Genomic DNA, 222,511 nt, shown 5'->3' with positions numbered 1-222,511 from the left:
TGGAGTGCAATCCTCAGTGGTAAATCTGATGAAGCAGACGCTTACAATCAATGTTGCTCAGACAGCCGCAGATACGATAGCCAGTCAGATTGAAACGATTGTTCATAGCCATGAGCCAGACGTGGAAGTTTCTGAAATTGTACAGGAATCTTATATACCGGAAAAAAAGCAGGAGGCCAATGAATCCTATAACAATGAGGATAAGAAGTTGACAGTTCGTTTAGCGACTGGTGCAGCAATCTATGCCATTGGTATGGCATTGACTGTTTTTGCGAAAGTGCCACTGCCTATCGAGTTAGCTTTTCTCATTGTTTCTTATGTTATTCTTGGTGGAGATGTTGTATGGCAGGCTGTGAGGAACATTTCAAAGGGGCGTGTATTTGATGAACATTTTTTGATGAGTGTTTCTACGATTGGGGCTTTTGTCATTGGTGAATATCCAGAAGCAGTTGCTGTTATGCTATTCTATCAGGTAGGTGAATTTTTTCAGTCATTGGCTGTTAAGCGTTCCAGAAAATCTATATCAGACTTAATGGATATACGTCCAGATTCTGCTACAGTAAGAAGAAATGGGGAATTGATTACCATATCTCCAGAAAATGTCTCCATTGGTGAGATTATTATTGTAAAGCCTGGTGAAAAAATTCCATTAGACGGTGTGGTATTGGATGGAGATTCTATGCTGGATACAAGGGCCTTAACAGGAGAATCAGTTCCGAGAAGTGTTCATAAAGGAGACGAAGCACTTTCCGGTTGTATGAATCAGACGGGTGTCTTAATGATTAAGACAACAAAAGCATTTGGTGAATCTACGGCTTCAAAGATTATTGATCTTGTGGAAAATGCGTCAAGCCGAAAAGCACCAACAGAAAATTTTATTACTACATTTGCACGTTATTATACACCTGTGGTTGTAATCTTAGCAGCTTTTCTGGCGATTCTGCCACCGATCATTCTTGGTGGAGGCTGGACAGAGTGGATTCGCAGAGGATTTGTTTTCCTTGTGGTATCTTGTCCATGTGCATTGGTTATTTCAATCCCGCTGACTTTCTTCGGCGGCATTGGTGCAGCATCTAAACGAGGTGTTCTTGTAAAAGGAAGCAATTATTTAGAGGCACTTAATAATGTCAGCGTTATTGTGTTCGATAAAACCGGAACACTTACAAAAGGTGTTTTCAATGTGACGGATATTTTGCCTGCAAATGGATTTTCAAAAGAACAGGTTCTGGAGTATGCGGCAGAGGCAGAGAGTTTTTCTAACCATCCTATTGCAAAATCCATTCTTGCTGCTTATGGAAAAGAAATTGACCAATCAGTTATCTCTGATTACAAGGAAATTTCCGGATATGGAATCAGTGCCATGGCAGGAAAGAAGAAAGTTTATGCTGGCAATACGAAACTTATGGATACAGAATGTATAGAGTACACAACCTGTGAAAACGCAGGTACAAAAGTTTATTTGGCGGTAGATGGTCAATATACAGGATGTATTTTGATAACAGATGAAGTGAAGCCGGACAGTAAAAAAGCAATTTCTGACCTGAAACATATCGGCGTGGAAAAAACAGTCATGCTTACCGGTGATGATGAAAAAATTGGGAAGTCCGTTGCAGAAGAATTGCAGTTGGATGAATATTATGCACAGCTGCTTCCTGACCAAAAAGTGGAAAAGGTTGAGCTTTTAGACAGTAAAAAGAGACAGGGAAGCAAATTAGCTTTTGTTGGTGATGGTATCAATGACGCTCCTGTCCTTGCTCGTGCGGATGTTGGTATCGCAATGGGTGGTCTTGGTTCAGATGCGGCCATTGAAGCTGCGGATGTGGTTCTGATGACAGATGAACCATCTAAGCTGGTGGATGCGATTGATGTGGCAAAAGCGACAAAGCAAATTGTCATGCAGAATATAGTGATTGCCCTTGGAATTAAGAGTGTGTTCCTGATCCTTGGTGCTCTGGGTATAGCTGGAATGTGGGAAGCTGTATTTGGTGATGTAGGCGTTACCATAATTGCTGTTTTGAACGCAATGAGAATTTTGAAAAAATAGGAAATGAGGTGGAAATGTGAAACGAAAACTGATTCTGTTAGTTGTTACGATTGTTTTTCTTGTAGGTTTTGGTGTCATTTTACATTCACCGCCTTCTATGATTGATGCAGTCACAGGAGCAACACCGAAGTCAAAAAAGGCGGCTCAAGCCTCCGCACAGTTGGAAGGCTCTTATGTTCTCGGTATTAATATGATGTCAGATGGTCTCGACAACGAGAACACCCGGAATAAATTAAAAGAATTGGCACTGGACGATTCGGAAACAAATGAAACAGATCTCATGAAAACGGACATTAGTTTTCGGTTATATGTATCTGAGACGGATTATCCGCTTGTCAGTTATGCTAAGAAACTCTGTGACAGGTTGAAACAGGCCGGTTTTTCCGTAGATCTGAAAGAGTACAGTAACACAATGATGCTATCAAGAGTGGTAAGTGGAAAGTATGATGTATTCCTGGCATCGGATGATTTTATTGACGTTACAACGCTAACACAGATGGACTATATGATCATGGATAGCGAAGAAATGAGGTGAGCGGGAATTTATGAGAAAATGGAATACGATTTTGTCTGTTTTAATGCTTCTCATTTTTATGATTCATGGAATCATGGGCAGCTTTATGCTGAACGGAGTTGGAAGTAGTGCAGGGAAACTTCTTGCATGGATTGGTGTTGGTATTCTTGTTGTGCATACGATGATTGGTGTCATCCTGACAGTTCAGAGTTTACAGACAGCGAAGCAATCAGGAAAAATGTATCTGAAACAGAACGCCATATTTTGGGCGAGACGAGCCAGTGGGATGGCAATACTGATTCTGCTGTTATTCCATATTGGCTTGTTTGGAAAGGTGCAGAATGGGACATATATTTTGTTCCCTTTTACAACGGTAAAGATGGTAACTCAGCTTTTGTTCGTAGCGGCAATCTTTGTTCATATTTTTATCAATATACGCCCATTGCTAGTATCACTGGGAATCCTTAGTTATAAAGAACGAAGGAGCGATATTTATTTGATCCTTTCGGTGATTCTTCTTTTTATAGCGGGAGCGGTTATTTTATATTATATTGGGTGGCAATATCTATGAGTAAGACAATTATTATTATAGGTGCTGGACTGGCAGGACTTTCAGCGGCTTTGCAGGCAGCGGAAAATGGATGCAATGTAAAACTGGTTTCCTTCCTTCCGTCAGAGCGGGCACAGTCTGTTATGGCGGAGGGCGGTATCAACGCAGCTTTGAATACAAAAGATGAAAACGACAGTCCCGAAGAACATTTTACAGATACAATAAAGGCAGCATGTGGTCTGGCAGATCCAAATGCAGTTTGGGGAATGACACAGGCAGCACCGGAGCTGGTGCACTGGCTGCTAAAACTTGGAGTTAAATTTAACATGAGTGGCTATGATGATGTGGATCTGCGGAATTTTGGCGGGCAGAAAAAGAAACGGACTGCTTTTGCACAGAGCGATACCGGGAAGCAGATCATGACAGCTATGATAGACGCTGTTCGCAGGAAAGAAGCATCTGGTATGGTAGAACGGTTCAGCCATCATTCTTTCCTAACACTTCGTCTGTGTGGCAATATTTGTTGTGGCTGCGTAATCAGGGATGAATACAGTCAGGAGACTGTGGAATTACCGGGGGATGCGGTTATTGTTGCCACCGGTGGTATGCACGGATTGTTTGGAAATACAACGGGTTCGCTGAGCAATACAGGAGAAGTCACCGCAGAATTGTTCCGGCTTGGTGTTCCTCTGGCAAATGGCGAGATGATCCAGTACCATCCGACAACTGTGAAATGTGGTGGAAAACGCATGCTCATCAGCGAGGCGGCCAGAGGGGAAGGTGGCAGGTTGTTTGCTATGAAAGATGGAAAACAATGGTATTTCATGGAGGAAAAATACCCGGAGCTTGGAAATCTGATGCCACGAGATATTACCGCCAGAGAGATATGGAAGGTCAGCCATGAATCAGAGGTATTTCTTGACATGACGGAAATATCGGAGGAGATTATTTCAAATAAGCTATCTGGTCTGGCAGACGATTGTATGACCTATCTGCATAAAGATATACGAAAGGAACCGGTGTCTGTTTTACCGGGAATTCACTATTTTATGGGAGGCATTCTGGTGGATGAGCAGCACAGAACGCCGATTCAGAATCTTTACGCTGCCGGAGAATGCTGTGCCCAATATCATGGTGCCAACCGTCTTGGTGGAAATTCTCTGTTAGGAGCGTTATACGGAGGACGTGTTGCGGCAAAATCAGCATGTGAACAGGCAGATGTAGTAGATCTATCTTGTGCGACACAGATAGATTTTCCACCAACGTCTCAAATTTCAGAAATAAAGCAATTAAACAAAGTGATGCAGGATACTATGGGCGTTGTCAGAAATGAGAATACGTTGTTAAATGGGATTCAAACGGTACAAGCGCTGACAGGAAATCTTCCATTGCTTGGCATGGCAGTTCTAAAGAGTGCTCTTGCAAGAAAAGAAAGCCGTGGTGCACACTGGCGGGAGGATTATCCGAAGAGCAATGACGATGATTACCTTAAAACAACGGTAGCCAGATTTGATGGAAAGCAGATACAGATTTCCTTTGTACCTGTTCCAGAAAGGCGGTGATTCACTTGGTATATAAAATAAGAATCAGGCGGCAGGAGAGTCAGAAATCAGACAGTTATTGGCAGGAATTTGAGTTTGACGGAAGCAAAAACAGCTCTGTTGCCAATGTTCTAAAGGAATTGAACAGCAGAACTCCTTTGAAAGATAACTCAGGAACTATAGTTACTCCCATCAGCTGGGAATGTAGCTGTATGGTGCGAAAATGTGGGGCTTGCGCCATGCTGATTAACGAACGTCCGAGGCTGGCATGCTCTACATTTCTACATACGTTAAAAGGTTCTACAATCACCTTGGAACCTTTAAGCAAATTTCCGCTTGTAAGAGATTTGATCGTTGACCGGTCAATTCTGTTTGAAAATTTGAAAAAACTGAATCTTTGGCTTGAAAGTGAAGCTTATATGAATCCGTGGACACATGAACCGAGATACCAGTCGGCACGCTGTCTGATGTGTGGCTGCTGCCTTGAAGTGTGTCCTAACTTCTCTGCAAATGGGACTTTCGCAGGCGCTGTTGCTGCAGTCAACGCATTTCGGATTCTGAATGAAGAACAGGAAAGCACTCATTTGAATGAGATTTCTGCTGAATATAAGAAGAAATATTTTGAGGGATGCGGGAAGTCGTTATCTTGTCATGATATTTGTCCGATTGGTCTGCCTGTGGAAGAACTGCTTGTAAGGTCGAATGCAGCGGCTGTTTGGGGCAAATAAAATGGATGATAAAAGCTATAATGAATGTATGAAGAGGGTGTCGCAAAATCATCAGATTAGATGATAGAGTGATGCCCTCGCTCTATCATATGTAAAAAAATCGGAAAGAATCTTTTGAACTGTTGATTCTTTCCAATTTTTTGCGTACTTTAATAAAGCTACCAGTTTTTCGCCTTTTTATGCGGTTTCTTTTACTGGAAATAGGTGGCTTCCTGTTCGCTCATTCTGTATTTTTGCATGCAACTTATTCAAATTATATCCCATACACAATAAAAGAATCTCCAGTTTCACTTTGGTTTTCCCACGAAGCAGAAATCTTTGGAATTCATAGTCATTTTTTAGAACTCCGAATGCTCCCTCCACTTGTTGTATCGAGCGATTCATCCGGTATAAGATTCCCTTTTCGCTTAAAATATTTTCACTATCTACACCAATCTGCACGTTATATCCCGGCTTTAGCTGTGCATTTCTCATGTGATCATCTTTCATGTGCATAAACGTAGCGTCTGGATCTGTTTTACAATAATTATTCCTTCCCTGAAAACTGGCTGTATGCCAGTCATAAACAGTCTGGCGTTCTATAAAACAGCATATCTTCTGAATATCGTATGTTCTGGTTTCTTTCGATACACTGAAAGACTGTAGGTACTCCCGGTTTAGCAGAGCGACCGCTTCCTGTGTTTTTAGGCATAAAAATGGAGCTATTGCTCCATAGATTGATTACTCATCTATTTTGCAACAGCCCCTTTGTCTTTGATGAATAAAGGTCAATTTTTTATTTAACTATTCTCACTATTATTTGATTCAGTGATTTTTTTCTTCTTTGGAGAAACCAGTTTGTGACCGGAATAAATGGACATGCCCATACAAAGCAATGAAGAATAGGCAAAGTATTTATGTGCAGTCATAGATTTTTTGATTCCAGAATAAATGCATCCCAACATACAGAAAAGTGCGCCTAAGGACCAGTATTTATGTGATTTCATGATTTGATACCTCCTGTGATTTAACTGATTCAATCATAACGCTTTTTTTACGTAAATGCAAAGAAAAACTTTGAATATAGTTCTATAGAATTAGAACTTGGTTTTGCGATTCTGTATATTTAAGATATCCACAAGTATACTAAATTCAGAATGATTATTCGTTCTGGAGGAGGTGTTACGATGTATTTGAACGCGAAATAAAATAGTTATTCAGGTAAAAGATGCTCAGTTTGGCAGTTTTTATAATAATGAGAATTATTACTATTTTTATTGACAACCGTATAATAGTGGTATATAATCCTTATTAAGAACTAATCCTAATAAGGAGGACAAATGACAAGTAGGAGAAATACCATTCAAAAAGATCTTGTAAGAAATACCGTATACGAAATGAGAAGACACGTTACGGCAAATGAAGTGTATGAATTTATAAAAGAAGCATATCCAGCAATTGGAAAAGGAACTGTATATAGAAATCTTGATATATTGGTAGAGGAAGGTGCATTAAGGAAGGTTGAAGTTCCGGATGGACCGAACCGATTTGATTTTACATTGAAAAATCATTACCATGTAAGATGTATAAAGTGCGGTGAAGTTTTTGATGTGGATATGGATCCAATACCGGATTTGCTGGAAAGAATTCATAACACTCATGGAATTGAATTTGTGGATTATGATATTTCATTTAAAGGCATTTGCCCGAAATGCAGGGAGAAGGTAAAGGAGGAACAGCATGGATAGCTGTGACAGTTACTAAAACAGAGGACAGTCAGACAATATGGCGTTGCAGAATTTGCGGATATGAATATGTAGGCGAGGAATTACCAGATGACTTTATATGTCCTTTGTGCAAGCACCCGGCATCAGATTTTGAAAAAGTAGTAAAGAAAACGGAGGTAAAAGAGATGGCAGCAAACAAATATGCAGGAACACAGACAGAGAAGAATTTACAGGAGGCATTTGCAGGGGAATCACAGGCAAGAAATAAGTATACCTTTTTTGCTTCTGTAGCAAAAAAGGAAGGTTACGAGCAGATGTCAGCATTGTTTTTAAAGACTGCAGATAATGAGAAAGAACATGCAAAGATGTGGTTCAAGGAATTAGCAGGAATTGGTGATACAAAGGAAAACCTGGCGGCAGCGGCAGAAGGCGAAAATTATGAGTGGACAGATATGTATGAAGGCTTTGCTAAAACAGCTGAGGAAGAAGGATTCCCTGAGCTTGCAGCAAAATTCAGGGCAGTAGGTGAGATTGAGAAGCACCATGAGGAAAGATATCGTGCACTTCTTAAGAATATTGAAACTGCACAGGTATTTGAAAAGAGCGAAGTTAAGGTATGGGAATGCCGTAACTGCGGACATATTGTGGTAGGAACTAAGGCGCCTGAAGTATGCCCGGTATGTAATCATCCACAGAGCTATTTTGAAGTACATGAAGAGAATTATTAAGGAGATGAGATTATTATGAAGAAGAAAGTGATTAATTCAAAAAAAGCAGTAATGATAGGCTGTGGCTTTGTTGGTTCTGCATCGGTATTTGCTCTGATGCAGAGTGGCTTGTTTACAGAGATTGTCCTTATCGATGCAGATAAGAACAAGGCAGAAGGAGAAGCGATGGATATCAGTCATGGTATTCCATTTGCGAGTCCGATGAAAATATATGCCGGAGATTATGATGATGTGGCTGATGCTGCAATTGTTGTCATATCTGCCGGAGCGGGACAGAAACCGGGAGAGACAAGGCTTGATCTCGTAAATAAAAATGTAGCAATATTTAAGTCAATCATTCCTGAAATAACAAAGAGAAATTTTGCAGGTATCATGCTTGTAGTTGCGAATCCGGTAGATATCCTGACTCAGGTAGCCATAAAGTTATCAGGACTTCCAGAAAACAGGGTTATTGGATCGGGTACTGTGTTAGATAGTGCCAGATTAAGATATAAGCTTGGTGAGCATTTATCTGTGGACAGCAGAAGCGTTCATGCATTTATAGTAGGTGAGCATGGAGACAGCGAAGTTGTAGCATGGTCATCAGCCAATGTATCTGGTGTTCCATTAAGTGAAATGTGTGAAATGCGTGGACATTACAAGCACAAGGAAAACACGGCAGAAATAGCTACAGCAGTCAAGAACAGTGCGTATGAGATCATAAACAAAAAGCACGCTACTTATTATGGAATTGCAATGTCTGTAAAAAGAATCTGCGAAGTGATTATGAGAGATGAAAAATCAATACTTCCTGTATCACACATGATTCATGGAGTATATGATATTGACGGAGTATCGTTAAGTATGCCAGCTATTGTAGGTGCAGATGGTATTGAGTCTGATATACCTATTAATTTAAGTGGCGAAGAAGCGTTAAAGCTTAAGGAATCTGCAGATTCATTGAAAAAGATTATGGAGACAATTGAATTATAAATTTTACACATGGACGGAGAAAAAGACATGGAAGTAAGGTACTGTATCTGTAAGCATTGTGGAAACATTGTTGAAAAGGTAAAGGATAAGGGTGTACCTGTAATTTGTTGCGGAGAACCTATGCAGGAATTAAAAGCTGGAGTGACAGATGCTGCTGTTGAGAAGCATGTACCTGTATATACGGTAGAAGGCAGTCATGTTCATGTCGTGGTCGGAGAGACAAAACATCCAATGCTTGAAGAACATTTCATTGAGTGGATTACATTAAATACAAACCAGGGAATATACAGAAAACAGTTAAATCCAGGTCAGGAGCCGGTAGCGGATTTTTGCCTCTGCGATGGAGAATATGTAGAAGAAGTATACGCATACTGCAATCTTCATGGGTTCTGGAAATGCTAAAAACACTTGATATTCATGCTAAGATTACAAAACAATTCAGATACAACAGTAATATATGCTGTGTATTAATATATTTATAAGGAGGAACAAACTAATGAAATATGTATGTGACGTTTGCGGATGGGAATATGATGAAGAGGAAGGTTATCCTGATGGTGGTATTGCACCAGGAACAAAGTGGGAGGATGTTCCGGAAGATTTTGAATGCCCATTATGTAATGTTGGAAAAGATCAGTTTTCAGAAGTTGAATAGAAGCCTAATCTTGTGTTAAATACGGATGGATAAACCAAAGGGGCTGTCGGAAGCATATTTACCGACAGCCCCTTTCTATATCCGGAAGCGCCATTTCCTATGTCGGCAAAAAGAACAGAAATCGATCTTGGAATGTGTTGGTATTTTTGCCGATGATGTGATATACTATGTAATAGATTAACGTAGTTTTTTGGATAGATTTTATGGCGGAGGATCATAGATGCGATATCTTTCAGTTACTGAAATAGCGAAAAAGTGGGATGTGTCCGAGCGCAGTGTTAGAAATTACTGTGCTCATGGACGCGTAAACGGTGCATTTCTTACCGGCAAGACCTGGAACATTCCTGAGAATGCAGAGAAGCCGGAGCGTTCCAATAAAAAGAAAGAGCAGCCAATTATATTGCTGGATATTCTACAGGAGCAGAAGGCAAGTATGTATTCCGGTGGTATTTACCATAAGACACAGATTGACTTAACATATAACTCCAATCATATTGAAGGCAGCCGCCTGACCCACGATCAGACCAGATATATCTTTGAAACCAACACCATCGGTGTAGAAAAAGATGTGCTGAATGTGGACGATGTGATTGAAACAGCAAATCACTTCCGGTGTATTGATATGATTATTGATAATGCAAAGGCAGCTCTGACAGAGAAGTTTATCAAAGAACTTCATCTGATCTTGAAGAGCAGTACCAGTAATTCCAGAAAAGATTGGTTTGCTGTAGGCGATTATAAAAAGATGCCGAATGAAGTCGGTGGCATGGATACTGCACTTCCGGAAGAAGTTGCAGATAAAATGAAAGCGCTGCTTACAGAGTACAACGGAAAAGAAGAAAAGACTTTTGAAGATATCCTCGACTTCCATGTGAAGTTTGAGAGAATCCATCCGTTCCAGGATGGAAACGGCCGTGTAGGCAGATTGATTATGTTTAAGGAATGTCTGAAATATAATATCGTGCCGTTCATTATCGAGGACAATCTGAAGATGTTCTACTACCGTGGACTGAAAGAGTGGAACAATGAGAAAGGTTATTTGACAGATACCTGTCTGACCGCACAGGATAAGTATAAGGCGTATTTGGATTATTTTAGAATTGCATATTAAACGTGATTCAAAGTGAAAAATTTGCGCTTTGAGAAATGATAAAGTTGAACAGGTATATGAAAAACTGGAAAAACAGATAAATCATCAGCCGCTTTCTGAGTTGTTTGGTCTTTTTGCTGTTACTAATGCGGAAAAAGTAATTCTTGAGCGTATTCAGGAAAAACAGGGACAGATAAAAGAATATTTAAAGAATATTATGGCTGAAATAGCTCTGATAATAAGGAGGAGCGAATGATAGATATAGAAAAAATGGGAGTGAGATATATGGAGCAATTACTGATTGTTGAAGATGATATCGGTTTGAATCAAGGGTTATGCAAAGCGCTGAAGGCAGATGCTCGGCAGATCATTTCCTGTCAAGACCTAAAAACGGCGAAGGAGCAGCTACTTTGCGGCGGTGTATCCCTGATCCTGTTGGATATCAATCTGCCGGATGGCAGTGGGCTTGAGTTGCTCCGGGAGATCAAGGAAAACATGCCCGGGATTCCTGTTATTCTGCTGACTGCCAATGATACTGATTTGGACATCGTAGACGGATTGGAGAGAGGCGCTGATGATTACATTACCAAGCCTTTTTCTCTTTCGGTTTTGCGGGCAAGGGTGAATACCCAACTGCGAAAGCAAGCGTCAAGCCATAAAAATGCGCCGATTTGTATTGATCTTTTTCAATTTGACTTTGAGGCGATGACCTTTTATGCGGGAGATTTAAAAGTGGAATTGAGTAAAACAGAACAAAAATTACTGCGCCTGCTTGTTGAAAACCGAGGTCGAACCATGGCACGTGGAGACCTTGTAGACCGGATCTGGACAGATGGCGCAGAATATGTGGATGAAAATGCTTTGTCTGTTACGATCAAGCGTCTGAGGGATAAGCTTGGTGCACAGAAATACATTAAAACCGTCTATGGAATCGGTTATAGCTGGGTGACAAAAGATGAATAGAACCGGCATTGTGATCATACTGCTGTGTTTTCTGGTGGCGGTAGCTGTTGTATTATGGGAGCGGAGAAAGGCCAGAAAAACGATGGAAGAAATCGAAAGGATGCTGGATGCTGCCATGACCGGCTCCTTTTCTGAAACCAATTTTGATGAAAGCCGGCTGTCTGCTTTAGAAACAAAGTTTGCACACTATCTTTCTGCCGCAGAAGCATCTTCTCGAAATGTAGCGCAGGAAAAAGACAAAATCAAATCCTTGATTGCGGACATTTCCCACCAGACGAAAACGCCGATAGCAAATCTGCTGTTATACAGTGAGCTTTTAATGGAGGAAGCGCTGCCTGTATCGGCGAAGGCAAATGTCGAGGCGCTGTACAAACAATCGGAAAAGCTGCGATTTTTGATTGATTCTCTCGTAAAGCTTTCCAGACTGGAAAACGGGATCATTTCACTTGCCCCTCAGCAAGCAGCGCTACAGCCACTGCTTGAAAGCGTAGTAGAACAATATACCGCCAAGGCTTCTGAAAAAGGATTGTCTTTGCAACTGCAGGATACCGATGCTTTTGCTGTATTCGACTTCAAATGGACAGCGGAAGCGCTGGCTAATATCGTAGACAATGCCATTAAATATACGGAGCATGGCACAATCAGGATTTCTGCCGTAAGTTACGAAATGTTTGCAAGGATCGATATATCGGATACTGGCACAGGCATTTCGGAAAGTGAGCAAGCGAAGATATTTGCTCGCTTTTACCGCTCAAATAGTGTGCAGAAACAAGAAGGTGTGGGCATTGGCTTATATCTTGCCCGATCGATCATATCCGGCGAGGGCGGTTATATCAAGGTTGCTTCCGTTCTGGGAAAAGGAAGTGCGTTTTCCATATTTCTGCCGAAATAACAACAATTCTTTCAAAACTGTTAGATTTTTTTGCGCCCTCGCAAGAATGTGGAAAGAATTCTATGCGATAATCTGTATGTGTAAAAGGATCATTTCCTTTCATACATGCAGATTTTTTCATGGAGGTACTCATTTATGGAAGTTTTACAGGCAAAAGACCTGAAAAAGATTTATGGCTCCGGCAATAACACAGTTCATGCGTTGGATGGAGTTGATTTAAGTGTGAAGAAGGGCGAATTTGTTGCAATTGTCGGCACGTCCGGCTCCGGAAAATCCACGTTGTTGCACATGCTGGGCGGGTTGGATCGCCCTACAAGCGGTACGGTCATGGTGGACGGACAGGATATTTTCTCCCTGAAGGAGGAAGCGCTGACTATCTTCCGCCGCAGAAAAATCGGCTTTGTATTTCAGAGCTACAATCTTGTTCCGGTGCTGAATGTATATGAAAATATCATTTTACCCATTGAACTGGATGGTGGAAAGGTAAACAAGAATTTTGTGCAGCAGATCGTGCAGACGCTTGGACTGAGCGACCGCTTGGATGCGCTGCCAAATCAGCTCTCAGGCGGTCAGCAGCAGCGTGTGGCAATCGCTCGTGCTTTGGCGGCAGCACCCGCTATCATTCTGGCAGATGAACCGACAGGTAATCTGGATTCCAAAACCAGCCAGGATGTATTGAGTCTTTTGAAAGTCACAAGTCAAAAATTCGCCCAGACAATCGTAATGATCACTCACAACGAAGAAATTGCGCAGATGGCAGACCGCATTATCCGTATCGAAGATGGTCGGATCGTCTCAGAGAACTAACGGGAGGTGACTACGATGAATGTCAAAAACAGAAAATGTATTCGAAAGCTCAGCTTAAAATCTCTTTATGCGAACCGTCGCCGCAATCTGATCGCTATTTTTGCCATTGCGCTGACAACGCTGCTATTTACTTCCATGTTCACCATTGTCTTGTCACTGAACGCCAGCTATGAAACCTACCAGTTTCGGCAGGTAGGCGGCTATGCACACGGCACCTTTAAGGATGTTTCCCCCGAGCAGGCGGAACGCATCGCTGCCCACCCAAAGGTGAAGGCTACGGGGGTACGGAAGGTAATCGGTATCACTGCGGAGGGGGTCTTTGCCAAAATACCGGCAGAGATCAGCTACATGGATGCCAACTGTACCAAATGGAGCTATGCCACCCCAACTACCGGGCGGATGCCCGAAAGCGGCAAAGAGGTGGCTATGGATACGACAGCGTTGCAGCTGCTTGGTGTGACACCGGAACTGGGCGCCGAGGTCACGGTTTCCTATTCCATTACGGACAAGGATCAAACCGCCTTTACTGTGACAGATACCTTTACGCTGGTAGGCTATTGGGACTATGATGAACTAATACCTGTTCACTACATCAACATCAGCCGTGATTACGCAGATGACATCGAAGCGCAGGCAGTGAAAACAGGGTTACAGCCTTTCCGCACCGATTTGAATGTCATGCTGGCCTCCGGCACAAATATTCAAGGGCAGATGGAGCAGGTGGATACCGATCTTGGCTACACCTGGGACAGCTATATTGATCCCAACAGCGTCCGGATCGGCGTCAATTGGGGATATACCTCATCCCAGCTGGAGTCGCAGCTCGATCCAGAGCTGATAATTGCCATAGCAGCTTTTTTGCTGCTGGTGATTTTCACGGGGTATCTTATCATCTATAACATTTTTCAGATCTCTGTTGCAGGGGATATCCGGTTTTACGGACTTCTGAAAACCATTGGCACAACGCCCCGGCAGCTCAAACGCATCATTCGCCAGCAGGCACTTCTGCTTTGTCTGATCGGCATTCCGGCGGGGCTGCTACTGGGCTACGGCATCGGTGCTGTTCTGATGCCTATTGTCTTGCGCTCCACCCAGTTGGATGCAGGCATCACCACCATCAGCACTTCGCCTGTGATCTTCCTTGGTTCCATGCTGTTTGCCCTGTTGACGGTGCTCTTGTCCTGTTCCAAGCCTGGAAAAATGGCAGCCAAGGTCTCTCCGGTGGAGGCTATCAAATATACGGATGCAATGCAGACTAAGAAAAAACAGCGCAGCACCCGGGGAGCCAAGCTCCATCAGATGGCCTTTGCCAATCTGGGACGAAACAAGAAAAAGACGGTGCTGGTGGTGTTGTCTCTGGCACTGTCGGTGACACTGTTCAATGCGCTGTGTGCCTTTGTGGGAGGCTTCAGCATGGAGAAGTATGTATCCTCCATGACCTGCGCCGATTTTATCGTCAGCACTCCCGACTATTTCCGTTTCAACCCGGCAGATGAATTCATCACGCCAGAACAGATCGAGGAGATCGCAGCAAACACAAAGGCCAGTCTTTCCGGCACGGGATATGCTGTGCGAAAAAACGCATACCTGTGGATGACGGAGGATGCTCTGCGGCAGAACTATGCAAGGTACGAAAGCGCCGAGCAGTTAGACAGCCATATGAGCCGCATGGAGCACCGGGGGAATATGGTGATGGGAGATAGCAGAATCGAGGCTCTGGATAACAGCCTGTTTGACAAGCTGCAAGTGTTTGATGGAGATATTTCTCCTATGTTGAAGCCGGGCAATAACGCGATTGCCATTGCGGTTTCTTTGGATGATTACGGCAATCTGCCCAATCCTGAATCCTACCCCGAGGTTGGAGACACGATCACGGCTACTTATGCGGATGATGTGAAATATATCGACAGCCGCACCGGAGAACTCTGCACCGAAGATACACCGGAGGAGTACCTTCAGGCAAAATTGTATGGAGCCAGAGATGTAGAGTACACGGTATGCGCTTTGGTAGAACTTCCGTATTCCATGGGTTATCGTTATGGTGGTGATGGCTATGATGCAGTTTTGTCTGTGGACACCGCACAGAGGGACAGCGGTGGTGCGACCATTCCGATGCTCTACCTGTTCGACACAGCGGACGACGCTGATGAGGCCGAAGCAGAGCAATATCTATCGAAGCTCACTGCCGGTGAGTTTTCACCCTTGATGTATGAAAGCAAGGCCACAGCTCGCTCTGAGTTTGCTCAGTTCCGGCAGATGTTCCTTCTGATCGGTGGTATCCTCTGTGCTATCATCGGACTGGTGGGACTCTTAAATTTCTTCAACGCCATGATGACCGGTATTCTTTCCCGCCGCCGTGAATTTGCTGTGCTTCAGGCTGTAGGAATGACGAACCGGCAGCTCAAAACCATGCTGATCTACGAAGGATTGTTTTACGCAATGTCTTCCGTAGCGGCGGCCTTTATTCTGTAGCTGGCGGTGGAACCTCTTGCAGGGAAAATGCTGGGCAGTATGTTCTGGTTCTTTGAGTATCAGTTCACCGTTCTGCCTGTCCTGCTGACAATTCCGGTATTTCTTCTGCTGGGGTTGCTGATCCCCTGCATGATGTATGACAATGCAGCAAAATGCAGCGTTGTAGAGCAATTAAGGGATGCTCAATAACTGTTAAACCAAGGGTTGGAAGGCATAGACGGTTAGAAAATAACCCACGGGATTTTATGCAGATATTACATGTAAATATAGATGATTTTTTGGACGTAACATGATAGAATGGTTACAACAAAAAAAGGAGAACACCCATGAAACCAAGAACAGAAATCAGCATGCAGCTCTACAATCTGATGATGGAACGAGGTTATCCGGAGAATTTATGTGATCTTGTCACCAGAAATCTGAATACCGATTATACAGCAACAAGAATGATCGGATATTTATCTCATTATTCTGATTTGCCGGATGTAGAAGTTGTGGATGAAATGCTTGCTATTTTAAGTGACCGTAACGAGCTTATCAAGAAAAAAGAATCTGAACAGGCACAGGCCAGGATCAGTGAGATTTACAGATTTGGATTAGATATTAAATGATAGTTGAATAGATAAGAGGGAGCAAAATCTGCCCCCTCGATTATTTTTGCTCTAAAATATAAGCCAATAAAGCGTCGCATCCTTCATTTACATCTCTGTAAGTTGCATCAAAATTCCCAGTATACCAGGGATCTGCGATATCAGCACCTTTCCGTGATGTGTAATCTAAAAGCTTAGAAACCTTACCGTCCGGATCACCTTTAAGCATGCGGTTAAGATATTTTATATTAATCGAATCCATACCTATGATATAATCGAAATTATCATAATCGGAAAATGTAATCTGTTTTGCACGATGTGGTACTAAAGGAATTCCAACTTCTTTTAGTTTGTTTACTGTACCTCTATGCGGTGGATTCCCGATTTCTTCTGTGCTTGTCGCAAAACTGTCTATTACAAACTGATCACTCAACCCTTTTTCTTTTACCTTATAGGTAAACACGCTTTCGCTTAAAGTTGATCTGCAAATATTCCCCCAACATACAAATGCTACTCTTATTTTCATGATGTACCTCATTCTTCTAATAAATATACTGGAAATATTTCTCCCTGTCTCTTATGCTTCCAATGCATAGGAAAGAAGCTTTTTCAAATTGTGATGGAACTGACGTTTATATGCATGCAGTTTTTTCTTCTCAGAAACGGAATAGTGTTTCTCCACGTAGATATCATATCGTTTGAACAAACTTCGGAAATCTGTATCCTGTCTTTGTCCCCAACGGACCAGTACCCAGTTCATGGCATCTATATTCCAGTATTCGCTTGGAATTCCTGCCATTTTCAATGTGGTAATCTGACGCATTGCCTGCATGGAAAGGCGGCTGAGCTGGCGTTCACGGTGCATCTCATCCGGATCATTTTTCCCAAGCTTTTTCATTAATTTTTGAGAGAGTGTCTTTGTCCTGGAAGCACGTTCCATTACACGAACACTTTGATCAATGATATCCTGGAGCTGCACTGCTGCATTCCAGTAAGTCACGAAAGAAACGGATTCTTTCTCATCTTCCGGCGTAAGTTTAAATGTCTTAAAAACACGGTCTGTAACTCCAAAAATTTCCAGATTATAAGCTTTTCTTTTCGCCGGATTAGAAAGAACCCGGTAGGCTTCCAGAATCTCCTGCATAAAAGCAGTTGTATCTATATCTTTATGCATATTGGCATCCGGATGGTAGACCTTAGCCAATGCATTTTTTGCTGAAGTAATTTCTTCCAGAGTCGCATCTCTGGATACACCTAAGATATCGTAATAAGTGCGTGAGCTCATTTTGACCTCCTAATATTAGATTCCATTTTTCTGAAATCACAGAAAATGGACAGTACCTCTAATATACGCCTGTAAAATTGAAAAGTCAATTCTCTCCAGACATATTTCCCCACCATCGCTACTATACTGGTAAAAGAATAGTCCATGGGGGAATTGCAGATGAAGAAAGGTTTTACAGTGATTCTGCTGAGTGTTTTTCTGCTGTATAGGATTACATCTCCGACAAGTGTAGTCCACGCGGAAGAAGTAGAAATAAGTGCGCCGTCTGGTATTCTTATGGAAATGTCTACGGGAACGGTTTTATTTGAAAAAGATGCAGATACTGCACGGCCACCGGCAAGTGTTACAAAGATCATGACAATGCTGTTAATCTTTGATGCATTAGAAAATGGAACTATATCACTTGATGATGAAGTGTCAACTTCCGAGTATGCAGCTTCTATGGGAGGATCTCAAGTATTCCTGGAACCTGGAGAGATGCAGACGGTAGGTACGCTGCTAAAATGCATTTCTGTCGCAAGCGCAAACGATGCATGTGTAACTATGAGTGAATGTATCTGCGGTAATGAACAAGAATTTGTAAAACAAATGAATGAGCGGGCAAAAGGACTTGGAATGAAACATACAAACTTCGTAAACTGCAACGGATTAGATGCAGATGGTCATGAGATGAGTGCCAGAGACATTGCACTCATGTCGCGGGAACTGATGACCAGATATCCGCAGATAAAGGACTACTGTACGGTCTGGATGGAAAATATCACGCATACAACTGCCCGTGGTTCTTCAGAATTTGGCCTGACGAATACAAATAAGCTGATCCGGCAGTACGAATATGCCACTGGTCTGAAAACCGGATCCACCGGAAAGGCAAAGTTCTGTGTATCGGCAACGGCAAGTAAGAATGGTGTGGATCTGATCGCAGTAATTATGGGCGCTGAAGATTCAAAAAGCCGTTTTAAGGATGCGGTAACCTTATTGAATTATGGATTTGGGAAATGTCAGATTTATAAAGCAAAAGAACGGAAACTGCCAGTAGTTCTGGTGAAAGGTGGCAAAGAAGATCATCTAAAGATTCAATATGAGGAAGGATTTACTTATGTAGATACAGAAGGATCCGATTTATCGAAAGTCGAAGAAGTAACAGAAATTCCAGATGAAGTAAAAGCACCTGTGAAAAAAGGGGAAACAGTTGGTCGGATTTGTTATCGGATAAATGGGAAAGAAATTGGATCCGTAAATCTGATTGCTTCAACACCTGTGGAAAAGGCAGATTTTGGAGATTATCTAAAAAAGATTTGGAAGAAATTATTATAACACTTGTCGGGAACATGGAAAATGTTTTATAATAAAGGGTACGAATGCGGGTAGCTCAGAATAATATTCAGTCTGTTTTATGAAATTTTACTACCCGCAATGGATATAAAAATACAGGAGGCAGATTAAATTAATGATTACAGAACGTATTGATCATACATTATTAAGAGCAGATGCAACAGAGGAAGATATCCGTGGATTATGTGAGGAAGCAGTTACGTACGGATTTCATTCTGTTTGTGTGAATTCAAGTTGTGTTGCGCTTTGTGCCTCTCTTCTGAAAAATACAGGAATTAAAGTATGTACCGTGATTGGTTTTCCGTTAGGAGCAATGTCAACAACTGCGAAGATTGCAGAAGCAACAGCAGCAGTGAAAGACGGCGCAGAAGAGCTGGATATGGTTATCCATATTGGAGCATTGAAGAGTGGAAACTGGGATTATGTAAGAAGAGATATCGGTGCGGTTGTCGCTGCTGCCGGGGATGACGTGATTGTAAAGGTGATTCTTGAGACATGTCTGCTTACAGACGAAGAGATTCAGGAGGCTTGTCTTGTAAGCCGTGATGCAGGTGCAGACTATGTAAAAACTTCTACCGGTTTCTCAACCGGCGGAGCAACTGTAGAAGCAGTTTCTCTTATGAAGCGTACGGTTGGCTCTGACATGAAGGTAAAGGCATCCGGTGGTATTCATACACTGGAAGATGCACGGAAGATGTTTTATGCAGGTGCAGACCGTATTGGATCAAGTTCCGGTGTGGCGATTGCAGAAGCTGAGATGTCTGAGATACATACGATATGAGCATCTTAGGTTTTTTCACTGTTCTTTTTCCGATTGTGTGCGCAGTTATATTAGCAGAAATGTATCGGGAGCAGCATTCTTTTTGTGTAACACATTACGAAGTACATTCACCAAAGATAACTTGCACAGCCGAAAAAGACCCAGTGAACAGAATTATTTTTTTAAGTGATATGCACAACCATGTTTATGGTAAGCAGAACAATAAATTGTTCGAAGCTATAAAAGCAGAACAGCCGGATCTGATTTTAATTGGCGGAGATATGCTGGTGGCAAAAAATGACGTGCGATACCAAGAGGCACTGGATTTTGTCAGTCGTCTGCCGCAGCTCTGCCCGGTTTATTATGCGAGTGGAAATCATGAACAGAGAATCAAAGAGAATCAGGAAAACTATTCTTTGTGTTACGAAGAGTATCGTAAAAAGTTACAGGCAGAAGGGGTTCGTTTTCTGGAAAATGAAAGTTGCGATATTCTGTTGGGAAATCAACAGATTCATATCAGTGGATTGGAACTCCCACTGATTGTGAATAAAAAATTCCGCAAGGCGGATGTCACCGCTGAAGATGTACGCAGATGCCTGGGAGAAAAGCATACTACAGGAAATCAGGAAAAACAGCAGGAGACAACAGAGAATTTCGCAGACAACAGTTATCACATTCTGCTTGCCCACAATCCATCCTATATGGAAGCTTATAAGGAATGGGGTTCCGATCTGATTTTGTCTGGACATTTACATGGAGGATGTGTACGCTTACCGGGAATTGGCGGCGTAATCACTCCGCAGGCATTTCTTTTTCCAAAATATTCAGGAGAGATGACCGTGGAGGGAGAACAGACGATCATCGTCAGCAAAGGGCTTGGAACGCATACATTTAATGTGAGACTGTTCAATCCGGCAGAAGTGATTGCAATCACCCTTTGCAGATAAAAGGAGATTATTATGGGAATACCGGTAAAACTGGAAGTATTTGAAGGGCCGTTGGATCTGCTCCTTCATCTGATTGAGAAGAATAAAGTTGATATTTACGATATCCCCATTGTGGAGATTACGAATCAGTACATGGAATATATCCGTCAGATGCAACGGGAAGATCTGAATGTGATGAGTGAATTTCTTGTTATGGCAGCGACGTTGTTGGATATTAAATGCAAGATGCTTCTTCCAAAAGAAGTCAAAGAAGACGGAGAGGAAGAAGATCCTAGGCAGGAACTGGTTGAACAGCTGCTGCAATATAAAATGTATAAATACATGTCTTATGAGCTCAGAGACCGCCAGGTAGATGCGGATCTGATTTTATATAAGAATCCGACAATTCCGGAAGAAGTTCTGGAATATGTGGAGCCAGTTGATCTTGACCTTTTACTTGGGGATCTGACAATGGTACAGTTAAAGAAAGTTTTTCAGGAAGTTATGCGTCGGCAGACAGATAAAGTGGATCCGGTAAGAAGTAAATTTGGCAAGATTGAGAAAGAGGAAGTTTCACTCACAGATAAGTTCCTTTATGTGCGTGATTATTTACAGGAACACCGCCGGTTCAGTTTCCGTCAGCTTCTTCAGAAGCAGAAGAGTAAAATGCATGTTGTTGTTACATTTCTTGCGATTCTTGAAATGATGAAGCTGGGTGAAATTTATGTTGAACAAGAATCTACTTGTGGTGAGATCATGATTGAGAGAAAAGGAGACGTAGTGTAAATGGCAGGAGTAAAAACACTTCAGGCTGCAATTGAAGCTATTTTATTTACAATGGGAGAGTCTGTTGAACTAAGTAAAATTGCGAAAGCAATCGAACAGGATGAGCAGACAACCGAAGAATTACTTCAGGATCTGATGAAGAAATACGAATCAAAGAACAGAGGAATCCGCATCATTGAACTGGACAAGTCTTATCAGATGTGTACAAAGAAGGAAATGTATGACTATCTGATCCGTGTAGCAAAGCAGCCAAAGAAATATACTCTGACGGACGTTCTTCTTGAGACACTGTCAATCATTGCATACAAACAGCCGATCACTAAGATAGAGGTAGAGAAGATCCGTGGAGTAAAGTCTGATCACGCAGTAAATAAACTTGTGGAATATGGTCTGGTAGAAGAAGTCGGAAGACTTGATGCACCTGGAAAACCAATTCTTTTCGGCACGACGGAAGAATTCTTAAGAAGATTCAGTGTACCGTCGATTGATGATCTTCCGTCATTGAATCCGGAGCAGCTGGAACATTTCAAAGAAGAAGCAGAGGATGAGGCAAAGATCCGTATGGACATTTGATTTTTGAATTCTACAACTTGCATTGGAATCATAAAATTAAAAGAAGAATGGAGCTTCCAATATAAACAGGAAATCAATTGATGATAGAATTTAAAAAGTGGTATTTCAGAATCTATTTATTCTTTGTTCGCATACTGATTGTCAGCATGATCATTGGAATTTCTTTTCCGGTTCATGTTTTTGGAACTACATTTGATCATGCAGGACAAAACTGGAAGATAAATGTCAGTTCTAACGAACGTCAGGTAGTTCCAGATGAGCTAAAACAATTATACGCCCTGTCTACCGTCTTAATGGATGCAGACAGTGGGCGTATTTTATTTTCCAAAAATGGACAGGAAGAACGGGCAATGGCAAGTACAACAAAGATTATGACTTGTATTCTTGCATTAGAGAGCGGCATAATTGATTCAGAAAATCAGATTGTTACAGTAAGCGATCAGGCTGCTACGCAGCCAAAGGTACATCTTGGAATGGTTGCAGGAGAACGGTTCTATTTAAAAGATCTTCTTTATTCCTTAATGCTGGAGTCACATAATGACTCTGGGGTTGCAATTGCAGAAGCTGTTGCCGGAAGTGTAGAGAAATTCGCAGATCTGATGAACCAAAAAGCGCGGACGATCGGCTGTTATTCTACTTATTTTATCACACCGAATGGATTGGATGCAGCAGATTCAAATGGAATCCATCACACTACAGCAGAAGATCTTGCAAGGATCATGCGTTATTGTATTATGAATTCTAAGAAACAGGAAGAATTTCTTACGATCACGCGTACCGAAACCTATCAGTTTCAAGATGTTGAAGGAAAACGGTCGTTCAGCTGTTATAATCATAATGCATTCTTAAATATGATGGACGGCGCTCTTTCCGGAAAAACAGGATTTACTTCAGATGCCGGATATTGTTATGTCGGTGCGTTGCGTAGAGATGAGCGGACATTTATTGTTGCACTTCTTGCCTGTGGATGGCCAAATAATAAGAGTTATAAATGGTCCGATATGAGAACTCTTATGACTTATGCTTTAGATCATTATCAATATAAGACATTTGAAATTGAATTACCTGTCCGGCAGATATTTATAAATAATGGGATAAAGGCACGTTCAGATACGATAGATTATCCCGGTAAAAACGGAACCAAAATTCCTCTTACTGCAAATCTGAGACCGCTCTCTTTCCTATTGAAAGAAGATGAAACGATTTCTGTTGACTATGAGATTCCTGATCAATTGGATGCTCCTGTAAAGAAAGGAATGCAAGTCGGCAGGATTCGCTGCACGTTAAATGACAAATTGATCCGTGAATATCCCGTCTATACAACACAGAATGCAGAAAAGAGAACCTTCAAAAAATGTGTGGAATATATTTTCCACCTGTTTTCTATACAAAATTCGTACCAAAAAGCAGAAAATATTAAGAAAGATCAAGTGAGGTGATTAAAATAGTCACTACAATCTAAGACTTTCCTGTGCTAATATAAACGAGTGTTAAAAAACAACAACTAAATTGATTAAATATAAGAGAGGTACACATTATGGAAAACTGGAGGAAATACGAAAAGACTTACTTTATGCCACCTGAGCCATGTTATGACTGGGTAAAGAAAGATTCAATTGACAAAGCACCAATCTGGTGCAGTGTTGACTTGAGAGATGGTAACCAGGCACTGATCGAGCCGATGAGTCTGGATGAAAAGTTGGAATTCTTCCAGTTGCTTGTGGATGTAGGATTCAAGATGATCGAAGTTGGATTCCCGGCTGCGTCTGAGACGGAATATCAGTTTTTAAGAACATTGATCGAGCAGAACATGATTCCGGATGACGTTACGATCCAGGTTCTGACACAGGCAAGAGAGCATATTATCAGAAAAACATTTGACGCTGTCAAAGGTGCTCCACATGCTATTATCCATGTATATAATTCAACATCTGTTGCACAAAGAGAACAGGTATTTAAGAAAGATAAAGAGCAGGTAAAACAGATTGCAATTGACGGTGCAAAGCTTTTGAAAGAGTTAGCAGAAGAAACAGATGGAAACTTTACATTCCAGTACAGTCCGGAAAGTTTTCAGGGAACAGAAGTTGACTATGCATTAGAAGTCTGCAACGCAGTCCTTGAGATCTGGCAGCCAACAGCTGATAACAAAGCGATCATCAACCTGCCTACAACAGTGGAAAATGCTATGCCTCATGTATTCGCAAGTCAGGTAGAGTATTTTAACAAGCATCTGCGCGACAGAGAGAATGTAATTCTTTCTCTGCATCCGCACAATGACAGAGGATCAGGAGTTTCAGATGCTGAGCTTGGAATCCTTGCCGGTGCTGATAAAATCGAAGGAACATTGTTCGGAAACGGAGAAAGAACAGGTAACGTAGATATTATTACACTTGCAATGAATATGTTTTCTCAGGGTGTGAATCCGGAACTTGATTTCTCTAATATGAGTGACATTTGTGAAATCTATGAACGCGTGACAAGAATGAAAGTTTCTCCGCGCCAGCCATATGCAGGAGATCTTGTATTTACAGCATTCTCCGGTTCACATCAGGATGCGATCGCGAAAGGTATGACCTGGAGAGAGGAGCATGACTGTCAGACATGGACTGTTCCATATCTCCCGATCGATCCACAGGATGTTGGCAGAAGATACGATTCCGATGTAATTCGTATTAACAGCCAGTCAGGAAAGGGTGGCGTAAACTATATCCTGAAGCAGAGCTTTGGAATCAGCTTACCGGAAAAGATGAGAGAAGAAGTCGGATATCTTGTAAAAGATGTTTCCGACAAGGCTCACGAAGAACTTACACCAGACAATGTATATCATATCTTTGAAGACCATTACATCAATGCGAAACCAATTTTCAGTGTTGATGAATGCCACTTTAAACAAGAAGATGGAATTGTCGCAGAAGCAACGATTCACCACAATGGAAGCAACCGCAAGATCACAGGTGTTGGAAACGGACGTCTGGATGCTGTCAGCAATGCGATCAAGCATTATTTTGATATCGAATTTGAACTTGCATTTTACGAGGAGCATTCTTTGACAAAAGGATCTTCTTCCAGAGCTGTTGCTTATGTCGGTGTTATTTCCAACAAGAAGCGTTACTGGGGTGTCGGAGTTGATGCCGATATTATCAAAGCATCTATTGAAGCACTCGTTGTTGCAGTGAATAAATTGGATAGCGTACAGAGATCCCAGACATGCAAGGATGAAAGATTATTAGATATTACAAATTATATTTACGCAAATTATAAAGAAGTTACATTGGACGATCTTGCTGAGAAGTTCTTCCTTTCAAAACCATATTTGTCAAAATATATTAAAGAAAAATCAGGAATGACATTCGGAGATATTCTGAAAGAAATCCGTATGAAAAAGGCAAGAGCAATGCTTAAGAGCAGCAGTGCAACTGTAGAAAGTATTGCAGAATCTGTGGGATATCAGAATGTAGAGCATTTTAACAGAACATTTAAAAAACTGTATAATATCACACCGGTACAGTATAGAAACAAACCTTGATCCCAATTCGAGTTTGACTAAATTTGAAAATGTAATCTTAAAACAAATCGCCTGACAGTTACCATAAATAGTAGCTGTCAGGCGATTACTGTTATGCAGATTCATTATTCTGCTAATTCTTCCCACAATTCATACAATTCTTCTAATCTTGCTTCATTTGCAGCGCGTTCTGTTGAAAGTTTCTGGCACTCAATAGAGTTCGAATAAACTTCCTCTTTCGTCAGTTCCTCGTCAATCTCTGTGTTGCGATCTTCAAGTTTTGCAATTTCTTCCTCTGTTTTCTTCAACTCATTTTTCCGTTTACGTTCACGTGCCTGCTGTTCCTTCTGTTCCTGCCAGCTTAATTTTGAATCCGAAGCAGGAGTGGATGCAGCAGAATTGCCTGAATTGGATACATTTTCTGCATTTGTTTCATTTCCAGAAGCATAAGCAAGTGTCAGTGCTTCTTTTTTCTCCAGATAATAATCGTAGTTTCCGATGTAATTAACAAATGTCTGATTCACCAGTTCAAGGATCCGGGAGGCGGTCTGATTGATAAAATAACGGTCATGGGATACATAAAGTATCGTTCCGCTGTAGTTATTTAATGCTTCTTCCAGAATTTCTTTGGAAGTAATATCCAGATGGTTGGTTGGCTCATCAAGGATTAGAAAATTTGCTTCCGAAAGCATAAGTTTGGCAAGTGATACGCGGCCTTTTTCTCCACCGCTTAACGTATGAATTTCTTTGAACACTTCATCTCCGGTAAACTGGAATGCAGCGAGTGTATTTCTGATCTGTGTATTGGTAAGATCAGGATAGTCATCAGAAATCTCATCAAAAATGGTCTTATCATCATGAAGTACGTGATGTTCCTGGTCGTAATAACCAATCGTCACTTTGGATCCAAGTGTGAATTCGCCCTGATCCGCTGCGATAACCTGATTAATGATCTTTAAAAGTGTTGTCTTTCCGGTTCCGTTATCACCAATCACAGCGACATGTTCGCCACGTTTGATTTCAAAACTGATATCACTGAAGAGAACCTGACTGTCAAATTGCTTTGAGAGATGTTCCACTGTAAGAACATCATTTCCGCTGATCTGCGATGGTTCCAGCGTAAAATGCATTTCTTTCGTACTGTCAACCGGTTTGTCCAATGGCGTAATCCTGTCAAGCATTTTCTCACGACTCTCTGCACGTTTGATTGATTTTTCACGATTGAAAGACTTTAATTTATCAATAACAGCCTGCTGATGTTTGATCTCACGCTGCTGATTCATGTATTCTTTCAGCTGTGCATCTCGGATCTGCTGTTTTTTCATTGCATAATCTTTATAATTTCCAAGGTACATGCGAACCTGTGCATTGTCAATCTCAACAACTTTTGTGACAACACGATTCAGGAAATAACGGTCATGGGAGACGATAAATACCGCTCCGGAATAATTGATCAGATATGTTTCCAGCCAGGCAATGGAATTCAGATCCAGGTGGTTTGTCGGCTCATCAAGCAGGAGGATATCCGGACTTGTAAGCAGTAATTTTCCGAGAGAAACACGGGTCTTCTGACCTCCTGAAAGTGTATCTGTCTGTTTATTAAAATCGTCTTCCGTAAACCCAAGTCCCTTTAATACACCTGTAATCTCACTTTCACAGGCATAACCGTTTCTTGCATCAAATTCAGACTGTAGACGATTGTAGGTCTCCAGGCGGCTCTGCAATTCCTCACCCTCCAGATGCTTCAGTTCATGTTCAATGGAACGAATCTGAGCTTCCATTGCAAAAATATCCGCCTTTGCACTTTTTACTTCCTCATAAATGGTATTTCCGGATTTTAAATCCTGACGCTGCGCAAGATAACCGAGTGTCTTTCCTTTCGCGAGAATAACATCTCCACCATCAAGAGGTTCTTCTCCGATGATCATCTTAAGGATTGTTGATTTCCCGGCGCCGTTCACACCGACAAGAGCAGCTTTCTCACGATCTTCAATATGAAAGGAGCCGTCTCGTACAATTTCGCGTTCCCCAAACGCTTTTTCTATATTGTGACATGCGAGTATCATATATTTTCACCTCGTTTTTTGACTTCTAACATTATCATTATATAGAAAAATGTCGAAAATACAAGGAAAATATATGGATTTTAAAGGTTTTTGCAAAACAAAAGTTTGACAGAACTTTAACTCTTTTATATAATAAAGAGTAGTTTAAGAGTGGAGGGCTAAAAATTGGAACAAAGAAAGATATCACGCGCAGTCATTTCCAGACTTCCGAGGTACTACAGATATCTGGGAGATCTGCTGGAGGCTGGCGTAGAGAGAATTTCATCCAGTGACTTGAGTAAGAAGATGCATGTAACGGCTTCACAGATACGTCAGGATCTGAATAATTTCGGTGGATTCGGCCAGCAGGGGTACGGATACAATGTGAAATATCTTTATACAGAGATTGGAAAGATCTTAGGATTGGATAGATGTCATAATTTTATTATCATTGGTGCCGGTAATTTAGGACAGGCACTGGCAAACTATGCTTCCTTCGAAAGAAGCGGATTTATTCTGAAAAGTCTTTTCGATGTGAATCCTCGACTGGAAGGCGTAACGATCAGGGGGATTCCTGTGCGTATGGTTGATGAACTGGAAGATTTTCTTAAGAATAATGACATTGAAATTGCTGCACTGACACTTCCAAAATCAAAAGCAATTGAAGTGGCTGATATTCTGGTAGATAACGGTGTGAAGGGAATTTGGAATTTTGCACATACAGACCTTTCCCTTCCAAAGGATGTGGTCGTTGAGAACGTACATTTATCTGACACACTGATGAAGTTATCTTACAACCTTTGTCAGCAGGATAAAGAATAGAATCTAGCAAAGCTGCAAGGATGCTGTGGGACCAACTGACAAAAGGAGGTTTCGCAGCATCTGTTCATGTTAAAAGGAATTAATAATGTTAGAAAGGTCAGGCGATAAGCATGAGATATCTTCCAAATGGGAAGCAGATGAGTGAAGCTGATGCACACACAATTCATGAAATTGGGATTCCATCCCTTGTACTTATGGAACGTGCAGCACTTCAGATTGTCGAGACAATGCATAAGAAAAATATTTCCACAGAAAAAAGTCTGATTGTTTGTGGAAGCGGCAACAATGGTGGCGACGGATTTGCAGTAGCAAGGCTCTTAACCGAACAGGGAAAGCATGCAGATGTACTATTTGCAGGGAAAGAAGCTTCTTTAAGTGAAGAATGTCGATGTCAGAAACAGATTGTAGAAAATATGGGGATTTCTGTATTCACAGAATTCCCGGATGAAGAATATACTGTAATAATTGATGCTGTATTTGGTGTTGGACTCTGCCGTGAAATCACAGAACATTATAAAGATGTGATTGACTGGATGAATCTTCAGGATGCAGAAAAAGTTGCTGTTGATATTCCATCCGGAATCTGTGCTGCAACAGGAAAGATTCTTGGGACAGCATTTCGAGCCGACCTTACAGTATGTATGGCATGTGTAAAATTAGGCTGTGAGCTTTTCCCTGGCAAGTCGTATGCAGGAGAGAGCATTCCGGTTGCGATTGGAATTGATCCGAAATATTTTTCGAATCGCCTGGATGTTTGTTATACCTTTGACAAAAATGATCTTGAAAAACTTCTTCCTTCGAGAATGATGAATTCGCACAAGGGAAGTTATGGAAAAGTTCTTATGATCACCGGAAGTCCCGGGATGGCTGGTGCTGCATTTCTTTCTGCCTGTGCTGCCTATACAGTTGGTGCCGGTCTAGTACAGATTTATACAGCAAGTGAAAACCGTCTGGCACTGCAGGAACTTCTTCCGGAGGCAATCATATCCTGCTATGATTCTTATGATGACAGTCAACTGTCTCATCTTCTTGACTGGGCTGATGTGGTTTGTATTGGCTGTGGACTTGGAATGGGACAGATTTCCGAAAAGATATTGAAAAATGTATTGAAAAATGTATCTTGTCCATGTGTCATAGATGCCGATGGACTTAATTTACTGAGCAGGAATATAGAGTTATTAAATCAATGTTGTGCACCTGTGATTTTAACTCCACATATGAAAGAAATGTCAAGGCTGACCGGATGGAGTATTGATACGATCATGGAAGATCGCTTCCAGGCACTTGATCAGATCATAAAACAATCCGGACCGGATACAAAATCATCCATAATCTGTGTGTTAAAAGACAGTCGTACTGTTGTCGCACAGACAAATCGGCAGAGATTTGTAAATCTCGCTGGTAATAACTCTATGGCAAAAGGTGGTTCCGGAGACGTTCTCGCCGGAACGATTGCAGGACTTCTTGCACAGCATATGGCACCATTTGAAGCCACTACTGTGGGAGTTTTCCTACATGCCTGTGGTGGAGATGAAGCGAAAAAGAGCAAAGGAAGTTACAGCGTATTAGCCAGAGACCTAATTCAGGGCATGGCCGATGCAATGAAGAATGCAAAGGAGTGCAGATAAATTATGAAACAGTATAACAGAGTATGTGCCCGGATCAATCTGGACGCAATTGCATATAATATGGAACAGATGAAAAATCGCATTGGTCAGGAGGGACGTTTAATAGCTGTTATCAAGACGGATGCATACGGACACGGAGCAGTTCCTCTTGCGGAAATGTTTGAGGAAACGCCTTATATCTGGGGTTACGCTGTAGCATGCATGGGAGAAGCAAGAACTTTAAGAGCACATGGAATCAAGAAACCAATCTTGATTCTTGGCTGTGTTTTTCCTGATGAGTATGAAGAAATGGTTGAAAAAGAAATCCGTGCAGCAGTTTATACAGAAGAGATGGCCAAGGGAATGGCTGATGCTGCCGTAAGGTCAGGAAAGACCGCATTTCTTCACATAAAAATCGATACAGGAATGGGACGAATTGGATTCAAAGTAAGCAAAGAGAGTGTTGAGACAATTTCCAGAATCAGCAAACTTCCTAATATTAAAATGGAAGGAATGTTCACACACTTTGCAAAGGCAGATGAATTTGACAAGTCTTATACATTTACCCAACATGAAAAATTCCTCTGGATGAAAGAACAGTTAGAAAAAAATGGAGTCCAGATCTCCTATTATGATTGTGATAACAGTGCCGGAATTATTGATTTTCCAGATATGAAGCATGATCTTGCCAGAGCCGGAATCTCTATTTATGGAATGTATCCGTCAGATGAAGTGAAAAAAGATGCTGTTGACCTGAAACCGGCACTGGAATTAATCAGCCATATCAGCTTTGTAAAGGATGTGGAAAAAGGAACTTCCATCAGTTACGGTGGAACTTTCGTCGCGCCAAAGAAGATGCGGATCGCTACGATTCCTGTCGGATACGGTGACGGATATCCGCGTTCCCTTTCAAATAAAGGCTATGTTCTTATCCATGGAAAACGTGCAGATATTGTAGGAAGAGTCTGCATGGATCAGTTTATGGTAGATGTAACAGAGATTCCGGAAGCAAAATTCATGGATCCGGTTACTTTGGTCGGAAAAGACAAGGATGCAATTATCCGTGTAGAAGATCTTTCTGATCTGAGTGGAAGATTCAATTACGAATTTGTCTGTGATCTGAGCAAGCGTGTTCCGAGAGAGTATTATAAAAACGGTACGATCGTAAAACAGATTGATTATTTCGAATAACCGGAATAATTGAAAGAATCTGGTTGATATGCATACATCCGATAAAACCGGAGATACTTTAGTATGTTCTTAGAAGAAAAACAAAAGGTTCTGAGAAGAATCAGAGAACAAATACGAAAAGTAACTGGAATATCGGAGTGTGAATGAATTGATAATTAAGCGGGGCGACATTTATTACGCAGATCTTAGTCCTGTCGTTGGTTCCGAACAAGGTGGAATCCGGCCGGTACTTATAATACAGAATAACATAGGCAACAGACATAGTCCAACCATCATCTGTGCCGCAATTACGTCGAAGATGAATAAGGCAAAATTGCCGACACATATTGAAATCTGTACAAATGATTATAATATTATGAAAAATTCAGTCATTCTGCTGGAACAGATCCGTACAATTGACAAGAAAAGACTGAGAGAATATGTCTGTCATATCGATCAGGAACGAATGAAAAAAATTGACCAAGCAATAAGAATCAGTCTGGATCTTACTACATAAATCCAACCAAATTCTTTACAGAACAAAAAAAGCGTGGTAAAATCATAAGGATAGTGCTTTACAGAACTTAGTGTGTATCTGTGAATGCAAATGAATTTATATAAAATACATTGATACAATAGAAAAGGAGAATCAGAATATGTCAGGACATTCTAAATTTGCGAATATCAAGCATAAGAAAGAAAAGAATGATGCAGCGAAAGGAAAGATTTTTACAAAGATCGGACGTGAACTTGCAATTGCTGTTAAGGAAGGTGGAAGTGCTGATCCGACAAACAACAGCAGACTTCGTGATGTTATTGCAAAAGCAAAAGCAAACAACATGCCGAATGATACAATCGAGAGAAATATCAAAAAAGCTGCCGGAGAAGGAACTGCTGATAACTATGAGCGTATTACATATGAAGGATATGGACCGAACGGAACCGCTATTATCGTTAAGACTCTTACAGATAACAAGAACCGTACAGCTTCCAATGTAAGAAATGCATTTACAAAGGGATGCGGAAACGTAGGAACACCTGGATGTGTATCTTTCATGTTCGATGAAAAAGGACAGATCATTATTGATAAAGAAGAGTGCGATATGGACTCTGATGATCTTATGATGACTGTACTTGATGCAGGTGCTGAAGACTTTAACGAAGAAGAAGACAGCTACGAAGTATTAACAGCACCGGAAGACTTCAGTGATGTTCGTCTGAAGATGGAAGAAGCCGGAATCCCTATGGTTTCTGCTGAAGTTACAATGATTCCACAGACATATGTTGATCTTACAAAAGAAGAAGATATTAAAAACATCCAGAAAACACTTGATCTTCTTGATGAAGATGATGATGTTCAGGACGTATACCATAACTGGAACGAATAATCAGTTATAAGAAATGGGGGACAATGATGAGTAATTACAAGATGGAAACTAAATGTGTACAGTCCGGTTACAATCCGGGAAACGGTGAACCACGTGTGCTCCCGATCATACAAAGCACAACATTCCGTTACACCAGCAGTGATCAGATGGGAAGACTTTTTGATCTTGAAGAGTCCGGATATTTTTATACAAGACTTCAGAATCCGACGAATGATGCAGTAGCAGCAAAGATCTGTGATATGGAGGGTGGAGTAGCAGCAATGCTGACTTCTTCCGGACAGGCAGCAAACTTTTATGCGATTATGAATATTGCTGAAGAAGGTGATCATATCGTATGCGCATCTGCCTTGTATGGCGGTACATACAATCTGTTTGCTCACACAATCCGTAAAATGGGTGTGAAAGCAACTTTCGTAGACCCAGACTGCACAGAGGAAGAACTGAATGCGGCATTTCAGGAGAATACGAAAGCTGTTTTTGGAGAGACGATTGCCAATCCGGCATTGACTGTTTTTGATTTTGAGAAATTTGCAAAAGCTGCACATGCACATCATGTTCCGTTAATCGTAGATAATACATTTGCAACACCGATTAACTGTCGTCCTTTTGAATGGGGTGCAGATATTGTTACTCATTCAACTACAAAATACATGGATGGACATGCAGCCTGTGTTGGCGGTGCAATCGTTGATAGCGGTAACTTTGACTGGGCTGCTTACGGAGACAAGTTTGCCGGACTTACAACACCGGATGAGACTTATCACGGAATTGTATACACAGAAAAGTTTGGTAAAGCTGCTTATATAACAAAAGCAACATCACAGCTGATGAGAGATCTTGGATCGATCCAGTCTCCACAGAATGCATTTCTTCTGAACCTTGGACTCGAGAGTCTTCATTTGAGAATGCCAAGACATTGTGAGAACGCTGTAAAGATGGCTCAGTATCTCCAGGGACATGAGAAAGTAGCATGGGTTAACTGTCCGTCACTTCCGGGAAGTAAAGATTATGACCTCGTTCAGAAATATATGCCGGATGGAACATGCGGTGTTATTACTTTTGGATTAAAGGGCGGAAGAGAAGCAGCAGTTAAGATGATGGACAAACTGAAACTGGTTGCGATTGTAACTCATGTAGCAGACGCAAGAAGCTGCGTACTTCATCCTGCAAGTCATACACACAGACAGATGAATGAGCAGGAACTGTTGGAAGCAGGTGTACAGCCAGATCTGATTCGTTTCAGTCTTGGAATTGAGAATATTGAAGATCTGATTGCCGATGTAGAACAGGCACTGGAAGATTAATATAAATAACATATGATTCAGGAGGTATGGATTCCCATGATTTTGTATCCATATCTCCTGTTTTTTGTATCCGAATTGCAGGTTTTAAACAGTAATTAGCTCTTTTGCTTAAATTGTGGAGATTGATATGCGGAATTGGATACAATACATATTTCCCCGTATTCTGTGCATTCTAGTAATAGTATTTATTTACTTTCAACAGGAGGCATATTTATATGAGCGAGGAAAAAAAGCAAAAATCAGATGAAATCAAAGAATTTGGTGCGTTAATGTTAAATGAAAATAAAAAGAATTACAAAATTCGTCTTCTGACAATTATAGGTGAAATTGAAGGACATGAAACAGTATCAAATAATACCAAAGCAACAAAGTACGAACATTTACTTCCACAACTGGCTGAAGCTGAAGAAAGCGATGAAGTAGAGGGGGTTCTTATTTTATTAAATACACTGGGTGGAGATGTGGAAGCTGGACTTGCAATTGCGGAAATGATAGCTTCTTTGGGAAAACCAACCGTTTCTCTTGTCCTTGGTGGAAGTCATTCTATTGGCGGTCCTCTTGCTGTTTCTGCAGATTATTCCTTTATTGTACCGACAGGAACCATGGTTGTTCATCCGGTTCGTTCAAACGGTACTTTTATCGGTGTGACACAGAGTCTGAGAAATATGGAACGTACACAGGACAGAATTGCCAGATTTATTGCTGCACACTCTAAAATCACAGAAAAACGTCTTGTTGATCTGATGTTGAACCCTACGCAGCTTGTAAAAGATGTAGGAACACTGTTAGAAGGAGAAGAAGCTGTAAGAGAAGGGATCATCGACGAAGTCGGAGGCATTCACCAGGCATTTAAAAAACTCTATGAATTGATTGATGAAAAACGGGAAAAACCTTCGGAAATGTAAATATAGAACAAAAAAATGGCATCTGATCAAAGAAATTTTGTAATGACATGAATTTTAATTGATGTTATACTTGAAATAGTATGTATTCAATCTATCGTTTGATTGAATCAGTACAATGGTATAATAATTAAGGGGGAATCAGATGGCTGCAAAATCTACAAACACGAAAAAAAGTTCTACGAACAACACAGCGAAAGCAGCAAAAAATGCAACAACTAAGAAAACATCGACAGCAAAAAAAGCTTCTGCCTCCACAAAGAAAAGTTCTGGCAGTAAGACAAAAAGAACTTCAAATCATATAAATACAGCACAAAGTCAGGAAATCCGTTCAGAGATTCTTCTATTGGGTTCCCTTGCCATCTGCATCCTTCTTATCCTGAGTAATTTTGGTATGGGTGGCATAGCGGGAGGAGCAATTTCTTCTGTAGGATTTGGACTTGTAGGAGCAATGGCATATTTATTTCCATTTGTTTTTTTCGGAGCAGTTGCTTTTTATATTTCCAATAAAGGAAATCCTCATGCTTACATAAAAGTAGGTGCCGCAATTGTTCTGGTCATTCTCCTTTGTGGAATTTTAGAATTGATGTTTCATCCATATACTGCCGGGACATCTGTTTTATCTTACTACAAAGATTCCAGTGCTGATAAAAATGCGGGTGGATTACTTGGCGGAATTCTGATCAGTATTTTATGTCCACTGATTGGAGAAGCAGGTACTTATGTTATTTTGATCATTTTCTCAATCATTTGTATCATTCTGGTAACAGAACGTTCTTTATTAGCTCCACTTGGAAGACATGGAAAGAAAGCTTACCAGGAAGTGAAACGGAAACATCAGGAAACTGCTGAGATCCGTACACTGGAGCGGGATGCCCGCAAAGAGGCACTTGCGTTGAAGCAAAGAGAAAAAGTCGAAACTTCACAGGCAGATGCATCTTCTCCAAGTGAGAAAAAGAAACGCACAAAGCGGACAGACCTTAAAGCATCAGGTATTACGTTCGCCACAACGCTTCTTTCAGAGGAAGAATCACCTGTTGGTGGCTTTGGGCGGACTCCAAAATCACCTGAAATGACAGAACTTGTCCCGGAGAAAGAGCCGGATTCAAAAGATCTGACGGATTCCTTTGAAGATCATTTTGTCATTAACAGAGCAGAACCGGCAATGGATGTACAGGAAGAGATTCCGTTTGACGATGCACTGCACCTTGAACCGGTACAGACATCCGCTTCCCGACAAGAAAACGAGATGAGTTCTGAACATGATCCGGCTGCGGACCCTATGATTGAAAATAGCCCGGAGATAAAACAGGAGCATTCCAGAAAAAGCAGCAAAAAAGACGCGCAGGCGGTTGCCGCAGAGACAGCCAGTGTAGAACAGACCATACGGGAACAGGAGCAAAAACCACGGCCGGTTTATCATACACCTCCGCTGAATCTGTTAAAGAAGGGGAAGAAAGGCGGCGGTGATTCGGATGAACACCTTCGTGCCACGGCTTTAAAACTGGAACAGACACTACAGAATTTTGGAGTTGGAGTACATGTAACAAACGCAAGCTGTGGTCCATCTGTTACAAGATATGAACTTCAACCGGAACAGGGCGTAAAAGTAAGCCGGATTGTTGGACTTGCAGATGATATCAAGCTAAATCTTGCAGTTGCAGATCTGAGAATTGAAGCTCCAATCCCTGGTAAAGCCGCGGTCGGTATCGAAGTTCCGAACAGTGAAAATACAGCGGTTATGCTGGGAGATCTGCTGGAGTCAAAAGAGTTCAAAAACAGTAAATCGCCAATTTCATTTGCAGTTGGTAAAGATATTGCCGGAAAGGTTGTTGTGACTGACATTGCCAAGATGCCGCATCTTCTTGTTGCAGGTGCAACGGGATCCGGTAAATCTGTCTGCATCAACACTCTGATCATGAGTGTTATTTATAAGGCAGATCCTGATGATGTTAAACTGATCCTTGTCGATCCAAAAGTTGTGGAACTAAGTGTATATAACGGAATTCCACATCTGATGATTCCGGTTGTCACAGATATGAAGAAGGCGGCAGGTGCTTTGAACTGGGCAGTTGCTGAGATGGAAAAGCGTTACAAACTTTTTGCACAGTACAATGTACGTGATTTAAAGGGCTTTAATGAAAAGGTCAAACATGGGGAAACCGGACCGGAGATTCAGAAAAAGCTTCCTCAGATTGTAATTATCATTGACGAGCTTGCTGATCTTATGATGGTTGCTCCGGGAGAAGTAGAAGGTGCTATCTGTCGTCTGGCACAGTTGGCCAGAGCAGCGGGACTTCATTTGATTCTTGCAACACAGAGACCATCTGTAAATGTTATTACCGGATTGATCAAAGCAAACATGCCTTCCCGAATTGCTTTTTCTGTATCATCAGGTGTCGATTCAAGGACAATTATCGACATGAATGGTGCCGAAAAGCTCCTGGGAAAGGGAGACATGCTCTTTTATCCATCCGGATATCCAAAACCTGTCAGGGTGCAGGGATCTTTCGTCTCGGACGAAGAAGTTCAAAAAGTTGTTGATTATTTGATTGACAAGAACGGAAATACCTCGTACAGTAATGAACTAGAAGAACAGATTTCGAGCAGCGCAGATCTTCCGGGGCAGGGGATGCTTCCGGGACAACAGGACAGCGAGAACAGCAGGGATGTCTATTTTGCAGATGCAGGGAATCTGATCATCGACAAGGAAAAAGCATCGATTGGTATGCTTCAGAGGATGTTCAAGATTGGTTTCAACCGTGCTGCCAGAATTATGGATCAGCTATGTGAAGCCGGTGTTGTAGGTCCGGAGGAAGGAACAAAACCAAGAAAAGTGCTTATGACAAAAGAAGAATTTGCAGAATATATGCAGAATCAGACTTCGTAAAATCTAAAAACACCAAAAGTGATACAAAGGAGAGGGAAAGATGAAAACAGATATTCAGATTGCACAGGAAGCAGAAATGAAACACATCAAAGAGGTAGCGGTACAGGCCGGTATTTCAGAAGATGAACTTGAATTTTATGGAAAATATAAGGCAAAACTTTCCGATGAACTCTGGAACAGAATCAAAGATAACGAGGATGGAAAGCTTGTACTTGTAACAGCAATCAATCCTACTCCGGCCGGAGAGGGTAAGACTACAATATCTGTAGGTCTCGGACAGGCATTTGCAAAACTTGGAAAAAAAGCAATGATCGCACTTCGCGAGCCATCTCTCGGGCCATGTTTCGGAATCAAAGGTGGAGCAGCCGGTGGCGGATATGCCCAGGTCGTTCCTATGGAAGATCTGAACCTGCATTTTACAGGAGATTTTCATGCGATCACTTCAGCAAACAACCTTCTTGCAGCAATGCTCGATAATCATATCCAGCAGGGAAATACACTTGGTATTGATCCAAGACAGGTTGTATGGAAACGTTGTGTCGATATGAATGATCGTGTTCTCAGAAATATTGTTGTCGGACTTGGACGCAAAACAGACGGTATGGTCCGTGAAGATCATTTTGTCATTACAGTGGCATCTGAGATCATGGCAATCCTCTGTCTGGCAGATGATCTTGCTGATCTTAAGCGCAGACTTGGAAGAATCATTGTTGCTTACAATTTCAAAGGAGAACCTGTTACAGCAGATGATCTTCAGGCAACAGGCGCTATGGCTGCACTTCTGAAAGATGCGATCAAGCCAAACCTGATCCAGACACTTGAGCATACACCGGCATTAGTACATGGTGGTCCATTTGCAAACATTGCACATGGCTGCAATAGTGTACGTGCAACAAAGATGGCTCTGAAGTTAAGTGACATCACTGTCACAGAAGCCGGATTTGGTGCAGATCTTGGCGCTGAGAAATTCTTTGATATCAAATGCCGTATGGCAGGTCTGAAACCAGACGCAGTAGTTTTAGTTGCAACAGTACGTGCATTAAAGTATAACGGTGGCGTTGCGAAGGCTGACCTTGCAGAAGAGAACCTGGATGCCCTTGCAAAAGGTATTGTAAATCTTGAGAAACATATTGAAAATATTCAGAAATACGGTGTACCGGTAATCGTTACACTGAATTCATTTGTAACAGATACGGATGCTGAAAATGCATTTATTGAAAAATTCTGTCGTGAACGCGGATGCGAGTTTGCCCTCTCAGAAGTGTGGGAGAAAGGCGGAGAAGGCGGTGTAGATCTTGCGCAGAAGGTTCTTGAGACACTTGAGACAAAAGAAAGTGATTTCCATACGCTTTATAATGATGAGCTTTCTCTGAAAGACAAGATCCGTACAATCGCACAGGAGATTTACGGCGCACATGATGTTGTATATGAACCTGCAGCTGAGAAACAGCTCGCCAAGATTGAATCTATGGGATTTGGTTCTTTCCCGATCTGTATGGCAAAGAATCAGTATTCTCTTTCAGATGACGCTACAAAGCTTGGAAGACCTGAAAACTTTGATATTCATATCCGCGAGGTATATGTAAGTGCAGGAGCCGGTTTTGTTGTCGCACTGACGGGCGCTGTTATGACAATGCCTGGGCTTCCAAAAGTTCCTGCTGCAAACGGAATCGACGTTACAGATGACGGAAAGATCACTGGACTTTTCTAAAGTTTTTTATGATTGACTGCCGGTCATAGTATTTTTTGACCGGCAATGCCAATTGTTTTCATGGAGTTAGATAATTAATTAAGGAGATACACATGGCACAGTTGATAGATGGTAAATTAATCTCTCAGCAGATTAAAGATGAGTTGAAAGAAGAAGTAGCACAGTTTAAGGCAGAAGGCATTGATATTTGCCTTGCTGTTATTCAAGTGGGAAGTGATCCGGCTTCTTCTGTATATGTCAGAAACAAGAAAAAGGCATGCGCCTATATCGGGGTAGAATCCAGATCATATGAACTTCCGGAAGAGACTTCGGAAGAAGAACTGATCAAGTTAGTAGAAGAGTTAAATGCAGATGAAAGCGTAAACGGAATTCTTGTACAGCTTCCGGTACCGGATCATATTGATGAAGATAAAATCATCCGTACGATTTCACCGGATAAGGATGTAGATGGATTCCATCCTGTAAGTGTTGGAAGACTCTGGATCGGAGAAAAAGGATTTTTATCCTGTACTCCGGCCGGAATCATTCAGCTTTTGAAAAGATCCAATATTTCGATTGAAGGAAAAGAATGTGTGATCATTGGACGAAGCAATATCGTCGGTAAACCAATGGCAGCCCTTTTGCTTCGTGAAAATGGAACTGTAACCGTTGCACATTCCCGAACAAAAGATCTTAAAGAAGTAGCAAAACGAGCAGATATCCTGATTGTTGCAATTGGAAAAGAGCGTTTTATCACATCTGAATATATCAAAGAGGGAGCTGTTGTCATCGATGTAGGAATGCATCGTGATGAAGCGAACCATCTTTGCGGAGATGTTGATTTTGCGGATGTTGAACCTCATTCTTCTGCAATCACGCCGGTACCGGGTGGTGTTGGTCCAATGACAATTGCGATGCTGATGAATAATTGTGTTGAAACAGTTCGTAAGTAGGAGGAACTTGTAAATGAGGTGTACACATTGCGGAGCAAATATACCAGACGATCAGTTGATTTGTCCCGTATGCGGTGCTGAAGTACAGATTGTACCAGATTATAACCCTCTGGAAGACGTACTCGCACGCGAAGTGAAAGGCTCAGTAGCCGGGGCTACACGTCAGATCCAGGCAGATGTAGTCCGAAGACAGAATGTGAGCCAAAACCAACAGAACAGAAATCGGCAAAATCAACGATCGAATCCTAATTCCACACGCGTCTTAAGCCAGGCGGAACTGGATAAAGTAAGAGAAGAGCGAAGAGAGCAGCTACGGCGCCAGAGAGCGCAAAGACAACGTCAGAAAACAGATGCAAAGCGTTATCAGGATGCACGTCAGTCAACAGAGAATCTGCGCCGGACATCTACTGAAAGCAGACGCCTGCAGCAGATCAAAAAACAAGAAGCTGCCAGAAAAAAACGCCAGAAATTACTTACGGTTTTTTTCCTACTCATTCTTCTGGTTGGTGTCGGAATTTATATCGGATATCAGAATTCCTATACAGGCATGATCAAAAAAGGGAATGCCGCACTGCAGAATAGTAACTATACTTCTGCAGAGAATTATTTTAACAGAGCAATTATAAAGGATAAATCAAAGGCAGAGGCTTATACCGGACTTGCTAATATCTATGTTGCCCAGGATGATCTGGACAGTGCAGAGAGCGTCTATCTCAACGCACTGGAGACACAACCGTCGAATGTAAATCTCTATAAAGCTGCAGTAAAATTCTATGAGAAAACAGAACAGCCGAATAAGATTTCTGATCTCCTGCAGGATTGTGAAGATAAGAATGTATTATCTGCTATGAATGATTATGTTTCATCTGCTCCTGAATTCAGTTTGAAAGAAGGAACCTATGATGAAGTACAGCAGGTAACATTAACATCTGCTACAGGCGGAACGATTTATTATACAACAGATGGTTCTGATCCGACGGAGTCAAGTACAGAATACAAAGAAGCTGTTTTGCTTCAGTCCGAAGGTGACACAGAGATCCGTGCAATTGCTGTTAATAAAAAGGGAATACCAAGTGCTGTTTCCAGTGCGAAATATTCCATTGAATTTCCACTTGTAGACGCTCCGGCAGTTTCTCCATCAACCGGACAATATAGTACAGCCACTCAGATCACGATTACGGTACCGGATGGATATACGGCATACTACACGATGGACGGTTCAACTCCAACCGCATCCTCTGAGAAATATACTGACCCGATTGATATGCCAGAAAATTCACAAACAACTTTTTCAGCAATTCTCGTGAACGATAAAAATGGAAAAGCAACGGAAGTAACAACACGAAACTATATTACTACATATTAAGTAAACTGTGTAAAGTAACTAGAAAGTAACCTTGATTTTGGAAAATGTTATGTAAATTTTCCAAAATAGGGTTGCTTTTTTTCGTATACAGAGTTATAATAATATCTGTTAAAAAAATAACAATACTACATAAAAAAGGAGAGATTTGTTATGAGTAGATTTTGCTTACCAAGAGACATTTATCATGGAAAAGGATGTCTGGAAGAACTGAAGAACCTGAAAGGAAAGAAAGCCATTCTTGTAGTTGGTGGCGGTTCTATGAAACGTCAGGGATTCCTGGATAAAGCAGTTAATTATCTGAAAGAAGGCGGAATGGAAGTTCAGCTGTTTGAAGGTGTTGAGCCAGATCCGTCAGTTGAGACTGTTATGAAAGGTGCAGAAGCAATGCGTGCTTTCGAGCCGGATTGGATCGTTGCTATGGGTGGTGGATCACCAATCGATGCAGCGAAAGCTATGTGGGCATTCTATGAGTACCCGGAGATCTCCTTTGAAGACCTGATCACACCATTCAGCTTCCCGGAACTGAGACAGAAAGCTAAATTTGCAGCAATTCCTACAACTTCAGGAACAGCTACAGAGGTTACAGCATTCTCAGTTATCACAAACTATCAGACTGGTGTGAAATATCCACTGGCTGACTTCAACATCACACCGGATGTTGCAATCGTTGATCCTGACCTTGTTGCAGGACTCCCGATTAAACAGGTTGCATATACAGGTATGGATGCTCTTACACATGCAATTGAAGCATATGTATCCACACTGAACGGACCTTTCACAGATCCACTTGCACTGCAGGCAATTGAGATGGTTCTTGATTATCTGCCAGGATCTTACAAATGTGATATGGTTGCAAGAGAGCAGATGCATTATGCACAGTGCCTTGCAGGAATGGCATTCTCTAATGCATTACTTGGTATCGTTCATTCAATGGCTCACAAAACAGGTGCTGCATTCTCTACAGGACATATTCCGCACGGATGTGCTAACGCAATTTACCTTCCATACGTTATCAAATACAACGCCAAAGACGCTGTAGCTGCAAAACGTTATGCTGAAATCGCACGCAGAATGGGACTTGCCGGAACATCTGAGCAGGCTCTGATCAACAGCCTTGTTGAGAAGATTGATGAGTTCAATGTAAGACTGAACATTCCTAAGACTCTGAAAGACTTCGGAATCAATGAAGAAGAATTCAAAGAAAAAGTTGACAAGATTGCAGAACTGGCTGTAGGAGATGCCTGTACAGGATCCAACCCACGTGCAATCGATCCGGCTGCTATGGCTAAACTTCTTACATGTACATACTACGGAACAGAAGTTGATTTCTAAAATCAAAAATTAATAAAGGTTTCGGTGTTCTTATAAAATAAGATAACGCTGTAAACTTGTCTTAAACAATACGGGTAGATGCATGAAATTGTGTATCTGCCCGTATGTTTTACTTGAATTCATAGCTGAAGTGTCGTATTATTAACAAAGAGCGAGTTGTTATTGTTTACACAATGTTTGAAGACAATAACGTCGATTTATTTACAAGGAGGAGAAACATGTATAAGATATTAAAAGCTGAAAAACTGGCTGATAAGATTTATCTGATGAATGTTCATGCACCACGTGTAGCAAGTCACTGTCAGCCTGGTCAGTTTGTCATCGTTAAAATGGACGAGAAAGGCGAACGTATTCCGCTAACAATCTGTGATTATGACAGAGAAGCAGGAACAATCACAATCGTTTTCCAGGAAGTTGGAGCTTCTACAGTGAAAATGGGGGAACTTAAAGCAGGAGACAGTTTCCGTGACTTTACAGGTCCGCTTGGATGCGCTTCTGAGTTTGTTCATGAAGACCTTGAGTCCCTTAAGAATAAGAAGATGCTGTTTGTAGCCGGTGGAGTTGGGGCTGCTCCGGTTTACCCACAGGTAAAATGGTTGAAAGCACACGGAATCGATGCTGATGTTATCGTTGGTGCTAAGACAAAAGATATGCTGATCCTTGAAGATCAGATGGAAGCTGTTGCAGGTAATTACTACCCATGTACAGATGACGGTTCCTACGGACACGCCGGAATGGTTACAACTATGGTAGAAGAACTTGTAAACAACGGAAATAAATACGATGTCTGCGTTGCGATCGGACCGATGATTATGATGAAATTCGTCTGTCTCTTAACAAAGAAACTTGAGATTCCAACTATCGTCAGCATGAACCCGATCATGGTAGACGGAACAGGTATGTGTGGTGCCTGCCGTCTTCAGGTTGGAGATGAGATTAAATTTGCATGCGTTGACGGACCAGAGTTCGACGGACACCTTGTTGACTTTGATCAGGCAATGAAGAGAAGCCAGATGTACAAATCTGAAGAAGGACGCGCAATGTTGAAGCTTCAGGAAGGCGATACACATCACGGCGGATGCGGACATTGTGGAGGTGACGAATAATGGCTGATATGATGAAAAAAGTACCTGTAAGAGAGCAGGATCCAAAAGTACGTGCAACAAACTTTGAAGAAGTTTGTCTCGGTTATAACAAAGAAGAAGCAATGGAAGAGGCTACAAGATGCCTTAACTGTAAGAATGCAAAATGTATCCAGGGTTGTCCTGTATCCATCAACATTCCGGCATTTATCCATCAGGTAAAAGAAGGAAACATTGAAGAAGCTTACAAGATCATTGGTAAATCCAGTGCACTTCCGGCTATCTGTGGACGTGTTTGCCCACAGGAATCCCAGTGTGAGGGAAAATGTATCCGTGGAATTAAAGGCGAACCTGTTTCTATCGGAAAACTGGAGCGTTTCGTTGCTGATTATGCACTTGAGAACGATATCAAACCAGAAGGCGCTGAGACTATGAACGGTCACAAAGTAGCCGTTATCGGTTCTGGCCCGTCCGGACTTACATGTGCCGGAGACCTTGCAAAACTCGGATATGATGTAACAGTATTTGAAGCTCTGCATGAACTCGGTGGAGTACTTGTATATGGTATTCCTGAGTTCCGTCTTCCAAAACAGAAAGTCGTTGCAAAAGAGATCGAGAAAGTAAAAGAGCTCGGTGTTAAATTCGAGACAAACGTTGTTATCGGTAAATCCACAACAATCGATCAGCTGATGGAAGAAGAAGGATTCGAGGCAGTATTCATCGGATCCGGTGCCGGACTTCCAATGTTCATGGGAATTCCGGGAGAGAATGCAAACGAAGTATTCTCCGCAAATGAATACCTGACAAGAAGTAACCTGATGAAAGCTTTCCGTGAGGATTACGATACACCGATCGCTGCCGGTAAGAAAGTAGCTGTTGTTGGTGGTGGTAACGTAGCTATGGATGCTGCAAGAACAGCTCTTCGTCTTGGCGCAGAAGTTCATGTAGTATACAGAAGAAGTGAAGCAGAGCTTCCTGCAAGAGCTGAAGAAGTTCATCACGCAAAAGAAGAAGGAATCATCTTCGATCTTCTTACTAATCCGAAGAAGATCAACGTTGACGAGAACGGTAATATCACAAGCATGACAGTGATCAAGATGGAACTTGGCGAACCAGATGCATCCGGAAGAAGACGTCCGGTTGAGATTGAGGGTTCTGAGTACGACATCGAAGTTGATACAGTTATCATGTCTCTTGGTACATCACCAAACCCGCTGATCTCTTCTACAACAAAGGGACTTGAGACAAACCGCAGAAAATGTATCGTTGCAGAGGAAGAGAATGGACAGACATCTAAAGAAGGTGTATTCGCCGGTGGAGATGCTGTTACAGGAGCTGCTACAGTTATCCTTGCTATGGGAGCTGGTAAAGCAGGTGCCAAAGGTATCGATGAATATCTGAGAAATAAATAATAGAAGGAAGATTGTACCTAGGAGCGTAAGCTTCTTTGAGAAAATCAGAATTTGAAAACAGAATATCCTGACAGGATACAGAAAACTCTGTGCTTGTCAGGATATTTTTAATATACTAAAAATGAATTTGTCGTGTTATAATTTGAGGCAGACAGCGGAAAAGTTTTTGTGACGTACAGCAATTTTGCTCAAATTAGATGACAACCTGTTCGAAGATATGGTAAAATAATAAACCAAATATTTGCAAATTTCAATAAACCTAAGAAGCAAAAATCTATTTTGGGGGAAATATAAAACATATGACGAATTATAACAGCAATGACAATCGATTTGATGGAAGATGCTTCCTTAAAGATGTTGAGATAAAGTTACAAAAACGACTGGAAGAAATAGGGCAGTCTCTCTCTGATGGACAGAAAGAGATTGATAACATGCAGGAATATTACTGGGAAAATTATACGGAGATGGATGAATATGGTTACGAAGATTATGATAATCAGCAGGCACTTCTGCATCAGGTCAACGCTAATAATGAGAAGCTGCAATTAAAACATAGATTTGAGAAAATGTTAGATGCACCTTTTTTCGGACGTGTCGATTTTATGTATGATGGAGATGACGAACCAGAACCGTTTTATATCGGGATTGCAAATTTTGCCGAAAAAACAGGCATGCAGCCTCTGATCTACGACTGGAGAGCTCCGGTCAGCAGTTTGTTTTATGATTATGATAAAGGCCCTGCAAGCTATGAGGCTCCTGCCGGAAGACTGGATGGAGAGATTCTTTCAAAATGGCAGTTTAAGATTCAGAATGGAGAACTTGTCTATGCCTTTGAAAGTGATACAAAGATCGATGACGATATTCTGAAAAAAGAACTTGGAACAAACAGTGATGTAAAATTAAAAAATATCGTCCGCACGATCCAGAAAGAACAGAATGCAATTATCCGAAATACGAAAGATCGAATCCTTGTAATCCAGGGAGCTGCCGGAAGTGGAAAAACTTCGATTGCTTTACACCGAATTGCATATCTTTTATATCATGAACGCGACACTCTGAAATCATCCAACATACTGATTCTTTCACCGAACAGCGTATTTGCAGATTATATCTCACATATTCTTCCAGAATTAGGAGAAGAGAATATCCGTGAGATGAGTTTTGATCTCTACGCCTACAAAGAGCTTCGAAAAGGTGTCGCAGCAGACTGTGAGGATCGTTATGATCAGTTGGAACGTCGGATGAAGTTTCCGGATGAATCAGCTCAGAATCGTTTTGACTGGAAACAATCCAAAGATTTTATTGGTGAAATAGAAGGTTTCCTTGCGATTCTGGAAGATCGTCTGATGGAATTCAAAGAAATTGAGTTCCGTGGAATGACATTGACAGAAGAAGACTTGATCCAATTGTTCTATTATAAATTCACAGAGACTCCGTTATTGAAACGTATGGATGCTGTAAAAGACTATTTTATCGATTCCTGGGAAACTCTGAAAGGCAGAAATATTTCAGAGGATGATCAGGAGATGCTTCAGATGAAGTTCGACAAGATGTACACAACGAAAGATATTTACACCATTTATAATTGGATGCTCGATGACTGTGGTTGTGATCTGTTGCCGGAAGTTCCGTACGAAAAACGAAAGCTCCCTTATGAAGATGTATTTCCTATGCTCTATCTGAAATATCGTCTTTCCGGTGGGAATTCAACTCATAAGAACATTAAGCATCTTGTCATTGATGAAATGCAGGACTACACTTATCTGCAATACACCATCCTGGAATCCTTGTTTCATTGTAGAATGACTATTCTTGGAGACCGTGCACAGACACTGGATACAAAGCAACAGGATGTATTGAGATTTCTTCCCAAATTACTTGGACGTGAAATCCGAACGATTGAGATCAAAAAGAGTTACCGGAATACATTAGAAATTGCCCGGTATGCGGAAAAAGTCAGTGGAGTATCTGATCTTGAGTTACTGGACCGCCATGGAAAAGAAGTCGTAGAAAAGACATTTAACACAGATACGGAATTGCTTGATGAACTTGTCTGTCATTTAAAATGTCCGGGAGACTTTGAAACTGCTGCCCTGATCACAACAACAGAAGAAGAAGCTTTTGACTTAAGCCGTCTCCTGAAACTGCGTGGTATCAACGTATCTTATGTAGATCGTAACAGTTCCGCATTTAAGAAAGGACTTACAGTAACCACATTTTATCTTGCAAAAGGGCTGGAATTTGACCAGGTTTTCGCACTTCGCGGTGCAAAAGAAAATCCGCTTAAAAATCAGGCGGAATATATTTGCGCAACAAGAGCTCTTCACGAACTCTATGTTTACGAAATTGCTGACAGCTTATCAAAATAACAGTTAACAGTCATACACGATTAAAATTTATTCAGAAAGAACAGAAAAATGAAGATTACATTAATAACCGTAGGAAAGATAAAAGAAAAATATCTGCGAGATGCAATCGCAGAATACAGCAAGCGATTGAGCCGATACTGCAAACTGGAGATTATAGAAGTAGCTGATGAAAAGACACCTAACCATGCAAGTGATGTCGTGGAAAATATAATTCGCGATAAAGAAGCTGAACGCATTATGAAATATGTAAAAGAGGATACCTATGTGATCACTCTTGAGATTAACGGAAAGCTTCTTAGTTCTGAAGAACTTTCTGCAAAAATCAATCAACTTGGAATTCAGGGAACAAGCCATATCACATTTATCATTGGCGGATCCATTGGTTTGGGCAAAGAAGTGCTCGCAAGATCGAACTATGCATTAAGCTTTTCCAAGATGACCTTTCCACACCAGTTGATGCGGGTTATTCTGTTAGAGCAGATATACAGAAGTTATCGGATCATCAACGGTGAACCTTATCATAAATAGAGATCTGTCACAGAAAACAACTGGTATAGGACATCGTGATATATTCATATACTGATGACAAAGGATTTTTATATAAAAAACTTCAATGAACCGAGAGCAGATCAAAGAAAAGATGGTATCCGCAATGGATCTCCCAAAAGATGTGATTCAGAATGCTTCTGTTATAACCATTTTAGGACGAAATGAATTATGCATTGAAAATTATCGGGGCATTATTGAATACACCGATGCACTGATCCGTGTGCAGACGCGGGCAGGACAGATCCGGATCCAGGGAAAACGACTCCGGATTCAATACTACACAAATGATGAGATGAAAGTAACTGGAGCATTATCATCTTTAGAATTTACCGAGGGGAGGAATCCGGGGTGATTCATTGCCTGATCCGCTACTTGTCCGGTTATGTGAAGATTCAGATCAAAGGATACTCCCCAGAACGATTTCTGAATCTCTGCTGTTATCACCGCATCCGATTCTGGGGATTGACCCGTATCGGAACAAATTATGAATTATACTTGAGTTTATCTGATTTTCGAAAGATTCGTCCTTATGTCAGAAAAACACATACAAAAGTCATACTAAAAAAACGGTATGGCTTTCCTTTTTTTCTTTATCGCTACCGAAAAAGAAAACTATTCTTTATCAGCATCTTCCTATGCATTTATCTAATCGATTGTTACTCGCAATTTCTATGGGATATTCATTTTCAGGGAAATAAAAGATGGACCGACACGACCTTGACAACGTTTCTGAAAGAAGAGGGGATTTATCCTGGAATGCAAAAGAAAAATGTAGATTGTCAGGGGATTGTCAAAGCCCTTCGAAAGGAATATAATGATATCGTTTGGGCATCTGCTTCTCTTGATGGCAGCCGGTTAAAAATACAGATAAAAGAAAATGAAGATGCGCTTCCTATTATCTCATCTACTCAGACAGATAAGAGTAACAAGACAGATTCTTTACCTGCTGATCTTGTTGCTTCTACTGATGGAATCATTACAAATTTAATTACACGCACCGGCATTCCCCAGGTACATATCGGGGATTCTGTAACGAAAGGAACTTTACTTGTATCTGGACGGATTGACATCCTGGATGACAGTGGTGAAATTACCGGATATCAATATACGCATGCCGATGCAGATATTTTCGCTGATACACAGATTTCTTATCTGGATATAATTTCCTGTTATCATAATAAAAAAGTATATACAAAAGAAACAAAAAAGTCCGGATTTATTCAAATCGGCTCTGTCCGGTTAGAAACATGGAAGCCAAAAATGTCCGCTACTTCTGAAAAATTGTGTATAGCACATCAGTTAAAACTGGGAGAAAATTTTTCACTTCCGATTTTTTATGGGCATGAAACAATAAAAAAATACGGCTTCAAGAAAATAAAATATACAAAAAAAGAGATGCAGACAATTTTAAGCAGTCGATTTCGCTATTTTTGTAAAGATTTAGAGGAAAAGGGTATTCAAATTAATGAAAAAAATGTTAAGATATATATATCTGCCGAAAAGGCAACGGCTTCAGGTACGCTCTATCTGAATCAGCAGATTGAAGAGGAAACAGAGACCGAAAGAATAACTTTAGAAAGGAACGAACCGGATGAGTCTGTCGGAACTGATCATTGATATTCCGGCTGAATACGAGATGAATGTATTTGGCCAGTTTGATACTTATATAAAGAAAATAGAAAGAACTTTTCATGTCACATTGATTTCACGTGACGGTGCAACCAAGATTGTAGGAGATACAATTGCTGCACAGAAAGCCCAGCGTGTACTTACACAGCTTGTGGAACTTGCTAAACGAGGGAATACGATTACGGAACAGAATGTAGACTATGCAATCTCGCTCGTATTTGAAGATCAGGAAGAAGCCCTTGTTTCTATTGATAAAGATCTGATCTGTCATACACTACAGGGAAAACCAATCAAACCTAAAACATTAGGTCAGAAAAAATATGTTGATGCAATTCGTAATGGAATGATCACTTTCGGTCTCGGACCTGCCGGAACAGGAAAGACCTATCTTGCGATGGCAATGGCAATCACAGCATTCAAACGCGAAGAAGTAAGCAGAATCATCCTGACGCGCCCGGCAATTGAAGCCGGAGAGAAGCTAGGATTTCTTCCGGGAGACCTGCAAAGCAAGATTGATCCGTATTTAAGACCTTTATATGACGCGCTTTATCAGATCATGGGAGCTGACAGTTTTCTTAAGAATTCTGAAAAAGGATTGATTGAGGTTGCTCCTCTGGCATATATGCGCGGGCGTACTTTAGATAATGCGTTCATTATCCTTGATGAAGCACAGAATACAACGCCGGCCCAGATGAAGATGTTCTTAACAAGAATTGGTTTTGGATCCAAAGTTGTCATTACAGGTGATTCTACGCAGAAAGATCTTCCATCCGGAACAATATCCGGACTTGATGTTGCTGTAAAGGTTGTAAAAGATCTGGAAGGGATCAACATCTGTACGCTGACAAGCAAAGATGTTGTAAGACATCCATTAGTTCAGAAAATTGTAAAAGCATATGAGGACTATGAGAAGAAATCGTCCAGACCGAGAGAAAACAGGAGGAAAAAAGGATGAGTCTTTTTATCGAAGAAGAGGGGAATATAAAGTTAGACTTTGATACAGAAGAGATTGCCGCATTAGTTATTGACGCTGCATTAGAACTTGCAGACTGTCCTTATGAAGCAGAGATCAATCTTCTTTTAACAGAGAATGCCCAGATTCACGAAATGAATCTGGAACAACGTGGAATTGACCGCCCAACAGATGTACTTTCTTTCCCTATGATCGAATACGAAGAACCGGGAGATTTTTCCGTGATTGATGAAGAAAGTGCAGAAGCCTTTAATCCGGAATCCGGAGAATTGATGCTTGGTGATATCGTTATCTCAAAGGAAAAAGTGTTATCCCAGGCTGAAGAATATGGACATTTACCCAAAAGAGAGTATGCTTTCCTGATTGCACACAGTATGCTTCACTTATTTGGATACGATCACATGGTTGATGAAGAGCGTGTTGTCATGGAAGCGAAACAGAAAGAAATCATGGAAAAAGTCGGTATTTTCCGCTGATAGGATACATATATTAAATAGATTTTAAGGAATGGGACACTAGGAGGAAGTTATGTCTGAAACTGAGGCACAAACAACGAAAAAACGAACGAAAAAGGATGATTATATTGTCCAGGGTTCGATACTTGCAGCAGCAGCTGTACTTACAAAAATCATAGGCGTAGTCTACAGGATTCCGCTGACGAATATTTTAGGAGATGAAGGAAACGGATTTTATGGATATGCCTATCAGGTCTATGCAATCGCTCTGATGATTTCATCATTCAGCCTTCCGACTGCCGTATCCAAGCTGGTATCGATCCGACTTGCAAAGCGTCAGAGACGAAATGCATTCCGTGTATTTATCTGTTCACTTGCTTTTGCAATCGGTGTTGGATTATTCATCTCGCTGACAATCTTTTTGGGAGCAGGACTGATTTCAACACATTTAATGAAATCTCCACTTAGCGTTTACGCACTGCGGGTTCTTGCCCCGGGACTTCTGATCGTTGCAGTCATGGCTGTTATCCGTGGATATTTCCAGGGAATGGGAACAATGCTTCCAACAGCTATCTCACAGATCATTGAGCAGGTATTTAATGCCGTGATCAGTATTGTCGGCGCAAGTGTCCTCTTTGGCATCGGAACAAAAGCAGGAGAAAAATCCGGAGAGGAGCTTCTCGGACCTGCTTACGGTGCTGCCGGAAGTACACTTGGAACGGTTGTCGGCTCTTTATCTGGATTGTTATTTCTTTTGTTTGTCATTTTTTTATATAAAAATGTAATACGCAAACAGCTTAAAAGAGACCGCACCCAGAATGTTGAAAGTTATTCTTTCCTTCTGAAAGCATTACTTTTAACAGCAATCCCCGTTGTATTCAGTACCGCTGTATATAATATTAACCAGATTATCGACCTTACAATCTTTAATCATGTTATGGAGTCACAAGGCTATGTAGAGAAAGAATACATGGCTCTTCAGGGTATTTACACCGGTAAATACGACACCCTGATCAATGTCCCGATGGCAATTGCAAATGCACTTGGAACATCTCTTGTGCCAAGTCTTACAGCTGTTGTTACAGCAGGTACAAAAAAACAGGTTCACAGTAAGATTAACCAGACATTACGTCTTACAATGGTAATTGCTATTCCGAGTTGTATCGGTTATTTCGTACTTGCTTCCCCAATTATGGTTCTGCTGTACAATGACTCCAGTGCAACACCGGCACATCTATTGATGGCAGGAGCTATCGTTGTTGTACTGTATGGACTTTCCTCTGTAACGAATTCCATTCTTCATGGATTAAACTACATGACAAGTCCCGCAAAGAATGCTGCAGCAGCTCTTGGGATTCATCTGGTAGCATTTGTACTGATGATGACTGTATTCAAGATGAACGTCTATGCACTGGTGGGTGGAAATATTGTATTTGCACTTGCAATGAGTATTTTGAACCTGCTCAAGATTCGAAAAGTCAGCGGTTTCAAAATCGATTTTGTAAGCACTTTCGGAAAACCATTCGCTGCAGCAGCAGTGATGGGCATTGTAACTTTCGGCGTATTCAGACTGTTTGATACACTGATCGGCGGTCGTGTAATTCCAGTATGCATTTCACTGTTTGTAGCAATACTTGTTTATGCGGTTGTTATGTTGAAGATCGGAACACTTTCTGAAGATGATATCCTTGATCTTCCAATGGGTGGACGTATCCTGAGAATTTCTAAGAAATTCCATCTGCTTCCAGCCGTAAAAGTAGAAGAATAAAAAAAATAAAAAAGCCAATACTGTATGAAAAAAGGAGCGATTTGCGATGAAAAAATACATGATTGGCTTTTTTTCTGTTTTATTTCTGATTACCGGATGTTTGATTGCAGGTTATCAGGTTAGTTACAACAATCTACTGGAAAAGGAAAAAGCTATAGAACTGACTAAAAATGAAAAAAATGATTCCATTCAAACCAGACGCAGTTCAGCCAAAGGAGAGTCTGTTTCAGATGATGCCTATTATCTGAAAGAGCTGCATGGATATGTTGCTGTCTATCTGCAAGATGGGACAACCCTTTACGAAACAACCAGCCTATCCGTAAATAATCTGCCGGATGAAGTACAACAGGATCTGAAAAATGGAATCTATCTTAAGTCTGCCGAAGAACTGTATGGTTTTCTTGAGAATTATTCCAGTTAAAAAAGTGGACGAAGTGCACAGAATCGTGTATAATACAGAGTCAGCGGAAAAAATATCGGTTACTGTTCACACGAGGTGCGACCAGCAACGCATCTCGCCATTTTAAATCGCCTTTGGCGATGGGGCGAGATGCATTCAAGTCAAAATACGCATCCTCCGTGTCAATCAGCGGAGTGATTGACACGGTAGTGAACAGTAAAGAATATCGCAACATTAAACGGAACAAGAAAAAGGAGAGATATAGACAATGGAACAAAAGAAGATTGATCGTATCAATGAATTATATAAAAAATCAAAAGCGGAAGGACTCACTCCGGAAGAAGCGAAAGAACAGAAGATTCTTCGTAAAGAATATATGGAACTTATCCGAGTGAACTTAAGAAGCCAGCTGAACAATATTGACATGGAACAAAAAGATGGAAGTATTGTTAATCTTGGTGAGAAGTATGGCGAAAAATATATGAACAAGAAAGGAAACTAGGATCATGTTACAGAATTTACCACAGGATCCGGTCATCCTTTTGAGTGTTGTGAATACAAAGCTCAGAGATTTTTATCCATCACTGGATCAGTTATGTAAAGAGATGGAAGTGAATAAAAAAGAACTTACAGATAAATTAGATCTGATTGACTATGCTTATGATGCATCCTGCAATCAGTTTGTATAAAGGAAATGAGAATGAAAGAGATAATTGAAAATGTAAAGCTGGTGGAGAATGCTCCGTTGGAAGAGCCTGCACGCCAGTATTATTTTATGGAAAAAGCAAAAGAATATGTTGCTGAAATGTCTGAGAAACTGGGGCGTCCATTAACTGCGTGTGTGACGACATTTGGTTGTCAGATGAATTCGAGGGACTCTGAAAAACTGCTTGGTATTTTAGAGAAGGTTGGGTATGCAGAAGAAACGGATGAAGAGAAAGCGGATTTTGTAATCTACAATACCTGTACTGTTCGTGAAAACGCAAACCTTCGTGTTTATGGACGTCTTGGACAACTTGGTTCCATTAAGAAAAAGAATCCACATAAGATGATCGCACTTTGCGGATGCATGATGCAGGAACCGGAAGTTGTTGAGAAACTAAAAAAGAGCTACCGCTTTGTTGACCTTATTTTCGGCACACACAACATTTACAAATTTGCAGAACTTTTAACATCTGCAATACAGTCTGACAGAACAGTCATTGATATCTGGAAAGATACAGACAAGATTGTAGAAGATCTTCCGGTTGAAAGAAAATATCCATTCAAATCTGGTGTAAATATCATGTTTGGATGTAACAACTTCTGTAGTTACTGTATTGTACCTTATGTACGTGGACGTGAAAGAAGCCGTGAACCGAAGGCAATCATCCGTGAGATCGAACGTCTTGTTGCAGATGGTGTTGTAGAAGTCATGCTGCTTGGACAGAATGTCAATTCTTATGGAAAGAACCTTGAAGAACCGATGACATTTGCACAGCTTCTTCAGGAGATTGAAAAAATTGAAGGACTTGAAAGAATCCGTTTCATGACTTCACATCCGAAGGATCTGTCAGATGAACTGATTGAAGTGATGAGTAAATCAAAAAAAATCTGTAAACATCTGCATCTTCCGGTTCAGTCCGGAAGCAGTCGGATCCTGAAACTCATGAACCGTCATTATGACAAAGAACAGTATCTTGCACTTGCTGAAAAGATCCGCAAAGCAGTTCCGGATATATCACTTACTACAGATATTATTGTCGGTTTCCCTGGTGAGACAGAAGAGGACTTCCAGGAGACCCTTGATGTTGTAAGAAAAGTCCGTTACGACAGCGCGTTTACTTTTATTTATTCAAAACGTACCGGAACACCTGCTGCCATTATGGAAGATCAGATTCCGGAAGACGTTGTAAAGGATCGTTTCAATCGTCTTTTACATGAGGTTCAGACAATTTCCGCAGAACAGTGTGCAATTCATGAAGGAACCGTGCAGACAGTTCTCGTAGAGTGTGTCAACGAACATGATAAGCATCTGATGACAGGTCGCATGAGCAATAATCTGCTCGTTCATTTCCCGGGGGATGAAAGCCTGATCGGTCAGCTGGTTGATGTTCATCTTGATGAATGCAAAGGATTTTACTATATGGGAAGGATAGAGAGTAACTAAATATGGAGTACTACACATGCGCTTATTATTAGCAGAAGACGAAAAGGCATTATCAAAGGCACTGACAGCAATCTTGGAGAGAAATAATTATTCTGTAGACGCCGTTTATGACGGACAAAGTGCCTTGGAGTATTTGGAAACAGATAATTATGACGGAGTGATCTTAGATATTATGATGCCAAAGATCGATGGACTTACGGTATTAAGAAAAGTTCGTGAAAAAGGAAACCTGATTCCGATTTTATTGTTGACAGCAAAATCAGAAGTTGATGATAAAGTGGAAGGACTGGATGCCGGAGCGAACGACTATTTGACAAAACCTTTTCATTCCAAAGAACTGTTAGCAAGAATTCGCGCTATCACAAGAACTCAGTCGGCACAGACAACATCTAAGCTGACTTTTGGAAATGTTACGTTAGATCAGGCAACCTTTGAGCTATCTACAGCAAAGGGCAGTTTCCGACTCGCGAATAAAGAATTTCAGATGTTAGAACTTTTGATGTCCAATCCTCATCAATTGATTCCTTCCGAACGTTTTTTAGAAAAGATCTGGGGATATGACAGCGATACAGAAATCAACGTAGTATGGGTGTATATTTCGTATTTAAGGAAAAAATTAACAGCCCTCCACGCAGATATTCAGATTAAAGCAACAAGAAATGCCGGATATTCTTTGGAGGAGCTGACATGATTAAAAAACTTCGTATTAAATTGATCGCTACTTCTATGGTTTCTCTTTTCCTTGTCCTTTTTGTAATCGGAGGGATTGTAGGTATTATAAATCATAAGAAGATTGTGGCGGATGCTGACCGGATTCTTGATATCTTAGAAGAAAATGATGGAACTTTTCCAAGAATGGAACCAAGAGAGAAAACAGATGATCCTCATGGTATGTCAGCAGAAATTCCATACGAATCCAGATATTTTTCTGTTTTGTATGACGCAAATGGAACGATTATTTTAACAGATACTTCAAAGATTGCATCGGTTGATACTGAAACAGCTGTGAACTATGCTTCCAAAGTATGGAACAAAAAATCAGAAGAAGGATTCCAGGATAATTACAGATATCGTATGTATTCGTCTAACGGCAATGTACGCATCATTTTCCTGGATTGCAGACGACAATTAAATAATTTTCACAACTTTTTGCTTACAACCTTTAGTGTATCCGGTGTCGGACTTTTATCTGTATTTATTTTAATGCTTAGTTTGTCAGCACGTATCGTAAAACCGTTTTCCGATAATTACGAAAAGCAGAAACGATTCATTACAGATGCAGGTCATGAATTGAAGACCCCATTGACCATTATTGATGCAGATGCAGAGATTTTAGAAATGGACTTCGGTGAAAACGAATGGCTGCAGGATATACAGGCACAGACAAGCCGACTTGCCGATCTGACCAATGCTCTTGTTATGCTTTCCCGAATGGAAGAAGGTGTAAGCAGAGACACAAAAATAGAATTTCCACTGTCAGATATCGTAGAAGAGGTATGCCATACCTTTCAGGCTCCAGCAAAAGTGCATCAAATTAATCTGGACAACAAGATTGAACCACTGATTTCTATGAACGGAGATGAGAAAGCAATCCGCGGACTTATAACAATTCTTCTTGACAATGCAGTAAAATACACGAACGAAAATGGAACTCTTTCACTCGCTTTAGAAAAAAAGAAAAATCGTATTTATCTGTCTGTTTTTAATACAACAGAATCTATTTCCAAAGAACAGATTTCTCATTTGTTTGACCAGTTTTATCGCACAGATGCCTCCAGAAATTCTCAGACCGGAGGATATGGTTTGGGACTTTCCATTGCTGCCGCAACTGTGGAGTCCCATCATGGGAAGATAAGCGCAGAGACAAAAGATGAAAAATCATTAAAGATTACCGTGGTTTTTCCAACATAACTGATTCACATAGCTCGTACAAACATAACGTTTGATACGGGCTTTTTTCATATTCTTTTCTAGCCTTAATTTTTTTAAGTTTAATTAAGGTTACGGGAGTATCTTATGTATGTAAAATAAAAAACAGGAGGAAAACGATGGCTTATCAAATGACTTTTAAGCGTTATGAATTGAAATATCTGCTGAACAGACAGGAAAAAGAGCAGATTCTTCTAGCAATGGAGCCTTATATGAAATTGGATGATTACGGAAGAACCGTCATAAGAAATATCTATTTTGATACTGATACATTTCGGCTGATTCGGCGTTCTCTGGAAAAACCGGTGTACAAAGAAAAGCTTCGGATTCGGAGTTATAAACCCGTAACGAAAACAGATCCGGTATTTGTAGAAATCAAGAAAAAATATAAATCTGTCGTATACAAACGCAGGTTACAGCTTCCGGAAGAGAAGGTTATGGACAGTTTTCAGACTGGAGAACCGTTACCGGTTCATTCACAGATTGGAAATGAAATTCAATATTTCCGCGATTACTATGAAAATCTTCATCCATCCGTATTTTTATCCTATGAACGGGAAGCTTATTATTCTCTGGACGGCAGTGATTTTCGTGTAACTTTTGATGAGAATATTCTGTATCGGAGAAATGATTTTTCCCTTGGCAGCGAAATCTATGGATTTTCTTTACTGGGAAATGATCAGACACTGATGGAAATTAAAACTTCCGGAGGAATTCCACTCTGGATGAGTGAAGTACTTACGAAACAGCATTTATACAAAACATCATTTTCAAAATACGGTTCTGCTTATCAGCGTATATTAACAGAATCTTTACAAGGAGAATACAGCAATGTCTAATACTTTATTTCAGGGAATTTTTGATACCAATATGACCAGTGTGATTTCTATTTCTGACTTCTTATTATGCGTGGGATGTGCCTTAGTGATCGGTCTGATCTTAGCCGGTACTTATATGTATGGAACAAAATATACGAAAAGCTTTGTAGCAACACTTGCGCTGCTTCCGGCAGTGGTTTGTGTAGTAATCATGATGGTCAATGGAAATGTAGGAACCGGTGTGGCTGTTGCCGGAGCATTCAGTCTCGTCCGATTCCGTTCAGTTCCTGGGTCTGCGAAAGAAATCGGAGCGATTTTTCTTGCCATGTGTTCCGGTTTAGTAGCTGGAATGGGATATCTGGCGTATGCTTTGCTATCTGCTGCAATTCTTGGAAGTATCATGCTTCTGTATAATCGTCTGGATTTTGGAACAAGAAAACACGGAGCACGTTACAAAACTTTACATATCACGATACCGGAAGATTTGGACTACAGCGGAGTATTTGACAAGATCTTAAAGAAATATACAATAGATTATGAAATTCTACAGATCAAAACTACAAATATGGGAAGCTTGTTTAAGCTGACTTACAATTTAACCTTAAAAGATCCTGCAACAGAAAAAGAACTGATCGACGCTCTTCGTTGTAGAAACGGCAACCTGGAAATTACGATGTGCAGACAGGAAACTATAGTCGGAGAATTATAAGAATTCAGGAGGCGATGACTGATGCGAAAAAAAACAATTATATTATTTCTCACAATGGGAGCTTTGATGCTATCCGGCTGTAACACAAAAATTGGAAATACGACACAGCAAACTACAGAATCATCTACTACGACAAGTTCTTCTGTCACCGAAACAGATGCTTCCGATATGTTTTCAGATCGTGATAAAGAAGTAGGCTATGACGAATCCGAAAGTGTCACTATTTCTCTGGCTGACAATAGTTCCAGCTGTGAGTCTGATGCCGTGTCCATTACGGAAAATACCATAACAATCAAAGACGAAGGAACCTATATTCTTTCAGGCTCTTTATCTGACGGAATGGTTATTGTAGAAGCAGAAGATACTGACAAAGTTCAGATTGTTCTTAATGGAGTAAGCATCTCTAACAATCAATCCGCTGCATTCTATGTCCGCTCGGCGGATAAGGTATTCGTTACCACAGCTTCAGGAACAGAAAATACCTTAGAGCATAGCGGAAGTTCCTATACCGCCATAGATGAAAATAATATTGATGCAGCTATATTTTCTAAATCAGACCTGACCCTGAACGGAGAGGGAACCCTTACAGTTACAGCACAGGAAGGACACGGAATTGTATCCAAAGATGATCTCGTTCTCACAAGCGGAACTTACGTAATCACCAGTGCCAGTCACGGACTTTCCGGAAAAGACAGCGTGCGTATTGCCAATGGCACTTATACGATTGTATCAGGAAAAGATGGTATCCATGCGCAAAATAAAGATGATAGCAGTTCCGGGTTCGTTTATCTGGCTGGAGGTACTTATACGATATCAGCAGGAGATGATGGAATTCATGCAGCTTCTAATGTGACTATTTCTGATGGAAAGATAGACATTACGCAAAGCTATGAGGGTATCGAAGGATTGAGTATTGATATTGCGGGCGGTGAAATCAGTGTATTGGCATCTGATGATGGAATCAATGCTGCCGGCGGGAACGATAGTAGTAGTTCTGAAGGATTCCAGGGCGGAGACGACCAGTTTGCATCCACAGAAGGCGCCTATATTCAAATTTCTAGCGGTGTGCTTCATGTAAATGCTTCCGGAGACGGAATTGATTCCAACGGAGACATCACAGTTTCCGGTGGAGAAACCTATGTTTCAGGTCCTACAAATGATGGAAATGGAAGCTTAGATTACAATGGAAGTGCCCAAATCACCGGCGGCATATTTGCAGCATCCGGTTCCTCGGGTATGGCACAAAATTTTAATTCTTCTTCAACGCAGGGCACTATTATGGTAAATATTGATGAACAGGAAGGTAATACAGAGATTTCACTCCTTGACAGTAGTAGCACTGAACTTCTCAGCTGGACAGCAGAAAAACAATATTCTTCCATTATCATAAGCACCCCGGAAATCCAACAGGGAGAGACTTATACTATAACAGCCGGAACAGCAGAGCAGAGCGTTACCATGGATAGTCTGGTTTATGGAAGTAACGCTCAAGGAGAAATGCCTGGCAATGGTGGAGAAAGAGGTGACATGAAAGGCGGACCAGGGAATAGACAGCCTGACGCAGACATGGAGAAACCTCAGGGAAGTGCTCCTCCAGATGCTCCATCTGGTAGTAAGTAAGAAAAAATGCATGAGTATGAAACGAAAAATCATACTCATGTATTTTTTCGTTTATTTATCATATAACAAGTGAAAAGCAAACTTGTTCATGTTATAATTGATTCAAAGAAAAATGGTAAAAATACTTTGCCAAACTTGATAAAATAGCGAACAATGAGGCAGTACACTAGCAGGAGGCAGAAAAATGTTTAACACAGAATGTAAAAAAACAGTTTCAAAAATAATCCTATCATTCATACTGATTATGATGACTCTATTGTCCGGCTGTCATAAGAATACCACCAATTCTGCTATTGAGTTTGGAACTATAGATGTGTCTGAAATTGATAAAATCGAACTTTCTGGCACAACAGGTGGAAAAGATGGAAATTATTCCTATACATTGTCTGATCAGGAAAAGAAGAAGTTCGTCCATTTGCTAAATCAAGTTGAGCTTGGTGATGAAGTTGATAAAAATCAAGCATTATCAAGTGGAGCAGTTACTTACTATAAGCTTTATTTCCAAGGAAAAGACATCGTTACACTCTGTCCGGGACATTATTTCGGTATTGATGAAAAGTATTATGAGTTTGTTAATTTCGATAAATTGTGGGATGAATTTGTCACTTTCAATAGTAAACAAGATACCTCTGAGAAATTACAGGAAAAAGAACAAGTATATTTTGATGCAACTGTTCTTGAAGTAAAGAAAAAATCAATTAAGGTAAAATGTTCAGAATCCTTTGATAGTGGTATTCCTGTTGATGAAGAATTCTCTGTAACAACAAATATAGTAGAAAGTGGTGAGCTCCCTGATTTGAATGCCGGTGACCATATTCGTATTGTATTTGATGGCATCATCAAGGAAAGTTATCCTCTGCAACTTGGAAATGTCTTTGCTATATATCTTCTAGATGAAAACGGAAACTTGTAAAGTCCGTAGTCTGAAAGGCTCCTGCAGGAGCCTTTCGTTTTTTTATGTCCCAAACCAATATATTTTATGGCCATAATATGAATGCGTGTTCGAAGTATGTTATACTGATACTGATTATGTGAGGCGAGGTGAATTCAACTTATGATAAAAATTGCAATCGTTGACGATGAAGAACAGACAAGAGAACAAATTCTCCGGACTCTAAAGGAAAATATACAGGAACAACACGAAGTAGAGATTAAACTATATGTATCAGGCGAAAGTTTCTTCGAGGAAATTCAGAAAGGTGAAGCAGCGGATATTTTATTTACAGACATTCAGATGCAACAGCTGGATGGAGTGGAACTGGGAAAATTGGTCCGAAGGCTTTGCCCTGACATGTACATTGTCTTCATCACATCTTATGAAGAATATGCGGCAGAAAGTTATCGGATCGAAGCATATCAGTATATTTTGAAACAGGATCTAGAATTTCGTCTTCCGGGAGTTGCTGAACAGCTTATTGAAAAGCTACAAAAACAAAAGAAAGAATTCTGTATTATAAAAGACGGTACAGAACAGGTGAAATTGCTTTATAAGGATATTCTTTATCTGTATAAATCCAAAGGTGCTAAGTATGTAAATTATGTTACTACCCAAGGCGTTGTGAGAGAGCGAACTTCTTTGGAAAATGCACTGAAAATGTTAAATAGTAGACAATTTCTTCTGGTGGAACGTGGATACGCTGTTAATATAAAGCAGATTTGCAGAGTAAGCGGTGACACTATCTATCTCGAAAAAGGATATGAAGTACCGGTAAGTAAGGCAAGACTTGCAGAAGTAAAGCGAGAAATCAATCTCTACTGGAGGAATTCGTAACGATGGATACACTTGGAATATGGATTGGACTGAATTTTCTTGAAACCTTCCTTTTCTATTATCTGTTATTCGGAACAGTTATAGACAGAAAGACTCTGAAAACGAAAGATAAATGGATTCTTTATTTTGTTTTGATCAGCACTTCAACAATTATTTCTGTATGGGTCAAAAGATCTGTGTTTAGTGCTTATGGATACCTGTTGACGATTTTTATTTTGGTTTTCGGAAGTTTCCTTGCCTATCGAAAGAAATTGATTCTTCTTACAGGGATCGCATCTATGTATGAAGCAGCAATGATGTTATTTTTATATATCATTTACTACCTTCTCGCATTTATTTATGGGAATCAGGCAGAAAACCCTCAGATTCTATTTTTCCGTTACCATGAAAATGAAGAAGCTTGTGTGATAAAAAGCCTGTTATTAATTATTTCCTTTTTTATCATTTTCAAAATAAGAAGCTGGAAGAAGAAAAAAGACATAGAAGCATTTCAATGGGTATTTGTTTTATGTGGTGTACTGTTATCAGCACTCGTTTTGGAGTATCAGAAACTTTTAAAGTATGGACTACTGTACTCCACAGCCGGAATTCCGGTGATTCAGGATGTCTTAAAAGGAAGTCTCATCAGTTTTCTTACTATGATCGTGCTTGTCAGCGTCATGACATTTCTTATATGGAAAAACAGAAACATAACAGGACAAAATACATTTCTTCTGATGAAAGAAGAGATGGAGAAACAGAAATATGAGGAAATAAAAGCTTCCATCGAGCAAAACAAAGAACTCGTTCATGATACAAAGAATCATTATCTTGTAATCAGTGAATATGTAAAAAATCAGGAATATGAAAAGCTGGAAAATTATGTAGATGAAATCAGAAGAAATTTTGTAAAAATCAATCCACAGATTTATACAGGAAATCATGTAGTGGATCTGATTCTTGGGCAAAAGCGAATCCTGGCAGTACAAAAAGGGATTGATTTCCAATTGGATGTAACACCACTATCCAGTCTGACGATGGAAGAAAGAGAGATCTGTTCACTATTTGGGAATCTGCTAGACAATGCCCTGGAAGCCTGTGAGAAAGTGACTGATAAAGAACGTAAGAAAATCAATATAAAGATTGAGCAGCATATGCGAATGTTGTTTCTTGAAATTAAGAATGGAACCGATAAGCTTCCTGCCAAATCAGGACATACTTTTCTGACTTCGAAGCAGGATAAATCTCTTCATGGATATGGCTTGAAAAGTGTGGAACGGATTGTTACACGATATGATGGAGATCTAGCCTATGAAATGGAAGATGGAATGTTTGTTGTTTCAATAACATTTTTTGATTTATAAATACTCATGTCCAGTAATCCAGTACTTGAAGGCCATCCGCTTGCAGTACTTTCACCACAAGATTAAACTGAATGTAAGAAAAAAACCTGTTCCAAATTTTCAGGATACGAAATTCGTATCACACAAACAGGAATGGAAATGGAGGATTGATGCCATGACAATTAAGAAAAAGAGAACCAAAATCATTTTACCATCGATTCTGACAGTCAGTCTTACTTGTGGTCTGTTACTTACGGGATGTCAGAAGACACCAGATCAGAATGCAGTTGTCAGTAAGGCCGGAGGATTAAGCGAGGATGTAATTGCAGACCCTTTGAAAGATGGAGAGACGCAGACACTGAATCTGCCGGAACACTGGGACACAACAGTAACATGGAGTAATGACCGAGGAGTTTTTCACGCAGATCAGGAATTAGAATCTGTTACGACAGGAAATCTTCCGGTAATTGAAGTCAGTCAGAAAAAACTGGAGCTTGAACAATTAAACGGACTTATTTCCTATTTTGCAGGCGGAGAGATTTTGTATCAGACGCAGGAACTTACCAGCGAATACTATCAGAACCTCTTAGATAAGATTAAGAACAGGGAAGGATTCTATGCTGACAACAGTGTGGAGTATGATTTAACAGGGCTTGAAAAGTTAGTGGAAGAAGTTCTTCCTCTTGCGCCGGAGCAGACACCATTGCAGGAAATTGGACAGATTGAATACACATCAAAAAAGACAGATCCGGCGTATGAAGCAATAAGAAAATCACTGGAAGCTGACGGATATGATATTCTTCCGGATACCACAAAGCAGGATGGAATGGAGATTCATTTTCAGGCAACGGTTGGTGCAGATGCAAAGGGTACGATCAATGCAGAAACTTACGATCCGGAAGCAGGAAATTATAGTATCTTCTCCTGGTCAGAAGGAAATGGGATCGAACTGGCAACTATTGAAAACTATCTGGCAAGAGAGAATCGCACAGCCGAATATGGAGTTCCTGCAGGAAGCGTAAAAGAATCTTTTATGGAGAAACTACAAACACTGAAAGACCAGATGAAAGAAACCACTCTCTTAGAAGAGACAGCAGAAGATGAAGCTGAAAAAATTCTGAAAGATCTGAACCTCGAAAATATGCAGTTGTTGTCATCAGACAAAATCCTCTGGTATGCACAGTCTGATTATCCGGAAGCCACTATATTAGAACAACAAGAAGCATTATTATGGAATGCTGATCCAAATCTTGGAAAAACAGGTTATCGGCTTACTTACGTTCCTTCTGTTTCCGGATTAAAAATAAATCAGGATAAATCAGGATATTTAGATGATAGTGGATTTGCATATGCACCTTCCATGCCGGTAGAGCAGATTTATATTGTAGTGACAGAAGATGGGATCCGCTCCTTCAAATGGAAGGGCATGAGTCAGGAAGAAAAGGTAGTTACAGAGAATGTAAAACTTCTTGCATTTGATGAAATAGAAAGCCGCCTGATCGATCAGGTGAAATATCTTTACCCTTCCAGTCAGCCTGCTGAGAACAAGACGATATTTGGTTATGATGTTGCAACTGTCGAACTGGGATATACTTATATACCGGCATATAAGAATCCACAAAATGCCTGGCTGATTCCGGCATGGTTTTTCACTATAAGCGAGAGTGAAGATACAACTGCCGAACTTGGAACAGCCGGAAAAAAAACAGAAGGATATCAGACCGACTACATTGTATTAAATGCAACAGACGGTGGAAGAATAGGTTCTTATTGGAGATGATAGAATATGAAACGAAGACATCTTTTCAGAACAGAATTGAAATATGACTTTGGAAACCGAAGATTTTATATCTCTGTACTGGCGTTGTGTGCGGTTCTTTTGATTGTTGCACTTCCTTATCGAAATCATCTGATCGCTTTCGGTGGATCAACAGAAGGGAAAGCCTGGTTATGCACCTTCACCTATGCAATCACTTCAGAAAAAGCCTTGCTTTTCTTTCCACTGTTGGTTCCTCTGGCAACAGCCGCAGATATACAGGAAGAATTACACAGCCGCTATGCATGGTTTCTTATTAACCGAATAGGAAAAAGAAATTATATTTGGATGAAAAGTTTTGGAGTCGTATTCACAGGTGGTGCCATTTCTGTTTCAGCGGCAGGAATTGCATTGGTTGTTTTTATAGTTATCTGTAGAAATATCCCGACTCTGAATACTTTGCAAAATATATCAGAGGTAATAAGTATCACAGGAATTGGATTTATCCGACTTTTTCTAAATGGAGCATTGTGGTCTTTATGCGGTTCACTGACAGCAGTTTTGACTAAAAATAAGTATCTGAGCTGTGCTGTTCCATTCATTTTATATTATGTACTAACAGTGTTTCAAGAACGATATTACCGTAATTATTTTTTCCTAAGTCCAAAACAGTGGGCAAGTCCGGCATATTATGGAAACGGATTCTGTCTTTTGGCTCTGCTTCTGATCAGCAGTCTTCTGGCACTGGCTTTGCGTAAATGCGTGGTAAGGAGAGTGGTGGCATGAAAAAAACGCAATTTAAAACGGACATTCATCAAATCTTTCTTCTAACAAAAAGGAATTTCTCTGACTGGGGCAAAAATCCGAGAATCTGGATGACTTTTGCATTAGGATTTGTACTTTGTTTGATGTTGACAAATCAGATTTTAGAGCAGGCACAGACGTTCCAGACACCGGTTCAGATGTTCGAACCACTGATCTGGACCTTCGGTGACGCACAGTCCGTGATGCTTTCATCCCTTTTACTGCTGTTATTATTTGCAGATATGCCTTTTGTAAATCAGATGACACCCTATTGGCTGATCCGGACAAAGCGAAGCGTATGGATGGCAAGTCAGATCCTATATGTGATCCTGGCTACTTGCCTTTATACCGTCTTCCTCTGCCTGACAGAACTTCTAATTGCAAGTCCCTGGGCTTATGTTGGAAATGTATGGAGCCAGACCGCTGCAAGCATTGGATATGGAAGTAATAATCATCTTACGGTTCCTGTATCAATAAAGACAATGGAAATGACAACACCATATAAATGTGCAATCTGTGTTGTATTTCTTATGCTTTTCTATTCGTTATTTATTACTTCAGTCATGCTTGTATTAAATCTACAGAAGGGAAGAGCCGGAGGCGTTGTTGGTGCACTCCTGATAAATCTTTATGGAATTCTTCTGACTCCGGATATTTTTCAAAAAGTTTTTCATCTGGGTGGTGGGCTTTCCTATCGGGCAAATGTTCTTTGCGGATGGTTATCGCCCTTAAATCACGCAACATTTCCAATGCATAATTTCGGATATGATTATTTGCCACAAATAAAAATAAGCATCCTGTTATTTCTTGCAGTGATATGCATTTTGCTTTTCATCTCGAGAAAATGCATCAAACGATATAATTTTACATTTTCTCAGGTTGATGAATCCTGACGGAATAAGAAAGGGGAAAATTATGAAAGCTGCTGTGAAAGTTAAAAATCTAACAAAATCTTTTGGCAAAGAAAAAGTATTAAAAGGAATCAGTCATACCTTTGAGGCAGGAAAAATCCACGGAATCATGGGATTTAATGGCTCCGGTAAAACAGTAATGTTCAAATGCATCTGCGGTTTTCTTCAACCTGACAGAGGGAGCGTATATGTCTATGGAAAAAGAATTGGAAAAGATATTGATTTTCCGGAAAATACCGGAATGATTATCGAGAGTCCGGGATTTCTTCCATATATCAGTGGGTATGAAAATTTAAAACGCCTTGCACAACTTAATCGAAAAATAGGAGATACTGAGATCCGGGATGCAATCGCAAGAGTTGGTCTTGATCCGTTTTCTAAGAAGAAAGTAGGTCAATATTCACTCGGGATGAGAGAACGCCTTGGAATTGCACAGGCGATCATGGAGCGGCCAAAATTATTAATTTTAGACGAACCATTCAATGGATTGGATAAAAGAGGCGCACAGGATGTCTGTGAACTCTTTGTTGAATTGAAAGAAAAAGGAACAACTATTCTACTAGCTGCACATAATGTGATGGAAATGGAGTGGTTGTGTGATACGGTATGCGAGATGGATGCCGGACAGTTAGAAGTTGTTTATGAAAAATGAAATAATAATTTTTTCAAATTGAAAGAAGAGAGCGAACCCAAGAATATTAAACGAATATTCTTCAGTTCGCTCTCTTCGCACATTGCGATATAGGTACTCCGACAAAATGATACATTTCTACGTTCTCAACATCTTCAACATCAGCTTGAAATTCATGTTAAAATTTGTTAGAATGATTTGCGAACTTACATTCTAAAGAGTTTTTAGAAAACCTTTGAAAACTAAGGAGAAATTGATGGAAAATATTGACATAGATAAGTTAACGCCCATGATGAAAATTTATTGCGAGACGAAAGAGCAGTACAAGGATTGTATCTTATTCTACCGCCTCGGCGATTTCTACGAAATGTTCTTTGATGATGCCTTGACTGCATCCCGAGAGCTTGAGATCACACTGACCGGGAAAAGCTGTGGTCTGGATGAACGTGCCCCGATGTGCGGAATCCCATACCATGCCGTAGAAGGTTACTTGAACCGTCTTGTTGCGAAGGGATACAAAGTCGCAATCTGTGAACAGGTAGAAGACCCAAAGACTGCGAAGGGGATCGTAAAACGTGAGGTTGTAAGAATTGTTACACCCGGAACGAATCTGGATACACAGGCATTAGATGAAACGAAGAATAATTACATCATGTGTATCGTCTATATTGCAGACCGCTATGGAGTTGCAATCGCAGATATTTCTACCGGAGATTATTTTGTCACAGAACTTCCGGACAGCAGTCGTCTGATGGATGAGATTTATAAATTCAGTCCGTCTGAGATCATCTGCAACGAAGCGTTCTATATGAGCGGTATGGATCTGGATGCGATGAGAGACAAGCTTGGGATCACGATTTATTCTCTCGATTCCTGGTATTTTGATGATGCTGTCTGCAAAGATAAGCTGCTTGAGCATTTCAAAGTAAAGAATTTTGCAGGGCTTGGACTTGCTGATTATGACTGTGGAATCATCAGTGCCGGAGCACTTCTGATCTATTTATTTGAGACACAGAAAAATTCACTTTCCAACCTGACACATATTACACCATATATCACAGGAAAATATATGCTGATCGACAGTTCTACACGTCGAAATCTGGAGCTGTGCGAAACTTTACGTGAAAAGCAGAAGCGTGGTTCCCTTCTCTGGGTTCTTGACAAAACACGTACTGCAATGGGCGCACGTACGCTTCGCAAAAATGTAGAACAGCCTTTGATCGATAAATCCGAGATCAACCGCAGACTGGATGCAGTGGAAGAACTGAAAAATCAGGCCATTGCCCGTGAAGAGATCCGGGAATATTTATCTCCGGTCTATGATCTGGAGCGTCTGATCACGAAGATCACTTATGGTTCTGCGAATCCGCGAGACCTCACCGCATTCAAAGGTTCTCTGGAGATGCTGCCACCGATCCGCTATATTTTACAGGATCTGCAGGCACCGCTTTTAAAAGAGATTTATGAAGATCTGGATGCATTAGAAGATCTCTGCGAGCTCGTCACGAAAGCCATTCGTGAGGATCCGCCGCTTGCCATGAAAGAGGGAAATATTATCCGCGACGGTTATAACGAAGAAGTTGATAAGCTTCGTCGGGCGAAATCGGACGGAAAAGACTGGCTTGCAAAACTTGAGAATGATGAACGAGAAAAAACAGGCATTAAAAACCTGAAAATAAAATACAACAAAGTCTTCGGCTATTATCTGGAAGTGACGAATTCTTACAAGGATCTTGTACCGGATTATTATACAAGAAAACAGACACTTGCGAATGCTGAGCGTTATATCACACCGGAGCTTAAAGAACTTGAAGATATGATCCTTGGTGCGGAAGATAAACTGTATGCACTGGAATATGAGCTTTACAGCGAAGTTCGTGAAACGATTGCCGGACAGGTGGAGAGAATCCAGCAGACTGCCAAAGCAGTTGCCGCACTGGATGCTTTCAGTTCTCTTGCACTTGTTGCAGAGCGCAACAACTATGTCCGTCCGAAAATTAATGAAAAAGGAATCCTTGATATCAAAGAAGGCCGTCATCCGGTCGTTGAGCGAATGATTCCAAATGATATGTTTATTGCCAATGATACTTATCTGGATGATAAGAAACATAGAATTTCAATCATCACAGGTCCGAATATGGCAGGTAAATCAACTTACATGCGTCAGACTGCATTGATCGCACTGATGGCTCAGATCGGATCGTTTGTCCCGGCAGAGAGCGCGAACATCTGTCTTTCCGACCGTATTTTCACCAGAGTCGGAGCATCCGATGACCTTGCTTCCGGACAGAGTACATTCATGGTTGAGATGACCGAAGTTGCCAATATTTTAAGAAATGCAACCTCAAAAAGTCTTCTCATTCTTGATGAAATCGGACGCGGAACAAGTACATTTGACGGTCTGTCAATTGCCTGGGCTGTTGTAGAATACATCAGCGACAGCAAACTGTTGGGAGCAAAAACTTTATTTGCTACACATTATCATGAACTGACAGAACTCGAAGGAAAGATTGATAATGTCAACAACTATTGTATTGCTGTAAAAGAAAAGGGCGATGACATCGTATTCTTAAGAAAGATCGTAAAAGGTGGTGCTGACAAGAGTTATGGTATCCAGGTTGCAAAACTTGCCGGCGTTCCGGATCTTGTCATTTCCCGTGCGAAGGAAATCGTAGAGGAACTCAGCGATGAGGATATCACAAACCGCGTCAGTGAGATCGCGGCCAAGGAACATACTGCAAAGAAAAAAAGTAAGGCAAAAAAATATGACGAAGTCGATATGGCACAGATGTCTCTGTTTGACACTGTAAAAGATGATGACGTACTTGATGAATTGAAAAATATCGATGTCGGTAATCTGACACCGATCGATGCTTTAAATACAATCTACCGGTTACAGAATAAGCTGAAGAACCGTTGGTAAAAGGAAAGGCGGAAATATGCCACACATTCATGTATTAGACCAGATCACAATTGATAAAATTGCCGCAGGTGAAGTAATTGAGCGTCCAGCGTCAATTGTAAAAGAACTCGTTGAAAATGCGATTGATGCAGGATCAACTTCTGTAAAAATAGAGATCAAAGATGGGGGGATTTCCTTCATCCGTATTACAGATAATGGCTGTGGCATTCCGCAGGATGAAGTGCAGCGTGCTTTCCTGCGGCATTCTACAAGCAAGATTGAGACCGTAGAAGACCTGTCTCATATTGCATCTTTGGGATTCCGTGGAGAGGCGCTTTCAAGTATTGCGGCCGTCACCCGGACGGAACTGATCACAAAGACTGCCGATGCAGAGTTTGGTACCCGTTATGTCATTGAAGGTGGAAAAGAAGTATCCTTGGAAGATACCGGTGCGCCAAATGGGACAACTTTCCTCGTCCATCAGTTATTTTACAATGTTCCTGCGAGAAGAAAATTTTTGAAAACACCAATGACAGAGGCCGGACATGTGCAGGATCTATTAATGCACCTTGCCCTGTCTCATCCGGAAGTTGCTTTTCAGTTTTTGAATAACGGACAGGAAAAACTTCGTACTTCCGGAAACGGAAAACTGAAAGATGTGATCTACAATGTCTATGGCCGTGATGTGGCAGCTAACCTGATTGAGATCGATTATGAGAAAAATGGTATCCATATCACAGGTTTTCTCGGCAAGCCGATCATCACACGTGGAAATCGTAACTTTGAAAATTTCTTCGTAAACGGCCGTTATGTCAAAAGTGCAATGATCTCCAAATCCGTGGAAGATGCTTATCGTGATTTTGTAATGCAGCACAAGTTTCCATTTGCAGTTCTGCATTTTCATCTGAGTGGAGAAAATGTAGATATCAATGTGCATCCGACAAAGATGGAGCTTCGCTTCTCACGGCAGCAGGAGGTTTACAATACCGTCTTTGAAGCCGTACACAGGACTTTGCTGGAACCGGAACTGATACAGAAAGCAGAGGTTCCTGATCCGGTAGAGCAACCGGAGAGACAAGCCGAAAGACCGGAGCGAGTGAAAAAGACATTCACATCCGCTTCGACCAAAGATAAAGAGGATACCAGCAGTCCGTTTCTTCTTCGTCCGCGCAGGGAAAATGAAAAAGTAACAGCTGCGGAATTGATCAAAGAATCCAAGGAAACGGTTAAGGATGATGTTCAAGATGAGGATTATTTTATCCGTAAGATGAAGGAGCGCGTACTTTCTTACCATAATCGTTCTTCTTCCGCCGAAGTTGCAGACCGGAAAGAGATTTTCCGTGCAGATGAACAGAAAGACAAAATTGCTGAACATGTCAAATACGCCGTTGAAGCAGCAGATAAGACAGTTGCACCGGAAACTGCGGCAGCAGTTCAGAAACCCGAACCAGTTGCTGAAACACAGACTGTTGCCACAAGTGCAAACACAACACCGGATTGTGAAGCAACTAATGCAAAACCAGATCCAGAAACAGGCACTCAGATGGATCTCTTTGAAGAAAATTTCTTAAAAAGAGATATCCGTGCAGAATATAAACTGATTGGTCAGGTCTTTGACACCTACTGGCTCGTAGAATTCAAAGATAATCTCTACATCATTGATCAGCATGCGGCTCATGAACGCGTCTTGTATGAGCGTACCTTGCGTGAAATGAAAAGCAGAGAATTTACTTCTCAGTACTTAAGTCCTCCGATCATTTTAAGCTTATCCATGCAGGAAGCACAGCTTCTGAATGAAAATATGGACCGCTTTTCACGCATTGGGTTTGAGATTGAGCCATTTGGTGGGGAAGAATATGCAGTCCGTGCAGTACCTGACAATTTGTTCAGTATTGCCAAGAAAGAACTTCTGATGGAGATGATCGATGATCTGACCGAAGGTCTTTCTACTTCTATGACACCGGAGCTGATCGATGAGAAGGTTGCATCCTTGTCCTGTAAAGCTGCTGTAAAGGGAAATAACCGCCTTTCTGCACAGGAAGTAGACAAACTGATCGGCGAACTCCTGACACTGGACAATCCATATCACTGTCCGCATGGACGACCGACAATCATTGCCATGACAAAACGTGATCTGGAAAAGAAATTTAAACGAATTGTATAAATGGAATCGAGGAAATATAGATGGAACAGACAAACAAACGCCCACTTGTCATTCTGACCGGACCAACTGCTGTCGGGAAGACTGCTGCCTCCATCGGACTTGCCAAAACGATCGGCGGAGAGATCATTTCTGCTGACTCTATGCAGGTCTACAAGGAGATGGACATCGGCTCTGCCAAGATCCGTCCGGAAGAGATGGACGGTGTGCCGCATCATCTGGTAGATGTTCTTGATCCGTCTGAGGATTTTAACGTTGTTCTCTTTCAGCAGATGGCAAAAGAAGCAATGGAAGGAATCTATCAGCGGGGACACATTCCGATCGTTGTCGGCGGAACAGGATTCTATATTCAGGCATTACTTTACGACATTGATTTCACAGAAAATAATGCCGATACTGCTTATCGGGAAGAATTAGAAGCACTTGCCAAAACCCAGGGCGCAGAATATCTTCATGAAATGCTTGAAAAAGTAGACCCGAAATCTGCGGAACAGATTCATTTTCATAATGTAAAACGTGTGATCCGTGCGCTGGAATATTATCAGCAGACCGGACAGAAGATTTCCGAGCACAATGAGGCGGAACGTGAGAAAGAATCTGCTTATAACTCCGCATATTTTGTGCTGACAGATGATCGTAAGATTCTCTATGACCGGATTGATAAACGTGTCGATCTGATGATGCAGGAAGGACTTCTTGAAGAAGTCAATGCGTTAAGATTGCGCGGACTTAAAAGAGAAAGTGTTGCGATGCAGGGACTTGGATACAAAGAACTGTTTGGTTATTTTGAAGGAGAGTATCCTTTGGAAGAAGCCGTACGCATTATTAAGAGAGACACAAGACATTTTGCCAAGCGGCAGCTGACCTGGTTTAGAAGAGAACGAGATGTCATCTGGCTTGATAAAAGTGAAATTGGAAGAGAAGATGAGCAATTGATCCAGCAGATGCTCACTGTTTTAAAGGAAAAAGAAATCATTCATTAGGACATCGGGCTGCATTTAGATAAAATGCAGCTTTGCCATGTAAATCAACAATAAAAAACTTAAAAAGAAAGAAGAAGAAAAATGAATACACCAACTACAGAAACAATTTATGAACAGCTAGGAATCAGCAAAGAAGTCTGGGCGTTCGGACAGAAGACAGAAGAGAAACTAAAAGAACGTTTTGAAGAATTTGACAGAAACGCTGAATACAATCAGTTAAAAGTAATTCATGCCATGCAGGAAAACCGCGTAAGTGAAGGATGCTTTAACTATGTAAGCGGATATGGATACAATGATCAGGGAAGAGATACTTTAGAGGATGTCTATGCCTCTGTTTTTCATACAGAAGCTGCACTCGTACGTCCGCAGATCACTTGCGGAACACATGCGCTTGCGCTTGCGCTTGCAGCGAATCTTCGTCCTGGAGACACTTTATTATCTCCGGTTGGAAAACCATATGATACACTTGAAGAAGTAATCGGAATCCGCCCGTCTAACGGCTCTCTTGCAGAATATGGAATCTCCTATAAACAGGTAGAACTCCTGGAAGATGGATATTTTGATTATCCTGCGATTAAAAAAGCTCTGGAAGATAAAACAATCAAACTGGCAACGATCCAGCGTTCCAAAGGATATCAGACACGTCCAAGCTATTCCGTAGAAAAAATCGGCGAACTGATTGCATTTATCAAAGAGCGTCGCCCGGATGTCATCTGTATGGTAGATAACTGTTACGGTGAATTCGTTGAGCGTATCGAGCCAAGTGATGTCGGTGCAGACATGATCGTCGGTTCTCTGATCAAAAATCCGGGTGGCGGACTTGCCCCAATCGGCGGATATGTTGCCGGAAGAGCTGATCTGATCGAAAACTGTGCTTATCGTCTGACTTCTCCGGGACTCGGTAAAGAAGTCGGTGCTACACTTGGTGTTACACAGTCCTTCTATCAGGGATTCTTCCTTGCACCAACTGTTGTATGCGGTGCTTTAAAGGGTGCTACTTTTGCAGCAAATATCTACGAAGCTTTAGGATATCCGGTAATTCCGAACGGTTCTGAATCCCGTCATGATATCATCCAGGCTGTTACACTTGGATCTGCAGAAGGTGTTATTGCATTCTGTAAAGGAATTCAGGCAGCTGCTCCGGTAGACAGTTATGTAAGCCCGGAACCATGGGCAATGCCGGGATATGACAGTGATGTGATCATGGCAGCTGGTGCTTTTGTTCAGGGTTCCTCGATTGAACTGAGTGCAGATGGACCGGTAAAACCTCCGTACGCTGTCTATTTCCAGGGTGGACTCACATGGTATCATGCAAAGCTTGGTATTCTCAAATCACTGCAGAGCGTTATTGATGCAGGCGTTCTTTCTATCGAGCGTGTGAGAGAACTTCTGTAAAACAATTTTTCGAGAGAATTCTATCGAAAATTCAGTTGAGTTGAATCAATTGTTATGTTAAAATTCAGACAGATGTAATCTGCTAAGAAAGTAAGAGGATATGAATTTTAATGAACACAATTGCAATTATAGGTGGCGGTGCATCAGGAATGATGGCCGCCATTTTCGCTGCCAGAAAAGGAGCGAAAGTTCTCCTTCTAGAGCAAAATGATAGATTGGGAAAGAAAATATTAGTGACTGGAAATGGCCGGTGTAATTATACGAATACTTATCAGGATACTTCCTGTTATCGTTCGGAGCAACCTGACTTTATCATGCAGGTACTGGATCAATTTCCGGCGGAAAAAGTCATTGCTTTTTTCCGAGAACTTGGAATCTATCCAAAAGACAGAAATGGATATCTGTATCCATTCTCCGATCAGGCAAGCGCAGTCCGTGATGTATTAAAACAGGAAGTATACCGTCTTGGAGTTGATGTACGTACAGGAATCTCCTGTACTGGAATACAGAAAACAAATGAACGATTTTCCTTGCAGACATCACACGGTTCTTTAACCGTAGATCAAGTGATTCTCTGCAATGGTTCAAAAGCTGCACCTTCCACCGGTTCTGACGGTTCCGGATACGCTTTAGCCAAACAGCTTGGGCATCAGATAATTCCTGTACTTCCCGCTCTTTGTGCTTTACATTGTACCGGAAAGCATTTCCGCGCAATTGCCGGAGTACGTGCACAGGGAAAAGTTTCGTTGTTTGTTGACGGTGAGTTAACTGCTGCTGATACCGGTGAACTTCAATTGACTGCCTATGGAATCTCAGGAATTCCGGTATTCCAGATCAGCCGCTATGCATCGAAAGCATTATATGAGCAGAAGGAAGTTGTTGCCATACTGGATTTTCTTCCGGAATATTCGGTTGATGAAGTAAAATTTCTTCTGAAAGAACGTGCCAACCGCCAGCCGGAAAAAACAGCAGAACAGTTCTTTACCGGCCTGTTTCATGAAAAATTGGCCGCTGTATGGCTGAAATTTACCAAGATCAAGAAAGAGAAGCTATGCGGCGACTTTACAGATGCAGATATTCAGAGGCTGTCATGGATGATCAAGGAATTCAAATCACCTGTAATTAAGACAAATTCTTATGAACAGGCACAGATCTGCTGTGGCGGCGTTGATACGACACAGATTAATCCAGAAACAATGGAATCCCGACTTGTTCCCGGGCTTTATTTTGCCGGAGAACTGGTCGATGTAGATGCAATCTGCGGTGGGTATAATCTCACCTGGGCGTGGGCAAGCGGTTATGTTGCAGGATGCTCCGCCGCATCTGCATAATCGCCTGCTGCTAACTTGTAACCAATATCTGGATGATATACTTTAATATTAGATTTCCTGAAAGAAAGGATAGATAAATGATACGAATTAATCAGCTGAAACTGCAGATTCCACACACGGAAGAAGCTCTTAAAAAGAAAATACAAAAGACACTTCATCTAAAGAAAGGGGATTCTTTTACTTATCGGATTCACCGTCAGTCATTAGACGCACGCAGAAAACCCGAATTATTCTATGTGTATACGGTTGATGTCACTGTTTCCAATGAGAATGCTATTCTGAAGCATTGTAAAGGAAACATCCAGAAAGTAGAAGAGAAGCATTACCAGATTCCATCTCATGGAACAGAGACTCTGAATGCCCGTCCAGTTGTCATCGGCAGCGGTCCTGCCGGACTATTCTGCGCTTATCTGCTCGCACTGGAAGGATACTGTCCTTTGGTTATTGAACGTGGTGCCTGTGTAGAAGAACGTAAGAAGGATGTGGATCGTTTCTGGGAGACCGGTGTGCTTGACCCTTCTTCCAATGTCCAGTTCGGTGAAGGCGGCGCTGGTACATTTTCAGATGGAAAGTTAAATACACTTGTAAAAGATAAGACAGGACGTAACCGTTTCGTTCTTGAGACTTTCGTAAAATTCGGAGCGGACGAAGATATTTTATATGCACATAAGCCGCATATCGGTACGGATGTCCTGATTGATGTTGTAAGCCAGATGCGTCAGGAGATCATTTCGCTTGGCGGTGAATTCTGTTTTCATACACAGGTCACAGATGTTGATCTGACATCAAAAACACTGAAAATTGTTCACCTCTCAGAGAATTCCGCAGAAGAAGAAGTATCTGCCGGAGCAGCCGTTTTTGCGATCGGTCACAGCGCCCGTGATACATTTGAAATGCTTTATAAGCATCAGATTCCGATGCGCGCAAAATCATTTGCCGTCGGAGTCCGTATCGAACACCCACAAACATTGATCGATCATTCTCAATATGGAAGAGATCGGGGAAATGATCTTCCGGCAGCAGCATATAAGCTGACCGAGAACTTGGACAATGGAAGAGGAGTCTATACTTTCTGTATGTGCCCGGGCGGATATGTTGTAAATGCTTCTTCTGAAGAGCATCGTCTTGCAGTCAACGGAATGAGCTATCATGACCGTGCCGGAGAAAATGCAAACAGTGCTGTGATTGTCACAGTTACTCCGGATGACTTCGGTTCTGACCATCCGCTTGCCGGGATTTCTTTCCAGCGCAGCTTAGAAGAAAAAGCTTATCAGGCAGGACAGGGAAAAATTCCTGTCCAACGTTTTGGCGACTTTAAAGAAGATCAGATCACAACTTCTTATGGTATGGTTCATTCTTGCATGAAAGGAGCTTCTGTCTTTGGGGATGTACGTGGTATCTTTCCAGAAGAAATCGCACAGTCGCTTGAGGATGGAATCACAGCAATGGATCATAAGATTCATGGTTTTGCAGATAATGATGCATTATTATCCGGTGTAGAGAGCCGAACTTCTTCCCCTGTAAGAATTGAAAGGGATGAGAACTTTGTCTGTGCTTCCTGTGACTGGATCTATCCATGTGGCGAAGGGGCCGGATATGCCGGTGGAATCACTTCCGCAGCGATGGACGGAATGAAGGTCGCCGAGGCAATCATTCAAAAATATAAATCTTAATCATTTATGAAATTTGTGGTTTTTTGGTATCTTCTCTATACACTTTTTTGAAACTGTGCTAAAATAAATCGTTGTATTATGTCATCGCAGTGATATGATTCACATGGAAAATAGAAATACAGAAACAATCAAAATGATGTATCTTGAAGACCGTCCTTATGAAAAATGTGAGCAGTACGGTGCAGAACATCTGACAGATGTGGAACTTTTAGCTGTTTTACTTCGTACCGGAACGAAAGGGGAGAATTCGCTTCGGCTTGCCCAGAAGATTCTGCATCCACCATTTGGCTCTGAAGGACTTCTCAGCGTCCCACAGTGGTCTATGGAACAACTGCTGAAGATCAAAGGAATCGGAAAGGTAAAATCCATCCAGATTCTTTGTCTGGCAGAACTTGCAAGACGTATGGCGAAAGCAGAAGCCTCACTGGGATTGGATTTTTCCTCTCCGGACAGTATTGCACGTTATTATATGGAGGATCTTCGGCATAAGAAACGGGAAGTAATGAAGCTTTTGCTTCTGAATACCAGATCCAGGCTGATCAGTGAGATGGATGTTTCAACAGGAACCATAAATTCCACACTTGTTTCTCCACGGGAACTGTTTGTGGAAGCTTTGCAGAAGAATGCTGTATCCATTATTCTTTTGCATAATCATCCGAGTGGAGATCCGACACCAAGCAAAGAAGATCTTCTGACAACCCGGCGCGTCCGTGAAGCAGGGGCTTTGATCGGTATAGAACTTCTCGATCACATCATTATTGGAGATAATTGTTATTTCAGTTTAAGGGAGAAAGGATTCTTTTCTCAAGAATCTGCAAATAGATAAGGGAATGGAGTGTATTTATGGCCAGGAATGTATATGGGTTAGATCTTGGAACTTATGATATCAAGATTTTTGATAAGAAAAAAGACCGCATATGGCATGCCAAGAATGTAATTGCCATGAAAGATAAAAAATATATTTTTTCTGTCGGAGACGATGCTTATGAGATGTATGAAAAGGCTCCGGGAAATATACAGATCATATTTCCGATGAAGAATGGTGTCATTGCCCGTTTTGATGACATGCAATATCTTCTCGGAGATCTTTTGAAGGAAGAGCGTCCGTTTATCCGTGGGGCAGAATATGTGATCGCTGTTCCTACAGATGTCACAGAAGTAGAAAAGAAGGCTTTCTATGATCTTGTGCTTCATTCTGAAGCGAAAGCAAAATCAGTAAGAATTGTAGAGCGCGGTCTTGCAGACGGACTTGGACTTGGGATTGATGTTCTGGAAGAACCAGGAGCTTTTATCGCCAATTTAGGTGGAGGAACAACAGAACTTTCCGTTCTTTCCTACGGTGGTATTGTTATGAACCGTCTGCTTAAGATCGGTGGCGAACAGCTGGATAGTGCGATCGCCAATCTTGTCCGTCATTCTAAAGATTTTATAATCGGACGTCCGACTGCCGAACGACTGCGGAAAGAATTTGGAGTTTTTGACCAGTCCACCGGAAGTACTCTTACTGTATACGGCAGAGATATGATGCGCGGCGGTCCGTCGCACATTGACATTCCAATCAGTCTTGTACGGGCAGCGATCAAAGAACCTTTGAGAGAATGTGTACAGGCCATTCATTCCATGCTCGACCGTACGCCTCCCGATGTCAGGAGAAATATTAATAAAAACGGGATTTATATTACTGGAGGACTTGCTAATCTGCGAGGGATTTCTACTTATCTGGAAGAAAGTATCGGTCTGCCGGTTCACATGAAAACAGACCCTGAACTCTGTGCCGTCAAAGGTCTACAGAGGATCATACTGAATAAGACCTTGTATAGAAAATTAAGTTACTCCATGTTAGACGAAGATTATAGGTGGTTAAGATAATATGAAAAAAAAGAAGAATCAGACTTCTGTTATGAACAGATATTTACTTATAGGACTTTCTGTTTTCTGCATTTTTATGATGCTGTTATCTTCCTTTTCAGACAAAGTAGGAGGTCCATTTAAAGTTGTTGCAAATGTAACCGTTATCCCTCTTCAGCAGGGAATCAATCAGATTGGTGGCTGGATGGGAGATATGAAAGACAATTTCCAAACTCTGAAACAGGTACGCGCAGAAAATACAAAGCTTCAGAAACAGGTTGACTCTCTGATTACAGAAAATAACAATCTACAACAAGAACGTTATGAGCTTCAGAGACTGCAGGAATTATATCAGTTGGACAAGAACTATGCGGATTACAAAAAAACTGCTGCGCATGTAATCGGGAAAGATTCCGGAAACTGGTTCAGTACATTTACCATTGACAAAGGAAGTAAAGACGGTATTGCCGCAGATATGAACGTAATGGCCGGAAGCGGTCTTGTCGGCATTGTCACAGAAGTTGGTCCAACCTGGGCAAAAGTCCGTTCTATTATCGATGATTCAAGTAATGTAAGTGCAATGGTACTTTCTACTTCTGACCGTTGTATTGTAAGTGGAGATCTGTCACTTATGAGTGATAACCAGATTCGTTTTGGTCAGATGGAAAACAATGATAATACGGTTTCCGTCGGAGACCAGATCGTCACTTCTTATATTAGTGATAAATACCTGCAGGGAATCCTGATCGGATATGTCAGTGAAGTAACGGTCGACTCTAACAATCTGACTCGTTCCGGATATATTACACCGGCTGTAGATTTTAAAAATCTTCAGGAAGTTCTTGTTATCACAACAACGAAAGCGGATTTGGTTGGATCCAATCAGAGCGAATAGGAGTGAATACTCATGAAATTAATGAAATTTAAAAGAGTTGCTGTAACTGTACTGATCGTACTTGCAGCATATCTGCTCCAGTGTACCTTATTCAATCATCTGGAACTTGCCGGAATTAAACCTAACCTGATTCTGATTGTCACAGCATCCTTTGGTTTTATGCGTGGGCAGAAAGAAGGAATGCTGGTCGGTTTCTTTGCCGGCCTTATCACAGATATCCAGTTTGGTACAATTTTGGGATTTTATGCATTACTTTACCTGGTAATCGGTTTTGTAAACGGATTATTTGAACAGCTTTATTTTGATGAAGATATCAAGCTGCCGTTATTTTTGATTTCTGTCAGCGAATTTCTCTACGGTATCATCATTTATTTGCTCATGTTCATGTTGCGAAGTGATTTTAACTTTTTATATTATCTCAACCGCATCATCGTTCCTGAACTGATTTACACAATCGTGATCACACTGGGATTATACCCACTGATTTTATTTATTAACCACAAACTTGAAGCAGAAGAAAAAAGGAGTGCAAGTAAATTTGTTTAGAAATATTTTAGACCGTCTGAAAGAAGCCGGAGCTTACCTGATGCAGTCAAGACTCGTTACTTTGATCATTATATTTTGTGTCAGTTCTTCCATCCTGATCGGAAGATTATTCTATCTTCAGATTGTAAAAGGGTCTGATTATCTTGAAAACTACGAATATTCTATCCGCCGGACGACATCCGTTGCAGCAACACGCGGAAATATTTATGACCGTAATGGAAATCTGCTGGCTTATAACCAGCTGGCTTATTCCGTGACAATTAATCTGTCAACCGTTGAAAACTCCATCACAACAGATAAACGTTCTGAAAAAAATGCGGCATTAAATAAAATCCTGGATCAGGTTCTTTCTATCGTAGAATCAAATGGAGATTCTGTTGTTTCAAGCTTTGGTATCATCCTGGATTCCTCCGGAACCTATCAGTTTACACAGTCAAGCGATACCCAGAAGCTCCGTTTTATTGCAGATGTCTATGGAAAACGAACAATAGATGAACTTACAAAAAAACAGCAGAACCAAAGTGCAGCGGATATCATTCATTATCTTTGTACCGATGAAAAATATGGATATGGCCTTGATGACAGCACATTAGAGCCTGCTTATATTTTAAAGATCATCAACATGCGTTATGCAATGGCATTAAATGCATATCAGCAGTATATTGATACAGTTCTTGCATCCGATGTAAGTGACGAAACAGCAGCAGCAATTATGGAGAATAAGGACGTTCTTACCGGTGTTGACATTTCAGAAGATTCTATCCGAAAATATACCGATGGAATGTATTTTGCATCTATTATCGGATATACCGGACAGATTTCCCAGGATGAATACGATGCGCTGGACAAGGATGAAAAGAAAAAGTACTCTCTGTCTGATATTGTAGGAAAGGCCGGCATTGAACAAAGCATGGACAATGTCCTTCAGGGCACAAAAGGTGAAAGAACCGTGTATGTAGATAACCTCGGACGTGTAACTGATACTGTCAGCCGGAAAGATCCTGAAGCCGGAAATGATGTATATCTGACGATTGATAAAAATCTTCAGGAAAGTACTTATAAACTTCTGGAAGAGAAGATTGCCGGAATTGTTTTATCCAAACTACAGAATGTTCTGGAATACGATACATCCAGCGTAGATGACTCTAAGAATCTGATCATCCCGGTCAGCGATGCATATTATAATCTGATTGGAAATTCCGTCATCGATTCCGGACACTTTTCAAGCAGTGATGCAAAAACTGCCGAGCAGCAGGTTTATTCCATTTTTCAGGAAAAAAAGACTGAGACGATTTCCCTGCTTGAATCAGAACTTCAGAACTCACAGGCCAGCGCATATACAGATCTTTCCAATGAAATGAAAGCATATATGGATTACATCTGTGATACCCTGCTGACAAAGGATACAGGCATCCTTATGTCAGATCAGATTGATAAGAATGATGCTACTTATATTGCATGGGCAAAAGATGAGACAATCAATTTATATACTTACCTGAATTATGCGATTTCTAAAAACTGGATCGATACTTCCAAACTTGGAAGCAGTTCTTATTCCAGTTCAGAAGAGATTTATCAGGAGATTTTAAAATATTTAAAAGAATATTTAGCAGATGACAGTAATTTCGACAAACTTCTCTACAAATATCTTATAAAATCAGGTAGTGTTACTGGTGAACAAGTTTGTGCTATCGTATATGAACAGGGTGTTCTTCCTATGGATGACTCGACCTATAACGGATTACTCAACGGAGAGACAAATGCTTTTTCCTGGATCAAGAGCAAGCTGGAAAGCCTTGAGCTTACACCTGGTGAACTGGCACTTGAGCCATGTTCTGCTGGTGCAGTTGTAACAAATCCAAATACCGGAGAAGTTTTAGCATGTGTTTCTTACCCTGGATATGACAATAATCGTCTCTCAAACGTAATGGATCGTTCTTATTATGTGCAGTTGAGCATGGGTATGTCACGTACCTTCTACAACAGAGCGACCCAGGAGAAGACAGCGCCAGGTTCTACTTATAAAATGCTTTCTTCTGTAGCCGGTCTGACAGAAGGGGTAATTAATGGAAACTCCTATATCAGTTGTTCAGGTGTATTTGACAAGATCACACCAAGTCCAAAATGCTGGATTTATCCAAGTGCTCATGGAAGTCTGAATGTAGTAGGTGCACTGCAGCATTCCTGTAATGATTTCTTCTATGAAGTTGGTTATCGTCTTGGACAAGACTCGAATGGTAACTATGACAGTGATACCGGCCTTGAAAAACTGGCAAAATATGCAAAAATGTTTGGATTTGACCAGACGTCAGGAATCGAAATTCCTGAATCACAACCTCAGATTTCTGATTCTGACTCTGTACGATCTGCCATTGGACAGGGTACCAATAACTATACTGTCAGCCAGATCAACCGTTATGTAACAGCCGTTGCAAACCGAGGAACTGTTTACAGTCTTTCTCTTATTGACAAAACAACCGATTCGAATGGAAAACTAATCAAAGATTATACTCCGGAAGTTGTAAATCAGATGGATGAGATCAGCTCAAGTACATGGGATCTGGTACACAATGGAATGGAAAGCATGGTAAAAAGCAGCTCCACCTTTGCCGGAATGGATATTTCCATGGGAGGAAAAACCGGAACTGCCCAGTATAGTAAGATGCATGCAGATAATGTTCTGTTTGTCGGTTATGCGCCGGCAGATTCACCTGAAATTTCAATTGCTGTCCGCATTGCAAATGGATATGCGTCTACCTATGCAGCTGAAATTGGAAGAGATATCACAAAAGTGTACTTCAATCCAGAATCCGCCGATGAACTGCTTCAAGGATATGCTTCTTCTTTAGGAACTGCAGGAGCCGGTGATTAATTAAGATAACGAAAGGGGATGGGATCATGAGTGAACTGGTAACAATAAAAAGCAGTCATTCCGGTATAGAGCTGCGGCTTAATGCCAACCTCCCATTCCCGGATCTTTTGAAAGCTGTAGAAGAGAAATTCCGACAATCTGCTGATTTTTTCAAGAATGCAAAGATGGCAGTTTCATTTAGCGGAAGGACACTTTCTATCAGCGAAGAGGAGCAGTTAATACAGGTTATTACGCAGACGACAAACCTTGAGATTATCTGTATCATTGATCATGATGAACGCAAGGAACTGATCTACAAAAGAGCGGTAGCACAGTGTTTATCTGAACGTGAGAAATCAGATGGACAATTCTATCGCGGAACATTAAAGCGAAGACAGCTTCTTGAATCCGAATCCAGCATTGTGATCTTAGGAGATGTTGAATTCGGAGCTAAAGTAGTTGCAAAAGGAAATATTATCATTCTCGGTACTCTCTATGGATCTGTTCATGCGGGAGCTGCCGGTGACAGGAATGCTTTTATCATTGCTCTCTCCATGCAGCCGCAGCGACTTGTAATCGGAGATATTGAAGCAAAACGTCAACTGATCTATCAGGACAGCCTTTCCATCAACGGACCGCAAATTGCAGTTGTTGACGGAAAAAGAATTTACCTTGATCCACTGATAGAATAAATCTTTGGAAAGACATAAGCATGGGAAATAGGAGGAATATTCAACATGGGTGAAGTAATCGTCATTACATCGGGAAAGGGCGGTGTTGGAAAAACAACAACAACAGCGAATATTGGAATTGGTCTGTCTTCAGCAGGAAAAAAAGTTCTTGTAATTGATACAGATCTCGGACTTCGAAATCTGGATGTTGTTCTTGGACTTGAAAATCGTATTGTCTACAATCTTGTTGACGTCATTGAAAGCAAATGTCGTCTGAAACAGGCAGTGATCAAAGATACGCGATTTGAAAATCTGTACCTGCTCCCATCTGCCCAGACAAAAGATAAGACAAGCGTATCACCGGAACAGATGAAAAAACTGATTGACGAACTAAAAGATGATTATGACTTCATTCTTTTAGATTGTCCGGCAGGAATTGAACAGGGTTTTAAAAATGCAATTGCAGGCGCACAGCGTTCCATTGTTGTTACAACACCTGAAGTTTCCTCAATTCGTGATGCTGACAGAATTATTGGATTACTTGAAGCTTCCGGAATCCGGAAAAATGAACTTCTGATCAATCGTCTGCGCGTTGACATGGTTCGCAGAGGTGATATGATGTCTGTAGAAGATGTCACAGAGATTCTAGCGATTGATCTGCTTGGAGTCATCCCTGATGATGAGTCTGTTGTTGTTGCAACCAATCAGGGAGAACCGGTAGTCGGCGAAGATTCCTTAGCCGGAAAATGTTACCAGAATATCTGTAGACGTCTGTTAGGAGAAGAAGTCCCGATTTCCGATTTTAATCATAAACCCGGACTTCGCAGTAAACTCTCCAGTCTTTTTCATAAGAACTAGGAGGTCACATTATGAGTGTACCTTCTGTTACAATTGCAAAAGACAGGTTGCGAAATTTGCTAATTACTGACAGAATTCAATGCACACCCGATATGATAGAATTTCTGACATCGGATTTATATCAGACGATTTCTAAATACATAGAAATCTCCCCGGAACAATTTGATGTCAAAATAACACGCACGGATATACATATAAAATATACAGGAGAAAAACATTGAAATCATTTTTTACTAATTTGAAACAGCGTTATAATATTAGAGATTATAAAATCAGTCTGGTTTTTCTGGTCACTCTGATTTCACTGGTCGGAATCCTTATGGTCCGAAGTGCAAGACCTGATTTAATGAATCGTCAGATTATGGGCGTTTGTCTTGGTCTGATTGTTATGTTTATTATCTCTTTCATTGATTATAAATGGATTTTAAACCTATATTGGCCGCTTTATGCTCTGAATATTGTTATGCTCCTGGCTGTTTTGGTTTTTGGAACAAAAGTAAATGGCGCGAGAAGATGGCTGAACCTTGGATTTACACAATTCCAGCCTTCCGACCTTACAAAAATCCTTATGATTCTGTTCTTTGCAAAATTCTTAATGGAACGAGAGCAAAAGATTAAAGAACCCAAAACGATTATTCAGGCAATTGCTTTAATCCTTCCATCACTTGCATTGATTTACAAGCAGCCAAACTTGTCTACAACAATTTGTATTGCCGCATTGTTTGCTGTCCTTCTTTACCTTGGAGGATTAAGCTACAAACTCATTGGAACCGTTCTTGTAATCACAATACCGACGATCATTATACTGCTTGTTGTTGCAATACAGCCAAACCAGCCGTTCTTAAAAGACTATCAGCAGGAACGTATCCTTGCCTGGCTGGAACCTGAAAAGTATGCCGACGACGAATCTTACCAGCAGTTAAATTCCGTTATGGCAATTGGGTCCGGACAGCTGACCGGAAAAGGGTATGATAATGACGCAACAACATCCGTTAAGAACGGAAATTTCGTATCTGAGCCACAAACAGACTTTATTTTTGCAATTATTGGTGAAGAATTAGGATTTGTGGGTTGTTGTGGAGTCATAATTTTGTTATTATTAATTGTGATAGAGTGTATCTTAATTGGTTTGAAGGCCAAAGATACAGGAGGGCGGATCATTTGCGGAGGCGTTGCTTCACTGATTGGAATCCAGAGCTTTATTAACGTCAGTGTAGCTACAATGATTTTTCCAAATACAGGCTTGTCCCTCCCATTTGTCAGTTATGGACTGACTTCCGTAGTATGTTTTTTCATGGGAATCGGTTTTGTATTAAATGTAGGCTTACAGCCTAATAAATATCAGTAAAGAGAGGATACCACTATGAATATCGGATTAGTAGCGCATGATGCGAAGAAAAAATTGATGCAGAATTTCTGCATTGCATACCGTGGGATACTCAGTAAGCATAATTTATATGCAACAGAAACCACCGGTATACTGGTCGAGAATGTAACAAACTTAAGCATTCACAAATATCTTGCTGGACATCTCGGAGGAAAACAGCAGCTCGGCTCACAGATTGAACACAATCAGATGGATCTTTTGATTTTCTTCCGTGATCCACTGACACCTCACTCACATGAACCGGATGTTAATGACATTGTTAAGCTTTGTGATATTTATAACATTCCGATCGCAACAAATATCGCAACTGCTGAAGCATTGATCCTTGCTCTTGACAGAGGCGACCTTGACTGGCGGGAGATGTATCGATAATATGAGTAAACCATACAAAAAGAAGAGAAGACGAAGAAAGCAACGGCATTCTGTCAGCCGCATACTTATTCCTGTCATATGTCTTATTGTTGTATTGTCCGGAGCTGTCGGCGGAGTCTGGTATTACAAAGAATATGGTGGTGATCCTGTCCGGACATATGAGACAGCCACTTATAACTCTAATTTATACCAAGGAAGTTTGTTTGCTGATGATTTATGCGTCGCTGCTGATGATGTGGCTCTCACTGGATTTGATGATGAGGATTCTCTTCATGCTGCAGGATTATTCAATCTAAATGATAAAACAGTTGAATATGGATATAAACTTTATGATAAATTATATCCTGCAAGTACAACAAAGCTTATGACTGCATACCTTGCTTTTAAGTACGGTAATATGGATGACATTGTAACTGTTTCTGACAGTGTTTCAAGCTTTGCCTCTGATGAAGTAGTCTGCAACCTACAGCCTGGTGATACAGTGACACTTTATGATTTATTATGTGGTCTTTTACTTCGTTCAGGTAATGATTGTGGTGTTGCTATCGCTGAACATATTTCCGGAAGTGTAGAAGCTTTTGCTGAGCTTATGAACTCAGAAGCGAAAGCTCTTGGTGCCACTGGCAGTCATTTCGTGAATCCTCACGGACTTCATAATGAAAACCACTATACAACAGCATATGACCTGTATCTGATCTTTAATGCCTGCATTCAGGATCAGAGATTTATGGACATTATTTCCATGGATTCTTATACAATGAATCTTACCGGAGCAGATGGTACAACAAGAACATTTGATGTAGTCCCAACCAACTATTATTCCTCAGGGAAGATCAATGCCCCTGAAGGAATTCGTGTATTTGGCGGTAAGACCGGTACCACAGATGAAGCAGGATGCTGTGTGATCCTTTATAGCGAAGATTTGGAAAAGAATCCTTATATTTCCATTATTATGGGGGCTGAAGATAAGAGTTTTCTTTACCAGGAGATGAACCGGCTTCTTGAGGCTGGAGAAACAACTAAAACAGAATAAAGAATAACCGATATGAAAAAGCCATGTGGCACAGAACAACAAATTAGAAGCTTTCATTTTTAATCTGTCCGCATGTTTTTTTTCTATCTTATTTCATGTAATATTCTCCTTTACCGTTTCCTGTTTTCAGTAACGCTCTTTAATTTATTAATATGTATTCTTCCCCTGAAAGGCTGGAAATATACACAAAAAAATGATATACTAACAAAGTTAAAGCAGAAATGACAGGAGGTAATATTTTTATCTTGGCAAAGAAAAAAAACAAGTCTGTAAATATAAAAAGATATAAGGCAAAAAAAGAATTTAATATTGGAATGTTTCTGTTTGCAGTTGTATTTATTTATCTTATTGTTACTATTACCGCATATCTTTTAGAAGATAAGCCTTCTATTTATGAAGTGCGGGAGGGCAGTATTGTGAAGGATAATACCTATACCGGATTGATCATCCGCCAGGAAACAACTGTAAATGCAGAATCGGGCGGCTACATTAATTATTATCAGAATGGGAACAGCAAAGTCAAATATGGCGCACCTGTTTATGCAATTTCAAAGAATGCTTTGAATTTTGATGATTCATCTACGGAATCATCTTCAACTGCAGATCTTAGTCCTGATGTTCAATCAGGACTTGTGACACAACTTCAGACATTCAATGAAAACTATGACAATTCCAACTTTTCAAGTATCTATACCTTAAAGAATGAGCTGCAAAATACATTGCAAAATGCATACTGCACAACTAAAACTGCGCAGCTTGCATCTGTAATTGAGAGCAGCGGACAAACTGTCACAACCTCTTCTGCCGGACAGGACGGAATTGTTTCCTATACGATTGATGGTTTAGAGTCCTTAACTGTTGACAATTTTACAGCAGATAATTTTAATAAAACAAATTATAAAGTAACTGAGCTTACCGATCAGATGAAGATATCAAGCGGTTCACCGGCTTACCGCTTGATTACCAGTGAAAACTGGTCCGTAGTGATACCTTTAAAAGAAGACACCGCAAAAGAATTTCAGAAATCTGATTTACAGAATGTGCAGGTCCGCATAGATAAAGACAGTGAAAAGATGTGGTCCGCTTTCTCTGTTCTTGAACGAGATGGGAATTTCTATGGTGTTCTGACCTTTGACAACTCTATGATTCGTTATGCATCAGAGCGTTTTCTGAACATAGAACTTATCTTAGAAGATGAGTGTGGCCTAAAGATTCCAAAATCTGCCGTAGTAGAAGAGCAGTTCTTTGTAATTCCTCATGATTATATTACAAACGGAGGTAACAGCTCTTTAGAAGGTGTTATGGTTTTGGATTCAAAAGGAACTGCCTCATTTCAGGCTGTTGATATCTATGACACCTCCGATGATGGAGAAGTTTATTTAAGTCGAGATCAGCTGAAATCCGGAACAGTGATTGTAAAACCGGATTCTTCTGATACTTATACGATTGATACCCAAAAGCCATTAAAGGGAGTCTACAATATCAATAAAGGATACGCTGTTTTTAAAAAAGTATCCATTTTATGTGAAAGCGACGAATATTACATTGTTCAGGAAGGAGATTCTTACGGACTTTCAAATTACGATCATATCGTACAAAACGGAGCCGGTGTTTCCTCTGATGATGTTGTATTTCAGTGATTTGATTTTATAGCCCTTTGAAAATTGGATACAAAACCCAAAAGAGGATAATCAAATTTAAAAAAGGAGAGATAACTTATGCTAGAAACACAGTTAAAAGAAGTAGAAGCAAAGATTCAGGCAGCCTGTGACCGTGCCGGACGCAAGCGGGAAGAAGTTACATTGATCGCCGTAAGTAAGACAAAACCGATAGAAATGCTTCAGGAAGCTTACGATCTCGGTGTCCGTGTGTTTGGTGAGAATAAAGTGCAGGAAATCACAGCCAAATACGATGCACTTCCTGATGATATCCACTGGCACATGATCGGACATCTGCAGACCAATAAGGTAAAATATATTATTGATAAAGTAGATCTGATCCACTCTGTCGATTCTGTCAAGCTTGCAGAGACAATTGAAAAGGAAGCTGCAAAACATAATCTTACAGCTAATATTTTAATTGAAGTAAATGTTGCTCAGGAAGAAAGTAAGTTTGGACTTAAAACAGAAGAAGTTCTCCCGTTTATTGAAAAGATTGCAAATTTCGAACATATCAAGGTCTGCGGACTGATGACAATTGCACCTTTTGTCGATAACCCGGAAGAAAATCGTCAAATTTTCGCAAATTTACATAAATTATCTGTTGACATTAATGAGAAAAACATTGATAATGTTTATGTGAACATACTTTCAATGGGAATGACCAATGATTACGAGGTTGCCATAGAAGAGGGAGCAACTATGGTTCGAGTTGGAACTGGTATCTTTGGTGCAAGGAACTATAATATCTGACTTAATTTATTAACCTGATGAATGAGTTACTGTTTACAATATTTTTGAACAGTAATTGAATAGTATCATTTTTTCGTTGGATCGTATGAATAAAAAAGAGCGCCACCTGAAAAAGGGGACAAGATAGGAGTGTAAAAATGGGTGTATTTGATAAATTTCTTGACATCATGAAGTTAAATGATGACGATTATGATGACGATGAATTTTATGATGATGATGATTTTGCAGATGACGGTGATTTTGAGGAAAAACCGCGTCGTTCTTTCTTCGGTAAGAAGAATAATAAAGAGGAATCTTTCAATGACTTTGATGCTGATGAAGATAAGAAGTTTCAGCCTTCTGCTTCCAGCAAGGTTACACCAATGCGTCCTGCTGCAAAACACGGCGGAAACATGGAAGTATGCGTTGTAAAACCAACTTCTGTAGATGATTCCCGTGAGATCACAGAGACATTACTTGCAGGCCGTACTGTAATCCTTAACTTAGAAGGTATGGATCTTGAGATTGCTCAGAGAATTATTGATTTTATTTCCGGAGCAGCATTTGCGATCAGCGGAAACCTTCAGAAGATTTCCAGCTATATCTTCCTTGTTACACCTACAAATGTTGATATTTCCGGTGATCTTCAGGATCTTCTCAGTGGATCTATGGAAACACCAAGTGTTCGTGGAAGATACTAGAATTTAACTTCAACTATAGGAACTGGATTTTAGAATTATTATGATAAAAGAAAATCAGAAAAAAGAAACAAAGCTTTTGGAACACAGATTTATTGAACTTTCCAGAATTGCTTTTGAACGTGAAATTGTTACATATTCGGATTTTCTTAACCTGAATGATCAGAATATCCTGCATACCCTGCCAAAGAACAAGCTTTATTCAAGATATGTCCTCTTTGGCGGGTATGATATGGCGGAGCGTCAGATGGCTGCATTTATCCCTGAGGCTCTTTCTTTGCGTTATGGGGTATCTGATATTACTCCGAAAGAGATTGATTATCCGTTTTGTGCCGTGAAAATAGAACCAAAAAATAAAAGATTTTCCGAAGACCTGACTCACAGGGATTTTCTTGGTTCCATATTAAATCTTGGGATTGACCGTTCAAAAACCGGAGATATTCTTGTGACAGAAGATTCAGCACTTCTTTTTATCAATAAGGACCTTGTATCTGTTGTAACAGAAGACTTAACCCGGGTTCGCCACACTGTTATAAATAGTTCTGTCATCAACTTAGATATGATAAACTACACACCTGATTTCCAGCAGATAAAAGGAACTGTTTCATCTGTTCGCTTAGACAGCCTACTTCCACTTGCATTTTCTTCTTCCAGAAGTAAACTATCCGGACTCATTGAAGGCGCAAAGGTCTTTGTAAACGGCAAATTGATTACAAGCAATGGATATCAGGTAAAAGAAGGAGATCTTATCTCTGTACGCGGATTAGGTAAGTTCCGTTTTGAGGAAGCGGGGAAAATCACTAAAAAGAATCGGATCAGTGTAACTATTCAGAAATATGTATAATCTAAAAAGCTTAGAAAAGAGGAGCTTATCGACTCATGAATAATACAAAAACAAAGACAAAGAGTTATCTTTTCGCTGCCATTGGGTTTCTGCTCACATTAGCACTTGACCAATGGACCAAATATCTTGCATCTACTATCTTACGCCGTCTCGAGTCTTTCTCTTTGATTTCCGGAGTTTTTGAACTTCGCTATCTTGAGAACCGCGGAGCTGCATTTGGTATTATGCAGAATCGACAGATTGTGTTTGTAGTCGGAGGTATTATTATACTTGCTGTCATTTTGTATCTGTACCAGAAGATGCCATTTACACCACATTACAGACCACTGCGTATCTGTGCTGTACTGCTTGCATCCGGAGCTGTGGGAAATATGATCGATCGTGTGAAACTTGATTATGTTGTTGACTTTTTCTATTTCCGACTGATTGATTTTCCAATCTTTAATGTTGCAGACTGCTATGTTGTAATTGCATGTATTTTATTTGTTGTTCTCATTTTATTTTATTATAAGGACGACAACGATTTTGAGTTTTTAAATTTTAAGAACAGATAAAAACGCACAACAGGAAGGATTCTGAAAGCTTATGGAAGAACTTCATTTTAATGCGGATATTACAGGGGAAAGGATCGATAAATTCCTTGACGGGAGAATAGAGAGCCTTTCCCGTTCTTATATCCAGAAATTAATTAAAGAAAAAAAAATTCTTGTAAATCAATTACCGATTAAAGCGAATTACAAGTTAACAACAGGGGATACTATCATTCTTCAGATCCCTGACCCGGAACCACTTGATATTCAGCCTGAAAATATTCCTCTGGATATTCTCTATGAAGATGATGACATTCTCGTCGTTAACAAACCAAAAGGAATGGTTGTACATCCTGCACCGGGACATTACAGCCATACGCTGGTCAATGCGGTTCTATATCACTGTGGAGAAAACCTGTCGGGAATCAATGGTGTAATCCGTCCGGGAATCGTCCATCGGATTGACATGAATACAACCGGTTCCCTTCTGATCTGCAAAAATGATAAAGCTCATCAGATTCTTGCAGAACAATTAAAAGAACATTCTATCACAAGAAAGTATCACGCTATCGTACATGGCAATCTGAAGGAGGATACAGGCACTGTGAACGCTCCGATCGGTCGGCACCCTACAGATCGTAAGAAGATGAGTACAAAAGCACCAAATGGGCGACATGCAGTCACTCATTACCGTGTATTGGAAAGATTTGGTAATTTTACCTACATTGAGTGCCAGCTTGAAACCGGTCGGACACATCAGATCCGTGTTCATATGTCCAGTATCGGACATCCAATTCTGGGCGATGAGATTTATGGTCCTGCAAAATGTCCTTATAAACTCCAGGGACAGACTTTGCATGCAAAAATCCTTGGTATCACTCATCCATCTACAGGAGAATATATAGAATTTGACGCACCTTTGCCAGACTATTTTAAAGATTTATTAAATAAATTAAGAAAACAAAACTAAGTATAAGAAATGGTGTAGGAAATAGTGAATTGACATTGTCTTTTTTCATCTTTTTGGTTATAATATAGATAAGATTTCGCATAGACTTGAAAAGGAGTGTGGCTTATTATGAAGACAAATACTATTATAACAATCGGACGTCAGTACGGAAGTGGTGGAAAAGAGATCGGACATTTCGTTGCCGAGGCATTTGGAATTAAATTATACGACAAGGAAATGCTTGCGCGTGCAGCAAAAGAAAGTGGTATCTGTGAGGAATTATTTGAGACTCATGACGAAAAGCCAACGAACAGTTTTCTATATTCTCTTGTGATGGATACATATTCTATGGGATATGCCGGCAACACATACACTGAGATGCCTATCAATCACAAAGTTTTTCTTGCACAGTTTGATGCAATTAAAAAGATTGCAGATGAGGGACCATGTGTCCTGGTAGGCCGTTGTGCAGATTATGCACTTGAATCCTATCCAAATGTTGTCAGCATCTTCATTCGTGCAGATATGGAAGATCGTATTCGTCGTGTAGCAACAAGACTTGATCTTACGGATGCAAAAGCAAAAGATCTGATCAATAAGACGGATAAAAAGAGAGCAAGCTATTACAATTATTATACAAACAAGAAGTGGGGCGAGGCAGCCAGCTATGAGCTTTGCTTAAACAGTTCTGAACTCGGAGTACAAGGTACAGCGAAAGCAATTGAACAGTATATTCTTTTAAAAGAAAGTATTGAAAAAGAAGCCAGAAATATTGTTTAATCTTATTTATTAAAATGTATAGTGCAAAGGATACAGAAGAGCAGTAGTGCATTCTTTCTGTATCCTTTTTATCTATTCTTATTTTTTTTACTTCCTATACTTCACGAAGCTTTACAGCACCTGCCGCCTGACGGCGTCGGTCTTCATCGATTGCTGCATAATGTTTCTTTGTTGTATTGACATCTTTATGCCCCAGAACATCTGCGACAAGATAAATGTCTCCGGTTTCTTTATAAAGTGCTGTTCCGTAAGTGCTGCGCAGTTTATGTGGAGTTATCTTCTTATTCGGAGTGACCTCCCTGGCGTACTTCTTTACCATATTTTCAACTGCCTGAACGCCCATCCGTTTTCGCTGGGTAGACAAGAACAGTGCGTTTTCGTGACCGGAGAGTGGTACAGTTTGCTTTCTGGTCGTGTAAAGATACGTCTTTAATGCATTCTCAACCTCTTCACCGAAATACACAACCATCTGATTCCCACCTTTTCGTGTTACAGTAATTCCGTTATTCTTAAAATCAATATCCTGAAGATCCAGTCCAACACATTCTGATACACGGATTCCTGTTCCAAGCAGAAGCGTCAGAATTGCCAGATCTCGATTTTTTGTCTTTTCAAAATAGGCTTTCCGCTGACCTGTAAGATTATCCCCTCCATGATCAACATAATCCAGGAGCATTGCGATCTCATCCGTATCAAGCCGTATAATCGCTTTCTCATGCAGCTTAGGCATCTCTACAAGCAACGTAGGGTTCTTGCTGATAATTTGCCGTTTAAAATAATATCCATAAAAGCTACGAAGCGCAGACATCTTTCTTGCAAGTCCCTTTTCTGTGTTCGTGATACATTTTTCTTCGTCATTCTTATAGACCTTCAGATATTCCTGGTATTCCTCAATATCTACAGGCTCCAGGCGTTCCAGATCATGTACCTCAAATTGTTCGATCGTATAATTTTTATAAACCGGATTATTCTCCATAAGGAAATGAAAGAAAACACGGATATCATAGGCATAAGAAATCCTGGTCCGCGCAGATGTCGTTGGTTCCACCGCACGAAAATAATCCTTTGCAAATGGAGGTAATGTCTTCAGGATCTCTCTGAGACGTAATGTGTTATCTATATATGTCTGTTCATGATATGTTTTTCTGTTAGAAGTTTCTGCCATATTAAAAGCTCCTTTATAGATTCAAATGTACTGAAATCCCATATTTCTTATATATTTTAACATAAGTACTGTTTTTCGTCTATATCTTTTGGAAAAATCGGTATTTGTCGTATAGATTGATTTCTGTTAATAAAATCCGAAGAGACTATCTGCTGCTATTTAAAGCGCTATTTCTGGAAAGCAGATAGCAATCTTCTTCGGATTCAGGGAGTGTATATATCAATACATAGGGTGTATATTGATACCATTTAGAATTTTTCGTAAGCGATCATCAGGTATTGACCTGCATGAATCGTATCCGAATCAAGATGATTCATCACCTTAAGTGCTTCTACATATTCGCTTACGGAGCCATATCCGTCTGTAATTGTTTCTTCTGCAATGCTCCAAAGGCTGTCACCTGGTTCAATTAATCTGCTTGTGTAACAGATCTCAATAGCATCTGAAGTTCTCTGATTATCTATTTCCTTTGCCGAAACTCGGAACATTCCAAAGTACATACAGCTGCAGAGAATAAAAAGAATACTGCATATTACCAAACCAGAATGACGAATAACACCATGTTTCTTCTTTGAATTTACTGAATGATTTCCTGAATACTTTTTCATAATCCTTTTCCTCTCTTTTCGCTTACTGTATACCTATCTTCTATTATTGCTATACATCGAACGTCTGTTCTTTTATGTTTTCATTATATCGTTCGAACAAATGTTTGTCAAGCATTTTACTTCATAAAACCGAACATATTTTCGCAACAAATGTTTGCTTTCTAAAAAATGCTGTGTTATTATGTTCTTATGATTATAGTAGATTCGGAGGGAACAATATGTCAGAAGGGAATATTACTCCTAAGCAGAAAGAGATTTTAGAATATATAAAAGACCAGATTTTAACAAGAGGCTTTCCGCCGGCAGTTCGTGAGATCTGTGAGGCTGTGAATTTAAAGTCTACCTCTTCCGTTCATTCGCATCTGGAGACGCTGGAAAAGAATGGTTACATAAGAAGAGACCCTACCAAGCCTCGTGCAATTGAGATTCTGGATGATAATTTCAACCTGACAAGAAGAGAGATGGTGAATATTCCGATCATAGGCCGTGTCGCTGCCGGCGAACCGCTTCTTGCAGAACAGAATATTGAAGATTATTTTCCTATTCCTGTAGAATATATGCCAAACAAGCAGACATTTATGCTCCAGGTACAAGGTGAAAGTATGATCAATGCAGGAATTCTGAGTGGGGATTATGTTATTGTTGAGCAGACTCCATCTGCTGAAAATGGGGAACAGGTAGTTGCACTGATTGAAGATGGCGCTACAGTCAAGACTTTCTATCGTGAAGAAGGTATTATCCGCCTGCAGCCGGAAAATGATGCATATGATCCGATCATTCTTACAGATGTCACTATCCTGGGTAAGGTAATCGGTGTTATCCGTATGTATTAAATCTCATTACTGGATATAGGATTTTTAATTAGAACTCAAAGTATAAAAAACTGGCAGAATGTAGTACTCCACTACTCTTCTGCCAGTTTTTTATAACTCTCACTATTTATGCTTCAAGATCTTCAACAGACACATGATGTCCATCTTTCCAGATTCTCTCCAAATTGTAGAACTGTCTGTTCTCACGATCAAAGACGTGTACAATAATATCACCAAAATCAAGTAACACCCATCTTCCGGATGCATTTCCTTCTCTCTGTACCAGAGAATATCCTGCTTTATGCAATTCTTCCTCCACATTGTCCACAAGGGCATTCACCTGACTGTCACTGTTTCCATTTACGATCAGGAAATAATCTGCAAGTACAGACACGCCTGAGATATCGATGATCTGGATATCTTCTCCTTTTTTATCACTGAGGGCTGTATATGCCAGCTTTGCCATTTCTTTTGACTGATTCATCTTTTATTATTCTCCTTTGTCGCTATAATATTGATAAGTTTCAATGCTCATCGGATCTACCGGCTTACCATTCTTACGCAGATAATTAACCGTATTCCCTGCACAAAGACAGATTGCATGGTCAATATCGACAAACACAGTTTCACGGATCTCCTGAAGACCAGGAATTATCTTTCTGTTCGGTTCAATATAATCAGCAATATAAATAATCTTCTCAAGCATTGTCATCTCCGGTCGTCCTGTTGTATGCCATGTAATTGCACTTAAAACGCCTTTATTGGTCACACCATACTCTTTCTCCGCGAAATATGCTCCCAGTTTCGCATGGACCAATGCCGGCATCTCAAGTTCTGATTGTGTAAGCGGAATACCGTGTTTTTGACATCTCTCAACCTGTTCCTGCGCAGAACCATACTTTCCACAATCATGCAGAAGTCCTGCCATCATAGCATCATCGATATCTTCATGATAACGCATTGCAAGAGATGCTGCTGTATACATAACTCCAATTGTATGTTCAAAACGATCTTTTTTCAGCTTTTTTTCCAGTTGTTTTCTAATGTCAATGAAAGCTTCTTTCATAATCGTGTTCTATCTCCTCTCTGGTTACTGTTCACTCCCGTGTCAATCACTTCGCTGATTGACACGGAGGATGCATGCTTTGGCTTGAATGCATCTCGTCATTTTGACAAGTGCAGATAAAATATGCTTTAAATATATAGATTCTTTTCTTTAATATAATCCGCGACAACATCAGGCACCATATAACGCACGCTGAGTCCCTTTGCTGCCCTTTCTCTTATTGTAGTAGAGGAAATCTCTACCAACGGTGCGCGAAGCAGTTCTATATGTGCTCCGTATGCTTCCGTGAGATATCGTATCTGTCCCTTCATTGCTGAAGCATCTTTGTCGTCACGCATTGCTGCAAGAATCGTACAGGTCGTAAAAATTTCTCTGAAATCTTTCCACTCTTCAAAAGCAAACAGAGAATCCGCTCCGAGAATAAAATAAAATTCATCATTTGGGTAGATCTCGTTAAAATGCCTCATTGTATGATACGTATAAGAGTGCTTCTTCGTATCCGCTTCTGAAAGATTCAATGAGAAATTCGGATTACTTTTTATTGCAAGACGAACCATCTCGATCCTGTGATGCATTGCTTCTTCTGTATCGAGTGTCTCTTTGTGTGGAGGATTTCCATTCGGTAAAAACCAAATCTCATCAAGTCCAAAATCTTCATAAGCAAACTCACCAAGAAGAAGATGACCGATATGAATCGGCTCAAATGTACCACCCATAATACCAATCTTCATTGTCTATACCCGTTCCTTTTCTACTATGGAAAACACGCTCTGCGAGTTTCCTATATTCAAATTCAGCTTCCGAATCATATAATAACTCAGAAGCTGAAAAAATAATTATTTTGGAAGCTGAATTTTCTTTTTATCGTCTTTTCCTTCTTTGTAAAGAACGATTTTCTTTCCGATTACCTGAACAACCTGAGACTGTGTTCTCTCTGCAAGTGTCTCTGCGATTTCTCTCGGGTCATCCATGCAGTTCTTTAAAACACTGATTTTGATCAGCTCACGTGCTTCCAGTGCCTCGGCAATTGCCTCCGTAAGTCCCGGATTCATGCTTGCTTTTCCAACCTGGAAAATCGGATCCATTGTCATCGCAAGTCCTTTTAAATAGGCTCTCTGTTTTGTAGTCATAATATTCTCCTTATTTATAATAATCAAACTGAAGTCCGTACATTCTAACTGTGTCACCTTCCTGGATGCCAGCTCTCTCAAGATCTGCAAGAATACCTGAATCTTTCAGGAACTTCTGGAAGAATGCAAATCCCTTCTCTGAATCAAGATTCGTATATCCAAGCATTTTCTCAATCTTCGGACCTTCAACTACATACATTCCATCTGCCTGTTCTACCGTATAAGGAAGATCTTCATAGATCAGTTCATCATCCGGGAAGTATTCCTGCTCGAATACTACCGGTTTCTGATCCAGCTTCTGAAGCTCATTACTTACGTAGTAGAGAAGATCGGAGATTCCTTTTCCTGTAGCTCCGGAAATAGGAAATACTTTGATTCCCTTTGGCTCAAACTCATCTTTCAGGCGCTGAACCGGATCATCTTCCGGATCATAGATCAGATCCGTCTTGTTCGCTGCGATTACCTGCGGACGTTCCGCAATTTCCGGATTATAAGCAGCAAGCTCTGCATTGATCTTATGAATATCATCAACCGGATCACGTCCTTCTGTTCCGGCTGCATCAACAACATGGATCATTAACTTTGTTCTCTCGATATGGCGAAGGAACTCATGTCCAAGACCAACACCTTCGGATGCACCCTCAATTAGTCCCGGGATATCAGCCATAACGAATCCCTTTGCTCCATCCAGATCGACAACACCGAGATTCGGATTCAATGTTGTGAAATGATAGTTTGCAATTTTCGGTTCCGCATTTGTAACACGGGAAAGCAATGTAGATTTACCAACGTTCGGGAAACCAATCAGACCCACATCTGCAATCACCTTCAATTCCAGATTCACTTCCAGCTCTCTTGCCGGCTGTCCCGGCTGTGCATACTTCGGAACCTGCATGGTAGAAGTAGCAAAATGCTGATTTCCAAGTCCGCCTCTTCCGCCTTTTAAGACAACCTGACGTCTGTTCTCTCCGGACATATCAGCGATAACTTTTCCTGTAACAGATTCTTTAATTACTGTACCTTCCGGCACACGAAGAACAAGGTCTTTTCCGTCCTTACCGTGACAGCGGCGCTTTCCGCCCTGTTCCCCATCTTCGGCAGCAAATTTTCTCTTATGTCTGTAGTCAACAAGAGTATTCAGCCCTTCATCTACTTCGAAGATCAGGTCTCCGCCGTGTCCACCGTCTCCACCGTCCGGTCCGCCGTTTGGTACATACAGTTCTCTGCGGAAGCTGCAGTGACCGTCTCCGCCTTTACCGGAACGGATCAATATCTTAGCTCTGTCTGCAAACATATTATTCTCCTCTTAATTTGTATCAACAACTGTTTCTATATCTTTATTCACATCATATATGCGTAAATTTCTTCATCATCTGACAATAAAAGATTTCTTTGAAAGAAAAAGCCTCAGACCTTAAAAAACGTCTGAGGCTTCCTTTTGCCATGTATGCGAGTGAAAAGATTCCGTCGGAACTTTCCAGCCAAAACTGATTACTCAGCTACTGGATAGATAGAAACCTGTTTCTTATCTCTTCCTTTTCTTTCAAATCTTACTACACCGTCTACAAGTGCAAACAGAGTGTCATCTCCACCGCGTCCTACGTTAAGTCCTGGATGGATCTTTGTTCCACGCTGTCTGTAAAGAATGTTACCAGCTTTTACAAACTGTCCGTCTGCTCTTTTAGCGCCCAGTCTCTTTGCCTCGGAGTCACGACCGTTCTTTGTAGAACCAACTCCTTTTTTATGAGCGAAAAACTGAAGATTCATTTTCATCATGGTAATTACACCTCCTTGAAAATTATGTCGATATATTTCTCGTAGTCATTGCTGTCTTCTATCTCTTCCAGACCAAGAATCATGGAATCCAGCAATAATGTGGCATCATGTGATGGTATTCCGTCAAAACGGAACTCAATACTTCCGGTATCTTCATCCGAAACGCAGCTTGTCTCATCATCTGTAAAACGCTCAATTGAATTCAGCGCATTGATCACGAGAGCGGATACTCCGGCACAGACAATGTCTTCACCGGCCTCTGCATATCCCGCATGACCCTCCATATCAAACCCAGCATATTCCTGCCGTTCGGTCTTATAAATGGTTACCTTAATCATCAGAAACAGATTAAGCGTTGATCTTTTCGATCTTTACTTCTGTGTACTGCTGTCTGTGACCGTTTTTCTTATGGTATCCAGATTTTCTCTTATACTTGTAAACGATAACTTTCTTTGCTTTACCGTCACCGATTACAGAAGCTGTAACTGTTGCACCTTCAACTGTCGGGTTACCAACAACCATCTTGTCGTTGTTAACTGCAAGTACCTGGTCAAATGTATAAGTCTCACCAGCTTCTACCCCAAGTTTCTCTACTCTAATGATATCGCCTTCAGCTACTTTGTACTGTTTACCACCTGTTGCTATAATCGCGTACATATGGCACCTCCTATTATCATTACTCGCCAACTATGGTGTCTGAAATCAGAACTTAAATACCTCGTTGTGCGGCATACTCATATATATTAACTTGCAAATTTAGATTTGTCAATAGGGTTCATCTAATTTTTTTATTTTTTCATAACAGTATTCAATAATACTTTTTCTTGTTATGATTCCAATGAATTTCTTCTGGTCATCCACAACCGGAACAAAATTCTGATTCATTGCTTTCTGAAGAAGATCCTCCATATCAGCATCTGCCGATACAGCCTCATAATCTGCTTTTCTTGGAAAATCCTGGATGAAAATTGTCTCTGCCTCTTTCAGGTTCAGATTCGTATACTTCTTGATTCCCCAGAGGATATCTCCTTCTGTCATTGTTCCGACATATTCCCCTGCCTTATTCAGCATTGGAATAGATGCATATTTATGAAATTCCATTGTTTCCAAAACCTGACGTAATGTGCTGTAATCATAAATAAAAGCAACCTCACTCTTCGGTTTCAGAAAAAATAAGATATTCATCTCTTTTCAGCCTTTCTTGGTTTTAAATCTGTGTCAGTACGAAAATCTCATACAATGCTTTGATCGCATTTTTAAAATCATCATGACGTACACCAACGATGATATTAAGCTCACTGGATCCCTGGTCGATCATCTTGACATTAATGTGTGCGTGAGCAAGTGCAGAGAAGATTCTTCCTGCTGTTCCTCTTGTAGACTTCATTCCACGACCTACGATCGCGATCAGTGCAAGATCAGACTCAAGCTCAATGTGATCCGGATCTACCGCTTTGTGAATTCCTGCAAGAATCTGCTGTTCTTTCTCTTCAAACTTATCTTTGTGGACAAAGATTGTCATTGTATCGATTCCAGATGGCATGTGCTCAATAGAAACACCATTGTCTTCAAATACCTGAAGTACTTTACGACAGAAACCAACTTCTGAGTTCATCATCGCTTTTTCAATTGTGATCGCAGCAAATCCGTCTGTTCCGGCAATACCTGTAATAGTATATTTCGGCTGACAGCATGTTGCTTCTACGATAAGTGTTCCTTTGTCTGCCGGTGCATTTGTATTACGGATATTGATCGGAATTCCTGCTCTTCTTACCGGGAAGATCGCATCTTCATGAAGGACACTTGCGCCCATGTAAGAAAGCTCACGAAGCTCTTTATATGTAATTGTCTCAATTGATTTTGATCCTTTTACAATTCTTGGATCTGCAATCAGGAATCCTGATACATCCGTCCAGTTCTCATAAAGATCTGCATTGACTGCACGAGCCACAAGAGAACCTGTGATATCAGAACCACCTCTTGAAAATGTAACTACACGTCCTTCCTCTGTTGCTCCGTAGAATCCCGGGATAACAGCATTCTTAGCCTTTTCAAGTCGTGCAGACATAATTTCATTTGTGATCTCGGACTGGAAATCTCCATTCTCATCAAAACGAACAACCTCTGCTGCATCAATAAATTCAAATCCAAGATATGCAGCCATAATCTTACCATTCAGGAATTCTCCTCTGGATGCTGCATAATTGCTTCCTGCTTTTTCAGAAAAGTTCTTGCGGATCACTTCAAAATCCTCATCTAGGGAGAACTTTAAACCAAGTCCATCAATAATTTCCTGATATCTATCTTTAATTGCTGCAAGCTTCTCTGTGAAATCTTCACCATTCTCAGCAGCCGCATAGCAGCCATAGAGCATATCTGTTACCTTTGTATCAGCTGAAAAACGCTTTCCCGGAGCAGATGGTATAACATATCTTCTGGATTCTTCTGCACGGATAATATTTCCAACTTTTTTAAACTGTTCTGCGCTCGCAAGAGAACTTCCGCCGAACTTTACTACTTTCTTCATTCTTGCTATTCCTCCAATGTAATTCTGCGTTGCTGTTTCGAGTTTCCCGTGAACAGTAACAATACTGCTTTCTGCATTATCGGTTCATTATTATACAGTGTTACGCAGTCCTTGTAAACTTTTAAATAAGAAAACTTATAGGAATTTCTTATAAACATTAATAATAATCAATTAGAACGTGATCTCTCCATATTCCGCCCGTGCAGCCTTTTTCAGATCATCCGGTTTCAATTTGATCTGCATTCCAATCTTCCCGCCACTTACATAAATGTATTCCTGATGCTGTGCACTGGAATCGATCACAGTCGGAAATTGCTTCTTCATTCCGATTGCCGTACAGCCACCACGCACATAACCGGTCACCGCAGTAATATCCTTCACATGGAGCATTTCTACTGATTTTTCCCCGACTGACTTCGCAGCCTTTTTCAGATCAAGCTCTGCCGCAATCGGAATAACAAACACATAATGCCCGCCTGTTTTTCCAACCGTCACAAGCGTCTTATATACCTGTTCATGCGGAAGACCGATTTTATCTGCTGTTGTGATTCCGTCGACAAATTCATCACACTCATAGGTTTCATATTCATATGGGATCTTGTTCCTGTCCAAGATTCTCATTGCATTTGTTTTCAGTTCTTTCTTACTCATTATATTAGCATCTCCTCTGTTGTCTCTGCCTGCAAATGCATCTGCTATTCTATCTCTCTTACTGCTTCATGCAACGGCTTACGCACTTTCTTTCTCGTCACCTCAGCAAGTCCAAGTGCTGTAATATCAACTAATGTTGTCTGGATCGGATCTTTCGCAAGAAAATATCGGAATTCTTTTAATAAAGTTTCCTCATTCTTTTCCTCGTCCTGATTTATAAAATCAATCAGAATGATTCCAGACAGATTACGAAGACGTATCTGTCTAGCTGTTTCCTTCGCTGCCTCCAGATTCATCTTCAATGTAGACTCATCATCACCCTTTTTACGGACGTTTTTCCCGGAATTTACGTCTATCACGGTAAGCGCCTCTGTTACCTGGATCACCAGATATCCTCCATGTTTCAGCCAGACTCTTTCTGCTAAGGCATGTTCAACCGCTGTTTCTGTACTATAAATCTTTCCAAGTGGATAACCACTATCATCATGGAAATGAACCAGTTCCAGATTCTCCGGCATTTCTTTCTTGAAATAGCTGCAAATCTTTTCATATATTTCTGCATCATTCACAAGAATTTCTTCCATGCCATCCATATAGACATTTTTCAGATCTGTAATATAGGACGGTGGAGCAGATTTCAGGCATGAGAAACACACTCTGGAAGCAGCATATTTTAAAAGATGTTCATATTCCGCTTTCAGCTGTTCAATCTCTGTAAGAACATCCTCGAATGCAGCATCTTTCGCATTTGTTCTGATAATAAGACCATACTGGTCATTCTGATATTCTTGAAGGCGCTCCTTATAGGCTTCCCTGTCTTTTTTTGCAATTTTAGAAGATACACCTATTCTTGTATTACCATGCGTCAAAACGGCATATCTGCCTGTCAGACTGATATTACCGGTCACTGTCGGAACCTTTGTCTTTACAGCTTCCCTGCTGATCTGAACTACCAGTTCATCACCGATGCAAAGTGGCTTCTTCCCAATCTTATGCGTAAAAAATGCATTCTGTGCATCTCTTAAATCAAAATAACAATTAACGCCAGGTTCGATCTCAAGAAAAGCTGCCCCTATATTCTGTACGATATTCTGCACTTTAGCGACATATATATCGCCAATCTGATGCACCTTTTCCTGTTCGTCGGACTTTGCACAGTGAATCTCAGCAATCTGATCCTCTTCCAGAAAAAAGGTCCACACATGATTTTCTTTTTTCTCTATCAAAACTTTTCGTTTCATCTGTTTCTTCTCATTCCTCATCGCCTGTCATATCAACACCCATTGCCTCTAATGGAATCAGGGATCCATCTTCACTGCGATCTGTATACATTTCCAGTCTGTGATGCTGGAATTTCACGCTGTCCGGTTCAATTCCAAGGAACTGACAAAATGCTTCCATTACAAGATCCGGTTTCAGATTCTCTACACTTCCTGCTGCCACTTTCAGGTAAACAGAATCGCCTCGCAGTTCCCATGCATAGATCAATGGTTTAATGTCAACTTCCTTCTCGCTTCGTTTCGTCTGCTTTACAATCCGGATCTCCGGCTGTTCCATAAATTCTGAAAATCGTTCTTTCCAGCCCTCCGGAAATGCTCCCTTTCTCACAGATGTCAGATAATCTGCTCCTGCAAGGATTGTCATTCCGGTCATCTTCTTCTCCTCAGCAATTCTACGGATGCTTACGATCTCGATCCCCTCGATCTGACAGGCTTCGTTCATCCTTCTGACTGCATCTGCACTGTTGACTGCTTCTGTTAATTCAATATCAAAATATTCTCCGTCACTTGTCAGTCCGATTCCAAGCGGGTTAGCAAATGACATAATCATATGCGGACTATATCCGCCTGAAAATGCAATCGGAATATCCGCGCGACGCATCACTTTCTGGAAGAAACGCATCACATCAAGATGTCCGATGAATCGGAGAGAACCATATTTTCTAAATTTAATTCTTGCCTTCATAACAGACACCTCCTCCAAATTTCGCTGCGCCACATCCGGAACACTGCATACGGCAGTTCGGAGTTACTTTTTCTTCCATCGCACGATCCCATTCTCTGCGCAGGAACTTTCTTGTCACACCGATATCGATGAAATCCCACGGGAACAATTCATCTTCTCCACGCTCACGCAGATTGTAAAAATCAATATCAACACCCGTGTTCTCAAATGCCTGCATCCAAAGTTCATTGTGGAAACTCTCTGTCCAGGAATCGAACAAACATCCCAAACGATATGCCTCCTCGATCGCCTTGCTGATCTTACGGTCACCTCTGGCCATAATACCTTCCAAAACCGTAACTTCCGCATCATGCCAGTTATATTTCAGACTCTTACGGTTTAACTGTTCTTTAAATTCATCATTCACTAGATGTGCACGTCTCATATATTCTTCCGCCTTGCACATCGGAGCCCACTGGAACGGTGTGAACGGCTTCGGTACAAAGAAAGAAGAACTTGCCGTGATCTGACATTTTCCATGTCTCTGATCTTTTGGAATCTCATAATATCTGCGGGCAACCTTTTCTGCCAGATGCGCGATTTCCTTCATATCTTCCTCAGTCTCAGTCGGAAGTCCAAGCATAAAGTAAAGTTTTACCTTCGTCCAGCCACCTTCGAAAGCCTCGCCTGCTCCGTTTAAGATCACTTCTTCTGTCAGACCTTTATTGATCACGTCACGCATTCTCTGTGATCCGGCCTCCGGTGCAAATGTCAGACTGCTCTTGCGGATATCCTGAACCTTACTCATTACATCAAGAGAGAAGGCATCGATTCGAAGAGACGGAAGAGAAATATTAATTCCCTTATTCTTAAACTCATCGATCAGATATGTTACCAATTCTTTCAATTCAGAATAATCACTGGAACTTAATGAACTAAGAGAAATCTCTTCATGACCGGTATTCTGCAGCATATCATGCGCATACTGTTTCAATCGCTCAACATTTCTTTCTCTGACCGGACGGTAAAGCATTCCTGCCTGGCAGAAACGACAACCACGGATACATCCTCTCTGGATCTCAAGAACAACTCTGTCCTGTGTTACTTTGATAAAAGGAACAACCGGTTTCATCGGATACGGTGCATCTGTTACATCCATAACGATCTGCTTCTTAACTACAGCTGGTGCATATTCATTATTCGGTGTAAATGATTTCAAAGTGCCGTCTTCATTATATTCTGCATCATAAAAAATCGGAACATACAGACCCTCGATCTGCGCTGCACGTTCTAAGAACTCCCGGCGGCTCTTTCCCGAACCTTTCCATTCCTTATAAGCGTCAAGCAGCTCATCATAAGCTGTTTCTCCTTCTCCGATATAAAAGATATCAAAGAACTCTGCAATCGGCTCCGGATTGTATGTGCACGGACCACCACCAATCACAAATGGATCGTCTAAAGTTCTGTCCTTTGCATGCAGTGGTATCTGACTCAGATCAAGGATCTGCAGAATGTTCGTATAACACATCTCAAACTGAATTGTGATTCCGAGGAAATCAAAATCCTTGATCGGATCCTGGGACTCCAGTGCAAAAAGCGGAATCTGCTGTTCTCTCATCACTTTATCCAGATCATGCCATGGAGAGTAAACTCTCTCACACCACACATCCTCTCTGCGGTTGAACATATCATAAAGAATCTGAATCCCCAAATGAGACATACCGATCTCATAGACATCCGGGAAACACATCGCAAAGCGCACATCGATGTCTTCCACGTTCTTCATCACCGCATTCACCTCTCCGCCGATGTAGCGGGCAGGTTTCTCAATTTCTAATAAAATATCATCATCTAATGCTAGTTTTCTCATGGATTTCTCCTTGTATTTTGTACTTATGCATTTATATTACAAAATTGTAAATGCTACTTTTAACATCATATCTTTTGACGATAAAAAAAGCAACCTATTTTCTCTTTTTATGTAATTGTTAACTTGCTAAGCTTGTTACAGTCATATCTTTCAGACATGTACTCCGGTAGTCGCTCGGTGATATTTTATATCTTTCTTTAAATACTCGGTTAAATGTTCTCTGACTTTCAAATCCACTATCCAGACAAATTTTTGTAATAGAATCACTCGTATTTTCCAAACGCTGGCATGCATAGTTCAGCCTTACATCGTTAAGATATTGATTAAAGTTTCTATGGAATGTTTTGGAAAAGAGTCTGGATAAAACATATTTGCTCACCCCCAGATCTTTTGCCATCTCTTCCAGAGAAAACTTCTTCTTAAAATTTGCTGATATATAGGAAACTGTCTGGTAAATAAGATCGTTGCTCCCCACATTACTCTTTTCTACCAAATTTAATTTTCCTATGCAGCGTGCCAACACAATTTGAAGATATGCCTGTGCAACAGTAATATCCGACTGTTCTGTCTCTAAAATTGCATTTATAACCCTATATACCTCCGGTTCAACCTTTTCCTCTTTGATGATTGGGTATTCAGGAGCCATGGATTGCATGATATCTGCAAATTTGGCTATCGTAAATGGCGATGCAATCAGATAAGTCGCTTTATTTACACCGGGTGTCAGTACCTGATAGTGATGAATAACATCTGGAAATACAAAGCCTATATCTCCTTTTTCCATATGGTATAGTTCCTGTCCGACACCAAGTTCTAATGCTCCACTTGTTACACAAACGATCTCCAGTGCATTATGAAGATGTGGTTCAATATGTTTTGACTTCCTATTTATTGCTATGATCTCCTCTTTTGTGTCAACATATTTTAATTGCATGAAATACTCCCCTTTGCAACGTTTGTCTATATATAGAAAAAAGCACTGTCTCATCGAGCAATGACTAGACAGTGCTTCCTCCTGTTAATTCTAATTTATGTCTGATGCATCTGTTACTTCATCTGTAACAATTCCTTTTTCTGCTTTCAGTTTTTTATTTGCATCTTCTACATTCATTCTTGAAAGTACAAACATAATCAATACATCAAAGATTAACGGAAGCCAAAGATACATAAACTGCATCATATCGAGTGCAGACTGCGGCTGAGTTGCATTTGTTCCGATATATCCACTGAACTCAAGCAGCCATCCAACAACAGCGGTTCCAATACCTCCACCGATTTTTACGCCAAGAGAAGTACAAGAGTACATCGTTCCGTCAATTCTCTTTCCCTGTGTAAGATAAGTGTACTCAGAGCAGGATGCGATAACTGCATTCATATCTCCCTGCCATGGTCCCTGACCTAAGGCTGCAAGAGCTGTAAATGCCATCATCAGCGGAACACTGCCCATATATCCTGCAACAACAACAAGTGCTCTACCGATGACTGCTAAGACATAACCTCTTAAGTTCAGTTTATACATACCTTTCCACTTACCAACTAATGTCGGTGTGAAAATCAGGGCAATGATCAGTGGAATATTTACTGCCCATGCAAATTGTCCAAACAAATTCTTATTTTTCAGTACCCATGTCATGTAATAAATGCCAGCTCCAATCATGGCACCATATAACTGCTGTAAAATATATGTTCCACAAATCATCATGTAATATTTGTTTTTAACAAGAAGCTTGAATGCCTGTACCATTCCGTACTTTTCATTATCATCCTTTACTTCTCCTTCGTTAAGTTCTTCCTCAGGAAGTTCCTTAACAGAAAGTGCTGAAATCGTATTTACGACAAGACCAATGATTGCATAGATAATAGCAACCGTTCTCCATGCTGCAGCATCTCCACCACATTTATCTACAAATCCAACTGTAATTGCCTGAATCAGAAGACTTGTTGAAAACGCAAAAATAAAACGGTAAGATCCCATCTGCACACGCTCTTTGCTGTTCTTTGTAATCAGTGACGTAAGTGCTGAATAAGCAATATTGTTTGCTGTATAAAACACACCATTTAACAGTGTGTAAGAGATAAAGAACCATGCATATTTAGCCGTTGTTCCCAAGCTGACTGGTACTGCAAAACAGCAGACCAGCGTAATGGCACAACCAATATATCCATATAGCATCCAGGGTTTCGCTTTTCCCATTTTACTGTGTGTTTTGTCAATCATTGATCCAAAAAATATATCCGTAAAACCATCAAATAGTTTTGATACGGCAATCAGGGTACCTACGACACCTGCAGCAAGTCCTACTGAGTCCGTCAGATAGACCATCATAAAAGATGTCAGGAACGCATAGACTACATTACCTGCAATATCACCTGATCCGTATCCAATTTTGTTATACCATTTCAAATACTTTTTTTCTTCCATCGAATTTCTTTGCTCCTCATCTTCATCGCACTTAGAATCTCAATATGGCTAACCGTATGATATCTAATTCTGTTTTTTTCTCTGATTTTGTCTGATTGCTCTGTATATCCGGACTTTACATTACAATCAGACTCTCTTTCCTTGTTTACGGGTTACATGAAACTTTATTATCCCTTTACATACGGTATCAGTGTAAACTGAAACCGGAATAATACATCATCAAATCGGTACTGCTCCAATACAACTGGACCACAACTATTAGAACCAATACCATTTAATGCGTAGTCAACACAGAATACTACACTATCTGATTCTATTAATTCATAATTATGCGTTTTCTCCTCAAGTTCTTCCTGCGTATAATAAGAAGCATTGAATGAGAAGGCATTTTCCGCAGAGACCACAATTCCATATCGGCTGTTGTTAAGCTCTACATATTCACAATCATAATGGCTTCCATTTTCCTGTGGGCGAATATAATCCTCATGCAAATCATCTACATTTGCCTGATACAAACCGTGGCTCGCAGCCTGATGTTTATCACAATAACTTTCCTGTGGTCCCATTCCAAAGTATCTTACAGCTGAAAGTTTTTTATCCAGGAACATCCTCACACCAAATCTTGGCAGGTCCGGAAATTCATCATCTTTTGTTACTGCAATATCTGCATCAATCTTTCCAGCAGCTTCTATTTTCCATGTAATCGTCACATCAAGTATCTTCTGTACTGTCTCTGCCACAACGGATGCATGGCTTGTAATCTTCACACCATGTTTTCCCTGCACAACCTCTGTCGTATAGGCTCTTGTGTAAGCCTTATCATAGTGGGCTTTCTTCCATTCAGACTTAATGTACATATCGTTATCTGTTGGAGCTCTCCAAATATTTAATTCCATCGGATGGTTCAAGTATTCCCGCCCTGCGAATTTCATCTCTGTAAAGAGTGCAGTACGTTTGTCTATGGTATAAGCAAATTCACGCCCCTTGATATGAATCTGTGTATCATTTTCATTTACCTGTAATTCAGAGTCCACTACTGTTTTTGGTATCCATTTCTCTGCAAGTTTACATTTTGTATCCTCTTTACTTACCTCAATTTCATCAAATCCAAGAATATGGTCTTCATCCAACAGTGGCAATTCTTTTTTCAGATGGTAAATAAGTTTTAAATAACATTTCCCATTCTCAGGAACATTGATCTTCAGGTTTGTTTTTCCTTCCCCATGTGGTGCCACAGAAAACTCCGGAAGTATGCCTTTGCTGATCACAAGCCCATCCTGTGTCAGCTCATAACTAATCTTCACATAATCTTTCAAGTCATCAAAATCCATGTAGTTATGAAGCACCAGTTCTCCGCTTTCTTTGTTATAGGAAATAACTCTTGCCGGGCGATAAACATTCTTGTATTCCAAAAGTCCTGTATGTACCGTTCTGTCCGGATATACTAATCCATCCATACAAAAGTTGCCATCATGAATTTCTTCGCCATGGTCGCCCCCATAAGCATATATAGTCTTTCCATTCTCAGCAGTTCCATGAGCAATCGCATGGTCACACCATTCCCAGACAAAGCCGCCGCACATTTTATCATTATCCTGAATCATCTGGAAGTAATCTTCAAAATCTCCAGGTCCGTTTCCCATGCTGTGACAGTACTCTACCAAAAGGAAGGGTTTGCTTCCATCTTTATCCAGATATTCCTGAATTTCGGAAAGCGCTGGGTACATCCGACTGTACACATCCAGATTGCTGTAATCATATGTTTCATCATAATTACGATATCTTGCACTCTCATATTGTGTGATACGGTCTGGATCAAAATTCTTTGTCCATTCCAGTGCTTTTTCAAAGTTGCAACCATAAGCACTCTCATTTCCCATTGACCACATAACAATACAGAACCGGTTTTTGTCACGTTCCACCATGAGTTTTACTCGATCAACGATTGCCTCTTCCCATACCGGATCATCTGCAATCTTCTCATTCCATCGTTTGAACCGATTGTAATCGGTGTCTTCTTTTCTGTAGATCATAAATGGACCATGAGCTTCAATATCTGCTTCATCTATTACCATGAATCCATACTTGTCACACATTTCATAGAAAAATGGTGCGTTCGGATAGTGGCTGGAACGGATCGCATTAAAATTATGCTGCTTCATTAACGTAAGATCGGTTGTAATCTGTTCCGAATTGATTGTAAATCCAGTAACCGGATCAGAATCATGTCGATTGACACCACGGAATTTAATCTTCTGTCCATTTAAATAAATAACCTGGTCTTTAATCTCTATCTTTCTTAATGCAATGTGATCTACAATTACTTCATTCTCTGTTTCAAGAATCAGTTTATATAGATATGGATTTTCTGTATTCCAAAGTTCCGGACTTGCGATTTCTAATACAGCTGTTCCTTCTTCAGCAATACTTCCTAGTGCTACAACTGCTCCGTTTCTATCTTCAATCGAAATTTTTACATTTAACGGAGAGTAGAATTTCATTTCAATTTCTACTTTCGCAAGCATATCCTCAATTCTTGTTTTAATATGATAATCACTGATTGCCTGTTTTGGGCGTTTCAAAATGTACACATCCCGGAAAATACCACTCATACGGAATTTGTCCTGATCTTCCAAATAGGAACCATCACACCACTTCATGACCAGAACCGCTATGCTGTTCTCTCCGTCCCGAAGGAGGTCAGTGATATCAAACTCACTGGTCATATGAGAAACCTGGCTATACCCTACATAAGAGCCATTGATCCATACATAAAAGCAACTGTCTACTCCTTCAAAATTCAAGAAAGCTTTTGGTGCATTTTCATCTTTGTGATAAACAAAGGTATGTGCATATGTTCCACATGGAATATCCTGTGGTACATACGGTGGATCAAATGGGAACGGATACCTGATATTTGTATACTGATGTGTGTCATATCCTGCCATCTGCCATACACTCGGAACCTGAATCTCATCAAAATTTTCTGTATCATAATCTTTCTCAAAGAAGGGTTCCTGAACATCATAGATACTGTTAAAATACTGGAACTTCCAAGTTCCGTTCAATAACTGCATTCGGTCTGACTCTTCCCTGTGCTCCACTAGGTTATCCATTCTTTTTGATGCCGGAATAAAATAGGCTCTGGCTGGCATTGTATTTTCATGCAGTACGCTTAAATCCTCATAATAACGTGGTACAATCATAAATAACTCTCCTTTAATACATATACATTTTTTTGCACTTTGTTTTTCCACAGCAAACCTTGTCTTTTACTTTTATGTTTACGCTTCTCTGTTTTGCTATATATATATCTTATCCTAATCTGCAAAACATGTCTATGAATTGGATTAGACAAAATATACACTAAATGATACAATATCAAAAAAAGAAAAGAGGTGCTACCATATGTATATGAATACCGGTTATTTAAACCACTCCCATATGGATTTCAAAGACAAAAGTCGCCCACTGGTTGTAGGAAGTTGCGGTACTTACCGCCTTTCCAGCCATCCAAAGTTACCAACCTACCGTCCAAGGGGACGCCTGGATTATCAGATTATCTATATCACTGCTGGTTGTGGGCATTTTCATTTTGACAATATGGATAACGAAACGATTGTCCCCGCCGGTAATATTGTACTGTACAGACCGAAGGAACTTCAGAAATATGAATATTATGGAAAAGATAAGACAGAAGTATACTGGATTCATTTTACAGGCAACAATGTAAAAAATATCCTACGGCAATATGGATTCCCGGATAAAGAGCGTGTATTTCAGGTCGGAACCTCTATGGAATACGAACAGATTTTCAAGCGTATTATCATCGAACTTCAGCGTTGCCAAGATAATTATGAGGAAATGCTTGTCCTTCTGCTCCGTCATCTTCTTATCATCTTTCATCGGGAACTGACCAGGGAACATATCTCGAAAAATGAATACCTGGATCACGAGATGGATAACGCAGTTACCTTTTTCAGTGAAAATTATAACCAGAATATTAGCATAGATGATTATGCTGCCTCACGTGGAATGAGTGTCAGTTGGTTTATCCGAAACTTCAAAAAATACACAGGTTCTACACCAATGCAGTTTATTGTGGGAATCCGAATTAACAATGCCCAAATGTTACTTGAAACAACAACCTATTCCATCAATGAAATTTCTAAAGTCGTCGGGTATGATAATCAGCTTTATTTCAGCCGGCTTTTCCACAAGCTGAAAGGATATTCCCCAAGAGAGTACCGAAAGATAAGAAACAAGTTCTAAAATCCACAATATCATAAATCCCTAACTGGCTGTTAAAAGTTACTCGTAACTGTTCAGTACCTTCACAGTTGCGAGCCGCAAGCGCATTAGAATCAGCTTCGCTGATGGGCGCTTGCTCCTACATAATATATGTTTTCTTACGAAATATGCGGTACCGCATATTTCTGTACTGAATAGTTACGATTGATCTATATTATGATCAGGCAATGCCTGTTGTAATGATTAAATCGGGCTTTCCCCGATGTGGTGTGCTTCAACCACCTCCTTCCAAGGCGCAAAAAAGCACCTTAACCTTATTGGCTAAAGTGCTTGTATTTGTTTGCTATTAAATTGTTGTGAGTCAGACAAACTTGAATTTGGAACGTGCTTTATAAATTTTTTCCGATCCCCTCAAGTTCGTTCATGGAATCCTTGTTTTTTTCAAGTTCATCTCTGGCTGTTGCGTAATATGATTTTTTAAAAAGCATATCCCATGAAAGATATTTTGCCATACAGTCAAACTGCTTATCAATCAACTCATACTGGATACTGTCTACGGGAGAACCGCCTACAACAATCGTGCCAACTTTTTTATTTTTTAACTGCAATCCACGGCAGTAGCACTTATCAATGATAAGTTTCAATTGTGCTGACATTCCCCACCAATAAACTGGTGTAGCAAAAAGAATCATATCTGCGGCAGCAATTTTATCAATTGTAGGATTTGTATCATCCTTATCGACGCATCCCTTAGAGCATTGACAGACACCACATCCCTTGCATGGTGCAATGTTGAGTTTGTCAGGTTCAATGATTTCAATTTCATTCTTTTCTGATGCTCCTTTTATAAATGCATTGATTGCTGTCAGCGTGTTTCCTTTTCTGGCACTTCCATTAATGATTACAATTTTCATGCGTGTATCCTCCAACTTCCGATTTGTAAAACACATTCTTTTTTACATAGGCACAGTATACCACATTTCCTATGCCTATGCTATATCATTTAATGCTTCTTCCGATATGAACTCATCCTCACTAGAAGCGTTAGCACTTTCTGCAGCATCTGACTTCTGTGATTCATCAACATACTCAAGCTCATTTGCCTGCTCCCTGTCTATCCTTGCTTTCTGCTCTGCTTCATCCTGCATGGAGAATCTTCTGCTTAATTCCGCATCACCAAGCACCATAAACTGCTCATAGGTAAGAGAATCTATATACACATTCTCGCCCTTATCCTTCAGTTTTTCATAATACTTAACTGCTTTGTCTGAAAGAATCTCAAATGGCGGACCGATAAGATTATCTGCTCCCCTTATCTGATGAACATAAGGCTCTCCCAATAATACGCATCTTCATAATACTTTTACAAACTCCACTGCGTTTTTTATATCTTCTTCATCTGGATGCCCTTTGGCAATACCACCCACCAGTTTAAATGGACCAAATGTGTCATAGCCCTTGCATCCGAATTTTCCTATCACTTTAGAACGCTTCTTGTCCAAAATCTGCTCTATGGATTTGTAATTCGCACTTCCACCATAAGTACAGATCAGAAATACATTTTTATCGTCCGGTAGATTCTTCTCTGCAAATTCCAATATCGACTGATGAAATTTTGAAAAATAGATTCCTGATGCAAACCCAATTATATCATAACTACTCAGATCTGCATCTGGCTGTTTTACAGCATCAATCAAATCAACTTGGCACTCTTCTGCTATCTTTTTTACTAATTTTTCTGTATTTCCATGATGTACAGATGCATATACGATTGCTTTTCTCATTTATTTTCCTTTCTGCCTGCTCCATCACCACAAATCGTATTGTTTCATAGTCTCTGCATTTCGATATTCATGTTTCTCATAATATCCTATCAACTTTCCCTCATCTCTGAGTGCCACCATATAAACATCCTTATTCTGTTTCTCATTGTGAAAAGTATAAACGATATTATGGCTTTCATCTACTGCAAACCAGTCCACTACCTGCTGTATTTTATCTTTTGATTCCGGATTATGACAATCTAACAGACTTCTTCCAATAAGTTTATCACCGCCTCGCTTCGCATAGCTGATAACTGCTGCCGGATTCATGTAAATAATCTCATGTTTAAGATTGCATATAACAACGGATGCCCTGTCCTGATCAACAATACTCTTATAAAAGCTGACCACATCTATCTTTTTATATATTTTTTTCTTCTTACTTTTCTCCATTTTATGTTGTCCCTAAAACTTCACTACTTCCGGTTTATGTGTAAATAATGAAAATGTAGCTGTCGCATTCTTAAAATAGGATACCTCTGTATTTCCATCATCTGCCGCATACATATTCTGTAAAGATGGATAAGCATCAAGCATGGACTGTCTTGCTTCTCTTCTGTCATCTTCTACAAGTTCTCCGGCTACACGAAGCCACTCGCCATTTTTAAATGCACAGATTTCCACCTTTGGGTTTGCGTGAATCTGTTTTGAAATATCCTTCACCTTTCCGGTCTGAATATACAGTTTTCCTTCAAAAACATGCGCTGTTCCAAAAGGTCTAACTCTTGGCTGGTCTCCTTCCACTGTTGCCAAATAATACGTCTCTGCTTCTTGTGACATGCTCCCATCACTTAAATCACTGATTTTGAAGTGGGAACTTCTTGCTCAATGACTCTACTGAGCCAAGTATCTACAAGCTATCCTCGCGTGCCCCGCGATTCTTTTGCCCGAACACGGGCATATTTTCTTATTATCAACTTGTCCGGATACGGACATTATGCTGTCAACATCCTTCTTGCCTCTTCACGAATGTTAATTGCTGCATTACGATCTCTGTCCATCTCATTTCCACACGCACAGCGATAGACTCTTTCGGATAATTTCAGTTCTTTCTTTATCCTTCCACATTTACAGCATTTTTTACTAGAAGGATAAAAACGATCTACCTTTACCATTTTCTTTCCTTGCCATGCCAGTTTATAGTCTAACATTTCCCTGAACATTCCATATCCATTATCCTGTACGCTTTTTCCGAAATGCAGACACTGACCCATTGCTTTCATATCGATATCTTCCACTGCAACTGCATCATAACCATCTGCAATCTTTCGACTAAGTTTGTGCAGATAATCTCTTCTCTGATTTCGTATCTTTTCATGACATCTGGCAACTTTCTTTTTCTGCAGTTCATAATTATGACTTCCTCGTATGCATCTTGACAACTTTCGTTGCTCCCTCACCAGTCTTTTTTCGTTTTTTCTGAAAAATCCTGCTTCTTCCGTCTCAACCTCGTCTGAAAACACTGCCATCCCCTGCATTGCGTAATCAATTCCAAGTATCTTTGCAGTACTGTAATCTGGTTCAGTTGCTTGGTTTTCACAGCTGTATCCTTCATACAGCAGACTTGCAAAGTATTTTCCAGATGGTTCCATACTGACTGTCACTGATTTCAGGCAAAGGCCTTCTGTTGGCTCCCTGTGTTTTTTCATGGCGATCCATTTTAATTTCGGAAGTCGGATCCGCTTACTTTCCACCTGGATATTTCCATTGACCACATTCGTTGTATAGCTGTTTCTGGAATGATGTTTTGACTTGAACTTCGGAAATCCAACCTTGGGATCCCGAAAAAAATTCTTATATGCCTTTTCCAGATGAAGCTGGACATTTGCCAACGCCAGCGAATCTACTTCTTCCAAAAATGGATATTCCTTTTTATACATGGCTGGTGTGTTTCTTAACATTTTCTTCGTCTTTTCATACTCTTGGATCTTATCATTAAGCATCTGATTATACAAAAAACGGCAACAGCCAAATGTTTTGCCAAGAAGTATCTTCTGTTCTTCTGTCGGATAAATCCGGAAACGATATGCTATGTTCAATACTTTTTCTCTCCCTGGGTTTCCTGGCACTTTTATAAGCATTGATAAATTTACTGAGTTCTGTTCTCGGCTGCGCACGGAACATTACATGCACATGATTAATGTCATGATTCCATTCTTCCAGAACTATCCCATACCGCGGAGCAATATGTTCCCATATCTCTTTTGCTCTTTCTGAAATTGGATTATCAATCACTTTTCTTCGATATTTCACTACCATGATCAGATGATAATACATCAGATATACTGAATGCGCATTATAATCTATTTTTTCCATGCAAATCAGTCCTCTCTCTAATAATTAACCTTTTCGACTGATTCTATTATATCATAGAATGTGTTATCGAACAAGTGTTCTTTTTTGTGCAATTCATTTCCCACCTACAGAGGAGGGAGAATTCTTGCTATATTATGTTAAAATCTATCAATAATAGAATTATACCACTATTTCCCCCTTTTCAACAAACGCAATACCATAGATTTTCTCTCTTCCAGTGTGTTGTCGGTTTCAATAAAATAATCAAACGATACTTTATCAAATATCAAATGGTGTATCTCATGCCATGCTGTAAACATTTCAATTAACGCAAAACTGCAGTCTGGCAGACCATACGCAACTTTAATAATATTTTCCTATCACTTTAGAACGCTTCTTGTCCAAAATCTGCTCTATGGATTTGTAATTCGCACTTCCACCATAAGTACAGATCAGAAATACCTTTTTATCGTCCGGTAAATTCTTCTCTGCAAATTCCAATATCGACTGATAGAATTGTCTGCTCCATCAATCAGGTCATAATCTACTTCTGCACTAGTGCTTCTCCATTTCTTTTTGTGCTGATATAATTACTGATATCCCGCTTCAAATATGTAATCAAATGTGCCTTGGGGAATATGTAATGTATTTTCTTCATACTATCGATATACCACTCTGGCACTTCGTTTTCTAATAAAAGTTGCTCGAGATCAGCCGGTATTCCTTTACCTGCATAGATTCCTTTTTGAAGGTTCTTCACAATTTCATATACTTGTCCTGAAGGATTGTCACAGCATTTTCCATTCAGTTTGCTATACAGATATGTGTACGCATCTTCTCTGTTTGTGATGAGTTCACTCAGCGGAATTCCTTCTATATACAACTTTTCTCCATTCTCTTCCCAAACACCTGTCCCATGTAAACATCCTTCTATTGCAAGAAGCTCTGTAAAATTAGCACTTGAAAGTTTTGATGCGAATTCATTAAGATCTTTTTCCAAATAATCAATCTTAAACTTCTTCTTTTCAACTGCATACTTCAGATAATCCTGAATATCAACGACAGACAATTTTATATTTTCAATATCTTTAAAGCTACTATGCTCCTGTGGATCTTCAAGAATCATCAGCCGTTCAAATTTACTGAATTTCTGGAAATACTCCTCCGGAGATAATGTAAGAATTTCTCCTGGATACTGTACTGCTACTTCTCTTGGAACTAACATGTAACGAACTACATTTGTAAGCTGACTCTTATTTATATTTTCCTCTTCCGCTTCACTTTTCTGTATCTTTATTTCTCGTATCTCACTATACTCACGAAAATAGTCTTTAAAACATTCTTTTGCAAATTCCATAGCTCCATCGGAAATATTAATATCACAGCCTCCAAATAGCGGATACATATGAATTGCATCTATTCCAAAACCATCTTTTTCATACACTGTCCCACATGAACACTTTTTATCTGGTGCATCAAATCCACATTTCACATTTGAAACAAATTCGATTTTCTTGCACTTTGGACAGTAATAATGCGCCGATAGCGGATTGACATTGGTTGCTCCAAGTAGCCATGCTATAAAAGATGATCCCATCTGTGCACCTCTGACCAAGAAGAAATCATCTTCTTCATAAAATCTATCGTGCAAGTCTCCTAGAAATCCCATCCAACGGAGCATCATTTGATTTTTTAACATAAGTTCCTCTGTTTTAAATCTGTTACTGATGCTTATTGGCAGCTGTTCACCATACAGTTCTTTCATTTTTAATTCTGCTTTACTAATAATCTTTTCATCCATCGCAAATAAATCCTTCCTCTTATGATTGAAAGTATCGTATTTGCAAGCTAACAGTTCGTCTGTTCCGATATCCAGCACTTCTGCTAATTTCACAATTGTATTCATCCGTGGTTTTGAAACTCCATTTTCCCACTTCGATACTGCTTTATCTGAAACACCTACGAGTGCACCCAACTGATATTGAGACAGGCCACGTCTTACTCTTAATGCACTGATAAAATTTCCAAAACTATAGTCTCTCATAACTTATCCTCCGTCACTTGCTATCCTTATTCTACAATCAGATCACTTGTATTTCAATTTTCAAGGGTAGAATTAAAGTAGACATTATATAAAACAGAGAATAGATTATTTGTTCTTTTGTATTAATCCCGTTCACTTTCCCAATAATCATACGCGTCATCATAACCGTCATCGTAATTGCCATCACCGAATTCCTCTGCCCACTCTTCTGCGAAATCATCCGGATCATTATAATCCTCTACATCATATGGATCAGAAGAATAATGTGATGATGTACTTCCACTAGAAGGTTTCTTCGGAGTTTTATCTGGAACAAAATTTCTTTCTTCGTGCATCAATTCATCATTAACATAAATCCAACAACCATGTTCATTCTGTGCAATGAAATACTGCTGACCATCTGCTTTTTTCAACATGACATCATTTGAAGAATATTCACCCGCAACGTCCACCTGAATTATTTTTCCATTAATCTCTTCTTCATATGGTTCCCAGGTTTTATATTCATCTTCTACCAAAGTGTTAATAATTTCACTGCTGTATCCATCTATACCTATATTTCTTCTGGTTTTAAAAAATGGCCTCTACTGCACTTTACACATGGTCCATACTTTCCCAATATTCCTGTCAATTCACCACCATCGTTTTTCGGACACGCCACATTATGGTTTGATATATACCAATTCATCAAATCAGCCGTCAAGTATTTCATTTTTTTGCAGTTTTTGTTAGAACATCTTAAATATGCAGTTCCCCTTTGGTTCTTTGCAAGAATCATATGACTTTTACAATCTAGGCAAAATTCTTTTTCTTCTATAAATGCAGCTAACCCTATAGATTTAATTGACTGCCCCTCAGTAATATTACTTTTCAAGCTATTTTCTTTATTTGACAACGGTCTTTTATTAACGCCAACCTGAATAACTTCCAGTTCTGTTAATGCCTTAATCATTTCAATTGTATTTTTTCCTTTGATTCTGACTATAACATGTAAAACTGTCTTTAAAGAAGAAGACTTATCTACTTTAAAGCTCCAAGTGGCCGTTGGCAACCCATACCATGCTATTTCATCATCAATCACTATCAATGGAAATGTGGCGTTTTCAGTTCCCACACAATATCGTTTCCATGCATCCGAAAGCCCACTATATTCATTTGACTTCATCCAAATATCGATTCCTCGATTGTGTGCATCATCAAGAGCTTGAATAATTCGACCTTGTGTTTCCCTTAAATTACTACTTGGTAATGATACTATAACTCTTCCTTTAGATTTTTCAAAGTCATTTTCTAACATAAAAATAGCAGCATCTTCGTTTGTATATATTTGCATCATGCTACCTGGATTTACTTTTTCAATATAAGGCAGTAATGTTTTTTCACTGTTCGATACTACTTTATGCCCTTCTTTGATATAGCTTAACAATTTATAAAACACATGATTTGTACCTTTATAAAGATTACTCCAAAATTTGTCATTTGCGACTGTAATCAATTTCCCTTTTGCACGGGTAATTGCTACATTAATCAGCCTTATGATACTATCCGGCTCTTTTCCCATCAAATATCCGACAGCAGCTTTTGGATAACTTTCTACTGCATCGAACACAATCAAATCTGATTCTGATCCTTGAAACTGATGCACAGTTGCACAACTTATATGAGAATCATTTTGTTTATAATAATCTTTCAACATTGCACGAATTAACCGAGCCTGTGCAGCATATGGAGTTATTATTCCTATGCTTTCAATGCTTTTCTGCTCAGCAGCTATTGCTGTAGAAAATGAAATAATAGCACTAAGTATGTTGAATCTTGATCCATCAGTATTTTTATCCGCTACACAATAAGAACCTGCAAGATCAATTAAATTAACCGCATCTCCTGACAATGGTTCTGCTTTTACAATAGAAGTTCTTGCATTCATTACAGTTGGATGATTCTGTAATAATCTTTTATAAATGTATTTATTAGGAAAGCCAGCGATATCCGGATGCATACGTCTTTGCTCATTCAACATAACAAGCCATGGATGCCAATACATGTGACCTACACTATCTATAATTTTTAAATATGAGAAGATATCTGTCTTTAACAGCTTTGCATCTGGACACTGCGAGATTGGTGCCAACTGTCTAAAATCACCAACGCATATAAATTTTTCTTTTGACAATGTTGCCGCAGCAATCACTTGCGGTACATAAGCCATTGAAACCTCATCAAACATTACTAAATCGAATTGTCGCATCTCAAATATAGGGTCAATAGTCGCACGTGAGATTGTAGTTCCTATTAGCTGTGCTCGTTCCACATATCTTTTTTCTTCTTTTCGTATTTCATTCCTTATACGCTTAATCTTTTTTTCTATTCCATCATACTCTTCTGTTTTTTCTTTTTTCTTAGCCTTTAATTCGTCTCTTTTTAAAGTAAGTTCGTCTAAGTCAGCAGCAAGGCTTTTGCACTTGCTCAATGCAAAATTAAAAGAAGTAGCATATGGATGTTTTGAAAGTTCTTCGTCACGCACATATCCATAACGAAGAATTTTTCCAGCTTTTAAATCCGGCTCCATATCTACATCAAGTAACTCAACAATCTTTTTTACAACTCCATCTACTGAAACATTACTATGTGAAACGATTAAAACTGTTTTTCCTTGTTTTACATAAGTTTTGGCTATCTGTGACATGGTATATGTTTTTCCGGTACCCGGCGGTCCCCATACTGCCACAATATTATCTTGCTCCAGTTTACGTAAAACTTCTGGTTGCCCTTTTGCTACTGTGGAAATATCTTCAGTTGTTGATAGCTTTGGACCCTGTTCCAAAAGAGCAATAGCAATTTTATGTATAGATGGATTTAGAGTAGTTATTCTCTTATTCAATGCTTCCAATAATTTCCAAGGTTCCACCATCAAATACGCAGCCAGTACCTTTTCTCCTACATCATGATCCAACAAGAGCAAAATCTGGAAGTCCTCACAGACTAAAACAGTACCAACTGCATGAAAACCACTATTCGTATCTATCACAACTGGGGCATCATCTGGTAGATGCAATTCTGTTTCCAATTCAAAAGAATATGTATAAATTCCTTTGTCATCTTTATTGATTTTTGCACCATTTACAATTTTATATTTTTTTCCACGTCCCATCTTTAGGAAGTGAATCTCACGACGCAGAGCATCTGAATATTCTTGTATACTTGCACTTAAATACGTTGGTTCTTCTTCTGATAACTGTGTTAAATTTACTTCTGTTTTACCTTCTTCTTTTGAAGCAGCATCTGCTTTTAGAAGCATATTAATTATCCCACATGTCTTCTCATATTCATCAACTGTCATTTTGTATATGGAGATTTTTGTTAACTTCAGCTTTCTTTCTTTGTCTATTTGATAAGAAATTATCACTTTCTTGTAATTACTGCAAAGAAAAGTAAATTCAACCACAGCATCCGTCAAGAAGATCTTATTACCTTCATTTGAAATTGTAGTTCTAAAGTTTCTTGTCTTTTTACGTGGCAACAAGCAATAATCCATTTGAGATTCATATGCATCATTTACACGATCTGTATATACTGCTTTTTCAAATACAGTATCAACATCCGTTCCCGTTTCTTTATACATAAACTTCGTAGAAAGTTCAATACGATCCGCATATTCTTGAACTTCTGGAATTAGCAATCGAAAATGCAATTCATTATAGGATCTTGTAACTTGCGGCTGAAACATATTAATTCCAGATAAACTATTACCTTTTGCAAATGATTTTTGCATTATTTCTATTACATGTATTCTAGCCTCCTGTTCAATTGCCTGTTTTTGTAAAAAACTATTCACACGTGCAAGCCCGATTTTTAATTCCTGTTCTGTTTTAAAAGGTGTGTCATTTATTACTTCACCAAGTCCTGCTTGAAATAACATTTGAAATATCTGTTTTTCTCTTTCATATTTCACAAACAAATCACCACAAAGAGCAACACACAGTTTTCTGTTTTTGAATACACTATACCCATAGTCATTTGTTATTTTCGCCATTATATCAGCGATCTCTGTGGTATGCCACATACTCTTTTCCCTCACTTGTTTCTAATTAATTCTTATATAATAAACACCAATTTTTTCATTTGAATTATATGAAAAACCAACTCTTGTTGTTTCGGTACTCTGATAATTTTGATGTAAAATTGCACCTACCATATCAATAATATTCTCTTTCTTTAACATCCCATTTATTCGAAAGAAAATTTCTTTTTTCCCTTGTTCAATCTGATTCTGTATATGTCTTGATAATCCATAACGAGTATGAAAATCACACTTAACTTTAACAAAATAATTCGCACTACTTTTATTACATTTTGGAAGAATATTCTCCGATCTGTGCTCCAAGTTCATCAAACTATCCGTAAGATTAAAATAATCATAAATAATCTTTCTCGCTTTGACTGTTCCTATATCCCAAGTGACATCTAACTGATACGGCTCTCCATCAATATCCACAATATTCCATGCATGTGGCACGCATTGTCCGCTTTTTATTGAATCACCGGTTACGACAATACATTTCACATCAACCGCATTTAAAAGGACTTTCATTGCTTTTGCAATACCTTCACACTGTGCCTTATGAAAAGCAAAGACACCGAGAATATTGTGTGAAGCAATCACTCTGGATATTTTATCTTTATTGGCACCTTCATCATCATATTCAATGTGCTGACAAATCCAGTCATGGATTCGAAGTTCTTTTTCGTAATCACTACATTCTAACAGTTTTAAATATCCAACAATCTCATTTACCACTTTTTCAATTTTCCGATTATACTCTTTTACTTTTTCTTTTGAAAAGAAATATTGCGGACAAATAGCATTATTTCCAAAGCAGTCCTTCGCTGTACTGCAGGTTGTTTGATTCAAAAAATAAATAAGCGGATTATCTCTTGTCATTGCCATAAAGATACGTTCAAAACTGTCTCTACTAAATTCTCCGCGTACAGGGATTGGAATAATCTTTTGATGTGACATTGCACCTTTATAAAATGCTTTATAGATCGCCTGCTCTTGTTTATTCAGTTGATGATAATAATAACGATCTATAAGCATAATTCTATAACCTCTTTTTAATGTTTTGTTTCTTTAATAAATGCTATTATTTTTTATCATGCATTCCCACTTTTATTTAACCACAAAAGGCTCATCTAAGATGATATGACGCGTCTTTTTTGTAATAAGATCACCCACTAGAAACTCTGTATATATTGAAACACAGATATCTAATTCATCTATCTCATCTATCTGATACTGTTCTAAATTCTCAACGTCTAAAACAAAGTTATAATTAGCTGACGCTAGATATCTACTGTTTGATACAATTGTTGACCAATTATTTGCTAGGGATAAATTATACTTATTAACTAAGAAATTAGAAATGGTTACACATATTTTATCATCCGAATTATTTTCTACATAAAGATTTACAACATAACTTTCATCCGAATGTTTCCATATTCCTCGATATTCTACATAAAAATCTTTTTCATTGATAATAGTATTTTTATTTGTCACTCTTTTTTCTGAATGGTTTTTTGATAATTCCATTTCATCTGATGGTTCTTTTAATAATATTTTTTTAGAAAAATCATTACTTACAGCTTCTTCAAGATATAATTCTATCCACATATCAAGTGCTTTTATTACTTCTTTCTCCTGCATTCCATATTCATCAACAACTTTTTTTAAATATCTAATATACCGTTCTTCATCAATTTTCTTTTCATGTTTTAACTTATATGGAATACCTGCTTCATAAACAGCTAAAAGAATATTAATATCTTTCAATTCTGTTGGATACAAATCAAGCATAACCGCTCTTAATTTTGATCTATTGGCTGATTCTTCATTTACACACTTCATTACTTCTATTAAATCAACTTTCATACCCACCTCCATTATTGTCCGATTTTAAAAAGCACACCATTACAACCGTGATATCATCTCCACACCCAAGTTCACTGGTCTCTGTCAGCCAGTTCTTCAGATTTGCCTGTACTGTCTCAGCTCCATGCTCTTGAATCATCTGCAGATAATCCTTACATGTCTTCTGATACTCTTCATCAGAAGTATAACTATTTGCAAATCCATCTGTGGAAAGGATATACATATATGGCTCTTCACTTTCCATGTCCCGTCTCCGCACCGATGCCACGGCTTTTCTCCATGCATCTGGTTTTGAAAGGGAATGTGTTTCTGTTCCAAGGAATTTCTCTGGTTCCACCAGCGGTTCCACTTCATCTTTTGTCACAACACTGATATCACCATCTCCAATCTGGAAGGAAAATACAAAGCTGTCTGTCACTAGCATTCCAAGCAGCGTTGTTCCGTACAGAGAAAATACGGATGGCCACTTAATATTTCCATCTTCATCGGTCATTTCATCTACTTTATTTTTATAAAAAGACTGTTTCACCCTTGCCTGCCACTCTTCACATACATCCTGGGCAAAACGCATATCACCTTCCCGGTTAAGAAACGTGATCAGATTAGAAAGTCCTATTTCGTCTTCTCCATAGACTTTCAGATAGTTCTTCATGACTTCATAGAAAGAATTAACAGCAATCATGGAACCTCTGTCACTTCTGGGACATTTGGAGCTTCCATGACCGTCTGCAACTGCAACGATCGCAATTTTGTCTGAAATTTCTACGATTCGTTTATTATCCTGGCAAGGCATTTGGTTTCTTACGTGAGTCGCACCCTTGACGATTCCGTCACATATATAGCGTTTCATCCGACTCCTCCTCTTCTTACCAGACAGCTCCTTCATCGAAATCATCCGGATTTGGAATATTACTCATATCAAGTACCAGCGGTGCCCCATTGTTTGCCGGTGCAAACGGATCATCTGCCGGTGCAGATGCTACGGAAGCTCCTGATGCATCTGCAGGCGTGGATACGGATGCTGCAGGTGTAGATGCTGCAACCGAATTCATTGGCTTGCTTGATGGTGCGGATACCATAGAAGCTGTGGTAGATGCCCATTTAATCATCTTTGCAAGTGCTGTTGCATTATTCGCCTGCAGAACAAGCTCTTTATTTCCAGTAAATTCAATCAGAACCTCATCGTCTGCATCCTGTCCGATAGAAATGGCAATCTTCACTGCTTTTCTAAACCAAGGAAGCTTTTTCAGCTTCTCCATACTCTTTTTATAATCATCTGTCGGCTGTCCATCTGAAAGAAGTACAATCACTGGCGGTAATGCTCGCTCCGGCATTGGCGGAATACTTAACTGTGCTGCCAAAAGATCAAATGCTTTTCCAAGTTCTGTCAGTCCATTGGCATCCATATCTTCCCATCCATAATCCTCTACTGGCACTGGACTGGATGTAATCCAGCTTGCTCCTAATGAGAACTGTAATGCACGGATCAGTAGCTGTGCATTTGGATTATTATCCGCTGCAGAGCGCATTTCCGGTATGCACTCCTGAATCGTGTTATTTACGATTCCAATCTTCTCTCCATACATAGATCCGGAACAATCTACTACCCAAAAGAAATGAATCGGTCTTGTTGCTAACTCTCCACCTGGTCTTTGTAATACTTCCATGGTAAATCCCTCCCACATGTGCTTTTATTATCTTCTCAATCCTTATTTGAACTCCCCTGTTGATTCAGGGAATAAAATTTTTACACCTTTTGCAATTCCAGCTGTCTTTCCCGGAGCAACTGGTATCTGTGTGCCATCTGCTTTCTGATACGTCCAGTTCACCTTGTCCTCATTACGGATTCCCCAGAGTGTTGGGTTCTTTGGATTCTGAACCACTGATCCTACTACGGTATCCATATCAAAATCATCGTAAACATGATGATGTAACAGCTTTGTATTCTGATTTAACAGCACTCGGTTCTTTCCAATGATAATCTTATTTGGTACTTGTACTGTCTTTCCGCAGTTCCAACAAGTATGTGCCACACCCTTTGCTTCCAGATTCTCATCATAGAAAAGCTGAGCACCACAGGAACACTGTAACATTCCGCTCATCATGTTAGAGAATAACGTCATCCATTCCGGTTCCGTAATACGTTTGCTCGGCTCATTCAGTCCGACTGTAAATGCTCTGGTAAACATCTGACGCAATTTCTCCGGATACAGTGGCCAGTAAATCGTTGCATTATCATGGATTCCTTTCACCGGTCTGTTCGTCTTATTATTCGGATCAAAGATAAATACCGGATCTGTGCCATACAGCTTCACTCTGGCTGCCATATCCATACAGCGGATACTTGCTTCCAGCTTTCCTTCCAGTGGATGATTTACCATAAAAAGATAGAACAGTAGTACGGAAAGTGAATATCGGTCTGTATCTTTGGATGGTCGTTTTTCTCCTCTTACAATCTCTGGTGCCATAAACCCCGGTGTACCAAGGACTCCACCTGGCTTACTGTTATCAAAGGATACATTGTCATTATCACAAATCAGTACATCTCCATTATCCGGATTAAAGAATAAGTTTCCGAAAGAAATATCCTGATACTTTGCTCCCATAGCGTGTAGTTTCTGATAGCCTCTGGTCAGATTAAAAGCAGTTCTGCACAACGTATAAAAAGATGGATTCACACGTTTCTTCATCAAATCCACGATACTTTTATAATTTTTCGGTCGAAGAGGCATGATATAACCATACAGATCACTTTTCGCCGGCACAATCAATTCCATAGGCCAGAGAAAACTTTCATCTGGTGAACCTTTGGCAATGATTGTTTCCAGAATCTTTTTCTGGCGCTCAGTAGCACTGCCCTTAAAATACCATTTCAGTGCATAATGGTTACCACCACATTTCACATCATAGACTTCTCCCTGCCCACCGGCTCCCAGGAGACTGACTACCTCATATTTGTTTCCACTCTCTGAAGTGAGAAGTGTTCCATTTTTTAATTGTCCTTCCATTATGGTATCTGCCTCCTTTGTTTGATCAACTGCAATACCTGATTTACTACACTTCCATCCGCCACGATCATGCAATAGGATTTATTTCCAAACTGCATCTCGCAGGCATTGCTGTATGGAGTAATTGCGGTCAGATAACGATAAGTCTTGTCAAATCCCCATTCCGTTGCCTGAAACACAATCCTCTGATTCGTTATGTATAGAATTCCTCGGTGCTGCACAAGTTCTGTATGCTCGACCGTTCTTCCTCTTCCGGAACTCCATCTGGTTCCCTCAAATAATCCTGGGGCACTTCCTCCCACATGACGGAACTCTTTCACTGTTTTCTGCTCCAGATTGATTGCTTTATCAATAAAGTGAATCTTTTCTCCACGTTTCAGAAACAGTTTGTCTGTGTTTAAAATTGGAAGTCTGCCTGCAATAATCTCCTGTCTCGCTGCATCCGGCAAAATCGTTGTCACCGTAGGAATCTGGTTCCGATTTCCAAATAGTGCATCAAAAAGTCCCATCCTCTCACCTCTTTACTCAGTCAATATACCGTAAATCTTCTCTTTCGTTGTCGCATAGCAGGCGACAATCTGAAACTCATGCTATACCAGCTGATATTTGAATTTGTTCTTTCTGGCATACTCTTCTGCATAAGAGCCAAAAGAACATTGAATAATAAACTGCTTATCAGTATTAGTAAAGGCATCCTGCCCAATCTGCTTTACGCTGTCCGGAATCACAATAAAATCCAAAGAACTGCAGCCGAAAAATGCACGTTCACCGATGGCTCCCAGTTTTTCATGTAATTCCACTTTTTTCAGATTCATACAACCTTCAAACATACGATCCGGGATTCCTCCTATATTCTCCGGAATCGTCACATGCTCCATTGACTGACAATCTGCCACCAGTCCATCACCTAAGCAGAACACACTCCTTGGGATCGCGATGGTCCGTAAGCCAGTTCCTTTCAATGCACCATCTCCGATTGTCTTCAATGCCATCGGCAATGATATTGATTTAAGACTGCTACAATTCTCAAAGGCTGAATCTTCAATCTCTTCGATGCTGATCGGCAACACCACCTGATGCAATTTGTTACATCCTGAGAAAGCATTTCGTCCAATATACGCTATTCCTTCTGTCAGAATGGCTTCCTCTGTCGGAGAATTACTAAAGCTGTCATCTGCAATCTCCACTACCGGTATATTCCCAGATCTGTTCTGAAAAATAATCGTTTTGTTCTTATCACCACGAAATCCAGTCACGGCAAGACCTTTTCCCTTGCGGCTTTTTTCATATGCAAAAAGATCCCCATAAGATCTGCCAGAAGACGACTGTTCTCCCTGAATCGCCGGTCCGCTTCTTTGCTTCTGAATAGAAATGTCACAGGCTTTTCCAAGAACTTTTCCTCCATAGCAGGAACACCATACCGATACAATCCAGTCTGCATTGACACGACTCATGCCAAAATCGTCCATAAGCTGCTTCACATATCGGAAAGCAAAGGTATTATTGATATGGGATGCACTTTGGATATCCTGTGCAATTCCCATGTTATATGCCATCAATAGTAGATTAACATTCTTCGCCTGATCTGGAAATAAGTCTTTTACCAATGCAGTAAATTTCTTTCTATCATCTAGAGATGCCTGGTGTTGCCGCAGCATCTCTTCAAAATCCTGTTCAAAAATAACTCATCACCTTCTTATCTGCTATTGTACTGTATTCGAGTCTTATTCCACACCAAGTGCTTTAAATACTGCTTCTTCTGCGGAAGAATAGAAAATCAGGCTAAATGCGCCAACCAAATCTGATGGTACGGTTCCCAAATCTCCTGCGGAAGTAATTGGCAGTAAGACTTTCTTCGCTCCACTGTCCAGACATACCTGCAGAGTACTTGCCAGCTCATCTACCTTGATCAGAGTACCTCCGATACTGATCTCACCAAGAATTGCAAGGCTGTTCAGTGGTGTCTTGCCAAGTGCTGCGGAACAGATTGCAATCAGCGTCGGCAATGCTAGGTTTCCTGTCATTCCAATTCCCTGCATATCCTGATAGTTGATAATATAGTCCTTTGTTGTGGTACTAATCTGACCAGAAATACGGTTTCCATTGGCTTTCAGATAATTAAATGCTGTATTGGTTGCTTCTTTCGGTTCTTTTCCTGATCCAATACCGGTACAGGTCAGTTTTCCATTACCAGGCATCATCTGTGTTTCCAGCATATAACAGCCAATCATACCTGTCTTTGATTTGGAAACGGTATAGACAGATCCTGGTTTTCCCATTCCCTCTGGAATCAGCTTGCCGCCACCCTGCTCAGGAACGGAAACGTAATGCTCTTCAAAACTATCATTGTCTGTATAAGAGAAATTCACATCATAGAACTCCATGCCACCAATCTTCTTCAACTGTTCTTTTACTCTGCGACGAAGTTCCAGTGAAATCTCTACAATTTCACGTAATTCTTCTTTTGTTACTTCTCCATCTGGATATAATAACTTCGTAAATCCGGAAATCATCTTGCGGACTGCAATGGTATCACGCTGGTTCAGGTTGTTTCCAAGGCGGAAATACTTGTCCATCAGGTCACTGTAGCTGTCCTTACGAAGTTCACGCATAAATTCAGACAGATAATCTGTGATAAATCCATAATCGTTGGTAAAGGAATCCGGTCTGTATTTCGGAATCTCCCAACCAGGAATATAACAATGCATACGATCCAAAAATGCTGTGTCAGTACCCATTTCCGGTGGGAATGGATCAAATAAACTGGAAGTCTTCAAAAGAGTATCTACGCTCTGGTTGATGTTTCCTACGAATACCATAGAAGCCTTTGCCTGAATCTCGGCTTTTCCTCGTGAAAATGCTCCGGATGCCATGTATCCTTTCATAATCTGGATGCCATCTTTATCCTTGAACTTAATACCAGCGACCTCATCAAAAGCCACACAATCCCACATACCTACAAGACCTACGGTATGATTAGACATATTATAAAAGAGGTTCGCAACCGTTGTCTGTCCTCCTGCAACCAGAATACTGTTTGGAGAAATCTGCTCATATATGTAAGATTTACCAGTAGAACGTGGTCCCAATTCACAAAGATTGAAATTATTCTCTACAAGTGGGATCATACGTGCAATCAACAACCATTTTGCTCTTTCACTAAAGCTTTCAGGCTCCAATCCCGTAGAACGAAGCAGGATATCCATCCATTCCTCTTTTGTAAATGCTTTTCTTCCATTTCTTACTTCATCCATATCTACATGTGGCATCTGGATCGGTGTCAGCTTACGGATACGGATTGGCTGCGTATTTTTCTTATCTTCCTCAATAAATTCATACTCCATCTGCAGGATACACCAGATACCACCACAGAGCAGACGATCATAGTCTTTCACATAATCCGGGTGAATTGGAATCCCTTTCACACCCAGATTGGAGAATGTAGCTTCGTAGCGATCTTCCTTTGTATTCAATACAACCGTGATACGGTCAATTACTGTATAGCTACCTCTTTCACGCAAAAGAGAGAGAATCTTCTGTGCCTCATCCGGACGCACATAGTTATCTCTTAAAATACGCTTTACGTTCTCTACTCCCTCTTCAATGATCTCGTCATCATCAGAATTACAGTACTGTCCAAGGAGATATTCCAGTACATAGACCGGAACATTGGCTCCCTCACGAATAGATTTAGTTAAATCCTTTCGGACAATGCGCCCATCATAGTATTGTCGGAGCTTTCGTTTTATTTCTTCTCTTTTGTCTTCAGTTGTATTTTCTCTATATTCGTCCATTTTTTCTCCCATCAATCTCTATATATTTCTTGCAAAAGAGCCTTATGCGACTCAAACATATCATCTAAACAACTGATTTGTTGATAATAATATGTAAAAATCGTCCTGTGATCCAATTTAACTGCAGAGATATTCGAAAAGTTATTTACAATACCTGCATGTAATGATTCAAGATAACGATCCATAATAGGCTTTGTCATAATATACTGAATATTTGTAGCTGATATTTCTTTAAGCATATCCGTAAATTGCAGGTTGTCATAGATTTTTCCAGAACGTGCCTCTTTTTGGCGTTTATAATGTTTTTCTAGTTCCTGATGTACTTCAACATTTAAAACATCCTTGACCTTATTAAAATACTCAGCGTTTGTTTCCATTATAATATTTTCAACCACGTCTTCTGAGTTTTCTAAACTATAATATGAGCATAATAATTTTGCCAATTTATCAGGCTCAGCTGCAAATGTTGACTCTATGCCATAACCGTTCTGAAAAAACACTTTAAATTCCGCACCACTGGTATCAACATTTTTTTTATCTACATTTCCAGCAGATTCTTTTTTATTACATGGAACACAGTCAGTATCTCTAATTAAAAGCCATTTGCAGTTTGTAGGAATTATACCTTTTAATGCACGTGAATATGTAATTAACTTAGCGTTTAAAGTATCTATTCCATCCATTTTTACAACTATTTTCATCGGAAAAGACACATTTGCATACTCTTCATATTTAGGACACATCGTATCAAGAAAGTCAATATCTCCCACTCCTTCTACTAAAATCAGTTTTCTAGCATTTCGTAACTTTTCAACATCTTCAAGATCTCCAACTAAATTTTCGAGAACAATCCCTTTATATCCTGCTGGAAGATGATCTACTATACCATTCTCTTTAGCACTTTCTGTCATGAACAAAATTTCTTCTTCATCCACTTCTTTCAAAAAACGATCGTTATGAGATATAATCAGTAACTGACTATTCGTTAATGTTCTCAATTCATTTATCAATCTTCTTTGTAATTTAGCATGAAGATGTGAATCTGGTTCGTCAATTAAAAGTAAATATATTTCTGGTTCCACATATTCTAATGAAGAAAATATTTCTGCAAGTTGTAAAAACCCACTACCATATGAAAATATATTTTTACCATCCACTTTTATGGAAATATAAGTTTTATCATCTTTTTGCTTTTCAACGATTTGATAGTCTTTTCCCATTACATTATTGATATGTTCCTGCACATTCAAAATATTATCTTTAATTTTATTACGTAAGACCTCATATCCTTTTCCTTTTGCAATTTTATCCATTACCTGAGCTTTATACATATATGGTTCTTTTGCTATAATATTAGCAATCGGCCTTGTTTCACTAATCATAATAAAATTTGATAAATTTTTGCCGGGAATCGAATTAACCATTTCAGCAAATTTTTCAAATTCAGAGTAATCAATATATTTTGTTTGATAATATGCGTCATCCATAGAATCAACTTTTTCAAGTCTAAATCCTAATCTATAAGATATCCCATTATATTCAATTTCCAATGTAATCTCCGCTTCCGCATCCTTTTTTGAATAATTGTGTGGAAATAAATCCATGTCCTGATATACTCTAATATGTTCCATATCTCGGAATAAGAGATTATGTGCTTGTGCATAAAATCCCTTTTTGCTCTTTTTAATTGTGTCATCATAGCACATTTTCCACAACAAAATAGCTTCAAACAGTGTCGTTTTTCCTATATTATTTTCCCCGATAATCACATTAAAATTGGGGTTAAATTTGACAGTAATATTATAAATACTCTTAAAATTTTTTATTTTTAATGATTTAATCATTTGTTATCACCTCAAAATCCAAAATCATCCACGAACGCAATATCAATCATAAATTCATACTGCTGCAGTATGTTCTTCTCATCATTTGCATCTGCCAGCACCAGATAATACTTGTCTCCATACTTATATTCTCTGGACTTCAATGTAAATTTCTCATGGAATGTTCTTTTCTCCGGTGCATCTTCTCTGCTGTTTGCCACAATCGGTACATCAAAAGATATCTTCTCTCCATCTTCCGTTGTAAAGTATGCCACCAGGCTTCTTGCTTTCATGGTATCTGTTACTTTCTCTGTCTGAATGAAATCAAAGTAGGTAATCAGGTTTGTGACCTTTCGATTGACAGAAGTTAAGATCACATCCACATAATCATATGCAACTGCTCTAGTATTCGTTGTCAGCTCAATTACCGGAATCAGCATCTCCTGGAGTGAAGAACCACCATGCACATAATTCTGTCCACCGCCAGCGACTTTGAAAATATCTGCTCCAATCGGCGTGGTCACATATAAGTGATTCATGTATGCCATCATTCTTGACTTCATTCCCGGCTTATTTACTTCCTGTGTAGTCAGCAGGAATCGTTTATTGGAGTATGTACAGATTTCCCGATCATAAGATACTTTATCAAATTCATGCAGCTTATCTCGCTTATATAAGAATCCATGATCTGCAGTAACAAAGAACTTTGCTGCCGATATATAACCGGTCAGCTTCTTAATCAATTTATGGATTTCCTCGATTGCCTCTCGGCAGGCTGTAAATACTTCATTCTCGCTGGCTGATTTATCTCCACGGGCATCGACCTGGTTGTGATAAATGTACACGATATTTTTCTTCTGTAATAACTCACGGATTTTCTCTTTATTGGCACTTGCCACTTCATCAAAGGATAATGCCACATTATTTTCATTCTGAGCTTTTAATATCTTATCTCTGGAAGCCAGATCACCGCAGCGCTGTCCATCTACCGTTACATTCAGCTTTTCATCCACCTGCAATTCCTTGTGTGGTAAAAGGCTTGCCATTCCCACTGATGTTACAGAAGGAAGGCTACTTATCATGCACTCCAGCTTCGGTGTACACTTCTCATCCAGTTCCAATCGTTCCATCAGCTCTTTGGCACATTCATACCGGAAAGCATCTGAAATAATCACGATGACACGATTCTTTCCTTCATAAGCCTTCAGGTAATTGCGATAAAAATCTTCCTGACGTTTTAATCCAGTATCTGCCATCAGATTATCTGTCAGCTCCTGATTCCACTTCGGAGTTACTTTCTGCAAATAAGTGAATGAGTACATGTTCTCAATGTGCTCTCTCACCAGTGCAAAACGCTCCGTATCTTCCATACAGTCATAGGCACTGTAAAACCATCTATAATAAGAATCAATCAAATACGTCTGTTTCTGATAATCAGCTACCATTTTCCTGATATCACTGGTCACTTCCAGAACAGATACCGCTTTCATCATCTGATAAGCATATTTGATTGCCTGATATTCATTTTTATATACATTTCCAAAATGACATGACTTTGCCGTTCGCTGCTCTGCAATCTGAGCAAGGTTCATGCCATCAATCTGAGCATCCAGAATCTCATCATTTAGCTGATCCAGTGCCCAGTCAATTAAGATATTATCCAGTTCCCGGAAAGCATCGCAATTTGCAATATCCCAAAGTTGTGCAGACTGATCTTTTGATTTGTTCGCATCCTTTTTCAATTCGTCTCTGATTCTGCTCACTACGCGTAACGTCTTGTCCACTTTTTCTGACAATGCATCATAAGCATCCTGATAAAGTACATTGTCCATCAGATTACGGACAAATACGACCACATCATTCTTCTTTTTTAATACATAAGATCGCAAAACAGCTGGCAATGTATCTTTCAATGCTACCGAAGCATACGTCAACAGCATACATGCAGCCAGGTCATCCATGTTCGGATTCTCAGCCTGATACCCAAAATACTTCTCACATAACTCCCAAAACTTATTTAAAAGTCCATTATCCTCCAAGGCTTTCATGTATGCTTCGTTATCATTTAATAATAACTTTCTTGTAATCTCTTCAAAATTCGGAGTCTTTACATCTGTAAGCACGGCAATAAGACCAATATCAATGGTTTCCACATTGAAATGGTCTATGCCGAGTTCTTTAAACTTCTCAATACGATTCTTGTTTTTCCAGAAATTACTGTACTGTGCCAGATGTTCTTTAAATCGGTTATCAATTCCAATCTCCTGTGACATCTGGGATACCCGGTCCGTGTAGTACGGAACCGAGTAATAATACATATCTGCTAATGGATTCTCTGCATCACTTGGTTTCGGGAATGGTGCATATACAAGATACTTGCTCTCTGTATCTGATTCATTTAATAACCATTTGGAATAAAACCAGTTTGTTCCATCCAGAATATGTAATTTTGCATTATCCAACTGTAACTCAGATACTTCGTCTTCATATTCTCCTTTATCATCAAACCAGAATATAATGCGTGTATTCCTTTTTGAAAATTCAGTATTAAGTTGCTCTTGTATATTTTGTAAATCCATTCTTCCTACCCCAGTCTATCTCTGATATATTTCATTATAATTGCTGTCATATTAACTATCAATTCGCTATCATTTACATCCACTTTATCATGATGTTTTACATTGTCATTTTGATATTTTGCATAATGATTAAGCATAGTAGTAATCAAGGTAACAGCTTGAGGCAAAACGCCCTTATTTTTTAAAGCCGATCCAATAGGCTGTATCTGGTTCTCTAATGTTTTTGTTGTTCCCATAATGTCTCGAATTAAAGATTCCAGAGCAAGACGCATATCATCAATCGCATTGCGTGTATCCTCTTTATTAGATAATTTTTTTAACGCCGCTCGATAAGCCTTGGCTGCATCTGGGTATAAATCAATCCATTCCAGTACTTCCGTTACAGTTGGCTGATTTGCCACAAAATCAGCTGTAATAAATTGACCTTTGAGAAATAAAAATTTAATATCAAATCTGTCTAAATATTCATTGATTTTTTTCTCAAATAATGATCTTTTATCTTCAAAAACCACATAATCATATACTAAACAGATAAATTCTTCAATTTCATCCCATTTTGCATCACCTAAGATAGCAATATTAAATGGTATAGCTTTTCCAAGGTATTCTCTATATATACTTCCCCATTTTTCATTTAACCCCGTGCCCGTTATCGTTTTATATTCTTCTGGTACATAATCGAAAAATTCATCATTTATCATGCAATTAGTAAATGCCAACCAAAATTTTGAAACACTTTCTGTAAAAGTATTATTCGGATTTAAAAATATTTTCTTTGATACCATATATGCTCCTTATTATCACTTGATTTTTGCCAGAAGATCTACCTTTATAGTTTTCTTTCCTTCCTGGGCAACTTCCACTCCCTGGAATTTCTCATAATTTACTTTCACACCATCATCCAGATCAATCTCAATTCTCTTATTTGCAATATGAGCAATCGCTTCATCGTAAATTCTCATTTCTGCAAGCTGTTTTGTATATTTGGTCACTGCTTTAGTTGCCTTAGATTTTTCTGAGGCTGATGTTGCATTGTCAATGGTATACTGAGCACTTTGCATAGCCGTCTCTACATATTTCTGTGCCCGGTGTAAATAATCTGTTCTTACTCTGCCAACAGCGTCTGCATCATAGCGGTGCATGTAAATCAGTGCTTTAAATCCATTTTGCTTTCCACTATCAAACAACCAATAAATCGGTCTCTTCTGATATACTCTCAAATGATCTGCATAGAAATCTTTCAGAAAATAATTACGGATGACTTCTCTGGAAGTATCACCCTTGTTACCTAATGCATTTGCAATATAATTAAGGTTTTCTTCCAATGTATCTGCACTGTAAACCGTTTTTACAAATTCTACAAAACGACCTACAATATCATCTGAAAAATATTCTTCATCAGTAATCGGAATACAGTTATCCAAATCTGGAGTAAATGAAACGTCCAGCCATTTACCATTTATTTTTATCTTTCCATATGCTTCTCCAGTTACAATTGCTTCACCATTAGAATCTAATATTGGTACACCCACTGTATCCACTAATGGTTCTTCTACCCTTTTATAAAACTCATCAAAATTACCACCAGCATAAATTAGACCTTCTTTATCTAAAGAATAACGGCCAAACATGCAACCCACAGCATATGAAATAAAACTTCTGATTTCGCGTCCTAAATCTGCGTTACGTACTGTAATATCTTTATCTTCAACTTCTGGTGTCAATTCATCCTGTAAACCATAAATATCAATAAAAATTTGATTAATTTCTTCTTCATTTACTTTTAGCTGATTAAAACGATTTTTGCATTCTTTTTGCCACTGGTCAAATGCAACAAAAACAGAATCAAATTTACCAATTAAAGGGTGTTTTTGAAATTCCCATGAATTTTCAAATGAATCCCAGTCATATTTTGATAAATTAATATTGCTATCTACTTTTTTCAAAATAGTTTTTTCATCTTTACATACAATATACGGTATTTTTAGAACATCGCCTGTATTATTATGTAATGTAGGACTTAAAAACTTCAAAAAGAACATGCACACCTTAGAACACAAAAGTGCCATACTATATTTCAATTCCTCACAACTTGCAAAAATTGCAGGGCATGTATGCCCACCAACAATTCCCTCTGGAATATATCTAGCTGAAAAGGTTGATGTGCTAATATCATTCCACGCAACACTTTCTCTAAAAAGAAACGAACTATCAGGTACTGTTGATTTTTTTGATTTTTTTATAAGTTCTCCATTTTCTCCCCAAAGTACAACATTATCTGGCAATGAATACCATTTTCTATATGATCCTCCCATATTACAAGGAACCCACTTACCTTTTTTATCAATTTTTCTTTCAATGCTAATGTCATCTATTTGCAATTCATACCAATTACGAAGGTACTTTTCATTATCACCTGTCAATAGTCCATATGATGACCGTAAATAGTCAGACATCGGTTTATAAACAACAAACAAGTCAGCCACATTTTTCTTGACCCAATACGCAATTACATTTCCAGGAAGTTCTTCAAAAATAGATTTTTGCGAATAATACTCATTTGTTCTCTGTAAAAATACTTTTTTCTTTTTCTGTTCTGAATTTGCCTCTAATAAATTACAATATACTCCTTTATAATTATTCGGCAATGCATTGTTGCCAACAAAAGCTACAGTCTGAACAACTTCTCCACTTATTTCACTAAATGTTCCTGTTCCCAGATGTAATAAGCTAGAGAATTGCATGCTACTTAACTTATTTCTTAGGCTTTCGTATCCTGATTGAAACATCCATGTTTGTTGCGTTATCATCGCACAATAACCATTCTTTGAAATATATTTCAAATTTATTTCAATAAAAACAGCGAATAAATCATATCGGCCTGTTGCATAATGTTTTTTAACATACCCCCTCAATTTGTTGTCCATATTGCTTGTTCCCATATATGGCGGATTCGTTACCACCGCATCATATTTCTGTCCTAGATTTCGTGCCACTCTTACCAGTTTCTGTAAGCTTTCCTGTGTTTCTTCACTTCCCACGCTCTCGAATGAAATCTGTCCTGCTGTTCCCAGATCCTCCACGAATCTTTCCAGTACATCCCAATCACACGTATCCACATTCAAAATAGAACCATATTCTCTGGCATCCACGAAAGTATCCAGTAATCCCTTTATCTGCATCACTGCCAGATTTCGTTCAATGTTACTTAAATGTGTCCCGAAGAATTTCAGATGATTTCGGTTAATCTCATTACTTTCCGCAATCGCATACACCTTTGGTTCTGGCTTTCCATCTCTTCCACGCAGGAATCGTCTGTTATATCCACGTCCCTTCATCATAACTGCAAAGTATGCCAGCTGATATGCTCTCTGGTCGATATCCAAACCATGAATATTATGTTCTACAATTTCAAATGCTGCTTCTCTCTTATCATATCCGGCACTTTCATAGATATCCATCAGTACATCAAACATTGCAATCAGGATATGTCCACTTCCCATACATGGATCAATGCAGGTAATATCTGTTGGTTTCAGATTTTTGTATGTGGTACGGATTTCTGCCAGTTTTACATCAACAGACTCTTCCTGTTCTGCTTCCGGAAGATAATATTTCCATCCAAATCTTTCTACAGTTGCTTTTTCGTCTGTGCTTGGATCTACTGCTCGTAAATGTTCAATCCAGATTCTTCCTACAGAGTTTTCAACCATATAACGAACAATCCAATCCGGTGTAAAGAGCTGAGTGGCTGCTGGAATTCTTTCTTTCGTGATCTTTACATTCTTTTTCAGTTTTGCGAAGGTATCATCTTTCAATTCTGTATTGTAATACTGATACAGCCATCCGATAATCTCCACCTGTCCGGTTGGGTTGCCTTCTTCATCCAGTGTAGATACATTAAAATCTGCTTCCGGAATACCTGTTTCCGGATTTACCAGCATATAGATGACATCATCTTTATTGGTATAGGAAATACCAAACAACAATTCCATATAGTCAGAGTCTGCCTCAAAAAGTCCCGGCAAGATGTCATGCAACTGATGACACTGCTTCAAGAATAATTTACCGAACATTTTATCCGTATTTTCTGACGTACCACTCATTTTCCAGTTGATAATCTCTTCTTTTTCCTGTGCTGTCAGATCTAAGTCCACATCTGGTGCCTGTGTCACAAGATCCGGCTCCATCTTTCCTTCTTTTTCGGAAGAAAGTACACGAACTCTGTTTGGAAGATAGTCATTCACTTCCATAAAACGGATCGCACAGATCCTGTTGAACCAGGTATAGGCTACTTCTTCTACAACTGCTCCAAAACCACGGAATTCAATCTGAGATACCAGTCTTCTTCTCTGCTCACACTGTCTTTTATTCAACGTTACTTCTGTTCCCGCAACCGTCTGGTATACTTCAAAGTCTGCTCCCTTAGTAATTGGTTCACTACATGATTTTTCTGTAATACCAAGCATACCGGCTTTATCTGTAACAGAATCAATCAGTTTTTTTCTTGCTTCTATGGCAAATTTCTTTATCGCATTCTTGTTCATGTACTGTTTCCTCCCACTGGAATGATTAGCTTAATGTAATAATCGTATTTTCATCCAACTCGTTTAATAATTTTTTCTTCATCTCTGCCAAGAACTTATCAATATCCTGTTCATTTTCAATCGAATAGGTTCTCGCACCTGCCACGTTACTGATAGATACATTCTTACGTTTCTTTGGCTTTGGCTGCACTGGCGGTGTTACTGGCTTCGGTGGTTCTGTATGACCGCCACCTGTATGTGGTGTTACAGGAGGTACAGGATGTACCGGTTTTGGACGATGTGCTTCTTCATACTCTGTGATCTCATCCATGCAGCGAAGCTTCAATGTATCACTTTCTAGTCTAATATTCTTTACTGCCGCAATCTCATGAGATGTATCCAGTTTCTGTTTTAATTCTGCAAAGGCATTTACGAACTTATCCCTAAATACAGGTGCAAATTCTTTCTCATCCAGTGTATGTAATACTTTTTCCAGATCATCACCCACAACCGGACGCATCTCTTCTGCTTCTTTTTCCAGTAAGGCTCCATACTGCTGTACGAACTTCACAGACATATCCGGCAGTTTCTGAATCTGACTAAATGGATTTTTCGCTGTCATAATAGCTTCCATCTGGGCAACATTATCAATCACTTCCTGATCTCGGACATAGATTTTACTGTTTTCAAACATTTGGATCTGCTTCAGTGCTTTTTCAAAGATCTTTTTCTGACCACCTTTAAAGAAATCAAATACCGGTGCAGTATCATCCGCATCGTCTAACAGATCATCTCGCTTTTTATCTACTGTTTTAAAGAACTCTACCGGCTCTTTGATTGCCAGAAGTTCTTCCAGATTCTTCTTCGCCTGTTCCATCAGAGATTTACATGGCATCTTCGGATTTACGCGATATTCAATCATGATTTCACCAAATGTTTCCAGTTTATCCTGTGCCTTATTCTTGAAACTTCTCATGATAGTATCGTCATCATCACTGGACAGGGAGAATCCAAAGTAGTCTTTTAATACTTCTTTCACGGAACGGATCTGTCCGTCTGTTGCTCTCTCACGAATATCAATGAGCAGTTTTTCTACAAATTCACGTTTGGTCAGGTAACGCACCAGCTCATCCTTTGTGTTAGAAAGCATGGATAAACTCTGGCTGTTGTAAATCAGAGATACTCTTCCCATCTTAAAGAGCATAGCAACCAACCACTGCACATCTTTCGGATCAAAGCCATAAGGAGCAGCCCCGAATTTATCCTGCAGAGATTTCAGGGATGTTTTCATATGTCTTGCGTTGTTAAGACCGATGACCTGAATTACTTCTTCCAGCGCTAATTTATTTGGTGTTGTATCACTTGTTCCAAGGAAAGAAAGCTGTCCATCGTTGCCATTGAATACTGCAGCGATATCAGAAAGCTCCGGAGCTGTTTCCATGTAGGTCAGCTTGTTATACTGCATGGCTACTAACTTGCCAAGTGCTTCATTGATGCGACTTGTCGGTTCTTTGGCTGAGATATTTGCTTTATCTCCATTCACATAGATATCTGCATGTTTCAGGGCATCCTCAATAAAGATGCGGATACGGTCTTTCTTTTCAATACGTTCATCTTCTTTTGCACGACGGATACTGTCAAAACTTCCTCTTGCACCAGAAGCATTTTTATTCAAAAACTTATAAATTTTAATGGAGTCGGTAATCTCATCCAGGAAGGTACTATCGTTCGGTAATTTTACAATCACACTATGTTCCTGTGCGGAAAGCATACGCAGAGCAGAATCCGGATAATCGTCCCCATATGGTGTGATGATGGATACTCCGATATCATTAGACTGATTTCCCTTGAAGTATCGGTCATCTACTTTCTGATTGAATGGGAACAAATAACGGCTACTGTAACGATATTTCTTATCTGTAAAGATTTCCTCGAAGATTACGGTAGATGCTTCTCCGATAATCTCACCCATTTCTACGGATTCATTATTGATTGCATTATTGATTTCCTGTTCTTCATTGGTCAGGAAGATATAGATTTCTCCATTTTTCTGTACCAATGTCTCTCGAATCAATTTCTTTAAAGATTCTTCAATCTTTCCACGGATTTCAATACGATCATCGTCAATATTGGAAATCATCAGCGTAGTAAGATTATCTACATTTGCTTTGATCTCTTTGACGTATTTAATCATAAACAGCACTTTCAACAGCTCTACATCAAACTCGTCCAGTCTGCTGTTGTCTTCTGCATCGGTAATGACCTGGCTGTGCTGATGGTCAATGAATTTATGCAGCGGATCATAAAAATAGCTAAATGGTACCAGTACACCTTCCTGGCTGTCTTTTAACCGGATTGCAGACTCCTGGAACAATGCCAGCATGGAACGGGACTGATCGGATAAGTGCTTTCCGCTGGCTCCATGAGTACGCACCGCTGTCAGTACCTGTCCAAGCAAGTTGAACTGGTATGGAATAAACGGATAACAGTCTGCAAAATCTGTTTTATCTGTATATAATTTTTTATCTGCTGTATCTGCCGTAAATGTGATCAGATTCTTGATAATGGATTCTTTCTGTTCGTATAACAGCTTCAATGCAGCCTCTGCAATCTCATTTTTCTCCAGGATACGTTTCCGGATAACCTCATCTACATTGGATGCAGACAGGGATAATCTGGTATCGAAACGTCCCTGAATCTTGGAGAAGTCATTTCCTTTTGTCTTTGTGATAGAATCAATATCTTCCTGGCTGGTAACGATCACCCATGCTTTTCCTCTGCAGGCAGTTCCCAGATCTTCCACGATAGTCTGTAAGTTCAACATTAACTGAGTATCATCTGCAATATACTGTCCGATCTCATCCACAAGGAAAATAACATGATGGTTCGGTCCTTTTTTCTCACAGTATTCTTTGACTAAAGATACAAATTTTTCAATGCTGAGATCATATCCACTTTTAGCATTTTTGCACCAGTTGCGGGCAGCCTCCTCACTCATAAAGTCCATGGCAACAAGAGTTTTTACAACTTTATCCTGAACTACTGCAAATGCCTGTCTCTTTCTCTTCCAAGGTGCACCTGCAATCTCTTCAAATTTCTCTTTAAACTCTTCAAATCTGCCTTCGTTATCCAGCTGGCGTTCAAATTCTGCAAGATATGGAATAGATCCGCAGTATCCCTGCATTTCATTAAATACCTTCATGAAAACTTCCACGATAGCTTCTTTCCCTGAGCCAACCTTTGCAGATCCTTTGGAATCAATATTAAAGAGCATGACATCAGAAGAAATGGTTCCGGAATTGGTCATCTTGGCAATCAGCATCGGATCATCGATTTTCTTTCCGTCTGTAAAGTATTCGATGGCTCTCTTTCCTTCTACCACACTGTTTTTTAACAGATAAGAAAGAATTTTTAAGAAGTGAGATTTACCACTGCCAAAGAAACCGGAAATCCACACACCCATCTTATCTGTATTGTTATTGATCCCCTTTTCATAGTTATCGAAAAAATCACGGAAATGTTTTAACAGTTCTTTTGTTACTACATATTCGTCCAATTCCTGATATACGTTTTCCTCATCAGACTGACCAACTTTGATTACGCCCTTAATATCACGATCAATCTGTTTCTCAAACATGTCTTTAATCTGCATTTTTCTTCCTCCGTGTCTACACAAGCCTGAAAGCCCGGTAATAGTTTCTGGAATCCATCGTTCCAAATAATTTCAGATCCTGTCCGCTGTATTCTCCAGGATAAAACATCACAACCGGCACACTGTCCAGTACCTGATGTAAATTGTTCAAAATATTATGGCTTGCAATGATCGGATGGCATTTTCCAACTCCTGTCAGAAAAATCACGCTGTCTGTCAGATCTTCCTGTAAAATCTTTGAGATAATCAGGTTCAGCTCATTCGTTTCATCCAGTCCCAAGGTCTCTACCAGACTGTCTGCCATATCAAAAAAGCCATTGTCTTTTTCCAGATCAAAGAAGGCTTCTAGATACCCTTCTTCCTCCAATACCTGAATCATCGTATGAAACAGGTCAAATTCTATAATTTTAAAGTCTTTATTGCCATTATTGATTCTGTCTTTTAAGTATGCGATATGATTGCGCACTTCCAGTTCAGCTCTCGGATCGTAATCAAACACATAATATCCGACTTCATTTCCAAGTCCTTTATTTTCACGGAAAGACTTTTCAGAGATCTTATCCTCAATCCGGTTTAGTCGTTCTTCCAAACTTAATCTTGCCATCCTTAGACTCCCTTCACTGCCTTCAAGTATTCACCAAGCCCACTTGCAGTCAGTAATTCTTCTGTCCGGTAATCAATATGAATTGGCTTGATTGTTCTTGGTTTTGCACTGCTTTCCAATAATCCTGCCTCAAACATCATTCTGGTAAAGCACTGTTTTAGCTTCCGTACTGCGGTATCTGTCCAGCCGGCAACCACATCACTCTGCATTGCCTTATCTGCAAAAAAGACATTCAGATCCCGGTCTGTGATCTCTTTTTCACCTAATCGAATCTTCTCGTCGTATATTTCATGTAAAAACTCAAAAAATAATCTACTATCCATCAGAATTGCAATCAGATTCAGAATCTTTGCGGTTTCTACATCACAAGTGATAAATGTCTGTAATACTGCTTCTGGTAAGGCTGATACCCTTCGGTATGTTCCATTTAACACTTCATAGGCGCGATATTCCGCCTTCACCTGATAGATATTTTCCTCCCAGGCAATCTTACGGATGTCTGACTTGCTAAGTCCTTCTAGAATATAAGCTGCTGTTTTTCTGGACTCTTGCAACCAGAATAGTTTTGATGTAAGCCCTGCACTGTACTCCATTACTGTCCACCATCCTTTGTTTCTTTTTCATAATGGACAATATCTCCGAAATCACAATCTAACTTCTCGCAGATCTTTTCCAAAACCTTCATGGAAACCAACTCTCCATTGGTCATTTTTGCCACGGTACTGCTGCTGATTCCCACCTGGTTCATCATATCCACTTTCTTCATATTTTTATCAATTAATAGCTTCCATAATCCATTGTATGATACTGCCATATGTATTCCCTCTTTGTGATACAAAACTTATGGTTTTCTTGTATTTTGAAAGTATCTTGTTTGTTTTCGTTCTAATACTTCCAATCTATAATATTGTATCATACTGTATGTTTTTCTTCAACGATAAGTGCAAATCAGAACTTCGACTTTACGAATGCTTTATTTGAATTTTCTGATGGCAATACATAAAATCCGCTCTTATTCTTCCAAATACATTTTCAGTGCATTATAGCAGTTCAATGTCTCGTTATCCGCATCATTGAAATTCTTGGAAAAGGTCTGCAGACTTCCTGTTGGGTCTGTCGCCAAATTGGTCAGTGATATATACGCATCATACAGTTTTGAAAGTGCTTCATAAGCATCTTTATACTCTTCTGGTGGATTTTTTAATTTCTTCATCAGTGAGTTTACGGTGTCTTTATTGCTATTAATATCCGCTATCCGACCACTGAAACTGCTATCTGAAAAGAGATTTTTCAGAGCATCATTAAAGTCAGATACAAAATATCCATTCGGTTTTGTATATTTATCTGTCTTACTATCACTTTCTTTATAAATAGCGTTGTACCATACGTTCTTGATCAGATTGCCACAGGTTTCTGCATCACTTGCACCAGAAAGCATGGTATATGCAGCCAAATTCAGGTTGGTACCATATTCCTCACTCTGTTTCTGAGCCTCTGCTGCTGCCTTTGCTGCCACATTCTTCTTATGTGTCTGTACTCCAATAGCTGCTATCATTACTGCACCTATAACTGCTATTATTGCTATCATAATTATTTTCTTTGATTTTTTTGTTATCTTCACTCCGGCTACTTCTACCTGCTGTGGCGTTTTTTCTGTTTCAATAATATTTTCTATCGGGCAACCACATTTCGGACATGTATCCATTCCTTCTTCCAATTCTGCTCCACAGTCCGGACAGTATTTCTTCTCTTCTTGAACCAACACTGTTCCACAATGCACACACTTCTTTGCCTTATCCGATATTTGTTCGCCGCAATTCGGGCATGTTGTCATAGCCATAATCTTTTTCCTCCATGTTTTTCATTTTCAATTCCATCTCTACCATTTCCAGTAGTTTTTCCAGTCTGCTTTTCTTCACCATGCGTTTCACAGTCCCTGCATCATGATATTTTATATACTGGATCACCTCAAAGAAACTCTCTGAAGGTAGCTTTTGTTTATGATATCCTTCTGTACATTTCATTTTCTGCTTATTGAAGTATTGAGATTTATTAGCTCTGTAATTTTCATGAAACAGCTCTTTCACCTTATCTTCCCGCAGGTAAACAATCCATCTTGAAAAAGCTGTCCGTACAAATACAGCATTACTACTCACACTATAGGATAACTTGAACCATTTGCAGATTTTTTCTATATTAGTTTCAGTAGGTGGAAGTTGTTTTAAATCTTCTCTATTTTTCTTGTTCTTTGCTTTTTGTATACTATTAAATTCCCACTCCAATCGTTTCCAGTTTTGCTTCTTACCACAGCATCTACACACTGTATACCCTTTGAAAATCATACTTTTAGGAACTACCACTTTCCTTTCTGCCGACATACTTTGCACATATCGACAACTTTCTGTATGTAACATCCTCGTAGCATCATTTGCAAGGCAATTCTCTGTAGCTGTCATGCCACTATATTGTTGAAAGCATTGATAAAAAAGCTGATAGAGATAATTAGCATCATGTTTCGCATAATGAAGATAATTTGGAACATACTCAATACCAAAACATAACAATGCATTTTCAAACCCAATCTGATCATTACCACTTCCTGCAATTACTCCCAAAACGTCTTGTAGAACCACTACTCTGTGCCTTTTTATTGTGATACCATATTTTCTCATATCTCTCAGGAATAACTCATAAGCATCTCTTCTCCACACTATTAAATGACAATATTGTGGAAAAGATTGTGCAAACTTTTCGAGTACTGCTTTTTCCTCGTTGCCTCTCATAACATGCGCTATAGTTGAATGCGATATGATTTCTGTTTCTTCATTGAATACTTTTGGATCACTTAATCTAATCGCTTTAGAAAATGTTTTTACTTTTTGTATTTGTGCATCAGCAGCCACTACACCTATCTGAATTGCTTCCCGTCCATTCAGACCAGATGTTCCTAGTGCTTGATTCCACTCGATATCTAGAAACAGATATTCAAATGGTCCTTTTTCTCTTTTAGCATCTTCCACCATTTTTTCCTTCTTTATATGCCTGAATCTCATCTGCCCAATGGTTATCCATAAAATCCACCATTGCATCACTTTCAACAGCTTTTGAAATTGCCCTTCCTACAGCTTTAAAGTTTAATTCGACACCCTTGGAATCATTTTTATATGTTACAGATCTGTTTCTGGCAATCCCTATCTTCTCAGCCTCTCTTCCTGCATCAATATTGGCACCCAGAAACAGAAACTCCCATCCGCACTCTTTCTTTGCTTCTATCTTTCTCTTGATCTGCTCCTGTGTGAAATGCTCACTAGAATTTTCTAAGCCATCCGTAGTAATAACAAATATAATCTTCCCTGCCCTGTAATCCTCTGGAAGATGTTTCTGTACATTTTCCATTTTTTCAATCGCTGTTCCAACTGCATCTAATAAAGCGGTGCAACCGCGTACAAAATATTCTTTTTCTGTAAGTGGTTCAATGATTTCTACCGGAAATCTATCATGAATGATATCTACTTCATCATCAAATAGAACCGTAGTCACATTCACTTTCTTTTCCTGTGCCTTTTGTTTTGCAATCATGCCATTAAAACCACCAATCGTATCACTTTCCAAGCCGCCCATTGATCCACTTCTGTCCAAAATAAAAACCAACTCAGTTAATTCTGTATTCATGTGATTTCCTCCTCTGATATTTGTCGTTAATCACATTTTATCTACAGAACCAACTGGGTTGGTCGCCTGTCAGGTGACATTGCACCAAAATATTTTGTTAAAACACTGGTTGTCCATACGCATCCAGCACATCATTGATTTCAAACATATCATAAATCTTATTCTGCAAGAAATATGCCACGATAATATCTGTTTTTGAACTTCTGGATAATGCGAAACCGGCACTTGCCAGTAAATCCTTTGCTTCATCTAGAGATAATTCCAATGCAATCGTAAAAGCCAATACAGTTTTCTTATTAGGAACATAATTGACATCTTTACGAATTTTCGAAAAATGCCGACGATCCACATATGCCTTTGTATATGCTTCTGAATCAGTCATACCACGCTCATCAATCATACGGAGTAGTCTCTGTGAAAATGTTTCCTCCAGCTGATTCATCAGATTATCAATGTTTCTGTTTACTGACATTGTAGAAGACATACCTTTTTGTATTTTTGTCTTCTGCATCGTTGAAACATCAAATTCTTCCGGTAATGCTTCTTCTGACAAACTGCTTTCTTTTACCTGCTCTTTCTTCAAAGCCTTTTCTTCGGCTCTCTTCTTCCGGAATTTTGTAATTTTATCAAAAATGGATTTCATTTCCTCATCCATTTTGATATCATCCTTCACTGGTTCGTAATATTTATCTATGTATTTTCCTACCTCATCAATCAGCTTCTGATCTGCCATATCTATACCGCCTTTTTTCTTGTTTGATCTTAGAATAGCATACTTTTCTCACTTGGAAGTCGCATAACAGGCGACATTCTTTTATCTCCTCCACGCTGTAATTATACCTTCGGGATGCCTAACGAAATGTCTTCTGCTTGAAATATTATACATCCATTGGTCAAACCAAACAACCATATCATAAAACCCCTGTTTCACATCATTCCAGACGTAAACCAGGGGTTTCTCTTATATCATTCTATACCATAGACAGTACATATACTATCTATTCACTTTTACTCTGTCTCATAAAAGACTTTCTTATCCAGAGCTTTATTCTGATGTGCAACGATTGTTGTACATACAGCATCACCTGTGATATTAACAGCTGTTCTTGTCATATCAAGGATACGGTCAATACCCATGATCAGACCGATTGCTTCAACCGGAAGTCCGACAGAGTTAAATACCATTGTCAGTGTAACCAGACCAACACTTGGTACTCCGGCTGTTCCGACAGATGCCAGTGTTGCTGTTCCGATAACGGTAATATAGTCTGCCATACTCAGATGGATTCCGAATGCCTGCGCTGCAAACACAACTGCAACACCCTGCATGATGGAAGTACCATCCATGTTGATTGTTGCTCCAAGCGGAATCGTAAAGGAAGAAATCTTCTTGGAAACTCCGACTTTCTTAGAAAGTGTTTCAATAGAAAGCGGGATTGTCGCATTTGATGTCGCTGTAGAGAATGCAAATGCCATAACCGGGAAGAATTTCTTGATGAAGCGGATCGGGTTCAGTCCTGTGAAAATCTTTAACAGAATCTGATATACTCCCAGACACTGGATCGCAAGTGCCAAAAGTACTGCGATCATGTATTTTGCCAGCGGAACAAATGCACTGAATCCGATTGTAGCAAAAGTACGGCTGATCAGGCAGAATACACCGATTGGTGCAAGGCTCATGATCATCATTGTCATTTCCATCATAATGTCATTGAACTGGCTGAAGAAGTTCGCAACTGTCTCTGCACGTTCACCCATCTTCGCAAGGATAACACCAATGATCAGCGCAAATACGATAACCTGAAGCATTGTTCCACTTGCCAGGGAATTGATCGGGTTGTCCGGAATGATATTTAGGATTGTATCTGTCAGGGAAGTTGCTTCCATTGTCTCAACTGTGGACGCACTTGTCTTGATTGCACTCATATCAAGTCCGATACCCGGATTGATCAGATTACCAACTGATAAAGCAACTGTTACAGCAAGAGCTGTTGTTGCGAGGTAGAATACCAATGTTCTGACACCTACTGTTCCGAGCTTCTTCGTATCTCCGATTGCCATACTTCCGCACACAAGGGAACAAAATACAAGCGGTACAACAAGCATCTTCATCAGACGGATGAATCCCTGTCCGATCACATAGAGGATTCCTTCTACAATAATATCATTTTTTACCTTGCTGTCTGGAATCAGATAACAAAGTACAATTCCAAAAACAGCACCTAAAAGCAGAGCAATGAAAATCTTGGTCGTCAGACCAATTTTCTTCTCTTTCTTTTCATCTTTCACATTCTTATTTTTCATTCTAATTCTCCGTTCTTTCTTTCATATACTCTTCTAATGACTCTTTCCAATCCGGCATATCATACATATCAATAATACGGAGAATGAAGTTGTCCAATACCGCATACGGTGGTCTGACAGAAGAAAGGTCTGACTGTTCTGTCGGAACTGCCTTTAATTCAACGTTTTTCCCTGACAATCTCAAGATCTCCTGAGCAAATTCGTAACGATTGCAGACTCCACTGCAAGTTACATGATAAGTACCATATTCATTCGTACTGATCAGATACAGGATCATTCTTGCGAGATCTTTGGCACTTGTCGGGGAACCAAACTGATCTCCTGCTACAGAAAGTGTTTTTCCCTGTTCTGCCACTTCGAGCACACGGTTAACAAAGTTATTTCCGCCTTTTCCATAAACCCAGTTACTGCGGATAATGAAATGCTTGTGTGTGAATTCTTTCACATAATTCTCACCAGCTCTTTTGGATGCTCCATAAACAGTCAGTGGATTCGTATCATCAAATTCTGTATACGGTTTCTTGCTCTGTCCGTCAAATACATCATCTGTTGAAAGCTGGACGATCTTTGCGCCATTCTTTCTTGCGACGATACTTAAGTTTCTTGCTCCAAGTGCATTTACCCGGTAAGCATGTTCCGGTTCTTTTTCGCACAGATCGGTGTCTGTAACACCGCAGCAGTTGATAATCACATCCGGACGGTTCACAATACCGAAGTTAAGAACTTCCTCTGTGTTTGTAATATCCAGATCATCCAGATCCGTATTCAGCACTTCGATCTCTAATGGATCCAGAATGTCGTTCAGCGCTCGGCCGATCTGGCCGTTTGAGCCGGCTATCCATACTTTAATCATCTCTCATTTCCTCCTTCTCATGCAATGAAAAAGGCGCTGAATCCAATCAACGCCTCTCATATACTATAAAATAAACGTCAATAATATTTTATCAACCTACTGTTTCCGTGTCAAGATTACACTTTTAGTCTATCAAAAAAATATCATGGTTTTCCTGAATCTTCTCTATAATCTCATGGCTGCTTATCCCTTGAAGTTCTACACTGTTCTGACTGACATAAAGAAACACAAGAAACAGAAAAGTGGACAGGATCAATCTGGTAGTAAAGCTTCCTCTGCTATTTTCTTTCTTATCCAGATCTTCTGCTCCATTTCCTGCACTTTGCTCCAGACCATCCGGATATAATTCCCGATATAAACGACCATATCTTGGATGAATTGCCGGTGTTATCATACCGGTATTCCGCTGTCGTCTGCGATTTTCTTCCCACAATCTACGCCTACGGACTTCTGATTCTTTTTCCTGCACGAAAGATCCTCTCCATCTTCTTTTTTCTAGTTTATGAAAGTTTCTTCTGCTTTATTCTTCCAGGAAAATCTGATACAGCGTTTTCTACCGGTCAGCCAGTTCTCCTGTAATGTCTTCCCAGGTAATCCCTTTTTCTACCATGAGAACCATTGCATGATAAAGGAAATCAGATAATTCATACTTCACTTCCTCGACATTTGGATTTTTTGCAGCGATCACAACTTCTGTCGCCTCTTCTCCAACCTTTTTCAGGATCTTATCCAGACCTTTTTCAAAAAGATAGTTCGTATAGGAACCTTCTTTTGGATTCTCTTTTCTATCCGCAATTGTCTGATATACGGATTCAAAAATCTGAACCGGATTCTTGGCATCGTAATCATTTCCAACAATTGTTGTATAGAAACAGGAGCGGTTTCCTGTATGGCATGCTGCTCCGATCTGTTCTACCTTCGCAAGCATCGTATCTCTGTCACAGTCGATTGCAAGAGATTTCACATACTGGAAATGCCCGGATGTCTCACCTTTGATCCACTGGCATTTCCTGCTTCTGCTATAGTAAGTCATGCGCCCGGTTTTCACAGTATGCTCAAATGCTTCCTCGTTCATATATGCCATCATTAAGACTTCATTTGTCTTATAATCCTGAACAATCACTGGAATTAATCCGTCTGAATTCAATTTAAACTCACCGAAATCCATCTGGCTTTCAAAAGAAGTCATTTGAATTCCATTTTCTGCACAAACTTCTTTAAATTTGTTAAAGTCCATATCCAGGCGACTGATGAATCTTCCTGATATACCTTTTACACCATCACTCTTTAAAATATTAAGGATCTCGTTTTCATCCATCGTATCCGTGACAACAACACACTGCGTTTCTGTAACATTTACAACAGAATTCAGATCCAGGCGATGCATAAATATCATCTCTGTACTATATGCTTCGATCAGATGCTGCTGTTTAAACAATGCATCGAAATCATTTAATGATACAGCGATTCTCTCTTTTCCAAAACGCTTGGATACTTCCTCGATTAATTCAATGGAAAGTGCTTTGGAGAAATTCAGCATTGCACGTTTTGCTCCGGCATAAAGAATCTTCTTCACATCTTCTGCACGTCTGATGTTTCCTCCGACAACCATTGGAATACTGATTGCACGGTTGATCTGTTTGAGGAGGTTGATCGTCTCATCATGTTCTTCATCTGAGTCTGACAGATCGAAAATGATCAGTTCATCCGCTCCTCTTTCATTGTAGTGGCGTGCAAGTTCCATCACATCATCTGCGATCACAGTTCTGTCATCGAACCACTGCACCGCTTTCCCTCTTTCTATAAAAATACAAGGGGTCAGTCTTTTATACATAATTCCTTCTTACTCCTTCTGTCACGCCGTTAAAGGCTTCCCTTTGTAGACCATACTTCTTTTATTCTTGGCTCTTCTGATACCGCCATATCCAGAGCCTTTCCGAATGCTTTAAATAAAGCCTCTGCCATATGATGATTATTCCCTGCATCAAGGATCTTAAGGTGCAGGTTCATTGCAGCACTATAGGAAACTGCATAGAAAAATTCACGCACCATCTCTGTATCCATTGTTCCAAGCACCGGTACTGTAAAATCTGCCTGAAAGTTCAGATACGGTCTGCCGGAAAGGTCAACTGCTCCAAGAGCAAGAACCTCATCCATTGGCAGTACAAAATATCCGTATCGCTTAATTCCGGCCTTATCTCCAAGTGCCTGTGCGATTGCCTGTCCCAGTACGATTCCTGTATCTTCGATCGTGTGATGGGAATCCACTTCAAGATCCCCACGCACCTTAACATTTAAATCAAATAATCCATGTCTTGCAAATCCATCCAGCATATGATCAAAAAACGGAATTCCTGTATCAATCTGATTCTTTCCCTGTCCATCCAGATTGATTGTCAGTTCAATATCCGTTTCTTTTGTCTTTCTTTTGCAGCTTCCGATTCTGTTCTGCATTACACTCACAGCTCCTTTTCTCTTATTTTTCAAATCTTACTTTGATTGAATTTGCATGTGCTGTCAGATGTTCTGCCTCTGCAAATTTCTCGATATCTGTGTGGATCTTCTCAAGTGCATTTCTTGAGTAAGAAATAATGCTTGATTTTTTAATAAAATCATCTACAGATAGCGGTGAGAAGAATTTTGCTGTTCCGTTTGTCGGAAGGACATGGTTCGGTCCTGCAAAATAATCTCCGAGCGGCTCACTGGAATATTCTCCGATGAAGATAGCTCCGGCATTACGGATCTTTGTCATCACCTCAAACGGATTCGCTGTCACGATCTCAAGATGTTCGGAAGCAATAGAATTTGCTGCATCGATTGCATCCTCCATTGTCTCTGCAACGAGAATATGTCCATAATTATCCAGGGATTTCTGAATGATCTCGCCTCTGGAAAGCTCTTTTACAAATGCATCTGTCTGTGCAGATACTTTCTCTGCAAGTTCCATACTTGTTGTAACCAGAATTGCAGATGCCATCTCGTCATGCTCTGCCTGAGACAGAAGATCTGCTGCCACGAAACGTGGATTTGCCGTCTCATCAGCAAGAACAAGGATCTCACTTGGTCCTGCGATTGAGTCAATGCTTACGAATCCATAAACCGCTTTCTTAGCAAGAGCTACGTAGATATTTCCAGGTCCTACGATCTTATCTACCTTCGGAATAGACTCTGTTCCATATGCAAGTGCTGCAATTGCCTGAGCTCCACCAACCTTGTAAACTTTATCTGCACCGGCCTCTTTTGCCGCAACCAGTGTTGTCGGAGTTACCTTTCCATCTTTTCCTGGAGGTGTTACCATGATAATCTCATCTACACCTGCAACCTTCGCCGGCATGATATTCATAAGTACAGAAGATGGGTAAGCTGCTTTTCCGCCAGGAACATAAACACCGACTCTCTGGAGTGCTGTCACTTTCTGTCCAAGAATTGTTCCGTCCGGTTTACTGTCAAACCAGCTGTACTGCATCTGTTTCTGGTGATAGTCTCTAATATTCACCAGTGCTTTTCTGATAATAGCGATCAGTTCATCATCTACCTGCTCATATGCTTCTGCGATCTCTTCTTCCGTTACAAGAAGATGCTCTGCGTCCAGTCTGACTCCATCAAATTTCTCTGTATATTCAAATACAGCCTCGTCACCCTTTTCTTTCACCGCATTCAATATTTCCTGAACACTTGCTTCAAACTTCCCATAGTTATTCGGGCTTCTCTTTAAAAGGTCATCCAGAAGATTCTTCTTCGTATTCTCATTCAGTTTCTCTATACGCATTTGTCTATTCCTCCCTCAGAAGATTTCTTAAATTTGTGATCAGCTCTTTGATTCTGTCATTTTCCATTCGCATGCTGACCGGATTGACGATCATTCGCGCTGACAGCGGGCACACTTCTTCAAGTACGACCAGTCCGTTTTCTTTCAATGTAGAACCGGTTTCTACGATATCTACGATGACTTCAGATAAGCCAACAATCGGTGCAAGTTCGATCGAACCGTTTAATTTCACAATTTCTACTGTCTGATGTTTCTTGTTGTAGAAATAATCTTTCGCGATATTCGGATATTTCGTTGCCACACGGATCAGTTCATGATGTTTCAGTTTTTCTGCTGCCTCTTCATATCCACACACACACATCCTACATTTTCCGAATCCAAGATCCAGGACTTCATGGACTTTACGTCCCTCTTCGATAATCGTATCTTTTCCGACAACTCCTATATCTGCTGCTCCGTACTCTACATAAGTCGGCACATCCGGTCCTTTTGCGAGAAAGAATTTCAATCCCAGTTCTTCATTTACAAAAATCAGCTTTCTGGAATCCTTATCTTTCATTTCCTCGCATGTGATTCCAAGACGCTCCAGCATCTCCAGTGTCTTCTTTGCAAGTCTTCCCTTTGTAAGGGCAAATGTTAAATATCTCATTGATCTGCTCCTTTATTGCTGCTTTGTTTTCTTTTTTGTATTGACCAGCTTCTCTTCTCCTGTCTGAAGATTGATCACTTCAATCTTCCGGTCCTCTCTTAAGTAAAGCATACTTGCAACAGAAGAACGCTTTCCATACGCTTCAAAAGTCTCTCTTTCATCCCAGGAGTTTCTCTTCATCATTTCGACATTTTTTCCTTTTGCACGAAATGACCTCGCAAGAGAAATTGCCCACTGTTCCGTTGCATCCGTATAAACAAGCAGATTACGGTGTCCTGTCTCTACTTTGATCTTCTGACGATCCAGTGCACTCATAAGTTCATCCAGAATGATTGCGAATCCGATCGACGGTGTCTTCTTTCCAAACTTCTCAAGAAGGTGATCGTAACGTCCTCCACGTACAACTGCATCTCCGGTACCATAAGTATAGGCACGGAAAATGATTCCTGTATAATATCCATAACTTCCGCTCATGCTCAGATCAAAAGTTACATGATCCTCTACTCCGTAAATCTTCAGCAGATCATAAATCTGGCGAAGACGTTCTACCGCAAGTCTTGCTGCTTCACCCGGAGCAATGCGTCCTGCATCTGCAAGGATCTCCGGTCCACCTGTCAGTTCCGGAAGCTGATGGAACGCTTCTTTCACCTGATCGGCAATCTCATAATGATCGAGAATCTCTTCCACACCAAAGAAGTTTCTGTTCGCAATCAATGTACGGATCTCTTCTTTTTGTTCATCTTCCAGATTCGTTGCCTCGAAAAGACTCTGAATAAAATCAACATGTCCGATACTTACCTGGAATTCCTTTAGTCCGGTTTTCTTAAGTCCGTCCACAACCATTGCGAGCATTTCTGCATCTGCCTCGATAGAATCCACACCGATCAGCTCTGCACCAAGCTGCGTATTTTCTTTCAGGCGTCCACGATAACTGGAATGATTGATAAATGTATTTCCGGCATAACACAGACGAATTGGAAAATTCTCTGTCTCAAACAGTGTTGCTACTGCTCTTGCAATGGACGGTGTAATATCCGGGCGCAACGCCAGAATATTCCCCTCTCTATCAAAGAATTTATAAAGATCTCTAATCGATGTCGAACCGATTTCCTTGCGGAATACATCAAAATATTCAAATGTCGGTGTCTGTATGTCCTGATATCCATATAAATGCAATACAGTATTCAGCTTTTTCTGCAATGCCAGCTTAATGGCACATTCTCTATTATAAATATCCCGAACGCCTTCCGGGGTATGTAACTTCTGCTCCATGTCTCGTTCACCTTCCTGTCTTTTCTTGGTTTTTCACTTTAGTGTGCTACCACGTTAAAACCTGTTTGTAATTATACGGACTTTGTAGGATTCTGTCAATCCCTCGTTTCCAAATCTTTCTGAATTAAATCCAGATACGGCACAAAATAGCCATTTTTCAGTTGAAAAAACCATTCCGGATCTAATTCTTCCAGCCGGACACTCTTACGTCCCCCGCTCTGCGCGCGCTCCCAGAACTTACGGATCTGTGTATACTGCATATAATAAAGCTCATTTCTTGCTGTATAATAGATCAGAAAAAAGGCAATCCCGCCCTGCCGTTCAAACTTTTCCATAAAGTCCATCTGATGCTCATGTACATTCTGAAGTGGGAAGGTATCTACATTACACTCTTTCGCATCAAAACAGACCGGGATTCCCTGCACTGCTCCGATATAGTCTACCGTACTTGCTTTGTCGAAATACGCAAGTGTGATCTGTCTGTGGTCTTTATCCATACGTACCGGAGTGATCGGTGTCGGGATTTTCTGCATCAGTGCAAGTCCCATCTCACTGTATCTTTCATTCGAATGATTGATAAATTCCTCCAGTGTCGAACCTCTAAGTCCTCTCGAGTTCCATGTTGCCATCTCACATCACTCCCTGCGCTTTACAGATTTGTTCAAATAAGGCCGGGACAGGTGCTTTGATGATCTTTCCTGAAAGCTGTTTGATATCTCCCTCGCAATTCTCCGGGAATTCCAGACGGTAAGCATGCAGAAGCTGGGAACGAAGTCCGTATTCCTTTTTCAAAACATCGTTAAATGACCGGTTCCCGTATTTGTAATCCCCTGCGATCGGATGGCCGATGGATGCCAGATGTGCACGGATCTGGTGTGTCTTACCGGTGATCAGATGCACTTCAAGAAGTGTTGTTTCTCTATTTCGTGCAAGCACCTTGTATTCGGTATCGATCGCTGATGCTTCTTTCCCATCTTTTGTCTGTTCAGCCGGCTTTTTCTGACTCACCGTAACTTTATTTGTCTTTTCATTCTTGACGAGATAACCATGAATCCTCTGATTCTCTTTTACCTGCCCTTTTACCAGGCAAAGATAATATTTCTTAAGTGTACGGTCACGGAACATCTCGCTTAATCCCTGTAATGCCTGCAGTGTTTTTCCTGCTGCCACGATTCCGCTTGTATTTCTGTCTAAACGGTTACAGACAGATGGATGAAATGTATGCAGTTCTTCTTCTGTGATTTTCCCATTTTCCAACAGATAATCAATAAAATACTCCACAAGAGAAGTATCCATCGGGGATGCCTTCTGGGAGAGCATTCCGACCGGTTTATTGATAAATACAGCAGCCTCATCTTCATATAAGATATCTAACTGTACCTTCTTTCCCGCTATCTGTTTTCTTGCAGAGGACGCTTTTTTCTTCGAAAACTGTGAATGATCGATAAAGTTCTCAATCGTCTCTTCCGCAAGAAATAATTTAATCACATCCCCCTGTTTCAGCTGTTCATTTCCAACTGCTTTTTTTCCATTCAGGGTAATATTCTTTTTTCTCATCATCTTATAGAAAAAACTTTTTGGCGCTTTATTGAGATACTTTGCAAGGAATTTATCCATGCGCTGTCCTGCCTCATTTTTCTGGATGCTGATCTCTCTCATCGTCTTTTCCTCTTTACATTGATATATTCAGAATAAGATTACGGATTTCCTGTTCTCTTGCTTTCGTATCTTCCTGCTCTACTACAGCAATATTTTCAAGTCCCTCCACGCGGGCCAGAAACGGTGTATACTGATTTAAGATCTTAACAGTAAAACCTGTGTACTGATTCTGCGCAAGGATTGTCTTGATATGCTTTCCAAGTTCATCTGTATTTACTTTCTCATAATGTGTGTATCCGTAAATGTTGTGTCCCGAAATTACGATACAGTCTGTTGGCATGATATGCTCTTTGCTTGTAATTATAAGATCATAACAAACTGTTAAATGTTTTGATTTTCCTGCGATTTCCTTCGCCTGTGACAGTTCAATTGATTGATATGGATAACGCGCGATCACACCTACAAGTGCCTTTGATGCCGGAAGACATCCAAGGATAGCAACAAATGTCAGAAGATTCAGCCTCGTATGTGTCTGCCAGTAACCAAGAGCAAAAATTGCCAGAACGATTACAAAATAAATAACTGTTCTTAAAATCTCCACTTTTCTTTTATAATTCAAATAACCTGGTTTTCCTTTTTGTATTTTCTTCATTTTTCATCCTATTCTAAATTCATATTTGCTGCATACGCACGAGAAATCCATGCGGCAGCAGTTTTGTTCCAAAGTAAGTTAATTTCATTGGGATTCCATAAACGGAGACTGACTTCCCGGATCTGCAGTCCTTCAACGCCTGATGAACCACTCTGTCTGCCTTCGCCATTGTCAGTTTCTTCAAGATATTCTGCGGTTTCCCGGAAAAATTGAAAAACTCTGTATCAACCGGACCCGGGCAGACTGCTGTGACGACAATTCCTTTTTTTCTCAGTTCTTCTCCCAATGATCTGGAGAAGCTTAAGACATAGGACTTCGTTGCCGCATATACTGAGAAATACGGTTGTGGACAAAATGCAGATGCGGACGCAAGATTGACGATCCTGCTGCCAGCACGCAGAAATGGCAGACACAGCAATGTCATTCTTGTAAGAGACCGGCAGTTTACATCCACCATATCTGTCTGGATCCGGAATTTTTCAGACAAAATCTCTTCTACACTTCCTGATTTGCCAAATCCTGCTGAATTTACAAGCATTCGTAAATCCGGCTGTTCTTTCTCAAGTGAATCTCTCAATTCCTTATATACCTTTTTCTTCTGAAGGTCACCCGCAAAAATCCGAAGGGGAACTCTGCTTTCTTTCGCAAGCGCTTCCAGACGCTCTTTGCGCCTGGCAATCACCCAGATCTCATCCAGATTTTTATAAAAATATCCAAGCTGACGTACAAATTCTCTTCCCATTCCCGAAGATGCTCCGGTTACGATTGCAATTTTCATCCTGCTTCCTTTCTTGAATCCTGTCTGTCAGATACTTAAATGTACCTATTTTCTATTCTTCTTAGAATGAACATTTCTGATAGATTTCTTCTTATTTTTCCCTTCAACTCTTCCTCTGTGTTCAGAATTGTTTTGTCTTTTCTGACCATTCGAACCTTTTGATCCTTTTTTCGGCTCCTTTCTGCCGGCTTTTTTATCATTTCCTGAACCACGCATCTGTCTCGGTCTCACAAGACATTTCGGTCCGAATCCGATCAGATCAGATCTTCCTGCTTTATGAAGTGCTTCAATCACCAGATCATACAGCTCCGGATTACGATATTGGATCAACGCTCTCTGCATTGCCTTCTCATGCGGACTCTTCGGAACATAAACCTTCTGCATCGTTCTCGGATCTACCCCGGTATAATACATACAGGTGGAAAGAGTTGATGGTGTCGGATAGAAATCCTGCACCTGCTCCGGCATATAGCCAAGATCACGACAGTACTCTGCAAGTTCTACTGCTTCCTTCAGAGTAGAACCAGGGTGGGAGGACATCAGATACGGAACCAGATACTGTTCTTTCCCGATTTTCTCATTCATCTTATAAAACTGTCTTGTAAACTCTTCATAGACTTTGTGCTCCGGTTTTCCCATCAGAGACAGGACAGGCCCTGCCACATGCTCCGGTGCTACCTTCAACTGTCCACTGACATGATATTCACACAACTCTCTTAAAAACTCCTGTTTCTTATCTGCGAGCAGATAATCAAAGCGGATTCCTGAACGGATAAACACCTTCTTAACTTTTGGAATATCTCTCAACTTTCTCAACAGGCTAACATAATCTCTGTGATCTGCGTCCAGATTCTTACACGGAGACGGGAACAGACACTGACGCGTTTTACAAACGCCATGCTCCATCTGCTTTTTGCAGGATGGATGCCGGAAATTTGCTGTCGGACCGCCAACATCATGAATATATCCTTTAAAGTCCTTATCTTTTGTAATTTCTTTTGCTTCTTCAATCAAAGATTCATGGCTTCTCACCTGGACAATTCTTCCCTGATGGAACGTCAATGCGCAAAAGCTGCATCCTCCAAAACATCCTCTGTTGCTGATCAGACTGAATTTAATCTCCTTGATTGCAGGAACTCCGCCTTTTGCCTCGTAAGACGGATGGTAAGTCCTCTGATAAGGAAGAGAGTAAACATCATCCATCTCCATCTGCGTCAGTGGTGCTGCCGGTGGATTCTGTACTACATACAGATGATCAGAATATGGTTCTACAAGACGTTTTCCGTTAAATGCATCCGTATTCAGATACTGTGTGTAAAAGCTGCGGGCATAATTCATCTTGTCCGCTTTGAGGTCTTCAAAGGACGGAAGGATTTCCGCATCATAAATACTGTCTAATGATTTCGTTTTTACAACCGTACCGGCTATATACGTGATATCCTCAACCGGTATCCCGGCATCCAGTGCTTCTGCAAGCTCTATGATTGAATGTTCTCCCATTCCATAAGAAATCACATCTGCACCCGAATCGAGCAGTACAGAACGTTTCAGCTTGTCTGACCAGTAATCATAGTGTGCCATTCTTCGAAGACTTGCTTCGATACCGCCCAAAATGATCGGTGTCTTTTTATAAGTCTGACGAATCAGATTTCCATATACTACGCAGGCATAGTCCGGTCGTTTTCCCATCTCGCCGCCCGGTGTATAGGCGTCTGTCTTTCTTCTCTTTTTGGATACAGAATAATGATTTACCATAGAATCCATATTTCCTGCAGAAACAAGAAATCCAAGTCTTGGTTCTCCGAACACCTGCACGCTCTCCGGCTTACGCCAGTCCGGCTGTGCAATGATCCCAACACGATATCCTCTGGATTCCAGAAGACGTGTAATGATTGCGTGACCAAAAGATGGATGATCGACATAGGCGTCTCCTGATACATAGACAAAATCTACCTGATCCCATCCTCTCTCTTTCATCTCTTCTCTGGTAATTGGTAAAAAATTTCCTTTCATGCTTTCTCCCTGTTTAACGTAATAATGAACAGTCACGCAATGCTTCCAGTTCCTGTCCTGTTAATTCTCGATATTCTCCTAATGCAAGCCGCGGATCAAGTACAAGGCTTCCCATCTGCAGGCGTTTCAGATAAATAACCTCTTTTCCGACTGCATGGAACATTCGTTTCACCTGATGAAACTTTCCCTCTCTGATCGTCAGTCGGATTTCAGAAATCTCTTCTCTTTTCAGAATTTCCAGATGAGCCGGAAGTGTCGGTTTCTCTTCCCCGATTTCAAGTCCTTCTGCAAATCTTCTCACATCTTCTTCCGTAACTTTTCCATCGATTCTGGCGAAATAGACTTTATCTACATGCTTCTTCGGTGACAAAAGCTGATGTGCGAGTTCGCCATCATTTGTGATCAGCAAAAGTCCCTCTGTGTCTTTATCTAATCTTCCGACAGGAAAGAGATCCTTTCTCTGCTTTTCATCAATCAAATCTAATACAGTACTGTCGTTTTTATCTTCCGTTGCAGAAACCACCCCGGCTGGCTTATTTAACATGTAATATTCATATTCTGCATAAGCAACCATCTGTCCCTGGTAAAACACATGATCTTTTTCTGTGTCAATCTTGATTTCCGGACGTTTTACCGTCTCTTCATTAACTCGAACCTGTCCTTTTGTGATTGCTTTCTTCACTTCTGTACGTGTTCCGATTCCCATGTCTGCCAGATATTTATCCAGTCTCAGTTTCATGAGTTCCACCGCCATCCCGGAAGGTACTTATTCTTAAGCATCTGATTCACAAGCTTTCCAAAACCAAGCGGATATCCATCCACACAGATCAGATACCATCCCTTGTCTTTCGGCTTCACAAGATCCTCCACATCCAAAGTCTCGCCTTTCAGATATTTCATAACGCGTTCGTCTTCTAATGGAAGATCGATCACCTGATCATATTCTTCCTTTTTCAGATTCATCGCCAGTGCCTGACTCGGCTCAAAACGATTCTTCTTCAGTTCACCCATCAGTAGGCCTGTTCTTAAGAAACGGATTCCACGAAGTGTCGGAAGTCCTTCCGGCATATAATACACTTTCTCTCCACGCAGATCCATGCGAGAGGAATCGAATTTTCGATCAATATGACCAAGAAATTCTTCCAGTTCTTCCGGAAGCTTCTTGTTCTTCCCACTCTCCGGAAGTCTCTTTCCTTCTTCCTGTTTTTCACCCTTTTGAAGAAGTGCGAGGAAATGTCCTTCTCCCTTCATACGATGAGGGAAAATACGAACCGTCTTTTCAAGTTCCGGATTCTTGCTTTCTGTCACCTGCGGCATTCCATCTGCAAATCCTTCGTAACCTTCCATCTCACAGATCTTAAATTCCGGGTACTCCTGAAGCAGATATTCAATCGTCTGTTCATTCTCTTCCGGTGAAAATGTACAGGTGGAATAAAGCAGCATTCCACCCGGGCGCAGCATCTGGGCTGCCTGTGTCACAATGCTTCTCTGGATCTTTGAAAAAAACTCCGGTCCGTGTTCTTCCCATGCTTTCACCATCTTTTTCTCTTTACGGAACATGCCTTCCCCGGAACAAGGTGCGTCGATCAAAATCTTATCAAAATACTCTGGGAAATAAGAAACAAGCTTTCCAGGCTCTTCACTTAAGATGAGCACGTTTCCGATTCCAAATAATTCAAGATTCTTCAAAAGTCCCTTCGCTCTGGAACTGCTCAGATCATTCGCAGCCAGTACACCGGTTCCTCCAAGCTTTGCCCCAAGTTCTGTGGCCTTGCCTCCAGGTGCTGCACAAACATCAAGCACACGGTCTCCCGGCTCTACCGGAAGACGATCTGCCGGTGTCATGGCACTTGGCTCCTGCAGATAATAAAGTCCTGCGAAATAATATGGATGTTTCGACGGCTGGATATTATCTCCGTCATAATAGAATCCATTATGGATCCACGGAACCGGCTCTAACGGCCAAGGTGCGATCTTCAGGAAATCTTCCACAGAAATCTTCGCTGTGTTCACGCGCAGACCATAGTGACGCGGTTCATCATAACATGCCGTATATGCTTCATATTCAGAACCAAGAAGATCCTTCATTTTCTCTTCAAATACTTTTGGTAAATTCATATTTATTGTTTGCTCCTTTGCAATATCAAGATCAAAATACTTTACATTTAACTATATCATATTTCCATAGCTCCGGTATAGTTTCTTTTTTCTTTTCATAGAATATTTTTGTAAAAGGAGGTTTCCTATGCTTCTGGCTCTCATACTGCTTTCACTGTTTTTTACGATGCTCCTCTTTCCTGAAACTGTATTCCAGGGAGCTTGTGATGGCCTGCTTCTCTGGTATCAGATTCTGATACCGACCCTTTTTCCTTATCTTATTGTCACAGGACTTTTGTTGAAAACAGATGGTGCTGCTGTTGTCTCCCGTCTGCTTTTCCGTCCTTTCCATCTGCTCTTTGGAACTTCCTTCTATGGAAGTTTCGCCGTTCTGTCCGGCTTTTTATGCGGTTATCCAATGGGTGCAAAAATCATTGCCGACCTTCTTCTTCAAGGAAAAATTTCTCTTGAAGAAGCTTCTTACCTGCTGTCCTTCTGTAATAATGCAAGTCCATCTTTCATTATTACTTTTCTTGTTTTAAATACAATTCATCAGAAAGCTTTCTGCATTCCCGTTTTACTGCTTCTTTTCGGAACTATGATCCTCTTAAGCTTTCTTCAACGGATTCTAAGACATTTCATCAAAAATAAAGATTGGATTTTCCCGGAAATGTCCGAAATTTTCACACAGGAAAATTCCATTTTTTCAAAACCACTGACGCACAAAATGAATTTTTCCGTGTTAGAATCTTGTATCCTGAACAGTTCAGAAACGCTTGTAAAAGTCGGAGGTTACCTGATGATCTTTTCTGTACTTCTTGCATTATTGGAACTTCTGCCGATTCGTTCACCTGGTTTTCTTCTCCTGAAATCTTCTCTTGAGATGACAAACGGAATTCTTCTCCTGTCTCAAAGTCTTTCCCACCCCCAGGTTCTTTATCCGTCGCTTCTCGCACTTACTTCTTTTGGTGGATGGTGTTCCGTTGCCCAGACACAATCCATGATTGCCGGTACAGGACTTAAACTTTCTTCTTATATAATACAAAAACTGACCGCCGCACTGGCAGTCAGTCTTTTGACATTTCTCTATCTGAAATTTTTATAATACAATGTAATGACTACCTCAGGTCTCCCTGTCCATTCTCATCATAATATCCGTCATCGGATGGAACTTCAAGTTCTGAACGGTTAGAGCGGACTGTATCGTAGCACTCCTGTAAAGAATTGATCAATCCGTCATACTTTGTTGTATAACTGTCCAAAGTATGTCCGATAATGCTTTCTGCATTTGCAAGAAGATCATCTGTATACTGGATCGCACCAACACGGATTGTATTTGCATCCATTGTTGCGTTATCAAGAATCTCCTGTGCCTGTGCTGTTGCCTGAGTTACGATCTCATTTGCCTGAGCATATGCCTGCTGCATGATCTCATGCTCACTGACAAGCTCTGTTGTCTGAACCTGTGCTTCCTCGATCATCGCATCTGCTTTTGCCTTCGCATCAGCAAGAATCGCATCTCTGTTCGCAATAATCTTCTGATAACGTTTGATCTCATCCGGTGTCTTCATACGAAGTTCGCGAAGTAACTCATCCAGATGTTCCTTATTTACAATAATCTTTGTTGTAGACAACGGCTGAAATTTACAATCTCTGTCTATATATTCTTCAATTTCTTCAATGATCTGTTCAATACGGCTGCTCATTGTTACACTCTCCTTTTTTCTTTCATCTTTTCTCTGAGTGCGATCTCGACGGCTTCCGGCACAAACTGTGATACGTCTCCCCCAAAAGCGGCAATCTCCCGCACTGTAGTCGAACTTAAGTAAGAATATTCTATACTTGTTGTCAGAAACATGGTCTCTATATCAGGCTTCATCCTCTGATTCGTCTGCGACATCTGCAGCTCATATTCAAAATCGGTAATCGCACGTAATCCCCTGATAACCACATCTGCACCTATCTGTTCCGCAAAGTCTACCAGCAATCCATCAAATGGCATAATCTCAACATTCGGCAGATCTTTCGTCACTTCCTTTAACATTTTAACACGTTCTTCTACAGAAAACAACGGCATTTTTGCTTTATTATTCAGTACTCCGACAATTAATTTGTCTACGATTTTACAAGATCTGCAAATGATATCATAATGTCCACGGGTAACGGGGTCAAAACTTCCCGGATAAATTGCTTTTAACATACTTCTTCCTTTCCGGCTTTCTCAATAAATACATGCTTGTTTGTCTTATATCTCTTCTCTTTGATCAAAGAATATCCCAATTCTGGAAGATATCCAAAATCTGTATCCAACGAAGCTTCTACGATGATCACCGTATCTTCATAGATCAGATCCGATCCTGCAAGGTATTCCAGAACTCTTTTCTCAAATCCCATATTATACGGTGGATCCATGAATACAAAGTCAAAAACCTTTTCACCTTCCAACTGATATAATGCGTTCATCACATCCTTTGTCAGTGTAAGTCCCTTCTTCTCCAGACGTGTGAATTTCAAATTCTCCTTGACACATTCCATCGCCTTAGGATTTTTCTCTACAAATACTGCTTCTTTTGCTCCCCTGCTGAGAGCCTCTATTCCGATTCCGCCACTTCCTGCAAACAAATCAAGGAAAATACAGTCATACATCTGCGGACTTATCATATTAAACAAAGTCTCTTTGATCCGGTCCGTTGTCGGTCTTGTCTCCATCCCCTCAAGAGTCTTCAGTTTTAGGCTTCTTGCGCTTCCTGCAATTACTCTCAAATATCGACACCTCCTGTCATTAACTATGGTGAATTTTAGCAGAAAAAAGCACCCGGGTCAATGCCGAGTGCTTTTCTCTTTTTCATTTCTTGTGTTCTTTTTACTGTACATGACAGTTTTTGAACCGCTTTTCTGTCTGATGCAGACCGCTTCCGCAGACGATTTTTCTTCGCCTGTTACTTTTCTGCCATCTGCTTCTCCTGCTGTTCAATCATCTTTTTAACCATATAACCGCCGACAGAACCATTCTGTTTTGATGTGAGGTCTCCATTGTAGCCGTCTGTTAACGGAACTCCCAACTCGGATGCTACTTCGTACTTGAACTTGTTCATAGCTCCTTTCGCCTCAGGTACTGCTGTTTTGTTAGATGAACGACTTGCCATGATCTTTTTCCTCCTTTTGCATTTTGTAACTTTACTATTTAGCTTTGTTACGCTGTTAGTATGTGGAGGAAAATTAATTTTAAACTGGTAACTTTTGGCAATCACTGATGCAGCCGAATTGCTCCATTGCTGTACAATTGCTGTAATCCGCAAACATCACAATGTTGTTTCCAGCATGATCTCATCCAGTTTTATCCGTAAATGTTCTTTCAATTTGCGATGCTCAGGGAATTCCAGTTCCGGATCGTCCAGAAGAAGTCTGTCTGCCTCTTCACTTGCGTTTTGAAGCAGCTTTGCATCTTGAAATACATCGGCAACTTTAAAATCAAGCACGCCACTCTGCCGGATTCCAAAAAGATCCCCCGGGCCACGCAGTCGGAGATCTTCACTTGCAATAAAGAAACCGTCATTTGAATGATTCAGGATATCTAACCGTTCCTTCGTTTCTTTTGATTTCGATGCTGTCATGAAAATGCAATAGGACTGATACTTTCCACGACCAACCCTTCCTCTCAACTGATGAAGCTGCGCCAGCCCGAAACGTTCTGCATTTTCGATCATGATCACTGTCGCATTCGGCACATCAATTCCCACTTCAACAACTGTTGTTGAAACAAGCACCTGGATTTCATTTCTTCCAAATGCATTCATCACTTCATCTTTCTCTTTTTCCTTCATCTTTCCATGCAGAAAGCTGACATTGATCGAATCCCCTAATGTTTCTGAAAGCATCTCGCAATAATCGATAACATTTTCCGCTTCCATTGCTTCACTTTCTTCAACCATCGGACAGATCACATAGCACTGACGTCCTTGTGCCACCTGTTTTCTTATGAATTCATAAGCCTTCGGACGGTATCCCGTATCCACAACACAGTTTTTAATTGGAAGACGATTCTTCGGGAGCTCATCGATCACAGAAATATCCAGATCACCATAAAGAATAATTCCAAGTGTTCTCGGGATCGGTGTCGCACTCATTACGAGAATGTGTGGCAGGTTTCCTTTACCTGCAAGCATTTCTCTTTGTTTTACGCCAAAACGATGCTGTTCATCCGTCACCACAAGTGCCAGATTGTGATAGATTGCTTTCTCCTGGATCAATGCGTGTGTTCCTATAATAATTGATGATTCCCCACTCTCAATCCGGGCATAAGCTTCTCTCTTTTCTTTTGCTTTCATAGATCCGGTCAAAAGTTCTGCCCGCAGTGGGATCTGATACTGTTCCAACATGTCTTTGATATTTTCAAAATGCTGTCTTGCAAGTACCTCTGTCGGTGCCATTAACGCTCCCTGATAGCCGTTCAATCCTGCAAACAGTAATCCAAGAACTGCCACGATTGTTTTACCTGATCCAACATCCCCCTGAACAAGTCTGGACATGACATATTGACTTTTCATGTCTTTCTGCATATCATCCCATACCCGCAGCTGTGCAGCCGTCAGTTCATACGGCAGTTGTCTCAGGAATTCGCTGATTTGAGGCTGATCTTCAAAATGGAATCCGTTCTTCATCCTGTCCTGTGTATTTTTAATCTGGCGCAGAGAAAGAATAAAAACAAGAAATTCCTCAAAAACAAATCGTTGTCTTGCCGCAAGAAATGCTTCTTTATTCTCCGGGAAATGCATCTCCCGCACAGATTGTTCATAAGGCCGGAAATGATATTTCTTCGTAAATTCATCCGGAAGAAAGTCATCCTGTTCCCGCACCCGTTCTAATGCCTGACGTAGTGCTTTGATTACTGCATTGTTTGTCAGACCTGCTGTCAATCCATAAACAGGCTGCATGGTGTTGATTTTTTCCTGATAACGAACTGCCGGATCGTAAATCTCCGGATGTTCCATCACAAGGGAATCTCTTTTCTTCACAACCCTGCCGCGAAGAACAACTGCTCCTTTTCGCCCAAGTGTATTTCTTAAAAACGGCATTCGAAACCAGATTACCTTTATTGTTCCTGTCAGATCCTTTAAATATGCAGTCGTGATCTGTCTTCCTTTTCCCGGAGAAACCTGTACACGCCCAAAAACACTGCCGCAGATCGTGCAGACTTTGCCTTCCTCCACTTCACTGATCGGAACCGGTTCTCCAAAAATCTCATACCCTCTCGGATAATAATGAATCAGGTCATTCACTGTGTAAACTCCGATTTTTTCGAAGAGCTTCTCCGTTTTTTCGCCCACACCTTTGATTGTTCCAACTCCTGATTTTTTACTCATTTATGTCTGTCTCCTAAACAAAATAACCGGAACACTTTTCCCAAATGTCCCGGTCTGTTCCTAATTTTATTACAGTACTGCTGTTCTGTCTCTTTACTGACAGTTCTCCTTATTCAACAGAAAGTACATAATAGTAGATTGGCTGTCCACCGGAATGTACATCAACATCTACATCCGGATATAAATCTTCAATCTCCTGTGCAAAGTTCTCTGCACTCTCCTCCTGTACATCCTGACCATAATACAGACTGATCAGCTCTGTGTCTTCATCCACCAGCTGTGCAAGCATCTCTTTTGTTGTCTCTTCCACAGACTGTCCGACAGCAAGAATTCCACTGTCTCCGATTCCCATGATATCTCCCTCATGGATCTCTTTGTCATCAATGTGTGTATCACGGACTGCATAAGTAACCTGTCCTGTCTTCACATTTCCAATTCCTTCGATCATTGCTTCCAGATTCGTCTGTGCGTCTGCATCCGGCATATAGTTAATGATCGCAGTAATTCCCTGCGGAACTGTCTTGGAAGGCACAACAATAATATCCTTATCCTCTGTCAGTGTCTGCGCCTGATTGGCAGCAAGAATAATGTTCTTGTTGTTCGGAAGGATAAAGATATGTTCTGCGTTCACCTGATCGATCGCATTGAGCATGTCTTCTGTACTTGGATTCATTGTCTGACCGCCTTCAATAATGTAGTCAGCACCAAGCTCACGGAAAATCTCATTCATTCCTTCTCCGATAGAAACTGCAATAAATCCGACTTCTTTGCGCGGCTCCGCCTTTTTCGCTTCAGCCTGCTGTGCAGCCAGCTTCTCCGCATCTTTGATCAATCTCTCCTGATGCTCTTCTCTCATATTATCAATCTTCATACGTGAGAGCTGTCCGTATGTCAGCGCTTTCTGGATTGCAAGTCCCGGATCATTCGTGTGCACGTGAATCTTAACAATATCATCATCTGCTACACATACGATAGAATCTCCGATAGACTCCAGATATGCTTTGAACTCTGTCTCATCTTTCGCTGTGAATTCTTTTTCCAGCATGATGATAAACTCTGTACAATATCCGAATTTAATCTCTGTTTCTGCCTGTTCAGAAGGCTTCACCATCTTTGTGCCGGCACTTGCCTCGATTGCAGAATAATCAATCTCTTTTCCCTGGAATGCATCGTATGCACCACGCATCACTTCCAGAAGTCCCTGTCCACCGGAATCTACTACGCCTGCTTCTTTTAATACCGGAAGCATCTCCGGTGTCTTTTCAAGAACTTCCTGCGCATAGTTGATCACTTCTGAAATAAATGTATCCAGATCTTCTGTTGTCTCTGCAAGCTCTGCCGCTTTCTGGGATGCTCCCTTTGCTACAGTAAGAATTGTTCCTTCCTTCGGCTTCATAACAGCCTTATAAGCAGTTGCAGTTGCACGTTCACATGCCTTCGCAAGTGTAATTGTGTCAATCTCTTTATGTTCCCTGATCTCCTTTGTAAAGCCACGAAGAAGCTGGGATAAGATAACTCCGGAGTTACCTCTTGCTCCACGAAGAGAGCCTGAAGAAATTGCTTTTGCAATCGCCACCATATCAGGATTCTCCAGCGCCTTTACTTCTTTTGCCGCTGACAGGATCGTCAGTGTCATATTTGTTCCTGTATCACCATCCGGCACCGGAAATACGTTCAATTCATTAATGAACTCCTTCTTTGCCTCAAGGTTCGCTGCTCCCGCAAGAAACATCTTCTGAAGCAATTCGGTGTTTATCGTTTTAACAGCCACAATTGTTCCTCCTTAATCTATCACTCTGACACCTTCAACGAAGATGTTGATCTTATCTACTTTCATACCAGTAAATTCTTCTACCTTATATTTTACATTATTCATAAGGTTGTCAGAAACTGAAAGAATATTCACTCCATAGGAAACGATCACATGAAAATCAAGCGTAATTACATTATCTTCTGTGATCTCAACATGAATTCCCCTTGTCAGGCTTTCTCTTTTCAAAAGATGCACAAGGCCATCTTTCATATTAACTGCTGCCATTCCTACTATGCCAAAGCACTCAATTGCCATTGAGCCTGCATATTTTGCAATGACTTCAGGATTGATTGTAATGATTCCAAGATCTGTACTCATACTTCCCTTCATCATATATTCCCTCCAATTCTATAGGTTCTTTCCATATATAACATGACTATTATACTATTACTTTTTGTTTTTTACAATACAGTTTTGATTTTTTTAAAATAACACTTGCATTACTCGAAAGTTTCTGATAGAATATCATTGTTATGAGTCTAAAAGACCAGTTTAGATTGTTAGGAGGTGCAGTCATGGCTAAATGTGCTATTTGTGAAAAGGGTGCTCATTTTGGAAACAATGTAAGCCACTCTCATAGAAGATCACCAAAAATGTGGAAATCAAATGTGAAGTCTGTAAGAGTTAAGACAGAGGGCGGTTCTCAGAAAATGTACGTTTGTACTTCTTGCCTGAGATCAGGACTCGTTGAGCGTGCTTAATTCTCGTTTGATGATTCAATATGACACGGTATAAAGGACTTTATCTGTTTATTCGGATAAAGTTCTTTTTTTATCTGCAGAACAAACAATATGCCAGTACAATACCGGTAATTGCGATCACAGTTCCCCATAAGACATCAGAAAGCAGCATCATGACGATCATTCCTGCTGCAAACCAAAACAATGCAAATCCAAAAACTTTCTTCACAATACTGCTCCCAATATTTTCTATATTCTAGTAACTATTTTATTCTGCATCCAGAATATCTGCTACATCTTCTTCTGTTAATTTTTCATCTTTTGATGTAAAACGGTCTACCACATCAGGTACCATATCCAAAAGTTTTGTAATTGTATCCTGATTCTTGATATTCACAAGTTTCGTCTTTCCATCCTGAATAACGATCACAGCACTCGGTGTGATCTTTCCACCGATTCCACCGCCTGCTCTATCTTTCTTTTCAGCGTTAAAAGAACCTGCTCCAATACCAAAAGAGACATCTACCAATGGAAGAATGATTGTTCCATTGATATGGATCGCATCTCCGACAACTGTCTTTGATGAAACAACGCTGTCCATTCCCTGAAAGAGTGATTCTACTGTTTCTTTAAATTTGTTTCCGTCTGCCATAATCCTGACTCCTCTCATTTTATATATTTTCTAATGTGTTTGTAGGTAATCTTCACATCTTTATTCCAGAATAGCTTCCATGCAGGAACAGCAAAGTAAATAACCCGGATCTTCCCTTCTGCAGATGCATTTCCCTCCAGCTTTCGTTCTTCAAAATCCGGCTGGATCTGAACACACTCACCAATCAGTCCGTAAATGCTCCCCAGAAAAGCTAACATATATCCTGTCCAGGAAGGATCACTGAATCCAAATGTAACATTCGCCTGAAGCTTTTTAGGCTTCAGAACATGTAACAGATGGCATAGTTCTTTCTTCACTGCCTCGAATGCCCGTTGATGTTTCTCATAAGTTAAAAAAGCGGTCAGAAATTCTTTTTTCTCTCCTGCTTTTTTTATAGTACCACAGAGTTTCTGAAATGTATATTTGATTTTTTTCAATTTAGATTCCGTCTGTACGTTTTCGGGCCTGCGCTCCTCTCGAACTTTCGTCTTTTCTGTCTCTGACTCTTTTTTTATCTCTGGCTCTTTTTCTGATGCTTTCTCAATTTTCACATCTTTTTCCGGTGGATTATTCTTTACTTCCGTCTTCTTACCTTCCAAAGGTTCTTTTTCCAACGGCTCAGGAACCACCGGCTTCTCTGACGTTTCCTTTTGTTCCTCTTCCGAACTGTCAAATTTCTTCCAGGCAAGACGAAGCTTCCATTTTAATTCTCCATGTTCATAAGACGCTGATCCGGAAATCAGATGAAACAGCCAACTGACCTTTCCATATGCCACAAGGGTATCAAGTGTATTCTCCCCTTTTGCAGAAAATCTGTATTTCACCGGATAAAACAAGATTGTTAAAATCAGTAAGAGTAAAATTACGAGCAAAAAAAGAAGAATCCATCCAATTATTTTCAGTATAAGAAACAGGATATGTATCATACGCTTCGAATCTCCTTTTTCTCAAACTCTTCCTGACGATCCAAAAGGAACTTTCTCAAGTTTACCTCTCCCGTCTTCTCATATGCTTCTTCCGCAATCCTTTCGATCAGACTCAATGCGCCATCATACCCATTCGCAATTCCAACAATAAATAAAGATGCATTGTCAAATATATGTTGCTTTAAAAGAAGCGACGAATAATATTCTAAATGGTTCTGCTTTCCCTGTGAAAGCGTAATTACATAGACAGAAGGCTGCAGTTTATTTTTCTGCAATTTTTTTATTAATTTCAGTTTTTTCTCTTCCCAGCCTTCGCTGACATATAAATCACAGAAAAATTTTGTCTGCATCTTTTCTCCTCCCATTAGTTGTAATAGGCGTCTAAAATATCCCCGGCGATTGCCACTGCTTTTCCGCTGGAACTTCCATCCGAACCTTCTGTGATCACACTGATTACCAGATCCGGATTATCCACATTTGTAAATCCCATAAACCAGGAATGTGTCTTTTCTCCATCTGACATACTGTACTCTGCTGTTCCCGTTTTTCCTGCAGCAGTATAGGATCTTCCTTTTAAGACAGATCCTGTTCCTTCCTCTACAACAGCTGTCATATACTCTTTCAATTGTGCAGCTTCATCCGATGTCATGACCTTCTTATAACTTTTCGGAACATTCTTTCGTATCTGGGAGCCCGTATAATTCGTCACACTTTCCACAAGATATGGCTGCATCATGGTTCCACCGTTCGCCACTGCCTCGGCAATCAGTGCCATATGATATGGACTTACGGTTGTCTTTCCCTGTCCCATTGCCGTCATCATTACTTCTCCCTCACTGGAATTCTGATCCAGTGCAAAGGAGCTCTTCGCTGCATTCAGTACACCCGGAAGCGATTTATTGAACAATAAATCTTCCGCCGTCTGACGGTATTGCGTCAGATCCAGGCCAAGACCAATATTGGCAAAAGATGAATTACAGGAATTTGCAAAGGAACTTCTCAGATCCTCTGAGCCATGTGCATTTCCATTAAAGCAGTGAATTGTAATATCTCCCTGTGAAATCTCTCCATTACAATCATATGTATAATTCGGATAATCACTGTTCTGACGCATAAAAGCAAGTGTTGTAACCACTTTAAACGTCGATCCTGGAGCATAAGATCCTTGTGTCACACGATTCAACAGCGGACTGTTTTCTTCATCTGAGTTCAATTCTGACCAGTCACTTAAAATATTATTCGGATCATATGCCGGTTTGGAAACCATGGCGAGAATCTTTCCCGTACTCGCCTCCATTACGATTGCCGCACCTTTGTTTGATCCAAGCGCATCATAAGCCGCCTGCTGCAGATTTGCATCCAATGTTGTTACAACTGTATCTCCTCGATTCTTCTTTTCACTGAATTCATTCTGCAGTTTTTCAAGAAAGAATGCATTTGATGTCAGAAGCTCAAAATTCTCTACCGATTCCAGGCCCGTAGTTCCAAGTTTGGAATCACTGTATCCGATCACATGAGCAAACACTTCTCCATAAGGATACTCTCTCGTCTCTGATCCATCATCCCCAACGGCTGTCTGTGCAAGCACATTTCCATTCTTATCAACAATGCTTCCTCGTATAATCGTATCTGCATAAGCATCCTGTCTTTGATTATATGGACTGTTCACTACAAGTTTTGCCCGCACGACCATAAAATATACAAGATATCCCATCAACGCGATAAAGAGAATCACGAAAAAGTAAGTGACTCTAGCGAACTCTTTGTTCCGAACGCGTTCTCCGCTGTCTTTGCTGCCGCTGTTCCGGGACATCCTCGAATCTCGGTCTGCTTTTTGTTGTTTTCTTACCGGTCGTTCTTCCCGATTCATTTCTTAAATCCCTTTCTCTTTGTCTTGCTCTGTCTCTGTTATCTCCATCATATTCTCTTCGTCTGTCACGTCCATCCTGACGGGATCTTCCTGATTTTGCATTCGAACTGCTCTGGCGGCGTCTTTCATTCTGCCTGCTGCGGTTTCTCTGTCTTGCGCGCTGCATCTCAATCTGATGCTCTTCTTCTGCTTCTTCATCTTCTCTGACAATGTAGAGCCCCTGAATAATCCCAAACATGATCATCGTACTTAACAGAGAACTTCCACCATAACTGACGAATGGAAGTGTTACTCCGGTTAACGGAATGAACTTTGTCACTCCTCCGATCTGCAGAAATACCTGAAAAATATAGCAGGTTCCCAGACCAAGTGCTACTAATTTATAGAAGAAATTACGCAATTCCATCGCAATATTCAAAAACATCACATAACAGCTGACGCATACAAGGATCAGACACAGTGTAAAAATCAGTCCCATTTCTTCTGTCATTGCAGAGAAGATCAGATCCGTCTCTGCAACTGGAATCGTATCCGGCTGACCACGGAATAACCCTGTTCCAAACCAGCCGCCACTTCCAATCGCAAACAACGACTGGGCAATCTGATATCCCCCTTCGCTATAAGCTGCAAACGGATCCTGCCATGCCGCAACTCTGACCTTAATGTGGGAAAACAGATGATATCCAATCACTGCAGCTCCACACCCTGCTGCCACACCTGCAATTGCATATAACGGCTGCCTTGTCGCAACATATAGCATAATCAGATACACAATAAAGAAGATTAATGCAGCTCCCAGATCTGTTGACAATACAAGGATCAGAACATGTGCTGCCGCTATCGCAGTCGTAACAACAACATTCTTAAATTCTGTCGATTTATTCAGGCTTGCTGCTACAAAAAATACAAACAGAATCTTAACAAACTCAGAAGGCTGCAGACTCACAGGTCCAATATTGAAACTCAGCTTTGCTCCTCCAAGTGTTGCTGCAAACAATGCAACGATAAGAAGTGCTGCTCCTCCAACTGCTGCATAGATATAAGTCCAGTTCTCCAGGAAAGTCATCTTCCGGATCAGAACCGGAACAATAAGACCAAAAACAATACCAACAACAACAAATACCAGCTGACGGATTGCAATTCCATAAGGAGACTTACTCTGTGCGGAAAGCCTTGTGATCATGATCATTCCCGCTGTGATCAACATACACATATTATTGACAACCAGTCTCGAAACATTCGGGTAGATCAGATTGTATAATAAGATGACTGCCATCACAATCACTGCCAGTGCACCATATATGAACATCATCCTCAGATCCTGCGTTGCAAAATACATTGCAATAAATGCAGTGATCTGTATCATAAATAGAAGTACATCCTGACGGATCAATACTTTGTTTTCCTCATCTTCATAACTTCTCGTAAAGATTGAAAAACAGGAAAAGGTATATGCCGCCATCAAGATGATGATAAGGTATTTGGATACCTGAATAATAATATTAGCCATATTTCACCTGCTTCAAATAATTCCTCTGTTGAAATGTCCTGTTGTAAAATCTGTATCTTCTTTTCCTCTGGCAACAGTTTTTTCATCTGTTAAGAAAAATGTATTCAGAACTGTTTCTGTCTGTTCTTTATCCTCCAGAGTAAACTGGATACGGCGCATCTTTGGATACAATTCATTCACTCTGTCCCATTCCTGTCTTAGATTGATCGGATTTTCCGTATAAATCACATTATAACAGAGATCACAATAGTTACGCGCAAAGAATTTTTCGTCTCTTCTGTCTTGAAGCACTCGTACTCCCGGTTTCTTAGAACAGCCTGAAGTTGTTCTCTCAATACACTGTGCAGATACCATAACCGGAATTCTTCCGTAAACAAGAAGTTCACCGTTTCTGATATCAAGTTCCCTTAGTTCTCTGCTGTTAAGCTCCAACGGAGCTGTAAAATCCTCAACTTTTTGCTGTTTCCAAAATTCTTTGCCATACTGATTAAAGATATATAGATTATGGTCTAATATAATCTTTTTGTCAAATCCTCTTTCTTTTAAGAAAAAGAAAGCTTCAAAATTTCGAATAACAACGCCGTCAATTGGCAATTGATTAAAGTTTTCAAATTGTCTTCCAAACCATTCCTGCGCATTCTCTCTGAAAATATGTGGAAATACCAGATACAATTCAACTCCGCTTTTTCTCCAAAAATCAATCCCGTCTCTGACATGTGTGTCTGAAAAACCTGTGCCAAACAACCGGAAATCTAATGCAATCCGGCCAATCCTTTGAGTTCCCTGCCCATAAAGTTCCTCTTTCTGATTCAAAAAGCTGAACACGGTCTCTAACTGTTCCTCTGTTTCAATAAACACAGAATATCTGTTCAGATTTCCATTTCCTGTCTCTTCTTTAAATGTTTCTACCTGTGTCGTTGAAGGATTGCATTCCCTGTAAAAAGCAGTTGCGATTTCTCTTCTCAATCCATCCAGTGCTGCTCTTCTTAAACTATTCAGCTGCTGCATCGGAAGAAACGCATCCTGATCCATAGATATTTCCAGATCTTTCAGGAAAAATAGTGTACCGCCTGTCTTCGCAAGCTGTGTGCGAATTCTCTCTTCCTCCAATGGGCGCTTCTGTGCACGTTCTACTGCATGTTCTGTATATGCTGTATAAGAAAATTCCCTGCAGCAGACCGTAAAAGATGCCGGATATCCAACCTGAAGGCTCAAAAATCCATAAATCTCCTCCTGCCGGTCTTCTTTCCTGTATTTCTGATCCAGACTCTCAATCAGTTCTTCATTTCGGATTCTTCTAAAAACAAAGCCTTCTTTGAAACGCATCCCTTTCGGCACAAGAAAACGTAACTTTTCTCCCTTTGCGATCTTCTTGCCAAGTGTATAATTATCTTTCCCGCTACCGATTTCAAGAACATCATGTGCATGCAGATCTGTCAAAGCCTGAGCTGTGACCTCACGTCCATTTTGCGACAGACATCTGGCTGCTGCTACTCCGGCATGATTCGGACGATCCAGTACCAGCATTTCTCTTCCATTATGCTGCTTATAATATCCGGTATCTGAATCACCGCGATTATAAAGATCCATCAGGTTTTCGCGGTCTTCCGGTTTCACCGCATAACCACTTTTCCCTTTTTTCAAATATAAATCCACATATTTCCGATACATAGCTGTTACTGCTGCCACATATTCCGGTTTCTTCATGCGTCCTTCTATCTTAAATGAGTCAATCCCGGCTTCAACCAGTTCCGGAATTAATTCCAGCGTACAGATATCCTTCAGGCTAAGAAAATATTTCTTCTGACCATCTACTGTATAAGGAAGTCTGCATGGCTGTGCACATTGACCACGATTTCCACTTCGGCCGCCGATCACACTACTCATCAGACACTGTCCGGAGTAACAATAGCAAAGTGCTCCATGAACAAAACACTCTACTTCAAGGTCCGTTGTTTCATGAATCTGTCGAACTTCTTCCAACGAAAGCTCTCTTGCCGGGACAACTCTTGCCGCCCCCTGACTCTCTAAAAACTTCGCTCCTGCCGCACCAGTGATTGTCATCTGTGTACTCGCATGGATATCAAGATCCGGAAAATTGCTTCTGATAAATTGGAATACACCCGTATCCTGAACGATCACCGCATCCAAACCTTTCTCATATAATGGTGCCAGATAATCATACAGTTCTGCAATCTCATGATCTTTTAATAATGTATTTACTGTAAGATAAAACTTCTTCCCATAAATATGAGCACGCTCAATTGCTTCGATCAGTTCATCCTGTGTAAAATTGTTTGCATATGCTCTTGCTCCAAAACGTGCTCCTGCCGCATAAACGGCATCTGCACCTGCATTCATTGCTGCCTGAAAACATGCAAAGGATCCCGCCGGAGCCAGAATCTCCACCTGTCGGTCTTTTCTCATTCTTCTGTCATTATCCTTCTCTTTATTATTATGTTCACATAATCTATGAGAAACATGCTCCGCGAGTTTCTCAAGTTATCGCGACAATCGCCAAGGTCTTGTGCAAGTACGGACTTTGGCTCGTTGTTCGCGTAAATGAAAAAGGCTGCCAAAGTGACAGCTTTTCTCATTTACCTTCTTCGGTTTTTCATCTCTGTCTCGAGCTTAACAATCTGCATCTGAAGGTCATTATTCTCTTCTTTCATCTTTGCAAGCTCTTTCTCAGCATTCTCAAGTTTGATCTGGGCTGAAATCAATTCATGCTTCAGATCATACATCTCTTTATCCTTGAGCTCGATATCGCTTTCCAGGGAATCTCCCTGTTTCTTTGCTTTAAAATAATCATCTGCAATATTAAGTGCAAGAAGGACATTCCTTGTGTCTGCACTCTGTTTTCTGTATCCTTCACTGTTCGTACATTCTGTGATTTTATGATTAAGATAGGAAGATACTTTCTGCAGATACTCTTCTCCTTCAAAGCCACTGAGAGTATAGACTTTTCCTCCGATTAATACTTCTGTAAAATGTTTTGCTGAACTCATAGCTTCCTCCTCGAGTTTCTATTCTTCTATTATAGACTATTTATCCTCAAAAACCAACTATTTTTTCAGAATTTCTATACTTCTCTCGGAATTCCAAGATGTTGGTAAGCTAATTCTGTTACAACACGACCTCTTGGAGTCCTCTGAATGAATCCATTTTTCAACAAATACGGTTCGTAAACATCTTCTAATGTGCCTGCATCTTCTGAAATCGATGCGGCAAGTGTCTCAAGTCCTACCGGTCCTCCCTGGAACTTCTCAATCATTGTGATCAGAATGTTACGATCAATATGATCTAATCCGAATTTATCCACGTCAAGAAGATCCAATGCATAATTTGCTACTTCTTTTGTGATTACACCATCATATTTAACCTGTGCAAAGTCACGCACTCTTTTCAGCAGACGGTTCGCAAGTCGCGGTGTTCCCCTTGATCTTCTGGCAAGTTCCATAGCACCTTCTTCTTCAATCTCTACACCTAGAACATGTGCAGAACGCAGAATGATCGTCTTCAACTCTTCTTCATTATATAACTCCAAATGATGCACTACACCAAAACGGTCTCTGAGCGGTGCTGTAAGCATTCCTGCTCTTGTTGTTGCCCCAACCAGCGTAAATTTGGGAAGATTCAGACGAACAGACCTTGCTCCCGGTCCCTTTCCGATCATAATGTCGATCGCATAATCTTCCATTGCCGGGTAGAGCACTTCTTCCACCTGACGGTTAAGTCTGTGAATCTCATCCACGAATAATACGTCATGTTCCTGCAGACCATTCAGAATTGCAGCCATCTCGCCTGGTTTCTCTATTGCCGGTCCGGAAGTAATCTTCATATTTACCCCCATCTCATTCGCTATGATTCCTGCCAGTGTTGTCTTACCAAGCCCCGGCGGTCCGTAAAACAGCACATGATCCAGTGCTTCGCCCCTTGCTTTCGCTGCTTCTATATAAATACTAAGCGTCTTCTTTGCTTTCTCCTGTCCAATATATTCTGATAAAAGCTGCGGCCTTAACTGTCCCTCTATCTTACTGTCTTCTTCCAGATTCTCTGTCGTTATAATTCTCTTCGCCATAACTGACCTCTCATTTCATAACTCTTTACTTCAAATTTTTATATCTGATCAGAGCAGATTCTTTAACGCTTCTCTCAAAAGATCTTCTACACTCGCACAATCAACAGATACCTTCTTCACTGCACGTAAACTCTCTGCACTTCCATAACCAAGTGCTGTCAGTGCCTGTACCGCTTCCGCCTGCATTCCGGTATCTGTCGCCTCAATTTCTTTTGACTGTTCACTGCCATGTGCTGCCTGTTCCAGAACATCCTCAATGCTCATCTTATCTTTCAACTCCAGAATCAGCTTTTCCGCGGTCTTCTTCCCAATTCCAGGAGCTGATGAAATTGTTTTTACATCTCCGGCCAGCACGGCAAAACGAAGTTCATCCGGAGAAAGGCAGGAAAGAATATTCAACCCGGCTTTCGGTCCGATCCCACTGACACCGATCAACAGTCTGAAAACCTGAAGATCTTCGCCTGTTAGAAATCCATATAATTGCATTGCATCCTCACGCACGTTGAGATATGTATGAATTTTCACTTCTTCCCCAACTGCCGGAAGCATGGATAATGTCTGCTGCGACATATAAATTCCGTATCCGATTCCACCCGCTTCCACAATCGCTTTCTGCTCCTGGACTGCTGCCAGTTCACCTCTAATATATGATATCATCTTCCTCTATCCTTTTCCCGCTGCACCAAAACCGCAACGCTTCCATAATAATTATACCAGAGAAATTCCCTGGATCCTTTTTAAAACTTCTTTTGCCACAAGTCCGATCAGCAGCCCGGTCACTTCTCCTGCCACTAACAAAACCGGCAGATAATACCCCACCTGATATGTCTGTACGACAACCATCGCAACAAAAAGCTGCCCGATATTATGCGCCGTACCTCCACCAATGCTGACTCCGGCAACACTGAACCAGCCTGATCTCTTAAGGAGGACCATAACAAGAAAACTCAAAAGTCCTCCTGCTAAACTATACAGAATACCAAACAGATTTCCGAACATGAAGCCCGATAAAATAATCCTTGTCACGGAAAGTGCCAGTGCCTCTCTTATCCCCATCTTGTACAGAACAAGAACTGTCATAAGATTCGCCAGACCAAGTTTTGCTCCCGGTATTCCGAAATTAATCGGAATCAAAAGTTCCACATAGCTAAAAATCAATGCCAATGCTGTAAATACGCCAAATATCGCTACTTTTCTACCGTGCAATCTCATCCACCTCCGGTTCCTCTCCGCCACGGATCGTTACTATAGTCTGATTCGGCAGGCAGATTATACTTTCCCCATCTCTTGAAATTGCTCTGTGGTTTACACAAATCTGATCCGGACAGTCAGCATCTTCCATACGAACCTTTCTGTCCTTTATGAGTACTTTGTTCTTATCATTTACATCAATTTCCTGATCCTGTTCCAAGCGGTATCTTCCATACAACTCGCCATTTACCTGAATCTCTACTTCACTGTATTCATCTGTAGTTTTTAAGAGCTGTAAACCAAACGTTAAAACAGCTATAAAAAAAATAGCTGCTGCAAATATCCAGTCATTCTTCTTCATTCCGCACCATCTTTCTTCCATAATGGTTTTGCTAATTCATCATAGCACAACCATATTTTGAATGCAACCACATGTTCGATTGTATTTTTATTCAAACCTCGTTATAATAAACACATCATTCATTTATATTAAGAACGGAGATTTTATGAAACACAAAAAAATACTGGCTTGTTTCCTTACATTTTCTTTTCTGCTGACCGGATGTTCCACAAAAGATCAGTCACAGTCGCTTTCTATGACAGGAACCTATTTCGACACCGTTGTTAAGATTGAAGTCTGGGGAGCAGATTCTAAGATCATGGATGGCTGCAAAGATATCTGTGAGAAATATGAACAACTTTTAAGTCCTACGATCGATTCCAGTGAAATCAGTCAGATCAATCAGGCACAAGGTGCCTCCGTTTCTGTATCGAAAGAAACTGCTGATTTAATTGAACTGGGAAAATATTATGGGGATCTTTCCGACGGAAAATTTGATATCACAATCGCTTCTGCCAGTGATCTTTGGAATTTTCATGATAATGCGGATCATAGCATCCCTGACGCAGAGCAGCTGTCCGAAGCAGTTACTCATATCAATTATAAAACTATAGAGGTCAACGGAACAACGGTAACAATGTCAGATCCTTATGCAAAGATTGATCTGGGTGGTATCGCCAAAGGCTATATTGCAGATCAGGTAAAGAATTATCTTGTAGAAGAAGGAATAGAACATGCCTATATCAATCTCGGTGGTAACATACTGACACTCGGTGGAAAAACGGATGGTTCCAACTTTCGGATCGGTATCCAGAAACCATTTGCAGAAGACGGGACAGTTATGGCTGTTCTTCCGGTATCTGATAAGTCCATCGTATCTTCCGGAAATTACGAACGATACTTTAAGAAAGACGGAAAGATTTACCATCATATCCTTGACCCTTCTACAGGATATCCAATAGAAAATAACTTAAACCAGGTCACGATCATCTCTGACAAATCGGTTGACGGGGACGCCTTAAGCACAACCTGTTATGCACTTGGACTGGATGAAGGATTAAAACTTATCCGAAGTATGGATAATATAGAGGCTGTATTTATTACCGATGACAATACGATTTATAAAAGCAGTGACTCTGTCGATTTAATCACTGATATTGATAACTAAAGAAAAGGAAGCTGACCATTTTAAATCTTCAGCTTCCTTTTCTGATCTCTTTTTTCAATAAAATCCTGTCGTATTATTAACGTAACGTAATAATCTTTCTCGGGCATTTTTCTACACAAACACCACACTCTGTACATTTATCTGCATCGATATGTGCAAGGAAATTCGTTACAGTGATCGCTCCTGCTTCACAGTTCTTCTCACAGAGACGACATCCGATACATCCGGCCTGACAGATTGTCAACTGTATTTTTCCTTTTGCATTGGAATTACAGCGTACAAATGTCTTCTGCTCATATGGAATCAGCTCGATCAGGTGTTTTGGACATGCTGCAATACATTTTCCACATGCTTTACATGCTTCTTTGTCAACAACAGCAATTCCATCTACTACATGAATTGCATCAAATGGACAGGCAGCAACACAAGAACCGAATCCAAGACATCCTGAATTACATCCCTTTGCTCCTCCATTCTGCATCATGCTTGCCATCGTACAATCCTGAATACCTGTGTAATCATAATCTAAAATTGCTTTTTCGCAGGTTCCGGCACATTTTACAAAAGCGGTCTGTCTCTCCTGTGTGCCTGCTGCAACACCCATGATATCACCGATCTTTGCAGCAACAGGTGCCCCACCAACCGGACATCCACTGACTTCTGCTTCACCTTTTACGATTGCAGCTGCAAGTCCTGAACAGCCTGCATAACCGCATCCACCACAGTTATTTCCCGGGAGAACGCCTAAAATCGCTTCTTCACGTTCATCTACTTTTACAGCAAACTTCTTACCTGCGATTCCGAGGAAAACACCGATGAATAAACCGGTTCCACCGACGACTACTGCCGCCAAAATAATTCCTGTCATACTCATTTGCTCTTCCTCCTAAATTAATCCCGAGAATCCGAAAAATGCAATTGCCATCAGTCCTGCTGTAACAAGCACGATCGGAGTCCCCTGAAATGACTCACTGATATCATTGTATTCAATCTTCTCGCGAATTCCGGCCATTAACACAATTGATACAAGGAATCCGACAGCTGTAGCAAATCCATTTACGACACCTGTGAGAAGCCCCATACCTGCACTCATGTCATCATAGTAGCCATTCTGTACGTTTGTCAGTGCTACTCCGAGAACTGCACAGTTCGTTGTGATCAGCGGAAGATATACACCGAGCGCATTGTATAATGATGGCATCGCCTTCTTTAAGAACATCTCTACAAACTGTACAAGTGCTGCGATAACAAGAATAAATACAATCGTATTCAGGTAAGATAATTCTCCTCCCATGATATTTGGATTTCCGAGAATAAACTTATAGATCAATCCAGTTACAAAAGATGCGATCGTAATAACGAATACAACCGCTCCGCCCATTCCGGCAGCAGTCTTCACATTCTTGGATACACCGAGGAACGGACATATACCAAGGAACTGGCTCAGGACAACATTATTTACAAATGCTGAACCAACTGCAATTAATAATAATTCTTTCACTTTCTGTCCCCTCCTTTATTCGTTCTTTGCGTCTTCTTCGCCTGTCGGGAAGATCTTTCCACTGCAGGATGAAGCATTCCCGCAGCTTGCACAGCCTTCTCCGCATCCGATTGTCTCCGGAACTTTCTTTCCTTTCTTTGCCATATTGTTCTTTACTTTATTCTGCAAAGCAACAAGACCAGCAAGGACAAAGAATGCTCCCGGTGCAAGGATGAAGATTGTCAGTGGCTCGTAAGATTCCGGCATGACACGGATATCAAAGATCTTACCTGCACCGATCAGTTCTCTGACAATACCAATTGCTGTAAGACCAACAGTAAATCCAAGTCCCATACCGATTCCATCAAAGATAGAAGGAAGAACCGGATTCTTTGAAGCATAACTCTCTGCTCTTCCGAGGATGATACAGTTTACAACGATCAGAGGAATATAAAGTCCCAGTGAATCATAAAGGCTTGGAACAAATCCTTCCATCAAGAACTGTACAATTGTTACGAAAGAAGCAACAATAACGATGAATGCCGGCATTCTGACAGAATCCGGAATAATCTTTCTCAACATAGAAATCAACATGTTAGACATGATCAATACAACTGTTGTAGAAAGTCCCATACCAACACCGTTGATCGCAGATGTTGTAACCGCAAGTGTAGGACACATACCAAGCATAAGAACGAAGGTCGGATTTTCTTTTACAAGGCCGTTATACAGCCGTTCTGTACATTTATTCATTACTTCCGCCTCCTAACTCATTTTGAAAATATACAAGTGCAGAGTCTACTGCATTTGTCACAGCATTGGTTGTGATCGTAGCACCACTGATGGCGTCGATCATGTCATCTCCTGACTCTCCTGTCTTTGTATATGTAAACTTTTCTACATTCTTATCTTTAAACTGATCTTTGAAATCTGCTTCCTTAGCTTTCATTCCAAGACCTGCTGTCTCACTGATACTGAGCATCTCAATACCTGTTACTGTTCCATCTTCCCTGATACCTACAGAAATATCAATATCTCCGCCGTATCCTTCATGTGATGTAACATTTACGACATAACCAACCGTCTCACCGGAAGCGTCTTTTCCCTCAGCCACCTCAGAAATATCATCTGAAGTGTATCCATTTTCTTTCAGAAGAGCGGAAGCTGCATCAGCATCAAATTCTGTATCCGATTCAAATGTCTCTGCATCTGAAAGGACAGAACGAAATGCTTCCTGTTTTGCCTTCTCCTGTGCTTTCGCGATCGGATCTTTTGTCACACCATATACAACTCCGAGAAGGAGACCTGCAACAACAGTGATTGCTGTCAGAATCAACGTGTTTTTAACAATTTTATTCATTACTTTTCTCCTCCTTTACCAAATGGTTTTGGAAGAGTAACCTTCTCGATCAACGGAACTAAAAGGTTACTGATGATGATCGCATAGGAAACTCCTTCTGCTGATCCACCAAAAAGACGGAACAGACCCGTCAGACATCCAAGACAGATTCCAAAAAGGATCTTTCCTTTGCTCGTAATCGGAGATGTTACATAATCTGTTGCCATAAACCATGCTCCAAGCATCAGACCACCACCACAAAGATGCGCTGTGATGTACTGAGGATCGAATCCATGTCCTCCAAACAATGTGATAAAAATCACAAATGTCACAATGTAAGTTCCAGGAATTCTAAGATCAATTACACCCATAAGAATCAGGAACATTGCACCGATCATAATTGCAACTACAGAAGTCTCTCCGATTGTTCCTCTGATATTTCCGAGAAGCATAGACAATGTATTCACTGTTTCTCCTGCTTTCAGTTCTGCCAGAGGAGTCGGTCCTGTCACTCCGTCGTAAACAAAATAAGTCATCTTTCCTGCAAAACAGATCAGCAGAAAACAACGTGCTCCCAATGCAGGGTTCATGAAGTTCTGTCCAAGTCCTCCAAACAACTGTTTCACAACAATGATGGCAAATACTGCACCAAGCACACCCATCCACCACGGGAGTGTCGGAGGAAGATTCAATGCGAGCAGAAGTCCTGTTACAACCGCACTGAAATCATTGATCGTAATTGGCTTATGCATTAATTTTTCATAAAGATACTCAGATAAAACAGCCGCTGCCGTTGTAACAACTACAAGAATCCAGGCATTCTCATGACGGAAATTCCAGATTCCGAAAAATGTAGCCGGAAGAAGTGCGATCACAACATAAAGCATAATGTTGCTGCTTGTCACTTTATCACGGATATGCGGCGAAGAAGATACGTTATATTTCTCGTTCACTTTACTTCAACCTCTCTTATTTCTTCTTTCTATTCGCCAATGCTGTCTTACGCATTGAACCAATTGCCTGTTTCAGCTGACGTTTCGCCGGACAGACATAACTGCAGGAACCACATTCCACACATTCCAATCCATTCCATGCAACAAAAGATGCCTCATCTTTTCTCTTTGAAAAGTCTGCAAGTCTGGATGGAATAATTCTGCTTGGACAGATCTCCACACATCTTCCACAGTTAATACATGCAGTCTCAAGACTCTTTGCCACAACGTCTTCTTTAAAAAGCAGAATAGAGGAAGAAGTCTTTGTAACCGGTGCATCCATTGTCACCATGGCAAATCCCATCATCGGTCCTCCGGAGATCAGTTTCTGCGGTTCCGCTTTCAAACCTCCTGCTGCCTCAACCAGCTCTCTGTGGTTTATTCCAAAAGGAGCCATAAAGTTTCCTGGTTTTTCGACTGCATCGCCGCTCACTGTAACAACACGTTCCATCAACGGTTTTCCTTTGATTACCGCATTGTGGATTCCAATCAAAGTCTCCACGTTATCAACAATACATCCTGCATCTGCCGGAAGCATGGTAGAATTGATTGCTCGTTTTGTCACTGCATAGATCAACTGACGTTCTGCCCCCTGTGGATATTTTGTCATCAATGCTTTCACATCAATTCTTGGTTCGCCGGCAACTGCTTTCTGTAACTTTTCAATACAATCTTTCTTGTTATCCTCTACAGCAAAAACACCTCTTGCATTTGGGAATAAAGAAAGGATGACCTTCATTCCGCTGACAAGATCTTCTGTATACTCGAGCATTCTTCTGTAATCTGCAGTGATATAAGGTTCACACTCAGCACAGTTTGCAATAATATATTCTATCTTATCCGGTTCCTTCGGAGAAAGCTTTACCTTTGTAGGGAATCCTGCACCACCCATTCCTACGATTCCGGCATCTCCAATCTTATTAATGATTTCTTCCCTTGTCATCTCTTCCAAAGGCTTTACCGGTTCATATTCAACTTCCTTATACTCTCCATCGTTTTCTACAACAATGCACTCCACCTGGGATCCAGTTGGATTAAAACGTTGTTCCAATCCTTTCACTTTACCGGAGACAGATGAATAGATCGGAGAAGATACAAATCCTCCCGCTTCAGCAATCAACTGTCCTTTCAGCACACAATCGCCTTTCTTAACTACCGGTTTAGCCGGTGCTCCTATATGCTGTGAAAGTGGATAGACCAGTTCACCCTGAGGTACTACAGGTCTGATTGGCTGATCCTTTGAAAAACGTTTTCCATCATCTGGATGGATTCCGCCTTTAAATGTCAAAAGCCCCATCTCATTTCCTTCCTTTCTTTTATCATTGTCATTACAACAATAATATTTTAATTTTGTAATACTTATTTTACTAGAATGCGCTCTGAAAATCTAGCAAATATGTAATAATTCTTGTATCTTTCGCTATACATCTTGTCGAATTTTTAACAGAAAAAGAACCTGCCAATGGCAGGTTCTTCTAAAAAATAATTTATATCTTATTCCTCTGTCTCTCCAGCGTTGTCAGCCTCAAGAGCTTTCATGCTCAGGCTGATCTTCTTCTCTGCTTCGTTAAGATCAACGATCTTAGCTGTGATTTCCTGTCCGATTGCAAGAACATCAGATGGTTTCTCAACATGAGCTCTTGAAATCTGGGATACATGAAGAAGTGCGTCAACTCCCGGTGCAAGTTCTACGAATGCACCAAAGTCTGTCATACGTGCAACTTTTCCTGTAACTACTGTACCTACAGCGAAATCTTCTGCTGCATTTACCCATGGATTTGTCTCTGGGAATTTCAGGCTGAGCGCAATCTTTGTATCATGAATGTCTTTTACAAGAACTTTCAGTGTATCTCCTACATGGAATACTTTCTTCGGATTGTCAACTCTTCCCCATGACATCTCTGAGATGTGAAGAAGTCCGTCAACACCACCAAGGTCAACGAATGCTCCGAAATCTGTTACATTCTTAACAGTTCCTTCTACTGTATCACCAACATTGAGTTTCGCGAACAGCTCTTTCTGCTTCTCAGCACGCTCTGCTACAAGAAGCTGTCTTCTATCACCGATCACACGGTTTCTTCTCGGGTTGAACTCGCTGATTACGAATTCGATTTCCTGTCCTTCATACTTGCTGAGATCTTTCTCATAAGAATCGGAAACAAGGCTTGCCGGGATAAATACTCTTACTTCATCAACTGTTGTACAAATACCGCCGCCAAGAATCTGTGTAACTGTAGCTTTCAGCACTTCGTGGTTTTCATATGCTTCGCGCAGTCTCTCATTTCCTTTTTCTGCAGCCAGTCTCTTATATGTAAGAAGAACCTGACCCTCTCCGTCATTTACTTTCAGTACCTTAACTGTCATTGTATCACCTACGGATACAACTGTTGTAAGGTCAAGAGACTGATCGTTGGAATATTCGCTCTTTGTGATGATACCGTCTGCTTTATATCCAATGTTCAGGATAATCTCATCCGGTTTCACGTCGATTACTGTACCTTCGACAACCTCTCCATTGTGAATTGTTTTAAATGACTCTTCTAACATCTGTTCAAAAGATAATTCTGACATTATTTTGAACCTCCTCAATTATATTGTTGGGCGTGGATGCCCCTGCTGTAATACCTACCGTTTCCACTGACCCTAATTGATTCAAATCCAAATCGCCAAGTGTCTGTATATAGTACGTATTGTTACATGCTTTGCGGCATATTTCAAATAACTTCTGGGTATTGGAACTATGTTTGTCACCAATAACGATCATAGCATCCACCGTCTCTGCTATGCTCTGCGCTTCTGTCTGGCGCTCCTTCGTAGCATTACAGATTGTATTTAAAACACTTACATCATAACTCTTTTTTTCAAGAATTTCAACTAATTCTTTAAATTTATTGTAATTAAATGTCGTCTGGGCAACGATACAAATCTTTTTCCCCTGCTCACAAGAATAATTTTCTGCTTCTTCCTTTGTCTGAAAGACCTCTACATGGTCTCCTGCCCAGCCCTTAATTCCCTGAACCTCCGGATGTTCCGGATTTCCAATGATAATAATATTCTCGCCCATCTCACTGTGTTTCTGCACGATATTATGGATTTTCTTAACAAATGGACACGTAGCATCTACAATCTGGATTTTCTTACTTTCCAATCTGTCATACACATCTTTTGCCACCCCATGAGAGCGGATAATAACAGTTCCCCTTTCCAGTGTATCCAGCTCTTCTTCGCTGCGAAGGACGATCACACCTTTCTGCTCCAGATCTTTCACCACTTCTTCATTATGGATAATCGGACCATACGTATAGATCGGAAGATTCTGATTCTCTTTCACCTGTTCGTAAACTGTATCCACTGCACGCTTAACGCCGAAACAAAATCCAGCTGATTTCGCCTTTATTACTTTCATTCTATCCAACTCCTGCAAATTTATCTATGACAATATCTGGAAATCGTGTTTACAACTTCTTTCAGTGTCATATCCGAACTGTCAACAAGTATCGCATCCTCTGCTTTTTTCAGTGGCGCGATTTTTCTTGTCATATCACGGTAGTCTCTTTCTTCAATATCTTTCTCTATCTCTTTCAGATCGCACTGCACTCCCTTTTCAACAAGCTCTTTATATCTTCTCTTTGCTCTGATTTCTACGCTTGCTGTAAGATAGATTTTTACATCTGCATCTGGAAGCACATGGGTACCAATGTCTCTTCCATCCATGATCACATCCTTCTCTCTTGCAAGCGTTCTCTGAAGTTCCAGGAGTTTTCCTCTGACTTCCGGAATCGCAGATGTCATAGAAGCCATATTTCCAACTTCTTCTGTACGAAGCTTTGCTGTAACATTCTCTCCGTTTACATAGATCTGCTGGATTCCGCTTTCATAACCAATCGTTACTTCCACATCTTTGCAGGCCTCTATAATCTTTTCTGTATCTTTTGGATCAATTCCAAGATTCAGAAAGTGAATGGCCAATCCACGGTACATTGCGCCGGTATCTACATAAATATATCCGTTTTCTTTTGCAACCTGCTTTGCAATTGTACTTTTCCCTGCCCCTGCCGGTCCATCGATTGCTACATTATATCCCATTTTTATTCCTCCATCTTTTCTTTCTACATTCCATTTTCAAATCTAACAGTAACATCTATTCTTCCTGTCACAGGATTCAGACATTCCCCAGTAAAATTTCAATCACATCCTGCGTTAATTCCGGCAAGATACCCTGTTGACCACGCAATCTGAAGATTATATCCTCCGGTCACTGCATCAAGATCAAGCACCTCTCCGGCGAAATATAATCCTTTCATTTTTTTTGATTCCATTGTTCCCGGATCGATCTCCTTTACAGATACTCCGCCTTTTGTAATGATTGCTTCATTATAACTGCGAAGCCCTGTCAATGTCATTGTAAAATCCTTGATCAGATGAACCAGTCTCTGTCGTTCTTCTTTTGTAATCTCATTCACTTTTTTCTCAGGTTCAATCTCCGAGAGTTCTATCATAACGGGCTTTAATTTTGCCGGAAAGAGTGAATCGATTGAATTTTTATACTGTTTATTATGGTTTGCATCAAACTCTCTGAGGATTCTTTTATCAAGTTGTTCCTCACTCAATGCCGGTTTTAAGTCTATATGAAGTGTAAGTTCTTTTTTTCTTAAAATTTTTCCCACCACACTGCTCGCGCTCAGAATAACCGGTCCTGTTACACCATAATGTGTAAAAAGCATTTCTCCGAATTCTTCGTAGAGTTTTTTCTTCCCATCTGTGATACAAATTTCTATATTTCGAAGAGATAATCCCTGCAATTCTTTCGCATACCATTGTCTGACTTCCATCGGTACAAGTGATGGAAGGAGTTCTGTCACTCTATGCCCTGTTTCTTTCGCAAAACGATATCCATCGCCTGTAGAACCCGTAGAAGGATAGGAAATACCACCTGTCGCAACAATCACAGCATCTGCCTTCATTTTCTTTCCATTAGTTAATAAAACCCCGCACACTTTATCCTGTTCACAAAGCAGTTCTCTCACCTCTGTGTGAAGAGAAACAGCTACTCCTAATGATTTTAACTCTCTTGAAAATGCTGCGATCACATCAGAAGAATGATCTGAAACAGGGAAAACTCGTTCTCCACGTTCAATTTTCGTCTTCACACCAAGTTCTTCAAAGAAATCGATCACCTGCTGATTTGTAAAACTGTAAAATCCACTGTATAAAAATTTCGGATTACTTGTCACCGCCGTAAATAAATCTTCTATATCAGCGGCATTCGTTATATTGCAGCGTCCTTTTCCTGTAATGAACAGCTTTTTCCCAAGCTTTTCATTCTTCTCAAGCAACTGAACATTCTGACCATTTCTTGCAGCGAAAACTGCCGCCATCATCCCGGCAGCCCCGCCGCCCACTACGATCACATTACTCATGCTCTATTCTTCTCCTTTATTCTGTCTGTAAGACTCGTTCGTTCCTGCGCTGCCACCTTCCTGGCTGCTTTCTTCTCCGCTGTAAACCTGATATTCACCCCAGATTTTCTCCAGAGTCTCTAATGTCGAGACAACTTCTTTCTGTTTTTTCATACAGATTGCAACAATCAGAGCATTGATCACACTCAATGGTGCAACAAGTGAATCGACAATAGATGCCATATCACTTCTTGCGATCAGATTGCAGGAAGAATACTGATTCATAGGTGAATGGATACTGTCAGTAAGTGTGATTACTTTTGCCTTTCTATTGTTCGCAAATTCCAATGCTTTCAATGTTCTCATCGAATATCTTGGGAAACTGATTCCTATAATCACATCTCCTTCCCCGATTCGAATGATCTGTTCAAAAATCTCACTGGAACTGTTTGTATTTACTGTAATTACATTGTCGCATACAAGATTCAGATAAAATCCCATAAAAGAAGCAAGTGGTGCACAGCTTCTGATTCCCACAACATAGATTCTCTTTGCTTCTAAAAGGGTATCAATCGCCCAGTTAAATGCCTTATGATCGATTGCAGACAAGGTCATCTTGATTTTCTCAATGTCTGACTGAAGAACTGTTTCAAGGATCTCACTCTGTGTAATTCGTCCATAGGTCACTTCCATACGCTGGATTGAATTCAACTTATTACGGACAAGTTCCTCCAATGCTTTCTGAAATTCCGGGTATCCCCTATATCCAAGCTGGGTTGCAAATCGTACAACCGTAGATTCACTGACACCCACAATCTCTCCAAGACGCGCCGCTGTCAGAAATACAGCCTTATCATAATTTTCTTTCACATATTCTGCAAGGCGCTTCTGCCCCTTGCTCATCTTCTCATATTTTGCTTCGATCCTTCCGATCAGCTCATTCATATTCGCTTCAATATTGCGTTCTGATGTTTCCATTCTTTTACACTATTCCTAATCCCTAAATATTTCATTATCCGTCCATCAGCTTCAACAGATACATAAGAGTTCTGTCATACCTCTGCTTTGCTGATTACTTCACAGCCCGCGTGTACTCTTTCAGCCAGATTCGTTCTTCCTCTGAAAGGTAAGGGGACACTTTTTCATAAACCTGCTTATGATAATGATTCAGCATTTCTTTCTCTTCTGTACTCATTTTCTCCGGCAAGATTGCATCCAGATCAATTGGTACATAAGTAAGAATTTCAAAATTCATAAACTGTCCATACTCATTCTTAACTGTTTTTCTGACAAGCAGCTCATTTTCCAGACGAATTCCATGGGAACCCTCAATATAGATCCCCGGTTCATCTGTAATCACCATATTTTCTTCCAATGCCGGAGCCGGTCTCTCTCCCTCTTTCCAACGGAAATTGATCGGTCCTTCATGGATATTCAATAAATAACCAACACCATGCCCCGTCCCATGATTAAAGTTTAATCCTTCTTTCCAAAAGACCTCTCTTGCAATACAATCCAGATTCGCACCACTGCATCCATAGAGAAATACAGTGTTTGCCAGACGCAGCATTGCTCTTGCAACCATTGTGAAATGTTCTTTTTCAATATTCCCCACTTCTCCAAGTGCAACCGTACGCGTAATGTCGGTAGACCCTTCCAGGTAATGACCTCCTGTATCTGTCATGAAAAGCTTTCCTTCTTTTAAAGGGACATTGCTTTTCTCATCCGCACTATAATGAACAATTGCCCCATGTTCTCCATATGCACTGATCGGGCCAAAACTTGGTCCGAGGAAATGCTCCTGCTCTGCACGTAATCCTTCCAGCCTGGCAGAAGCAGACAACTCTGTAATCTCCACTCTGCCAATATTCTTCTTTAACCAGTACATAAACTTTGTATGTGCAACAGCATCCTTCAAATGCGCTTTTCTCAAATTCTCTGCCTGTGTTTCATTTTTAACTGACTTCATCAGGATTTCCGGGTTCTGCTTATCAACAATCACCGTCTCTTTGGAAATGGCCTGATAAAGACTATAATTCATGATTGCAGAATCCAGAAGAAGCTTATCTTCTGATGTCATTTCTGAAACTTTGCGATAAATATCCTCATACGGATAAATCTTCACTTGATTTTCTGCTAACAAATTTATAATATCGTCAGAGAATTTTCTAATGTCAGCAAACAGCTCAACTGAATTATTATAAACGATTGCGTAAGAAAGAACAAGTGGACAATATGCAATATCATTTCCTCTTATATTTAAAAGCCATGCAATATCATCAAGACTCGATAAAACATGTGCATTGCATCCATTTTCTTTCATCACTTCTCTGACTCGTTCTAATTTGGATCCAATTTTTTCGCCTGTATATTCATCTTCTAGAGAAAATACAGGTTCCATAGACATTTCAGGTCTTTCCTTCCAGATATTCTGTGCAAAATCTAAGCGGTATTTCAATGATGCGCCATTCTCGTCTGCGATATGACAATATCGTTTTCCTTGTGCATAAGTCACTGTACGACCATCAAATCCCAGAACATCCCCTTCTTTCAGCTCACTTTTTAAAAATTCTTCTATCGTTGGAACATCAGATTCTCCTGATTTATAGAGCGTGATCCCGCTCCCCTTCAACTGAGCTTCTGCCTGAATAAAATATCTTCCATCTGTCCAGAGTCCCGCTTTATCCTTTGTAAAAACTGCGGTACCTGCTGATCCTGTAAAGCCCGTTATATATTCGCGGAATTTAAAATAATCACCGACGTATTCACTGTGATGATAGTCATCTGTAGGGATGATATAGCAGTCTATTTTCTGCTGTTCCATTACATTTCGTAATCGCTCTATTCTGTCTAAAACACTCATATCTGCCTCCATATATTCCAACAATCAAACTCATATTATAAAAAACTTGATTATTCAAAATTGTACACATCTATGATACCACCAAATAAATTTCCTTACAAATGAAAAAGACCAGAAAACACAAATCTTTCAATCTGTTATCTTCTGGTCTTTCTATTCAATTCATAATCTAACTAAATCAGTCAGGATTATACCGGATAAGATCCGTTCTCTGTATCTGCTACTGTAGCATCTACTTTTGTCTGCTGAGCCTGTCTGTATTTGAAGAAGTCAACAGCAACCTGTGGGAACAGTGCATATGTCAGTACATCCTCATCCTGCTGGATCCACTGTGCACACTCTTTACGAAGTGTATCAAGCTCATCCGGGATAAGATCTGCCGGACGGCAAGTGATCGGTTCTTCATCTCCAAGAGCCTTCTTCTGAAGTTCTGGATCAACCGGTTTTGTTGTCTTACCGTATTTACCTGCAAGTACATCCTTTGTCTCTTTTGTGATCATCTTATAACGCTCACCCATCAGTACGTTGAACACAGCCTGTGTTCCAACGATCTGTGAAGATGGTGTAACAAGCGGTGGCTCACCAAGATCTTTACGTACACGCGGTACTTCTTCAAGTACTTCGTAGAACTTATCTTCTGCTCCCTGCTCTTTCAGCTGGGATGTCAGGTTGGAAAGCATTCCTCCCGGTACCTGATACAGAAGAGTCTTGATATTAACACCAAGGTTCTTCGGATTGAGCAGTCCGCTCTCAAGAGCATCGTCACGGATTGGACGGAAGTAATCAGCAATCTCTGCAAGGAGACTCTGATCAAGTCCTGTATCGTATGGTGTTCCCTTGAATGTCTCAACCATAACTTCTGTAGCCGGCTGAGATGTTCCAAGTGCGAATGGAGACATTGCTGTATCGATGATGTCAGCTCCTGCCTCTACAGCTTTCATGTATGTCATAGAAGCAACACCTGATGTGTAGTGTGTATGCATCTCAATCGGGATATTTACTGCATCTTTCAATGCCCCAACAAGCTCTGTTGTCTTATATGGAACAAGAAGTCCTGCCATATCCTTAACACAGATTGAGCTTGCACCCATATCTTCGATTCTCTTCGCAAGGTCTACCCAGTACTCCATTGTGTAAGCATCACCGAGTGTATAAGACATTGCAACCTGTGCATGAGCTTTCTCTTTGTTCGCAGCCTTTACAGCTGTCTGAAGATTTCTCATGTCGTTGAGACAGTCGAAAATACGAATGATATCGATTCCGTTTGCCACAGATTTCTGTACGAAATACTCTACAACATCATCAGCGTATGGACGATATCCAAGGATATTCTGTCCACGGAACAGCATCTGAAGTTTTGTATTCTTGAATCCATCACGGAACTTTCTAAGTCTCTCCCATGGATCTTCTTTCAGGAAACGGAGGGAAGCATCGAATGTTGCTCCACCCCAGCACTCTACAGCATGATATCCAACCTTGTCCATCTTCTCAACGATTGGCATCATCTGCTCTGTTGTCATTCTGGTAGCAATCAGAGACTGATGTGCATCACGCAGAATAGTTTCTACTATTTTAACTGGTTTTTTTTCAATTTCTGCCATTTATTTATCCTCCTAATTTACTTAACGCCGAAAATAGCCATAAATGTTCCGGCTGCTACTGCAGTACCGATAACTCCGGCAACGTTCGGTCCCATTGCATGCATAAGAAGGAAGTTTGTAGGATCTGCCTCAGCACCAACCTTCTGAGATACACGGGCTGCCATAGGAACCGCAGATACACCAGCGGAACCAATCAGCGGGTTAACCTTACCATGTGTAAGGACGCACATTAACTTACCGAAGAGAACTCCGGCAGCTGTACCGAATGCAAATGCTATAAGACCAAGGATAACGATCTTGATTGTATTCCAGTTCAGGAATGCTTCAGCACTTGTTGTAGCACCTACAGATGTACCAAGAAGAATAACTACGATGTACATCAGGGCATTGGAAGCTGTCTCTGTCAGCTGTCTTACAACTCCACACTCTTTGAACAGGTTACCAAGCATCAGCATACCAACAAGCGGAGCTGTTGTAGGAAGAATCACACATACAACGATTGTAACGATAACCGGGAAGAGGATTCTCTCAAGCTTAGAAACCGGGCGAAGCTGATCCATCTTGATCTTTCTTTCCTTCTCTGTTGTGAGAAGTTTCATGATCGGTGGCTGGATGATCGGCACAAGTGACATATAGGAGTATGCTGCTACGGCGATCGGTCCCATGATAGCTGTCTGCTGCAGTTTACCTGCAAGGAAGATAGATGTCGGGCCGTCAGCTCCACCGATGATGGAGATAGCAGCTGCTGCTTTGTCTGAAAATCCAAGAGCCATAGCTCCAAGATAAGCTGCGAAAATACCGAACTGAGCTGCTGCACCAAGCAGGAAACTCTTCGGGTTTGCGATCAGCGGACCAAAGTCTGTCATCGCTCCAACTCCAAGGAAGATCAGAGAAGGAAGGATGGACCACTCGTCAAGCTGATAAAAGTAATACAGAAGTCCACCAGTTCCGTTCGCTGCATCCTCAGCATGAAGCATAATATCCGGATAGATATTTACAAGCAACATACCAAAGGCAATTGGAACAAGAAGCAGTGGCTCAAATTCGTGGCGAATTGCCAGATAGAGAAACACGCAGGCAACAGCAATCATGATCAGGTTACCAAATGTAAGATTCATGAACGCTGTCTGTTCTACGAGGTTTCCCAATGTATTTGAAATATATTCCATTTGTAAAAACCTCCTGGTTCAGTTACTAGTTTAATGTAGCAAGTACAGCTCCTGATTCAACAGCATCACCTACTGCCACATCAATGCTGGCAATAGTTCCTGCCTCTGGGGCAACAACTGGGATCTCCATCTTCATTGCTTCAATGATAATAACTGTATCTCCAGCCTCTACCTTCTGTCCAACAGATGTAGGAACCTGGAATACTTTACCTGCTGCTCCAGCTTTTACCTGGATGCTTCCAGCGCCTGCTGCCGCTTTCGGTGCTGCTGCCGGAGCTGCCGGTGCTGCTGCTCTAGGTGCTGCAACCGGTGCTGCTGCCGGTGCGCCTGCACCATTCTCTTCTACTGTTACATCATATACATTTCCGTTTACTGTGATTGTATAGTTTTTCATCTAATTATCCTCCTGATTAATTCCATCTGTTTGATTTTCTTCTCTTAATAGAACGAACAACAAATCCATCTGTAGAAGTTCCCTCTGCTGCTGCAATTGCTGCTGCGATTACTGCTACAAGTTCTGCATCATCTTCTGCTGCAGCTACCGGTGCTGGAGCTGCCTGTACAGGTGCTTCCTTCTTCTCTTCCACTTTCTTATCTTTATTTGCCAACTTCTCCTGAAGTTTCGGAATGTATCCAAGCAGATAAATAATGAATGAAATGAAAATCAATACAACGAATACAGTTCCCATACCAAGTACCGTATTCAGACCGGCTTTCTCAAGGATTTCTCCTGTTGAATAATGAGCAGAAACATCCATACTCTCCATGTTGCCCTTTTCGTCAAAACTGAAGACGATGTCTGCATCTCTGTTTTCATATTTTGCTTCAGATGTGAGTGAAACTCCATCGTTCTTTACTTCCATTGTCCAGTCGCCATGTTCAACATAAGCACCGCACTCTTCTTCTGCTGCTTCCCAGGAGCTGATCATTGTAAGGAAGTCCTCTCCATCAACCGGAAGTCCTGCATTCATAAGCTGTGTGTCAAGCTGAAGATCACGCATATCAGAAAAGCTGTCAAGCTGCTCTGTTGTCATCGCTTCGAAATTCTGAACAACAAACTCAGCATACTGTTCTAATGTTACCTGATCATATTCTGTTGTCTCAGACTTACCACATCCTGTGAAGCTAAGAACGAGAATGAGGATAAGTCCTAATAAACTGATTTTTTTCTTCACTTCGCCTCACCTCACTAAACCGTTCCGTGTTTCTTAGCCGGACGGTCCTCTCTCTTTGTGAACAGCATCTCAAATGCTCCGATCACATATTTTCTTGTATCTGCCGGCTCGATGATCGCATCAACATATCCTCTTGCTGCTGCTGAATTCGGGCTTGACTGAAGTTCTTTGTATTCAGCTGCTTTCTCATTAAGAGTCTCAGCATCTGCGTCTGCGTACATGATCTGTGCTGCAAGCTTCGCATCCATCATTCCGATCTCTGCTGTTGGCCATGCATAAACAAGATCTGCACCAATTGACTTACTGTTCATAGAAACGTAAGCACTTCCGAATGCCTTACCAACGATTACATTTACCTTCGGTACTGTAGCGTTAGCAAATGCATATGTCAGTTTTGCAACTGCGCTTGCCATGTTCTTCTCTGACTCTACTGTAGCAGCAAATCCTGTTACATTTGTCAGTGTAAGAACCGGGATTGAGAATGCATCACAGAAGTTTACAAAATCTGTTGCCTTCTTGCATCCATCTACTGTAAGAACGCTGTCGAACTCAGCCTCTACTTCTGCTTCTGCATTGTATACTTTAGAGCGGTTTGCGACAACACCAACTGTCATTCCGTTCAGGCGGATAAATCCTGTAACCATCTCTTTTGCGTAGTCTTTCTTTGTCTCAACCAGAATCTGATTGTCAGCAATCTGTGCCAGTGCGATTGCTGTATCTTCTGATGCGTTAGCAATGTCTGCGCAGATACGGTTCAGGTCATCTGTGCATTCCTCATAAGACATATCATCTTCGTTGTTTGCCGGAAGCATACATACAAGATCACGGATCTGTCCGAGGATCTCTGCCTCAGCACCGATTCCGTCTACAAGACCTGCTGTCTTGCTCTGGTACTCAGCGCTTGCTGTGTTACACTTGGAAATCTCATTTCCTTCCAGTGCATTTGGAGAATTAACGAAAAGTTTTCCGTCTTTTGCTTCCATAAATGTGAAATCTGTAAGCCCCGGAACAACTGCAAGACCGCCGCCGCACATTCCAAAGATTGCTGTAACCTGCGGAATCACACCTGATGCAAGTGCCTGCTTGTGATAAAGGCTTCCAAATGCCTCAAGTGCATCTGTAGCTTCCTGAAGTCTGAGTCCTGCACAGTCGATCAGTCCGATCACCGGTGCTCCCATCTTCATAGCCATATCATAGATTCTTGCGATCTTCTTCGCATGCATCTCTCCGAGTGCTCCACCCAGAACGTCAGCATCCTGGCTGTATACATAAACCAGGTTACCGTCAATCACTCCATATCCAGTGATAACACCGTCAGAAGGAGCTGCCTTCTCCTGCAAGTTGAAAGTTGTGCTTCTAGCTGTAACAGCTCCGCCAATTTCAACAAAGCTTCCCTCATCAAGCAGTGTGGCAATTCGTCTGCTTGCTGAGTTTTCTGTTGCATTGTAGCTCATATTTTAGCCCTCCATACTTATAAAATAATTTTAAAATAAACCAAAATTTCTGCCTATTGTATTATATACTAGGACGATTAAAATTTCAATTCATATTTTCCGCAAATTGACATTTTTTTCACAGGACATTGTTTTTGTCGAGCTTGGATTCTTCTGTTCCGAATAAAGTTTCCACTTTTGCACTAACATCCGCAGAAGCGCGTTCTATGGTTGCTTCATCCACACAGCCCGCTCCACCTCATCCCTTCGAATGTCTGTAACGCTTGGAACAGAGCACTCACCGTGTGTGGTTTGTGTCTGTCCCAAGCTAACAGACAGAACGAAGTGTATTCGGAACCGCTCTTATGCCTTAATCGTGGATGAAGCAACCATAAAACGTGCCTCCGCTACGTTATCTAAAGGAGAAGTTTTTATCCCAAACAAAACGAATCTAGAAGACAAATACAGAATTAACAGCCGGGAGACGGTGAATCTTTGTCGATGAAGATTTCTTGATCTTTTGATTTTAGTTTCTGTATTTTCGAGTGAATTTTGTATTTGTAGGAGAAAGTTTAATTTTGAACTACGCAAGCAAGAACGTGTCTACTGTTGCCAGGGGCACATGTAAGGCAGGAGCGTTCCGAATACACTTTGTTCAGTATGTTAATAAGAGCCAGAACAGGCACCACACACGGTAACTGTTCTGGCTCTTATGTTACATACTTTCAAAGGGATGAGGTAGAGCGGGCCGGTGCCCATGGTAATAGTAGACCCATTCTTGCGACCATTCTGTCAAAAACTTAGCCCATTATATAAATTCCCTCGATAAATTACAGTCTCTTCGCTATTGCTTTAATAAACTCCTCACTATTGAGTACTGTCGGATTCTCGATTGTTGTGATCAAAGCGAGATCTTTTGTCATCTCTCCTGCTTCGATTGTGTCGATTGTTGCTTTCTCAAGTTTATCTGCGAAGTCCATCAGATCTTTGTTTCCATCCAGCTCGCCGCGTTTTCTGAGAGCTCCTGTCCATGCGAAGATTGTTGCAACTGAGTTTGTAGATGTTTCTTCACCTTTCAGGTGCTTATAATAGTGACGCTGTACAGTTCCATGAGCAGCTTCATATTCATAATATCCGTCCGGAGAAACAAGTACGGATGTCATCATAGCAAGTGAACCAAATGCGGAAGATACCATATCGCTCATTACATCTCCATCGTAGTTCTTACATGCCCAGATATATCCACCTTCTGATTTCATAACACGGGCAACAGCATCATCGATCAGTGTGTAGAAATACTCAATTCCTGCCTCTTTGAACTGATCAGCATATTCTGCATCAAAGATTTCCTGGAAGATATCTTTGAATGTATGATCATATTTCTTAGAAATTGTATCCTTTGTTGCAAACCACAGATCCTGTTTTGTATCCAAAGCGTAGGAAAAGCAGCTTCTTGCAAAGCTTTCGATGGATTTATTGATATTATGCATTCCCTGTACGATTCCAGGTCCATCAAACTCATGAACCAGTTCTTTTGTCTGGCTTCCATCTTCTGCTGTGTATACAAGTTCAACCTTTCCCGCTCCCGGAATTTTCATCTCGGATCCTTTATATACATCTCCATAAGCATGTCTTGCAATTGTAATTGGTTTCTTCCAGTTCTTTACACATGGCTCAATTCCTTTTACAACGATTGGAGCGCGGAACACTGTTCCATCAAGGATCGCACGGATTGTTCCGTTCGGGCTCTTCCACATTTCTTTCAGATCATACTCATCCATACGTGCTGCATTCGGAGTGATTGTTGCACATTTTACGGCAACTTTGTATTTCTTTGTTGCGAGTGCGGAATCAACTGTTACCTGGTCATCTGTCTCGTTTCTGTGTTCCAGGCCAAGATCATAATATTCTGTCTTGAGATCAATATATGGCTCAAGAAGATTATCCTTGATCATCTTCCAGAGAATTCTTGTCATCTCATCTCCATCCATCTCTACCAGTGGTGTTGTCATCTTAATTTTTTCCATCTTTTGCTTCCTCCTGATTATGTTTTTCTTCTATTTTCTTTAGGTTCTGCATGACATGAACAATATGTTCCTTTGCAAGCTGTTCTGCCAGATCCGGGTTTCTGTCCCTGATTGCCTGAAGAATTGCTTTATGCTCCTCAATTGACTTCTCGGCTCTTGCCTTCACATTGATCGAGGACTTCCTTGCCATTTGAACATATCGGTGAAAATCTGTAAGAACATGACACAGCATCCTGCTTCCGGAAGCCTCATATAATATCGTATGAAATCTTCCGTCTAATCCTGTTACTTGTTCTTTATTGTATCCATTTTCTTTCTTCATCTGAAATTCTGAAAGTAAAATAGTCTCTTCTAATTCTTCTAACTGGTCTTCTGTAATATGTTCCGCCGCCCATCTGGCGCACATTCCTTCCAGATACTTACGCATCTGATAGATATCCCAGATATCCTTCTGGCTGATTCCGGTAACATAAGCACCTTTATTCGGTACAATCGTCACAAGACCTTCTAATTCAAGCTGTCTTAACGCTTCCCTTACTGGAGTTCTGCTGACCCCGAGTTCTTTCCCGATGGTAGCCTCTCTGAGTTCATCCTGTTGTTTGTATCTGCCTTTGAGGATATCTTCACGGAGTCTCTTAAAAACACGTCCTCCCAGAGAACGGTCCTGATATTCTTCCATGATTTCCTCCTATTCTCTTTTTGTATGATTGTATACGATTATACAAATATTGTCAAGATGATTTCATGCCGATATCATTGTATTAAAATGTATCCATTTTTGCATAATACTTCTCCATACTATCTGTTCATTTTTATATGCTTTGTACCATATCTTATTTATCAACTTATTGTATACAAAAAGGTGGTCTCTCACATAGAAAAACCACCCTGTTCTTTTCGTTATAAATTAGCTTTCAAAATCAGCTTAGCCAAATTACACTTCATTTACTTTTTATTTGATCACACGTACACCAAGTACATCTGCGATTGATTCCAGTTTGTTTACAACATCATCAGATACGCTTCCGTCTACATCAATTACTGTGTATGCATACTCTTTCTTGCTCTTATTTGTCATAAGTGCGATATTCTGATTCTCCTGTGCAAGAAGTGTTGTAAACTGACCGATCATATTCGGCACATTACGGTGAAGAATTGTAATTCTGTCTCCGCCAGCTTTTACTCCCACGTTACAATCCGGATAATTAACGGAATGTGTGATATTTCCGTTCTCAAGGAAATCACGGATCTCAGCAACAGCCATCTGTGCACAGTTGTCTTCTGACTCTTCTGTAGATGCTCCAAGATGCGGAATTACAATTGCGCCTTTTACACCTACAATTTCCTTTGTTGGGAAATCTGTTACATAACGGTGTACTTTACCTGCTACAAGTGCATCAACGATATCTTCCTGATTTACAAGAACATCTCTGGCGAAGTTCAGAATTACAACGCCCTCTTTCATCAGACTGATTGCATTCTTGTCAATCATTCCCTTTGTACTGTCAAGTGCAGGTACATGGATCGTGATATAATCGCACTCTTTATAGATTTCATCTACTGTTGTTGCGTGATGGATACTTCTGGAAAGTCTCCATGCAGAATCTACGGAAACATATGGATCATATCCATAAACTTCCATTCCAAGATGCGTTGCTACATTCGCAACAAGAACTCCGATTGCTCCAAGTCCGATCACACCAAGTTTCTTTCCGGAAAGCTCTGTTCCTGCAAATGCTTTTTTCTTCTTCTCAGCAATCTTTGCGATATCTCCATCTTCCTCGAATTCCTGTACCCACTGAATTCCACCAACGACATCTCTGGCTGCGAGAAGCATTCCTGCAATCACAAGTTCTTTTACACCATTCGCATTTGCTCCAGGTGTATTGAATACAACAATTCCTTCCTCTGCACATTTATCAAGCGGAATATTATTCACTCCGGCTCCCGCACGAGCGATTGCTTTCAGGTTCTTTCCGAATTCCATCTCATGCATTTTTGCACTGCGGACAAGAATCACGTCAGCTTCATCCGCATTTTCTGTCTTTACATAATTTTCATCCAACTTATTCATGCCAACGGCAGAAATTGGATTCAGGCAATGATATTTAAACATCTTACAGATTCTCCTCTTCAAATTTCTTCATAAAGTCTACAAGTGCAACAACACCCTCATATGGCATTGCGTTGTAAATGCTGGCACGCATTCCACCTACAGTTCTATGTCCTTTCAGATTCTCAAATCCAGCTTCTTTTGCTTCCTTAACGAATTTTGCATCCAGATCTGCATCGCCTGTCACGAATGGTACATTCATAAGAGAACGATCTTCCGGGACAACAGTTCCTTTGAACAGTTTGCTCTGATCAAGGAAATCATAAAGAACTTTTGCTTTCTTTTCGTTGCGTTCTTTCATTACTTCAAGTCCGCCCATCTTCTTAAGCCATTTGAAGACTTTACCACAGATATAGATTCCGTATGCCGGTGGTGTATTATAAAGAGATTTTGCATCTGCATGTGTCTTATATGTAAGCATTGTAGGTGTTCCCGGGAGAACATCCTCTGTGATCAGATCTTCACGGATGATTGCGATCACTACACCAGCAGGTCCGATATTTTTCTGAACTCCACCATAAATCATTGCATATTTTGTTACATCTACAGGTTCGGAAAGAAAACAGGAGGAGACATCTGCCACAAGATCTTTTCCTTTTGTGTTTGGCAGTGTTTTAAATTTTGTTCCGTAAATAGTGTTGTTTTCACAGATATATACGTAGTCTGCATCTTCTGAAATCGGAAGATCGGAACAGTCTGGAATGTATGAAAATGTCTTATCCGCTGAGGATGCAACAACATTTACCTTTCCATATTTTTCTGCTTCCTTAGCTGCTTTCTTAGCCCACTGTCCTGTGACAATGTAATCAGCAACCTTATTCTTCATCAGATTCATAGGGATCATAGCAAACTGCTGTGACGCTCCACCCTGAAGAAACAGTACTTTATAGTTATCCGGAATATTCATCAGATCTCTGAGATCCTGCTCAGCTTCTGTGATAATTTCCTCGAAAGCTTTGGAACGATGACTCATCTCCATAACAGACATTCCTGTTCCCTTGTAGTCCAGCATCTCTGCTGCCGCTTCCTTCAGTACTTCTTCTGGCAGAACCGCCGGTCCCGCTGAAAAATTATACACTCTACTCATTTTTAATTACCTCCTGTTATTGTGTATCTATAGAAACTCCGTTTTCACAGATTTTCTCACATAAAAATAAAATATTCCTTTATTTATCAGTCATACAACTATGTGGCTGAAACTTATTATTTTTAGTTTTCTTTTGCTTTCAGATCCTGCTCATCAAATGCTTCGCTGATCGGTGCTCCCGGCGCAACCATAGGCCATACCTTATCATCACAGTCGATCATACAATCGATCAGAACCGGTTTTCCACATGTCAATGCTTTCGCAAAGCACTCTTTAAACTCCTCCTGTGTTGTAGCTCGAAGTCCTACTGCTCCCATCGCTTCTGCAAGCTTCACATAGTCAACTGCATCACGGAGAACTGTCGCAGAATATCTTTCATCATAGAAAAGATCCTGCCATTGACGAACCATACCGAGTACATGGTTATTAACTACAACCTGGATAATCGGAACATCATGTCTTACGGCTGTTGCAATCTCATTCATATTCATACGGAAACATCCGTCTCCGGCAATATTTACAACAATTTTATCCGGACATCCTGTCTTCGCACCGATTGCTGCTCCAAGACCATATCCCATTGTTCCAAGACCACCTGATGTTAAAAGTGTTCTTGGTTTCGTATATTTATAATACTGTGCTGCCCACATCTGATGCTGTCCGACTTCTGTTGTGATAATTGCTTCTCCATTTGTCTGACGATAAATTTCTTCTACTGCAAATGGACCTGTAAGTACATCCTTATGATATGTTAATGGATATTTCGCCTTGTAATCTTTAATCTTATTCATCCATTCCGGATGAGACTGCTGTGGAAGATGCTCATTTATTTTCTTCAGGACTGCTTTAATATCACCTACCAACCCAAGATCAATCATGACATTCTTATCCATCTCTGCCGGATCAATGTCAATCTGAAGAATCTTCGCATCTTTTGCAAATGTTGCAGTATTTCCGGTTACACGGTCACTGAATCTTGCTCCTGTTACGATCAGAAGATCGCATTCACTTACTCCAAAGTTCGACGCCTTTGTTCCATGCATTCCGAGCATTCCGGTATATCTCTCATCAGTTCCCGGGAAAGCTCCTTTCCCCATCAGAGAATCTGTTACCGGTGCATCTACCTTCTGTGCAAATTCATAAAGTTCTTTACTTGCCTCAGAAAGAACAGCTCCACCACCTACGAAAATATATGGTCTCTGCGCTTCTTTGATCATCTCAACAGCTTTCTTGAGATCCTCTTCTTCTGAATGGATTACCTCTCGGTCATATACACCTGGATATTCCTTCTCATACTCTGTAACTTTCGCAGTAACATCCTTCGGAATATCGATCAGCACAGGCCCCGGTCTTCCAGTCTTAGCAATACGAAAAGCCTTTCTGATTGTTTCTGCAAGTTTTGTTACATCTTTAACGATATAACTGTATTTTGTAATTGGCATTGTTACTCCAGCAATGTCGATCTCCTGAAAACTGTCTTTTCCAAGTAATGGGACACCGACATTACATGTAATTGCAACAATCGGTATAGAATCCATATATGCTGTTGCGATTCCTGTTACAAGATTTGTTGCGCCCGGTCCGCTTGTTGCAAGGCAGACCCCCACTTTTCCTGTAGCTCTCGCATATCCGTCAGCCGCATGTGCTGCCCCCTGCTCATGAGAAGTCAGGATGTGACGGATCTCATCACGGTGTTTATAAAGTTCATCATATACATTTAAAATTGCTCCACCCGGATAGCCAAATACAGTGTCAACGCCTTGTTCTTTCAGACATTCGATCACGATTTCTGCTCCATTTAACTGCATGACGTACTCTCCTCCTGGTTCTTTATTTTATTTTGCCTTCGGTACTTCGAGAATTGCTCCGCGGTTACCTGATGTTACCATAGAAGCATATCTTGCGAGGTATCCTGTCTTAACCTTAGGTTCTCTTGGCTGCCATTTTGCTTTTCTTGCTGCCAGTTCTTCATCCGATACATCCAGCTCTAATTTCAGTTCCGGAATATTGATCTTGATAATATCTCCCTCTTCTACCAGTGCGATCGGTCCGCCAACTGCTGCCTCCGGTGATACGTGTCCGATAGAAGCACCTCTGGATGCTCCGCTGAATCTTCCATCTGTGATAAGAGCTACTGTAGACCCAAGTCCGTATCCTGCAATCGCAGATGTAGGATTGAGCATCTCTCTCATTCCAGGGCCGCCTTTTGGTCCCTCGTAACGGATTACAATAACATCTCCAGGATTGATCTTTCCTGTCTTGATTGCTTCTGTCGCTTCTTCATCACTCTCGAAGATTCTTGCCGGTCCTTCATGTACAAGCATCTCATCACATACTGCAGAACGTTTTACAACACTTCCATCCGGTGCAAGATTTCCTTTCAATACAGCAAGCCCGCCTGTCTGACTATATGGGTTGTCGATTGGACGGATAACTTCCGGATTCTTATTCTCACATCCGGCAATATTCTCTCCTACTGTCTTTCCTGTTACAGTCATGCAGTCTGTGTGAAGAAGTCCCTTCTTATTCAGCTCATTCATAACTGCATAAACTCCGCCTGCTTCGTTCAGATCTTCAATATAAGTATGACCTGCCGGTGCAAGATGACAAAGGTTTGGAGTCTTCTCGCTGATCGCATTTGCAAAATCAATCTCGAAATCCATACCAATCTCATGTGCGATTGCCGGAAGGTGAAGCATGCTGTTTGTAGAGCATCCAAGTGCCATATCAACTGTAAGTGCATTGAGGATTGCATCTTCTGTCATAATATCTCTCGGGCGGATATTCTTTCTTACAAGCTCCATCACCTGCATACCTGCATGCTTTGCAAGCTGGATTCTTGCAGAATAAACAGCTGGGATTGTTCCATTTCCTTTCAGCCCCATACCAAGAGCCTCTGTCAGACAGTTCATACTGTTTGCCGTATACATACCGGAACAGGATCCGCAAGTCGGACATGCTTTATTCTCAAATTCGCAAATGTCTTCGTCATTCATCTTTCCGGCTGCATAAGAACCTACTGCTTCAAACATACTGGAAAGACTTGTTTTACTTCCCTTTACATGTCCTGCAAGCATCGGTCCGCCGCTTACAAATACTGTCGGTACATTCACACGGGCAGCTGCCATCAGAAGTCCCGGTACATTCTTGTCACAGTTTGGAATCATTACAAGTCCGTCAAACTGATGTGCCATAGCAAGAGCTTCTGTAGAATCTGCGATCAGATCTCTTGTTACGAGAGAATATTTCATACCGATATGTCCCATAGCAATACCATCACAGACAGCAATTGCAGGAACCATGATTGGTGTTCCTCCGGCCATTGCCACGCCAAGTTTAACTGCTTCTGTGATCTTATCCAGATTCATGTGCCCCGGTACAATCTCATTATAAGAACTTACAACACCGATCAGTGGACGATCTAATTCCTCTTCTGTAAGTCCCAATGCATTAAACAGAGAACGATGTGGTGCCTGCTGAATTCCTTTTTTAACTGTATCACTTCTCATTTTAAAATCCTCTCTTTCTGTAACAACTGCTAATTACTTAATATATTCGCAGATCTTATCTCCCATCTGGGCTGTTCCGATCTGTTCTTTTCCTTCAGACATAATGTCGATTGTACGGTATCCGTCTTTTAATACTGCTGCAACAGCATTTTCAATCGCATCTGCCTCTTTATCAAGATCAAATGAAAATCTCAGCATCATTGCTGCTGAAAGAATTGTTGCGATCGGGTTTGCGATTCCCTTTCCGGCGATATCCGGTGCTGAACCGCCACTTGGTTCATACAGACCGAATTTTGTATCGTTCAGACTTGCACTTGCAAGCATTCCGATAGAACCTGTCACCATACTTGCTTCATCGGATAAAATATCTCCAAACATGTTCTCTGTCAGGACAACGTCAAACTGTGCCGGATCCTTCACAAGCTGCATTGCACAGTTGTCAACAAGCATATGTTCTAATGTAACTTCCGGATAGTCCTTCGCTACTTCCTCAACAACTTTTCTCCAAAGTCTGGAAGAGTCAAGTACATTCGCTTTGTCAACACTTGTGACCTTCTTGTTTCTCTTCATTGCAATATCAAAGCCACGTTTTGCAATTCTGCGGATTTCATTTTCATTATAAGTAAGTTCGTCTTTTGCGGTAAGGACACCATCAATCTCTTCTGTGCTTCGTTTTCCGAAATAAAGACCGCCTGTCAATTCACGCATGATCATTAGATCAAATCCTCTGTCCGCAATCTCTTTCTTCAGTGGACACGCACCTTTCAGTTCATCGTAGAGAACTGCCGGTCTTAAGTTTGCAAAAAGATTAAGTCCCTTTCTAAGCTGTAACAAACCTGCTTCCGGACGTTTTGATGGTTCGAGCTGATACCATGGGGAAGTCTTCGCATCACCACCAATGGAGCCCATAAGAACTGCATCACTGTCCTTTGCCAGCTGAAGAGTCTCTTCTGTAAGCGGCACCCCGTTCACATCAATTGATGCTCCTCCCATTAGAAGCTGCGTGTAGGAAATAGAATGACCATAAACTTTCGCTGTCTGGTCCAGCACCTTCATTGCCTCATCTACGATCTCAGGACCGATTCCATCTCCTTTGATTACTCCAATTTTCATTTCCATATCTAACTCATCCTTCCAAAATGTAAAAATCTTTTTTTATCATACCGCATTTTTTTCGCTGTTTCAAGTATTTCGAGTGAAAAAATAGAGGGCGCTCTGTATTTTATCGAAAATTGTACTTTTCGGGCACGTTTTTATATAAAGTAAAAGACCAGAAAGAGTCACACTCCTTCCGGTCTCATTTTTCCTCTTATTCAGCACCTGGCTTCTCAATCTGAGCGATCGCAGCCTTCTGCATAGGAATACGGCAATTCTTATTATTACCGAACTCAACAATCACGTCATCATCAGTAATATCGATGATAACACCATAAAATCCACTTGTAGTAAGCGCTGTATCTCCAATCTCCATATCAGCGAGCATTGCCTGGATTCTCTTCTGCTCCTTTTTCTGAGGACGCATCAGAAGAAACCACATACCACCGAGGATAACAGCATAAACAACAATAATACCTACTGTTCCCATTGAAATTTCCTCCTGACTATTTCTTAAACCTATCTGTCCAGTACTTTTTAAGTACTAATAGACAATAAATCTACTATACACAAAAACAGCTTCTAATTCAAGTGTTTTTCTAATATTCCATGTATATTTAAGTTTATTTTTATACATTTTCTATAAAATTAAATCAGAAACACTATTTCTGTTCCATGCCTTCCAATTTTCTCTTCTTGTATGCCTGGAATTCCCCTGCATCAATCGCATCGCGGATTTCTTCCATCATTGTGTTATAGAAATACAGATTATGAAGTACACACAGACGCATTCCGAGCATCTCTTTTGCTTTCAAAAGATGTCTGATGTACGCTCTGCTGTAGCTTCTACATGCCGGACAGTTACATCCTTCCTCGATCGGACGGTCATCCAGTTCATATTTGGCATTAAACAGATTCATCTTTCCATGATTTGTATATACATGCCCATGGCGTCCGTTTCTTGACGGATATACACAGTCAAAGAAATCCACTCCTCGATCTACTGCCTCCAGAATATTAGCCGGTGTACCAACACCCATCAGATAAGTCGGCTTGTTTTCCGGAAGATGCGGAACCACTGCATCAAGAATACGGTACATCTCTTCGTGGCTCTCTCCTACTGCAAGTCCACCCACTGCATAACCATCCAGATTCAGTTCTGCGATCTGCTGTGCATGTGCAATTCGGATATCCTCATAAATTCCACCCTGATTAATTCCAAACAGCATCTGATGTGGATTGATCGTATCCGGCAGAGAATTCAGTCTTGCCATCTCATCCTTACAGCGCTTCAGCCAGCGCGTCGTACGCTCTACAGAATTCGTCATATACTTTCTGTCTGCCACACTGGACGGGCACTCATCAAATGCCATCGCAATCGTGGATGCAAGATTAGACTGAATCTGCATGCTCTGTTCCGGTCCCATAAATATCTTATGACCATCAATATGTGAATTAAAATGAACTCCTTCTTCCTTGATCTTTCTCAACTTTGCAAGGGAAAATACCTGAAATCCGCCGGAATCTGTCAGAATCGGTTTATCCCAGTTCATAAATTTATGAAGTCCTCCGAGTTTCTTCACAACTTCATCTCCCGGACGAACATGAAGATGATATGTATTAGACAACTCCACCTGCGTCTTAATCCCTCTCAGATCATCTGTAGATACTGCTCCTTTGATTGCTGCTACTGTTCCAACATTCATAAAAACCGGAGTTTCAATTACTCCGTGAACTGTTGTAAAGCGTCCTCTTTTCGCACGCCCGTCCTTCTTTAAAAGTTCATACATAAGCTTTTTTCCTCTTCTTTTCTTTTTGGTTTTCAGACTATCAAAGCCTGCCAATAGTTATGGCAGGCTATATTTATCTTTGCATTTCCTTTAATTATGTATTATAACAGGTGTTCCCGTACTAAGCATTCCGTAAAGACTTGCCGCCTGGTCTAATGGCATATTGATACATCCATGAGAACCATTCGTCTGATAACGGCTTCCTCCAAAGCTTGGATTCCATGTCGCATCGTGGAATCCGATTCCTGTCCAGGTCACACGCATCCAGTAATCTACATTTGTACGATAACTTGGCTGTCCTGTAGAAGGATTAATTTCTCCGACCAGTGTCTTATCCCTCTTCATCTCAAGAATCGAATAAACTCCTGTCGGTGTCTCTCGCTCCGGTGTAGGAAGTCCTGTAACAACGTCTGTCTCTAATTGTACAGCTCCGTTAACCACATACCACATGTGCTGAGCCGGGATATCTACTTCCAGATAAGTCGTTCCCCAATCCTGCGCGTCATGTGTAGCTGCCGTCTGTGCATAAGCAGGTTCTTTCTCGACAACCTCACCTTTCTTAATGCTGTCAACAAGCGCAGTCAGTTCTGCTGCCTCGTCAACTGACCAGCCGTAAGTACCTCCCGAAACGTCTACTGTTTTTCCTCCCGGAGTTGTAATACTTCTTGTCGTTCCAACCGTATCATAAGTCTTTCCAAATTCACGAAGCCACTCTTTCACCTTTGACTCATCAAGCGTTGCATTCATATTATCATCATATGTTACCCAGCCTGAAATCAGATCCTTGTTTACAACCACATTCTGGTTTGTCATCTTATAAGTGATGCTGGCTTTCAGATAATTGTTCATCGCATCACAGGCTTTCTGAACTTCCGGAGACTCTGAAGTGTACTTCGGCATAGCATAGCACTTCTCATCCATCATATTTAATTCACTCTTGAAGTTTGTGATCGCATCCTTCACTTTTGCCTTAAATGTATCCACATCTACTTTCGTACCATAAACTTCAGGTTCAACAACGAAACTGTTCCCATCATACTTTGGATAAGCAGACTGTGGATCTGTCTGCTCCTGATTCAGAGCCTGTACGGATTCAATCTTTGACTCCAACGCCGCTTCATCATATCCGACCTCAATTGTGACTTCAGCTGAACTTTTTGAGAAAAATGCCTGTGGCCACAAAAATGCATTCTGTTTCTTCAGTGCATCCTCTATATCTGAATTTTCCTTATATACAAGTGAAATATCCGATCCTTCGATTGCATCTGTCATATTATTCTGTTCTACAATTGTCAGTTTATAATCTGCCACCTGATTTTTAATATAATTCTCTACCGCCGCCGCATTCTTACCAGAAAAGTTCTTTCCGTTAATCTGCGTATTAATATAGAAATGACTCATAAAAAAGACTGATATTGCAAGATAAACAATAACAAGGCCAGCAATAATACCACCGATAATCATCCAGATCTTCTTGTCAATTGTCTTCTGCTTTTTCTTTCTTCTTACTTTGCGTCTTCTAACTACTTTCTTTTCAGACATTCTAATTCTCACCCTCGTCTTTTGGATTAATACTTCTTTTTGATTCAGACTTCATTATATTACGCTTTTTCCAAAATGTACACCCCAAACTTTCATGAAATACACACAAATTAAACTGATGTTAAATTGTTAATTCGAACGAAATCTTTTAGAAATACTTTTGTAATTTATTTTTGAAATTCTGTTGAATTCTACAACATTTTAACTTGCGTACACCTCTTTCTTCCTATATAATTGCACTGTACCCTCAGTTATGAAACACAACAATATGTTTCGTATCTGGGGGTATGATACGGAAAAGAATGATATATGATATACAAAAGAGCATTTTATACGCACTTTTTATATACCTTATTGATACAAACGAAAGGAGTTTTAGATATATTATGAGCGGTTCAACATTTGGTACTTTATTTCGAGTCACTACCTGGGGCGAGTCCCACGGTCCCGGAGTTGGTGTAGTTATAGATGGATGCCCTGCCGGCATCCCTTTATCTGAACAGGATATTCAACAATTTTTAGATCGCCGCAAACCGGGACAGAGTAAATATACAACGAAACGGAATGAATCTGACTCTGTCGAGATTTTGTCCGGAGTCTTTGAAGGAACTACAACCGGAACTCCTATTTCTCTTCTCGTACGGAATCAGGATCAGCGTTCCAGAGATTATGGGAATATTGCGACATCTTATCGTCCGGGACACGCAGATTACTGCTTTGATCAGAAATATGGTTTCCGTGATTACCGTGGCGGTGGACGTTCTTCCGGCCGTGAGACGATCGGCCGTGTTGCTGCCGGTGCAATTGCTTCAAAATTACTTGGCGAATTAGGGATTGTGCTGACAACTTATGCAAAATCCATCGGTCCTGTCACTGTAGATGAAGCTGATTATGATTTTACTGAGATTACAAATAACAGTTTTTATCTGCCGAATAAAGATGCTGCCAAAAAGGCTGCTGAATATGTTTCTACTCTTATGGAGCAGATGGATTCCTGCGGCGGTCTGATTGAATGCCGTGTTGACCATCTTCCAGCCGGTCTCGGTGAACCGGTCTTCGATAAACTGGACGCTTTACTTGCACAGGCAATCATGTCTATCGGAGCCGTAAAAGGTGTCGAAATCGGCGATGGCTTTCAGAGTGCCTCTTCTACCGGAAGCACAAACAATGATCCTTTCTGCATGCAACAAGGACAGGTTATGAAAACTTCGAATCATTCCGGCGGAACTTTGGGTGGCATGAGTGATGGTTCTCAATTAATCTTAAGAGCTGCGATCAAGCCAACACCTTCGATCTCTCAGATGCAGCACACTGTAACTAATTCAGGCGAAGAAATCGAACTGTCTATTCACGGACGTCATGATCCAATCATCGTACCGCGCGCAGTTGTTGTTGTGGAAGCAATGACCGCACTCACTCTTGCTGATCTGCTCTTGCGTAATGCAGTAAGCCGGATGAATCAGATAAAACAATTATATACGGAGGATAAAAATGTCTAATAAACTGATCGATATCATAGATATTACCAAATCCTATGACGAAAATGTAATTCTGGATAAATTAAATCTTTATATCCGTGAGAACGAATTTCTCACACTCCTTGGTCCTAGTGGATGTGGAAAAACAACACTATTACGTATTCTCGGTGGATTTGAGACACCGGACTCCGGTAATATTATTTTTGATGGAAAAAATATCAACAGTCTTCCGCCAAACCGTCGTCAGCTGAATACCGTATTCCAGAAATATGCCCTCTTCTCTCATATGTCCATTGCAGAAAATATTGCTTTCGGATTGAAGATCAAAGGTAAATCTAAAGGCTATATCCGCGATAAAATTCATTATGCCTTAAAACTTGTCAATCTGGAAGGATACGGGGATCGTTCTCCTGACTCCTTAAGTGGCGGTCAGCAGCAGCGAATCGCAATCGCACGTGCGATTGTAAATGAACCAAAGGTTCTTCTTCTTGATGAACCACTTGGTGCATTGGACTTAAAACTTCGCCAGGATATGCAATATGAGCTGATCCGATTAAAAAATGAACTTGGAATTACATTTGTCTATGTAACGCACGATCAGGAAGAAGCTCTTACAATGTCTGATACGATTGTCGTTATGAATCAGGGATACATCCAGCAGATCGGCACCCCGGAAGATATTTATAACGAACCGCAAAATGCATTCGTAGCTGATTTTATCGGAGACAGCAATATTATTGCTGCAACCATGCTCGAAGACAAAGTTGTCCGTATGCTCGGTGCTGTCTGGAAATGTGTAGACGTAGGATTTGGTCATAACCGTCCGGTCGATGCTGTAATTCGTCCGGAAGATATTGATCTTGTCAAGCCTGGAGAAGGTGTTATTGACGGAATTGTAACAAACTTGATCTTTAAGGGCGTTCACTACGAGATGGAAGTTCTTGCCAACAACTATGAACTTCTCGTACATAGCACAGATATGTTCCCTGTAGGAACTGAAGTCGGAATCAAAGTGGATCCTTTTGACATCCAGATTATGAAAAAACCAGAATCTGAAGATGAGGAGGCACCTGCTGTTGAAGAATAGAAAATTACTTGCCGGACCTTATCTTTTCTGGTCCGTGTCATTTATTATTATCCCACTGCTCATGATCTTTTATTATGGTCTGACAGATAAAGAAGGGACTTTTACCTGGTCTAACATTGCAATGATGGCTTCGCCTGAGAATCTGAAAGCACTCGGACTTGCACTGCTGCTTTCCCTGATCAGCACACTGATCTGCCTGGTTCTTGCATATCCTCTTGCAATGATTTTATCTGAAAAAAACATGAACCAGACAAGTCTTATCGTACTGATTTTTATTCTTCCTATGTGGATGAACTTTCTTCTGCGTACACTCGCCTGGCAGACACTGCTTGAAAAAAATGGTGTGATCAACAGCATTCTTGCATTCTTCCGTCTGCCACAGCAGTCTATCATCAATACACCGGGGGCTATTGTATTAGGTATGGTATATAACTTCCTGCCTTTTATGGTGCTTCCTATTTATAATGTATTGGCAAAGATTGATAAAGATGTCATTTACGCAGCAAGAGATCTTGGAGCCAATGAATTTCAGACATTTACACAGATCATCTTTCCTTTGAGCATTCCTGGAATTATCAGTGGTATCACTATGGTCTTCGTACCTGCGCTGACGACCTTTGTTATTTCTGACCTTCTCGGTGGAAGCAAGATTCTTCTGATTGGAAACGTGATCGAGCAAGAATTCAAACAGGGAAGCAACTGGCATACCGGTTCCGGTTTATCCCTGGTGCTGATGATCTTCATCATCGCAAGTATGGCTGTGATCGCCAAATATGATAAAAACGGGGAGGGGACAGCATTTTAATGAAAACTATAGCAAAAAAGATCTATCTGGCACTGATCTGCATTATTCTGTATGCACCGATCGTGACTTTGATGGTCCTCTCCTTTAACAATACTAAAACACGTTCCAAATGGGGCGGATTCACCGGAAAATGGTATGTGTCTCTTTTCCAAAACAAAGAGATTATGAATGCATTGTACACAACACTGATCATTGCATTGCTCTCTGCACTGATTGCAACATTGATCGGTACTTGTGCCGCACTTGGCATGCAGGCAATGAATTCAAGAATGCGTACCCTTTTTATGGGAGTTACAAACATCCCTATGCTGAATGCCGATATCGTAACAGGAGTATCCCTGATGCTTCTCTTCATTGCATTCCGCTTCACACTTGGATTCAAAACAATCCTTTTGGCACATATTACATTCAACATACCTTATGTCATCTTAAGTGTAATGCCAAAATTAAAACAGACGAACCGTAGAACTTATGAAGCTGCACTGGACCTTGGAGCTTCTCCGGCCTATGCATTCTTCAAAGTAGTACTTCCAGATATTATGCCTGGAATTTTCTCCGGTTTCCTGCTTTCCTTTACAATGTCTCTGGATGACTTTGTGATCACGCATTTCACAAAAGGTCCTGGTATTGATACACTCTCAACCAAGATTTACAGTGAAGTCCGTAAAGGAATCAAGCCTGAAATGTATGCACTTTCAACCATTATGTTTGTTACAGTGCTGTTACTTTTGATCCTGATCAATATGTCACCTGCCGAAAAGAAAAAAGTAGTAAAAATAAAGCGTTTCGGAAAAGCACAAAAATTTGGAAGATTTTTCTTCCAACGTCTGGTACCTGTTGCTATGGCTGTGCTTATTATCATCGGTGGTTTTATTTATGGAAAGAACGATGTTATCTCCTCACAAGGCCAGGTAATTGTTTATAACTGGGGTGATTATATTGATCCTGATGTTATTGATATGTTTGAAGAAGAAACCGGTATTGATGTAGTATATGAAGAATTTGAGACAAACGAAATCATGTATCCAAAAATTCAGTCGGGAGCGATTGCATACGATGTCGTATGTCCATCTGATTATATGATTCAGAGAATGATTGAGAATAATCTTTTGGAAGAGATTAATTATGACAACATCCCAAATTTGAAATATATCGATCAGAAATATATGGATCTTGCCAAAGGATTTGATCCTGATAATAAATATTCTGTCCCTTATCTTTGGGGGACTGTCGGAATCCTTTATAACAAGAAAATGGTAGATGAGCCAATTGACAGCTGGGGTGTTCTGTGGGATGAAAAATATAAAGATAGCATCCTTATGCAGGACAGTGTAAGAGATGCCTTTGGTGTCGCTTTAAAATACCTGAGCTATTCATTAAATTCAACAGACTTAGATGAACTTCAGGCTGCCAAAAATCTGCTGATTGAACAGAAACCTCTTGTGCAGGCATATGTTATCGACCAGGTACGTGATAAAATGATTGGAAATGAAGCAGCTCTCGGAGTAATTTATTCCGGCGAAGCACTCTACTGCCAGCAGGAGAATCCAAATCTCGATTACGTGATTCCTAAGGAAGGTTCTAATCTTTGGATTGATTCCTGGGTTATTCCAAAAAATGCAGAGAATAAGGAACATGCAGAAGAATTCATCAACTTCCTCTGTAGACCGGATATTGCAAAAATGAATTTTGAATACATCACTTACTCCATCCCTAACTCTGCCGGACAGGCATTGATCGAGGATGACTACATGAGAAACAGCACGATTGCATTCCCTGATATTGATCAGTTGAAAAACTGTGAGACATTTAATTTCCTCGGAGATGAAAATGAGGCGCTGTATAACGAATTGTGGAGAGAAGTGAAGTCAAAATAAATTTGTATTTGTCTGTCTGATTCTCCATATTGAAGCAAAGGATTTGGTGGT

General features: G+C 40.4%; 207 protein-coding genes and 4 pseudogenes. 96 read left to right on the top strand and 115 right to left on the bottom strand.

Annotated features, from left to right (window positions below):
* The 5 genes from LI126_RS08770 to LI126_RS08750 all read left to right on the top strand — a co-directional run.
* A partial coding sequence (locus tag LI126_RS08770) for a heavy metal translocating P-type ATPase (RefSeq protein WP_227165218.1) occupies positions 1-2,044 on the top strand: 2,044 nt, incomplete at its 5' end.
* A 16-nt stretch (positions 2,045-2,060) separates the two neighbouring features.
* On the top strand, positions 2,061-2,579 hold the full coding sequence (locus tag LI126_RS08765) for a DUF6921 family protein (RefSeq protein ID WP_008703789.1): 519 nt from the start codon (positions 2,061-2,063) through the stop codon (positions 2,577-2,579).
* 10 nt (positions 2,580-2,589) lie between these two features.
* Complete coding sequence (locus tag LI126_RS08760) at positions 2,590-3,129, top strand: pilus assembly protein PilX (RefSeq protein WP_226865872.1); 540 nt, start codon at positions 2,590-2,592, stop codon at positions 3,127-3,129.
* A complete protein-coding gene (locus LI126_RS08755) occupies positions 3,126-4,670 on the top strand; it encodes an FAD-binding protein (protein WP_226865873.1) in 1,545 nt (514 codons plus the stop codon). The genes LI126_RS08760 and LI126_RS08755 overlap by 4 nt, the downstream gene beginning before the upstream one ends.
* Positions 4,667-5,377: a succinate dehydrogenase/fumarate reductase iron-sulfur subunit gene (locus tag LI126_RS08750; protein ID WP_330634071.1), complete on the top strand. Its 711-nt coding sequence runs from the start codon at positions 4,667-4,669 to the stop codon at positions 5,375-5,377. The genes LI126_RS08755 and LI126_RS08750 overlap by 4 nt, the downstream gene beginning before the upstream one ends.
* Before the next feature lie 177 nt (positions 5,378-5,554).
* Here LI126_RS08750 and LI126_RS08745 read toward each other — a convergent pair.
* Positions 5,555-5,911: pseudogene (locus tag LI126_RS08745) on the bottom strand (transposase); the annotation flags it as partial.
* Positions 5,912-6,156: 245 nt separating this feature from the next.
* Entirely contained in the window at positions 6,157-6,363 is a 207-nt protein-coding gene (locus LI126_RS08740; RefSeq protein ID WP_008688150.1) for a DUF6219 family protein, read from the bottom strand.
* 333 nt (positions 6,364-6,696) lie between these two features.
* On the opposite strand from LI126_RS08740, the gene LI126_RS08735 reads away from it, so the two are divergent.
* The 14 genes and pseudogenes from LI126_RS08735 to LI126_RS08675 all read left to right on the top strand — a co-directional run bounded on the left by LI126_RS08735 (position 6,697) and on the right by LI126_RS08675 (position 16,273).
* Positions 6,697-7,104, top strand: a complete 408-nt coding sequence (locus tag LI126_RS08735) for a Fur family transcriptional regulator (RefSeq protein WP_227165217.1) — start codon at positions 6,697-6,699, stop codon at positions 7,102-7,104.
* Positions 7,068-7,226: pseudogene (locus LI126_RS15900) on the top strand (rubredoxin-like domain-containing protein); the annotation flags it as partial. The gene LI126_RS08735 and the pseudogene LI126_RS15900, both read left to right, overlap by 37 nt.
* A 42-nt stretch (positions 7,227-7,268) precedes the next feature.
* A complete protein-coding gene (gene rbr, locus LI126_RS08730; RefSeq protein ID WP_055156848.1) occupies positions 7,269-7,811 on the top strand; it encodes a rubrerythrin in 543 nt (180 codons plus the stop codon).
* Between the two features lie 15 nt (positions 7,812-7,826).
* Positions 7,827-8,783 (top strand): L-lactate dehydrogenase, encoded by a 957-nt coding sequence (locus LI126_RS08725; RefSeq protein ID WP_226865876.1) that lies wholly within the window; start codon positions 7,827-7,829, stop codon positions 8,781-8,783.
* 27 nt (positions 8,784-8,810) lie between these two features.
* Positions 8,811-9,185, top strand: a complete 375-nt coding sequence (locus tag LI126_RS08720) for a desulfoferrodoxin family protein (protein WP_226862033.1) — start codon at positions 8,811-8,813, stop codon at positions 9,183-9,185.
* Positions 9,186-9,279: 94 nt separating this feature from the next.
* Positions 9,280-9,438 carry a rubredoxin gene (locus LI126_RS08715; RefSeq protein WP_054751241.1) on the top strand — a complete coding sequence of 53 codons (159 nt, stop codon included), beginning with the start codon at positions 9,280-9,282 and terminating at the stop codon, positions 9,436-9,438.
* A gap of 220 nt (positions 9,439-9,658) precedes the next feature.
* Complete coding sequence (locus LI126_RS08710; protein ID WP_117826299.1) at positions 9,659-10,549, top strand: Fic family protein; 891 nt, start codon at positions 9,659-9,661, stop codon at positions 10,547-10,549.
* A gap of 28 nt (positions 10,550-10,577) precedes the next feature.
* On the top strand, positions 10,578-10,784 hold the full coding sequence (locus LI126_RS08705) for a hypothetical protein (RefSeq protein WP_226865877.1): 207 nt from the start codon (positions 10,578-10,580) through the stop codon (positions 10,782-10,784).
* 29 nt (positions 10,785-10,813) lie between these two features.
* Positions 10,814-11,491, top strand: coding sequence for a response regulator transcription factor (locus LI126_RS08700; protein WP_226865930.1), 678 nt, complete (start codon positions 10,814-10,816; stop codon positions 11,489-11,491).
* Positions 11,484-12,383, top strand: coding sequence for a sensor histidine kinase (locus tag LI126_RS08695; RefSeq protein WP_227165216.1), 900 nt, complete (start codon positions 11,484-11,486; stop codon positions 12,381-12,383). The genes LI126_RS08700 and LI126_RS08695 overlap by 8 nt, the downstream gene beginning before the upstream one ends.
* Before the next feature lie 135 nt (positions 12,384-12,518).
* Positions 12,519-13,190: an ABC transporter ATP-binding protein gene (locus tag LI126_RS08690; protein ID WP_055145372.1), complete on the top strand. Its 672-nt coding sequence runs from the start codon at positions 12,519-12,521 to the stop codon at positions 13,188-13,190.
* A gap of 15 nt (positions 13,191-13,205) precedes the next feature.
* Positions 13,206-15,662, top strand: coding sequence for an ABC transporter permease (locus tag LI126_RS08685; protein WP_227165215.1), 2,457 nt, complete (start codon positions 13,206-13,208; stop codon positions 15,660-15,662).
* A 27-nt stretch (positions 15,663-15,689) separates the two neighbouring features.
* Positions 15,690-15,851: a hypothetical protein gene (locus tag LI126_RS08680; protein WP_227165214.1), complete on the top strand. Its 162-nt coding sequence runs from the start codon at positions 15,690-15,692 to the stop codon at positions 15,849-15,851.
* 137 nt (positions 15,852-15,988) lie between these two features.
* Positions 15,989-16,273, top strand: a complete 285-nt coding sequence (locus tag LI126_RS08675; RefSeq protein WP_015529291.1) for a hypothetical protein — start codon at positions 15,989-15,991, stop codon at positions 16,271-16,273.
* A gap of 40 nt (positions 16,274-16,313) precedes the next feature.
* Here the strand turns inward: LI126_RS08675 and LI126_RS08670 are convergent, their stop codons facing one another.
* Together LI126_RS08670 and LI126_RS08665 are read right to left on the bottom strand one after the other, a co-directional pair.
* Positions 16,314-16,778, bottom strand: a complete 465-nt coding sequence (locus LI126_RS08670; protein ID WP_118173927.1) for a low molecular weight protein-tyrosine-phosphatase — start codon at positions 16,776-16,778, stop codon at positions 16,314-16,316.
* Between the two features lie 51 nt (positions 16,779-16,829).
* A complete protein-coding gene (locus LI126_RS08665) occupies positions 16,830-17,537 on the bottom strand; it encodes a J domain-containing protein (protein ID WP_226875680.1) in 708 nt (235 codons plus the stop codon).
* Between the two features lie 159 nt (positions 17,538-17,696).
* Here LI126_RS08665 and LI126_RS08660 point away from each other — a divergent pair, with 159 nt between their 5' ends.
* The 7 genes from LI126_RS08660 to LI126_RS08630 all read left to right on the top strand — a co-directional run bounded on the left by LI126_RS08660 (position 17,697) and on the right by LI126_RS08630 (position 25,443).
* A complete protein-coding gene (locus LI126_RS08660) occupies positions 17,697-18,854 on the top strand; it encodes a D-alanyl-D-alanine carboxypeptidase family protein (protein ID WP_081019556.1) in 1,158 nt (385 codons plus the stop codon).
* Positions 18,855-18,987: 133 nt separating this feature from the next.
* Positions 18,988-19,653 carry a deoxyribose-phosphate aldolase gene (gene deoC, locus LI126_RS08655; protein ID WP_015529287.1) on the top strand — a complete coding sequence of 222 codons (666 nt, stop codon included), beginning with the start codon at positions 18,988-18,990 and terminating at the stop codon, positions 19,651-19,653.
* The gene (locus tag LI126_RS08650) at positions 19,650-20,579 is read left to right on the top strand and encodes a metallophosphoesterase (protein WP_331469897.1); all 930 of its coding nucleotides are present in this window, start codon (positions 19,650-19,652) and stop codon (positions 20,577-20,579) included. The genes deoC and LI126_RS08650 overlap by 4 nt, the downstream gene beginning before the upstream one ends.
* A gap of 12 nt (positions 20,580-20,591) precedes the next feature.
* Positions 20,592-21,344 (top strand): segregation and condensation protein A, encoded by a 753-nt coding sequence (locus LI126_RS08645; RefSeq protein WP_055163155.1) that lies wholly within the window; start codon positions 20,592-20,594, stop codon positions 21,342-21,344.
* Complete coding sequence (scpB, locus tag LI126_RS08640; RefSeq protein WP_227165213.1) at positions 21,345-21,917, top strand: SMC-Scp complex subunit ScpB; 573 nt, start codon at positions 21,345-21,347, stop codon at positions 21,915-21,917. It begins immediately after the preceding gene.
* 80 nt (positions 21,918-21,997) lie between these two features.
* Positions 21,998-23,356 (top strand): D-alanyl-D-alanine carboxypeptidase family protein, encoded by a 1,359-nt coding sequence (locus LI126_RS08635; RefSeq protein ID WP_227165212.1) that lies wholly within the window; start codon positions 21,998-22,000, stop codon positions 23,354-23,356.
* Between the two features lie 98 nt (positions 23,357-23,454).
* Positions 23,455-25,443 carry a 2-isopropylmalate synthase gene (locus tag LI126_RS08630; RefSeq protein WP_118173922.1) on the top strand — a complete coding sequence of 663 codons (1,989 nt, stop codon included), beginning with the start codon at positions 23,455-23,457 and terminating at the stop codon, positions 25,441-25,443.
* Between the two features lie 104 nt (positions 25,444-25,547).
* On the opposite strand, the gene abc-f is transcribed toward LI126_RS08630, so the two are convergent.
* Entirely contained in the window at positions 25,548-27,488 is a 1,941-nt protein-coding gene (gene abc-f, locus LI126_RS08625) for a ribosomal protection-like ABC-F family protein (protein ID WP_227165211.1), read from the bottom strand.
* Positions 27,489-27,653: 165 nt separating this feature from the next.
* Here abc-f and LI126_RS08620 point away from each other — a divergent pair, with 165 nt between their 5' ends.
* The 61 genes from LI126_RS08620 (at position 27,654) to LI126_RS08320 (ending at position 95,045) form a co-directional block, all read left to right on the top strand.
* On the top strand, positions 27,654-28,289 hold the full coding sequence (locus LI126_RS08620) for a redox-sensing transcriptional repressor Rex (RefSeq protein WP_020437041.1): 636 nt from the start codon (positions 27,654-27,656) through the stop codon (positions 28,287-28,289).
* Between the two features lie 110 nt (positions 28,290-28,399).
* Complete coding sequence (locus LI126_RS08615) at positions 28,400-29,917, top strand: NAD(P)H-hydrate dehydratase (RefSeq protein WP_227165210.1); 1,518 nt, start codon at positions 28,400-28,402, stop codon at positions 29,915-29,917.
* A 3-nt stretch (positions 29,918-29,920) separates the two neighbouring features.
* Positions 29,921-31,087: an alanine racemase gene (gene alr, locus LI126_RS08610; RefSeq protein ID WP_117497045.1), complete on the top strand. Its 1,167-nt coding sequence runs from the start codon at positions 29,921-29,923 to the stop codon at positions 31,085-31,087.
* Between the two features lie 148 nt (positions 31,088-31,235).
* Positions 31,236-31,583 carry a type II toxin-antitoxin system PemK/MazF family toxin gene (locus tag LI126_RS08605; protein WP_020437038.1) on the top strand — a complete coding sequence of 116 codons (348 nt, stop codon included), beginning with the start codon at positions 31,236-31,238 and terminating at the stop codon, positions 31,581-31,583.
* Between the two features lie 139 nt (positions 31,584-31,722).
* Positions 31,723-32,454: a YebC/PmpR family DNA-binding transcriptional regulator gene (locus LI126_RS08600; protein ID WP_020437037.1), complete on the top strand. Its 732-nt coding sequence runs from the start codon at positions 31,723-31,725 to the stop codon at positions 32,452-32,454.
* Positions 32,455-32,480: 26 nt separating this feature from the next.
* Positions 32,481-33,758 carry an O-acetylhomoserine aminocarboxypropyltransferase/cysteine synthase family protein gene (locus LI126_RS08595; protein WP_055172488.1) on the top strand — a complete coding sequence of 426 codons (1,278 nt, stop codon included), beginning with the start codon at positions 32,481-32,483 and terminating at the stop codon, positions 33,756-33,758.
* A gap of 215 nt (positions 33,759-33,973) precedes the next feature.
* Complete coding sequence (locus LI126_RS08590; protein WP_020437035.1) at positions 33,974-34,663, top strand: ClpP family protease; 690 nt, start codon at positions 33,974-33,976, stop codon at positions 34,661-34,663.
* 142 nt (positions 34,664-34,805) lie between these two features.
* On the top strand, positions 34,806-37,550 hold the full coding sequence (locus LI126_RS08585; RefSeq protein WP_081021325.1) for an FtsK/SpoIIIE family DNA translocase: 2,745 nt from the start codon (positions 34,806-34,808) through the stop codon (positions 37,548-37,550).
* A gap of 40 nt (positions 37,551-37,590) precedes the next feature.
* Positions 37,591-39,261: a formate--tetrahydrofolate ligase gene (locus LI126_RS08580; RefSeq protein WP_227165209.1), complete on the top strand. Its 1,671-nt coding sequence runs from the start codon at positions 37,591-37,593 to the stop codon at positions 39,259-39,261.
* 92 nt (positions 39,262-39,353) lie between these two features.
* Positions 39,354-40,193: a bifunctional methylenetetrahydrofolate dehydrogenase/methenyltetrahydrofolate cyclohydrolase FolD gene (gene folD, locus LI126_RS08575; RefSeq protein WP_055163161.1), complete on the top strand. Its 840-nt coding sequence runs from the start codon at positions 39,354-39,356 to the stop codon at positions 40,191-40,193.
* Positions 40,194-40,206: 13 nt separating this feature from the next.
* The gene (locus LI126_RS08570; protein WP_020437032.1) at positions 40,207-41,559 is read left to right on the top strand and encodes a chitobiase/beta-hexosaminidase C-terminal domain-containing protein; all 1,353 of its coding nucleotides are present in this window, start codon (positions 40,207-40,209) and stop codon (positions 41,557-41,559) included.
* Between the two features lie 150 nt (positions 41,560-41,709).
* Positions 41,710-42,891, top strand: a complete 1,182-nt coding sequence (locus LI126_RS08565; protein WP_227165208.1) for an iron-containing alcohol dehydrogenase — start codon at positions 41,710-41,712, stop codon at positions 42,889-42,891.
* A gap of 218 nt (positions 42,892-43,109) precedes the next feature.
* Positions 43,110-43,997, top strand: coding sequence for a sulfide/dihydroorotate dehydrogenase-like FAD/NAD-binding protein (locus LI126_RS08560; RefSeq protein ID WP_015529271.1), 888 nt, complete (start codon positions 43,110-43,112; stop codon positions 43,995-43,997).
* On the top strand, positions 43,997-45,385 hold the full coding sequence (gene gltA, locus LI126_RS08555) for an NADPH-dependent glutamate synthase (protein WP_227165207.1): 1,389 nt from the start codon (positions 43,997-43,999) through the stop codon (positions 45,383-45,385). Before LI126_RS08560 ends, gltA begins: the two co-directional genes overlap by 1 nt.
* A gap of 299 nt (positions 45,386-45,684) precedes the next feature.
* Positions 45,685-47,754, top strand: a complete 2,070-nt coding sequence (locus LI126_RS08550) for a HelD family protein (protein ID WP_227165206.1) — start codon at positions 45,685-45,687, stop codon at positions 47,752-47,754.
* Positions 47,755-47,802: 48 nt separating this feature from the next.
* The gene (rlmH, locus tag LI126_RS08545; protein WP_227165205.1) at positions 47,803-48,282 is read left to right on the top strand and encodes a 23S rRNA (pseudouridine(1915)-N(3))-methyltransferase RlmH; all 480 of its coding nucleotides are present in this window, start codon (positions 47,803-47,805) and stop codon (positions 48,280-48,282) included.
* A gap of 85 nt (positions 48,283-48,367) precedes the next feature.
* Positions 48,368-48,655, top strand: coding sequence for a sporulation protein YqfC (yqfC, locus tag LI126_RS08540; protein WP_227165204.1), 288 nt, complete (start codon positions 48,368-48,370; stop codon positions 48,653-48,655).
* A complete protein-coding gene (locus LI126_RS08535; RefSeq protein WP_227165203.1) occupies positions 48,652-49,920 on the top strand; it encodes a sporulation protein YqfD in 1,269 nt (422 codons plus the stop codon). The genes yqfC and LI126_RS08535 overlap by 4 nt, the downstream gene beginning before the upstream one ends.
* Positions 49,895-50,887, top strand: coding sequence for a PhoH family protein (locus LI126_RS08530; protein WP_015529266.1), 993 nt, complete (start codon positions 49,895-49,897; stop codon positions 50,885-50,887). Before LI126_RS08535 ends, LI126_RS08530 begins: the two co-directional genes overlap by 26 nt.
* On the top strand, positions 50,884-51,381 hold the full coding sequence (ybeY, locus tag LI126_RS08525) for an rRNA maturation RNase YbeY (protein WP_015529265.1): 498 nt from the start codon (positions 50,884-50,886) through the stop codon (positions 51,379-51,381). Before LI126_RS08530 ends, ybeY begins: the two co-directional genes overlap by 4 nt.
* 52 nt (positions 51,382-51,433) lie before the next feature.
* Positions 51,434-53,128 (top strand): putative polysaccharide biosynthesis protein, encoded by a 1,695-nt coding sequence (locus LI126_RS08520; RefSeq protein WP_227165202.1) that lies wholly within the window; start codon positions 51,434-51,436, stop codon positions 53,126-53,128.
* Between the two features lie 46 nt (positions 53,129-53,174).
* Positions 53,175-53,549, top strand: coding sequence for a hypothetical protein (locus LI126_RS08515; RefSeq protein ID WP_054751224.1), 375 nt, complete (start codon positions 53,175-53,177; stop codon positions 53,547-53,549).
* A 247-nt stretch (positions 53,550-53,796) separates the two neighbouring features.
* Positions 53,797-54,030, top strand: coding sequence for a DUF896 domain-containing protein (locus LI126_RS08510; protein ID WP_015529262.1), 234 nt, complete (start codon positions 53,797-53,799; stop codon positions 54,028-54,030).
* A gap of 4 nt (positions 54,031-54,034) precedes the next feature.
* On the top strand, positions 54,035-54,217 hold the full coding sequence (locus LI126_RS08505) for a DUF4250 domain-containing protein (protein ID WP_226870675.1): 183 nt from the start codon (positions 54,035-54,037) through the stop codon (positions 54,215-54,217).
* Between the two features lie 11 nt (positions 54,218-54,228).
* Entirely contained in the window at positions 54,229-55,677 is a 1,449-nt protein-coding gene (miaB, locus tag LI126_RS08500; RefSeq protein ID WP_227165201.1) for a tRNA (N6-isopentenyl adenosine(37)-C2)-methylthiotransferase MiaB, read from the top strand.
* Between the two features lie 16 nt (positions 55,678-55,693).
* A complete protein-coding gene (locus LI126_RS08495; protein WP_195942654.1) occupies positions 55,694-56,368 on the top strand; it encodes a response regulator transcription factor in 675 nt (224 codons plus the stop codon).
* Positions 56,365-57,588, top strand: coding sequence for a sensor histidine kinase (locus LI126_RS08490; protein WP_227165200.1), 1,224 nt, complete (start codon positions 56,365-56,367; stop codon positions 57,586-57,588). The genes LI126_RS08495 and LI126_RS08490 overlap by 4 nt, the downstream gene beginning before the upstream one ends.
* A gap of 137 nt (positions 57,589-57,725) precedes the next feature.
* A complete protein-coding gene (locus tag LI126_RS08485; protein WP_227165199.1) occupies positions 57,726-58,445 on the top strand; it encodes a polyphosphate polymerase domain-containing protein in 720 nt (239 codons plus the stop codon).
* Positions 58,438-59,133, top strand: a complete 696-nt coding sequence (locus tag LI126_RS08480) for a DUF4956 domain-containing protein (protein ID WP_227165198.1) — start codon at positions 58,438-58,440, stop codon at positions 59,131-59,133. The genes LI126_RS08485 and LI126_RS08480 overlap by 8 nt, the downstream gene beginning before the upstream one ends.
* Positions 59,134-59,154: 21 nt before the next feature.
* Positions 59,155-60,753: a carbohydrate-binding domain-containing protein gene (locus LI126_RS08475; RefSeq protein WP_227165197.1), complete on the top strand. Its 1,599-nt coding sequence runs from the start codon at positions 59,155-59,157 to the stop codon at positions 60,751-60,753.
* Between the two features lie 184 nt (positions 60,754-60,937).
* Positions 60,938-61,666 carry a hypothetical protein gene (locus LI126_RS08470; RefSeq protein ID WP_227165196.1) on the top strand — a complete coding sequence of 243 codons (729 nt, stop codon included), beginning with the start codon at positions 60,938-60,940 and terminating at the stop codon, positions 61,664-61,666.
* 141 nt (positions 61,667-61,807) lie between these two features.
* Positions 61,808-62,524, top strand: a complete 717-nt coding sequence (locus LI126_RS08465) for a LytR/AlgR family response regulator transcription factor (RefSeq protein ID WP_227165195.1) — start codon at positions 61,808-61,810, stop codon at positions 62,522-62,524.
* 2 nt (positions 62,525-62,526) lie between these two features.
* Positions 62,527-63,867 (top strand): sensor histidine kinase, encoded by a 1,341-nt coding sequence (locus LI126_RS08460; protein ID WP_227165194.1) that lies wholly within the window; start codon positions 62,527-62,529, stop codon positions 63,865-63,867.
* 154 nt (positions 63,868-64,021) lie between these two features.
* Positions 64,022-65,626: a DUF6034 family protein gene (locus tag LI126_RS08455; protein ID WP_227165193.1), complete on the top strand. Its 1,605-nt coding sequence runs from the start codon at positions 64,022-64,024 to the stop codon at positions 65,624-65,626.
* 6 nt (positions 65,627-65,632) lie between these two features.
* Positions 65,633-66,388: a hypothetical protein gene (locus tag LI126_RS08450; protein WP_117890603.1), complete on the top strand. Its 756-nt coding sequence runs from the start codon at positions 65,633-65,635 to the stop codon at positions 66,386-66,388.
* Positions 66,385-67,299, top strand: coding sequence for a hypothetical protein (locus LI126_RS08445; RefSeq protein WP_117890605.1), 915 nt, complete (start codon positions 66,385-66,387; stop codon positions 67,297-67,299). Before LI126_RS08450 ends, LI126_RS08445 begins: the two co-directional genes overlap by 4 nt.
* A 22-nt stretch (positions 67,300-67,321) precedes the next feature.
* A complete protein-coding gene (locus LI126_RS08440; RefSeq protein WP_054751219.1) occupies positions 67,322-67,969 on the top strand; it encodes an ABC transporter ATP-binding protein in 648 nt (215 codons plus the stop codon).
* A 235-nt stretch (positions 67,970-68,204) separates the two neighbouring features.
* Positions 68,205-70,871, top strand: coding sequence for a DNA mismatch repair protein MutS (mutS, locus tag LI126_RS08435; protein ID WP_015529249.1), 2,667 nt, complete (start codon positions 68,205-68,207; stop codon positions 70,869-70,871).
* 16 nt (positions 70,872-70,887) lie between these two features.
* On the top strand, positions 70,888-73,014 hold the full coding sequence (mutL, locus tag LI126_RS08430; RefSeq protein WP_227165192.1) for a DNA mismatch repair endonuclease MutL: 2,127 nt from the start codon (positions 70,888-70,890) through the stop codon (positions 73,012-73,014).
* A 20-nt stretch (positions 73,015-73,034) separates the two neighbouring features.
* Entirely contained in the window at positions 73,035-73,994 is a 960-nt protein-coding gene (gene miaA / locus LI126_RS08425; RefSeq protein WP_227165191.1) for a tRNA (adenosine(37)-N6)-dimethylallyltransferase MiaA, read from the top strand.
* 81 nt (positions 73,995-74,075) lie between these two features.
* Positions 74,076-75,389, top strand: coding sequence for a methionine gamma-lyase family protein (locus LI126_RS08420; protein WP_227165190.1), 1,314 nt, complete (start codon positions 74,076-74,078; stop codon positions 75,387-75,389).
* Between the two features lie 110 nt (positions 75,390-75,499).
* On the top strand, positions 75,500-76,720 hold the full coding sequence (locus LI126_RS08415) for an NAD(P)/FAD-dependent oxidoreductase (protein WP_155203034.1): 1,221 nt from the start codon (positions 75,500-75,502) through the stop codon (positions 76,718-76,720).
* Between the two features lie 77 nt (positions 76,721-76,797).
* Positions 76,798-78,393, top strand: a complete 1,596-nt coding sequence (locus LI126_RS08410; RefSeq protein ID WP_227165189.1) for an NAD(P)/FAD-dependent oxidoreductase — start codon at positions 76,798-76,800, stop codon at positions 78,391-78,393.
* A 103-nt stretch (positions 78,394-78,496) separates the two neighbouring features.
* Entirely contained in the window at positions 78,497-79,219 is a 723-nt protein-coding gene (gene radC, locus LI126_RS08405; RefSeq protein ID WP_227165188.1) for a RadC family protein, read from the top strand.
* A 17-nt stretch (positions 79,220-79,236) separates the two neighbouring features.
* A complete protein-coding gene (locus tag LI126_RS08400; protein ID WP_055172529.1) occupies positions 79,237-80,262 on the top strand; it encodes a rod shape-determining protein in 1,026 nt (341 codons plus the stop codon).
* A 1-nt stretch (position 80,263) separates the two neighbouring features.
* Positions 80,264-81,136 carry a rod shape-determining protein MreC gene (gene mreC / locus LI126_RS08395; protein WP_020436008.1) on the top strand — a complete coding sequence of 291 codons (873 nt, stop codon included), beginning with the start codon at positions 80,264-80,266 and terminating at the stop codon, positions 81,134-81,136.
* Positions 81,137-81,148: 12 nt separating this feature from the next.
* The gene (gene mreD / locus LI126_RS08390) at positions 81,149-81,682 is read left to right on the top strand and encodes a rod shape-determining protein MreD (RefSeq protein ID WP_015529240.1); all 534 of its coding nucleotides are present in this window, start codon (positions 81,149-81,151) and stop codon (positions 81,680-81,682) included.
* Between the two features lie 40 nt (positions 81,683-81,722).
* Positions 81,723-84,554 carry a penicillin-binding transpeptidase domain-containing protein gene (locus LI126_RS08385; RefSeq protein WP_227165221.1) on the top strand — a complete coding sequence of 944 codons (2,832 nt, stop codon included), beginning with the start codon at positions 81,723-81,725 and terminating at the stop codon, positions 84,552-84,554.
* Between the two features lie 26 nt (positions 84,555-84,580).
* Entirely contained in the window at positions 84,581-85,225 is a 645-nt protein-coding gene (locus LI126_RS08380) for a septum site-determining protein MinC (protein ID WP_055172532.1), read from the top strand.
* A 45-nt stretch (positions 85,226-85,270) separates the two neighbouring features.
* Entirely contained in the window at positions 85,271-86,062 is a 792-nt protein-coding gene (minD, locus tag LI126_RS08375) for a septum site-determining protein MinD (protein WP_015529238.1), read from the top strand.
* A gap of 11 nt (positions 86,063-86,073) precedes the next feature.
* A complete protein-coding gene (locus tag LI126_RS08370) occupies positions 86,074-86,283 on the top strand; it encodes a cell division topological specificity factor MinE (protein WP_015529237.1) in 210 nt (69 codons plus the stop codon).
* The gene (locus LI126_RS08365; RefSeq protein ID WP_020436005.1) at positions 86,280-87,410 is read left to right on the top strand and encodes an FtsW/RodA/SpoVE family cell cycle protein; all 1,131 of its coding nucleotides are present in this window, start codon (positions 86,280-86,282) and stop codon (positions 87,408-87,410) included. The genes LI126_RS08370 and LI126_RS08365 overlap by 4 nt, the downstream gene beginning before the upstream one ends.
* Before the next feature lie 15 nt (positions 87,411-87,425).
* Positions 87,426-87,821 carry a methylglyoxal synthase gene (locus tag LI126_RS08360; protein ID WP_015529236.1) on the top strand — a complete coding sequence of 132 codons (396 nt, stop codon included), beginning with the start codon at positions 87,426-87,428 and terminating at the stop codon, positions 87,819-87,821.
* A 1-nt stretch (position 87,822) separates the two neighbouring features.
* Positions 87,823-88,854, top strand: coding sequence for a D-alanyl-D-alanine carboxypeptidase family protein (locus tag LI126_RS08355; RefSeq protein ID WP_055156512.1), 1,032 nt, complete (start codon positions 87,823-87,825; stop codon positions 88,852-88,854).
* Between the two features lie 245 nt (positions 88,855-89,099).
* The gene (locus LI126_RS08350; RefSeq protein ID WP_227165187.1) at positions 89,100-90,494 is read left to right on the top strand and encodes an HlyD family efflux transporter periplasmic adaptor subunit; all 1,395 of its coding nucleotides are present in this window, start codon (positions 89,100-89,102) and stop codon (positions 90,492-90,494) included.
* Positions 90,495-90,572: 78 nt separating this feature from the next.
* On the top strand, positions 90,573-91,265 hold the full coding sequence (locus LI126_RS08345; protein WP_015529234.1) for a YggS family pyridoxal phosphate-dependent enzyme: 693 nt from the start codon (positions 90,573-90,575) through the stop codon (positions 91,263-91,265).
* 137 nt (positions 91,266-91,402) lie between these two features.
* Positions 91,403-91,945, top strand: coding sequence for a cell division protein SepF (locus LI126_RS08340; RefSeq protein ID WP_055163187.1), 543 nt, complete (start codon positions 91,403-91,405; stop codon positions 91,943-91,945).
* A gap of 40 nt (positions 91,946-91,985) precedes the next feature.
* Complete coding sequence (locus LI126_RS08335; protein ID WP_117497019.1) at positions 91,986-92,786, top strand: YlmH family RNA-binding protein; 801 nt, start codon at positions 91,986-91,988, stop codon at positions 92,784-92,786.
* A gap of 35 nt (positions 92,787-92,821) precedes the next feature.
* Positions 92,822-93,340, top strand: coding sequence for a signal peptidase II (lspA, locus tag LI126_RS08330; RefSeq protein ID WP_020436001.1), 519 nt, complete (start codon positions 92,822-92,824; stop codon positions 93,338-93,340).
* A 31-nt stretch (positions 93,341-93,371) separates the two neighbouring features.
* Positions 93,372-94,286, top strand: a complete 915-nt coding sequence (locus LI126_RS08325) for an RluA family pseudouridine synthase (RefSeq protein WP_227165186.1) — start codon at positions 93,372-93,374, stop codon at positions 94,284-94,286.
* 108 nt (positions 94,287-94,394) lie between these two features.
* On the top strand, positions 94,395-95,045 hold the full coding sequence (locus tag LI126_RS08320) for a cytidylate kinase-like family protein (RefSeq protein ID WP_015529229.1): 651 nt from the start codon (positions 94,395-94,397) through the stop codon (positions 95,043-95,045).
* A gap of 94 nt (positions 95,046-95,139) precedes the next feature.
* Here LI126_RS08320 and LI126_RS08315 read toward each other — a convergent pair whose 3' ends face one another.
* Both LI126_RS08315 and LI126_RS08310 read right to left on the bottom strand, forming a co-directional pair.
* Positions 95,140-96,210, bottom strand: coding sequence for a tyrosine-type recombinase/integrase (locus tag LI126_RS08315; RefSeq protein WP_055145480.1), 1,071 nt, complete (start codon positions 96,208-96,210; stop codon positions 95,140-95,142).
* 248 nt (positions 96,211-96,458) lie between these two features.
* Positions 96,459-96,818: a LysM peptidoglycan-binding domain-containing protein gene (locus LI126_RS08310; protein ID WP_226900857.1), complete on the bottom strand. Its 360-nt coding sequence runs from the start codon at positions 96,816-96,818 to the stop codon at positions 96,459-96,461.
* 218 nt (positions 96,819-97,036) lie between these two features.
* Here LI126_RS08310 and lexA point away from each other — a divergent pair, with 218 nt between their 5' ends.
* A complete protein-coding gene (gene lexA / locus LI126_RS08305; RefSeq protein ID WP_015529226.1) occupies positions 97,037-97,651 on the top strand; it encodes a transcriptional repressor LexA in 615 nt (204 codons plus the stop codon).
* Between the two features lie 106 nt (positions 97,652-97,757).
* Here the strand turns inward: lexA and rsfS are convergent, their stop codons facing one another.
* From rsfS to LI126_RS08220, 17 genes are all read right to left on the bottom strand, one after another.
* The gene (gene rsfS, locus LI126_RS08300) at positions 97,758-98,114 is read right to left on the bottom strand and encodes a ribosome silencing factor (protein ID WP_015529223.1); all 357 of its coding nucleotides are present in this window, start codon (positions 98,112-98,114) and stop codon (positions 97,758-97,760) included.
* A 6-nt stretch (positions 98,115-98,120) separates the two neighbouring features.
* Positions 98,121-98,696, bottom strand: a complete 576-nt coding sequence (gene yqeK / locus LI126_RS08295; RefSeq protein WP_054751205.1) for a bis(5'-nucleosyl)-tetraphosphatase (symmetrical) YqeK — start codon at positions 98,694-98,696, stop codon at positions 98,121-98,123.
* Between the two features lie 128 nt (positions 98,697-98,824).
* Positions 98,825-99,427 (bottom strand): nicotinate-nucleotide adenylyltransferase, encoded by a 603-nt coding sequence (nadD, locus tag LI126_RS08290; RefSeq protein WP_054751204.1) that lies wholly within the window; start codon positions 99,425-99,427, stop codon positions 98,825-98,827.
* A gap of 105 nt (positions 99,428-99,532) precedes the next feature.
* The gene (gene yhbY / locus LI126_RS08285) at positions 99,533-99,826 is read right to left on the bottom strand and encodes a ribosome assembly RNA-binding protein YhbY (protein WP_015529221.1); all 294 of its coding nucleotides are present in this window, start codon (positions 99,824-99,826) and stop codon (positions 99,533-99,535) included.
* A gap of 10 nt (positions 99,827-99,836) precedes the next feature.
* Positions 99,837-101,120, bottom strand: a complete 1,284-nt coding sequence (obgE, locus tag LI126_RS08280; RefSeq protein ID WP_020435994.1) for a GTPase ObgE — start codon at positions 101,118-101,120, stop codon at positions 99,837-99,839.
* 197 nt (positions 101,121-101,317) lie between these two features.
* The gene (rpmA, locus tag LI126_RS08275; RefSeq protein WP_015529219.1) at positions 101,318-101,602 is read right to left on the bottom strand and encodes a 50S ribosomal protein L27; all 285 of its coding nucleotides are present in this window, start codon (positions 101,600-101,602) and stop codon (positions 101,318-101,320) included.
* A gap of 5 nt (positions 101,603-101,607) precedes the next feature.
* Positions 101,608-101,940, bottom strand: coding sequence for a ribosomal-processing cysteine protease Prp (locus LI126_RS08270; RefSeq protein ID WP_117497006.1), 333 nt, complete (start codon positions 101,938-101,940; stop codon positions 101,608-101,610).
* 10 nt (positions 101,941-101,950) lie between these two features.
* Complete coding sequence (rplU, locus tag LI126_RS08265; protein WP_015529217.1) at positions 101,951-102,259, bottom strand: 50S ribosomal protein L21; 309 nt, start codon at positions 102,257-102,259, stop codon at positions 101,951-101,953.
* Positions 102,260-102,367: 108 nt separating this feature from the next.
* Positions 102,368-102,787, bottom strand: coding sequence for a CBS domain-containing protein (locus LI126_RS08260; protein WP_015529216.1), 420 nt, complete (start codon positions 102,785-102,787; stop codon positions 102,368-102,370).
* Between the two features lie 22 nt (positions 102,788-102,809).
* Positions 102,810-104,129, bottom strand: coding sequence for an aspartate kinase (locus LI126_RS08255; protein ID WP_227165185.1), 1,320 nt, complete (start codon positions 104,127-104,129; stop codon positions 102,810-102,812).
* Between the two features lie 171 nt (positions 104,130-104,300).
* Positions 104,301-104,780: a Cys-tRNA(Pro) deacylase gene (gene ybaK / locus LI126_RS08250; RefSeq protein ID WP_015529191.1), complete on the bottom strand. Its 480-nt coding sequence runs from the start codon at positions 104,778-104,780 to the stop codon at positions 104,301-104,303.
* A gap of 44 nt (positions 104,781-104,824) precedes the next feature.
* A complete protein-coding gene (locus LI126_RS08245) occupies positions 104,825-106,021 on the bottom strand; it encodes a ribonuclease E/G (protein WP_227165184.1) in 1,197 nt (398 codons plus the stop codon).
* A 10-nt stretch (positions 106,022-106,031) separates the two neighbouring features.
* Positions 106,032-106,745, bottom strand: coding sequence for a TIGR03936 family radical SAM-associated protein (locus LI126_RS08240; RefSeq protein WP_015529189.1), 714 nt, complete (start codon positions 106,743-106,745; stop codon positions 106,032-106,034).
* On the bottom strand, positions 106,729-108,594 hold the full coding sequence (locus LI126_RS08235) for a TIGR03960 family B12-binding radical SAM protein (RefSeq protein WP_117824881.1): 1,866 nt from the start codon (positions 108,592-108,594) through the stop codon (positions 106,729-106,731). The genes LI126_RS08240 and LI126_RS08235 overlap by 17 nt, the downstream gene beginning before the upstream one ends.
* A gap of 118 nt (positions 108,595-108,712) precedes the next feature.
* Positions 108,713-109,528 carry a helix-turn-helix transcriptional regulator gene (locus LI126_RS08230; RefSeq protein WP_227165183.1) on the bottom strand — a complete coding sequence of 272 codons (816 nt, stop codon included), beginning with the start codon at positions 109,526-109,528 and terminating at the stop codon, positions 108,713-108,715.
* Between the two features lie 90 nt (positions 109,529-109,618).
* Complete coding sequence (locus LI126_RS08225) at positions 109,619-111,016, bottom strand: MFS transporter (RefSeq protein ID WP_195941740.1); 1,398 nt, start codon at positions 111,014-111,016, stop codon at positions 109,619-109,621.
* Positions 111,017-111,183: 167 nt separating this feature from the next.
* Positions 111,184-114,222, bottom strand: coding sequence for a glycoside hydrolase family 2 TIM barrel-domain containing protein (locus LI126_RS08220; RefSeq protein WP_227165182.1), 3,039 nt, complete (start codon positions 114,220-114,222; stop codon positions 111,184-111,186).
* A 202-nt stretch (positions 114,223-114,424) separates the two neighbouring features.
* Here LI126_RS08220 and LI126_RS08215 point away from each other — a divergent pair, with 202 nt between their 5' ends.
* Positions 114,425-115,288 carry an AraC family transcriptional regulator gene (locus tag LI126_RS08215; protein ID WP_227165181.1) on the top strand — a complete coding sequence of 288 codons (864 nt, stop codon included), beginning with the start codon at positions 114,425-114,427 and terminating at the stop codon, positions 115,286-115,288.
* Between the two features lie 368 nt (positions 115,289-115,656).
* Here LI126_RS08215 and LI126_RS08210 read toward each other — a convergent pair whose 3' ends face one another.
* The 45 genes and pseudogenes from LI126_RS08210 to LI126_RS07990 form a co-directional block, all read right to left on the bottom strand.
* Positions 115,657-116,181, bottom strand: a complete 525-nt coding sequence (locus LI126_RS08210) for a flavodoxin family protein (RefSeq protein ID WP_008119059.1) — start codon at positions 116,179-116,181, stop codon at positions 115,657-115,659.
* A 120-nt stretch (positions 116,182-116,301) separates the two neighbouring features.
* A pseudogene (locus tag LI126_RS08205) lies at positions 116,302-116,604 on the bottom strand (VirD4-like conjugal transfer protein, CD1115 family); the annotation flags it as partial.
* Between the two features lie 15 nt (positions 116,605-116,619).
* Entirely contained in the window at positions 116,620-117,051 is a 432-nt protein-coding gene (locus LI126_RS08200) for a flavodoxin family protein (RefSeq protein WP_227165180.1), read from the bottom strand.
* 24 nt (positions 117,052-117,075) lie between these two features.
* The gene (locus tag LI126_RS08195) at positions 117,076-117,483 is read right to left on the bottom strand and encodes a PAS domain-containing protein (RefSeq protein WP_117539886.1); all 408 of its coding nucleotides are present in this window, start codon (positions 117,481-117,483) and stop codon (positions 117,076-117,078) included.
* Between the two features lie 12 nt (positions 117,484-117,495).
* A complete protein-coding gene (locus LI126_RS08190) occupies positions 117,496-117,870 on the bottom strand; it encodes a pyridoxamine 5'-phosphate oxidase family protein (RefSeq protein WP_227165179.1) in 375 nt (124 codons plus the stop codon).
* 155 nt (positions 117,871-118,025) lie between these two features.
* A complete protein-coding gene (locus tag LI126_RS08185; protein WP_227165178.1) occupies positions 118,026-119,129 on the bottom strand; it encodes a transposase in 1,104 nt (367 codons plus the stop codon).
* A 25-nt stretch (positions 119,130-119,154) separates the two neighbouring features.
* Positions 119,155-119,406, bottom strand: a pseudogene (tnpA, locus tag LI126_RS16305) (IS200/IS605 family transposase); the annotation flags it as partial.
* Positions 119,407-119,929: 523 nt separating this feature from the next.
* Positions 119,930-121,429 (bottom strand): helix-turn-helix domain-containing protein, encoded by a 1,500-nt coding sequence (locus LI126_RS08175; RefSeq protein WP_227165177.1) that lies wholly within the window; start codon positions 121,427-121,429, stop codon positions 119,930-119,932.
* Between the two features lie 122 nt (positions 121,430-121,551).
* Positions 121,552-121,947 (bottom strand): hypothetical protein, encoded by a 396-nt coding sequence (locus LI126_RS08170; protein ID WP_227165176.1) that lies wholly within the window; start codon positions 121,945-121,947, stop codon positions 121,552-121,554.
* A gap of 35 nt (positions 121,948-121,982) precedes the next feature.
* The gene (locus LI126_RS08165; protein WP_227165175.1) at positions 121,983-125,462 is read right to left on the bottom strand and encodes an AAA domain-containing protein; all 3,480 of its coding nucleotides are present in this window, start codon (positions 125,460-125,462) and stop codon (positions 121,983-121,985) included.
* Between the two features lie 51 nt (positions 125,463-125,513).
* On the bottom strand, positions 125,514-126,527 hold the full coding sequence (locus LI126_RS08160; RefSeq protein WP_227165174.1) for a transglutaminase domain-containing protein: 1,014 nt from the start codon (positions 126,525-126,527) through the stop codon (positions 125,514-125,516).
* A 72-nt stretch (positions 126,528-126,599) separates the two neighbouring features.
* Complete coding sequence (locus LI126_RS08155; RefSeq protein WP_227165173.1) at positions 126,600-127,361, bottom strand: hypothetical protein; 762 nt, start codon at positions 127,359-127,361, stop codon at positions 126,600-126,602.
* On the bottom strand, positions 127,351-128,211 hold the full coding sequence (locus LI126_RS08150; protein WP_227165172.1) for a PP2C family serine/threonine-protein phosphatase: 861 nt from the start codon (positions 128,209-128,211) through the stop codon (positions 127,351-127,353). The genes LI126_RS08155 and LI126_RS08150 overlap by 11 nt, the downstream gene beginning before the upstream one ends.
* 16 nt (positions 128,212-128,227) lie before the next feature.
* A complete protein-coding gene (locus tag LI126_RS08145) occupies positions 128,228-129,028 on the bottom strand; it encodes a vWA domain-containing protein (protein ID WP_227165171.1) in 801 nt (266 codons plus the stop codon).
* Between the two features lie 42 nt (positions 129,029-129,070).
* Positions 129,071-130,369: a serine/threonine-protein kinase gene (locus LI126_RS08140; protein ID WP_227165170.1), complete on the bottom strand. Its 1,299-nt coding sequence runs from the start codon at positions 130,367-130,369 to the stop codon at positions 129,071-129,073.
* Positions 130,369-130,878: a hypothetical protein gene (locus LI126_RS08135; protein ID WP_227165169.1), complete on the bottom strand. Its 510-nt coding sequence runs from the start codon at positions 130,876-130,878 to the stop codon at positions 130,369-130,371. Before LI126_RS08135 ends, LI126_RS08140 begins: the two co-directional genes overlap by 1 nt.
* 81 nt (positions 130,879-130,959) lie before the next feature.
* Positions 130,960-132,027 carry a leucine-rich repeat domain-containing protein gene (locus LI126_RS08130; RefSeq protein ID WP_227165168.1) on the bottom strand — a complete coding sequence of 356 codons (1,068 nt, stop codon included), beginning with the start codon at positions 132,025-132,027 and terminating at the stop codon, positions 130,960-130,962.
* A 66-nt stretch (positions 132,028-132,093) separates the two neighbouring features.
* The gene (brxL, locus tag LI126_RS08125) at positions 132,094-134,163 is read right to left on the bottom strand and encodes a protease Lon-related BREX system protein BrxL (RefSeq protein ID WP_227165167.1); all 2,070 of its coding nucleotides are present in this window, start codon (positions 134,161-134,163) and stop codon (positions 132,094-132,096) included.
* 11 nt (positions 134,164-134,174) lie between these two features.
* Positions 134,175-136,007, bottom strand: coding sequence for an ATP-dependent nuclease (locus tag LI126_RS08120; protein WP_227165166.1), 1,833 nt, complete (start codon positions 136,005-136,007; stop codon positions 134,175-134,177).
* 11 nt (positions 136,008-136,018) lie between these two features.
* Entirely contained in the window at positions 136,019-138,565 is a 2,547-nt protein-coding gene (pglZ, locus tag LI126_RS08115; RefSeq protein ID WP_227165165.1) for a BREX-1 system phosphatase PglZ type A, read from the bottom strand.
* A gap of 5 nt (positions 138,566-138,570) precedes the next feature.
* The gene (locus tag LI126_RS08110) at positions 138,571-139,350 is read right to left on the bottom strand and encodes a hypothetical protein (RefSeq protein ID WP_227165164.1); all 780 of its coding nucleotides are present in this window, start codon (positions 139,348-139,350) and stop codon (positions 138,571-138,573) included.
* A 15-nt stretch (positions 139,351-139,365) separates the two neighbouring features.
* On the bottom strand, positions 139,366-143,112 hold the full coding sequence (gene pglX / locus LI126_RS08105; protein ID WP_227165163.1) for a BREX-1 system adenine-specific DNA-methyltransferase PglX: 3,747 nt from the start codon (positions 143,110-143,112) through the stop codon (positions 139,366-139,368).
* A 25-nt stretch (positions 143,113-143,137) separates the two neighbouring features.
* Positions 143,138-146,743: a BREX system P-loop protein BrxC gene (gene brxC, locus LI126_RS08100; RefSeq protein WP_227165162.1), complete on the bottom strand. Its 3,606-nt coding sequence runs from the start codon at positions 146,741-146,743 to the stop codon at positions 143,138-143,140.
* A gap of 16 nt (positions 146,744-146,759) precedes the next feature.
* Positions 146,760-147,347, bottom strand: a complete 588-nt coding sequence (locus LI126_RS08095) for a DUF1788 domain-containing protein (protein ID WP_022427246.1) — start codon at positions 147,345-147,347, stop codon at positions 146,760-146,762.
* 2 nt (positions 147,348-147,349) lie between these two features.
* On the bottom strand, positions 147,350-147,940 hold the full coding sequence (locus LI126_RS08090) for a DUF1819 family protein (RefSeq protein ID WP_227165161.1): 591 nt from the start codon (positions 147,938-147,940) through the stop codon (positions 147,350-147,352).
* Complete coding sequence (locus tag LI126_RS08085) at positions 147,940-148,161, bottom strand: helix-turn-helix domain-containing protein (protein ID WP_227165160.1); 222 nt, start codon at positions 148,159-148,161, stop codon at positions 147,940-147,942. Before LI126_RS08085 ends, LI126_RS08090 begins: the two co-directional genes overlap by 1 nt.
* 198 nt (positions 148,162-148,359) lie before the next feature.
* Positions 148,360-149,187 (bottom strand): zinc ribbon domain-containing protein, encoded by an 828-nt coding sequence (locus LI126_RS08080; RefSeq protein ID WP_227165159.1) that lies wholly within the window; start codon positions 149,185-149,187, stop codon positions 148,360-148,362.
* Positions 149,141-150,370, bottom strand: a complete 1,230-nt coding sequence (locus tag LI126_RS08075) for a hypothetical protein (RefSeq protein WP_227165158.1) — start codon at positions 150,368-150,370, stop codon at positions 149,141-149,143. The genes LI126_RS08080 and LI126_RS08075 overlap by 47 nt, the downstream gene beginning before the upstream one ends.
* The gene (locus LI126_RS08070) at positions 150,354-151,019 is read right to left on the bottom strand and encodes a vWA domain-containing protein (protein WP_227165157.1); all 666 of its coding nucleotides are present in this window, start codon (positions 151,017-151,019) and stop codon (positions 150,354-150,356) included. The genes LI126_RS08075 and LI126_RS08070 overlap by 17 nt, the downstream gene beginning before the upstream one ends.
* A 97-nt stretch (positions 151,020-151,116) precedes the next feature.
* Positions 151,117-151,752, bottom strand: coding sequence for a hypothetical protein (locus LI126_RS08065; protein ID WP_227165156.1), 636 nt, complete (start codon positions 151,750-151,752; stop codon positions 151,117-151,119).
* 275 nt (positions 151,753-152,027) lie between these two features.
* On the bottom strand, positions 152,028-153,323 hold the full coding sequence (locus LI126_RS08060) for a dicarboxylate/amino acid:cation symporter (protein WP_015529179.1): 1,296 nt from the start codon (positions 153,321-153,323) through the stop codon (positions 152,028-152,030).
* Position 153,324: 1 nt separating this feature from the next.
* Positions 153,325-154,176 (bottom strand): dTDP-4-dehydrorhamnose reductase, encoded by an 852-nt coding sequence (gene rfbD / locus LI126_RS08055; RefSeq protein ID WP_015529178.1) that lies wholly within the window; start codon positions 154,174-154,176, stop codon positions 153,325-153,327.
* Positions 154,177-154,300: 124 nt separating this feature from the next.
* Complete coding sequence (locus tag LI126_RS08050) at positions 154,301-154,645, bottom strand: hypothetical protein (protein WP_020436645.1); 345 nt, start codon at positions 154,643-154,645, stop codon at positions 154,301-154,303.
* Positions 154,646-154,729: 84 nt separating this feature from the next.
* Entirely contained in the window at positions 154,730-156,013 is a 1,284-nt protein-coding gene (gene hisIE / locus LI126_RS08045) for a bifunctional phosphoribosyl-AMP cyclohydrolase/phosphoribosyl-ATP diphosphatase HisIE (protein ID WP_081016830.1), read from the bottom strand.
* A 26-nt stretch (positions 156,014-156,039) separates the two neighbouring features.
* Positions 156,040-156,630, bottom strand: coding sequence for an imidazoleglycerol-phosphate dehydratase HisB (hisB, locus tag LI126_RS08040; protein ID WP_015529176.1), 591 nt, complete (start codon positions 156,628-156,630; stop codon positions 156,040-156,042).
* 22 nt (positions 156,631-156,652) lie between these two features.
* Complete coding sequence (gene hisD / locus LI126_RS08035; RefSeq protein WP_020436642.1) at positions 156,653-157,945, bottom strand: histidinol dehydrogenase; 1,293 nt, start codon at positions 157,943-157,945, stop codon at positions 156,653-156,655.
* Between the two features lie 4 nt (positions 157,946-157,949).
* Positions 157,950-158,594: an ATP phosphoribosyltransferase gene (gene hisG, locus LI126_RS08030; protein ID WP_015529174.1), complete on the bottom strand. Its 645-nt coding sequence runs from the start codon at positions 158,592-158,594 to the stop codon at positions 157,950-157,952.
* 12 nt (positions 158,595-158,606) lie between these two features.
* Positions 158,607-159,866, bottom strand: coding sequence for an ATP phosphoribosyltransferase regulatory subunit (gene hisZ, locus LI126_RS08025; RefSeq protein ID WP_020436641.1), 1,260 nt, complete (start codon positions 159,864-159,866; stop codon positions 158,607-158,609).
* Positions 159,867-159,961: 95 nt separating this feature from the next.
* Positions 159,962-160,495 carry a Holliday junction resolvase RecU gene (locus LI126_RS08020; protein ID WP_117890626.1) on the bottom strand — a complete coding sequence of 178 codons (534 nt, stop codon included), beginning with the start codon at positions 160,493-160,495 and terminating at the stop codon, positions 159,962-159,964.
* Position 160,496: 1 nt separating this feature from the next.
* On the bottom strand, positions 160,497-161,525 hold the full coding sequence (locus LI126_RS08015) for an RluA family pseudouridine synthase (protein WP_117890627.1): 1,029 nt from the start codon (positions 161,523-161,525) through the stop codon (positions 160,497-160,499).
* Between the two features lie 13 nt (positions 161,526-161,538).
* Entirely contained in the window at positions 161,539-162,117 is a 579-nt protein-coding gene (locus tag LI126_RS08010) for a hypothetical protein (RefSeq protein WP_227165155.1), read from the bottom strand.
* A gap of 19 nt (positions 162,118-162,136) precedes the next feature.
* On the bottom strand, positions 162,137-162,895 hold the full coding sequence (locus LI126_RS08005) for an SDR family NAD(P)-dependent oxidoreductase (RefSeq protein WP_117890628.1): 759 nt from the start codon (positions 162,893-162,895) through the stop codon (positions 162,137-162,139).
* Positions 162,896-162,940: 45 nt separating this feature from the next.
* Positions 162,941-164,908 carry a YgiQ family radical SAM protein gene (locus tag LI126_RS08000; protein WP_055145872.1) on the bottom strand — a complete coding sequence of 656 codons (1,968 nt, stop codon included), beginning with the start codon at positions 164,906-164,908 and terminating at the stop codon, positions 162,941-162,943.
* A gap of 13 nt (positions 164,909-164,921) precedes the next feature.
* On the bottom strand, positions 164,922-165,647 hold the full coding sequence (locus LI126_RS07995) for a pseudouridine synthase (RefSeq protein ID WP_117497655.1): 726 nt from the start codon (positions 165,645-165,647) through the stop codon (positions 164,922-164,924).
* Positions 165,644-167,026, bottom strand: coding sequence for an RsmF rRNA methyltransferase first C-terminal domain-containing protein (locus LI126_RS07990; RefSeq protein WP_020436634.1), 1,383 nt, complete (start codon positions 167,024-167,026; stop codon positions 165,644-165,646). The genes LI126_RS07995 and LI126_RS07990 overlap by 4 nt, the downstream gene beginning before the upstream one ends.
* Before the next feature lie 127 nt (positions 167,027-167,153).
* On the opposite strand from LI126_RS07990, the gene LI126_RS07985 reads away from it, so the two are divergent.
* The gene (locus LI126_RS07985; RefSeq protein WP_227165154.1) at positions 167,154-168,110 is read left to right on the top strand and encodes a transporter; all 957 of its coding nucleotides are present in this window, start codon (positions 167,154-167,156) and stop codon (positions 168,108-168,110) included.
* Between the two features lie 13 nt (positions 168,111-168,123).
* Here the strand turns inward: LI126_RS07985 and LI126_RS07980 are convergent, their stop codons facing one another.
* The 7 genes from LI126_RS07980 to LI126_RS07950 form a co-directional block, all read right to left on the bottom strand.
* Entirely contained in the window at positions 168,124-168,711 is a 588-nt protein-coding gene (locus LI126_RS07980) for a hypothetical protein (RefSeq protein WP_015529166.1), read from the bottom strand.
* 2 nt (positions 168,712-168,713) lie between these two features.
* Positions 168,714-169,205 (bottom strand): pantetheine-phosphate adenylyltransferase, encoded by a 492-nt coding sequence (gene coaD, locus LI126_RS07975; RefSeq protein ID WP_227165153.1) that lies wholly within the window; start codon positions 169,203-169,205, stop codon positions 168,714-168,716.
* Entirely contained in the window at positions 169,199-169,795 is a 597-nt protein-coding gene (gene rsmD, locus LI126_RS07970) for a 16S rRNA (guanine(966)-N(2))-methyltransferase RsmD (protein WP_227165220.1), read from the bottom strand. Before rsmD ends, coaD begins: the two co-directional genes overlap by 7 nt.
* A 149-nt stretch (positions 169,796-169,944) precedes the next feature.
* The gene (locus LI126_RS07965; RefSeq protein WP_015529164.1) at positions 169,945-170,151 is read right to left on the bottom strand and encodes an alpha/beta-type small acid-soluble spore protein; all 207 of its coding nucleotides are present in this window, start codon (positions 170,149-170,151) and stop codon (positions 169,945-169,947) included.
* A 156-nt stretch (positions 170,152-170,307) separates the two neighbouring features.
* The gene (gene recG / locus LI126_RS07960) at positions 170,308-172,368 is read right to left on the bottom strand and encodes an ATP-dependent DNA helicase RecG (RefSeq protein ID WP_227165152.1); all 2,061 of its coding nucleotides are present in this window, start codon (positions 172,366-172,368) and stop codon (positions 170,308-170,310) included.
* A 109-nt stretch (positions 172,369-172,477) separates the two neighbouring features.
* Positions 172,478-174,139 (bottom strand): DAK2 domain-containing protein, encoded by a 1,662-nt coding sequence (locus tag LI126_RS07955; RefSeq protein WP_117568200.1) that lies wholly within the window; start codon positions 174,137-174,139, stop codon positions 172,478-172,480.
* A 12-nt stretch (positions 174,140-174,151) separates the two neighbouring features.
* Positions 174,152-174,511: an Asp23/Gls24 family envelope stress response protein gene (locus LI126_RS07950; protein WP_015529162.1), complete on the bottom strand. Its 360-nt coding sequence runs from the start codon at positions 174,509-174,511 to the stop codon at positions 174,152-174,154.
* A gap of 185 nt (positions 174,512-174,696) precedes the next feature.
* Here LI126_RS07950 and rpmB point away from each other — a divergent pair, with 185 nt between their 5' ends.
* Positions 174,697-174,882, top strand: coding sequence for a 50S ribosomal protein L28 (gene rpmB, locus LI126_RS07945; RefSeq protein WP_015529161.1), 186 nt, complete (start codon positions 174,697-174,699; stop codon positions 174,880-174,882).
* Positions 174,883-174,952: 70 nt separating this feature from the next.
* Here the strand turns inward: rpmB and LI126_RS07940 are convergent, their stop codons facing one another.
* The 12 genes from LI126_RS07940 to LI126_RS07885 all read right to left on the bottom strand — a co-directional run bounded on the left by LI126_RS07940 (position 174,953) and on the right by LI126_RS07885 (position 185,473).
* Positions 174,953-175,090 carry a hypothetical protein gene (locus tag LI126_RS07940; protein ID WP_020436619.1) on the bottom strand — a complete coding sequence of 46 codons (138 nt, stop codon included), beginning with the start codon at positions 175,088-175,090 and terminating at the stop codon, positions 174,953-174,955.
* A gap of 39 nt (positions 175,091-175,129) precedes the next feature.
* The gene (locus tag LI126_RS07935) at positions 175,130-175,513 is read right to left on the bottom strand and encodes a GerW family sporulation protein (RefSeq protein WP_015529160.1); all 384 of its coding nucleotides are present in this window, start codon (positions 175,511-175,513) and stop codon (positions 175,130-175,132) included.
* Positions 175,514-175,527: 14 nt separating this feature from the next.
* Complete coding sequence (locus LI126_RS07930) at positions 175,528-176,385, bottom strand: DUF2953 domain-containing protein (protein WP_227165151.1); 858 nt, start codon at positions 176,383-176,385, stop codon at positions 175,528-175,530.
* A 50-nt stretch (positions 176,386-176,435) separates the two neighbouring features.
* Positions 176,436-176,789 carry a hypothetical protein gene (locus LI126_RS07925; protein ID WP_020436616.1) on the bottom strand — a complete coding sequence of 118 codons (354 nt, stop codon included), beginning with the start codon at positions 176,787-176,789 and terminating at the stop codon, positions 176,436-176,438.
* A gap of 14 nt (positions 176,790-176,803) precedes the next feature.
* Positions 176,804-178,153, bottom strand: a complete 1,350-nt coding sequence (locus tag LI126_RS07920) for a peptidoglycan D,D-transpeptidase FtsI family protein (protein WP_227165219.1) — start codon at positions 178,151-178,153, stop codon at positions 176,804-176,806.
* A 37-nt stretch (positions 178,154-178,190) separates the two neighbouring features.
* Positions 178,191-179,819, bottom strand: a complete 1,629-nt coding sequence (locus LI126_RS07915; protein ID WP_118174877.1) for an FtsW/RodA/SpoVE family cell cycle protein — start codon at positions 179,817-179,819, stop codon at positions 178,191-178,193.
* Positions 179,820-179,831: 12 nt separating this feature from the next.
* The gene (locus LI126_RS07910) at positions 179,832-182,246 is read right to left on the bottom strand and encodes a U32 family peptidase (RefSeq protein ID WP_227165150.1); all 2,415 of its coding nucleotides are present in this window, start codon (positions 182,244-182,246) and stop codon (positions 179,832-179,834) included.
* A 170-nt stretch (positions 182,247-182,416) separates the two neighbouring features.
* Positions 182,417-182,827, bottom strand: a complete 411-nt coding sequence (gene zapA, locus LI126_RS07905) for a cell division protein ZapA (RefSeq protein ID WP_005609966.1) — start codon at positions 182,825-182,827, stop codon at positions 182,417-182,419.
* A 74-nt stretch (positions 182,828-182,901) separates the two neighbouring features.
* Positions 182,902-183,900 carry a Holliday junction branch migration DNA helicase RuvB gene (gene ruvB / locus LI126_RS07900; protein ID WP_015529153.1) on the bottom strand — a complete coding sequence of 333 codons (999 nt, stop codon included), beginning with the start codon at positions 183,898-183,900 and terminating at the stop codon, positions 182,902-182,904.
* A 48-nt stretch (positions 183,901-183,948) separates the two neighbouring features.
* Positions 183,949-184,557: a Holliday junction branch migration protein RuvA gene (gene ruvA / locus LI126_RS07895; RefSeq protein ID WP_020436612.1), complete on the bottom strand. Its 609-nt coding sequence runs from the start codon at positions 184,555-184,557 to the stop codon at positions 183,949-183,951.
* A gap of 51 nt (positions 184,558-184,608) precedes the next feature.
* Positions 184,609-185,106 (bottom strand): Gx transporter family protein, encoded by a 498-nt coding sequence (locus LI126_RS07890; RefSeq protein WP_331469894.1) that lies wholly within the window; start codon positions 185,104-185,106, stop codon positions 184,609-184,611.
* Entirely contained in the window at positions 185,096-185,473 is a 378-nt protein-coding gene (locus LI126_RS07885) for a NusG domain II-containing protein (RefSeq protein WP_227165148.1), read from the bottom strand. The genes LI126_RS07890 and LI126_RS07885 overlap by 11 nt, the downstream gene beginning before the upstream one ends.
* 124 nt (positions 185,474-185,597) lie before the next feature.
* Between LI126_RS07885 and LI126_RS07880 the strand changes: the two genes are divergently transcribed.
* Positions 185,598-186,599 carry an FAD:protein FMN transferase gene (locus LI126_RS07880; protein WP_227165147.1) on the top strand — a complete coding sequence of 334 codons (1,002 nt, stop codon included), beginning with the start codon at positions 185,598-185,600 and terminating at the stop codon, positions 186,597-186,599.
* A gap of 76 nt (positions 186,600-186,675) precedes the next feature.
* Here the strand turns inward: LI126_RS07880 and LI126_RS07875 are convergent, their stop codons facing one another.
* From LI126_RS07875 to LI126_RS07745, 27 genes are all read right to left on the bottom strand, one after another.
* Positions 186,676-187,473 (bottom strand): RnfABCDGE type electron transport complex subunit B, encoded by a 798-nt coding sequence (locus LI126_RS07875; RefSeq protein ID WP_227165146.1) that lies wholly within the window; start codon positions 187,471-187,473, stop codon positions 186,676-186,678.
* Between the two features lie 12 nt (positions 187,474-187,485).
* Complete coding sequence (locus LI126_RS07870) at positions 187,486-188,100, bottom strand: electron transport complex protein RnfA (protein WP_055163209.1); 615 nt, start codon at positions 188,098-188,100, stop codon at positions 187,486-187,488.
* 15 nt (positions 188,101-188,115) lie between these two features.
* Entirely contained in the window at positions 188,116-188,832 is a 717-nt protein-coding gene (rsxE, locus tag LI126_RS07865; protein WP_227165145.1) for an electron transport complex subunit RsxE, read from the bottom strand.
* Positions 188,825-189,439, bottom strand: a complete 615-nt coding sequence (locus LI126_RS07860) for an RnfABCDGE type electron transport complex subunit G (protein WP_015529147.1) — start codon at positions 189,437-189,439, stop codon at positions 188,825-188,827. Before LI126_RS07860 ends, rsxE begins: the two co-directional genes overlap by 8 nt.
* A complete protein-coding gene (locus tag LI126_RS07855; protein ID WP_020436606.1) occupies positions 189,439-190,371 on the bottom strand; it encodes an RnfABCDGE type electron transport complex subunit D in 933 nt (310 codons plus the stop codon). Before LI126_RS07855 ends, LI126_RS07860 begins: the two co-directional genes overlap by 1 nt.
* A gap of 16 nt (positions 190,372-190,387) precedes the next feature.
* On the bottom strand, positions 190,388-191,707 hold the full coding sequence (gene rsxC, locus LI126_RS07850; protein WP_015529146.1) for an electron transport complex subunit RsxC: 1,320 nt from the start codon (positions 191,705-191,707) through the stop codon (positions 190,388-190,390).
* A 197-nt stretch (positions 191,708-191,904) separates the two neighbouring features.
* Entirely contained in the window at positions 191,905-192,981 is a 1,077-nt protein-coding gene (rpsA, locus tag LI126_RS07845; RefSeq protein WP_020436604.1) for a 30S ribosomal protein S1, read from the bottom strand.
* Positions 192,962-193,816 carry a 4-hydroxy-3-methylbut-2-enyl diphosphate reductase gene (ispH, locus tag LI126_RS07840; RefSeq protein ID WP_055145579.1) on the bottom strand — a complete coding sequence of 285 codons (855 nt, stop codon included), beginning with the start codon at positions 193,814-193,816 and terminating at the stop codon, positions 192,962-192,964. Before ispH ends, rpsA begins: the two co-directional genes overlap by 20 nt.
* A 20-nt stretch (positions 193,817-193,836) precedes the next feature.
* Positions 193,837-194,496 carry a (d)CMP kinase gene (gene cmk / locus LI126_RS07835; protein ID WP_015529143.1) on the bottom strand — a complete coding sequence of 220 codons (660 nt, stop codon included), beginning with the start codon at positions 194,494-194,496 and terminating at the stop codon, positions 193,837-193,839.
* Positions 194,497-194,594: 98 nt separating this feature from the next.
* Entirely contained in the window at positions 194,595-195,830 is a 1,236-nt protein-coding gene (locus LI126_RS07830) for an NAD(P)/FAD-dependent oxidoreductase (RefSeq protein WP_227165144.1), read from the bottom strand.
* A 3-nt stretch (positions 195,831-195,833) separates the two neighbouring features.
* On the bottom strand, positions 195,834-196,787 hold the full coding sequence (locus LI126_RS07825; RefSeq protein WP_172790467.1) for a MurR/RpiR family transcriptional regulator: 954 nt from the start codon (positions 196,785-196,787) through the stop codon (positions 195,834-195,836).
* Positions 196,788-196,881: 94 nt separating this feature from the next.
* Positions 196,882-198,672, bottom strand: coding sequence for an aminopeptidase P family protein (locus LI126_RS07820; protein WP_227165143.1), 1,791 nt, complete (start codon positions 198,670-198,672; stop codon positions 196,882-196,884).
* A gap of 188 nt (positions 198,673-198,860) precedes the next feature.
* Positions 198,861-200,273 (bottom strand): oxaloacetate decarboxylase subunit alpha, encoded by a 1,413-nt coding sequence (locus tag LI126_RS07815; RefSeq protein ID WP_015529139.1) that lies wholly within the window; start codon positions 200,271-200,273, stop codon positions 198,861-198,863.
* Positions 200,274-200,290: 17 nt separating this feature from the next.
* Positions 200,291-201,442: a sodium ion-translocating decarboxylase subunit beta gene (locus LI126_RS07810; RefSeq protein WP_015529138.1), complete on the bottom strand. Its 1,152-nt coding sequence runs from the start codon at positions 201,440-201,442 to the stop codon at positions 200,291-200,293.
* Positions 201,443-201,467: 25 nt separating this feature from the next.
* The gene (locus LI126_RS07805) at positions 201,468-201,836 is read right to left on the bottom strand and encodes a biotin/lipoyl-containing protein (protein WP_015529137.1); all 369 of its coding nucleotides are present in this window, start codon (positions 201,834-201,836) and stop codon (positions 201,468-201,470) included.
* A gap of 16 nt (positions 201,837-201,852) precedes the next feature.
* Positions 201,853-202,617: an OadG family transporter subunit gene (locus LI126_RS07800; RefSeq protein WP_227165142.1), complete on the bottom strand. Its 765-nt coding sequence runs from the start codon at positions 202,615-202,617 to the stop codon at positions 201,853-201,855.
* 14 nt (positions 202,618-202,631) lie between these two features.
* Positions 202,632-204,071, bottom strand: a complete 1,440-nt coding sequence (locus tag LI126_RS07795) for an acyl-CoA carboxylase subunit beta (RefSeq protein ID WP_054751176.1) — start codon at positions 204,069-204,071, stop codon at positions 202,632-202,634.
* Positions 204,072-204,880: 809 nt separating this feature from the next.
* The gene (locus LI126_RS07790; RefSeq protein WP_020436146.1) at positions 204,881-206,077 is read right to left on the bottom strand and encodes an NADP-dependent isocitrate dehydrogenase; all 1,197 of its coding nucleotides are present in this window, start codon (positions 206,075-206,077) and stop codon (positions 204,881-204,883) included.
* Positions 206,064-206,756, bottom strand: a complete 693-nt coding sequence (locus LI126_RS07785) for a GntR family transcriptional regulator (RefSeq protein ID WP_055145593.1) — start codon at positions 206,754-206,756, stop codon at positions 206,064-206,066. Before LI126_RS07785 ends, LI126_RS07790 begins: the two co-directional genes overlap by 14 nt.
* A 273-nt stretch (positions 206,757-207,029) precedes the next feature.
* On the bottom strand, positions 207,030-208,193 hold the full coding sequence (locus LI126_RS07780; RefSeq protein WP_227156806.1) for a phosphoglycerate dehydrogenase: 1,164 nt from the start codon (positions 208,191-208,193) through the stop codon (positions 207,030-207,032).
* Between the two features lies 1 nt (position 208,194).
* On the bottom strand, positions 208,195-209,277 hold the full coding sequence (serC, locus tag LI126_RS07775) for a 3-phosphoserine/phosphohydroxythreonine transaminase (RefSeq protein WP_020436149.1): 1,083 nt from the start codon (positions 209,275-209,277) through the stop codon (positions 208,195-208,197).
* Between the two features lie 122 nt (positions 209,278-209,399).
* The gene (ilvB, locus tag LI126_RS07770; protein WP_226865925.1) at positions 209,400-211,085 is read right to left on the bottom strand and encodes a biosynthetic-type acetolactate synthase large subunit; all 1,686 of its coding nucleotides are present in this window, start codon (positions 211,083-211,085) and stop codon (positions 209,400-209,402) included.
* Between the two features lie 27 nt (positions 211,086-211,112).
* Positions 211,113-212,786: a dihydroxy-acid dehydratase gene (gene ilvD / locus LI126_RS07765; RefSeq protein WP_227165141.1), complete on the bottom strand. Its 1,674-nt coding sequence runs from the start codon at positions 212,784-212,786 to the stop codon at positions 211,113-211,115.
* Positions 212,787-212,819: 33 nt separating this feature from the next.
* Positions 212,820-213,905, bottom strand: a complete 1,086-nt coding sequence (gene leuB / locus LI126_RS07760) for a 3-isopropylmalate dehydrogenase (protein WP_015529128.1) — start codon at positions 213,903-213,905, stop codon at positions 212,820-212,822.
* A gap of 190 nt (positions 213,906-214,095) precedes the next feature.
* Positions 214,096-214,371 carry a preprotein translocase subunit YajC gene (gene yajC, locus LI126_RS07755; RefSeq protein WP_015529127.1) on the bottom strand — a complete coding sequence of 92 codons (276 nt, stop codon included), beginning with the start codon at positions 214,369-214,371 and terminating at the stop codon, positions 214,096-214,098.
* A 172-nt stretch (positions 214,372-214,543) separates the two neighbouring features.
* Entirely contained in the window at positions 214,544-215,671 is a 1,128-nt protein-coding gene (gene tgt, locus LI126_RS07750; RefSeq protein WP_015529126.1) for a tRNA guanosine(34) transglycosylase Tgt, read from the bottom strand.
* A 90-nt stretch (positions 215,672-215,761) separates the two neighbouring features.
* Positions 215,762-217,213 (bottom strand): L,D-transpeptidase family protein, encoded by a 1,452-nt coding sequence (locus LI126_RS07745; RefSeq protein WP_055172583.1) that lies wholly within the window; start codon positions 217,211-217,213, stop codon positions 215,762-215,764.
* Positions 217,214-217,599: 386 nt separating this feature from the next.
* Between LI126_RS07745 and aroC the strand changes: the two genes are divergently transcribed.
* The 4 genes from aroC to LI126_RS07725 are packed head-to-tail and all read left to right on the top strand — an operon-like array spanning position 217,600 to position 222,460.
* Positions 217,600-218,712 carry a chorismate synthase gene (gene aroC, locus LI126_RS07740; RefSeq protein ID WP_015529124.1) on the top strand — a complete coding sequence of 371 codons (1,113 nt, stop codon included), beginning with the start codon at positions 217,600-217,602 and terminating at the stop codon, positions 218,710-218,712.
* Positions 218,705-219,778, top strand: coding sequence for an ABC transporter ATP-binding protein (locus LI126_RS07735; protein ID WP_055172585.1), 1,074 nt, complete (start codon positions 218,705-218,707; stop codon positions 219,776-219,778). The genes aroC and LI126_RS07735 overlap by 8 nt, the downstream gene beginning before the upstream one ends.
* Complete coding sequence (locus LI126_RS07730; RefSeq protein ID WP_055172587.1) at positions 219,768-220,583, top strand: ABC transporter permease; 816 nt, start codon at positions 219,768-219,770, stop codon at positions 220,581-220,583. The genes LI126_RS07735 and LI126_RS07730 overlap by 11 nt, the downstream gene beginning before the upstream one ends.
* Positions 220,583-222,460, top strand: coding sequence for an extracellular solute-binding protein (locus LI126_RS07725; RefSeq protein WP_227165140.1), 1,878 nt, complete (start codon positions 220,583-220,585; stop codon positions 222,458-222,460). Before LI126_RS07730 ends, LI126_RS07725 begins: the two co-directional genes overlap by 1 nt.
* Positions 222,461-222,511: the final 51 nt, after the last annotated feature.

Source organism: Mediterraneibacter sp. 210702-DFI.5.30 (assembly GCF_020560115.1).
Classification (GTDB): domain Bacteria; phylum Bacillota; class Clostridia; order Lachnospirales; family Lachnospiraceae; genus Mediterraneibacter; species Mediterraneibacter faecis.
The sequence above is the reverse complement of the archived record's forward strand: the minus strand, read 5'-3'. Positions and strand labels throughout refer to the sequence as shown.

Excerpts from the sequence above, each read along its gene's own strand:
- LI126_RS08565 (WP_227165208.1), top strand. The coding sequence starts at position 41,710 with ATGAGTAGATTTTGCTTACCAAGAGACATTTATCATGGAAAAGGATGT.
- LI126_RS08515 (WP_054751224.1), top strand. The coding sequence starts at position 53,175 with ATGAAAAAATACATGATTGGCTTTTTTTCTGTTTTATTTCTGATTACC.
- rsxC (WP_015529146.1), bottom strand. The coding sequence starts at position 191,707 with ATGGGGCTTTTGACATTTAAAGGCGGAATCCATCCAGATGATGGAAAA.
- yqeK (WP_054751205.1), bottom strand. The coding sequence starts at position 98,696 with ATGAAAGAAGCTTTCATTGACATTAGAAAACAACTGGAAAAAAAGCTG.
- miaB (WP_227165201.1), top strand. The coding sequence starts at position 54,229 with ATGAAAGAGATAATTGAAAATGTAAAGCTGGTGGAGAATGCTCCGTTG.
- deoC (WP_015529287.1), top strand. The coding sequence starts at position 18,988 with ATGATTACAGAACGTATTGATCATACATTATTAAGAGCAGATGCAACA.
- LI126_RS07915 (WP_118174877.1), bottom strand. The coding sequence starts at position 179,819 with ATGGCTAATATTATTATTCAGGTATCCAAATACCTTATCATCATCTTG.
- LI126_RS08010 (WP_227165155.1), bottom strand. The coding sequence starts at position 162,117 with ATGAAGAAAATACAAAAAGGAAAACCAGGTTATTTGAATTATAAAAGA.
- LI126_RS08120 (WP_227165166.1), bottom strand. The coding sequence starts at position 136,007 with ATGATTAAATCATTAAAAATAAAAAATTTTAAGAGTATTTATAATATT.
- ilvD (WP_227165141.1), bottom strand. The coding sequence starts at position 212,786 with ATGAGAAGTGATACAGTTAAAAAAGGAATTCAGCAGGCACCACATCGT.
- LI126_RS08210 (WP_008119059.1), bottom strand. The coding sequence starts at position 116,181 with ATGAAAATTGTAATCATTAATGGAAGTGCCAGAAAAGGAAACACGCTG.
- miaA (WP_227165191.1), top strand. The coding sequence starts at position 73,035 with ATGGAACAGACAAACAAACGCCCACTTGTCATTCTGACCGGACCAACT.
- hisG (WP_015529174.1), bottom strand. The coding sequence starts at position 158,594 with ATGAGATATTTAACATTTGCCCTTACAAAGGGAAGACTTGCAAAGAAG.
- LI126_RS08160 (WP_227165174.1), bottom strand. The coding sequence starts at position 126,527 with ATGCTTATAGATCGTTATTATTATCATCAACTGAATAAACAAGAGCAG.
- LI126_RS08460 (WP_227165194.1), top strand. The coding sequence starts at position 62,527 with ATGGATACACTTGGAATATGGATTGGACTGAATTTTCTTGAAACCTTC.
- LI126_RS08650 (WP_331469897.1), top strand. The coding sequence starts at position 19,650 with ATGAGCATCTTAGGTTTTTTCACTGTTCTTTTTCCGATTGTGTGCGCA.
- LI126_RS08175 (WP_227165177.1), bottom strand. The coding sequence starts at position 121,429 with ATGAGAGACTATAGTTTTGGAAATTTTATCAGTGCATTAAGAGTAAGA.
- LI126_RS08740 (WP_008688150.1), bottom strand. The coding sequence starts at position 6,363 with ATGAAATCACATAAATACTGGTCCTTAGGCGCACTTTTCTGTATGTTG.
- nadD (WP_054751204.1), bottom strand. The coding sequence starts at position 99,427 with ATGAAGATTGGTATTATGGGTGGTACATTTGAGCCGATTCATATCGGT.
- LI126_RS08165 (WP_227165175.1), bottom strand. The coding sequence starts at position 125,462 with ATGGCGAAAATAACAAATGACTATGGGTATAGTGTATTCAAAAACAGA.
- LI126_RS08450 (WP_117890603.1), top strand. The coding sequence starts at position 65,633 with ATGAAACGAAGACATCTTTTCAGAACAGAATTGAAATATGACTTTGGA.
- LI126_RS08675 (WP_015529291.1), top strand. The coding sequence starts at position 15,989 with ATGAAACCAAGAACAGAAATCAGCATGCAGCTCTACAATCTGATGATG.
- LI126_RS07805 (WP_015529137.1), bottom strand. The coding sequence starts at position 201,836 with ATGAAAAACTATACAATCACAGTAAACGGAAATGTATATGATGTAACA.
- LI126_RS08235 (WP_117824881.1), bottom strand. The coding sequence starts at position 108,594 with ATGAGAAAACTAGCATTAGATGATGATATTTTATTAGAAATTGAGAAA.
- mreD (WP_015529240.1), top strand. The coding sequence starts at position 81,149 with ATGAAATTAATGAAATTTAAAAGAGTTGCTGTAACTGTACTGATCGTA.
- mutL (WP_227165192.1), top strand. The coding sequence starts at position 70,888 with ATGCCACACATTCATGTATTAGACCAGATCACAATTGATAAAATTGCC.
- LI126_RS08360 (WP_015529236.1), top strand. The coding sequence starts at position 87,426 with ATGAATATCGGATTAGTAGCGCATGATGCGAAGAAAAAATTGATGCAG.
- LI126_RS08005 (WP_117890628.1), bottom strand. The coding sequence starts at position 162,895 with ATGAAAATTGCAATCGTAACCGGAGCATCTTCGGGAATGGGAAGAGAA.
- hisB (WP_015529176.1), bottom strand. The coding sequence starts at position 156,630 with ATGCAGAACAGAATCGGAAGCTGCAAAAGAAAGACAAAAGAAACGGAT.
- LI126_RS07950 (WP_015529162.1), bottom strand. The coding sequence starts at position 174,511 with ATGAAGGGAAGTATGAGTACAGATCTTGGAATCATTACAATCAATCCT.
- LI126_RS08200 (WP_227165180.1), bottom strand. The coding sequence starts at position 117,051 with ATGAGAAAAGCAATCGTATATGCATCTGTACATCATGGAAATACAGAA.
- LI126_RS07785 (WP_055145593.1), bottom strand. The coding sequence starts at position 206,756 with ATGGAAGAATATCAGGACCGTTCTCTGGGAGGACGTGTTTTTAAGAGA.
- LI126_RS08685 (WP_227165215.1), top strand. The coding sequence starts at position 13,206 with ATGAATGTCAAAAACAGAAAATGTATTCGAAAGCTCAGCTTAAAATCT.
- LI126_RS08080 (WP_227165159.1), bottom strand. The coding sequence starts at position 149,187 with ATGGCTATGACAACATGCCCGAATTGCGGCGAACAAATATCGGATAAG.
- LI126_RS08440 (WP_054751219.1), top strand. The coding sequence starts at position 67,322 with ATGAAAGCTGCTGTGAAAGTTAAAAATCTAACAAAATCTTTTGGCAAA.
- rpsA (WP_020436604.1), bottom strand. The coding sequence starts at position 192,981 with ATGTCAGAATTATCTTTTGAACAGATGTTAGAAGAGTCATTTAAAACA.
- LI126_RS08215 (WP_227165181.1), top strand. The coding sequence starts at position 114,425 with ATGTATATGAATACCGGTTATTTAAACCACTCCCATATGGATTTCAAA.
- ruvA (WP_020436612.1), bottom strand. The coding sequence starts at position 184,557 with ATGATATCATATATTAGAGGTGAACTGGCAGCAGTCCAGGAGCAGAAA.
- LI126_RS07990 (WP_020436634.1), bottom strand. The coding sequence starts at position 167,026 with ATGAATTTACCAAAAGTATTTGAAGAGAAAATGAAGGATCTTCTTGGT.
- LI126_RS08325 (WP_227165186.1), top strand. The coding sequence starts at position 93,372 with ATGGAAGAACTTCATTTTAATGCGGATATTACAGGGGAAAGGATCGAT.
- LI126_RS07910 (WP_227165150.1), bottom strand. The coding sequence starts at position 182,246 with ATGAGAAAAGACCGACAGGTGGAGATTCTGGCTCCGGCGGGATCCTTT.
- LI126_RS08225 (WP_195941740.1), bottom strand. The coding sequence starts at position 111,016 with ATGGAAGAAAAAAAGTATTTGAAATGGTATAACAAAATTGGATACGGA.
- LI126_RS08095 (WP_022427246.1), bottom strand. The coding sequence starts at position 147,347 with ATGGCAAGATTAAGTTTGGAAGAACGACTAAACCGGATTGAGGATAAG.
- LI126_RS08090 (WP_227165161.1), bottom strand. The coding sequence starts at position 147,940 with ATGGAGTACAGTGCAGGGCTTACATCAAAACTATTCTGGTTGCAAGAG.
- LI126_RS08345 (WP_015529234.1), top strand. The coding sequence starts at position 90,573 with ATGCTAGAAACACAGTTAAAAGAAGTAGAAGCAAAGATTCAGGCAGCC.
- LI126_RS07830 (WP_227165144.1), bottom strand. The coding sequence starts at position 195,830 with ATGAGTAATGTGATCGTAGTGGGCGGCGGGGCTGCCGGGATGATGGCG.
- rsxE (WP_227165145.1), bottom strand. The coding sequence starts at position 188,832 with ATGAATAAATGTACAGAACGGCTGTATAACGGCCTTGTAAAAGAAAAT.
- LI126_RS08245 (WP_227165184.1), bottom strand. The coding sequence starts at position 106,021 with ATGAAACGAAAAGTTTTGATAGAGAAAAAAGAAAATCATGTGTGGACC.
- LI126_RS08645 (WP_055163155.1), top strand. The coding sequence starts at position 20,592 with ATGGGAATACCGGTAAAACTGGAAGTATTTGAAGGGCCGTTGGATCTG.
- LI126_RS08630 (WP_118173922.1), top strand. The coding sequence starts at position 23,455 with ATGGAAAACTGGAGGAAATACGAAAAGACTTACTTTATGCCACCTGAG.
- rlmH (WP_227165205.1), top strand. The coding sequence starts at position 47,803 with ATGAAGATTACATTAATAACCGTAGGAAAGATAAAAGAAAAATATCTG.
- LI126_RS08135 (WP_227165169.1), bottom strand. The coding sequence starts at position 130,878 with ATGGGACTTTTTGATGCACTATTTGGAAATCGGAACCAGATTCCTACG.
- LI126_RS08065 (WP_227165156.1), bottom strand. The coding sequence starts at position 151,752 with ATGGCAGATCAGAAGCTGATTGATGAGGTAGGAAAATACATAGATAAA.
- radC (WP_227165188.1), top strand. The coding sequence starts at position 78,497 with ATGGAAAATAGAAATACAGAAACAATCAAAATGATGTATCTTGAAGAC.
- LI126_RS08190 (WP_227165179.1), bottom strand. The coding sequence starts at position 117,870 with ATGTCACAAGAAGCAGAGACGTATTATTTGGCAACAGTGGAAGGAGAC.
- LI126_RS08130 (WP_227165168.1), bottom strand. The coding sequence starts at position 132,027 with ATGCTGCGGCAACACCAGGCATCTCTAGATGATAGAAAGAAATTTACT.
- LI126_RS08415 (WP_155203034.1), top strand. The coding sequence starts at position 75,500 with ATGAACACAATTGCAATTATAGGTGGCGGTGCATCAGGAATGATGGCC.
- rfbD (WP_015529178.1), bottom strand. The coding sequence starts at position 154,176 with ATGATTAAAGTATGGATAGCCGGCTCAAACGGCCAGATCGGCCGAGCG.
- LI126_RS08400 (WP_055172529.1), top strand. The coding sequence starts at position 79,237 with ATGGCCAGGAATGTATATGGGTTAGATCTTGGAACTTATGATATCAAG.
- LI126_RS08445 (WP_117890605.1), top strand. The coding sequence starts at position 66,385 with ATGAAAAAAACGCAATTTAAAACGGACATTCATCAAATCTTTCTTCTA.
- LI126_RS08070 (WP_227165157.1), bottom strand. The coding sequence starts at position 151,019 with ATGAATACAGAATTAACTGAGTTGGTTTTTATTTTGGACAGAAGTGGA.
- LI126_RS08665 (WP_226875680.1), bottom strand. The coding sequence starts at position 17,537 with ATGAGCTCACGCACTTATTACGATATCTTAGGTGTATCCAGAGATGCG.
- LI126_RS08755 (WP_226865873.1), top strand. The coding sequence starts at position 3,126 with ATGAGTAAGACAATTATTATTATAGGTGCTGGACTGGCAGGACTTTCA.
- LI126_RS07860 (WP_015529147.1), bottom strand. The coding sequence starts at position 189,439 with ATGAATAAAATTGTTAAAAACACGTTGATTCTGACAGCAATCACTGTT.
- aroC (WP_015529124.1), top strand. The coding sequence starts at position 217,600 with ATGAGCGGTTCAACATTTGGTACTTTATTTCGAGTCACTACCTGGGGC.
- LI126_RS08715 (WP_054751241.1), top strand. The coding sequence starts at position 9,280 with ATGAAATATGTATGTGACGTTTGCGGATGGGAATATGATGAAGAGGAA.
- LI126_RS08340 (WP_055163187.1), top strand. The coding sequence starts at position 91,403 with ATGGGTGTATTTGATAAATTTCTTGACATCATGAAGTTAAATGATGAC.
- LI126_RS07980 (WP_015529166.1), bottom strand. The coding sequence starts at position 168,711 with ATGAGCAGCCGTATTGAACAGATCATTGAAGAAATTGAAGAATATATA.
- LI126_RS08710 (WP_117826299.1), top strand. The coding sequence starts at position 9,659 with ATGCGATATCTTTCAGTTACTGAAATAGCGAAAAAGTGGGATGTGTCC.
- brxL (WP_227165167.1), bottom strand. The coding sequence starts at position 134,163 with ATGGACGAATATAGAGAAAATACAACTGAAGACAAAAGAGAAGAAATA.
- brxC (WP_227165162.1), bottom strand. The coding sequence starts at position 146,743 with ATGCAGATTAAAGACATGTTTGAGAAACAGATTGATCGTGATATTAAG.
- mutS (WP_015529249.1), top strand. The coding sequence starts at position 68,205 with ATGGAAAATATTGACATAGATAAGTTAACGCCCATGATGAAAATTTAT.
- tgt (WP_015529126.1), bottom strand. The coding sequence starts at position 215,671 with ATGTATGAACTTTTAAAGAAGGACGGGCGTGCGAAAAGAGGACGCTTT.
- LI126_RS08270 (WP_117497006.1), bottom strand. The coding sequence starts at position 101,940 with ATGATTAAGGTAACCATTTATAAGACCGAACGGCAGGAATATGCTGGG.
- LI126_RS08495 (WP_195942654.1), top strand. The coding sequence starts at position 55,694 with ATGCGCTTATTATTAGCAGAAGACGAAAAGGCATTATCAAAGGCACTG.
- LI126_RS08595 (WP_055172488.1), top strand. The coding sequence starts at position 32,481 with ATGAGTAATTACAAGATGGAAACTAAATGTGTACAGTCCGGTTACAAT.
- LI126_RS08230 (WP_227165183.1), bottom strand. The coding sequence starts at position 109,528 with ATGCAATTAAAATATGTTGACACAAAAGAGGAGATCATAGCAATAAAT.
- LI126_RS08335 (WP_117497019.1), top strand. The coding sequence starts at position 91,986 with ATGATAAAAGAAAATCAGAAAAAAGAAACAAAGCTTTTGGAACACAGA.
- rpmA (WP_015529219.1), bottom strand. The coding sequence starts at position 101,602 with ATGATGAAAATGAATCTTCAGTTTTTCGCTCATAAAAAAGGAGTTGGT.
- ybaK (WP_015529191.1), bottom strand. The coding sequence starts at position 104,780 with ATGAGTAAGAAAGAACTGAAAACAAATGCAATGAGAATCTTGGACAGG.
- LI126_RS08510 (WP_015529262.1), top strand. The coding sequence starts at position 53,797 with ATGGAACAAAAGAAGATTGATCGTATCAATGAATTATATAAAAAATCA.
- LI126_RS07825 (WP_172790467.1), bottom strand. The coding sequence starts at position 196,787 with ATGGAAACATCAGAACGCAATATTGAAGCGAATATGAATGAGCTGATC.
- LI126_RS08310 (WP_226900857.1), bottom strand. The coding sequence starts at position 96,818 with ATGAAAAAGTATTCAGGAAATCATTCAGTAAATTCAAAGAAGAAACAT.
- LI126_RS08490 (WP_227165200.1), top strand. The coding sequence starts at position 56,365 with ATGATTAAAAAACTTCGTATTAAATTGATCGCTACTTCTATGGTTTCT.
- LI126_RS08585 (WP_081021325.1), top strand. The coding sequence starts at position 34,806 with ATGGCTGCAAAATCTACAAACACGAAAAAAAGTTCTACGAACAACACA.
- LI126_RS08380 (WP_055172532.1), top strand. The coding sequence starts at position 84,581 with ATGAGTGAACTGGTAACAATAAAAAGCAGTCATTCCGGTATAGAGCTG.
- LI126_RS08475 (WP_227165197.1), top strand. The coding sequence starts at position 59,155 with ATGCGAAAAAAAACAATTATATTATTTCTCACAATGGGAGCTTTGATG.
- LI126_RS07885 (WP_227165148.1), bottom strand. The coding sequence starts at position 185,473 with ATGGAAGAAAGATGGTGCGGAATGAAGAAGAATGACTGGATATTTGCA.
- LI126_RS08600 (WP_020437037.1), top strand. The coding sequence starts at position 31,723 with ATGTCAGGACATTCTAAATTTGCGAATATCAAGCATAAGAAAGAAAAG.
- LI126_RS07925 (WP_020436616.1), bottom strand. The coding sequence starts at position 176,789 with ATGCAGACAAAATTTTTCTGTGATTTATATGTCAGCGAAGGCTGGGAA.
- LI126_RS08315 (WP_055145480.1), bottom strand. The coding sequence starts at position 96,210 with ATGGCAGAAACTTCTAACAGAAAAACATATCATGAACAGACATATATA.
- recG (WP_227165152.1), bottom strand. The coding sequence starts at position 172,368 with ATGAGTAAAAAATCAGGAGTTGGAACAATCAAAGGTGTGGGCGAAAAA.
- LI126_RS08420 (WP_227165190.1), top strand. The coding sequence starts at position 74,076 with ATGAATACACCAACTACAGAAACAATTTATGAACAGCTAGGAATCAGC.
- ilvB (WP_226865925.1), bottom strand. The coding sequence starts at position 211,085 with ATGCAGTTAAATGGAGCAGAAATCGTGATCGAATGTCTGAAAGAACAA.
- LI126_RS08635 (WP_227165212.1), top strand. The coding sequence starts at position 21,998 with ATGATAGAATTTAAAAAGTGGTATTTCAGAATCTATTTATTCTTTGTT.
- rpmB (WP_015529161.1), top strand. The coding sequence starts at position 174,697 with ATGGCTAAATGTGCTATTTGTGAAAAGGGTGCTCATTTTGGAAACAAT.
- LI126_RS07920 (WP_227165219.1), bottom strand. The coding sequence starts at position 178,153 with ATGGGATATCTTGTATATTTTATGGTCGTGCGGGCAAAACTTGTAGTG.
- LI126_RS07875 (WP_227165146.1), bottom strand. The coding sequence starts at position 187,473 with ATGAGTATGACAGGAATTATTTTGGCGGCAGTAGTCGTCGGTGGAACC.
- LI126_RS08320 (WP_015529229.1), top strand. The coding sequence starts at position 94,395 with ATGAAGACAAATACTATTATAACAATCGGACGTCAGTACGGAAGTGGT.
- LI126_RS08015 (WP_117890627.1), bottom strand. The coding sequence starts at position 161,525 with ATGAGAGAGATCAGCATCCAGAAAAATGAGGCAGGACAGCGCATGGAT.
- LI126_RS08735 (WP_227165217.1), top strand. The coding sequence starts at position 6,697 with ATGACAAGTAGGAGAAATACCATTCAAAAAGATCTTGTAAGAAATACC.
- LI126_RS08410 (WP_227165189.1), top strand. The coding sequence starts at position 76,798 with ATGATACGAATTAATCAGCTGAAACTGCAGATTCCACACACGGAAGAA.
- zapA (WP_005609966.1), bottom strand. The coding sequence starts at position 182,827 with ATGAGTTCAGCAAAACATTTTACAGAAGTATTAATCGGAGGAAAAGTC.
- LI126_RS08195 (WP_117539886.1), bottom strand. The coding sequence starts at position 117,483 with ATGGAGAAAAGTAAGAAGAAAAAAATATATAAAAAGATAGATGTGGTC.
- LI126_RS08570 (WP_020437032.1), top strand. The coding sequence starts at position 40,207 with ATGAGGTGTACACATTGCGGAGCAAATATACCAGACGATCAGTTGATT.
- LI126_RS08470 (WP_227165196.1), top strand. The coding sequence starts at position 60,938 with ATGTTTAACACAGAATGTAAAAAAACAGTTTCAAAAATAATCCTATCA.
- LI126_RS08670 (WP_118173927.1), bottom strand. The coding sequence starts at position 16,778 with ATGAAAATAAGAGTAGCATTTGTATGTTGGGGGAATATTTGCAGATCA.
- LI126_RS08760 (WP_226865872.1), top strand. The coding sequence starts at position 2,590 with ATGAGAAAATGGAATACGATTTTGTCTGTTTTAATGCTTCTCATTTTT.
- LI126_RS08660 (WP_081019556.1), top strand. The coding sequence starts at position 17,697 with ATGAAGAAAGGTTTTACAGTGATTCTGCTGAGTGTTTTTCTGCTGTAT.
- LI126_RS07985 (WP_227165154.1), top strand. The coding sequence starts at position 167,154 with ATGCTTCTGGCTCTCATACTGCTTTCACTGTTTTTTACGATGCTCCTC.
- scpB (WP_227165213.1), top strand. The coding sequence starts at position 21,345 with ATGGCAGGAGTAAAAACACTTCAGGCTGCAATTGAAGCTATTTTATTT.
- LI126_RS08260 (WP_015529216.1), bottom strand. The coding sequence starts at position 102,787 with ATGAATATCTTATTTTTTCTGAAACCGAAGAGTGAGGTTGCTTTTATT.
- LI126_RS08615 (WP_227165210.1), top strand. The coding sequence starts at position 28,400 with ATGAGATATCTTCCAAATGGGAAGCAGATGAGTGAAGCTGATGCACAC.
- LI126_RS08700 (WP_226865930.1), top strand. The coding sequence starts at position 10,814 with ATGGAGCAATTACTGATTGTTGAAGATGATATCGGTTTGAATCAAGGG.
- LI126_RS08155 (WP_227165173.1), bottom strand. The coding sequence starts at position 127,361 with ATGAAAGTTGATTTAATAGAAGTAATGAAGTGTGTAAATGAAGAATCA.
- LI126_RS08220 (WP_227165182.1), bottom strand. The coding sequence starts at position 114,222 with ATGATTGTACCACGTTATTATGAGGATTTAAGCGTACTGCATGAAAAT.
- LI126_RS08060 (WP_015529179.1), bottom strand. The coding sequence starts at position 153,323 with ATGAAAAATAAGAATGTGAAAGATGAAAAGAAAGAGAAGAAAATTGGT.
- yajC (WP_015529127.1), bottom strand. The coding sequence starts at position 214,371 with ATGGGAACAGTAGGTATTATTGTTGTTTATGCTGTTATCCTCGGTGGT.
- pglX (WP_227165163.1), bottom strand. The coding sequence starts at position 143,112 with ATGAACAAGAATGCGATAAAGAAATTTGCCATAGAAGCAAGAAAAAAA.
- LI126_RS07880 (WP_227165147.1), top strand. The coding sequence starts at position 185,598 with ATGAAACACAAAAAAATACTGGCTTGTTTCCTTACATTTTCTTTTCTG.
- LI126_RS07935 (WP_015529160.1), bottom strand. The coding sequence starts at position 175,513 with ATGGCAGACGGAAACAAATTTAAAGAAACAGTAGAATCACTCTTTCAG.
- LI126_RS08695 (WP_227165216.1), top strand. The coding sequence starts at position 11,484 with ATGAATAGAACCGGCATTGTGATCATACTGCTGTGTTTTCTGGTGGCG.
- rplU (WP_015529217.1), bottom strand. The coding sequence starts at position 102,259 with ATGTACGCGATTATAGCAACAGGTGGTAAACAGTACAAAGTAGCTGAA.
- alr (WP_117497045.1), top strand. The coding sequence starts at position 29,921 with ATGAAACAGTATAACAGAGTATGTGCCCGGATCAATCTGGACGCAATT.
- LI126_RS08480 (WP_227165198.1), top strand. The coding sequence starts at position 58,438 with ATGTCTAATACTTTATTTCAGGGAATTTTTGATACCAATATGACCAGT.
- LI126_RS08385 (WP_227165221.1), top strand. The coding sequence starts at position 81,723 with ATGCAGTCAAGACTCGTTACTTTGATCATTATATTTTGTGTCAGTTCT.
- LI126_RS07780 (WP_227156806.1), bottom strand. The coding sequence starts at position 208,193 with ATGTTTAAATATCATTGCCTGAATCCAATTTCTGCCGTTGGCATGAAT.
- LI126_RS08240 (WP_015529189.1), bottom strand. The coding sequence starts at position 106,745 with ATGAAGGCAAGAATTAAATTTAGAAAATATGGTTCTCTCCGATTCATC.
- cmk (WP_015529143.1), bottom strand. The coding sequence starts at position 194,496 with ATGGGATATAATGTAGCAATCGATGGACCGGCAGGGGCAGGGAAAAGT.
- ruvB (WP_015529153.1), bottom strand. The coding sequence starts at position 183,900 with ATGGCGAAGAGAATTATAACGACAGAGAATCTGGAAGAAGACAGTAAG.
- LI126_RS08505 (WP_226870675.1), top strand. The coding sequence starts at position 54,035 with ATGTTACAGAATTTACCACAGGATCCGGTCATCCTTTTGAGTGTTGTG.
- LI126_RS08075 (WP_227165158.1), bottom strand. The coding sequence starts at position 150,370 with ATGGTGGAAGATGCTAAAAGAGAAAAAGGACCATTTGAATATCTGTTT.
- minD (WP_015529238.1), top strand. The coding sequence starts at position 85,271 with ATGGGTGAAGTAATCGTCATTACATCGGGAAAGGGCGGTGTTGGAAAA.
- ybeY (WP_015529265.1), top strand. The coding sequence starts at position 50,884 with ATGAGTCTTTTTATCGAAGAAGAGGGGAATATAAAGTTAGACTTTGAT.
- LI126_RS08465 (WP_227165195.1), top strand. The coding sequence starts at position 61,808 with ATGATAAAAATTGCAATCGTTGACGATGAAGAACAGACAAGAGAACAA.
- LI126_RS08680 (WP_227165214.1), top strand. The coding sequence starts at position 15,690 with ATGCTGGGCAGTATGTTCTGGTTCTTTGAGTATCAGTTCACCGTTCTG.
- ispH (WP_055145579.1), bottom strand. The coding sequence starts at position 193,816 with ATGAAAGTAATAAAGGCGAAATCAGCTGGATTTTGTTTCGGCGTTAAG.
- LI126_RS07965 (WP_015529164.1), bottom strand. The coding sequence starts at position 170,151 with ATGGCAAGTCGTTCATCTAACAAAACAGCAGTACCTGAGGCGAAAGGA.
- LI126_RS08145 (WP_227165171.1), bottom strand. The coding sequence starts at position 129,028 with ATGGAAGTATTACAAAGACCAGGTGGAGAGTTAGCAACAAGACCGATT.
- folD (WP_055163161.1), top strand. The coding sequence starts at position 39,354 with ATGGCACAGTTGATAGATGGTAAATTAATCTCTCAGCAGATTAAAGAT.
- LI126_RS08370 (WP_015529237.1), top strand. The coding sequence starts at position 86,074 with ATGAGTGTACCTTCTGTTACAATTGCAAAAGACAGGTTGCGAAATTTG.
- LI126_RS08020 (WP_117890626.1), bottom strand. The coding sequence starts at position 160,495 with ATGGCAACATGGAACTCGAGAGGACTTAGAGGTTCGACACTGGAGGAA.
- LI126_RS08590 (WP_020437035.1), top strand. The coding sequence starts at position 33,974 with ATGAGCGAGGAAAAAAAGCAAAAATCAGATGAAATCAAAGAATTTGGT.
- LI126_RS08255 (WP_227165185.1), bottom strand. The coding sequence starts at position 104,129 with ATGAAGAAAGTAGTAAAGTTCGGCGGAAGTTCTCTTGCGAGCGCAGAA.
- LI126_RS07795 (WP_054751176.1), bottom strand. The coding sequence starts at position 204,071 with ATGAGCTACAATGCAACAGAAAACTCAGCAAGCAGACGAATTGCCACA.
- LI126_RS08455 (WP_227165193.1), top strand. The coding sequence starts at position 64,022 with ATGACAATTAAGAAAAAGAGAACCAAAATCATTTTACCATCGATTCTG.
- LI126_RS08355 (WP_055156512.1), top strand. The coding sequence starts at position 87,823 with ATGAGTAAACCATACAAAAAGAAGAGAAGACGAAGAAAGCAACGGCAT.
- LI126_RS08720 (WP_226862033.1), top strand. The coding sequence starts at position 8,811 with ATGGAAGTAAGGTACTGTATCTGTAAGCATTGTGGAAACATTGTTGAA.
- mreC (WP_020436008.1), top strand. The coding sequence starts at position 80,264 with ATGAAAAAAAAGAAGAATCAGACTTCTGTTATGAACAGATATTTACTT.
- LI126_RS08000 (WP_055145872.1), bottom strand. The coding sequence starts at position 164,908 with ATGAAAGGAAATTTTTTACCAATTACCAGAGAAGAGATGAAAGAGAGA.
- LI126_RS08580 (WP_227165209.1), top strand. The coding sequence starts at position 37,591 with ATGAAAACAGATATTCAGATTGCACAGGAAGCAGAAATGAAACACATC.
- LI126_RS07735 (WP_055172585.1), top strand. The coding sequence starts at position 218,705 with ATGTCTAATAAACTGATCGATATCATAGATATTACCAAATCCTATGAC.
- LI126_RS08110 (WP_227165164.1), bottom strand. The coding sequence starts at position 139,350 with ATGGTATCAAAGAAAATATTTTTAAATCCGAATAATACTTTTACAGAA.
- LI126_RS08520 (WP_227165202.1), top strand. The coding sequence starts at position 51,434 with ATGTCTGAAACTGAGGCACAAACAACGAAAAAACGAACGAAAAAGGAT.
- LI126_RS08485 (WP_227165199.1), top strand. The coding sequence starts at position 57,726 with ATGGCTTATCAAATGACTTTTAAGCGTTATGAATTGAAATATCTGCTG.
- lexA (WP_015529226.1), top strand. The coding sequence starts at position 97,037 with ATGTCAGAAGGGAATATTACTCCTAAGCAGAAAGAGATTTTAGAATAT.
- rbr (WP_055156848.1), top strand. The coding sequence starts at position 7,269 with ATGGCAGCAAACAAATATGCAGGAACACAGACAGAGAAGAATTTACAG.
- coaD (WP_227165153.1), bottom strand. The coding sequence starts at position 169,205 with ATGTTAAAAGCAATTTATCCGGGAAGTTTTGACCCCGTTACCCGTGGA.
- LI126_RS08690 (WP_055145372.1), top strand. The coding sequence starts at position 12,519 with ATGGAAGTTTTACAGGCAAAAGACCTGAAAAAGATTTATGGCTCCGGC.
- LI126_RS08085 (WP_227165160.1), bottom strand. The coding sequence starts at position 148,161 with ATGGCAGTATCATACAATGGATTATGGAAGCTATTAATTGATAAAAAT.
- LI126_RS08150 (WP_227165172.1), bottom strand. The coding sequence starts at position 128,211 with ATGAAACGCTATATATGTGACGGAATCGTCAAGGGTGCGACTCACGTA.
- yqfC (WP_227165204.1), top strand. The coding sequence starts at position 48,368 with ATGAACCGAGAGCAGATCAAAGAAAAGATGGTATCCGCAATGGATCTC.
- LI126_RS08140 (WP_227165170.1), bottom strand. The coding sequence starts at position 130,369 with ATGGAAGGACAATTAAAAAATGGAACACTTCTCACTTCAGAGAGTGGA.
- serC (WP_020436149.1), bottom strand. The coding sequence starts at position 209,277 with ATGAGTAGAGTGTATAATTTTTCAGCGGGACCGGCGGTTCTGCCAGAA.
- LI126_RS07995 (WP_117497655.1), bottom strand. The coding sequence starts at position 165,647 with ATGAAACTGAGACTGGATAAATATCTGGCAGACATGGGAATCGGAACA.
- gltA (WP_227165207.1), top strand. The coding sequence starts at position 43,997 with ATGGCTGATATGATGAAAAAAGTACCTGTAAGAGAGCAGGATCCAAAA.
- LI126_RS07815 (WP_015529139.1), bottom strand. The coding sequence starts at position 200,273 with ATGGCAGAAATTGAAAAAAAACCAGTTAAAATAGTAGAAACTATTCTG.
- LI126_RS07810 (WP_015529138.1), bottom strand. The coding sequence starts at position 201,442 with ATGGAATATATTTCAAATACATTGGGAAACCTCGTAGAACAGACAGCG.
- LI126_RS08560 (WP_015529271.1), top strand. The coding sequence starts at position 43,110 with ATGTATAAGATATTAAAAGCTGAAAAACTGGCTGATAAGATTTATCTG.
- leuB (WP_015529128.1), bottom strand. The coding sequence starts at position 213,905 with ATGGAAATGAAAATTGGAGTAATCAAAGGAGATGGAATCGGTCCTGAG.
- LI126_RS07725 (WP_227165140.1), top strand. The coding sequence starts at position 220,583 with ATGAAAACTATAGCAAAAAAGATCTATCTGGCACTGATCTGCATTATT.
- yhbY (WP_015529221.1), bottom strand. The coding sequence starts at position 99,826 with ATGACTACAAAACAGAGAGCCTATTTAAAAGGACTTGCGATGACAATG.
- abc-f (WP_227165211.1), bottom strand. The coding sequence starts at position 27,488 with ATGATACTCGCATGTCACAATATAGAAAAAGCGTTTGGGGAACGCGAA.
- LI126_RS08550 (WP_227165206.1), top strand. The coding sequence starts at position 45,685 with ATGACGAATTATAACAGCAATGACAATCGATTTGATGGAAGATGCTTC.
- lspA (WP_020436001.1), top strand. The coding sequence starts at position 92,822 with ATGAATAATACAAAAACAAAGACAAAGAGTTATCTTTTCGCTGCCATT.
- LI126_RS07745 (WP_055172583.1), bottom strand. The coding sequence starts at position 217,213 with ATGTCTGAAAAGAAAGTAGTTAGAAGACGCAAAGTAAGAAGAAAGAAA.
- LI126_RS07820 (WP_227165143.1), bottom strand. The coding sequence starts at position 198,672 with ATGAGTGTTTTAGACAGAATAGAGCGATTACGAAATGTAATGGAACAG.
- LI126_RS08530 (WP_015529266.1), top strand. The coding sequence starts at position 49,895 with ATGAGTCTGTCGGAACTGATCATTGATATTCCGGCTGAATACGAGATG.
- LI126_RS08725 (WP_226865876.1), top strand. The coding sequence starts at position 7,827 with ATGAAGAAGAAAGTGATTAATTCAAAAAAAGCAGTAATGATAGGCTGT.
- LI126_RS07790 (WP_020436146.1), bottom strand. The coding sequence starts at position 206,077 with ATGGAAAAAATTAAGATGACAACACCACTGGTAGAGATGGATGGAGAT.
- rsfS (WP_015529223.1), bottom strand. The coding sequence starts at position 98,114 with ATGAATCAGTCAAAAGAAATGGCAAAGCTGGCATATACAGCCCTCAGT.
- pglZ (WP_227165165.1), bottom strand. The coding sequence starts at position 138,565 with ATGGATTTACAAAATATACAAGAGCAACTTAATACTGAATTTTCAAAA.
- hisD (WP_020436642.1), bottom strand. The coding sequence starts at position 157,945 with ATGCGTATAGAGAAACTGAATGAGAATACGAAGAAGAATCTTCTGGAT.
- obgE (WP_020435994.1), bottom strand. The coding sequence starts at position 101,120 with ATGTTTGCAGACAGAGCTAAGATATTGATCCGTTCCGGTAAAGGCGGA.
- hisZ (WP_020436641.1), bottom strand. The coding sequence starts at position 159,866 with ATGGAGCAGAAGTTACATACCCCGGAAGGCGTTCGGGATATTTATAAT.